210 protein-coding genes (2 of these 210 running past the window's edge) are annotated in these 226,527 nt (G+C 61.5%); 114 read left to right on the top strand and 96 right to left on the bottom strand.

Going from position 1 to position 226,527, the window contains the following annotated elements; all coding sequences use genetic code 11:
• Positions 1-90: the 3' end of a DUF3182 family protein gene (locus ABTV87_RS26035; RefSeq protein ID WP_433898585.1), read on the top strand. It extends 1,020 nt beyond the left edge of the window; only the last 90 of its 1,110 coding nucleotides appear in the window; its start codon lies beyond the left edge, outside the window; its stop codon occupies positions 88-90.
• Positions 80-838 carry an alpha/beta hydrolase family protein gene (locus ABTV87_RS26030; protein WP_007955615.1) on the top strand — a complete coding sequence of 253 codons (759 nt, stop codon included), beginning with the start codon at positions 80-82 and terminating at the stop codon, positions 836-838. The genes ABTV87_RS26035 and ABTV87_RS26030 overlap by 11 nt, the downstream gene beginning before the upstream one ends.
• On the opposite strand, the gene ABTV87_RS26025 is transcribed toward ABTV87_RS26030, so the two are convergent.
• The 5 genes from ABTV87_RS26025 to ABTV87_RS26005 all read right to left on the bottom strand — a co-directional run bounded on the left by ABTV87_RS26025 (position 826) and on the right by ABTV87_RS26005 (position 6,142).
• On the bottom strand, positions 826-1,827 hold the full coding sequence (locus ABTV87_RS26025; protein ID WP_433898584.1) for a lysylphosphatidylglycerol synthase domain-containing protein: 1,002 nt from the start codon (positions 1,825-1,827) through the stop codon (positions 826-828). The genes ABTV87_RS26030 and ABTV87_RS26025 overlap by 13 nt on opposite strands.
• Entirely contained in the window at positions 1,824-3,110 is a 1,287-nt protein-coding gene (gene clsB / locus ABTV87_RS26020; protein WP_085609124.1) for a cardiolipin synthase ClsB, read from the bottom strand. The genes ABTV87_RS26025 and clsB overlap by 4 nt, the downstream gene beginning before the upstream one ends.
• Entirely contained in the window at positions 3,107-3,904 is a 798-nt protein-coding gene (locus ABTV87_RS26015) for an endonuclease/exonuclease/phosphatase family protein (RefSeq protein WP_258712409.1), read from the bottom strand. Before ABTV87_RS26015 ends, clsB begins: the two co-directional genes overlap by 4 nt.
• A complete protein-coding gene (locus ABTV87_RS26010; RefSeq protein WP_433898583.1) occupies positions 3,901-4,827 on the bottom strand; it encodes a DUF72 domain-containing protein in 927 nt (308 codons plus the stop codon). Before ABTV87_RS26010 ends, ABTV87_RS26015 begins: the two co-directional genes overlap by 4 nt.
• A 103-nt stretch (positions 4,828-4,930) precedes the next feature.
• Positions 4,931-6,142 (bottom strand): MFS transporter, encoded by a 1,212-nt coding sequence (locus tag ABTV87_RS26005; RefSeq protein WP_207984095.1) that lies wholly within the window; start codon positions 6,140-6,142, stop codon positions 4,931-4,933.
• A gap of 337 nt (positions 6,143-6,479) precedes the next feature.
• Between ABTV87_RS26005 and ABTV87_RS26000 the strand changes: the two genes are divergently transcribed.
• Positions 6,480-8,585 (top strand): mechanosensitive ion channel family protein, encoded by a 2,106-nt coding sequence (locus tag ABTV87_RS26000; RefSeq protein ID WP_085609120.1) that lies wholly within the window; start codon positions 6,480-6,482, stop codon positions 8,583-8,585.
• A 151-nt stretch (positions 8,586-8,736) separates the two neighbouring features.
• Here ABTV87_RS26000 and ABTV87_RS25995 read toward each other — a convergent pair whose 3' ends face one another.
• A complete protein-coding gene (locus tag ABTV87_RS25995) occupies positions 8,737-13,032 on the bottom strand; it encodes a DEAD/DEAH box helicase (protein ID WP_433898582.1) in 4,296 nt (1,431 codons plus the stop codon).
• Positions 13,033-13,210: 178 nt separating this feature from the next.
• On the opposite strand from ABTV87_RS25995, the gene ABTV87_RS25990 reads away from it, so the two are divergent.
• On the top strand, positions 13,211-14,095 hold the full coding sequence (locus ABTV87_RS25990; protein WP_045121788.1) for a sugar nucleotide-binding protein: 885 nt from the start codon (positions 13,211-13,213) through the stop codon (positions 14,093-14,095).
• The gene (locus ABTV87_RS25985) at positions 14,088-15,017 is read left to right on the top strand and encodes an NAD-dependent epimerase/dehydratase family protein (RefSeq protein ID WP_085609118.1); all 930 of its coding nucleotides are present in this window, start codon (positions 14,088-14,090) and stop codon (positions 15,015-15,017) included. Before ABTV87_RS25990 ends, ABTV87_RS25985 begins: the two co-directional genes overlap by 8 nt.
• A gap of 189 nt (positions 15,018-15,206) precedes the next feature.
• Here the strand turns inward: ABTV87_RS25985 and ABTV87_RS25980 are convergent, their stop codons facing one another.
• The 5 genes from ABTV87_RS25980 to ABTV87_RS25960 form a co-directional block, all read right to left on the bottom strand.
• Complete coding sequence (locus tag ABTV87_RS25980; protein WP_007955593.1) at positions 15,207-15,905, bottom strand: OmpW/AlkL family protein; 699 nt, start codon at positions 15,903-15,905, stop codon at positions 15,207-15,209.
• A gap of 222 nt (positions 15,906-16,127) precedes the next feature.
• Complete coding sequence (locus tag ABTV87_RS25975; protein ID WP_085688098.1) at positions 16,128-16,646, bottom strand: DUF3299 domain-containing protein; 519 nt, start codon at positions 16,644-16,646, stop codon at positions 16,128-16,130.
• 11 nt (positions 16,647-16,657) lie between these two features.
• The gene (locus ABTV87_RS25970; protein WP_433898581.1) at positions 16,658-17,923 is read right to left on the bottom strand and encodes an ABC transporter permease; all 1,266 of its coding nucleotides are present in this window, start codon (positions 17,921-17,923) and stop codon (positions 16,658-16,660) included.
• Position 17,924: 1 nt separating this feature from the next.
• On the bottom strand, positions 17,925-18,635 hold the full coding sequence (locus tag ABTV87_RS25965) for an ABC transporter ATP-binding protein (protein ID WP_007955587.1): 711 nt from the start codon (positions 18,633-18,635) through the stop codon (positions 17,925-17,927).
• Positions 18,636-18,649: 14 nt separating this feature from the next.
• Positions 18,650-19,243: a DUF2796 domain-containing protein gene (locus ABTV87_RS25960; RefSeq protein WP_221535140.1), complete on the bottom strand. Its 594-nt coding sequence runs from the start codon at positions 19,241-19,243 to the stop codon at positions 18,650-18,652.
• A 135-nt stretch (positions 19,244-19,378) separates the two neighbouring features.
• Between ABTV87_RS25960 and ABTV87_RS25955 the strand changes: the two genes are divergently transcribed.
• Complete coding sequence (locus tag ABTV87_RS25955; RefSeq protein ID WP_085609116.1) at positions 19,379-19,741, top strand: hypothetical protein; 363 nt, start codon at positions 19,379-19,381, stop codon at positions 19,739-19,741.
• Between the two features lie 4 nt (positions 19,742-19,745).
• Here ABTV87_RS25955 and trxA read toward each other — a convergent pair whose 3' ends face one another.
• Genes trxA through ABTV87_RS25940 form a run of 3 tightly spaced genes read right to left on the bottom strand, consistent with a single transcriptional unit; the run spans position 19,746 to position 21,775 of the window.
• A complete protein-coding gene (gene trxA / locus ABTV87_RS25950; protein WP_007955581.1) occupies positions 19,746-20,618 on the bottom strand; it encodes a thioredoxin in 873 nt (290 codons plus the stop codon).
• Between the two features lie 39 nt (positions 20,619-20,657).
• A complete protein-coding gene (locus ABTV87_RS25945; protein ID WP_085609115.1) occupies positions 20,658-21,314 on the bottom strand; it encodes a class I SAM-dependent methyltransferase in 657 nt (218 codons plus the stop codon).
• On the bottom strand, positions 21,311-21,775 hold the full coding sequence (locus ABTV87_RS25940; RefSeq protein ID WP_085609144.1) for a YbaY family lipoprotein: 465 nt from the start codon (positions 21,773-21,775) through the stop codon (positions 21,311-21,313). The genes ABTV87_RS25945 and ABTV87_RS25940 overlap by 4 nt, the downstream gene beginning before the upstream one ends.
• Positions 21,776-21,903: 128 nt before the next feature.
• Between ABTV87_RS25940 and nrdR the strand changes: the two genes are divergently transcribed.
• From nrdR to ABTV87_RS25880, 12 genes are all read left to right on the top strand, one after another.
• Positions 21,904-22,368 carry a transcriptional regulator NrdR gene (gene nrdR, locus ABTV87_RS25935; protein WP_003228656.1) on the top strand — a complete coding sequence of 155 codons (465 nt, stop codon included), beginning with the start codon at positions 21,904-21,906 and terminating at the stop codon, positions 22,366-22,368.
• Positions 22,365-23,498, top strand: coding sequence for a bifunctional diaminohydroxyphosphoribosylaminopyrimidine deaminase/5-amino-6-(5-phosphoribosylamino)uracil reductase RibD (gene ribD / locus ABTV87_RS25930; protein ID WP_085609114.1), 1,134 nt, complete (start codon positions 22,365-22,367; stop codon positions 23,496-23,498). The genes nrdR and ribD overlap by 4 nt, the downstream gene beginning before the upstream one ends.
• 47 nt (positions 23,499-23,545) lie before the next feature.
• Positions 23,546-24,223 (top strand): riboflavin synthase, encoded by a 678-nt coding sequence (locus ABTV87_RS25925; RefSeq protein WP_085609113.1) that lies wholly within the window; start codon positions 23,546-23,548, stop codon positions 24,221-24,223.
• Positions 24,224-24,239: 16 nt separating this feature from the next.
• Complete coding sequence (gene ribBA, locus ABTV87_RS25920) at positions 24,240-25,331, top strand: bifunctional 3,4-dihydroxy-2-butanone-4-phosphate synthase/GTP cyclohydrolase II (protein ID WP_065259547.1); 1,092 nt, start codon at positions 24,240-24,242, stop codon at positions 25,329-25,331.
• A 91-nt stretch (positions 25,332-25,422) separates the two neighbouring features.
• Positions 25,423-25,899 carry a 6,7-dimethyl-8-ribityllumazine synthase gene (gene ribH / locus ABTV87_RS25915; RefSeq protein WP_003228649.1) on the top strand — a complete coding sequence of 159 codons (477 nt, stop codon included), beginning with the start codon at positions 25,423-25,425 and terminating at the stop codon, positions 25,897-25,899.
• Positions 25,896-26,396: a transcription antitermination factor NusB gene (gene nusB / locus ABTV87_RS25910; protein ID WP_007955566.1), complete on the top strand. Its 501-nt coding sequence runs from the start codon at positions 25,896-25,898 to the stop codon at positions 26,394-26,396. The genes ribH and nusB overlap by 4 nt, the downstream gene beginning before the upstream one ends.
• Positions 26,397-26,423: 27 nt before the next feature.
• A complete protein-coding gene (thiL, locus tag ABTV87_RS25905; protein ID WP_085609112.1) occupies positions 26,424-27,389 on the top strand; it encodes a thiamine-phosphate kinase in 966 nt (321 codons plus the stop codon).
• Positions 27,386-27,889: a phosphatidylglycerophosphatase A family protein gene (locus tag ABTV87_RS25900; RefSeq protein WP_007910933.1), complete on the top strand. Its 504-nt coding sequence runs from the start codon at positions 27,386-27,388 to the stop codon at positions 27,887-27,889. Before thiL ends, ABTV87_RS25900 begins: the two co-directional genes overlap by 4 nt.
• 28 nt (positions 27,890-27,917) lie before the next feature.
• Positions 27,918-28,643 (top strand): substrate-binding periplasmic protein, encoded by a 726-nt coding sequence (locus tag ABTV87_RS25895; RefSeq protein ID WP_085609111.1) that lies wholly within the window; start codon positions 27,918-27,920, stop codon positions 28,641-28,643.
• 133 nt (positions 28,644-28,776) lie between these two features.
• Positions 28,777-29,394, top strand: a complete 618-nt coding sequence (gene ribA / locus ABTV87_RS25890) for a GTP cyclohydrolase II (protein WP_007955551.1) — start codon at positions 28,777-28,779, stop codon at positions 29,392-29,394.
• Positions 29,391-29,810: an MFS transporter gene (locus ABTV87_RS25885; RefSeq protein ID WP_433898580.1), complete on the top strand. Its 420-nt coding sequence runs from the start codon at positions 29,391-29,393 to the stop codon at positions 29,808-29,810. Before ribA ends, ABTV87_RS25885 begins: the two co-directional genes overlap by 4 nt.
• Positions 29,810-30,610: a cobalamin-binding protein gene (locus tag ABTV87_RS25880; RefSeq protein ID WP_433898579.1), complete on the top strand. Its 801-nt coding sequence runs from the start codon at positions 29,810-29,812 to the stop codon at positions 30,608-30,610. The genes ABTV87_RS25885 and ABTV87_RS25880 overlap by 1 nt, the downstream gene beginning before the upstream one ends.
• Here the strand turns inward: ABTV87_RS25880 and ABTV87_RS25875 are convergent.
• The 5 genes from ABTV87_RS25875 to ABTV87_RS25855 all read right to left on the bottom strand — a co-directional run bounded on the left by ABTV87_RS25875 (position 30,607) and on the right by ABTV87_RS25855 (position 36,986).
• A complete protein-coding gene (locus tag ABTV87_RS25875) occupies positions 30,607-32,490 on the bottom strand; it encodes a TonB-dependent receptor domain-containing protein (protein WP_433898578.1) in 1,884 nt (627 codons plus the stop codon). The genes ABTV87_RS25880 and ABTV87_RS25875 overlap by 4 nt on opposite strands.
• A 154-nt stretch (positions 32,491-32,644) precedes the next feature.
• Positions 32,645-34,543 (bottom strand): 1-deoxy-D-xylulose-5-phosphate synthase, encoded by a 1,899-nt coding sequence (gene dxs / locus ABTV87_RS25870; protein ID WP_433898577.1) that lies wholly within the window; start codon positions 34,541-34,543, stop codon positions 32,645-32,647.
• A gap of 91 nt (positions 34,544-34,634) precedes the next feature.
• Positions 34,635-35,522, bottom strand: coding sequence for a (2E,6E)-farnesyl diphosphate synthase (gene ispA / locus ABTV87_RS25865; protein ID WP_064599720.1), 888 nt, complete (start codon positions 35,520-35,522; stop codon positions 34,635-34,637).
• Positions 35,519-35,761, bottom strand: a complete 243-nt coding sequence (locus ABTV87_RS25860; RefSeq protein ID WP_007894317.1) for an exodeoxyribonuclease VII small subunit — start codon at positions 35,759-35,761, stop codon at positions 35,519-35,521. Before ABTV87_RS25860 ends, ispA begins: the two co-directional genes overlap by 4 nt.
• A 79-nt stretch (positions 35,762-35,840) precedes the next feature.
• The gene (locus ABTV87_RS25855; protein ID WP_007955545.1) at positions 35,841-36,986 is read right to left on the bottom strand and encodes a Fic family protein; all 1,146 of its coding nucleotides are present in this window, start codon (positions 36,984-36,986) and stop codon (positions 35,841-35,843) included.
• A 276-nt stretch (positions 36,987-37,262) separates the two neighbouring features.
• Between ABTV87_RS25855 and ABTV87_RS25850 the strand changes: the two genes are divergently transcribed.
• Genes ABTV87_RS25850 through ABTV87_RS25825 form a run of 6 tightly spaced genes read left to right on the top strand, consistent with a single transcriptional unit; the run spans position 37,263 to position 47,436 of the window.
• Positions 37,263-38,054: a YfaP family protein gene (locus ABTV87_RS25850; protein ID WP_433898576.1), complete on the top strand. Its 792-nt coding sequence runs from the start codon at positions 37,263-37,265 to the stop codon at positions 38,052-38,054.
• Positions 38,055-38,089: 35 nt separating this feature from the next.
• Positions 38,090-39,802 carry a DUF2138 domain-containing protein gene (locus ABTV87_RS25845; RefSeq protein ID WP_433898575.1) on the top strand — a complete coding sequence of 571 codons (1,713 nt, stop codon included), beginning with the start codon at positions 38,090-38,092 and terminating at the stop codon, positions 39,800-39,802.
• Complete coding sequence (locus ABTV87_RS25840) at positions 39,772-40,437, top strand: DUF1175 domain-containing protein (protein WP_064382202.1); 666 nt, start codon at positions 39,772-39,774, stop codon at positions 40,435-40,437. Before ABTV87_RS25845 ends, ABTV87_RS25840 begins: the two co-directional genes overlap by 31 nt.
• On the top strand, positions 40,434-44,999 hold the full coding sequence (locus tag ABTV87_RS25835) for an alpha-2-macroglobulin family protein (RefSeq protein ID WP_433898574.1): 4,566 nt from the start codon (positions 40,434-40,436) through the stop codon (positions 44,997-44,999). The genes ABTV87_RS25840 and ABTV87_RS25835 overlap by 4 nt, the downstream gene beginning before the upstream one ends.
• A 1-nt stretch (position 45,000) precedes the next feature.
• Positions 45,001-46,620 carry a DUF2300 domain-containing protein gene (locus tag ABTV87_RS25830; protein ID WP_433898573.1) on the top strand — a complete coding sequence of 540 codons (1,620 nt, stop codon included), beginning with the start codon at positions 45,001-45,003 and terminating at the stop codon, positions 46,618-46,620.
• 3 nt (positions 46,621-46,623) lie between these two features.
• On the top strand, positions 46,624-47,436 hold the full coding sequence (locus tag ABTV87_RS25825) for a YfaP family protein (RefSeq protein WP_134020926.1): 813 nt from the start codon (positions 46,624-46,626) through the stop codon (positions 47,434-47,436).
• A 59-nt stretch (positions 47,437-47,495) separates the two neighbouring features.
• Here ABTV87_RS25825 and ABTV87_RS25820 read toward each other — a convergent pair whose 3' ends face one another.
• From ABTV87_RS25820 to exaC, 11 genes are all read right to left on the bottom strand, one after another.
• On the bottom strand, positions 47,496-47,792 hold the full coding sequence (locus ABTV87_RS25820) for a type II toxin-antitoxin system RelE family toxin (RefSeq protein ID WP_085608780.1): 297 nt from the start codon (positions 47,790-47,792) through the stop codon (positions 47,496-47,498).
• Positions 47,782-48,021 (bottom strand): type II toxin-antitoxin system RelB/DinJ family antitoxin, encoded by a 240-nt coding sequence (locus ABTV87_RS25815; RefSeq protein WP_085608779.1) that lies wholly within the window; start codon positions 48,019-48,021, stop codon positions 47,782-47,784. The genes ABTV87_RS25820 and ABTV87_RS25815 overlap by 11 nt, the downstream gene beginning before the upstream one ends.
• A gap of 409 nt (positions 48,022-48,430) precedes the next feature.
• Positions 48,431-49,171: a S24 family peptidase gene (locus ABTV87_RS25810; RefSeq protein ID WP_085608778.1), complete on the bottom strand. Its 741-nt coding sequence runs from the start codon at positions 49,169-49,171 to the stop codon at positions 48,431-48,433.
• A 221-nt stretch (positions 49,172-49,392) separates the two neighbouring features.
• On the bottom strand, positions 49,393-49,920 hold the full coding sequence (gene ppa / locus ABTV87_RS25805) for an inorganic diphosphatase (RefSeq protein WP_007990564.1): 528 nt from the start codon (positions 49,918-49,920) through the stop codon (positions 49,393-49,395).
• 114 nt (positions 49,921-50,034) lie between these two features.
• On the bottom strand, positions 50,035-50,847 hold the full coding sequence (locus tag ABTV87_RS25800) for a zinc-dependent peptidase (protein ID WP_433898572.1): 813 nt from the start codon (positions 50,845-50,847) through the stop codon (positions 50,035-50,037).
• Between the two features lie 4 nt (positions 50,848-50,851).
• Positions 50,852-51,502, bottom strand: coding sequence for a DedA family protein (locus tag ABTV87_RS25795; RefSeq protein WP_039771888.1), 651 nt, complete (start codon positions 51,500-51,502; stop codon positions 50,852-50,854).
• Positions 51,503-51,729: 227 nt separating this feature from the next.
• Entirely contained in the window at positions 51,730-52,191 is a 462-nt protein-coding gene (locus ABTV87_RS25790; protein ID WP_007958617.1) for a GNAT family N-acetyltransferase, read from the bottom strand.
• A gap of 118 nt (positions 52,192-52,309) precedes the next feature.
• Positions 52,310-53,143 carry an ethanolamine ammonia-lyase subunit EutC gene (eutC, locus tag ABTV87_RS25785; protein ID WP_371915877.1) on the bottom strand — a complete coding sequence of 278 codons (834 nt, stop codon included), beginning with the start codon at positions 53,141-53,143 and terminating at the stop codon, positions 52,310-52,312.
• Positions 53,140-54,534 carry an ethanolamine ammonia-lyase subunit EutB gene (locus tag ABTV87_RS25780; RefSeq protein ID WP_039771886.1) on the bottom strand — a complete coding sequence of 465 codons (1,395 nt, stop codon included), beginning with the start codon at positions 54,532-54,534 and terminating at the stop codon, positions 53,140-53,142. The genes eutC and ABTV87_RS25780 overlap by 4 nt, the downstream gene beginning before the upstream one ends.
• A gap of 80 nt (positions 54,535-54,614) precedes the next feature.
• Positions 54,615-55,985: an ethanolamine permease gene (eat, locus tag ABTV87_RS25775; protein ID WP_085608773.1), complete on the bottom strand. Its 1,371-nt coding sequence runs from the start codon at positions 55,983-55,985 to the stop codon at positions 54,615-54,617.
• Between the two features lie 306 nt (positions 55,986-56,291).
• Positions 56,292-57,812, bottom strand: a complete 1,521-nt coding sequence (gene exaC, locus ABTV87_RS25770; protein WP_085608772.1) for an acetaldehyde dehydrogenase ExaC — start codon at positions 57,810-57,812, stop codon at positions 56,292-56,294.
• A gap of 299 nt (positions 57,813-58,111) precedes the next feature.
• Between exaC and ABTV87_RS25765 the strand changes: the two genes are divergently transcribed.
• The 4 genes from ABTV87_RS25765 (at position 58,112) to ABTV87_RS25750 (ending at position 62,492) form a co-directional block, all read left to right on the top strand.
• On the top strand, positions 58,112-60,028 hold the full coding sequence (locus tag ABTV87_RS25765; RefSeq protein WP_221535122.1) for a sigma-54-dependent Fis family transcriptional regulator: 1,917 nt from the start codon (positions 58,112-58,114) through the stop codon (positions 60,026-60,028).
• 193 nt (positions 60,029-60,221) lie between these two features.
• The gene (mpl, locus tag ABTV87_RS25760) at positions 60,222-61,571 is read left to right on the top strand and encodes a UDP-N-acetylmuramate:L-alanyl-gamma-D-glutamyl-meso-diaminopimelate ligase (RefSeq protein WP_007958628.1); all 1,350 of its coding nucleotides are present in this window, start codon (positions 60,222-60,224) and stop codon (positions 61,569-61,571) included.
• Positions 61,568-62,215, top strand: coding sequence for a flavin prenyltransferase UbiX (gene ubiX, locus ABTV87_RS25755; protein WP_039771880.1), 648 nt, complete (start codon positions 61,568-61,570; stop codon positions 62,213-62,215). The genes mpl and ubiX overlap by 4 nt, the downstream gene beginning before the upstream one ends.
• Positions 62,208-62,492 carry a YceK/YidQ family lipoprotein gene (locus ABTV87_RS25750; protein ID WP_039771878.1) on the top strand — a complete coding sequence of 95 codons (285 nt, stop codon included), beginning with the start codon at positions 62,208-62,210 and terminating at the stop codon, positions 62,490-62,492. Before ubiX ends, ABTV87_RS25750 begins: the two co-directional genes overlap by 8 nt.
• Positions 62,493-62,535: 43 nt before the next feature.
• Here the strand turns inward: ABTV87_RS25750 and ABTV87_RS25745 are convergent, their stop codons facing one another.
• The 4 genes from ABTV87_RS25745 to ABTV87_RS25730 form a co-directional block, all read right to left on the bottom strand.
• Complete coding sequence (locus ABTV87_RS25745) at positions 62,536-65,118, bottom strand: hypothetical protein (RefSeq protein ID WP_433898571.1); 2,583 nt, start codon at positions 65,116-65,118, stop codon at positions 62,536-62,538.
• A gap of 244 nt (positions 65,119-65,362) precedes the next feature.
• Positions 65,363-66,004 (bottom strand): oxidoreductase, encoded by a 642-nt coding sequence (locus tag ABTV87_RS25740; RefSeq protein WP_007958634.1) that lies wholly within the window; start codon positions 66,002-66,004, stop codon positions 65,363-65,365.
• Positions 66,005-66,031: 27 nt separating this feature from the next.
• A complete protein-coding gene (locus ABTV87_RS25735) occupies positions 66,032-67,759 on the bottom strand; it encodes a C13 family peptidase (RefSeq protein WP_433898570.1) in 1,728 nt (575 codons plus the stop codon).
• 110 nt (positions 67,760-67,869) lie between these two features.
• On the bottom strand, positions 67,870-68,325 hold the full coding sequence (locus ABTV87_RS25730; RefSeq protein WP_007909575.1) for a MaoC family dehydratase: 456 nt from the start codon (positions 68,323-68,325) through the stop codon (positions 67,870-67,872).
• Between the two features lie 193 nt (positions 68,326-68,518).
• On the opposite strand from ABTV87_RS25730, the gene ABTV87_RS25725 reads away from it, so the two are divergent.
• From ABTV87_RS25725 to ABTV87_RS25715, 3 genes are read left to right on the top strand one after another with little or no spacing between them, the layout of a single operon-like run.
• Positions 68,519-68,881, top strand: coding sequence for a CidA/LrgA family protein (locus tag ABTV87_RS25725; RefSeq protein ID WP_007958636.1), 363 nt, complete (start codon positions 68,519-68,521; stop codon positions 68,879-68,881).
• Positions 68,881-69,597, top strand: coding sequence for an LrgB family protein (locus tag ABTV87_RS25720; protein ID WP_007958637.1), 717 nt, complete (start codon positions 68,881-68,883; stop codon positions 69,595-69,597). Before ABTV87_RS25725 ends, ABTV87_RS25720 begins: the two co-directional genes overlap by 1 nt.
• Before the next feature lie 10 nt (positions 69,598-69,607).
• On the top strand, positions 69,608-70,198 hold the full coding sequence (locus ABTV87_RS25715; protein ID WP_085608768.1) for an LON peptidase substrate-binding domain-containing protein: 591 nt from the start codon (positions 69,608-69,610) through the stop codon (positions 70,196-70,198).
• Positions 70,199-70,210: 12 nt separating this feature from the next.
• On the opposite strand, the gene ABTV87_RS25710 is transcribed toward ABTV87_RS25715, so the two are convergent.
• Entirely contained in the window at positions 70,211-71,689 is a 1,479-nt protein-coding gene (locus ABTV87_RS25710) for a hypothetical protein (RefSeq protein ID WP_433898569.1), read from the bottom strand.
• 205 nt (positions 71,690-71,894) lie between these two features.
• The gene (locus ABTV87_RS25705; protein WP_433898568.1) at positions 71,895-75,350 is read right to left on the bottom strand and encodes a calcium-binding protein; all 3,456 of its coding nucleotides are present in this window, start codon (positions 75,348-75,350) and stop codon (positions 71,895-71,897) included.
• A gap of 178 nt (positions 75,351-75,528) precedes the next feature.
• Here ABTV87_RS25705 and ABTV87_RS25700 point away from each other — a divergent pair, with 178 nt between their 5' ends.
• Together ABTV87_RS25700 and ABTV87_RS25695 are read left to right on the top strand one after the other, a co-directional pair.
• Positions 75,529-75,720, top strand: coding sequence for a hypothetical protein (locus tag ABTV87_RS25700; RefSeq protein ID WP_433898567.1), 192 nt, complete (start codon positions 75,529-75,531; stop codon positions 75,718-75,720).
• A gap of 48 nt (positions 75,721-75,768) precedes the next feature.
• Positions 75,769-76,347, top strand: a complete 579-nt coding sequence (locus ABTV87_RS25695) for a hypothetical protein (protein ID WP_433898566.1) — start codon at positions 75,769-75,771, stop codon at positions 76,345-76,347.
• Here the strand turns inward: ABTV87_RS25695 and ABTV87_RS25690 are convergent.
• Both ABTV87_RS25690 and ABTV87_RS25685 read right to left on the bottom strand, forming a co-directional pair.
• The gene (locus ABTV87_RS25690) at positions 76,344-77,660 is read right to left on the bottom strand and encodes a bifunctional DedA family/phosphatase PAP2 family protein (protein ID WP_433898565.1); all 1,317 of its coding nucleotides are present in this window, start codon (positions 77,658-77,660) and stop codon (positions 76,344-76,346) included. The two genes, ABTV87_RS25695 and ABTV87_RS25690, sit on opposite strands and share 4 nt — an antisense overlap.
• A gap of 55 nt (positions 77,661-77,715) precedes the next feature.
• A complete protein-coding gene (locus ABTV87_RS25685) occupies positions 77,716-78,411 on the bottom strand; it encodes a DNA-3-methyladenine glycosylase (RefSeq protein WP_007958648.1) in 696 nt (231 codons plus the stop codon).
• A gap of 177 nt (positions 78,412-78,588) precedes the next feature.
• On the opposite strand from ABTV87_RS25685, the gene ABTV87_RS25680 reads away from it, so the two are divergent.
• The 13 genes from ABTV87_RS25680 (at position 78,589) to ABTV87_RS25620 (ending at position 91,163) form a co-directional block, all read left to right on the top strand.
• Positions 78,589-79,860: a glutamate-5-semialdehyde dehydrogenase gene (locus ABTV87_RS25680; RefSeq protein WP_007958650.1), complete on the top strand. Its 1,272-nt coding sequence runs from the start codon at positions 78,589-78,591 to the stop codon at positions 79,858-79,860.
• A complete protein-coding gene (gene nadD / locus ABTV87_RS25675; protein WP_085608763.1) occupies positions 79,829-80,551 on the top strand; it encodes a nicotinate-nucleotide adenylyltransferase in 723 nt (240 codons plus the stop codon). Before ABTV87_RS25680 ends, nadD begins: the two co-directional genes overlap by 32 nt.
• Positions 80,552-80,623: 72 nt before the next feature.
• Positions 80,624-81,118 (top strand): ribosome silencing factor, encoded by a 495-nt coding sequence (gene rsfS, locus ABTV87_RS25670; protein ID WP_007958654.1) that lies wholly within the window; start codon positions 80,624-80,626, stop codon positions 81,116-81,118.
• Positions 81,119-81,127: 9 nt separating this feature from the next.
• Complete coding sequence (rlmH, locus tag ABTV87_RS25665; RefSeq protein ID WP_003185785.1) at positions 81,128-81,595, top strand: 23S rRNA (pseudouridine(1915)-N(3))-methyltransferase RlmH; 468 nt, start codon at positions 81,128-81,130, stop codon at positions 81,593-81,595.
• Positions 81,596-81,604: 9 nt separating this feature from the next.
• Entirely contained in the window at positions 81,605-83,500 is a 1,896-nt protein-coding gene (mrdA, locus tag ABTV87_RS25660; RefSeq protein ID WP_433898564.1) for a penicillin-binding protein 2, read from the top strand.
• A 31-nt stretch (positions 83,501-83,531) separates the two neighbouring features.
• Positions 83,532-84,635, top strand: a complete 1,104-nt coding sequence (rodA, locus tag ABTV87_RS25655; protein WP_052026248.1) for a rod shape-determining protein RodA — start codon at positions 83,532-83,534, stop codon at positions 84,633-84,635.
• Positions 84,636-84,652: 17 nt separating this feature from the next.
• The gene (mltB, locus tag ABTV87_RS25650) at positions 84,653-85,663 is read left to right on the top strand and encodes a lytic murein transglycosylase B (protein WP_007958658.1); all 1,011 of its coding nucleotides are present in this window, start codon (positions 84,653-84,655) and stop codon (positions 85,661-85,663) included.
• Positions 85,663-86,670, top strand: a complete 1,008-nt coding sequence (locus ABTV87_RS25645) for a septal ring lytic transglycosylase RlpA family protein (RefSeq protein WP_011336096.1) — start codon at positions 85,663-85,665, stop codon at positions 86,668-86,670. The genes mltB and ABTV87_RS25645 overlap by 1 nt, the downstream gene beginning before the upstream one ends.
• Before the next feature lie 183 nt (positions 86,671-86,853).
• Complete coding sequence (locus ABTV87_RS25640; protein ID WP_011336095.1) at positions 86,854-88,011, top strand: D-alanyl-D-alanine carboxypeptidase family protein; 1,158 nt, start codon at positions 86,854-86,856, stop codon at positions 88,009-88,011.
• 84 nt (positions 88,012-88,095) lie between these two features.
• Entirely contained in the window at positions 88,096-88,371 is a 276-nt protein-coding gene (locus tag ABTV87_RS25635; protein WP_007958664.1) for a DUF493 domain-containing protein, read from the top strand.
• Entirely contained in the window at positions 88,371-89,018 is a 648-nt protein-coding gene (gene lipB / locus ABTV87_RS25630; protein WP_039771855.1) for a lipoyl(octanoyl) transferase LipB, read from the top strand. The genes ABTV87_RS25635 and lipB overlap by 1 nt, the downstream gene beginning before the upstream one ends.
• A gap of 25 nt (positions 89,019-89,043) precedes the next feature.
• Positions 89,044-90,042 (top strand): lipoyl synthase, encoded by a 999-nt coding sequence (gene lipA / locus ABTV87_RS25625; protein ID WP_162130488.1) that lies wholly within the window; start codon positions 89,044-89,046, stop codon positions 90,040-90,042.
• A gap of 173 nt (positions 90,043-90,215) precedes the next feature.
• Entirely contained in the window at positions 90,216-91,163 is a 948-nt protein-coding gene (locus ABTV87_RS25620) for a S66 peptidase family protein (RefSeq protein WP_433898563.1), read from the top strand.
• A gap of 51 nt (positions 91,164-91,214) precedes the next feature.
• Here the strand turns inward: ABTV87_RS25620 and ABTV87_RS25615 are convergent, their stop codons facing one another.
• From ABTV87_RS25615 to leuS, 5 genes are all read right to left on the bottom strand, one after another.
• Positions 91,215-92,543 (bottom strand): lytic murein transglycosylase, encoded by a 1,329-nt coding sequence (locus ABTV87_RS25615; protein ID WP_433898562.1) that lies wholly within the window; start codon positions 92,541-92,543, stop codon positions 91,215-91,217.
• A gap of 61 nt (positions 92,544-92,604) precedes the next feature.
• Positions 92,605-92,769, bottom strand: coding sequence for an alternative ribosome rescue factor ArfA (gene arfA / locus ABTV87_RS25610; RefSeq protein ID WP_007958672.1), 165 nt, complete (start codon positions 92,767-92,769; stop codon positions 92,605-92,607).
• 141 nt (positions 92,770-92,910) lie between these two features.
• Complete coding sequence (gene holA, locus ABTV87_RS25605; RefSeq protein ID WP_433898561.1) at positions 92,911-93,948, bottom strand: DNA polymerase III subunit delta; 1,038 nt, start codon at positions 93,946-93,948, stop codon at positions 92,911-92,913.
• A 39-nt stretch (positions 93,949-93,987) separates the two neighbouring features.
• The gene (gene lptE / locus ABTV87_RS25600; RefSeq protein WP_007958674.1) at positions 93,988-94,593 is read right to left on the bottom strand and encodes an LPS assembly lipoprotein LptE; all 606 of its coding nucleotides are present in this window, start codon (positions 94,591-94,593) and stop codon (positions 93,988-93,990) included.
• 87 nt (positions 94,594-94,680) lie between these two features.
• Positions 94,681-97,287, bottom strand: coding sequence for a leucine--tRNA ligase (gene leuS / locus ABTV87_RS25595; protein ID WP_127800088.1), 2,607 nt, complete (start codon positions 97,285-97,287; stop codon positions 94,681-94,683).
• Between the two features lie 254 nt (positions 97,288-97,541).
• Here leuS and ABTV87_RS25590 point away from each other — a divergent pair, with 254 nt between their 5' ends.
• Both ABTV87_RS25590 and ABTV87_RS25585 read left to right on the top strand, forming a co-directional pair.
• Positions 97,542-97,865 (top strand): hypothetical protein, encoded by a 324-nt coding sequence (locus tag ABTV87_RS25590; protein ID WP_007958676.1) that lies wholly within the window; start codon positions 97,542-97,544, stop codon positions 97,863-97,865.
• A 105-nt stretch (positions 97,866-97,970) separates the two neighbouring features.
• Positions 97,971-98,750: a YdcF family protein gene (locus ABTV87_RS25585; protein WP_273904872.1), complete on the top strand. Its 780-nt coding sequence runs from the start codon at positions 97,971-97,973 to the stop codon at positions 98,748-98,750.
• Positions 98,751-98,785: 35 nt separating this feature from the next.
• On the opposite strand, the gene lnt is transcribed toward ABTV87_RS25585, so the two are convergent.
• From lnt to miaB, 5 genes are all read right to left on the bottom strand, one after another.
• Complete coding sequence (gene lnt, locus ABTV87_RS25580) at positions 98,786-100,309, bottom strand: apolipoprotein N-acyltransferase (RefSeq protein ID WP_433898560.1); 1,524 nt, start codon at positions 100,307-100,309, stop codon at positions 98,786-98,788.
• A 17-nt stretch (positions 100,310-100,326) separates the two neighbouring features.
• Positions 100,327-101,166 (bottom strand): HlyC/CorC family transporter, encoded by an 840-nt coding sequence (locus ABTV87_RS25575; RefSeq protein ID WP_007909641.1) that lies wholly within the window; start codon positions 101,164-101,166, stop codon positions 100,327-100,329.
• A 5-nt stretch (positions 101,167-101,171) separates the two neighbouring features.
• Entirely contained in the window at positions 101,172-101,666 is a 495-nt protein-coding gene (ybeY, locus tag ABTV87_RS25570; protein WP_007958682.1) for an rRNA maturation RNase YbeY, read from the bottom strand.
• Entirely contained in the window at positions 101,659-102,663 is a 1,005-nt protein-coding gene (locus ABTV87_RS25565) for a PhoH family protein (RefSeq protein WP_085608754.1), read from the bottom strand. The genes ybeY and ABTV87_RS25565 overlap by 8 nt, the downstream gene beginning before the upstream one ends.
• 123 nt (positions 102,664-102,786) lie before the next feature.
• Positions 102,787-104,115: a tRNA (N6-isopentenyl adenosine(37)-C2)-methylthiotransferase MiaB gene (gene miaB / locus ABTV87_RS25560; RefSeq protein WP_074691567.1), complete on the bottom strand. Its 1,329-nt coding sequence runs from the start codon at positions 104,113-104,115 to the stop codon at positions 102,787-102,789.
• A 132-nt stretch (positions 104,116-104,247) separates the two neighbouring features.
• Here miaB and ABTV87_RS25555 point away from each other — a divergent pair, with 132 nt between their 5' ends.
• Positions 104,248-104,577, top strand: a complete 330-nt coding sequence (locus ABTV87_RS25555; RefSeq protein WP_007958692.1) for a DUF1820 family protein — start codon at positions 104,248-104,250, stop codon at positions 104,575-104,577.
• A 111-nt stretch (positions 104,578-104,688) separates the two neighbouring features.
• Here ABTV87_RS25555 and ABTV87_RS25550 read toward each other — a convergent pair whose 3' ends face one another.
• From ABTV87_RS25550 to ABTV87_RS25535, 4 genes are all read right to left on the bottom strand, one after another.
• Complete coding sequence (locus tag ABTV87_RS25550) at positions 104,689-105,243, bottom strand: tetratricopeptide repeat protein (protein ID WP_217830152.1); 555 nt, start codon at positions 105,241-105,243, stop codon at positions 104,689-104,691.
• A gap of 226 nt (positions 105,244-105,469) precedes the next feature.
• Positions 105,470-106,753 carry a glutamate-1-semialdehyde 2,1-aminomutase gene (gene hemL, locus ABTV87_RS25545; RefSeq protein WP_064599654.1) on the bottom strand — a complete coding sequence of 428 codons (1,284 nt, stop codon included), beginning with the start codon at positions 106,751-106,753 and terminating at the stop codon, positions 105,470-105,472.
• Between the two features lie 10 nt (positions 106,754-106,763).
• Entirely contained in the window at positions 106,764-107,387 is a 624-nt protein-coding gene (gene thiE / locus ABTV87_RS25540) for a thiamine phosphate synthase (RefSeq protein WP_085608753.1), read from the bottom strand.
• Between the two features lie 24 nt (positions 107,388-107,411).
• On the bottom strand, positions 107,412-108,209 hold the full coding sequence (locus tag ABTV87_RS25535; protein ID WP_007958699.1) for a hydroxymethylpyrimidine/phosphomethylpyrimidine kinase: 798 nt from the start codon (positions 108,207-108,209) through the stop codon (positions 107,412-107,414).
• A gap of 304 nt (positions 108,210-108,513) precedes the next feature.
• On the opposite strand from ABTV87_RS25535, the gene ABTV87_RS25530 reads away from it, so the two are divergent.
• The 4 genes from ABTV87_RS25530 (at position 108,514) to ABTV87_RS25515 (ending at position 114,987) form a co-directional block, all read left to right on the top strand.
• Positions 108,514-110,862, top strand: a complete 2,349-nt coding sequence (locus ABTV87_RS25530) for a 7TM diverse intracellular signaling domain-containing protein (RefSeq protein WP_433898559.1) — start codon at positions 108,514-108,516, stop codon at positions 110,860-110,862.
• A 95-nt stretch (positions 110,863-110,957) separates the two neighbouring features.
• A complete protein-coding gene (locus ABTV87_RS25525; protein ID WP_433898558.1) occupies positions 110,958-112,607 on the top strand; it encodes an acyl-CoA dehydrogenase family protein in 1,650 nt (549 codons plus the stop codon).
• Between the two features lie 172 nt (positions 112,608-112,779).
• Complete coding sequence (amn, locus tag ABTV87_RS25520) at positions 112,780-114,279, top strand: AMP nucleosidase (RefSeq protein ID WP_162130486.1); 1,500 nt, start codon at positions 112,780-112,782, stop codon at positions 114,277-114,279.
• A 72-nt stretch (positions 114,280-114,351) separates the two neighbouring features.
• On the top strand, positions 114,352-114,987 hold the full coding sequence (locus tag ABTV87_RS25515; RefSeq protein ID WP_433898557.1) for a pseudouridine synthase: 636 nt from the start codon (positions 114,352-114,354) through the stop codon (positions 114,985-114,987).
• Here ABTV87_RS25515 and ABTV87_RS25510 read toward each other — a convergent pair.
• Both ABTV87_RS25510 and ABTV87_RS25505 read right to left on the bottom strand, forming a co-directional pair.
• Positions 114,982-115,191 (bottom strand): DUF2788 domain-containing protein, encoded by a 210-nt coding sequence (locus ABTV87_RS25510; RefSeq protein WP_003228500.1) that lies wholly within the window; start codon positions 115,189-115,191, stop codon positions 114,982-114,984. The two genes, ABTV87_RS25515 and ABTV87_RS25510, sit on opposite strands and share 6 nt — an antisense overlap.
• A gap of 106 nt (positions 115,192-115,297) precedes the next feature.
• A complete protein-coding gene (locus tag ABTV87_RS25505) occupies positions 115,298-115,777 on the bottom strand; it encodes an Lrp/AsnC family transcriptional regulator (protein ID WP_007909658.1) in 480 nt (159 codons plus the stop codon).
• A 454-nt stretch (positions 115,778-116,231) separates the two neighbouring features.
• On the opposite strand from ABTV87_RS25505, the gene ABTV87_RS25500 reads away from it, so the two are divergent.
• Positions 116,232-117,281, top strand: a complete 1,050-nt coding sequence (locus tag ABTV87_RS25500) for a DUF6515 family protein (protein ID WP_085608749.1) — start codon at positions 116,232-116,234, stop codon at positions 117,279-117,281.
• On the opposite strand, the gene ABTV87_RS25495 is transcribed toward ABTV87_RS25500, so the two are convergent.
• Entirely contained in the window at positions 117,275-118,171 is an 897-nt protein-coding gene (locus tag ABTV87_RS25495) for a cation diffusion facilitator family transporter (protein WP_085608748.1), read from the bottom strand. The two genes, ABTV87_RS25500 and ABTV87_RS25495, sit on opposite strands and share 7 nt — an antisense overlap.
• Positions 118,172-118,186: 15 nt before the next feature.
• Positions 118,187-118,606 carry a hypothetical protein gene (locus ABTV87_RS25490; protein ID WP_007958714.1) on the bottom strand — a complete coding sequence of 140 codons (420 nt, stop codon included), beginning with the start codon at positions 118,604-118,606 and terminating at the stop codon, positions 118,187-118,189.
• A gap of 108 nt (positions 118,607-118,714) precedes the next feature.
• Here ABTV87_RS25490 and hrpB point away from each other — a divergent pair, with 108 nt between their 5' ends.
• A complete protein-coding gene (hrpB, locus tag ABTV87_RS25485; protein ID WP_433898556.1) occupies positions 118,715-121,234 on the top strand; it encodes an ATP-dependent helicase HrpB in 2,520 nt (839 codons plus the stop codon).
• 137 nt (positions 121,235-121,371) lie between these two features.
• Positions 121,372-122,475: a hypothetical protein gene (locus ABTV87_RS25480; RefSeq protein ID WP_433898555.1), complete on the top strand. Its 1,104-nt coding sequence runs from the start codon at positions 121,372-121,374 to the stop codon at positions 122,473-122,475.
• 91 nt (positions 122,476-122,566) lie between these two features.
• Here ABTV87_RS25480 and ABTV87_RS25475 read toward each other — a convergent pair whose 3' ends face one another.
• Positions 122,567-123,481: a LysR family transcriptional regulator gene (locus tag ABTV87_RS25475; protein WP_007958716.1), complete on the bottom strand. Its 915-nt coding sequence runs from the start codon at positions 123,479-123,481 to the stop codon at positions 122,567-122,569.
• Between the two features lie 238 nt (positions 123,482-123,719).
• Between ABTV87_RS25475 and ABTV87_RS25470 the strand changes: the two genes are divergently transcribed.
• The 5 genes from ABTV87_RS25470 to ABTV87_RS25450 all read left to right on the top strand — a co-directional run bounded on the left by ABTV87_RS25470 (position 123,720) and on the right by ABTV87_RS25450 (position 129,621).
• Complete coding sequence (locus ABTV87_RS25470) at positions 123,720-125,213, top strand: aldehyde dehydrogenase (RefSeq protein ID WP_433898554.1); 1,494 nt, start codon at positions 123,720-123,722, stop codon at positions 125,211-125,213.
• A gap of 32 nt (positions 125,214-125,245) precedes the next feature.
• Positions 125,246-126,616, top strand: coding sequence for an aspartate aminotransferase family protein (locus ABTV87_RS25465; protein WP_221534836.1), 1,371 nt, complete (start codon positions 125,246-125,248; stop codon positions 126,614-126,616).
• Between the two features lie 389 nt (positions 126,617-127,005).
• Positions 127,006-127,983 carry an ABC transporter substrate-binding protein gene (locus ABTV87_RS25460; RefSeq protein ID WP_085608743.1) on the top strand — a complete coding sequence of 326 codons (978 nt, stop codon included), beginning with the start codon at positions 127,006-127,008 and terminating at the stop codon, positions 127,981-127,983.
• Positions 127,984-127,993: 10 nt separating this feature from the next.
• On the top strand, positions 127,994-128,797 hold the full coding sequence (locus ABTV87_RS25455) for an ABC transporter permease (protein WP_007958721.1): 804 nt from the start codon (positions 127,994-127,996) through the stop codon (positions 128,795-128,797).
• Positions 128,785-129,621, top strand: a complete 837-nt coding sequence (locus ABTV87_RS25450) for an ABC transporter ATP-binding protein (protein ID WP_433898553.1) — start codon at positions 128,785-128,787, stop codon at positions 129,619-129,621. The genes ABTV87_RS25455 and ABTV87_RS25450 overlap by 13 nt, the downstream gene beginning before the upstream one ends.
• 2 nt (positions 129,622-129,623) lie before the next feature.
• On the opposite strand, the gene ABTV87_RS25445 is transcribed toward ABTV87_RS25450, so the two are convergent.
• Positions 129,624-130,700, bottom strand: coding sequence for an endonuclease/exonuclease/phosphatase family protein (locus ABTV87_RS25445; protein WP_433898552.1), 1,077 nt, complete (start codon positions 130,698-130,700; stop codon positions 129,624-129,626).
• A gap of 74 nt (positions 130,701-130,774) precedes the next feature.
• Complete coding sequence (locus ABTV87_RS25440; RefSeq protein ID WP_218189661.1) at positions 130,775-131,449, bottom strand: YciC family protein; 675 nt, start codon at positions 131,447-131,449, stop codon at positions 130,775-130,777.
• 178 nt (positions 131,450-131,627) lie between these two features.
• Between ABTV87_RS25440 and ABTV87_RS25435 the strand changes: the two genes are divergently transcribed.
• From ABTV87_RS25435 to ABTV87_RS25425, 3 genes are all read left to right on the top strand, one after another.
• Entirely contained in the window at positions 131,628-132,386 is a 759-nt protein-coding gene (locus tag ABTV87_RS25435; RefSeq protein ID WP_433898551.1) for a DUF2076 domain-containing protein, read from the top strand.
• 137 nt (positions 132,387-132,523) lie between these two features.
• Positions 132,524-133,003, top strand: a complete 480-nt coding sequence (locus tag ABTV87_RS25430) for an NYN domain-containing protein (RefSeq protein ID WP_003228475.1) — start codon at positions 132,524-132,526, stop codon at positions 133,001-133,003.
• A gap of 40 nt (positions 133,004-133,043) precedes the next feature.
• A complete protein-coding gene (locus ABTV87_RS25425; protein ID WP_179693646.1) occupies positions 133,044-133,649 on the top strand; it encodes a 3'-5' exonuclease in 606 nt (201 codons plus the stop codon).
• A gap of 146 nt (positions 133,650-133,795) precedes the next feature.
• On the opposite strand, the gene ABTV87_RS25420 is transcribed toward ABTV87_RS25425, so the two are convergent.
• Positions 133,796-134,251, bottom strand: a complete 456-nt coding sequence (locus ABTV87_RS25420) for an Lrp/AsnC family transcriptional regulator (RefSeq protein ID WP_433898550.1) — start codon at positions 134,249-134,251, stop codon at positions 133,796-133,798.
• Between the two features lie 163 nt (positions 134,252-134,414).
• Here ABTV87_RS25420 and yedA point away from each other — a divergent pair, with 163 nt between their 5' ends.
• Positions 134,415-135,365: a drug/metabolite exporter YedA gene (gene yedA, locus ABTV87_RS25415; protein ID WP_433898549.1), complete on the top strand. Its 951-nt coding sequence runs from the start codon at positions 134,415-134,417 to the stop codon at positions 135,363-135,365.
• 53 nt (positions 135,366-135,418) lie between these two features.
• On the top strand, positions 135,419-136,756 hold the full coding sequence (locus ABTV87_RS25410; protein WP_262159770.1) for a DEAD/DEAH box helicase: 1,338 nt from the start codon (positions 135,419-135,421) through the stop codon (positions 136,754-136,756).
• Positions 136,757-136,794: 38 nt separating this feature from the next.
• Here the strand turns inward: ABTV87_RS25410 and ABTV87_RS25405 are convergent, their stop codons facing one another.
• Both ABTV87_RS25405 and ABTV87_RS25400 read right to left on the bottom strand, forming a co-directional pair.
• Complete coding sequence (locus tag ABTV87_RS25405; RefSeq protein ID WP_433898548.1) at positions 136,795-138,036, bottom strand: TIGR03862 family flavoprotein; 1,242 nt, start codon at positions 138,034-138,036, stop codon at positions 136,795-136,797.
• Between the two features lie 294 nt (positions 138,037-138,330).
• Positions 138,331-139,251, bottom strand: a complete 921-nt coding sequence (locus ABTV87_RS25400; protein WP_074691535.1) for a histone deacetylase family protein — start codon at positions 139,249-139,251, stop codon at positions 138,331-138,333.
• A gap of 82 nt (positions 139,252-139,333) precedes the next feature.
• Here ABTV87_RS25400 and ABTV87_RS25395 point away from each other — a divergent pair, with 82 nt between their 5' ends.
• The 4 genes from ABTV87_RS25395 to ABTV87_RS25380 all read left to right on the top strand — a co-directional run bounded on the left by ABTV87_RS25395 (position 139,334) and on the right by ABTV87_RS25380 (position 142,680).
• Positions 139,334-139,903 carry a GNAT family N-acetyltransferase gene (locus ABTV87_RS25395; RefSeq protein ID WP_085608734.1) on the top strand — a complete coding sequence of 190 codons (570 nt, stop codon included), beginning with the start codon at positions 139,334-139,336 and terminating at the stop codon, positions 139,901-139,903.
• A gap of 110 nt (positions 139,904-140,013) precedes the next feature.
• The gene (gene tesB, locus ABTV87_RS25390; RefSeq protein WP_085608733.1) at positions 140,014-140,883 is read left to right on the top strand and encodes an acyl-CoA thioesterase II; all 870 of its coding nucleotides are present in this window, start codon (positions 140,014-140,016) and stop codon (positions 140,881-140,883) included.
• Positions 140,880-141,473, top strand: coding sequence for an HAD family hydrolase (locus ABTV87_RS25385; RefSeq protein WP_433898547.1), 594 nt, complete (start codon positions 140,880-140,882; stop codon positions 141,471-141,473). The genes tesB and ABTV87_RS25385 overlap by 4 nt, the downstream gene beginning before the upstream one ends.
• A 244-nt stretch (positions 141,474-141,717) precedes the next feature.
• On the top strand, positions 141,718-142,680 hold the full coding sequence (locus ABTV87_RS25380) for an IS110 family transposase (RefSeq protein ID WP_221535734.1): 963 nt from the start codon (positions 141,718-141,720) through the stop codon (positions 142,678-142,680).
• Between the two features lie 92 nt (positions 142,681-142,772).
• Here the strand turns inward: ABTV87_RS25380 and ABTV87_RS25375 are convergent, their stop codons facing one another.
• The 4 genes from ABTV87_RS25375 to ABTV87_RS25360 form a co-directional block, all read right to left on the bottom strand.
• Positions 142,773-143,726 carry an alpha/beta fold hydrolase gene (locus ABTV87_RS25375; RefSeq protein WP_085608731.1) on the bottom strand — a complete coding sequence of 318 codons (954 nt, stop codon included), beginning with the start codon at positions 143,724-143,726 and terminating at the stop codon, positions 142,773-142,775.
• Positions 143,727-144,614: a KPN_02809 family neutral zinc metallopeptidase gene (gene ypfJ, locus ABTV87_RS25370; protein WP_039771788.1), complete on the bottom strand. Its 888-nt coding sequence runs from the start codon at positions 144,612-144,614 to the stop codon at positions 143,727-143,729.
• Between the two features lie 190 nt (positions 144,615-144,804).
• Entirely contained in the window at positions 144,805-145,638 is an 834-nt protein-coding gene (locus ABTV87_RS25365; protein ID WP_433898546.1) for an aldo/keto reductase, read from the bottom strand.
• A complete protein-coding gene (locus tag ABTV87_RS25360; RefSeq protein WP_433898545.1) occupies positions 145,622-147,364 on the bottom strand; it encodes an FAD-dependent oxidoreductase in 1,743 nt (580 codons plus the stop codon). The genes ABTV87_RS25365 and ABTV87_RS25360 overlap by 17 nt, the downstream gene beginning before the upstream one ends.
• Positions 147,365-147,541: 177 nt before the next feature.
• On the opposite strand from ABTV87_RS25360, the gene ABTV87_RS25355 reads away from it, so the two are divergent.
• The 4 genes from ABTV87_RS25355 to ABTV87_RS25340 all read left to right on the top strand — a co-directional run bounded on the left by ABTV87_RS25355 (position 147,542) and on the right by ABTV87_RS25340 (position 151,259).
• The gene (locus tag ABTV87_RS25355; protein WP_433898544.1) at positions 147,542-148,318 is read left to right on the top strand and encodes an IclR family transcriptional regulator; all 777 of its coding nucleotides are present in this window, start codon (positions 147,542-147,544) and stop codon (positions 148,316-148,318) included.
• 116 nt (positions 148,319-148,434) lie between these two features.
• On the top strand, positions 148,435-149,496 hold the full coding sequence (locus ABTV87_RS25350) for a Gfo/Idh/MocA family protein (RefSeq protein ID WP_433898543.1): 1,062 nt from the start codon (positions 148,435-148,437) through the stop codon (positions 149,494-149,496).
• 2 nt (positions 149,497-149,498) lie between these two features.
• Positions 149,499-150,314 (top strand): sugar phosphate isomerase/epimerase family protein, encoded by an 816-nt coding sequence (locus tag ABTV87_RS25345; protein ID WP_433898542.1) that lies wholly within the window; start codon positions 149,499-149,501, stop codon positions 150,312-150,314.
• 66 nt (positions 150,315-150,380) lie between these two features.
• Positions 150,381-151,259 (top strand): DMT family transporter, encoded by an 879-nt coding sequence (locus ABTV87_RS25340; protein WP_007958785.1) that lies wholly within the window; start codon positions 150,381-150,383, stop codon positions 151,257-151,259.
• A 109-nt stretch (positions 151,260-151,368) separates the two neighbouring features.
• On the opposite strand, the gene ABTV87_RS25335 is transcribed toward ABTV87_RS25340, so the two are convergent.
• Positions 151,369-152,706 carry an MFS transporter gene (locus ABTV87_RS25335; protein WP_007958787.1) on the bottom strand — a complete coding sequence of 446 codons (1,338 nt, stop codon included), beginning with the start codon at positions 152,704-152,706 and terminating at the stop codon, positions 151,369-151,371.
• Positions 152,707-152,979: 273 nt separating this feature from the next.
• Between ABTV87_RS25335 and quiC the strand changes: the two genes are divergently transcribed.
• Both quiC and ABTV87_RS25325 read left to right on the top strand, forming a co-directional pair.
• Positions 152,980-154,881: a 3-dehydroshikimate dehydratase QuiC gene (quiC, locus tag ABTV87_RS25330; protein ID WP_085608725.1), complete on the top strand. Its 1,902-nt coding sequence runs from the start codon at positions 152,980-152,982 to the stop codon at positions 154,879-154,881.
• A 102-nt stretch (positions 154,882-154,983) separates the two neighbouring features.
• Complete coding sequence (locus tag ABTV87_RS25325; RefSeq protein ID WP_085608724.1) at positions 154,984-155,661, top strand: TetR/AcrR family transcriptional regulator; 678 nt, start codon at positions 154,984-154,986, stop codon at positions 155,659-155,661.
• 33 nt (positions 155,662-155,694) lie between these two features.
• Here the strand turns inward: ABTV87_RS25325 and ABTV87_RS25320 are convergent, their stop codons facing one another.
• From ABTV87_RS25320 to ABTV87_RS25310, 3 genes are all read right to left on the bottom strand, one after another.
• Entirely contained in the window at positions 155,695-156,549 is an 855-nt protein-coding gene (locus tag ABTV87_RS25320) for a shikimate dehydrogenase (protein WP_085608723.1), read from the bottom strand.
• Positions 156,550-156,554: 5 nt separating this feature from the next.
• Positions 156,555-156,995: a type II 3-dehydroquinate dehydratase gene (aroQ, locus tag ABTV87_RS25315; protein ID WP_011336043.1), complete on the bottom strand. Its 441-nt coding sequence runs from the start codon at positions 156,993-156,995 to the stop codon at positions 156,555-156,557.
• A gap of 141 nt (positions 156,996-157,136) precedes the next feature.
• Positions 157,137-158,048 (bottom strand): LysR family transcriptional regulator, encoded by a 912-nt coding sequence (locus ABTV87_RS25310; protein WP_085608722.1) that lies wholly within the window; start codon positions 158,046-158,048, stop codon positions 157,137-157,139.
• 203 nt (positions 158,049-158,251) lie between these two features.
• On the opposite strand from ABTV87_RS25310, the gene ABTV87_RS25305 reads away from it, so the two are divergent.
• Together ABTV87_RS25305 and ABTV87_RS25300 are read left to right on the top strand one after the other, a co-directional pair.
• On the top strand, positions 158,252-158,680 hold the full coding sequence (locus tag ABTV87_RS25305) for a DUF4160 domain-containing protein (protein ID WP_085608721.1): 429 nt from the start codon (positions 158,252-158,254) through the stop codon (positions 158,678-158,680).
• A complete protein-coding gene (locus ABTV87_RS25300) occupies positions 158,677-159,123 on the top strand; it encodes a hypothetical protein (RefSeq protein WP_007951001.1) in 447 nt (148 codons plus the stop codon). Before ABTV87_RS25305 ends, ABTV87_RS25300 begins: the two co-directional genes overlap by 4 nt.
• Before the next feature lie 55 nt (positions 159,124-159,178).
• Here ABTV87_RS25300 and trmA read toward each other — a convergent pair whose 3' ends face one another.
• Both trmA and ABTV87_RS25290 read right to left on the bottom strand, forming a co-directional pair.
• Positions 159,179-160,258 carry a tRNA (uridine(54)-C5)-methyltransferase TrmA gene (trmA, locus tag ABTV87_RS25295; RefSeq protein ID WP_085608720.1) on the bottom strand — a complete coding sequence of 360 codons (1,080 nt, stop codon included), beginning with the start codon at positions 160,256-160,258 and terminating at the stop codon, positions 159,179-159,181.
• Complete coding sequence (locus ABTV87_RS25290; protein WP_064599583.1) at positions 160,255-161,550, bottom strand: NCS2 family permease; 1,296 nt, start codon at positions 161,548-161,550, stop codon at positions 160,255-160,257. Before ABTV87_RS25290 ends, trmA begins: the two co-directional genes overlap by 4 nt.
• 220 nt (positions 161,551-161,770) lie before the next feature.
• Here ABTV87_RS25290 and ABTV87_RS25285 point away from each other — a divergent pair, with 220 nt between their 5' ends.
• Positions 161,771-162,220, top strand: a complete 450-nt coding sequence (locus ABTV87_RS25285; protein ID WP_085608718.1) for a DUF4879 domain-containing protein — start codon at positions 161,771-161,773, stop codon at positions 162,218-162,220.
• Positions 162,221-162,287: 67 nt separating this feature from the next.
• Positions 162,288-162,839: a DJ-1 family glyoxalase III gene (locus tag ABTV87_RS25280; protein ID WP_085608790.1), complete on the top strand. Its 552-nt coding sequence runs from the start codon at positions 162,288-162,290 to the stop codon at positions 162,837-162,839.
• Positions 162,840-162,844: 5 nt separating this feature from the next.
• Here the strand turns inward: ABTV87_RS25280 and ABTV87_RS25275 are convergent, their stop codons facing one another.
• Positions 162,845-164,083, bottom strand: coding sequence for an MFS transporter (locus tag ABTV87_RS25275; protein WP_045121629.1), 1,239 nt, complete (start codon positions 164,081-164,083; stop codon positions 162,845-162,847).
• Between the two features lie 400 nt (positions 164,084-164,483).
• On the opposite strand from ABTV87_RS25275, the gene ABTV87_RS25270 reads away from it, so the two are divergent.
• From ABTV87_RS25270 to ABTV87_RS25260, 3 genes are all read left to right on the top strand, one after another.
• The gene (locus tag ABTV87_RS25270) at positions 164,484-165,920 is read left to right on the top strand and encodes a cytochrome ubiquinol oxidase subunit I (RefSeq protein ID WP_007950994.1); all 1,437 of its coding nucleotides are present in this window, start codon (positions 164,484-164,486) and stop codon (positions 165,918-165,920) included.
• A gap of 3 nt (positions 165,921-165,923) precedes the next feature.
• Positions 165,924-166,931 carry a cytochrome d ubiquinol oxidase subunit II gene (cydB, locus tag ABTV87_RS25265; RefSeq protein WP_103303629.1) on the top strand — a complete coding sequence of 336 codons (1,008 nt, stop codon included), beginning with the start codon at positions 165,924-165,926 and terminating at the stop codon, positions 166,929-166,931.
• A 77-nt stretch (positions 166,932-167,008) separates the two neighbouring features.
• Positions 167,009-167,176 carry a DUF2474 domain-containing protein gene (locus ABTV87_RS25260; protein WP_007950992.1) on the top strand — a complete coding sequence of 56 codons (168 nt, stop codon included), beginning with the start codon at positions 167,009-167,011 and terminating at the stop codon, positions 167,174-167,176.
• A gap of 69 nt (positions 167,177-167,245) precedes the next feature.
• Here ABTV87_RS25260 and ABTV87_RS25255 read toward each other — a convergent pair whose 3' ends face one another.
• On the bottom strand, positions 167,246-168,370 hold the full coding sequence (locus ABTV87_RS25255) for a methyltransferase (protein ID WP_433898541.1): 1,125 nt from the start codon (positions 168,368-168,370) through the stop codon (positions 167,246-167,248).
• Between the two features lie 175 nt (positions 168,371-168,545).
• Entirely contained in the window at positions 168,546-169,253 is a 708-nt protein-coding gene (locus ABTV87_RS25250; RefSeq protein WP_433898540.1) for an autoinducer binding domain-containing protein, read from the bottom strand.
• Positions 169,254-169,549: 296 nt separating this feature from the next.
• On the opposite strand from ABTV87_RS25250, the gene ABTV87_RS25245 reads away from it, so the two are divergent.
• A complete protein-coding gene (locus tag ABTV87_RS25245; RefSeq protein ID WP_085608713.1) occupies positions 169,550-170,326 on the top strand; it encodes a ferredoxin--NADP reductase in 777 nt (258 codons plus the stop codon).
• 32 nt (positions 170,327-170,358) lie between these two features.
• On the opposite strand, the gene mscL is transcribed toward ABTV87_RS25245, so the two are convergent.
• A complete protein-coding gene (gene mscL, locus ABTV87_RS25240; protein WP_085608712.1) occupies positions 170,359-170,772 on the bottom strand; it encodes a large-conductance mechanosensitive channel protein MscL in 414 nt (137 codons plus the stop codon).
• A gap of 285 nt (positions 170,773-171,057) precedes the next feature.
• Between mscL and katB the strand changes: the two genes are divergently transcribed.
• The gene (gene katB, locus ABTV87_RS25235; protein WP_221534811.1) at positions 171,058-172,596 is read left to right on the top strand and encodes a catalase KatB; all 1,539 of its coding nucleotides are present in this window, start codon (positions 171,058-171,060) and stop codon (positions 172,594-172,596) included.
• A gap of 143 nt (positions 172,597-172,739) precedes the next feature.
• Positions 172,740-174,107 (top strand): DNA repair protein RadA, encoded by a 1,368-nt coding sequence (gene radA / locus ABTV87_RS25230; RefSeq protein ID WP_433898539.1) that lies wholly within the window; start codon positions 172,740-172,742, stop codon positions 174,105-174,107.
• Here radA and ABTV87_RS25225 read toward each other — a convergent pair whose 3' ends face one another.
• The gene (locus tag ABTV87_RS25225; RefSeq protein ID WP_433898538.1) at positions 174,108-174,464 is read right to left on the bottom strand and encodes a PilZ domain-containing protein; all 357 of its coding nucleotides are present in this window, start codon (positions 174,462-174,464) and stop codon (positions 174,108-174,110) included. It lies immediately after the preceding gene.
• A 159-nt stretch (positions 174,465-174,623) separates the two neighbouring features.
• Here ABTV87_RS25225 and ABTV87_RS25220 point away from each other — a divergent pair, with 159 nt between their 5' ends.
• From ABTV87_RS25220 to yjiA, 3 genes are all read left to right on the top strand, one after another.
• Positions 174,624-176,690, top strand: coding sequence for a carbon starvation CstA family protein (locus ABTV87_RS25220; RefSeq protein ID WP_007950983.1), 2,067 nt, complete (start codon positions 174,624-174,626; stop codon positions 176,688-176,690).
• A gap of 15 nt (positions 176,691-176,705) precedes the next feature.
• Positions 176,706-176,903: a YbdD/YjiX family protein gene (locus tag ABTV87_RS25215; RefSeq protein ID WP_003228401.1), complete on the top strand. Its 198-nt coding sequence runs from the start codon at positions 176,706-176,708 to the stop codon at positions 176,901-176,903.
• Positions 176,904-177,064: 161 nt separating this feature from the next.
• A complete protein-coding gene (gene yjiA, locus ABTV87_RS25210; RefSeq protein ID WP_433898537.1) occupies positions 177,065-178,045 on the top strand; it encodes a GTPase in 981 nt (326 codons plus the stop codon).
• 113 nt (positions 178,046-178,158) lie between these two features.
• On the opposite strand, the gene ABTV87_RS25205 is transcribed toward yjiA, so the two are convergent.
• The 5 genes from ABTV87_RS25205 to morA form a co-directional block, all read right to left on the bottom strand.
• Positions 178,159-178,869 (bottom strand): GntR family transcriptional regulator, encoded by a 711-nt coding sequence (locus tag ABTV87_RS25205; protein WP_433898536.1) that lies wholly within the window; start codon positions 178,867-178,869, stop codon positions 178,159-178,161.
• A 24-nt stretch (positions 178,870-178,893) separates the two neighbouring features.
• Positions 178,894-179,598, bottom strand: a complete 705-nt coding sequence (locus tag ABTV87_RS25200) for a FadR/GntR family transcriptional regulator (protein ID WP_007950980.1) — start codon at positions 179,596-179,598, stop codon at positions 178,894-178,896.
• Between the two features lie 49 nt (positions 179,599-179,647).
• Complete coding sequence (locus ABTV87_RS25195; protein WP_085608708.1) at positions 179,648-180,961, bottom strand: C4-dicarboxylate transporter DctA; 1,314 nt, start codon at positions 180,959-180,961, stop codon at positions 179,648-179,650.
• 277 nt (positions 180,962-181,238) lie between these two features.
• The gene (glyA, locus tag ABTV87_RS25190) at positions 181,239-182,492 is read right to left on the bottom strand and encodes a serine hydroxymethyltransferase (protein ID WP_102716621.1); all 1,254 of its coding nucleotides are present in this window, start codon (positions 182,490-182,492) and stop codon (positions 181,239-181,241) included.
• A 350-nt stretch (positions 182,493-182,842) separates the two neighbouring features.
• Positions 182,843-186,691 (bottom strand): cyclic di-GMP receptor MorA, encoded by a 3,849-nt coding sequence (morA, locus tag ABTV87_RS25185; RefSeq protein ID WP_258712334.1) that lies wholly within the window; start codon positions 186,689-186,691, stop codon positions 182,843-182,845.
• A gap of 286 nt (positions 186,692-186,977) precedes the next feature.
• On the opposite strand from morA, the gene ettA reads away from it, so the two are divergent.
• Both ettA and gdhA read left to right on the top strand, forming a co-directional pair.
• Positions 186,978-188,642 carry an energy-dependent translational throttle protein EttA gene (gene ettA / locus ABTV87_RS25180; RefSeq protein ID WP_007950976.1) on the top strand — a complete coding sequence of 555 codons (1,665 nt, stop codon included), beginning with the start codon at positions 186,978-186,980 and terminating at the stop codon, positions 188,640-188,642.
• Positions 188,643-188,835: 193 nt separating this feature from the next.
• On the top strand, positions 188,836-190,173 hold the full coding sequence (gdhA, locus tag ABTV87_RS25175; protein WP_221534806.1) for an NADP-specific glutamate dehydrogenase: 1,338 nt from the start codon (positions 188,836-188,838) through the stop codon (positions 190,171-190,173).
• Here the strand turns inward: gdhA and ABTV87_RS25170 are convergent.
• From ABTV87_RS25170 to ABTV87_RS25155, 4 genes are all read right to left on the bottom strand, one after another.
• Complete coding sequence (locus ABTV87_RS25170) at positions 190,170-190,664, bottom strand: GreA/GreB family elongation factor (RefSeq protein ID WP_433898535.1); 495 nt, start codon at positions 190,662-190,664, stop codon at positions 190,170-190,172. The two genes, gdhA and ABTV87_RS25170, sit on opposite strands and share 4 nt — an antisense overlap.
• Before the next feature lie 70 nt (positions 190,665-190,734).
• A complete protein-coding gene (locus ABTV87_RS25165; protein WP_007950973.1) occupies positions 190,735-191,091 on the bottom strand; it encodes a hypothetical protein in 357 nt (118 codons plus the stop codon).
• 217 nt (positions 191,092-191,308) lie between these two features.
• Positions 191,309-193,162 carry an Lnb N-terminal periplasmic domain-containing protein gene (locus tag ABTV87_RS25160; protein WP_375747912.1) on the bottom strand — a complete coding sequence of 618 codons (1,854 nt, stop codon included), beginning with the start codon at positions 193,160-193,162 and terminating at the stop codon, positions 191,309-191,311.
• Positions 193,163-193,253: 91 nt separating this feature from the next.
• Complete coding sequence (locus tag ABTV87_RS25155) at positions 193,254-193,742, bottom strand: DUF3015 domain-containing protein (protein ID WP_007950971.1); 489 nt, start codon at positions 193,740-193,742, stop codon at positions 193,254-193,256.
• A gap of 299 nt (positions 193,743-194,041) precedes the next feature.
• On the opposite strand from ABTV87_RS25155, the gene ABTV87_RS25150 reads away from it, so the two are divergent.
• Both ABTV87_RS25150 and ABTV87_RS25145 read left to right on the top strand, forming a co-directional pair.
• Positions 194,042-196,480 (top strand): Lon protease family protein, encoded by a 2,439-nt coding sequence (locus ABTV87_RS25150; protein ID WP_085608705.1) that lies wholly within the window; start codon positions 194,042-194,044, stop codon positions 196,478-196,480.
• Positions 196,481-196,793: 313 nt separating this feature from the next.
• Entirely contained in the window at positions 196,794-197,123 is a 330-nt protein-coding gene (locus ABTV87_RS25145) for a hypothetical protein (RefSeq protein WP_007950969.1), read from the top strand.
• A 27-nt stretch (positions 197,124-197,150) separates the two neighbouring features.
• On the opposite strand, the gene ABTV87_RS25140 is transcribed toward ABTV87_RS25145, so the two are convergent.
• The gene (locus ABTV87_RS25140; RefSeq protein ID WP_433898534.1) at positions 197,151-198,980 is read right to left on the bottom strand and encodes a hypothetical protein; all 1,830 of its coding nucleotides are present in this window, start codon (positions 198,978-198,980) and stop codon (positions 197,151-197,153) included.
• A gap of 162 nt (positions 198,981-199,142) precedes the next feature.
• Here ABTV87_RS25140 and ABTV87_RS25135 point away from each other — a divergent pair, with 162 nt between their 5' ends.
• The 3 genes from ABTV87_RS25135 to ABTV87_RS25125 all read left to right on the top strand — a co-directional run bounded on the left by ABTV87_RS25135 (position 199,143) and on the right by ABTV87_RS25125 (position 200,816).
• A complete protein-coding gene (locus ABTV87_RS25135) occupies positions 199,143-199,631 on the top strand; it encodes a TIGR00645 family protein (protein ID WP_007950967.1) in 489 nt (162 codons plus the stop codon).
• A 135-nt stretch (positions 199,632-199,766) separates the two neighbouring features.
• Complete coding sequence (locus tag ABTV87_RS25130; protein ID WP_085608703.1) at positions 199,767-200,072, top strand: DUF6482 family protein; 306 nt, start codon at positions 199,767-199,769, stop codon at positions 200,070-200,072.
• A 126-nt stretch (positions 200,073-200,198) separates the two neighbouring features.
• On the top strand, positions 200,199-200,816 hold the full coding sequence (locus ABTV87_RS25125; RefSeq protein WP_007950965.1) for an FKBP-type peptidyl-prolyl cis-trans isomerase: 618 nt from the start codon (positions 200,199-200,201) through the stop codon (positions 200,814-200,816).
• Between the two features lie 49 nt (positions 200,817-200,865).
• Here ABTV87_RS25125 and ABTV87_RS25120 read toward each other — a convergent pair whose 3' ends face one another.
• The 3 genes from ABTV87_RS25120 to ABTV87_RS25110 form a co-directional block, all read right to left on the bottom strand.
• Positions 200,866-201,123, bottom strand: coding sequence for a PA4570 family protein (locus tag ABTV87_RS25120; protein WP_007950964.1), 258 nt, complete (start codon positions 201,121-201,123; stop codon positions 200,866-200,868).
• A 207-nt stretch (positions 201,124-201,330) separates the two neighbouring features.
• Positions 201,331-201,672 carry a zinc ribbon domain-containing protein YjdM gene (locus ABTV87_RS25115; protein ID WP_007950963.1) on the bottom strand — a complete coding sequence of 114 codons (342 nt, stop codon included), beginning with the start codon at positions 201,670-201,672 and terminating at the stop codon, positions 201,331-201,333.
• Between the two features lie 124 nt (positions 201,673-201,796).
• Positions 201,797-202,765 (bottom strand): polyprenyl synthetase family protein, encoded by a 969-nt coding sequence (locus tag ABTV87_RS25110; protein WP_007950962.1) that lies wholly within the window; start codon positions 202,763-202,765, stop codon positions 201,797-201,799.
• A gap of 239 nt (positions 202,766-203,004) precedes the next feature.
• Here ABTV87_RS25110 and rplU point away from each other — a divergent pair, with 239 nt between their 5' ends.
• The 5 genes from rplU to ABTV87_RS25085 all read left to right on the top strand — a co-directional run bounded on the left by rplU (position 203,005) and on the right by ABTV87_RS25085 (position 206,759).
• Positions 203,005-203,319: a 50S ribosomal protein L21 gene (rplU, locus tag ABTV87_RS25105; protein WP_007950961.1), complete on the top strand. Its 315-nt coding sequence runs from the start codon at positions 203,005-203,007 to the stop codon at positions 203,317-203,319.
• Between the two features lie 34 nt (positions 203,320-203,353).
• Positions 203,354-203,611, top strand: coding sequence for a 50S ribosomal protein L27 (gene rpmA / locus ABTV87_RS25100; RefSeq protein WP_007950960.1), 258 nt, complete (start codon positions 203,354-203,356; stop codon positions 203,609-203,611).
• 193 nt (positions 203,612-203,804) lie between these two features.
• A complete protein-coding gene (cgtA, locus tag ABTV87_RS25095) occupies positions 203,805-205,028 on the top strand; it encodes an Obg family GTPase CgtA (RefSeq protein WP_085608701.1) in 1,224 nt (407 codons plus the stop codon).
• A 137-nt stretch (positions 205,029-205,165) separates the two neighbouring features.
• Positions 205,166-206,284 (top strand): glutamate 5-kinase, encoded by a 1,119-nt coding sequence (gene proB / locus ABTV87_RS25090; protein ID WP_207983978.1) that lies wholly within the window; start codon positions 205,166-205,168, stop codon positions 206,282-206,284.
• Positions 206,285-206,294: 10 nt separating this feature from the next.
• A complete protein-coding gene (locus tag ABTV87_RS25085; RefSeq protein WP_007959533.1) occupies positions 206,295-206,759 on the top strand; it encodes a CreA family protein in 465 nt (154 codons plus the stop codon).
• A gap of 123 nt (positions 206,760-206,882) precedes the next feature.
• On the opposite strand, the gene rpsT is transcribed toward ABTV87_RS25085, so the two are convergent.
• A complete protein-coding gene (gene rpsT / locus ABTV87_RS25080; RefSeq protein ID WP_003228351.1) occupies positions 206,883-207,155 on the bottom strand; it encodes a 30S ribosomal protein S20 in 273 nt (90 codons plus the stop codon).
• Between the two features lie 252 nt (positions 207,156-207,407).
• Here rpsT and murJ point away from each other — a divergent pair, with 252 nt between their 5' ends.
• From murJ to ispH, 6 genes are all read left to right on the top strand, one after another.
• Positions 207,408-208,946 carry a murein biosynthesis integral membrane protein MurJ gene (murJ, locus tag ABTV87_RS25075; protein WP_085608700.1) on the top strand — a complete coding sequence of 513 codons (1,539 nt, stop codon included), beginning with the start codon at positions 207,408-207,410 and terminating at the stop codon, positions 208,944-208,946.
• 129 nt (positions 208,947-209,075) lie between these two features.
• On the top strand, positions 209,076-210,014 hold the full coding sequence (ribF, locus tag ABTV87_RS25070; RefSeq protein ID WP_007959537.1) for a bifunctional riboflavin kinase/FAD synthetase: 939 nt from the start codon (positions 209,076-209,078) through the stop codon (positions 210,012-210,014).
• Positions 210,015-210,027: 13 nt separating this feature from the next.
• The gene (gene ileS, locus ABTV87_RS25065) at positions 210,028-212,859 is read left to right on the top strand and encodes an isoleucine--tRNA ligase (protein WP_433898533.1); all 2,832 of its coding nucleotides are present in this window, start codon (positions 210,028-210,030) and stop codon (positions 212,857-212,859) included.
• Positions 212,852-213,364: a signal peptidase II gene (lspA, locus tag ABTV87_RS25060; RefSeq protein WP_007959539.1), complete on the top strand. Its 513-nt coding sequence runs from the start codon at positions 212,852-212,854 to the stop codon at positions 213,362-213,364. Before ileS ends, lspA begins: the two co-directional genes overlap by 8 nt.
• Before the next feature lie 7 nt (positions 213,365-213,371).
• Positions 213,372-213,809, top strand: a complete 438-nt coding sequence (gene fkpB / locus ABTV87_RS25055) for an FKBP-type peptidyl-prolyl cis-trans isomerase (protein WP_170928297.1) — start codon at positions 213,372-213,374, stop codon at positions 213,807-213,809.
• Between the two features lie 162 nt (positions 213,810-213,971).
• The gene (gene ispH, locus ABTV87_RS25050) at positions 213,972-214,916 is read left to right on the top strand and encodes a 4-hydroxy-3-methylbut-2-enyl diphosphate reductase (protein ID WP_433898532.1); all 945 of its coding nucleotides are present in this window, start codon (positions 213,972-213,974) and stop codon (positions 214,914-214,916) included.
• Here the strand turns inward: ispH and ABTV87_RS25045 are convergent.
• Positions 214,888-215,442 (bottom strand): GspH/FimT family pseudopilin, encoded by a 555-nt coding sequence (locus tag ABTV87_RS25045; protein ID WP_433898531.1) that lies wholly within the window; start codon positions 215,440-215,442, stop codon positions 214,888-214,890. The two genes, ispH and ABTV87_RS25045, sit on opposite strands and share 29 nt — an antisense overlap.
• A 127-nt stretch (positions 215,443-215,569) precedes the next feature.
• On the opposite strand from ABTV87_RS25045, the gene ABTV87_RS25040 reads away from it, so the two are divergent.
• From ABTV87_RS25040 to thiO, 7 genes are read left to right on the top strand one after another with little or no spacing between them, the layout of a single operon-like run.
• The gene (locus ABTV87_RS25040; protein WP_433898530.1) at positions 215,570-216,043 is read left to right on the top strand and encodes a GspH/FimT family pseudopilin; all 474 of its coding nucleotides are present in this window, start codon (positions 215,570-215,572) and stop codon (positions 216,041-216,043) included.
• Positions 216,040-216,489 (top strand): type IV pilus modification protein PilV, encoded by a 450-nt coding sequence (gene pilV / locus ABTV87_RS25035; RefSeq protein ID WP_433898529.1) that lies wholly within the window; start codon positions 216,040-216,042, stop codon positions 216,487-216,489. The genes ABTV87_RS25040 and pilV overlap by 4 nt, the downstream gene beginning before the upstream one ends.
• Positions 216,486-217,199: a PilW family protein gene (locus tag ABTV87_RS25030; RefSeq protein ID WP_433898528.1), complete on the top strand. Its 714-nt coding sequence runs from the start codon at positions 216,486-216,488 to the stop codon at positions 217,197-217,199. The genes pilV and ABTV87_RS25030 overlap by 4 nt, the downstream gene beginning before the upstream one ends.
• A 10-nt stretch (positions 217,200-217,209) precedes the next feature.
• Positions 217,210-217,689, top strand: a complete 480-nt coding sequence (locus tag ABTV87_RS25025) for a pilus assembly PilX family protein (protein ID WP_258712327.1) — start codon at positions 217,210-217,212, stop codon at positions 217,687-217,689.
• Positions 217,676-220,768 carry a pilus assembly protein gene (locus ABTV87_RS25020; RefSeq protein ID WP_433898527.1) on the top strand — a complete coding sequence of 1,031 codons (3,093 nt, stop codon included), beginning with the start codon at positions 217,676-217,678 and terminating at the stop codon, positions 220,766-220,768. Before ABTV87_RS25025 ends, ABTV87_RS25020 begins: the two co-directional genes overlap by 14 nt.
• Before the next feature lie 14 nt (positions 220,769-220,782).
• Positions 220,783-221,184 (top strand): type IV pilin protein, encoded by a 402-nt coding sequence (locus ABTV87_RS25015; RefSeq protein WP_039771691.1) that lies wholly within the window; start codon positions 220,783-220,785, stop codon positions 221,182-221,184.
• Between the two features lie 57 nt (positions 221,185-221,241).
• On the top strand, positions 221,242-222,342 hold the full coding sequence (gene thiO / locus ABTV87_RS25010; protein WP_085608692.1) for a glycine oxidase ThiO: 1,101 nt from the start codon (positions 221,242-221,244) through the stop codon (positions 222,340-222,342).
• A 59-nt stretch (positions 222,343-222,401) separates the two neighbouring features.
• Here thiO and ABTV87_RS25005 read toward each other — a convergent pair whose 3' ends face one another.
• From ABTV87_RS25005 to ABTV87_RS24990, 4 genes are all read right to left on the bottom strand, one after another.
• Positions 222,402-223,748, bottom strand: a complete 1,347-nt coding sequence (locus tag ABTV87_RS25005) for a sigma-54-dependent transcriptional regulator (RefSeq protein WP_007959564.1) — start codon at positions 223,746-223,748, stop codon at positions 222,402-222,404.
• Positions 223,745-225,334: a sensor histidine kinase gene (locus tag ABTV87_RS25000; protein ID WP_045121907.1), complete on the bottom strand. Its 1,590-nt coding sequence runs from the start codon at positions 225,332-225,334 to the stop codon at positions 223,745-223,747. Before ABTV87_RS25000 ends, ABTV87_RS25005 begins: the two co-directional genes overlap by 4 nt.
• Positions 225,324-225,557: a PP0621 family protein gene (locus ABTV87_RS24995; protein ID WP_085747726.1), complete on the bottom strand. Its 234-nt coding sequence runs from the start codon at positions 225,555-225,557 to the stop codon at positions 225,324-225,326. The genes ABTV87_RS25000 and ABTV87_RS24995 overlap by 11 nt, the downstream gene beginning before the upstream one ends.
• 125 nt (positions 225,558-225,682) lie before the next feature.
• Positions 225,683-226,527: the 3' portion of an outer membrane protein assembly factor BamD gene (locus ABTV87_RS24990; protein WP_007959566.1), read on the bottom strand. It continues 172 nt past the right edge of the window; only the last 845 of its 1,017 coding nucleotides appear in the window; its start codon lies off the right edge, out of view; its stop codon occupies positions 225,683-225,685.

Here is a 226,527-nt window from a genome sequence, read left to right as displayed (position 1 = left end):
CCGGCGGATGCCATCGAGGTGTATCGCGGGCCGGCCGAGAACAGCGACTTTCTCCTCAAATATGTAACGGTCAAATCCTATGACGGCTAGAAGCGAAAGCATTCAAATCGACATTGATGATGAACAGATGAGCGGGACGTTCCTCAGTCCCAAATCGAAAGTCCCCGGCGTGTTGTTCGTGCACGGCTGGGGCGGCAGTCAGGAGCGGGATCTGGAACGGGCCAAAGGTATCGCCGGCCTGGGTTGTGTGTGCCTGACGTTCGACCTGCGCGGGCACACCGGCGGCACCGGCATTCCGCTGAGCCGGGTGACCCGCGAAGATAACCTGCGTGACTTGCTGGCGGCTTACGACCGGCTGCTCGCCCATCCGGCGCTGGACACCTCGGCTATCGCGGTAGTGGGCACCAGCTATGGCGGTTATCTCGCCTCGATCCTCACCTCGCTGCGCCCGGTGCGCTGGCTGGCGCTGCGGGTGCCGGCGCTGTACCGAGACGAGCAATGGCACACGCCCAAACGCGATCTGGACAAGGCCGACCTGCGCGATTATCGCGGCACCCTGGTGCGCGCCGACAGCAACCGCGCCTTGCATGCCTGCTCGCAATTCACCGGGGACGTGCTGCTGGTGCAGTCGGAAACCGATGACTACGTGCCCCACGCGACGATCATGAGTTACCGCGCCGCGTGTCAGCAGACCCACTCGCTGACTCACCGCATCATCGATGGCGCCGACCATGCCCTGAGCGATCCGACCTCGCAGCAGGCCTACACCTCGATCCTGGTCGACTGGATCACCGAAATGGTGGTGGGCGAGCGGTTGAGCATCATTCAGTCGCGCTGATGAGATTTGGGTTTCTTCTCGATCCGCAACGCCTTGGCCTTGGCTTCCACCACCAGGTACATCAGCACGGTGATCAGCAGCGGCAGCAGGAAATAGATCGCCCGGTACGCCAGCAACCCCGCCACCAGACTGCCGCGCGAAGCCTCGTGTTGCAGCAGTGCCACGAACACCGCTTCCAGTACGCCGAGCCCGGCGGGAATGTGGGTGATGACACCGGCAATCGCGCTGATCAACAGCACCCCGAGAACCAGCGGGTAGTCGAGCTTGCTCGGCAGCAAGGTGAAAATCACCGCCGCCATCAGCGACCAGTTCAGCGCCCCGAGCAGTAATTGCAGGACCGCCATGCGCAGCGACGGCAGGTTGATTTCTACCCCGCGAATCGACCACTCGCGCCGCCGGGAAAACTGGCAGGCGACCAGATAGCCGACACTGACCAACAGCAGCAACACGCCAATGCCCTGCAACGCACCGCTGCTGATTTTCCAGCCCGGTGGCATCCGCACCAGCCCGCTAGCGAACACCACGCCGGCGATGGTCATGTAGCCGAACCAGTTGGTCGCCAGGCTCAGGCCGAGGATCTTGGCGATGTTGCTTTTGCTCACCCCGAGCCGCGAATACAGGCGATAGCGCATGGCGATCCCGCCGACCCATGCGCTCAAGTTGAGATTGAAGGCGTAGCTGATGACGCCCACCGGCAGAATCTGTTTCCAGGTCAGATCCTGACGAATGTAGGTGCGGCCGATCAGGTCGAAACTGGCGTACACCAGAAAGCTCAGCAGGGTCAGGCTGGAGGCAATGATCAGCGTGCGCACCTTGAAGTCGGCGAGAGTTTGCAGCACCTCGGCCCATTCGATGCGGCTGGCGAACATCGTCAGCAGCACGATCAGCGCGAGGAAAAACAGCAGGGTCAGCGGACGCTTCCAGCGGCTCCAGCGGGACTTGCCCGCGGGTGCCGGATGCACCGCCGCGTGGGCTTCGGAATGGCTCATGACGGATCGCTCCCGGCGGCGTGGGTGAAGGGTTTGAGCCGTGGCTTGTGCGCCGGCAGCCAGCCGGCCATCGCCGGGAAATGCCGCAGGAAGTGAAACACCAGAAAGCCCACGGTCATGTGCCAGATTCGCCCGCGCGGCGACTTCGCGGCGTCCATCGCCTTGCAATGGTTGTGGCTGAGGTCTTCGAGGCGCTCGAACAAGTGGCGATTGAAGGCGCGGTCGCGGATCAGCACGTTGGCTTCCAGGTTCAGCGACAGGCTCAGCGGGTCGAGATTGCTCGAGCCGACGGTGCTCCATTCCTCGTCCACCAGAGCCACTTTGCCGTGCAGCGGCCGCTCGCAATATTCGTGAATCTGCACCCCGGCCTTGAGCAGGTAGTCGTAGGTCATGCGCGCGGCGAGTTTGGCCACCAGCATGTCCGGCTGCCCCTGCAGAATCAGCCGCACTTCGACTCCGCGCCGGGCCGCGTTGCGGATTTCGCGCAGCAGGCGATAGCCGGGAAAGAAGTAGGCGTTGGCGATCACCACCCGCCGTTGGGCGCGGCGCAGTACCTGCAAATAAACGTCTTCGATGTCGGTGTTGTGCCGGTCGTTATCTCGAAACACCAGCCGCACCTGGCCGTCGTGATCATCGAACGCCATCTCTGCACGACGCTGCCGGCGCCGTTGCCACCAGAAGCGTGCGCGTCCCGGTCGGCCGCTTTGCAGCAGGGCGAAATGATGGATGTCGGCCACCGCCGGGCCCTGAACTTCCACCGAATAATCCTGCTTCGCTTCGGGGCCGAAATCGGCCAGGTGATCGCCGGAAAAATTGATCCCGCCGATGAACGCAATCAACCCGTCGACCACCACGATCTTGCGGTGGAGGCGGCGGAACCAGTTGGTGCGAATGCCCAAGCGTTTCGGGGCCGGATCGAAGATTTGCAAATGCACGCCGGCATCGCTCAACGCGGTCAGATAACCGGTGCTCAGTTCGCCACAACCGAAGCCGTCGAGGCTGACGGTGGTGCGCACGCCACGCCGGGCGGCATCGATCAGGATTTCCTGCAATTCCATGCCGACCTTGTCTTCGAAGACGATGAAGGTCTCCAGCAGGATTTCGCTTTTCGCCGCGCGCATCGCTTCGAACACCCGGGGAAAATATTCCTCGCCGTTTTCCAGCAGCTCGAGCCGGTTGTTGCCCTGCCAGCGATACTCGACATCGACGGTGCCCGGCTCGCGCACGGGCGGGGTGATGCTGACTGGCTCCACGGCGGATTTCTCCAACGGTGCACTGCTCATAGTTCAATCTCCACCGACAGCGGCGCGTGGTCGGAAAGGTGTGACCAGGGACGGTTCGCCAGCACTTTGGGTTGACTGGCCTTGAGGTTGCGCACGTAGATTCGGTCCAGGCGCAGCAGCGGCAGGCGCGCGGGAAAACTGCGCGCCGGTTTGCCGTGATGCGCCGCAAACACTTCACGCAGGCCACAGGGTTCAAGCAAGGCATCGGCGCGCTGGCGCCAGTCGTTGAAATCGCCGGCGACGATCACCGGCGCGTCACTGGGCAACTCGGAAAGGCGTTCTCGCAGCAAGCCCAGTTGATCGTTGCGATGGCTTTCGCGCAGGCCCAGATGGACGCAAATCGCATGCACTTCACGGTCGTCTCCCGGCAGGCGCAGCACGCAGTGCAACAGGCCGCGGTTTTCATGTCCGCTGATCGAAACGTCGAGGTTGTCATGGCGCACGATCTGGAATTTCGACAGCACTGCATTACCGTGATCGCCGTCCGGATACACCGCGTTGCGCCCATAGGCGAACTGCGGCCAGAGGCTGTCGGCGAGAAACTCATACTGCGGCATCGTCGGCCAGTTTTCGTAACGTTTGGGATGGTGCTCGTGGGTGCCGTGGACTTCCTGAAGAAACACCACATCGGCGGACACGCTGCGCACCGCTTCGCGCAATTCCGGCAGGATGAAACGCCGGTTCAGTGCGGTGAAACCCTTGTGGGTGTTGACCGTCAGCACGGTGAAACGGCGCACCGTGGTGATGACCGTGGACTGCTCGTCGGTGAAGCCGACCGGCTCGGGAATGCTCATGCGAGTACCCCTTCGGCGGCCGGTTCGCCGGGCGCGGTTTCGAGGTTCTTATCCAGATCGAATCGCTGCAACAGGCTGCGGGCATCGAACGGCGCGCGGACCTTGATGTCGTTGTCGAAGTAGCAGAAAACCTCGCGGGATTTACGGGCACGAGGCTTCAAGCGCGGCGCGATCAAATGGGCGTCGCCCGGTTGCCGGCCATGGTGCCAGGCGTCGATCCGTTCGGCCCAGCGTTGCAGCGCGGCACGGGTGTAACCGCTGGCGTAGAGCTCTTCGGCACCGTGCAGGCGCAGGTAGACGAAATCGCTGGTCAGGTCTTCGCGGTACGGCCATTTCCCGGCGGTGTCGGCGATCACCAGCGCGGTGTTGTAGCGTTTGAGCAAGCGCACGAAGTCGGGGTCGATGAAACTGTCGTTGCGGATTTCCACGGCATGGCGCAGCGGTTTTTTACCGTAGGCCTTCAGGCTCGCGTGGCCGTGCAGGTGTGAGTCGTGTTGGCGGGCGAGCTCGGCGGCGGCCTGGGTGTCGTGGGGCAACTGATCGAGAAAGGCTTCGAAGCGCTCGGCGTCGAACGTGAAGTTGGGCGGGAACTGCCAGAGGACCGGACCGAATTTTTCCTTCAGCTCCAGTACCCCGGAGGCGAAGAAATTGGCCAGGGGTTTTTCGATATCGCGCAGGCGGCGGATGTGGGTGATGAAGCGGGGCGCCTTGATGCTGAACACGAAGTCATCCGGCGTCTCGGCGTACCACTGGGCGTAGCGTTCCGGCCGTTGCAGGGCGTAGAACGATCCGTTGATTTCGATGCTGTTGACCGCCCGTGAGGCGAACTGCAATTCGCGTTTCTGCGCCAGCCCCTTCGGGTAAAAGTCCCCGCGCCACGGGGCGTAACGCCAGCCTGAAATACCGATATGAATCGTTGCCATGCCGCCCTCCCGTCGAAAGTCCCCGTACGGCCTCTGTCTGTGGATGACTGCGGGCGGTTCGGGAAAGTTTCGACGGGATTACGGACGGTCAGGCTGCGCCGGATCAGTGCCCGGTGACGATTCGGGCGGAGCCTTCGGCGGGTTCGGCGTACACCGGGCCCAGGCGATCGAGGCGACCGCTCCATGCCGTCAGGGCCAATGCCACCAGCACTACCAGGCCGCCGATCCATGCAGTGTGAATCAGGCCGATGTGCTCGACGATCAAACCGCCACCCCACGCACCGCCGGCAATCCCGAGGTTGAACGCGGCAATGTTCAGGCCTGATGCCACGTCCACGGCGTGCGGCGTGTGATGTTCAGCCTGACGCACCACATACACCTGCAAGCCCGGCACATTGCCGAAGGCGACTGCGCCCCAGACCAGCACGGTGGCCAGCGCCAGCCATGGGTTGCCGGCGGTGAAGGTGAGCACGAACAGCACGGCGGCGAGCAGGGCGAAGATGATTTTCAGCGCGCTGATCGGCCCGCGTTTGTCCGCCAGTTTGCCGCCCCAGATGTTGCCGACTGCCACCGACACGCCATACACCAGCAGCACCAGGCTGACGGTGCCGGCGCTGAAGCCGGAGATGTCCTGAAGGATCGGCGCCAGGAATGTGAAGGCGATGAACGAGCCGCCGTAACCGATGGCGGTCATGGCGTACACCAGCAACAGGCGCGGTTGCTTGAGCACCTGCAACTGTTGCAGCAGCGAGGCCGGTTTGCTGTGGGCAATGTTGTTCGGCACGTACAGCAGGCTGCCGATGAATGCGATCACGCCGAGTGCCGATACCGCGAGGAAGGTTTCACGCCAGCCGAAGTGCTGACCGATGAACGTGCCCAGTGGCACGCCGGTGACCAGCGCCACGGTCAGGCCGGTGAACATGATCGCAATCGCACTGGCGGCTTTTTCCTTGGGCACCAGGCTGGTGGCGATGGTCGAACCGATGGAGAAGAACACGCCATGGGCCAGACCCGTGACGATTCGCGCCAGTACCAGCGATTCATAACTCGGCGCCAGCCAGGCCAGCAGGTTGCCGAGGGTGAACAGCACCATCAGCGACAGCAGCAACAGTTTGCGCGGGACTTTGCCGGTGAGGGCGGTCAGCACTGGCGCACCGATGGCTACGCCGAGGGCATACAGACTGACCAGCAGACCGGCGGACGGCAGGCTGACGCCGAGATCGGCGCCGATGGTGGGAAGCAGGCCAACGATGACGAACTCGGTCGTCCCGATGGCGAAAGCGCTGAGGGTCAGCGCGAGCAGGGCAATGGGCATGACGGCACTCCGGTTGAGGATTGAATGGAGCGCAGTGTCGGGGTTTGGCGGGGGTGGAAAAATACGGGGATGGGCATTTGATATTTGCGTGCGACGCAAATATCAGCCCTAACGCTGATCGTAAGGTGATCGTTCCCACGCTCTGCGTGGGAATGCCTCCGTGGACGCTCTGCGTCCGCTCTTCGAGACGCGGAGCGTCTCTGGCTGCATTCCCACGCGGAGCGTGGGAACGATCAACGAGGGGAGTGGAGCTTGGGAACGATCAACCGCAAAAACCGAACTTGCCGGGCCAAAACCGATCAGTTCCTTACAGGTTCAACCAAGGGAGCTCTGCGTTTTGACCAGGTTCAGGATCGCGATTCTATTGGGGGCATTGCTGTTGTTCGGCGGCAATGCAGTACAAGCCGCCAGCCTGCCGGGCGTTCCGGCGGCCAGTGAAGAGCCGGCCGAGCCGGAACCGATCGTGCAGGGCGGACTGCTCGGCGCCATCAGTTCCAGCATCGACGACGTGCAGGACAAACTCGATCTCAACGAGCATCTGGTCGACGCCTGGCGCCTGCGCGCCGACCGGGCGGCGGATGAAGTCGACAGGCTGGTCAACCAACCCTCGAACCGCTCCGGCTGGAGCGTGGCGGGGGATTTCCTGATGCTCTCCGGCGTGTGGCTGGGCACGTTTGCCGTGTTGACGGTGCTCGGCAGCGTGCTGGGCAAACGTCTGCGGGAAGGGCGCTGGCTGCGCACCCGCCAACGCAGTCAGGACCTGCTCGGTTACCTGTTGCCCTACACGCTGCCCGCGCTGATCTGCCTGCCGTTGACCCTGTACGTCAGCCATTTTCTGTCGGCCTCGGTCGGTCGCGCGCTGGCGCTGTGTTTTGCCTACGCCACCAGCAGCGGGATATTTTCCACGTCGATGCTGTTGTGCGTGGTGGTGATGTTCAACGTCGGCCACAAGCGCCGTGCGGTGCAGATCATCCGCGACTACTGCCCGAAACCGCTGTTCCTGATCGGCTTTCTCGCCGCCCTCAGCGATGCCCTGACCAGCCCGCAGATCGCCCGGCAACTGGGCGGCAACATCACCAGCAGCATCGCGGTGTTCACCGGTCTGCTGGCCTCGATCATCTTCGGTCTGCTGGTGATTCGCCTGCGTCGGCCGGTGGCGCACCTGATCCGCAATCGCCCGCTGGTCCAGCGTCTGAAACAGCCGTCGTTGCAGGAGTCGCTGCGGATTTTTTCCGGGCTCTGGTACTGGCCGATCGTGCTGATGGTGCTGGTCTCGGCGGTCAATCTGATCGGCATCGGCGAGGACAATCAAAAGGCCCTGCGCTGTGCGCTGTTCACCACCGTGCTGCTGATCGGCACGGTGTTTCTCAGCACCGTGCTGCAACACCTGTTCAAGTCGCGCAAGGCCGAGGCAATCCAGCGCAGCAGTGCCTACAAGGAGCGTTTCCTCAGCCTGTTGCATGCGTTGCTGCGGATCGTCATCGCAATTGCATTCATCGATATCCTCGGGCGGATATGGGGCGTGTCGCTGCTCGACTTTGCGCAAAGCAGCACGGTCGGCCGGGCGATCAGCAATGCCCTGAGCAGCATCGGCCTGATCTTCCTCGTGACATGGCTGCTGTGGGTGGTGCTCGACACGGCGATTCAGGAAGCACTAAAACCGCCGGTCAGCAAACGCTCGGCGCGCCAGCCCAGCACCCGGGTGAAAACCATCCTGCCGCTGCTGCGCAACGCGATCAAAATCATCCTGGTGGTGATCTGTGCGATCACCACCATGGCCAATCTGGGGATCAACGTCGCGCCGCTGCTGGCCGGTGCCGGGGTGGTCGGCCTGGCCATCGGTTTCGGCTCGCAGCAACTGGTGCAGGACGTGATCACCGGGCTGTTCATCATCATCGAAGACACCCTGTCGATCGGCGATTGGGTGGTGCTCGATTCCGGGCACGCCGGCACGGTCGAAGGCCTGACCATTCGCACCTTGCGCCTGCGCGATGGCAAGGGCTTCGTGCACTCGGTGCCGTTCGGCCAGATCAAGGCGGTGACCAACCAATCGCGGCAGTTTGCGTTCGCGTTTTTCTCGGTGCAGTTCACCTACGACACCGATGTCGACAAGGCCATTGAGCTGATCCGCGAGGCGGGGGATTCGATTCGCGAAGACCCGTTCCTCAAGTACAACCTGCAAGGGCCGCTGGATGTATTTGGCGTAGACAAGATGGACCTGAACGGCGTGGTGCTGACCGCGCAATTTCGCACAGTGTCGGGCGGGCAATATGCGGTGAGCCGCGCGTTCAACCAGCGTTTGAAAAAGCTTGTGGATAACAGCCCGTGGGTGCATTTCGCCCAGACTTATCCACAGCAGGTTTTGCTGCCCAAACGCCAGGAAGAAGAGGTGGCGCCGGTGCATTCGTCGGTAGTGTTGCCGGAGCAATCGCCGACTCAATAGGCGTTCTTGTAGTGCATGTGCCGGCCCTTTCGCGGGCAAGCCCGCTCCCACAGTAATTGGGCGGTGCCTGCTATTTCGGCATCACAAAGAACCCTGTGGGAGCGGGCTTGGTCCGGGCGGCGATCCGACGAAGAGGCCAGACCGGTTTACATCAATGCCGGATCAGTTTGCTGCGCACCTGCTCCATGGAAACCTGATCCAGTTCCACCCAGAATTGCTGCTTGCCCGCGACCTCGGCAGCGACCGGCAGGCCGTCGCGATACACCAGCCGATTGCTCGCCAGCGCCGGCACTTTCGCCCCCGGCAACAAGGTGCCGGCGAGGTTCAGCGGATCGACGCCGCACACCGCAATCAGGCTGCCGTCATGGGGGCGACGGCGGACTTCGCGCAACAGCGGAATCGCCTCGGGCAGGGCGAATTGCTCGCCGGCCAGACCGCTGACAAACCGCCCGCCACGAATCTCGCCCCGGGCTTCCAGCCGATGGAATGTGCGCAGCAGTTCGCGCCAACTCGGCAACCAGTCGGCCTCACGTTCCAGCAGGCGCCAGAACACCACGCCGTAGCGACGCAACAAGGTCATGGCGACGTGTTCAAGTGTTTCGGGCGACGCTGTTTGTCTGTTTTCCACAACCGGCCCGCGACGCAATAACGCCCAGCGCCCGGCATCGTCCATGCCACCGACAAACGCCCCGCGCCCGCGTCGACTACTTCGCTGCTGGCGCTTGCTCGCCGGAGTGATCAATGCCCGCAATCCGGCAAAGCTGTCGGCATTCACCAGGCCGGCGCCGACCAGTTCCTGCAAGGCGATTTCCAGCTCGGTGCGCAGCAGGTGCGCTTCATGAATCAGCTCATCGAAAAACAACGCGCCGTGCTGGCTCAGTGCGTCGAAAACCTTGCGGGTCTTGGGCGACAGTTCGCTGACCGGCGTCTGCTCGGCCAGCGCACTCCACAAGCCGACCTGACTGCGCGGCAGCAACACGATCGGTGTGCTGCGCAACGCCGTGCCGCTGATGTTTTGCCGGGCGCTGAGGCGCGTCCACACCAGTTTGCCGCTGCGGCACAGATCGTCCAGCCAGCTCGGTGAATAGTCCTTGAGCCGCGCGGGAAGGAGATCGCTATCCCACGCCGAAGCGGCAGCCGGGTAGCCTTCGAACTGACCGACAATCGCCGGCAACACAGTGCTGCCCTGACCACGGGTTGACGGGGACAAGTGCTGCCAGTCGAACAGAAACCGCATGAATTCCTGCAACGCCACCGGCTCGATTTCCCGGCGCAGACGCTTGACCGTGTAGCGGTGAATGCGCGCCAGCAGATGCCGTTCGCACCATTCCTCAACGGTCGACCCCGGCGTGAACTGGCCGCGCAGTACATAACCTTCACGCTCCAGATGAGCGAGGGCTTGATGAACAGCGGCCGGCATCAGGGCCAGCGGTTCGGCAATCGCCACCAGCGGTTGCGGACCGAATGCGCCGAGCCGCGCGCGGATCACTTCGATCAGTGCCTCATCGGCGGTCCATGCTTCGTCGAAACCGGGCAACGCGGCCAGTTCAGAATGCGCCTGTGGATAAAGCGCTTGCAGACAGGTCAGGCGTTCTCTTGCCAGCCACAGTGAGTGCTCGGGATCGATCTGCAATCGGCAGGCTCGCCCGGTTTCGGCCAAAGCATTCAGCCACTCGCGCCAATGCGGATTGGCCTCGACTTCGGCGTCACTGATGCAGGCCAGGCTCATCAGCGCTTCATGCATTTCATCGGCGCTGTTCGGCGTCGGCCAGGCTTCTTCGCGCACGGCGTTGATCGCGTCGGCGTCCAGCGCGCCGAGGTCGTCGGTGGATTGCGGATCACTCCAGCGGCGGTTGAGCACGGCCTGGGTGCGACGCTCTTCCAGCGGCGCGTCGTCGAGAAAGGTGTAAGGGCGGGCGCTGAGGATTTCCGCCGCCAACGGCGAGGGCGCCGGCAGGTCGCGGGCGATCAGGCGCACTTCGCCGCGCTCCATGCGCCGCAGCAGTTCGAGCCAGCCTTCGCTGTCCATCGCCTCGTGCAGGCAATCGTCGAGGGTCTGTTCCACCAGCGGATGCTCGGGGACTTCCCGTTCACCGGCGAGGTTTTCCAGGCAGGCGATCTGATCGGGAAACACGCTGGCGATCAGGTCTTCGCTTTTCATCCGCTGCAATTGCGGCGCGACCTTGCGCCCGCCCGTGTAACGCGGCAGGGCCAGCGCCACGCCGGCATTCCAGCGCCAGCGCACACCGAACAGCGGTGCATCCAGCACGGCTTGAATCAGAATGTGCTCGGCGCTGTTGCTGTGCAGATAACGCCAGACCTCGTCGAGTTCGAAACTGTGACTGGTGGACAGCGACAGCACGATCGCGTCTTCGCTGGCGGCGGCCTGCAATTCGAAGTTGAAGGTGCGGCAGAAACGCTTGCGCAGGGCCAGGCCCCAGGCGCGGTTGATACGACTGCCGAACGGTGAGTGAATGATCAGCTGGGTGCCGCCGGACTCGTCGAAAAACCGCTCCATCAGCAGCGTGTCGCGCGACGGCAAGGCGCCGAGGGCGAGGCGGGCGCGGGCCAGGTAATCCACCAGCTGTTCGGCGCTGGCCGGGTTCAGGCCGAGGGTGTCGGTCAGCCAGTCGATGGCCGGTTGCAAGTTGCCGGGGCTGGCGCTGAGCAATTGATCGAGCTGCGCATGCAGGCGCGCCACGGCCGCCGACAACTCATCGCTGCGTCCCGGTGCTTCGCCGAGCCAGAACGGGATGGTCGGCGGCTGGCCGTGGGCATCTTCGACCCGAACCTTGCCGGTTTCCACCCGCAGGATGCGATAGGAGGCGTTGCCGAGCTGGAACACATCACCGGCAATGCTTTCCACAGCGAAGTCTTCGTTGACGCTGCCGATGTTCAGGCCCTGAGGTTCGAGCAATACGCTGTAGTCGGCGTTGTCGGGGATGGTGCCGCCGCTGGTGACGGCGGTCAGCCGGGCGCCGCGTCGTCCGCGCAGGGTTCGGCTCACGGCGTCGCGGTGCAGGTAGGCGCTGCGGATGCCCTGGCGGCCGTTGTAACCCTCGGCGAGCATGCTCAGCAGCGCCTGATAATGTTTTTCGTCGAGGCGGGCGTAGGGTTCGGCCCGGCGGAACAGCGCGAGCAAATCGTCCTCGGCCCATTCCTGGCAACTGACCTCGGCGATGATCTGCTGCGCCAGCACATCCAGCGGCGCTTCGGGGATGTGCAGCGTATCGAGTTCACCCCGGCGCACGCAGTCGAGCAGGGCGGCGCATTCGATCAGGTCGTCGCGAGTGGTGGCGAACAGGCGCCCCTTGGGCGTGCCGCCGACCTGGTGCCCGGAGCGGCCGACCCGTTGCAGAAAACCGGCGATCGAACGTGGCGAGGCGATCTGGCAGACGAGGTCGACTTCGCCGATGTCGATCCCCAGTTCCAGCGACGCGGTGGCGATCAGCACTTGCAGCTCGCCACGCTTGAGTCGCTGCTCGGCGTCGAGGCGAAATTCCTTGGCCAGACTGCCGTGGTGCGCGGCCACGGCGTGTTTGCCGAGGCGTTCGCTCAGGTGCCGACTCAGGCGCTCGGCCAGACGTCGGGTGTTGACGAAAATCAGCGTGGTGCGGTGTTCCCGGGCCAACGTGGCGAGACGGTCGTAGACCAGTTCCCAGACATCATTGGCCATCACCGCCGACAACGGCACCGGCGGTACTTCAATGCCCAGATCCCTTGGGCGCGCGTGGCCGATGTCGATGATTTCGCACGGGCGCTCATGACCCACCAGAAAACGCGCCACCGCATCGATCGGTTTCTGCGTGGCCGAAAGACCGATGCGGGTCAGCGGTTCAGGACACAGCGCCTGCAAGCGTTCGAGGCTCAAGGCCAGGTGACTGCCGCGTTTGCCGGCGGCGATGGCATGGATTTCATCGACGATCACCGTGCGCGTGGTGCCGAGCATTTTTCGGCCGGACTCGGAGCCGAGCAGCACATAGAGCGATTCCGGGGTGGTCACCAGAATGTGCGGCGCGCTCTTGCGCATGGCGGCGCGGTCTTTTTGCGGGGTGTCGCCGGTGCGCACGGCGGTGGTGATTTCCAGCGCCGGCAGATCCATTTGGCGCAGCTGGTCGGTAATCCCGGCTAGCGGGTTCTGCAGATTGATGCGGATGTCGTTGGACAGCGCCTTGAGCGGCGAAACGTAGACCACCAGGGTTTCGTCCGGCAGACCGTCCGGGGTTTCCAGGCCACGGTGGACCAGATCGTCGAGCACGGCGAGGAATGCGGTGAGGGTTTTCCCAGATCCGGTGGGCGCAGCGATCAGCGTCGAGCGGCGCTGGCGGATCAACGGCCATGCGCGGGCCTGGGCGGCGGTCACCGTCGGGAATGTGCTGCTGAACCAGGCGCTGACGGCGGGGTGGAAGCCTGCCAGGGCCGCGTCCTTGGGGAGGGGCAGATTCATGGCTTCAGTTATGCGGGTGGGCGGGCGAAGTTGCAAGTACCGCTCGGGATCTACACTTTACGGGTGACGGTTGCGCACTAAACCCGCAAAATGCAACGATTCCGGCAATTATCGACGACGCTGCCACGAGCATCGTCGCCAAAGCCATCGTTCCAATCAGACTGGGCCTGCTGACTCTATGCGAATGCGCCTTATGTTACTGGGCGGCGGAAATGCCCTTGGGCAGGCGCTGATTCGCCTCGGTGCAGAGGAAGACATCGGTTTCCTCGCCCCCCGCCCGCCCGAAGACGGCTGGGATGCCGCGAGCCTGACCCAATTGCTCGACGACACCCGTCCCGATGCATTGATCAACCTTGCCTACTATTTCGACTGGTTCCAGGCCGAGGCCGTCAGCGAAAGCCGTCTGGCCGGGCAGGAACGCGCCATCGAGCGACTGGCCGAACTGTGCCAGCACCACAACATCGTGCTGGTGCAGCCGTCCAGTTATCGGGTGTTCGACGGTTCCCGCGCCACCGCCTACAGCGAAAAGGACGAGCCAGTGCCGTTGGGCCTGCGCGGTCAGGCCCTGTGGCGGATCGAGCAGAGCGTGCGTGCCACTTGCCCGCAACACGTGCTGCTGCGCTTTGGCTGGCTGCTCGACGACAGCCCGGAAGGCACCCTCGGGCGCTTCCTGGCCCGTGCCGAACAGCCGGAAGAATTGCTGCTGGCCGATGACCGCCGTGGCAATCCGACCCCGGTCGACGATGCCGCGCGGGTAATCATCTCGGTGCTCAAACAACTCGATTGCGCCGCGCCGCTGTGGGGCACTTACCACTACGCCGGCCACGAGGCGACCACGCCGCTCGCGCTGGGCCAGGCGATTCTCACCGAAGCGCGCGGCCTGCACCCGCTGGCCATCGAAGCGCCGACCGCCCAGGCCCACGCCGCGCGGCCGGATGCCGCCGAAGAACCGCAACACGCGGTGCTCGCCTGCAAGAAAATTCTGCACACCTTCGGGATCAAGCCGCGCGCCTGGCGTGCCGCGCTCCCGGGCTTACTGGATAGGTTTTATCGCCATGGCTGACGGCCCTGTTTTAATCACCGGCGGCGCCGGTTTCATCGGCTCGCACCTGACTGACGCGTTGCTCGCCAACGGCCATTCGGTGCGGATCCTCGATGATCTGTCGACCGGCAAGCGCAGCAATCTGCCGCTGGACAATCCCAGGGTCGAGTTGATCGTCGGCGATGTGGCCGATGCCGCTCTGGTCGCGCAAGCGATGCAGGGTTGCAGCGCGGTCGCGCACTTGGCCGCCGTGGCGTCGGTGCAGGCGTCGGTGGACGATCCGGTAAAGACTCACCAGAGCAATTTCATCGGCACGCTGAACGTCTGCGAAGCCATGCGCGAGGCCGGCGTGAAACGTGTGCTGTATGCCTCCAGCGCAGCCGTCTACGGCAACAATGGCGAAGGCGAGTCGATTGACGAAGACACGCCCAAGGCGCCGTTGACGCCTTATGCGTCGGACAAACTGGCCGGCGAGCAGTACTTCGATTTCTATCGCCGCCAGCACGGTCTGGAACCGGCGATCTTCCGTTTCTTCAACATCTTCGGCCCGCGTCAGGATCCGTCCTCGCCGTACTCCGGGGTGATCAGCATCTTCAGCGAACGCGCGCAGAAAGGCCTGCCGATCACCGTGTTCGGCGATGGCGAGCAGACCCGGGATTTCATGTACGTCGAAGATCTGGTCGATGTGCTGGTGCAGGCGATCGAAAAGCCGCAAGTGGACGTCGGTGCGGTGAACGTCGGCTGGAATCAGGCGACCAATCTCAAGCAGATGCTGGCCGCGCTCGAAGCGGTGGTCGGCGAATTGCCGCCCGTCAGCTACGGCCCGGCGCGCTCCGGTGACATCCGCCACTCGCGGGCGAACAACAGTCGGTTGCTTGAGCGATTCAAGTGCCCGACGCCAACGCCGATGAACGTCGGCCTGGCCCGTTTGCTCGGCCGCTGAGCTTTTCGCAGACATGAAAAAGGCGCCTTTTGACAGGCGCCTTTTTCACGGCCGGAATTCGGCTTTCACACCGGTTTCCTGTAGCGAGGGAGCTTGCTCCCCGGTCGATGGCGTAACATCGCCGTCAGTTCTGAGCCTGCCCGCTACCAAGCCTCATTCACCACCACGTGAACGTTCTTTGATTGCTGCTTAGAACTTGTAGCCCAGACCGACCATGTACACAAATGGATCGACGTCGACATTCACTTTTGCGCGAGTGCCCGGAGCCACGGCGTTGTTCTCGACGGTGGCGCGGGTATCGATGTCGATGTAGCGCACCTGGGCGTTGAGCATGATGTTGTCGGTCAGCATGTAGTCGGCGCCGACCTGCCAGGCCAGGCCCCAGGAGTTTTTCGCCTTGAAGTTGCTGAAGCCGTTGGACTGGGCTTCGCTGCCGACGTGCTCGTCGTAGATCCAGGTGTAGTTGATGCCGCCGCCGATGTACGGCTGGAAGGCCGATTTGGCGTCCAGCGGGTAGTAGACGACGCTCAGGGTCGGCGGCAAGTGTTTCAGAGTGCCGAGCTTGCCGTTGGCGGCTGGCAGGGCAGTGCCTTTGAGCTTCACGTCATGTTCGAACGGGGACGCGGCCAACAGCTCGATACCGATGTTGTTGGTCAGCATGTAAGCGAAGTTCAGACCCAGTTGGGTGTCGCTGCTCATGGTCGCCTTGCCGCCCAGGTTGGTGCCGCTCAACGGACCCTGATCGACCTTGACGCTGGAGCTGTCGGCCTTCGGGTTGACGGTGATCGCACCGGCACGAACGATGATGTCGCCGGCTTCGTGGGCGTGGGCGAGCGGGGCTGCGAGCGCGAGGGCAAACAGCGAGGCGCTGAGCAAGGACTTGTTCATGGAAGCTCCCAAAGGACGTTAAAAATGTTTGATGTCCTATGGTACGAATCCGTCTGATACGGTCTTTTGACTCAGCTCAATGAAACAGTGATGGCGGGTTTATTTGTGGAACCTTTGCCGGCCCCTTCGCGAGCAAGCTCGCTCCCACATTAGAGCTCGGTCAACTGTGGGAGCGAGCTTGCTCGCGAAGACAATGGGCCAAACAGTACAGAATTACCGGAGTTACTCCGGCAGTTCGTAGACGTAAATCTTGTCCGCATCCATCTGATACCCGGCATCGGCCAGTTCGCTGGTGGACTGCTTGACCTGCAATGGCCCCTCCACCCAGTACGGCTGATACAGCTCGTCGAGCTTCACGCCGAGTTCGCTTTTCACGTGCACGATCTGGTTCGACGGCGGTGGCGGCACGTGGATGCAGGCGCCGAAGTACGGCACCAGCAGGAAGTCCGTGGTGCGACCTTCTTCGCTGACTTCCAGCGGCACGATGTAACCCGGCAGACGAATGTTCTGGCCATCGAGGCTTTGCACCACGGGGGCGTTGGGCATGTCCTGCTTGGCTGCCGGCGCCGATTCGGCGGACAGCGCGTCGCTCATCTTCGACAGGTCATGCAGCGGCGTCATGTTCGGCACTTCCGGCGCCGCGTCCGGCGGGATCATCTCCGACCAGGTCAGGTCTTTCGGCGCCGCCGCCCACACGGGCAGGGCGACCAGCAACAGCAGCGCAAGCACGGCGCGGGGCATGGTGAACATCCTCATAAACGGATCGACAGGCCATCGGCCAAAGATTGGCGATACGCGCGCCAGGCCGGCACGCTGCCCATCAGCAGCGCGGCAGCCAGAATGCCACCGAGCAGCGTCCATTCATACTCGCTTGGCCAGGCCAGCGGCAGATACAGCCCGTAATTGGCCTGCACATAACCCTGAGCAGCGGCGATGCCGAGGTACAGCAACGCCAGCCCGACGATCACCCCGGTCAGCGCCAGAGCAAATGCTTCCAGCACCAGCAGGCTCGCGATGTGCCACGGCCGCGCGCCCACCGAACGCAGGATCGCCATTTCGCGGCGGCGTTCGTTGAGGCTGGTGAGAATCGCCGTGAGCATGCCGATCAACCCGGTCAGCACCACGAATAGCGAGACCACGAACAACGCTTTTTCAGCAGTGCTCATCAGGCTCCACAACTCCTGCAAGGCCACGCCCGGCAGGATCGCCAGCATCGGCTCGCCGCGGAATTCGTTGATCTCCCGTTGCAGGGCAAAGGTCGAAATCTTGCTGTTGAGGCCGAGCATGAACGCGGTGATCGCTTGCGGCGTCAAGTCCATGTTGCGCGCCTGATCGGCGCTGATCCGGCCGTTGCCACGGGCCGGCACGCCGTTGTGCCAGTCGATGTGGATCGCCTCCATGCCGCCGAGGCTGATGTGCAGCGTGCGGTCCACCGGGGTGCCGGTGCGCTTGAGAATCCCGACCACGGTGAACGGTTTGTCATCGTGCTTGACCAGACTGATCGCCGCCACGCCGTGGGCCAGCACCAGTTTGTCGCCGAGCTTGTAATGCAGCGCCTCGGCCACTTCGGCACCGAGCACCACTTCGAACGGATCGGTGGCGAAGGCGCGTCCGTTCGCCAGTTCCAGATGCTGCTGGCGACCGTACTGGTAATGCTCGAAATAGGCTTCGGTGGTGCCCATCACCCGGTAGCCGCGATGGGAGTCGCCGAGGGACATCGGGATCGCCCACTTCACCTTGGGGTTGCTGGCGAAGTGTTCGAAGCTGTCCCAACGGATGTTGTTGGTGGCGTTGCCGATGCGAAACACCGAGTACAGAAGCAGGTTCACCGAACCGGAACGGGCGCCGACGATCAGGTCAGTGCCGCTGATGGTGCTGGCGAAACTGGCCTTGGCTTCGGTGCGCACCCGCTCAACCGCCAGCAGCAGGCAGACGGAAAGCGCGATGGCGAAAGCAGTGAGCAGGGCAGTGAAACGCCGGTTGGCGAGGCTGGCCATGGCCAGACGGAACAGATACATCTCAGACCTCGGCAGACGTGGCGGCGCGATTGAGTTCGGCCAGGGACAGGTGACGGTCGAACAGCGGCGCCAGACTCTGGTCGTGGCTGACGAACAACAGGCTCGAGCCGGCTTCGCGGCACTCGGCGAACAGCAGGCGAATGAAGTTTTCCCGGGCGTCGTAATCCAGTGCCGAGGTCGGTTCGTCGGCGATCACCAGTTCCGGTTGCCCGATCAATGCGCGCGCTGCGGCGACCCGCTGTTGCTGACCGATCGACAGCGAATCGGCGCGGCGACTCAGGATGCTTTCGTCCTTCAAACCCAGGTGGGCGAGCAGGGTGGCGGCAGCCTGATCGACGCTGCCATGACGCTGCTTCGCACGTTCTGCACGCAGCTTCGAAAAGTGGCACGGCAGCTCGACGTTCTCGCGCACCGAGAGAAACGGCAGCAGGTTGAACTGCTGGAAAATGTAGCCGGTGTGATCGACCCGAAAGCGATCACGGGCGCCGGCACCCAGTTCGGTCAGTTCCTGGCCGAGCAGGCGAATGCTGCCGCGACCGGGTTTCTGCACCCCGCCGAGCAGGCCGAGCAGGGTGGTCTTGCCGCTGCCGCTGGGGCCCTTGAGGAACAGGGTTTCGCCGGCTTCCAGGCGAAACGCCGGGATGTCCAGCAGCGGCGGGTGACCGGGCCAGTTGAAGCCCAGGTCGGACAGTTCGATGAGTGCTTGGGTCATGGCGCCGTTTCGTGTCAGAACTTCAGGGCGGCGGCCTTGGCCGTCACTTCCGTGCCTTGCTGGCCGCTCGGGCTGATCAGTTGTACCTGAATTTTCTGGGTGGCCGGGAAGGTATTGAACAGGTTCGCCAGATCCAGGGTTTTCAACGCACCCGGCGCCGCACAGCTGAACTGGTAGTGGGCGTGGATTTCGCTGTGGTCGTGATGATGCTCGTGACCGTCCTTGCCGGCTTCCTCTTCGTCGTGGTCGTCGGCATCCGGCTTGTCGCCGAACAGCGGACTTTCCAGTTCCTGGCTGGTGACCTTGCAACCGGCGGCGGCCGGCAGACTGAACAGCGCCAGCGGTTTTTCCAGCTGAGCACGCGCGGCTGCGACCTTGGCCTTGTCCGCATCGCTGGTGGCGACGTGCTCAAAACCCACGAGGTTCATCGCCGGGCTTTCCAGTTCCAGCTCCAGGGTCTGGCCGTCGAGGGCGGCGTTCAGGCGACCGACGCCATGTTCGTGGGCACCGAGGCTGCCGTGTTCATGATCGTGATCATGCTCATCGGCAGCCTGGGCGATGGCCAGCGGCAACAGGGCAAACGGCAAAGCGAGCAGCAGACGACGCATGGCGGTCTCCGGGAAGTAAAGTGAAGAGTTTGTTATGTAATCTTATAACGAAAGTGCGCAGAGTTTGCCCGCCCGCTTGGCGTTACACAAGTCCCATGGGAGCATGCGGGTCAGAAATGTGCGGGAGCGAAGCTTATGTTGCGGATACGCGGAACCGTCGGCGAGTTGCCGGTGGATTTGACCCTGGAACTGGATGAAAGCGACTGGGCGCGGCTCGGTGCGCAGTTTGGCGTGCAGGTGCAGACGGCCCAGCCGCAAGCAGCAGCGGCGGCGGCGCCGGTGGCGAAACCGGTGAATCAGGATGACGCGTTGTGGCAGGTCGCCAGGGATCTGTTGCGCAAGGCCGGACAGCTCAGCGGGCCGGAATTGCTGGATCAGCTCGAAGGGCTGACCGGCAGCGCGGCGGCGGGCAAGCGCCTGCTGGTGCGCCTGCGTCATTCATCCGATGTGAAAGTGCTGAGCGGCGGGGACACGCCGCTCTACAGCTGGGTCGAGTAGGCGCTTAGTACAGCGCCGCAAACACCTTGCGCCGGTAAGCGGTCACCAGCGGGTGATCGTTGCCCAGCAGTTCGAACACTTGCAGCAAGGTCTTGTGCGGCAGGCCTTCGCCGTAGCTGCGGTTGCGGATGAACAGCTTGAGCAGTGCGTCCAGCGCCGCTTCGTATTGCTGACGGGCCAGTTGCTGGATCGCCAGTTGATACACCGCTTCGTCGTCCTGCGGGTTTTGCGCCAGACGGCTCTTCAGGTCGGCGGCGTCCGGCAGGTCGCGGGCCAGACCAAGGAACTTGATCTGCGCCTTGGCACCGGCCAGTGCAGCCTTGTGCTCGTCGCTCTTGACCGCGTCGAGCACGGTTTGCGCTTCGCCCAGCTCACCGCGTTCGGTCAGGCAGCGAGCGTAGAGGATCAGCGCCTTGGCGTTGGTGTTGTCTTCGCCCAGCAGCGTAACCAGTGTCGCTTCAGCGTCGGCGTAACGGCCTTCGTCAAACAGTGCCTGAGCCTGTTCGAACGGATCGGCGGCGGACGGCGCCGGCATCTGTACATGCGGTTCGAGCAGGGCGCGCACGGCGGATTCCGGTTGCGCACCGGCAAAGCCGTCCACCGGTTGACCATCCTTGAACAGCACTACGGTCGGCAGGCTGCGGATGCCGAAGCGCGCGACGATGTCCTGCTCGATATCGCAATTGACCTTGGCCAGCAGCAACTCGCCCTGATAGCTCTCGGCGATGCCTTGCAGCATCGGCATCAGCGCCTTGCACGGCGCACACCATTCGGCCCAGAAATCCACCAGCACCGGTTTTTGAAAGGAAGCCTCGATCACTGACTGGTCGAAGTCGGCCGTCGTGGCGTCGAAGATGTACGGCGTTTGCTGACTCATGGGGTATCTCGTAAAAGCGTGAATGGGGCAACTATACGGTCAGGCGCGGGCCGCATGGTAGAGGCTGACATGGCGAAACTCTTCGGGCTCGGCCAGATCCGGCAGGGTCATGGCTTCAAGCATTTCGATGCGCCGGTACAGCGGATGACGGAAATCCCGGACCCGCGAATCCGCCACCAGCGCTTCGCGGCCACGGCTCAGGAAGGCGTCGAGCAGCGGCAGGTTTTCCCGGTCGTACAGAACGTCGGCCACCAGGATCAGATCGAAGCGATCCGCTTCGGCGAAGAAGTCCGTGGAATAGCTCATCTGCACATCATTGAGTTCGGCATTCGCCCGACAGGCGGCAATCGCCAGCGGGTCGAGGTCGCAGGCCACCACTTCCAGCGCTCCGGCTTTCACCGCCGCGATGCCAGCGATCCCGGAACCGGCGCCGAAATCCAGCACCCGCTTGCCTCGAACCCACTCGGGAAACTCCGCCAGATAGCGCGCCACCGCCAGACCGCTGGCCCAGCAGAAACTCCAGTACGGCGGTTCATGCAGGATTCGTTGGGTTTCTTCCTGGCTGAATTCGCGCGCCATGTTGTCGCCGTCGATCAGCCACAGCCGCAAATCGGTGTCCGGCAACGCACAGGCTTTCAGTCGAGCGTCGCCGAGCAATTCGCCCAGCGACTGTTGCAGGTCTGACGGTGCATTCATGGGGCTTTGACAAATTGCAGCTGGCCCAGCGCCTGGGTGGTCGGCTGAGTGATGGTCTGCGATGGCAGGTGCAGGATCAACTGGCCGGACTGGCTGGCGCGGCCGCGCAGTTCAACCCGCGCGCCCACCGGGAAGGATTCGGGGTTGAAGCGCAGGTGAAACGGCAGAATCTGGTTGTTGCCGATCAGGCTGGAACTGGCGAGCAATTGTTGCGGGCGGTCTTTTGCGTCGATCACCAGCAGTGCCAGTTCGACTTCGGCACCGGCCGGCACGCCTTGCAGGGTGCCGCTCAGTTCGCGCTGATAGGCCGGCAGCGGGCCGAGGTCGGCGGCTTCGCGGGCTTTTTTCTGCGCCTGTTGCGGCGCCGGGCCCGGCGTGGGCGGCTGAGGCTTGGGCGCATCGCTGCCACAGGCCACCAGCAGGCTGAAAACACTGAGCAAAACGAGCGGTCGTAGGGACATTGGCGGCTCCAGCAAAATGAAATCCATGGATCAAACGATCATGGCAGTCTGTATACCGCAAAGCCTATGGCTTGTCTTGCCACCGGGATGCGCTACCATGGCCCTCCCTTTTTTTGTTGCCAGCCACCATGCACTGTCCCTTCTGCGGTGCCAACGACACCAAGGTCATCGACTCGCGTCTGGTCGCCGAGGGCGAACAGGTGCGCCGCCGGCGTGAATGCCTGGCCTGCGGCGAGCGTTTCACGACGTTCGAGACGGCCGAACTGGTGTTGCCGCGCCTGATCAAAACCGACGGCAGCCGCCAACCGTTCGACGAAGAAAAACTCCGCGCCGGCATGCAACGCGCCCTGGAGAAACGTCCGGTGAGCGTCGAGCGCCTCGAATCCTCGCTGGTCCATATCAAACACAAGCTGCGCGCCACCGGCGAGCGCGAGGTCAAGTCTCTCGTGGTCGGCGAACTCGTGATGGCCGAGCTGCAAAAGCTCGATGAAGTCGCCTACATCCGTTTCGCTTCCGTGTACCGCCGCTTCCAGGACCTCAACGAATTCCGCGAAGAGATCGACCGCCTCGCCCGCGAACCGGTGAAAGAATGACCACCGCCGCCGAGCAGGCCATTCTCGACGCCCACTTCATGGCTCGGGCCCTGGAGCTGGCGCGCAAGGGGCATTACACGACGCACCCCAATCCACGGGTCGGCTGCGTGATCGTGCGCGACGGGCAGATTGTCGGCGAAGGCTGGCATGAACGCGCCGGCGAACCCCACGCCGAAGTCCACGCCCTGCGCGCCGCCGGTGAACTGGTCCGGGGCGCCACGGCTTACGTGACCCTCGAACCTTGCAGCCACCACGGCCGCACACCGCCGTGCGCCGATGCGCTGGTGAATGCCGGTGTCGGTCGGGTGGTCGCGGCGATGCGTGATCCGAATCCACAAGTCGCCGGACGCGGTCTGCAGCGCTTGAGCGATGCCGGCATCGCCACCGAAAGCGGCGTGCTGGAAGCTGAGGCGCGCAAGCTCAATCAAGGTTTTCTGAAGCGCATGGAACACGGCTTGCCGTTCGTGCGGGTCAAGTTGGCCATGAGCCTCGACGGCCGCACGGCGATGGAAAGCGGCGAGAGCCAATGGATCACCGGCCCTGCCGCGCGTTCGGCGGTGCAGCGTCTGCGCGCCCAGGCCAGCGTCGTGCTGACCGGCGCCGATACAGTGCTGGCCGATGGCGCACGCCTGACCGTTCGCGGCGATGAGCTGGGACTGGATGCCGAACAAACCGCGCTGGCCCTGAGCCGTCCGCCGCTGCGGGTGCTGATCGACGGACGTCTGCGAGTGCCGCTGGATGCGCCGTTCTTCAAGGCCGGCCCGGCGCTCGTCGCCACCTGCGTGGCCATCGAAGAACAGTACGCCCACGGTCCGGAATGCCTGATCGTGCCGGGCGATGACGGTCAGGTCGATCTGCACCAGTTGCTGATCGAACTGGCCAACCGTGGCGTCAACGAAGTGCTGGTCGAGGCCGGTCCGCGACTGGCCGGCGCGTTTGCCCAGCTCGGTCTGGTCGACGAGTTCGTGATCTTCATTGCCGGCAAGTTCCTCGGCTCCACGGCGCGTCCGCTTCTGGACTGGCCGCTGGCCTATATGAAGGATGCGCCGGAGCTGAAAATCACTGAAATTCGCGCGGTTGGCGATGACTGGCGAGTCACTGCAATCCCTGTCCCATCGGCGAGCGTATAATTCCCGGCCATCGCGTTAGCGCTGGCTTCGTTCTCAAGGAGAACCCCATGTTTACCGGCATCATCGAATCCATCGGCAGTATCCGCGCACTGACCCCAAAGGGCGGTGATGTGCGGGTGCATGTCGAAACCGGCAAGCTCGACCTGAGCGACGTCAAACTCGGCGACAGCATTGCAGTCAACGGCGTGTGCCTGACCGCGGTTGAACTGCCGGGCAACGGCTTCGCCGCCGACGTCAGTCGCGAAACCCTCGACTGCACCGCCATGAATGACCTGAAAAGCGGCAGCCCGGTCAACCTGGAAAAAGCCCTGACCCCGACCACCCGTCTCGGTGGCCATCTGGTCAGCGGTCACGTCGACGGTGTCGGCGAAGTGGTTTCGCGCAGCGACAATGCCCGCGCCGTGGAATTTCGCATCCGCGCGCCGAAGGAGCTGGCCAAGTACATCGCCCATAAAGGCTCGATCACCGTCGACGGCACCAGCCTGACCGTGAACGCGGTCGATGGCGCCGAATTCCTGCTGACGATCATTCCGCACACCCTGAGCGAAACCATCATGGCGTCCTACAAGCCAGGTCGCCGGGTGAACCTGGAAGTCGACCTGCTGGCGCGTTATCTGGAGCGTCTGCTTCTGGGCGACAGGGCCGCTGAGCCTGACTCTTCACAAAAGCCTGGCGGTGGCATCACTGAAAGCTTTCTGGCCGCCAACGGCTACCTCAAATCCTGACTGAAGGGGGTGCCTTGTGGCGCTCAATAGCATCGAAGAACTGGTTGAAGACATCCGCCAAGGCAAGATGGTCATCCTCATGGATGACGAAGACCGCGAGAACGAAGGCGACCTGATCATGGCCGCCGAATGCTGCAAGGCCGAGCACATCAACTTCATGGCCAAGCACGCCCGTGGCCTGATCTGCATGCCGATGAGCCGCGAGCGCTGCGAAACCCTGAAGCTGCCGCTGATGGCGCCACGCAACGGTTCCGGTTTCGGCACCAAGTTCACCGTCTCGATCGAAGCCGCCGAAGGCGTGACCACCGGCATCTCCGCCGCTGACCGCGCACGCACCGTGCAAGCGGCCGCTGCGAAGGACGCGAAAGCCGAAGACATCGTCAGCCCGGGCCACATTTTCCCGCTGATGGCCCAGGCCGGTGGCACCCTGGCCCGCGCCGGTCACACCGAAGCTGCCTGCGACCTGGCGCGCATGGCCGGTTTCGAGCCGAGTGGCGTGATCTGCGAAGTGATGAACGATGACGGCACCATGTCCCGTCGCGCCGAGCTGGAAGCTTTCGCGGCTGAACACAACATCAAGATCGGCACCATCGCCGACCTGATTCACTACCGGATGATCCACGAACGTACCGTTCAGCGGATTGCCGAGCAGCCGCTGGACAGCGAACTGGGCCAATTCAACCTGGTGACCTATCGTGATTCCGTGGAAGGCGACGTGCACATGGCACTGACCCTGGGCACCGTTTGCGCCGAAGAACCGACTCTGGTTCGCGTGCACAACATGGACCCGCTGCGCGACCTGCTGATGGTCAAGCAACCGGGCCGCTGGAGCCTGCGCGCCGCCATGGCTGCGGTCGCCGAGGCCGGCAGCGGTGTGGTGCTGTTGCTCGGTCACCCGCTGGATGGCGACGTGTTGCTGGCGCACATCCGCGAAACCGGCGATCAGGCGGCGGTGAAAAAACCGACCACCTACAGCATTGTCGGTGCCGGTTCGCAGATCCTGCGTGACCTCGGCGTGCGCAAAATGCGCTTGATGTCTGCGCCGATGAAGTTCAATGCGATATCCGGTTTCGATCTGGAAGTTGTAGAATACGTGCCCTCCGAATAATGACCGGTTGTTTCCGGCTCCGAATTCGCGGCAAATAAATCACTGAGGGACGCGAAACAGACGCGTCCCGGCTCTTTAAGAGATCTGACGAATGACCCTGAAGACCATCGAAGGTACCTTCATCGCCCCTAAAGGCCGCTACGCTTTGGTAGTGGGCCGCTTCAACAGCTTCGTGGTTGAAAGCCTGGTCAGCGGTGCAGTTGATGCCCTGGTTCGCCACGGCGTGAGCGAAAGCGACATCACCATCATCCGCGCACCTGGCGCCTTCGAAATCCCGCTGGTTGCGCAGAAAGTCGCCCAGAAAGGCGAGTTCGCAGCAATCATCGCCCTGGGCGCGGTCATTCGTGGCGGTACTCCGCACTTCGAATACGTGGCTGGCGAGTGCACCAAGGGCCTGGCCCAGGTGTCCATGGAGTTCGGCGTACCGGTCGCTTTCGGCGTCCTGACCGTTGATTCCATCGAGCAAGCCATCGAACGTTCCGGCACCAAGGCCGGCAACAAAGGTGCTGAAGCTGCCCTGTCCGCTCTGGAAATGGTCAGCCTGCTGGCGCAGTTGGAGGCCAAGTGATTAGCGACGAAAGCGATCGTTTCAACCCGCGCGATCCGAAACCTGCGGATGCCGGCAAGCCATCGAAAAGCGCCAAGCGCCGCGAAGCCCGTCAGCTCGCGACCCAGGCCCTGTATCAGTGGCACATGGCTCGGCAGTCGTTGAACGAGATCGAAGCGCAGTTCCGGGTCGATAACGATTTCACCGATGTCGACGGTGCTTACTTCCGCGAAATCCTGCACGGGGTTCCGCAGTTCAAGACCGAAATCGACAACGCGCTCACGCCTTGCCTGGACCTGGCGATCGAAGAGCTGGACCCGGTTGAACTGGCGGTTCTGCGCCTGTCGACCTGGGAACTGCTCAAGCGCGTCGACGTGCCGTACCGCGTTGTGATCAACGAAGGTATCGAACTGGCCAAAGTGTTCGGTTCGACCGACGGCCACAAGTTCGTCAACGGCGTGCTCGACAAGCTGGCTCCGCGCCTGCGTGAAGCTGAAGTGAAGGCGTTCAAGCGCTGATCCGCGCTTGAATACTTTTTCTCGGCCATGGGCGAGTTTGAGCTGATCCGCAATTTCTTCGCCGCCGCGCCTTGTGCGCAGGGCGGTGAAGGCGTTGCACTGGGGATCGGCGATGACTGCGCCTTGCTGGCGGTTCCTTCCGGGGAACAGCTGGCGGTTTCCACCGATACGCTGGTGGCCGGCGTGCATTTCGCCGATCCTTGCGATCCGTTTCTGCTCGGTCAGCGCTCGCTGGCCGTGGCGGTCAGCGACCTCGCTGCCATGGGCGCCACGCCCGTCGCCTTTACCCTTGCCCTGACTCTGCCGACGGTGACTGCCGATTGGCTGCAAGCCTATGCCCGCGGTTTGAACCGCATGGCGCAGGGCTGCGGCGTGGCACTGGTCGGCGGCGATACGACGCGCGGGCCGTTGAGCCTGACCGTCACCGTGTTCGGCCGCGTCCCGGCCGGCAAAGCGTTGACCCGCAGCGGCGCACAACCGGGCGATCTGCTGTGTGTCGGCGGCGAACTGGGCAATGCCGCCGGCGCTTTGCCGCTGGTGCTGGGCCAGCGTGACGCCGAACCCCATATCGCCCAGCCGCTGCTCGATCATTACTGGTCGCCGCAACCGCAACTCGCCCTCGGTCAGGCCCTGCGTGGCAAGGCCACCTCGGCGCTGGACATCTCCGATGGCCTGCTCGCCGATTGCGGTCACATCGCACTGGGTTCGAAGGTTCGCCTCGAAGTCGAGCGCGAGCGTGTTCCGCTGTCGGAGGCGCTGGTGGCGTTTCTCGGTCAGCGCGGCGCCGAGCGTGCGGCGTTGAGCGGTGGCGATGATTACGTGCTGGCCTTCACCCTGCCGTCCGTCGAGTTGCCGGCGCTGCTCGCCGATGGCTGGCCGACCCATGTGATCGGCCGCGTTACGCAAGGGCAGGGCGTGGTGCTGCTGGATCGCGACGGGCACGACATCACCCCGCAAATCCGGGGTTATCAACATTTTCAGGAGTCACCGTGACAGATCACCCGAAACAGGTTCCGGCCGAATTCGTTCCGCCGTCGGTCTGGCGCAATCCCTGGCATTTCCTCGCGTTCGGCTTCGGCTCGGGCACCTTGCCCAAGGCGCCGGGCACCTGGGGCTCGTTAGTTGCGCTACCCTTTATCCCGTTGTGGCAGATGCTGCCCGACTGGGGTTACTGGCTGATGCTCGGGATCACCATGCTGTTCGGCTTCTGGCTGTGCGGCAAAGTGGCCGACGACCTGCGGGTGCACGACCACGAAGGCATCGTCTGGGACGAAATGGTCGGGATGTGGATCACCCTGTGGCTGGTGCCGGAAGGCTGGTACTGGTTGCTCGCCGGGTTCCTGGTATTCCGCTTCTTCGACATTCTCAAGCCGTGGCCGATCCGCTGGATCGACCGGCATGTTCACGGCGGCGTCGGCATCATGCTCGACGACGTGCTGGCCGGCGTGTTCGCCTGGCTGGCAATGCAGGGACTGGTGTGGATTTTCGCCTGATTTCCAGGCGTGGATGAGGGGCACAGGGATGACTCGACGCTGGTTGGCGATAGTGGTTTTGACCTTGCTTGGCGCCATGGCCCAGGCACAGGACGCACCGCCGTCGGTCATTCACCTGGCCAGCGAAGACTGGGAAGACTACACCGCCGCCGATGGCCATGGCCTGGGCTGGGACGTGTTGCGCAAAGTCTTCGAGCCGGCCGGCGTGACCCTGGATATTCGCACCGTGCCCTACACCCGCTCGGTCGGGCTGGTGCAGTTGAAGGAAGCCGACGCACTGGTCGGTTCCTATCGCGGTGAAGCCGAGCAGGTGCTGTACCCGAAATGGAATTTCGATTCCGACCACATCTACGCGCTCGGCCTGGCCAGCAATCCATCGCCGACCCAGGCGACGCTGGGCAAGTACCGACTGGCCTGGGTGCGCGGCTATCGCTACGAAACCTACCTGCCGAACGTCAAACGCTTCAACCAGATCGAGCGCCGCACCGGCATCCTGTCGATGCTCAAGCAGGGGCGGGCGGATTACTACATCGATGCGCTGACGGAAATAGAAGCGGTGGTGAGAAACGCCGCCGACCCGTCGCAGTACCGTTATTCGCATCTGGCGGAATTGCCGCTGTACCTCGGTTTCGCCGACACCCCGCAAGCCCGCGCACTGATGTCGATCTACGACCAGCGCATGGAGCAGTTGGTGAAAAGCGGCGAGTTGAAGCCGATCTTCGAGCGCTGGAAACAACCCTATCCCTTCGAATGAACGCGATAAGGGCGAGCCTGTTATCAAACTTTTTGATCGTTATGGCCGATAATTCAGCCTAAGCGCCTGCGGGAACCTGCTGTTACAATGCCGCCCAGCGAATCTTCAGACTTTTCAGATCAGGAGCACACCGGTGCCTGTCGTTTTTGTCGCCGCTTCCAAGCTGCCAACGCCTTTTGCGCAATTCACCATGCACGGTTTTCTCGATGAAGCCACCGGCCGCGAGCACGTCGTGCTGAGCCTGGGTGAGATTGCCGATGGTGCCCCGGTACTCGGCCGTCTGCACTCCGAATGCCTGACCGGCGATGCCTTGTTCAGCCAGCGTTGCGACTGCGGTTCGCAACTTGAGGGCGCCCTCAAAGCCATCGCTCGCGAAGGTCGTGGCGTGTTGCTGTACCTGCGTCAGGAAGGACGCGGCATCGGTCTTTTGAACAAGATCCGTGCCTACGAATTGCAGGACGGCGGCGCCGACACCGTGGAAGCCAACGAGCGTCTGGGCTTTGCCGCCGACCAGCGTGACTACGCCATGTGCCTGCCGATGCTGGAGCATCTGGGCGTCAAATCCCTGCGTCTGATGACCAACAACCCGCGCAAGGTCAAAGCCTTGACCGACATGGGTATCGTCGTCGCCGAGCGCGTGCCGCTGCACACCGGCCACAACCCGCACAACAAACTCTATCTGGCGACCAAGGCCAGCAAGCTCGACCACATGATGGGCAACGAGCATCAGGGCGAGGTAGACCGGGCGTGACCCGCGGGCAAGTGCGGCGCCGTCTGTCGATCGCCTGGTGGAAATACCTGGCGCTGGCGCTGGTGCCGCTGTTCGTGATCAACGCTGTGTTCGGCCAGGGCGAGGCAATTCTGCCGGTGCTGGCGATGCCTTTCTTTATCGCTGGCGTGGCCTCGATGTTTGTCAGCCTGAAGTTTTTCGGGCGCTACAAACATGCGCTGATCGCCACGCAAAAAGCCCTCGATACCCCTGAAGAACCCGCTGCCTGGATTGCCCTGGCGGCGAGCCTTCGCAGTGCATACCTGGTCGCGGCGCTGCCGGCATGGATTGGCGCGCTGGCGGTGTTCGTCGGCCTTGAAGCGGTGCCGCTGATGTTGCTGGCGCTGTCCACGGCGGTGCTGTTCTACCTCTACCGTATCCCGCGTCAACTCGCTTGATGCGGCGACTCTGGCTGGCGGTTCTGCTGCTGGCCGTCAGCGGTGAAACGCTGGCTGCCCTGCGGGTGGTCAGCCTCGCGCCATCCCTGTCTGAAATCGTGGTTGAACTGGATTCGGCGGATCTGCTGGTCGGCGTGTTGGATGCCGGTGAGCGGCCATCCGCGATCAAGGACGTGCCTTCGGTGGGTCGTTACGGTCAGCTCGACATGGAACGCCTGCTCAGTCTCAAACCTGACTTGTTGCTGTTATGGCCCGGCAGCGTCGGCCCGGCCCAGCGTGACCAGCTCAAGCGTTTGAACATCCCGACGTTCGTTGCCGAGCCCCACAGTCTCGAACAGTTGACCGCGCAGATTGAAATCATCGCGACACAGCTTGGTCGTCCTGAGCGTGGGGTCGCGCGGGCCAGTGAGTTGCGACAAAACCTCGATGAGCTGCGCCAGCGCTACCGACGGGAAACGCCGCTGCGGGTGTTCTATCAAGTCTGGGACAAGCCGCTGTACACCGTCGGCGGCGGGCAGATCATCAGCGATGCGCTTGAAGTGTGCGGCGCGCGCAATGTGTTCGGCGACCTGAGCCTGCCGGCGCCGCAGGTAAGCATCGAAGCGGTTTTACAGCGTGATCCCGAAGTGATTCTGGCCGGCGATCAGTCGCAACTGGATGCGTGGAACGCTTGGCCGCAGGTCACAGCAGTCAAGCACGGGCAATTGCTGCTGGTCACCGATAAAGGTCTGGAGCGCCCGAGCGGGCAGATGATCGAGGCGACGGCCAAGCTCTGCCAGCTGATTGCGCCAGATCGTTAGAGCTGCGGCGTCCAGGTCACGCCGAACATGAACGCCCGACCTTCCTCGCGATAGCCATACTGACTGCCGTCATGGTTGTACAGCGCCCGGCTGTAACCCTTGTCCAGCAGGTTATCGACCTTGAAATCCAGCTTGATCTCACGGTTCAGCGCCCAGCTGCTGCGCAGTCCGAGCAGTGCATAACCGCCCAATGGTTGCTGATTGTTCAGATCGTCGTAACTGCTGCTGACGGCCTGCCAACTGGCGCCGAGGCCAAGGCGATCGAACTGTCGATCCAGATCCCAGCTCAAGGTGCGACGGGCACGACGTGCCAGGGTGTGGCCGGTGTCGCGGTCGCGGGGATCGATGATCGCCACGCCAAGGTTGCTCTGCCAGCCGAACAGCTCCTGTTTCAGCGCTGCTTCGAAGCCGTTGATTCGCGCCGAGGCGACGTTTTCGGGGCGTGAGTTGCTGCCGAAGATGATCGCGTCTTCCAGATCGGTCCGATACAGCGAGGCTTCGAGGCGAGTGCTGTCGCTCAACTGGCTGCGCCATTGCAGCTCGTAGCTTTTTGAGGTTTCCGGTTTCAGGTCGGGATTGCTGAAGTCCGGGTAATACAGATCGTTGAAGGTCGGCGCGCGGAAACCTTCGCTGTAGCTGAGCAGCAGATCGTTGTCCGGATTGACCGGCAAGGTCAGCGTGCCGCTCCAGCTGTTCTGGCCGCCGAATTGCTGGTTGTCGTCGCGACGCAGGCCCAGTTCGGTGGAAAAGCTGTCGGCCTGGAAGCGATGCTGGATGAAGGCTGCGCGGTTCCAGCGGCTGTCTTCGTCGAACGCCGTGCTGCTGTTGATGCGATCTTCATACCAGTCGCCGCCAAGGATCAGGCTGTTGCGCGCATCGAGGGTCAGGTCGTTCTGCCAGGTCACCGAATCACGGTAGGTGTTGAACACCGAGCGTTCATCGCTGAGCTTGTCGAAGGACTTCTCGCGGTTTTCGCTGTGGCCGAGTTCCAGGCGCGACTTCCAGCGCTCGTTGATCCGCGCGTCGATGTAGCTGCTGAAACTGCTGACGGTGAAATCGCTGTAGGGCTGCTGCTGGAGGGAGTCGAAAGTCACCGGGTCGAAGCGCCCGAATGGGTTGTCGAACTCGCTTTTGCCACGGTTATCCAGCAGATTGGCGCCGACTTCGATGTCATCGGTCAACGCATGGCTGAGGCTCAGGCTGATGGATTTGTTGCGATAGGCGTCGTGATCGCCGTCGCTGGGATACGACTCGTGGGTGCGGTCGAGGCCGGCGGTTTCATCGAGGCTGGCGCCGAGGTTGAAACGGGTTTTCTCATCACCTCCGGACAGACCGACACTGCGCTCCCAGGTCTGGTTGCTGCCGAATCCGACATGCATCCGCGGCTGCAAGCCTTGTTCGCCGCCGCGCCGTGTGAAGATCTGAATCACCCCGCCAATCGCATCGCTGCCGTAGATCACCGAACGCGAACCGCGCAAAACTTCGACCCGCTCGATCTGCTCGATGTTGAGGTGTTGCAGGTTGCTGTCGCCCGAGGTGGAGTTGCCGATGCGCTGACCGTCGACCAGCACCAGGCTTTGCGCAGACTGCGTGCCGCGAATGTAGATTCCCGGCAGGCTGCCGCGTCCGCCGGTTTGTGCGACTTGTACGCCCGGTACCCGTTGTAGCAGCTCGGTGACGCTGCGCGGTTGCAGGCGCTCGATGTCTTCGCGGGTGAACACGGTGTTGGCGGCGCTGCTGTCGTTGCGCGCTTCGACCTGGCGGTTGGCGCTGATCAGCACGTCCGGCAGCTTCAGGGCCTGATCGCGTTCGAAATTGTCGGCGAGGGCATTGGCGGAGGGCAGCAGCAGGAGGGGCAGGGCGAGGCGCGAGAGGTTCATCGGTATTCCGTAGGTCTTTCTGGTGTGCACAAAATTTCTAGCGACACAAAACACTGTGGGAGCGGGCTTGCCCGCGATGGCGTCGGTACATCCAACATCAATGTTGACTGTGCCGACCTCATCGCGGGCAAGCCCGCTCCCACAGGGATGGTGATTATTTGTTGAGCAGAGTCAGGCGCTCACGCACCGCCGCTTCGATCCCGGCCTCGTCCAGCCCGCACTCGGCCAGCATCTGCGCCGGTTTGGCGTGCTCGACGTAAACGTCCGGCAAGCCCAGGTGCAGCACCGACTTGAGGATGTTTTCGCGGGCGAGAAATTCGCTGACCGCGCCACCGGCGCCGCCCATGATCGCGTTCTCTTCGATGGTCACCAGCAGGTCGTGGCTGTTGGCGATCTCGCGCACCAGCGCTTCGTCCATCGGCTTGACGAAACGCATGTCGACCACGGTCGCATCCAGCGTCTCGGCGACTTTCAGGGCTTCGGCCATTTGCACGCCGAACACCAGCAGGGCGACCTTGTTGCCCTGCCGACGCACCACGCCCTTGCCGATCTCGATCGGTTCGAGGTCTTTCTCTATGGTCGCGTTCGGGCCGGTGCCGCGCGGGTAACGCACCGCCGCCGGGCCGTTGTACAGGTGGCCGGTGGTGAGCATCTTGCGCAGTTCGTTTTCATCGCTCGGGGTCATGATCACCATGCCCGGGATGCAGCGCAGGAACGACAGGTCGAAGCTGCCGGCGTGGGTCGGGCCGTCTTCGCCCACCAGGCCGGCGCGGTCGATGGCGAACAACACGTCGAGGTTTTGTACTGCGACGTCATGCACCAACTGGTCATAACCGCGCTGCAGGAACGTCGAGTAGATCGCCACCACCGGTTTCGCGCCTTCGCAGGCCATGCCGGCGGCGAGGGTCACGGCGTGTTGCTCGGCAATCGCCACGTCGAAGTAGCGCAGCGGGAAGCGTTCGCTGAACGCCACCAGATCCGAGCCTTCCTTCATCGCCGGGGTGATGCCCACCAGGCGCGGGTCGGCAGCGGCCATGTCGCACAGCCATTCACCGAACACGCCGGAATACTTCGGCCCGCCGGCCTTTTTCGGCGCAGCGGCCGGGGCGTCCAGCGGTTCGAGCTTGGTAATGGCGTGGTAACCGATCGGGTCGACTTCCGCCGGGGCGAAGCCTTTGCCTTTCTTGGTGACGATGTGCAGGAATTGCGGGCCTTTCAGATCGCGCATGTTGCGCAGGGTGGCGATCAGGGTCGGCAGGTCATGGCCGTCGATAGGGCCGATGTAGTTCCAGCCCAGTTCTTCGAACAGGGTGCCGGGAACCAGCATGCCTTTTGCGTATTCTTCGGTGCGACGGGCGATTTCCCAGGCGCCGGGCAGGCGCGACAGCACTTTCTTGCTGCCTTCACGCATGCTCGCGTAAGTGCGGCTGGAAAGGATCTTCGCCAGATAGTTCGACAGCCCGCCGACGTTGCGCGAGATCGACATGTCGTTGTCGTTGAGGATCACCAGCATGTTGGCGTCGACTTCCGGCGCGTGGTTCAGCGCCTCGAATGCCATGCCGGCGGTCAGTGCCCCGTCGCCGATCACCGCAATCGCCTTGCGATCACTGTTCTGCAGGCGGGCGGCGATAGCCATGCCCAGCGCGGCACTGATCGAGGTGCTGGAGTGGCCGACGCCGAAGGTGTCGTACTCGCTCTCGGAACGGCGCGGGAAAGCCGCGATGCCGTCCTTCTGGCGCAAGGATTCCATGCGCTCGCGACGACCGGTGAGGATCTTGTGCGGATAGGCCTGATGACCGACGTCCCACACCAGCCGGTCGTCCGGGGTGTCGAAGACGTAATGCAACGCGATGGTCAGCTCGATGACGCCCAGACCGGCACCGAAATGCCCACCGGTCTGGCCGACCGTGTAGAGCAATTCCAGGCGCAACTCATCAGCCAGGGTTTCCAGCTCGGCTTCGCCTAACCGGCGCAGGCCGTCCGGCGTGTTCGCGCGGTCGAGCAGGGGCGTGGTCGGGCGCTTGCGGGGAATCTCATGAAACGTCGTGGGCATCAGGCGAATCGTTATAGGTATAAAAGATGCGGCAGTTTACCTGATGCATCGCCCCCTGCCCACGCGTTGGTCTTTTTTGGCTGATTAGCCTTCAGTTACGCCGATCGACGATATACCGGGCCAGATCGCGCAACGGCTCGGCAGCCGCGTCAAACGGTCGCAGCGCGTGCAGGGCCTGATCGCGCAGTTCCAGCGCGTAAGCCTTGGCCGCGTCCAGACCGAGCAGCGCCGGGTAGGTCGGCTTGTCGCGGGCGATGTCGGCGCCCTGGCGCTTGCCGAGGGTTTCGGTATCGCTTTCGACGTCGAGAATGTCGTCCTGCACCTGGAATGCCAGGCCGATGGCCTGTGCATAAGTCTGCAGGGACTTGAGTTCATCCTTCTCGGCACGGCCGCTGGCCAGAGCGCCGAGCTTGACGCTGACTTCGATCAGCGCGCCGGTCTTGTGCCGGTGCATCTGTTCCAGGGCTTTCTGGTCAAGCTTGAGGCCGACCGAACCGAGGTCGATGGCCTGACCGCCGACCATGCCGGCCGGGCCCGCCGCGTGCGCCAGCGCCGTAACCTGTTGCAGGCGGATGTCCGCACTCAGGTCGCTCAGGCGCGGGTCGAGCAGGGCGCTGAACGCCAGGCTCTGCAAGCCGTCGCCGGCCAGAATCGCGCAAGCTTCATCGAATTTCTTGTGAGTGGTCGGCTGGCCGCGACGCAGATCGTCGTCGTCCATCGCCGGCAAATCGTCGTGCACCAGCGAATACGCGTGGATCAGCTCAACCGCACACGCCGCGCCGTTGGCCTGTTCGGCCTTGCCGCCAAGGGCTTCGCACGCCGCGTAGGCCAGCAGCGGACGCACGCGTTTGCCGCCGTTCATCACGCTGTAGCGCATGGCTTCATAGAGGCGCGCCAGTTCTGGCAGCGGGGCGTTGAACAGGGTTTCCAGTGCCGCGTTGACCCGCGCCTGGCTGGTGGCCGAATACGCTGCAATCATTCTGGCTGATCCGCGTCGAAGGGTTCCTCGGCGAGTTCGCCATCGCGCTCCAGCAACACCTGGACCTTCTGCTCGGCCTGGGCCAGCGCCGCCTGGCAGTCACGGGTCAGGCCGATGCCCTGCTCGAAAGCGGTCAGCGAGTCTTCCAGCGACAATTCACCGTTCTCCAGACGCTCCACCAGCGTTTGCAGGTCGGCGAGGGACTGTTCGAAATCCAGTGCAGCTTTTTTGCGGGCCATGGCGGCTAATTCCGGTTGACGTTAAACCGGCGCGACACTAGCAGATAGGGGGGGTATGGGCAAATGAGCGGGGCTTGGATCACTCTGCGGATTTGCCTGGAAAACTGATCTGATAGCGCGTGCTGCGCCCACCGCCGGGCAGGCGTTCGAGACAACCTTTTTCCAGCAGCTCCGCCAGATGTCGGGTCGCCGTCGCCTTGGAGACTTTTGCCACGGCCTGATACTGCGCCGCACTGATACCGTGCTCGAAACCACGCTCACCACCGTCGAGCAAGCGGTTGAGCACTTTGATCTGCTCCACTGACAGCTCGGATTCCCGGTGCGTTTGCCAGAAGCGTGACTTGCCCAGTACGCCTTCAATCCGCGCAATCGCCTGTTGCAGGCTGCGCAGCAGGGTTTGCAGGAACCATGTGAGCCAGTCAGTGATGTCCAGCGTGGCTTTCTGACTGGATTCTAGAATCCGGTAGTAGCCCGCGCGGTCATCGAGAATGCTGGCCGACATCGCATAAAAACGAATCGCCTGCGCTTCGCCTTGAGCCAATGCCAGATCGGTGAGGGTGCGAGTCAGGCGCCCGTTGCCGTCGTCGAACGGATGCAAGGTGACGAACCAGAAATGCGCGATACCTGCTCGCAGTAAAGGATCGAGGCCTGCCTGATGCTGACTGGCGTCGAACCACTTGAGAAAACTGTCCAGTTGTCGCTCAAGCCCTTGTCGCGGTGGCGCCTCGAAGTGCACGGTCGGGCGGTCGATGCGCCCGGAAACCACCTGCATTGGCTCATCGCCGCGTAGAGCGCCGACATTGATTGCTCGCGAAAGGAAACCACTCTCCTGTTCTGGAAACAGCCATGAGTGCCATTCCAGCAATCGCTCCAGCGTCAGCGGTTCAGCAAGGCGGCGGGTGGCATCGAGCATAAGTTGAGCCAGCCCCTCGCTGCGCTTGCTGACTTTGTCGCCATCGGGTAATTCCAGCCCCAGGCGCCGTGCCAGCGAAGATCGCACGGATCCGACATTCAACTGCTCACCCTCGATGGCCGAGGAGGTCACGATGTTTTGCAGCAAAGCGTCCAGCTCTGTCTGCGCGCTCAGTGAATGGCTCACCGATCCCGCCATGCCCATCAATTGACCTTGTGCCTGAACACACTCGCGCAACAACGGTGCCAGGCGTTCCGCCTGCCAGTTAAAGTCGGGCCAATCAGGCTGCTGCCAGATCCAGTGAGTCGTCATTGATTGCTGATCCTGAGTGCGTGAGCCGATTGGAAACGCTATTCGGCTCATTTCGTGAGCCGAATATGACGCCTATTCGGCTCATCGTCCACTGGACGCCGTGATTCCCACCGCAAATCCACATGTATCCGATTGTTAAAAAACTGCCGAATCGCTAACCTTCGCGCCTTCTACGACCCGACAGTCACGGGTCTTTCAGACGAAACGCAGTTTTCACCGCTGTGAAGTACCGAGGATCGGGTGCAAGGTTTCGTCAGGCATGGCAGGAGGCATCACATGCGTTCACTTCTTTTGCTGCTGATCGGCCTGGCCTGCGTGCCGGCGCTGTCGGCTGCACCGAGTGCCGAGATGTCTGAACCGGTGGGCGGCTGGCGCTATCACGGGCTGCTCGATCGCACGGAAAACCCGCAAGTCGCCTATCCCACGCCGCCCATCGATCGCGGCATCCAGCGCAATCGCACGATGATCGAGGGTCAGCTCAAGGCCATCGGGCATCTGCGCCCGCCGCACAGCCTGGCGGTGAATGGCAATCCACTGAATCTGTACACCGACGACCAGGGCCGTTTTGCCCGGCCGTATGCGTTCGGCGCCGGTTCCAACAGCGTCGAGGTGATCAGCGCCGACGGCAAGTCGCTCAAGCGCGTTCAATTCTACGAAGCCAACAATTTGCGCACGCCGGCGCGGATCCGCGTGGTGCTCGGTTGGGACGACCCTAAAGCCGAACTCGACTTGCACGTCATTACGCCTGACGGCCAGCACGCCTTCTGGGCGCGCCCGGCGATGAGCAACGGCGGCGGCCTCGACCCCGACGGCGTCGATGGCCCCGGCCCGGAAATGTTCACCATGACTGCGCCGCTGCACGGCACCTATCTGGTTTACGTCAACTACTGGGGCAACTTCGGTAACGGCGGCTATAACTTCGAGGAGACCAGCAACCAGAACGAGGTCATCACCTCGCAGATCACGCTGGTGCTCAACGAAAACACCGTCGACGAAAAACGCGAAACGTTCATCGTGCCCCTGCGGGCCATCGGTGATCTGCTGCTGGTCAAGACTTTCAACTATTAAGCATCCCGCCACGGATGAACTCGGGTTCTGGAAAGATGAGCGATAACACTGCTACACCGGCCGCCGTAACACCTGCGGGCAAACCTTCCCGGCGCTGGCCGTTGCTAGTGGTCGGGCTGTGCCTGGTGGCCGGCGTGGCGGGCGGGCTCGGCTGGCTGATGCACAAACCGAAGGCGCCGCCGGCGGAACTGGCCAGCGACAAACTCGGCCTGAGCCGTCCGGACGCGCTGCTGGAAACCCGCTCCCTGAGCCAGTTGCCGAAAGACCTGCTGAAGGTGCCGTTCCTCAAGGCCACGCTCACCGAGGATTTCGTCTTCTATTACGAAACCCATGCCGACCGTCTCGGCTTGATCGGCAGTCTGCGGCGGATCATCTACGAGCATGACCTGAAGCTGCAGGACAGCCTGATCGAACAGCTTTTCGATCAACCGGCAGACGTGGCGTTGTGGCGTGGCGCCGATGGTCGGCTGAAGGATTTCCTGCTGGTAATGGATCGCGGCGGCCTGGCCAAAGTCCTGGAGCCGCTGGCGAAAGTCGCGCTGGATGATTCGCAACTGAGCGTGTTCAGCACCCTGAAAGTCGGTGGCGATGAAGTGCCGCTCTATCAACTGACCTACAACGCCGGCAAATCTCTGTTGTTTGCCTCCCGCGGCGACAAACTGGTGGTGCTGTCCAACCCGACCAAATTCTACGATCCGGAAAGTGGCGCTTCCGAAGAGTCCGGCCACGTCTCGCCGCAAGCGCTGGCGGCGCTGCTCAACGGCGAAAAACTGTTCCCCGAAGCGTTCGGGCTCGCGGCCAAAACGCCTGAAACCAAACAGCGCCTGTCGGTCAATTCCAGTGTTCTGGCCATGGGTTACCAGCGTTTCATCCCGAACTTCGCCGGCCTGCGTTTCGACATGGACGACAAGGGCTGGCATAGCTACCTCGCCATGGACGAACTGGAGAACCAACCGGACTTCGATTTCAAACCGGTCTGGCAGGCCATGCCGCTGGGCGCCAGTGCTTGCGTGACCTTGCCGATTGCGGCCGAGCCGCAAAAACCGTTGCTGGTGAAACTCGGCGCCGAAGAAGCGGTGGCGCAGAAACTCACCGAACATGTGGCCGGCGCGGCGGGCCTGTGCTGGTACGCCGATTCGCGGCTGTACACGCCATTGCTGGTGGCCAGTCTGAACGACGAAGACAACGGCAAACTCGACGCGGATATCGGCACGCTGTTCGATTCGATGGTCGGCGCTTATGAAGGCAAGGTCGACGAACACGCGTTCCCGGTGGTCGAGAAACAGGAAGGCCAGAGCCACCTCTGGCAGCGTCAGGTCAGCTCCAACTTCGGCCCGTACGCGGCCAAGGATGCCGAGAACCCGGACGCGATCACCGGCCGTGCTTTCATGAAAGTCAGCCTGGCGCGCCACGGTTCGACGCTGCTGTTTTCCCTCGATGACAAATTGGTCGACAAGGCCCTCGGCACGCTCGACAAACGCTTCCCGCCGATGGCCGACGTGCTGCCGAAAGACGTGCTGATGCCGATCTACTTCGGCCCGGATTCGATGGCGCAACTGATCCAGCAGGAAACCCTCGACAGCCTGCCGCAGGACATGGAGCCGGTGTTCTACAACGCCGCGCAAACCTACCTGATCCCGAAACTGCGCACCCTCGGCGGCATGGGCAAATACGCCCTGACCCTGCCTGAAGGCAGCGAGCCCGACGGTCACTGGCAATGGCTGCCGCTGGAGTGGAAAGCGCTGTGACCGGACTGATTCGCAGCCTTGGCCTTCTGGCGCTGTTGCTCAGCGCTGGTGCCCGAGCCGTTGAGGCGCCGGCCCTTGATCCGCAGCAGTCCCAGGTGTTTCGCGCCTGGTTCGTGCGCATCGCCCAGGAACAATTGAGCAAAGGCCCAAGCCCACGCTGGTATCAGCAGGACTGCGCGGGGCTGGTGCGCTTCGCCGCCAACGAAGCGCTGAAAGTCCACGACGATAAATGGCTGCGCAGCAATGGCGTGTCCAACCGCTACCTGCCGCCGGAGCTGGACCTGAGCGCCGATCAGCGCAAGCTCGCCCAGCAATGGCAGCAGGGCGGCGGCAAGGTCGGGCCCTACGTCAACGCGATCAAACTGATTCAGTTCAACAGCCATCTGATCGGCCGCGACGTGTCCCAGGCACGGCCCGGCGATCTGATGTTTTTCGATCAGGGCGACGACCAGCACCTGATGATCTGGATGGGCCGCTACATCGCCTATCACACCGGCACGACCACCCCAACCGACAACGGCATGCGTTCGGCAAGCCTGCAGCAACTCATGACATGGAAGGACACCCGATGGATACCCGACGCAGCCAACCCCAACTTCATCGGCGTCTATCGACTGAACTTTCTCTCCCAATGACCGGTGCCCGCATGCTGCGTTTACTGCCTTTTCTGCTGCTGTTAGCCCTGCCGTTTTCGGCCGTGAATGCCGAAGACACCGTGGAGCCGAGCGGCTATACACCGGTCTCCGGTGAGAGCTTTTTCCTGCTGGCCGACAGCAGTTTCGCCGCCGACGAACAGGCGGTGGTTCGCCTTGAAGCGCCGGGTCGCGACTATCGCCGTTTCCGCATGGAACCGTACGGCGGCGCCGATATCCGCGTGTACAAGATCGACAAGCCGCTGGACTTTCTCAAGCGCCAGAAAAACCTGCACCGCGTGGTCAGCGATGGCCAGTTCAAGGGCGAAGGCCTGTCGAACACCCTCGCGTACCTGTGGGACAACTGGTACCGCAAATCCCGTCGGGTGATGCAGCGTGCGTTCTCTTACGAGTCGCGTCAGCAAGTCACCGAAGAAGTGCCGGAACTGAAGATGGGCAACGCCATCGCCGCGCCGACACCGTACGACGCGCAACCGCAATTCGCCCTGATTCCGGGTCTGCCAGTGGTCAGCCAGTTCCGTTATCCGCTGTGGCAAGCCAAACCGATCCAGCCGCCGACCGGCGTCAATCTGGCCGGGTCTTCCAGCGAGTTCGTCAGCGTCGCACCGGGTAACGTCTACATCCCGCTGGGCAATCTGAAACCGGGCCTCTATCTGGTCGAAGCGCTGATCGGCAAGTACCGCGCAACCACCATGGTGTTCGTTTCCAACACCGTGGCGGTGAGCAAGATTGCCGGCGACGAATTGCTGGTATGGGCCGCGCGCAAACACGAAGGCAGTTCGGTGCCGAAGGTCAATGTGCTGTGGACCGACGGCCTCGGCGTGATGAGCAGCGGCGCCACCGACACCGATGGTCTGCTGCGCCTGAAACACGTCAGCCCCGAGCGTTCGTTCGTCATCGGCGAGGACGAAGAGGGTGGTGTGTTCGTCTCGGAAAACTTCTATTACGACAGCGAAATCTACGACACCAAACTCTACGCCTTCACCGACCGGCCGCTGTATCGCCCGGGTGATTGGGTGTCGCTGAAAATCGTTGGCCGCGAATTCAAGAATGCGCGGGATTCGGTATTGCCGGGGGCGGCGGACGTCAATGTCAGCGTGCTCGATGCGACCGGTACCGAGTTGCAGCGACTGGATCTGAAGCTCGACTCCAAGGCCGGCACCCAGGGCCGTTTCCAGTTGCCGGACAATGCGGTGGCCGGTGGTTACGAGCTGCGTTTCAACTACAAGGATCAGGCCTACAGCAGCGCCTTCCGTGTGGCGGAGTACATCAAGCCGCACTTCGAAATTTCGCTGAACCTGGCCAAGCAGGATTACCGCACGGGCGAGCCGGTGAAGGGCAGCCTGGTGCTGCTGTACCCGGACGGCAAACCGGTGGCCAACGCCAAACTGACCCTGAGCCTGCGCGCCCAGCAACTATCGATGGTCGACAACGAGCTGCAATACCTCGGGCAATTCCCGGTGGAGCTGACCAGCACCGAACTGACCACCGACAGCAAGGGCAACGCGACCCTCGACCTGCCAGCCGCCGACAAACCGAGCCGCTACATGCTCACCGTGTTCGCCAGCGATGGCGCGGCGTATCGGGTCAAGACCACCAAGGAAATCCTAATCGACCGGGGAGCCGCCAGCTTTCGCCTGACCGCGCCGCAGCGCTTCAGCGCAGTGGGCGACAAGGTCGCGTTCAGCTACGCCAACGAGGGTGGCAGCCAACAGGCCCAGGCCGTTGTGCCGAGCAGCTACAGCTGGGTGCGTCTGGAAGACCAGACCACCGGCGAAGGCAAACTGGCGGCGAAAGACAAAGGCTTCAGCGTCGCTTTCGATCGCCCGGGCACCTACAACCTGTCGCTGAAAGATCAGCACGGTCGGGTGCTCGGTGCGACCGGTCATTCGGTCACCGGCGATGGCGTCAAGGCTGTGCCGGGCACTGTGGAAATCGTCCTCGACAAACCCGAGTACAAGGCCGGCGATGAAGCGCTGGCACTGATCACGTTCCCGGAACCGGTCAGCGATGCACTGCTGTCGCTGGAGCGCGACAAGGTCGAGGCCACCGCGCTGCTGGCCAAGGGCGGCGACTGGCTGAAACTGGAAAAACTCAGCGAAACCCAATACCGCGCACGCATCCCGGTAAAGGACAACTTCGCGCCGAACCTGACGTTCTCTGTGCTGTACACCAAGGGCGGTCAGTACAGCTTCCAGAACGCCGGGATCAAGGTCGTCGCGCCGCAGATCGACGTGGCGATCAAGACCGACAAAGACACCTATCAGCCGGGCGATACGGTGACGGTCGACCTGACCACGCAGTTCGCCGGCAAGGCTGTGCCGGCGCACCTGACGGTCAGCGTCGTGGATGAAATGGTCTACGCGCTGCAACCGGAAGTCGCGCCGACCATCGACCAGTTCTTCTACCACCCGCGCCGCAACAACGTGCGCACCAGCGCCAGCCTGTCGTTCATCAGCTACGACGTGGCGCTGCCGGGCAGCCCGGGCGCACCGGGCAAGGCCAACCGCAGCGAACGCGGGGTGAAAGTGCTGGAGCGGCCGCGCCGCGAAGACGTCGATACCGCCGCGTGGCAGCCAGAATTGCTGACCGACGCCGACGGCAAGACTCGCTTCACCTTCAAGATGCCGGACTCGCTGACCCGCTGGCGCATCACCGCGCGGGCGATTGCCGATGACGGTCAGGTCGGGCAGAAGAAGCAGTTCGTTCGCTCGGAAAAACCGCTGTACCTGAAGTGGAGCGGGCCGAGCAAATTCCGCAAAGGCGATCAGCCGCAGCTCGGCGTGTTCGCCTTCAGCCAGGCCGAGAAACCGGTCAAGGCTGAGCTGGTGACGCACTACGCTGGCGCCGAACAGCGCCTGCCGGTGACGCTCAACAACGGCATCAACTACCTGCCGTTGCCGGCATTTGCGTTGGCTACTGGCGAGTGGACAGCCGAGCTGGTGCAGGACGGCAAAACCGCCGATGCCCTCGCTGTTCGCCTGACCGCGACTGGCGAAGGCTGGCAAGTGACGCAGACCCAGAGCCTCGACGTGGCCAGCGGCGACACGCCATTGAGCCTGCCGGCGGACGCCACCGACATTCGCCTGCGTCTGGATGACAGCCCGCAAGCGCTGTTCCGTTCGGCCCTCGACGATCTTCTCAGCTATCCCTACGGCGGCGTCGAACAGACCGCCAGTCGCTTGCTGCCGTTGAGCATCGCCTATCCGTCGCTGGCGTCGAACCCGCAGATCCGCGATCGCTTGCGCCTGATCATGCAGAACAGCCGTTTGCGGCTGGTGCAAATGGCCGGGCCGTCGGCGAGCTTTACCTGGTGGGGCTTTGATGGTGAGCCGGATGCGTTCCTCACCGCTTACGCTTATTACGCCGACTGGAACGCCAGTCAGGTGCTGGATCTGACCTTGCCGCCGGAGCACTGGCAGCGGGTGCTGGAGGTTTACGCCAAGCAGGCGCCGAACACGCCATTGCTGCAACGGGCGCTGATCCTGTCGTTCGCCAAACAGATGCACTTGCCGGTCAACACGCTGCTCAGCGGTTTGATGGAGGATCTGGCCAAGGCCGGGGAAGGCAGTGCCGAAACCCTGATGGACGATGGCGAAGACAGTCTGGTGATGGGCGATCCGGATTCGGCGCTCGGTCTGGCGGCGGCGCGGGTCTTGACCGCATCGCTGGCAACCCAGTCGAAAGTTGCTCTGCCGGACGCGTTCAATCGTCAGCTGGGCGCTGCGCAACAGCGCTTGTCCGTCAGTTCGCAGCCGTTTGCCGAAGCGCTGAACCTGTCGCTGCAACCGTTCGATCAGGCTCGTGCGACAGCGTTGCTGCAACGCCTGTTGCCGCAGCAATCGACCCTCGAACGCGCGCTGGCGCTGACCTGGCTGCAACGCAGCATTGCCCAGGCGTCGCCGACCATCGCGCTGGCACCGGGCGAAGGCTGGAAGAAAAACTACGGCGCGACCGGCGAGATGTACTGGACGTGGCAGGGTGCTACGCCGGTGCCGAGCGTGTTGACGGTGTCGGGCACTCAAGAGCGTCCGTTGCGTGCCGCGCTGAGCTTCCAGACCCAGCAACCGGCGGTCGATCCGATGGCTGTGACCATCACTCGTCGCCTGTCGCGTCTGGTGCCGGGTGATGAAGCGTTTACCTTCAAACTGGAGCCGGTCGGCACTAAACCGCTGTCCAGCGACAGCCTGTACCTGGACGAAGTGATCCTCACCAGCAAAGCACCGAAACCGCTGCGCTACGGCATGCTCGAAGTGCCGCTGCCGCCGGGTGCGGATGTCGAACGCACCACGTGGGGCATCAAGTTGCAGGGCAAGGACGGCACCGAGCCGACCGCGCTGGAAAAAGCACGGTTCGAGCCGGGTCAACTGGCCTACGCGGTGCCGGTGGATGCGTTGAGCGGTGAATTGCGTCTGCGGCATCTGGTGCGCTTCTCGCAGAAGGGCCAGTTCAACCTGCCGCCGGTGCGTTTCACTCAGGTCTACGCGCCGCAGCATCAGGCCCGCGAAGCGAAAGCGGCCCTGGGTCAGGTCACGGTCAACTGACATGACCCGGCCGCTGGTCTGGCTGCTGATGTGTGTGATTCCTGCGCTGGCGACGGCGCAGGATGAGCCGTTGCGCGTGGCCTATCAAGGCGAGTTGCTGTCGCTGAACACAACGCAACTGACCGCTCGCGAGCCGTTGGCTGCATCGCTGGATACGCCGCTGGGCAGTCTGTGGAAGGTGTTCGTTTACGCGTGGCTGGTGGATACCGGTGCGCAAGAGCCGGCGTATGAATGTCGCGGGCAGTCGAAGGAAGAGGTTTATTGCTGCACAGCGGGTGGCAAGGTCGAGCGAGATCAGGCGCTGGTGAAATCCTGCGGGCTGTATTTCGAGCCGGCGCGCTTGGGCATAACCGCTGGCGATTGGAGAACCTATTGGCAGGCGCGACAGGCGCCGTCGTGGTTGCTGGATTTGCCATCGGTGCAACCGGCTACTCGGGTTTCCGTGGCTGACTTGCTGAAGGTTTTGTCTCTGCTGCCGGCTCAGGATCAGATGCGCCGTGTGCTGCTCGACGTGGTGCTGAATGCGGCGGACGGCAATGTCGTCGGTGAACTGGGCGGGCGCTTGCGGGTGAAAACCTGGAGCTGGCTCGGCGATCAGGACCCGCAATCACGACAGGGCGGATTCGCTGGCTGGACGGCGGACGGCTCGCCGATCTGGGCCGGTGGCCGGGGCACCAGTCAGATGGTTTTGCGGCATTACGGTTCGGCGTTGGCGACGGTGTTGCCCGCATCGTGGCCGGCGGAAGCGGGGCGTTGTGTTGAGGTGGGATTGTTCTCACGTTATCCGGTTTCGCGAGTGCTGTCGGGTGAGCGGGTTGCCGGTTCCGGCCCGTTGCAGGGTGATTACCGCGTCGAATTCGCCAATGGCAATGCGCTGGATATCCACAGCGATGGCGAACTGTTTCTGCTCAACGACAAACTGGTCGCCCGGCTGGATCGCGAAGAGTACGTCGCCCGTGTGCTGGAGCGTGAAGCCAAACCCGAACCTGCCGAAGCCGCCAAAGCGTTGGCCGTGGCGATCCGGACTTACCTGCTGCAAAACGCCACGCGCAACGGCGAATGTTTGAGCATCGATGACAGCAGCACCCGCCAACGGGTCGCCCCGCGTCCTGCTTCCGCCGAATCCCGCAACATCGCGGCGTGGACGGCGGATCTGGTGTTGGCCGGCAGCACCGTCACCTATCACTCCGATCAACCCGGGCCCGACAAACTCGCCTGGCAGCAGGCCGTCGAACAAGCCAATGCCGGCCAGCGTTACGACGCGATACTGCTGCACGCTTACCCGCGCGCCAGCCTCAGCCGTTGGGACAACCCGGTGGCGTCCTGCGAAGCGCTACCCGCCGCGCAGGACTGGCTGCAAAAGCAGCGGCGCGGCTGGCGTCCCAGGCTGGAAAGCGAAACCGGCTACAACGAAGTCAGCACGTTCGCCGTCTGCAAGCTCGCCTTCGGCCGCCCCTTCGTCGACCGCGAACGCCAGCGCATCTATGTGCGCGGCGTGCTGTCCTTGCAGGACCGCCTCGACCTGACTCACGAATACCTGCACCTGGCCTTTGAAGCACACCCCAACGGCCAGGATGAAATCTATATCGAAGGGCTCGCCCGTCACCTTTTGCTGGAATAGACCATGACACTCCGTTATCCACAGGTCTTGCTGTTGCTCTGCGCGCTTAATGCATTGCCAATGGCTATGGCCGCCGACAGCGTCAAACTCGACACCCCGGTCGGCGGCTGGCGCAGCGGCGCGCCTGAAGGCGAGGGCGAAAGCTTCCGCCAGACCGTCAACTACCCGGCCTCCTCGGTAAACACCCCGCTCGGCCAGGCCAACACCGCCCGCATCAGCGGCGAAATCAAAGCCACACCGAAAAACAAAGAGCCCGGCCGCCTGATCGTCAACGGCGTCAGCATGCCGCTGAAAATCGACGACAGCGGCCGCTTCGACCGCCCGTTCTCGTTTCCCAACGGCAGCAACAGCGTCGAAGTCCGCAGCCCGGACGGCCAGCAACGGCACCGCACGCAGTTCCTCAACACCAGCGGCGGCGCTACTCCGGCGAAACTGCGGGTGTTGCTGGCGTGGGACAGCGATGGCACTGACCTCGACCTGCACCTGATCACACCCGACGGCGCGCACATCTGGTACGGCGACCGCGTCGCGCCTAACGGCGCGGCTTTGGATGTCGACGTGACCACCGGCTACGGCCCGGAAATCTTCGCCATGCCGGCACCGATCAAGGGGCAGTATCTGGTGTATGTGAACTACTTCGGCGGTGGGTATCGCGGGGATGATGAGGGCGGGGAAGAGGCGGTGCAGCCTTTGACCACGGCGCAGGTTACGGTGATTACGGAAGAGGGGACGCCTAGCGAGAAGATGGAGACTTTCATCGTGCCGATGCGGGCGGTGGGGGAGTTGACGTTGGTGAAGTCGTTTAGTTATCCGTGACGGTAATCGGGCAGCAGGTTGCTGCCCAATTTCAGAATAGATCCTGATGATTAACTGGCTCAGGGTTGGGACGACAATCGATCCAGTGCAGCGTCATAAGCCGCCTCTCGCTCTCTCTTTCCGATAGCGACTACGAACACCACAATTTCGTGATCAATCACCTGATAAATCAGGCGATACCCAGCGCTTTTCAGCTTCACCTTGTAACAATCTGGCAGCTCGCGAAGCCTGTTTGCTTCTATGCGAGGGTTTTCGAGAACCTCGGCGAGTTTCTTTTTGAACTGCTCGCGAATCGTATCGCCCAGCTTGTTCCATTCCTTTAATGCACGACGATCAAACTCAAGGTTATAGGTCATCCAGACTTACCTTGACTCGCTGAGGCGCGGCAAGACGTTCAGTGACCACTGCGATAAGCGCTTCATCCTCTTCACTGAGCAATGCCGCTTTGAACGGCAATTTGCCCCGGTCCGCGACGTATTGAAGCGTTTGGCGCAGAAGCTCTGAGGGCGAAAGCCCGAGCTTTTCCAGCTCTGCGAAGGCGCGTTTTTTCAGTTCGTCGTCGATACGAATGTTGATGGATGCCATGATGGAATACCTGTAATGACGTTTGTCTTTACGGTACAAGCGCGTTTGGTATCCGGCAAGCGCCGATTCAGATTTCGGACGGTAGGTTTGGTTTTTTGGCAGGTATTAAAAAGCCGGCTTGTGGCCGGCTTCTCGGGGACTGTCTTGGTTTATTTTTGGTAAACCGCGCCAGCCTTCAAAACGTACATCCGGATCTTGCGTCCGGCTGTGGGACTTGGTCAGACAGTGGTCTGCCGCGTCAGGCGTCATCTGGGCCGCTTGGCGGGTCGATGCGCGAATGTGGGGCGCAGGATACTGAGTTTTGTTGGGGATTCCCAGTGCGAAGTGCGGGATAGAGCGTTCAATCCGGGAAAAAACCCGAATTTGTACCGACTATCCGGGCCGGCTGCCCCTCACGACAGAAGCTGGCTCAGAGAAACGGCACCACCGGCCGCCGCTTGCCCAGCGTCGACCACCAGAATACCCACCCCAATACATGAATCCGCTGCTCCTCGATCTGCGCCGCGCGGAAGATTTCGTCCGGGTATTCGGCGCTGTTGTGGCTGCGCAGGCGCAGGGCGTTGCCGGGCATGCGATGCAGGTATTTGATGCGCAGCATGCCGTCGTGTTCGATGGCGTAGATTTCGCCGTCCACCACTTGGGTGAGGCCGCGGTCGATGGCGAGGGTGGAGCCGTCTTCGATTTTCTCGGCCATGCTGTTGCCGATCATGTGGGTGCAGATGGCGTCAGTGTGGCGGATTTCCAGTGTTTCGAGGTGGCTGCGGGGCAGGCGGATGGTTTGTTCCGGGTCCTTGATGACGTGGGTCTTGCCGGAGCCGGGGGCGGTCGGGGTTTCCTTGTAGAGGGGCAGTTCGATGTCGTTGGTGTCTAGCACCGTGTACACGCCGCGAATGGCATGGGCATCGAGGATGTCGCCCGACTCTGTATGCAGGTGCGGGGCGTCTTTCGGGCCTTCGCCGGTCTTCAGCCATTGGCTGTTGACGGACAGCAGGCGCGCAACTTCTTCCATGCGGTACGCGGGTACGCCCCGGGTGTACCAGTTATGAACGTTTTGGGCTTCCGTGCCCCAGAACTTTGCGAATCCCGTGGTGGTGATGTTCGCAGCTTCCAGGAGTGCCTTGAATCTTGGACCGCTAGTGTTCTTTCTCATAAACACGAGTCTACGGCCGGCCTAGAGCGGTTTGAATAAACCTTGCGTTCAAAATCAGGGCAAATTTTGCGACGGGATGTAAGACGCCCTTGTGGGAAATTACACACGCTAAAACTTTTCTGTAGGCCGCTATAAACAAGCTGTTTAAGAACTTATCGGGCAGGCACAAAAAACCCCGGATCAACCGGGGTTTTCTTCAAGCGTGTCGCAGGTCGCGAGGCTTAGCCTTTGTAGGCAGCAACCGACTTGGTGATCGCTTCGCGGGCGGCGTCTGCACCGGCCCAGCCTTCGATTTTCACCCATTTGCCTTTTTCGAGATCTTTGTAGTTCGCGAAGAAGTGCTCGATCTGCTGGATCAGCAGGGCTGGCAGGTCAGTGTATTCCTTCACGTCCACGTACAGCTGGGACAGCTTGTCGTGTGGGACTGCGATGACTTTGGCATCGCCGCCGCCGTCGTCGGTCATGTTCAGGATGCCGACCGGACGCGCGCGGATCACCGAACCTGGAGCAACCGGGTAAGGGGTTACAACCAGCACGTCGAGGGGATCACCGTCGTCAGCCAGGGTGTTCGGGATGTAACCGTAGTTGGCCGGGTAGAACATCGGGGTGGCCATGAAACGGTCAACGAACAGGCAATCGCTGTCTTTGTCGATTTCGTATTTGATCGGCGCGTGGTTGGCCGGGATCTCGATCGCGACGTAGATGTCGTTCGGCAGGTCTTTGCCAGCCGGAATCTTGCTGTAGCTCATTGGGCGTTGCCCCCGTTAGTTGACCAAAAACACTTGGCCGGATTGACCAAAAAGTGGCGGCGATTATAGGCATATTCTGCCGTGGACGCCACGTACCGGAAGTCGTGCAGACCTTTACTCGTGAGCCTGATAGACCGGGTCGCTGGCCTGAAGTTGCTTCAGGCGCGCCAACGGATCCTGGCGGTAGAAAAGCTGCAACTGCGCATACACCTGTGGATAAGCCTCGTGCAGCAGATCCGGAGCGCTGAAGAAGTACTCGCTGGTGACGGCGAAGAACTCGGCCGGGTTCTCGGCGGCATAGGGGTCGATGGCGGTTTCGGCGTCGGGATGGCGGTCGAGCTGGCGGTTGAGATCGTCGTACGCCGCCTGCATCACTTCGGCCCAGTCGCTGACCCGCATGTCGGCGTGCAGCGGCGGCAGGCCGTTGGCGTCACCGTTGAGCATGTCGAGCTTGTGCGCCAGTTCGTGGATCACCAGGTTGTAACCTTCCCAGCCACCACTGGCCATCACCCCGGGCCAGGCGAGGATGATCGGCCCTTGCTGCCACGCCTCGCCGCTGTGTTCGCCGTCCCACTCATGTTCGACGCCGCTGGCATCGCGATGGCGCTGGGGACTGAGGAAGTCGTCGGGGTAGAGGACGATTTCGTGGAAACCCTGATACCAGTTCAGATCGCCGAGATGCAAAAGCGGCAGTTGCGCCTGGGCGGCGAGCAGCAGGCGTTGTTCCTGGTGCAATTCGACGCCGGGCAGGGCGGTCAGGTGTTTGTCTTCGAGGAACAGCACGCTGGCTTCGCGCAGCCACTGGTCTTCAGTGGCACTGATGCCATCGAGAAAACTCAGGTGATGGCGCACCCGCTGCCACAGTTCGTCGGCAATCGGGTGCCTGGCCAGAATGCGCCGGCGGCGCCAGGCGCTCAGCGACCACATCGGCTTAGTGCGATTGGGCTTTGGTGCCGCCGAAACGGCTGCGAACTACGCCGATGATCATCGGGATCAGCGACAGCAGGATGATGCCCACCACCAGCAGCGACAGGTTCTTCTTGATGAATGGCACGTTGCCGAAGAAATAGCCCAGCGTCACCAGACCGCCGACCCACAGGACGGTGCCAAAAACGCTGAACCCGAAGAAGCGCGGGTAAGGCATTTTCGCGACACCGGCCACGAACGGAGCAAAGGTGCGGATGATCGGCAGGAAGCGCGCCAGGGTCACGGTTTTGCCGCCGTGCTTGTCATAGAAATCGTGAGTCTGTTGCAGGTAATCGCGGCGGAAGATTTTCGAGTTCGGGTTGCTGAACAGCTTCTCGCCCGCCGTTCGTCCGATCACGTAGTTAGTGCTGTCGCCGAGGATCGCCGCCAGCATCAGCAGGCCCGCCAGCAATACCGGGTCCATGCCGCCGCCCGCAGCCACTGCGCCGGCGATGAACAGCAGGGAATCACCCGGCAGGAATGGCATCACCACCAGACCGGTCTCGCAGAAGATCACCAGAAACAGGATGGCGTAAATCCATGGCCCGTAATTATTCACCAGCAGGTCGAGATAAACGTCGAGATGCAGGACAAGATCGAGCGGGTTGAAATCCATGGAGGCACCTGTGGTGACGGCCTGACTCGGCAGACCTGTGCGGATGACTTCGTGTAAGCCTACAACCAGGTGTAGTTTTTCTTACAAGCCGGAAAGCTCGGGATTATACGGTTTGAGAGGTGAAAAGCGCGTTGGTTTTGTAGCGGGGGATGTCTGTGTGAACAAATGTCGGGTTGGCATTCATTTTGGGGAGGGAGTCTGCTCCCTCCCCGCAGGGCACTCCGCGATCAGAGCTCGTCGCTGATCGGCAGCACGTAGTTCTTGAACTCGGTGTCTTCCTTGAATCCGATGGATTCATAGGTTTTCTGCGCCACTTCGTTGTCGGCACTGGTGGAGACGCGCATGCGCACGGCCTGGGTTTCCTTGGCCATTTTCTTCGCGGTGCGGATCAGGTTGTCGGCTACCAGCTGGCGGCGGGCGTCTTCGGCGACGTAGATGTCGTTGAGGATCCACACGCGCTTGAGCGACAGGGAGGAAAAGCTCGGGTAGAGCTGGCAGAAGCCCATGAGCTTCTTGTCGTCGTCATCGGCCAGGGCCAGGTAGATCACCGATTCCTTGCGTCGCAGGCGCTTTTCGAGAAAGGCCCGGGAGGAGTCCGGATAGGGCAGGGAGCCGTAGAACTCGCGGTACTTAACGAACAACGGGGTCAGCAAATCCAGGTGTTCGAGGGTCGCTTGGATAATCCGCATGGTAGGTCTCGTCCTTCAATTGGCTGTCTTCACGTGGGGCTGACGGCATCGGGAAACCTTGGGCGGCCGTGCGTCGATCCTGCCTCAAACCGGCGCAGAAAGGCAATGCGGAAACGGTTCAGGCTGGGGGCGGATCGAGTAGGAAATTACTCTTCATGTCTGCACCGGCTTCCGATTCCAGCGTCTGAACCTGCGCTTCATCCTTCAGATTGACGCCCGACAGCTGGCGCCGACAGGCTTCGCGCATCAGATACAGCAAGCGATGCGCCGCCATGCCGTAGCTGAGCCCTTCCAGCCGCACATTGGAGATGCAATTGCGGTACGCATCCGTGAGGCCGACTTTTGGATTGTAGGTGAAATATAAACCCAGGCTGTCCGGCGAACTGAGGCCCGGACGCTCTCCAATCAGCATCACAACCATTTTGGCGCCCAGCAACTGGCCGATTTCATCGCCAATTGCCACTCGACCCTGTTCCACCAGCACTACAGGTGCGATCGACCATTCGTCGGCGCTCATCTGTTCTTCCAGACGGGTGAGAAACGGCAGGGTATGCCGATGCACCGCCAGCGCTGACAGACCGTCCGCCACCACAATCACCAGATCCACGCCGCCCGGATGCGCCTGGGCGTATTCGCGCAGAGTTTGCGCCGATTGATCGCTCAACTTGCGCCCCAGATCCGGGCGTTGCAGGTAGCTATTGCGATCTCCCGCCGCGCTGTGCAGCAGCAAACTGTCACGCTGGCGCTCGGTCAGTTGGGCGCTGAGCCCGGCGTGATCGAACGGCAAATGCACCGCGTCCCGGGCCTGGGCGTGGGCGTACTGGAAATCCAGCTGTGCACGGGTCGGCAGGCTGGTGCCAGTGCGGCCGAGGGCAATGCGCGCCGGGGTCAGACGACGCAGCTCCAGCCATGGGTTTTGTGGATCGGCGGGTGGTTTTTCCATCTGACTCATCCCAGTTGCGCCAAGGCCTGGCGGAAGGCCGGCGGCAGATTGTTGCCGAAGCGGACCTTGCCGTCCGCCTGAGTGAAGATGCCCATGTTCGCCAGCCACTGCTCGAACTCTGGCGCCGGTTTCAGGCCCAGGGTCTGGCGCGCATAGAGCGCGTCGTGGAACGAGGTGGTCTGGTAGTTGAGCATGATGTCGTCGGAGCCGGGGATGCCCATGATGAAGTTGATCCCCGCCACGCCGAGCAGGGTCAGCAGGGTGTCCATGTCGTCCTGGTCGGCCTCGGCGTGGTTGGTGTAGCAGATGTCGCAGCCCATCGGCACGCCGAGCAACTTGCCGCAGAAATGATCTTCGAGGCCGGCGCGGATGATCTGTTTGCCGTTGTAGAGGTATTCCGGGCCGATAAATCCTACGACGGTGTTCACCAGAAACGGCTTGAAATGGCGCGCCACGGCGTAGGCCCTTGTCTCGCAGGTCTGTTGATCGACGCCGTGGTGGGCGTTGGCTGACAGCGCACTGCCCTGGCCGGTTTCGAAATACATCAGGTTCTGCCCAAGCGTGCCGCGATTGAGGCTCAGGCCCGCTTCATAACCTTCCTGCAAGATGTTCAGGTTGATGCCGAAACTGGCGTTGGCCGCTTCGGTGCCGGCAATCGACTGGAACACCAGATCCAGCGGTACTCCACGGTTGATCGCTTCTATAGAGGTGGTGACGTGGGTCAGCACGCAGGCCTGGGTCGGAATGTCGTAGCGCTGGATGATCGCGTCGAGCATTTCCAGCATCGCGCAGATCGAGGCGATGCTGTCGGTGGCCGGGTTGATGCCGATCATCGCGTCGCCGTTGCCGTACAGCAGACCGTCGAGAATGCTCGCGGCGATGCCGGACGGCTCGTCGGTCGGGTGATTGGGTTGCAGCCTTGTGGATAACCGCCCACGCAGGCCGAGGGTGCCGCGAAATTTGGTGACGACGCGGATCTTCTGCGCCACCAGCACCAGATCCTGCACGCGCATGATCTTCGACACGGCCGCGACCATTTCCGGCGTCAGACCGGGGGCGAGGGCGCGCAGGCTGGACTCGTCGGCCGCTTCGCTCAACAGCCAGTCGCGAAAGCCGCCAACCGTGAGATGGCTGACGACCGCAAAGGCCTGTTTGTCATGGCTGTCGATGATCAGCCGGGTGACTTCATCGGCTTCGTAGGGAATCAGCGCTTCCTGCAGGAAATGCGTGAGCGGGATGTCGGCCAGCGCCATTTGCGCGGCCACCCGCTCGCCATCGTTGAGCGCGGCGACGCCGGCCAGGAAGTCCCCGGAACGCGCGGGGCTGGCCTTGGCCATCACGTCCTTGAGGCTGTCGAAGCGGTAGGTCTGGGCGCCGACGGTATGGGCAAATGCGGCCATGGGGCGCGTTCCTCCTGAATGAATGCTTTTAGTGCGGGCACCGAGCCCGAGGCCCGATGCCGGTGCAGCTCAGTTAGCGTTTAGATACCTTCGAGCATAGCGTCTGCCGGTGCTTCGGAGCGTTGCTTGGCGGTCAGCTGGAAGTACAGGTAGCCGGCGGCCATGAAACCGAGGAACACACAGCCGATCAGCGTGTTGAACCAGGCCATCGCCACTAGGCACACCACCGCCAGGAACAGCGCGATGGCCGGCACCACCGGGTAGCCCGGTGCGCGGAAGGTGCGCTCCAGGTTTGGCTCGGTTTTGCGCAGTTTGAACAGGCTGAGCATGCTGATGATGTACATCACGATGGCGCCGAACACCGACATGGTGATCATCGCCGCCGTCAGGGTCATGCCTTGCAGATTGACCAGTCCGTCGCTGTAGATCGCCGCGATGCCGATAACGCCGCCGGCCAGGATCGCCCGGTGCGGGGTCTGGAAGCGCGAGAGTTTGGCCAGGCCTTTCGGCAGATAACCGGCCCGGGCCAGGGCGAAGAACTGCCGCGAGTAGCCGAGGATGATCCCGTGGAAGCTCGCCACCAGCCCGAACAGGCCGATCCACACCAGCATGTGCATCCAGGTCGAGTTGTTACCAACCACCGCTTTCATCGCCTGCGGCAGCGGGTCGTTGATGTTCGACAGTTGACGCCAGTCGCCAACGCCGCCGGCCATCACCATCACACCGATGGCCAGGAACACCAGGGTCAGGATGCCGCTGACGTAGGCCCGTGGAATCGTGCGTTTCGGATCTTTGGCTTCCTCGGCCGCCATGGCCGCGCCTTCGATGGCGAGGAAGAACCAGATCGCGAAGGGAATCGCCGCGAAAATGCCCGGAATCGAGCCCATCGTGAACTCATTGGCGCCCGACCAGCCGTTCAGCACGAAGTTGCTGAAGCTGAAGCCCGGTGCGACCACGCCCATGAACACCAGCAATTCGGCGACGGCCAGCACGGTCACCACCAGCTCAAAGGTCGCGGCGATGCTGACGCCAAGGATGTTCAGGGTCATGAACACGAAATACGCGCCGACCGCCGCGAGTTTTGGATCGAGTCCCGGATATTGCACATTCAGATAGGCGCCGATGGCCATGGCGATGGCCGGCGGGGCGAACACGAATTCGATCAGGGTGGCGATGCCGGCGATCAATCCGCCTTTCTCGCCGAACGCCCGGCGGCTGTAGGCAAACGGCCCGCCCGCGTGGGGAATGGCGGTGGTCAGTTCGGTGAAACTGAAGATGAAGCAGGTGTACATGGTCGCGACCATCAGGGCCGTGACCAGGAAACCCAGGGTTCCCGCCGTGCCCCAGCCGTAACTCCAGCCGAAGTATTCGCCGGAAATCACCAGGCCGACGGCAATGCCCCAGAGGTGCAGGGTGCCGAGTGTGGGTTTGAGCTGTGTGGTGGAAGTCATAAGTCCTCTCTGTCTTTTTTATTGTTCGATCTGTTGGACTTTCGGGTGCAGCGGTTGATTGGGTGGATGCTGTTCACGCAGCGGCAGTGTTCACGCAAATCCTGAATGACGGGTACGCAAGGCCCGTGCCAGAGCGGCCAGGCTTTGTGTCGTGTCATTAAGGACGCCTTCGCGAGCAAGCCCGCTCCCACATTGGATTTGTGCAGAATCCAATAATGTGGGCCGACGCAAGTCCCTGTGGGAGCGGGCTTGCTCGCGAAGGCCATTGAACAGGCAACACAGAATCATCTGTGTTGCCCCGAGGTTTTAGAAGAAGCCCAGCGGGTTGATGTCGTAGCTCACCAGCAGGTTCTTGGTCTGCTGGTAGTGGTCGAGCATCATCTTGTGGGTTTCACGGCCGACGCCGGATTTCTTGTACCCGCCGAACGCGGCGTGCGCCGGGTACAGGTGGTAGCAGTTGGTCCATACACGGCCGGCCTTGATGGCGCGGCCCATGCGATAGGCGCGGTTGATGTCGCGGGTCCAGAGGCCGGCGCCGAGGCCGAACTCGGTGTCGTTGGCAATCGCCAGGGCTTCGGCTTCGTCCTTGAAGGTGGTGATGCTCACCACCGGGCCGAAGATTTCTTCCTGGAACACACGCATCTTGTTGGTGCCCTTGAGCAGGGTCGGCTGGATGTAGTAACCGGAAGCCAGGTTGCCTTCGAGTTTTTCCACCTTGCCGCCGGTCAGCAGCTCGGCACCTTCGCCCTTGGCGATTTCCAGGTACGAAAGGATCTTGTCGAATTGCTGCTCGGACGCCTGGGCGCCGACCATGGTGTCGGTGTCGAGCGGGTCGCCACGTTTGATCTGGCTGACTTTCTTCATCACCGCTTCCATGAACTGCGGATAGATCGACTCCTGGACCAGTGCGCGGGACGGGCAGGTGCAGACTTCGCCCTGGTTGAAGAACGCCAGCACCAGGCCTTCGGCGGCTTTTTCAATGAAGCTTGGCTCGGCCTGCATGATGTCTTCGAAGAAGATGTTCGGCGACTTGCCGCCCAGTTCAACGGTGGACGGAATGATGTTTTCGGCGGCGCATTTCATGATGTGCGAGCCGACCGGGGTCGAGCCAGTGAAGGCGATCTTGGCGATGCGCTTGCTGGTGGCCAGGGCTTCGCCGGCTTCTTTGCCGAACCCTTGCACCACGTTGAGCACGCCCGGCGGGAGCAGGTCGCCGATCAGTTCCAGCAGCACGCTGATGCCCAGCGGGGTTTGCTCGGCAGGTTTGAGCACCACGCAGTTGCCGGCGGCCAGGGCCGGGGCGAGTTTCCACGCGGCCATCAGGATCGGGAAGTTCCACGGGATGATCTGGCCGACCACGCCCAGTGGTTCATGGATGTGATAGGCGACGGTATTGCCGTCGATCTCGGCGGCGCTGCCTTCCTGGGCGCGCAGGCACCCGGCGAAATAACGGAAGTGGTCAGCGGCCAGCGGGATGTCGGCGTTGAGGGTTTCGCGGATGGCTTTGCCGTTGTCCCAGGTTTCGGTGATCGCCAGGGTTTCGAGGTTCTGTTCGATGCGGTCGGCGATTTTCAGCAGGACCAGCGAGCGCGCCTGGGCGGAAGTTGAGCCCCAGGCATCGGCAGCGGCGTGGGCGGCGTCCAGGGCTTTTTCGATGTCTTCGGCCGTGGAGCGCGGGAATTCGGCAATCGGTTGGCCATTTACTGGCGAGGTGTTGGTGAAGTACTGACCTTTGACAGGCGCGACGAACTCGCCGCCGATGTAGTTACCGTACTTGCTCTTGAACGAGACTTTGGCGCCTTCAGTACCGGGGTGAGCGTAACGCATGATGTTCTCCTTGGCTGTTGTACTTATCAGAGAGACGCGCATGAGCGCTTGCTATAAGCGTAGAGCAAAGGTCGGGCCACTGCCGTGCAGGTCAGGCAAATCAAGGCCTTGCGTGATTTTTGTCGGACAAATGGCAAGCGTCTGTGACGGTATCGGTACAGCTTGGGTGACAGTTTGTACCGCTTCTGGCACAACCCGTGACCGGGCGGTCTTGCCAGCATTGCAAAGACCGGTTGGCTGGAGGATGCTGGGCACCACTTCACGCATGGGCCGATGAGCCTCGGGGAGAATAATAAGAAATGCACGACAACCATTTGAGTCGCCATGCCCAACAGGTACTCACCGTCACCCAGGGCAAGCCGCACCTGCATGGCCCCGGTGCCGACCCGTCGATCGCCCGCTCGTGGCTGCGTTGTCTTGAGGACTATCACCTCGACCCGGCCCTGACCATGGCGCCGACCGTGCTCGAACACGGTCGAGTTCTCGAAAGCCGCGAACGGCTGCAACAGGTGTTGCAGATCGCCGGCAATGAAATGAGCAGCCTGCATCAACAACTCTCCGGCGCCGGCCACGCGGTTTTGCTGACCGACGCGCGCGGGGTGATCCTCAACTGCGTCACCGCACCCGCCGAACGCAAGATTTTTGAACGCGCCGGCCTGTGGCTGGGCTCCGACTGGAGCGAGGCCTGCGAAGGCACCAACGGCATCGGCACCTGCCTGGTGGAACGTCAGGCCCTGACGATTCATCAAGACGAACACTTTCGCGGCCGCCACACCGGCCTGACCTGCTCGGCGAGCCCGGTGTTCGACCCGCACGGCGAACTGCTGGCGGTGCTCGACGTTTCTTCGGCTCGGCATGACGTCTCGCGCCAGAGCCAGTTCCACACCATGGCGCTGGTCAATCTGTCGGCGAAGATGATCGAGAGCTGCTATTTCCTGCGTTGCTTCGATAACCAATGGTTGTTGCGTTTCCATCTCCAGGCCGAGTCCGTCGGGCTGTTCAGCGAAGGGCTGCTGGCGTTTGACGGGGAAGGGCGTATCAGTGCGGTCAACCAGAGCGCCTTGAACCTGCTCGGGCACATTCGTGGCGGCTTGCTCGGTAAACCGGTTGAGGCATTTTTCGATTGTTCGCTGGATGAGTTGCTCGGGCGCGCCAGTGCCAATGCCAGCGCCAGTTGGCCGCTGCGTACTCGCGATGGGCGGCATCTGTTTGCGGTGCTGCGCGGCGAAACCCGTCGGCCGCTGCCAGCAGTACCGGCTCCGGCGCCTGTGGAAGCGCCGCGTCTTGCGGGCATTTGCCTTGGTGATGCGGCGTTGCAGGCGGATTTCCGTAAGTCATTGCGAGTGTTCGAGCGTGACGTGCCGCTGCTGATCAACGGCGAAACCGGCTCCGGCAAGGAAGCATTCGCCAAGGCTGTGCACAATGCCAGTCAGCGCGCCGGCAAAGCATTCGTTGCTCTCAACTGCGCGGCAATTCCCGAAAGCCTGATCGAGAGCGAACTGTTCGGTTATCGCGGCGGCAGTTTCACCGGTGCGCGCAAGGACGGCATGCGCGGCAAGTTGCAGCAGGCCGATGGCGGCACGCTGTTCCTCGATGAAATCGGCGACATGCCGCTGGCACTGCAAACCCGGCTTTTGCGGGTGCTCGAAGACCGGCAAGTGGTGCCGATCGGCGGCGAGCCGGAAGCGGTCAACGTGCGGATCATCAGTGCCACCCACCGCAATTTGCTGGAGCGGGTCGGCGATGGCAGTTTCCGTGAAGACCTTTATTACCGGCTCAACGGGCTGGAAGTGGCGCTGCCGCCGTTGCGCGAGCGCAGTGACAAGTCGCAGCTGCTGGATTTCCTGCTGGCCGAAGAGGCGGGCGGGGAAACGATCCTGATCGACGAACCGGCGCGTCAGGCGTTGCTCGGGTTCAACTGGCCGGGCAATGTGCGGCAGATGCGCAATGTGCTGCGCACGCTGGCGGCGTTGTGCGATGAAGGGCGGATCGGGCTGGATGATCTGCCGGCGATGTTTCGGCAGGTGCAGCCGTTGCTGGTAAAAACCGATGAATCGTCATCTGAACATCCGCTGGAAGATGCCGAGCGGCTGACTTTGCTCAATGCGCTGGAGCACGCGCGCTGGCACATGACCCACACGGCGCAGCAACTGGGTGTCAGTCGCAATACGCTTTATAGAAAACTGCGCAAGCACGGGATTGCCCGAACCGCCTGAATACTCCTGCCGATCGTTCCCACGCTCTGCGTGGGAACGCCTCCCCGGACGCTCCGCGTCCGCTTTTGGACGCAGAGCGTCCTGTGCTGCATTCCCACGCAGAGCGTGGGAACGATCATGTCGTGTGATCAGCTAAAGAGTGCGATTTCCCCCTCCCTGCGCTAACCTGCGGCCATGTTTTACGAGGTCGACTATGCACATTCATATTCTGGGTATCTGCGGGACTTTCATGGGCTCGATGGCGGTTCTGGCCAAAGAGCTGGGCCATCACGTGACTGGCTCCGATGCCAACGTCTATCCGCCGATGAGCACCCAGCTCGAAGCCCAGGGCATTCAGCTGACCCAGGGTTACGACCCGGCGCAGCTTGATCCGGCACCGGATCTGGTGGTGATCGGCAACGCCATGTCCCGCGGCAACCCGGCAGTGGAATATGTGCTGAACAAAGGCCTGCCGTACGTTTCCGGCCCGCAATGGCTGGCCGACCATGTGCTGCAAGGTCGCTGGGTGCTGGCGGTTGCCGGTACGCACGGCAAGACCACCACCAGCAGCATGCTCGCCTGGGTGCTGGAACATGCCGGCATGAGCCCGGGTTTCCTGATCGGCGGCGTGCCGCAGAATTTCTCGGTGTCGGCACGTCTGGGCGGCACGCCGTTCTTCGTGATTGAGGCCGACGAATACGACAGTGCGTTCTTCGACAAGCGTTCGAAGTTCGTCCACTACCGTCCGCGTACCGCGATCCTCAACAACCTTGAGTTCGATCACGCTGACATATTCCCCGATCTGCCGGCCATCGAACGGCAGTTCCATCACTTGGTGCGAACCATCCCGAGCGAAGGCCTGGTGATTCATCCGACCACCGAACCGGCCTTGCAGCGTGTGATCGAGATGGGCTGCTGGACCCCGGTGCAAACCACCGGTGCCGGCGGTCAGTGGCAGGTCAAGTTGCTGAAAGACGACGGCTCGGCATTCGAAGTGATGTTCGAAGGCGTGTCCCAAGGTGTGGTCGAGTGGGAACTGACCGGTCAGCACAACGTTGCCAACGCCTTGGCGACTTTGGCCGCCGCGCGTCACGTCGGTGTTGTACCGTCGATGGGCATCGCCGGGTTGAGCGCGTTCAAGAGCGTCAAGCGCCGGATGGAGAAAGTCGCGGAGGTGCGCGGCATCACCATCTACGACGACTTCGCCCACCACCCGACCGCGATTGCCACCACCCTCGACGGCCTGCGCAAGCGCATTGGCGATGCGCCGCTGATCGCGATCATCGAGCCGCGCTCCAACTCGATGAAGCTCGGCGCCCACCGTGACGGTCTGCCGGACAGCGTGGTCGATGCCGATCAGGTGATCTGGTATGCCCCGGCCAACCTCGGTTGGGATCTGGCAGGCACCGCCGCGTTGTGCACCGTGCCGTCGATCGTCAGCGATTCGCTGGAAGGCATCATCGAACGCGTGAAGAGCCAGGCCCAGCCCGGCACCCACGTGGTGATCATGAGCAACGGCGGCTTCGGCGGCCTGCACGGCAAACTCGCCGAGGCGCTGAAATGAACACTCGTTTCGAGAGCAATGGCCCCGAACGCATCACGCTGGCGATGACCGGCGCATCCGGCGCCCAGTACGGTTTGCGCCTGCTGGATTGTCTGGTGCGCGAGGATCGCGAGGTGCACTTCCTGATCTCCAAGGCCGCGCAACTGGTGATGGCCACCGAGACCGACGTGTCGCTGCCGGCCAAGCCGCAAATGATGCAGGCGTTCCTCACCGAATACACCGGCGCGGCCGCCGGGCAGATCCGTGTGTACGGCAAGGAAGACTGGATGTCGCCGGTGGCCTCGGGCTCCGGCGCCCCGGCCGCCATGGTGGTGGTGCCGTGCTCGACGGGTACGCTGTCGGCCATCGCCACCGGCGCCTGCAACAACCTGATCGAGCGGGCGGCGGACGTGACGTTGAAGGAGCGTCGCCAGTTGATTCTGGTGCCGCGCGAAGCGCCGTATTCGAGCATTCACCTGGAGCACATGCTCAAGTTGTCGAACATGGGCGTGACCATCCTGCCGGCCTCGCCGGGTTTCTATCACCAGCCGCAGACCATCGATGACCTGATCGATTTCGTGGTGGCGCGGATTCTCAATCTGCTGGGCATTCCCCAGGACATGCTGCCGCGCTGGGGCGAACACCATCTGAGCAGCGATGAATAAGCTGCTTGCGATCCTGCTGATCTTGCAACTGACCGGCTGCGCCACGGCGCGCACGCTGGATGCCGCCAAGCCGGGCGCGCCGGTGGTGTATTCCGGCACGCGGCTGGATCTGTATGCGATGAATGGCGGATGTTGCGCGATGGATCGATTCGGCGCCGAGGCACCGAGCTATCCCGGTGTGGATCTGCCGGCCAGCGCATTGCTCGATACGCTGCTGTTGCCGTTGTCGTTGCTGACGGTGATCGGTGTAGGGTTTCAGGCGACGGGCGGGTTATGAAAATCAATGGCACGACCCCGCAGGGGCGTGCCATTGAAGTTCCCTACAACGTGATCGTTTCGGGCGGAAAGACGATGTCGTCGGAGAATATGTCCTGTCCTGCCGGCAATTCGATAACGCGTTTGCCGGCATTCGCCACTTCATCGATCAACCCGTCATATTCGTCCCGGTTCAATTCTCCTGCCCGTGTGCGGGCTTCGATGACGTCGGCAGGGTTCTGATCTGATCCCGTGGCGTGTGTCAGCGCCTGCAAATGAATATCTTCCACTGTCGCCGCGCGGGTCATGCCTGAGTTGACCAGCCAGACGCGCCTCGACGTGAAACCGATCGATGACATCGAAACATGCCCCTCCATTTTCATGCTCGGGAACCACGTTTTGCCGTCCGCGGGGCTTCGTTCGAGCCGCGTCGGGTTGTAGACGCGATTGTCCTGTCCCGCAACGACTTCCACATTGCGGGTATCGAGCAGGTAGCAAAACCGGATGCGTTGAGCGGGGGGCGTCGAAGTGCCGCGGGTTGTCTGGTGCGCCTCTATGCCCATCACTCCTCTGGTTTCATTCGCAAAATCCATGGCGGTCTTCAGGCTGAACATTGCACTGACGGGTGTCTCGCTCGTGGCGCCCACGGCCGATACCACGCGTGGGACCATGGCCCCGGGCCGGGCTATTTCGAAAGGTGTCCGGTCATCCACTTTGAACACGGCAGGAATGTCGGTTCTGTACAGATAATTGTGCGTGTTGCGCTTGAAGCCGCTGAGCCGCAACAGCTCCTGAAAGAAGGGTTCGGTCAGACTCGCCTTCAGCAGGCTGGTGCCTTCTCCCTGATTTCTCAGCTGGATGATTTCAGCATCGATTTCCGGCAGAAACGGTTCGAAGAGTTTTTCGTTGGTTACCAGCCGGGTGCGTTCCTGATAGGTTTTGACCCATCCAGGCATTTCGTCATTGATCAGGTTCTTGAACTGCCCTGTCGGCGACAGCTCTTTGCACAGTCGTATTAGTTGCTGGACGGAAAGATTGTAGGGCTGGAACCGGGCGAGGATTTGCTCTCGTGTTTTGAGCGGAGAATCAGGGTTGGTCCACAGCCGCAGGTAGTCGATCAGTTGTTCACGCTGGGAAGGGTATTCCCGTTGTTTGACCCAGGCAGGCGGTTTCTGATGGAGCGCAACCTCCCGACGAAAGCGCACGATGTCGGGTCCTTCGATCCTGTAAAGATTCCAGATGTCGATGTCCCGCCAGAACGGGCGCAGAACATTCTCTTTGTAGATCGGATAATCGGTGGCTTTGACGACAATCAGGCTGGCGCCTTCACGAAACGCCAGTTGGGTGAGAGGTCCATGATTGTCATTCAGGCCAGGCTTGCGCTGCATTTCGACATAACCATGGAAATTCGACTTGTCGAGATCCCAGGTGTAGTGGCGCTGATCACCGTAGGCAAGCGTGGCGTCCGCAGTCCTGGACGTGTCGGGTGTTGATGGGCGTGTAGAGGGCGAGTCGGGTTCCGGCGGGCTTGGCAACGGCGTTTGCGGGCCAGATGGGCTGCGGTGCAAGGTGACGGACTGGAGGTGTTCTGCCCATTGGGCTGGCGTGCGGTTCTGATGGTTCAGGAGGCTGTTGAACAGGTCGCGATCCATGTCCATGCCAGACCAGCGGTACAGCTCGTCAAACAGGTAGGCGTTTTCCATCCGTTGTGTCCGAACGGTAGCCCATAGAGGTTTCTTGCCGGTGCTGTGCGCTTCGCTGCGGAAACGGGTGATTTCTGCGCCCTGTATCCCGTAGAGATCCCAGATATCGCGGTCTGTCCAGGCTGTCAACAGTTCGGCTGGCTGATCGATTCGCGAGGCGGAAGGCTCGACACTGACAAACGAGCCGCTTTCGTCCATGAATGCATGATGCAGCGGCGGCCCGACCTCGTCGGTCCGGCGCATTTTTCGGTGCAGGACCACATAGCCATGGTGATTGTTGGCCTTCTCGTTCCATACGTAATGTTGGGTGTCGACGTAAATCGGTGCAGCGTTCGGTTGCGTCCGGGCCGGTCCCTGCAGGTGGGGCTGTGCTGCGTTATCGTCGGTATTGTCTGCCTGCCGGTGTACCGTGGACTCGAGGGGCTGACTGATAATCCGCGGCTCAGCGACCCGCCAGGTATTGCTTTCGGAGTCGAATTGCAGGACGGGGCCCGAGGGATGCGCTTCCTGTGACCGCATGGCTCGGTAGGTGCCGAGGCCTTCGTCCCAGGCCACCATGACCGTCGTGGTCGTGGTGTATTGCACCTCGGCATAAATGCGCCCCCTGTGAACCCGCAACCCTTCGGTGTTGACGGCAGGCAATAGCGTTCGCAATTGCGTCGGCAACTCGTACTGACGGATCGATCCGCTCGCGTGTGGGTTGCTGGGTGATCCTCCTTCGGTGTCTCCAGCCGGGTGGGTCAGATCCTGAATCTGTATCGCGGGCAATGTGTCACTTGAAGAGTGGGGTGCAGGCGCCTCCGTGGGGCGGCTGACGCTGTCTGTTTCCGGGAATCGAATCGAACCCGGGAAATCATGACGCTGAGTCAACGACGTTTCCGGAGTCCTGTCGAGGGTGGGGGTATTTTTGCTGGTGCCTTTCGACGTTTTTGTTTGCGGTGCCATCAAGGAATCCTTTCATTGATTGCCTGACGTGCTGTGGTGTCATCCCGTGGCGGAATGGCCGTAGACGCAGGTGTGCTGGAGGGCACGTTATCCATGAAAGGGAAGGGGCACGTAGTAGATAGTTACTACACGCGGGTTGATTCGATTCACTTCATTTCGAATGTCGGCCAGTTCACGCAAGATCCTCGGGCTTCATTGGAAATGGTTACCCGGGACCCGCGTTGAACCGCTGTGGCGAGTGAGCTTACTTGCCGAGTTTTCTCAGTTCGTCCGACTCGACAATCCGCACGCCATCCTGCTCCTCCAGCGCCAGGCGCCACATGGCACGGGCCAGTTGGCAGGCTTCGATGCCACGGTATTTGCCGGGAATCAATTTAGAGAATGGCGCGGCGAGCTGTTCGCCCAGGCGGGGCTCGCTGCGTTCGCCGAGCAACAGCGATGGCCGGCAAATGGTCAGTTGCGGCCAGTCCTGCGCGCGCAATGCGTATTCCATCTCGCCTTTGACCCGGTTGTAGAACACCGAGGACCGGCGATCGGCCCCCAGGGCGCTGATCACGATCAGGTGCCGTGCGCCCATCTCCCGGGCGCGCTTGGCGAACGCCACCACCATGTCCAGATCCACGGCGCGAAACGCCTCTTCGGAGCCGGCCTGTTTGATCGTGGTGCCGAGGCAGCAATAGGCGATGTCGACCCGACCGGCCAGTTGCGGCAGGAAGGTCTGCGGATCACCGACCGGGTTTTCCAGATGCGGGTGTTCGGCCAGCGGCCGGCGTGAGGGGGCAAGGACGCGGCTGATCGTCGGCTCGTTGAGCAGGCGGTCGAGCAGATGTTCACCGGTCAATCCGGTGGCTCCGGCAAGCAAGACATGCTGAGGCGTCAAGTACATAGTGTCTCTCCCTTGATACTGTTCAGCTTAGTTGCTCTTTATCGCTCCGTCGTTCAACGCAGCACTTTGCAATGCTTTTCTCGCTTGCTGTTTACGCAGCAGTTGCCAATGTGCCAGTACGGTTTTCGGCGCCCAGATCTGCGGTTCAGAGGCTTCGAAGCTGTCCGCCAATTCCCGTTCGGCGACGGTGGCCTTGGCCAGCTTGAAGGCTTGTTCCAGGTCGTCGGTCTGGTTCAGCGCCTGGGCAAACAGGGCGTCGCCGAAGTAGGTGAAGTTGGCCTCCTCGGAGCAGCCGAACGACACGCGGTCGGCGCGCGAGGCAGTCATGATCAGCGTGCGTTCATCCTTCAACGCCGGAATGAAGCCACCGGAATAGCACGAGGAGATGACGATGATCTTGTCGCGGTTCTTCAGTGGCGCGAGCACGGCGGCGAGTTCGTCGGCGGGCAGGTCGGCCAGTTCCATGCGCGGCTGGTCGAGCACCAGCTCGTGTTCGGCAGTGCCGTGGCTGGTCAGGTAGATGAACACCAGATCTTCCGGGCCACTGCGTTCGGCCAGGGTCTGCGCTGCGCGGCGCAGGTTTTCGCGGGTGGCCATCGGCCGGTCGCCGAGGTGGTCGCGATGGTTGACCAGGCGGATCTGGCCAAACGCGCCGAAACGGCTGGTGAGCATGTTGGCCACGTAATCGGATTCACGCAGGAACACGCTCTGTTTGCCATCGCCGCCGAGGGTCAGGGTGTACAGCTCCACTGCCGGGGTCGAGACCGGCACATTGGCCAGCACTTCATCGAGCAGGCGACCCTGGGCCAGCAGGCCGAGTTCTAGGGTGTCCGGCAGCAACTTGCCGTCGGCATCGCGTACCCGCTGGCCGTTGATCCAGGTGCCGCTGAGTACCGTGCCGTCAGTCAGCACCAGCGTGCCTCGGCCCGCGTAGCTGTCGCTGTCGAACCCGCCGACGTAGAAACTGCCATCGGACAGGTTCAGGCGTCCCTGACCGCTGAAGCGCCAGTCATTGAAATAGCCGATGTAGTGGCTGCCGTCGGCGCCGATCAGTTCGCCCTTGCCGGTCAGCGCGCCTTCCTTGAACTGCCCGAGCCAGACATCGCCATCGGCGTTTTCGTAGCGACCCTTGCCGTGCAGTTGATTGTTCTTGAAGCCGCCGACGTAGATGTCGCCGTCGGCACTGTTGAAGGTGCCGTTGCCTTCGAGCTGGCCGTTGACGAAGTGGCCGGTGAACTGATTGCCGCTGGCATCGCCGCGCTGGCCTTCGCCGTTGGGTTTGCCGTGGGCGAACTGGCCCTGGTAGGAGCTGCCGTCGTCCAGCTCGAGGCGACCGAGCCCGGAATACTGGTCGGCCTTGAATTCGCCGCGATAGGTCATCGCGTTTTCTTTGAGGGTGCCTTCGCCGTCGCGCCGGCCCAGCTTGAAGCCGCCGGAGTAGCTGCCGGCCGTGGTGGTCAACGTGCCCTGGCCGTCGAACAGCCCTTGCTGGAAGTTGCCGCGATAGACCTCGCCATTGCTGCCGTGCCATTCGCCCTGGCCATGCCATTGCCCCTTGTCGAACGCCCCGGCGTACCAGCTGCCGTTGGGGTAGTCGACCCGCCCCTGGCCTTGCAGCAAGCCATCGACCAGTTCACCGCGATAGCGGCCGCCGTCGGGCAGGCGCGCATCCGGCGGCAACAGCGATTCGCCGTCGCCACACGCGGCCAGCAACAGGGTCAAGGCAAGGGGAGCAAGAGGAGCGAATGAGCGCATAGCGGGATCCGGGCAATTAGGCGACCGAGTATGCCGCAGCTATGTGACCTTATACAGCCGGCAGGGAGGAGCGGATGCGAAACAGCGTGAGCCGCTTCGCATCCAGGCGCTTAAACGAAGCAGAGCGACAGCGGTTCGGCGATGTAGGCCGGTTTGTCCGAGCCTTCGATCTCCAGGGTGGCGGTGGCCTTGAGCAGCCACTGGCCAGGTTTTTTCTCGGTCACTTCACCGAGGTCGACCTTGAGCCGGACCTTGGAATTGACCTTGACCGGCTGGATGAAACGCACGCTGTCCAGGCCGTAGTTGACCACCATCTTCACGCCTTGCGGCAGGATCAGGATGTCTTCCATCAGTTTGGGGATCAGCGACAACGACAGGAAACCGTGTGCGATGGTGCTGCCAAATGGCGTTTGCGCGGCTTTGACCGGGTCGACATGGATGAACTGGTAATCCCCGGTGGCTTCGGCGAACAGGTTGATGCGCTCCTGATCGATGGTGAGCCATTCGGAACGTCCGAGTTCCTTGCCGACATAATCTTTGAGCTCTGCAACTGGAACATAGGGCATTGAGACTCTCCTTGGGTTCATCGGTTTTATAGTTTTTCAGGTGGGGGATTTGACCGCCCTGCGAACCACTGTAGATCATCATGGCGATTTGCTCAGGTCAACCGACCATGCTTTTGGCGAATGCCGATCCATAGCGCAGGCGTGCTTATAATGCCCGGCCCGTGCTTGTCGGGAAGTCGGACGGAGATGACGGATGTTGCTACGCGGCCTGACCATGCTGGTGCTGTTTCAATTGCTCGGCACGGCCCTCAATCATTTGCTGTTGCCGGTACTGCCGGGGCCGATCATCGGCCTTTTGCTGTTGCTGGTATTTCTGATCGTGCGCGGTGAAGTCGGCGAGCCGTTGAACCTCGCCGCCGGCAGTCTGCTGCGTTATCTGCCATTGCTGCTGGTGCCGCCGGCGGTGGGCGTGATGGTCTACGCCACGGCGATAGCCGCGGATTTCTGGGCCATCGTCGGTGCGCTGGTGGTCTCGCTGATTCTATCGATGGCCTTCGCCGGCGTGCTGATGCAACGGCTGGTCAAGCGTCACGCGCCGCATTCGGAGGAGTCCTGATGCTGTTCGACTGGCAAGGTGCCTGGGCGTCGGTGATTCACCATCCGCTGTTCGGCATCGGCATCACCCTCGGGGCTTATCAACTAGTGCTGGCGGCGTTCGAGAAAACCCGCTGGATCTTTCTGCAACCGGTGCTGGTCTCGATGCTGTTGGTGATCGGCGTGCTGGTCGGCTGCGGCCTGACCTACGCCGAGTACCGCAAGAGCACCGAGATCCTCAGCATTCTGCTGGGCCCGGCGACCGTTGCGCTGGCGGTGCCGCTGTATCTGAATCTGCGGCGCATCCGTCAATTGTTCTGGCCGATTTTTACTACGCTGGTGATAGGCGGCGTGGTCGCCACGGGTATGGGCGTGGCGCTGGGCTGGTGGTTCGGTGCCGATCACATGATCCTGATGACCATGGCGCCCAAATCGGTGACCTCGCCGATCGCCATGCTGGTGGCCGAGCAGATCGGCGGTGTCGCAGCATTGGCGGCGGTGTTTGTGTTGATCACCGGGGTGATCGGCGCGATCTTCGGTCCGGCGCTGCTGACCCGACTCGGCGTGCACAGCCCGGAGGCGCGCGGCATGGCGCTGGGCATGACGGCGCATGCAGTCGGCACGTCGGTGGCGTTGCAGGAAAGCGATGAGTGCGGCGCCTTCGCGGCGCTGGCGATGAGTCTGATGGGCGTGGCCACGGCGGTGTTCCTGCCGTTGGCGGTGTCGATGGTGGTGTAAGGAAATGTCTATGAGTCTGCCGCTTTTTCCGCTGAACACGGTGCTGTTTCCCGGCTGCAATCTGGATTTGCAGATCTTCGAGGCGCGCTACCTGGACATGATCGGCCGCTGCATGAAACAGGGCGGCGGGTTCGGCGTGGTGTGCATCCTGGAGGGCAGCGAAGTCGGCGTCGCGCCGGAAGGTTTCGCCATGGTCGGGTGCGAAGCGCGGATCACCGATTTCCAGCAGCAGGACAACGGACTGCTGGGTATCCGGGTGCAGGGCGGGCGCCGGTTCATCGTGCAGCGCACCGACGTGCAACGCGATCAACTGATCATGGCCGAGGTCGAGTGGCTGGACGAAGAACCCGAGCAACCGTTGCAGGATGAGGACGCCGATCTGGTGGCGTTGCTCAAGGCCCTGGCCGAACACCCGATGGTCGAGGCGCTGAACATGGGCATCGAAGCAGCGGGGCAGCAATCGCTGGCCAATCAGCTGGCGTATCTGCTGCCGTTCGCCGAGGAAGACAAGATCGACCTGTTGCAACTCGACGACCCGCAGCAGCGACTGGATGCGATCCAGGCGCTGCTCGATGAGTTGCAGGGCGAGTTGTTCGCTTAAGACTCAGCCCGGTTATTCCGGCCAGACGATGTCGTTGGCGAACCAGTCCTTGCCGCTCGGCAATGAAAGGATCGGCTTGCCGGCCTTGGCCACCGCATCGATCAAAGCGTCGTATTCATGTTGATTGGAAACGCCACTGTGGGTCCGCGCTTCGATGTCATTGCCGATGTAGCTGCTTTGAGCGAGGGCGGCAACGTCGTCGACCTTCGCGGCGCGGGTGAACGTCGAGTCGAGCAGCCACAGACGCTCTGATTCGATGCCTCGCCTGGACGTTGAAATCAGGGCTTCGAGTTCGTCCTCGGGAAACCAGGCGTTCTTTTCCAGTGCCGCCAGATTGAGCAAGTGGTTCTCCTCGTTGAGGACCACCTCCATCCTTCGCGTATCGATGACGTAAGAGAAGATGAACTGCTGATCGTGGCGGATCGTCTCGTAATTGCGTTCGGTGTCCAGTTCCACGTCCGATGCATCGGACCAGTCGTTGTCGGAGTTCCCCGACTCGTTGTCCGATTCACCCGGTTTCTTGCCGGGATATTTGTTTCTCTGACTGTTGTAACGCAGGTACTCCGGATCGGGAGCCTTGGTGCCCCTGGCGCCATACCTCTTGACCAGCTTGTGGCTGACCGTGGCACTGATCGGTTTTTCGGTCGTTGCGCCGCGCGGGTGTTTCAAGCGCGGCAGCATGCGTCCGTCGTTGTAGAGCTCGAAAGGCGTGCGTTCATCGGCCCTGAACAGGCCCGGAATATCCGTGCGGTACAGGCAGTCGCTGCTGTTGCGCAGGTAACCGAGTCGGGTCAGAAAAGCATCGAGAAATTCGCGGGTGACGCTTTTGTCGAAGTCGACCAGATCGCTGCGCAGTGTTCCGTTCCTCACGGGTAGGAGCAGTGGTTCGATTTCCTCCTGCAGTTGATCGAAGCGGGTCGGATCGTTCTCGTCCCGGGAGCGTAAGTGATGCTGCTCGGCCCACTCCGGCATCACCCGGGGATTGGCGGTCAGATCACTGTGCAACCGGATGTGTTGGCGTGGCGACAGGTTATAGGCGCGCAAAAATTCGACGCGCTGGCCGAACGTCATCAGCGGATACATCTTGAGCAGTGAGTCGTTCAGCAATCGGGTAGTGGCTTCATGTGCCGACAGTGGCGAAGTCAGCGGATGTTTGGCTGGTACGTGTGTATCGGTGTCACCGGCCTGTGGGTAGGGGCGTTTCACGGGGTTGTTTGAGGCCGGGCTCCAGGTCGATTCACCGGTATTTCTGTAGAGCGCCGGCCCGGGAGACAACTTTTTGTACAGATCCATTACCCGATAGGTGCCCAGGTTCGCATCGAACTCCACATAGACCGTGCCGCTGTCTTTCACATCGACGAATGCGCGTCCGACGATGTAGCGCAGGCCGTCCTTGTTGGGCGGTTGCATGTTGCGCAGCAATCCGGGGTTCAAACGGTAACTGTCCAGTCCGGTCGACGTTTCACGAGAAGCGACCGGCAGGTCAGACACTTCGATTTTCGGCAATCCGGGTGTGTCCGCGAGAGGCGGGGTGTGTCCCGGGTTTCGCTGATGCGCGGCCGTCTGGTCTGGCAACGAATGCGGTAGCTGCGGGTCTGGAGCTTGCGGTCGCAATCGTGTGAGTTCAGCGAGCGAGTCAGCGGCCGTATTACCTTTGGAAAAACCTGGCGGCGAGGGTGTTTTTGGTCGCATGGTGTCATTCCTTGACGATGATCAGGTGCTCGGCAGATATCGAGCGGGACGCAGTGGTTTCGCTGCTCCAGACGTGGGTGGCAACGCTGTATGAGATCTTGCCGGCAGCGGTTTCGCTCAGGCGAATGTGGTGAACCGACACTTCGTCGGACTCAAGCTCTTCACGCCGTTGATGCTCATGAATGTCCTGGGCGATGGCCTGAACCGATGGGTAGGCTCGGGCATCGATGGCGCACAGACCGATCACCTCGAACAGTGCATTGATCCGATAACGGTTTCCCGAGGAGACCACGACTTCAATGGTTTCCAGTGGCAGCAGCGGATCGTTGCTGTCCGGCAGTTGAATCCGGATGCTGCCGATTCTGAGCAGGTTGTCCTTGATGGCGAGATCGCGGTGGCTGACCTGTTCCTCCAGATGTTGTGTGTGAATGAGCCAGGTGGAAGAACCCGAGATCTGGGCATCTGCGTCTGCGGTGGACAGCCGGATGGACGTTGCGCTGGCGGGAAACAGTTCATAGCTGGACGATCGTCCCTCCAGCCAATAGGTCGCGTTGTGCTCGGCTGCCTGAAAGTCGACCCGCTGCGGGGTTGCCTTCAACGTGCGTTTCTCCACAGAGGGTCGGACGAACATATACCGACCGGCTCGCTCGCGCAGCGCGGTGCGGCTTTGCACAACCGTATAACCCGGGTTCCTTGCGTCGTTTAGATACGTGGGACGTGGAAAGTCGAGGTGATAGGAAATCCCGTCTCGCATGACCAGCGTCATCGGATGAATCATCTGCCAGCCGGAGGCCAGAATTCCGGCTCCCATGTCGCGTTTCTTGCCCGGATTTTCTCTTGCAGCACCGTGCAACGAGAGCAGGCCACCACCCTCGTGGAACGTGAGGGTGTGGTGAATGTCCGTGTAGCTGAGCTGCGTGAATGCATTTGGCCGTGTTTTTGTAACGGTATAAATCGCCCGGACTTCATCGATCTCCGTGCTGTCGCGGTCGACGTACAGAGTGCTTCGGGTCGGATTTTCGTGTGGTGTTGCCGTCAGGATTGCGTGACGGATCTGGCGCGAGATGAAGTAATACGAGTGCGGTTTGTTCGAGATCCTGAAGGGATGATCGTTGACCGGCACCGGCGAGGTTTTCGTCGTGCCGACGGTCAGAACGGTAACTTTCACGGTCAGGTCGGCCAGGTCCGGGGTATCGGCAGGCCACGCCGGCTGCAAGTGGTAGCCGTCCTGTGTAATGAAGGTCCATTTGTCGTTGCGCAGGGTGCGTTTGCCATCGACCGTCCGGTACACCGCCTCCAGCACCAGTTCCCGCATTGGCGACCGGATGTCGTCGTCGCGCAGTGATTCAATGACCAGCGCGTCATTGCGCACGTACCAGCGCTGGACGGCTTCGAGTGTCACGCCCAGATAGACCTTGCTCGGCTCCTGGCCATCTTCGTGGAGGGAAACCTTGAGACAGTCAGGGGTAATTTCATAGGTATCGCTACCGCTGCCGCCGTCGACCGTGCCATGAAGGCCGCGCACGGAAATGCGGTCATCCCCGGCCCCGGCTTCGACGCGGTCATCACCATTGGCGGCAATGGTGTCGGCGTGATCGGAACCGGTCACGCGGTTGAGCGCGCCGGCCAGTGTCTCGACCTTTTCGATGGACCTGAAGGTTGAATGCAGCACCGGCTCACGCGACGGGTCCACAGGGCGCACTGCCAGCCTGCCGCTTTTAAGGTCGACATCAAAACCGATATGGCGCGGCGGGTTGGCGGCAGGGTCTTGGTTTTTGTGCTTGCCTTGCAGCCAGAGCAGATCGGTGCCGTCACCGCCGGACAGCTCACTGACGGTGGTCGGGTCGTCAGACAGCGCTTCTGATGCCGACTGAAACAGAAAGGAGTCATCCTTGTTGCCACCGTCCAGGGTTTTGCGGCCGCTGGCATAACTGAAGAAATTCGGCTTGTCCTCGACGCCTTGAACCGTGTCGTGGCCGCCGCCCAGGTTCCAGAAGACCCCTTTCGCCGGGTCGCTTTTCGCATTGGCGATGACAGCGTCCGAGTCGGGTAATCCCTTCCTGGCGTCGTAGGTGTCATCCGTGTCGCTGATGACAGGGCGGTTTTCGCTGGTATAGGGCGTTTCGCCTTTGCTTTCATCCCATTGGAAACGATAGAGGCGAGTCGGCTGCAACGTAACCTCGAAACGGCCATTGACGATCACGTCGACACTTTCCTTGAATTCATTGTCGAGCCAGCCAAGGCTGCGGGTTTTCAAGGCTTTGGCGTAGTCGCTGGTGGTTTTGGCAACCAGATAGCGATCCATCATGGCCTTGTCCTGGCTTTGTCCGGTGAACGCGAACCAGCCGGCACGCCAGCGTTCGTGCACGGTCAGCTCGATGTAATCGTCGATGTCGTCGACCATGCGCGCGGCACCGTAGATTCGGGCACCGACAATCATGATCGCCGCCGCTGCAATCCCCACCGGGCCCGCCGCCTGAAAACCCATCAGGGCTGCGCAGCCAAGGGCAATGGACAATGCGCCGCTGAACACGCTCAAGCCGCCGGTGACGTACAGATCCTGAGCTTCCTTGCCTTGGGCCTTGGCGGCATCGTTGAAGGATTTGATGGCGGTGTAGATGTCGAAGGGCAGCGTCAGCACGCTGGCGATCAGACCCGCGCCCCGGCTCAGCCATTTGCCCATGGTGGTCTTGCCGAATTGTTCGAGGGCCATGGATCCCTGACGGATCATCTGTTCGCCGGTCTTGTTCAGCGCGTATTCGAGGCCCAGTGAAGTGATCTCGGCGAGAGCACCCCCCGCATTGATCAGCAATTCGCCCATCTGACCTTTCTTGAGGCCGTCGATGGCGCCCATGTAGGCGCTGTACAAACCGTAGGCCTGCAGCCCGGCGCCCATACTGGTCATGCCGCGACTTTTAGCCTTGTCTACCCAGCCCGGCAGGTGTTCGGGCAGCGGGCTTCTGTGGATATCCAGCTGTTGAGTGGCGGTCAGCAGTTTGCCGATTTTCTGCAGGGGATGCTCAGCATCACTGGCGGATATTTCGCGCAGAAGCGGTGCTGCTTCGGGGGAGCGCAGAGTGACGATTTCGTAGAGTAATTCCGGTACATGTTGGTGCTCCTGACCATCGACTGACTTGATCCGCTGCTCAACCTGGGCGGGATCGAATTGCAGCCCATCGATAAAGGCCTGATCGGGCTCGGGGAAGTACGTGTTGGCCGCTGTAATGGCCTCGCCGTTGACCCGGGCACCCAGCGCCTGAAGTGTCTGGCGGCTCACGGTCAGTTCGCCAAATCGCATGGGCCCGAACAGTTTGTCCAGGTGATTCAGGTCGGGAACTTTGCCGGGCGTTGTATCGGTTTCGGCCGTCGTTGAATTTGATGGAATGTTAATGTCGGAAATTGTTATGGGGGCTGTAAGAATAGTTTCAGGATTGATGTTAAAGGGTTTGGCCAAAATCAATGCTCGCTTGTGAAGTGTCGAGAGACTTTGGCATGGCGGGTGGTTGTGTTCAGTTGTTATTGTTTTGCCGATTGTATTGTTGTTTTTTGTATTGCCTTTGAAGTGGTCTGTCGGGTGTTTTTGATTTAGCGTTGAATCCGACTCGCAGGAAGCGGGCTTCATGAACAAGGAGAGCGTTATGACAATTTATGAAGATGAGTGGGCGTTCTGGGATGATATTGCCGGAAAGTATATTTTCAAACATGCGGGCGTTGATCTGAATGCCGAGATTGTCCTGAAGGCTGCCGGTTACTACGCGGATTCCATGGTGCTTGAGCGCCGCAAGCGCAAACGTGTGAAGAACGAGCCGGCCCAGGCTGCCGATAAATGAAATCCTGTCTGTTGTTCAGTCCGTTCTTAACAAGAAGAGAATCTGCACATGTCTGATGCCAATAATATTACCTTCACGGGGCAACTGTTCGCGGATGGACTTCCGCTGGTGCTCAATTATCAAGTCATGGAGCAACGTTTGAAGCAGCCGCGGATAACAATGGGGCAGAGGTTGAATGCGGAGATTTCCCTGAATGATGAAATCAGTTCGCCAATCGTGACGCTTGCGGATCATGATGATGCCGAGCCGCTGTTATTGGAGTTTGTTCCGGATTATCAGGGGCGATATGCCCTTAATGTCAAAACGGCCGGTCGTTGCTTTAATTGGCAGCTGCGACTTGATCAAAGTACAAGGCATCTTCTGGCCGCGAAAAGTGGCGGCAGTTACTTTGAGCTGGAAACGTATGCCGGAAAGCTCAAGTCGTTTGGTGACCTGCCGTCCAATCCGGTTTCTGTGGCGCTTTTCAGCGTAGAGAAGAAGATGCGCCTGTTTCAGCATGAGACAAAGGAAGGGCTCACCTACTTCCTGGACAAGAATCCGAACGACACCGGGCACAATGCCTACAACCCTTCGTCGGTATCGTTCGTCTTGAGGACCAATCCTTCGCTGCTGTCTGCCGTCGCCTAGTACGAGTAGCGCAGCAGGGTATGCGGCAAGTGTCGCAGCACGAAGAAACCGAACAGGGCGATCAGCGCTGGCAACACCAGCCACCAGACTCTCTGCGGCATGGCGCCGAGCGGTGATTGCCGCTGGCTGAGCCAGAGCCCGGCGGCGCACACGCACGCGGCGAGCATGGCGCCGGCCAGCACATCCGTCGGCCAGTGTGCGCCCAGATACACTCGCGACAAGGCAATCGCCAGTGCCGGAATGCAGCCGATCAGCAACCAGGTCAGTCGCAGCCTCGGCGGTTGCCCGCGTCCGGCGAGTACGGCCAAGGTCAGGAACAGCGCGAACGATCCCGACGCATGACCGCTGGGCATGCTGTAACTGGTGAGCGGATCGGTCAGCACTTCCGGGCGCACCCGGGCGAAAAACATTTTGGTGCCGGTGTTGGCCAGGGCCGTGACGAGCAGCGTGCCGCCCACGAAGATCGCGTGGCGCCACTGACGGCACAGCAACAGCAGCGCAGTCAGCAGGGCGCTGAACAGCAGCATGTTGCGAAATTCACCGATCAGGGTGAAGACCACCGCCACCTCATCCAGCGCCGGGCGACGGTGTTCCTGCACCAGGGTCATGACGCCCTGATCGAGGGCGGTCAGGTACGGGTAGCCGATGAACAGGCCGATCAGGATCAACAGGCTCATGCTGCTGATCCAGATGGTCGCCCGGCGATGGCGGCGCAGGCTGCTGTTGGCGCTCAGGCCGACCATCACCGCAATGCTGCCGGCAACGATCCCGGCCTGCAGCCAGAAACCCTCCGGCAACGGCAGGCGAATCGCCGCCCCGGTGGCCCAGCCCGGCAGCAGGTACGCGAGGCTCCAGCCGGCCGCTGCCAGCAGACTCACGGCCGCGAAGCGCGGGAAGGGCATGTCGCACATCCCGGCGACCATCGGCAGCATCGGCCGCAACGGGCCGATGAAACGTCCGACCAGCAGGCTGGCGATGCCATAACGCTGGAAGTAGGTTTCCGCGCCGGCCATCCATTCCGGGTGATGGCGCAACCCCGGCAGGCGCCGGATATTCTGGTGGAAGTGGCGACCGAGGAAATACGAAATCACGTCGCCGAGAATCCCGCCGAGGAAACCCAGCAACAGGGTTTCGCTCAATGACAATGCACCGCTGCCGGCCAGCACCGCCACGGCAAACAGCAGCACCGTGCCGGGCACAATCAAGCCGGCTATCGCCAGGCATTCCACGCAGGCCACGACAAACACTGCAGCGGCCAGCCACTGCGGATTGGTGGCCAGCCACCCGGTCACGCTATCGAGCCATGGGCCCATACAAACCACTCCATTTCATTGATGTCCCTGATCGGCGAGCCGAAGGGGTGTGCATTCACAGCAGAAAATAATCGCGACCTTCGACCTGACCCCGGCGCAGCGGGTTCCGGGTGCACCACTGGGCGTAAGCCGCATCGACGAAGCGATACATCAAGTGTTCGTCACGGCCATGGGGAATGCCCAGGCGGGTGGTCTGAATCACATGAGTTGGCGCGGGGCCGGTGTCTTCCACCAGCAGGATTTCATGGTCGAAGCGTTTGGCATCCCACACCGGCACTTTCAGCCCCAGCGCCTTGCACAGCAACGTCTGTCCGGCACAGAGTTTCTGCGACGGACGCGGGCGCCCCTGGGCATCGGGGTTGTTCAGCAGCATCTGCGCCAGGCTGGCCGGGCCGCTGATCTCGTCGACCCACGGATAAGCCGATTTGATCAGCACCGCATTGCCCGGACCCTGCGCGCTGAAGTTCAGCGAATCGCCGCCCCGGGCGTAGTACATATAGATGTGGCCGCCGTCCAGAAACAAAGCCTTACGCTTTTCTGTGTAGCCGAGGGACGCGTGGCTGCCTTTTTCTTCGCAGTAATACGCTTCGGTTTCGATGATTCGGGCGCTGAGCCACAAATCGCCGACGCGGTGGCGGATGACTTTGCCGAGCAGATCACGGGCCAGTGTCTGGGCGTCGCGGTCGAAAAAGGCGTCCGCAAGGCCGACAGGCTGGCGCGCGGAGGTGGCGCGAACGGTCAGGTTGGACATGGCAAACAGGGTTTATCCAGGCGGAGGAGGTCGTGATGATAACAATTCGCGGCTTAATCCCGGCTGAACGTCGGCAAATCACCGTCCATTTCGACCATCCGCCCGTCACCGCTGTTAGTCCCGGGACGCGACAGCTATAATCTGCCGCTTTCCTCTTTGCCAAGACCCCAGCAGACCATGACTGAGTCCGTTCTTGACTACATGACCCGATTGGGTCGCGCCGCCCGCGAAGCCTCCCGCGTCATCGGTCGTGCCAGTACCGCGCAGAAAAACCGCGCCCTGCTGGCTGCCGCCAATGCCCTGGACGCCGCCCGCGCCGAGCTTGCGGCAGCCAATGAACAGGATCTGGCCGCCGGTCGCGCCAACGGTCTGGAGCCGGCACTGCTGGAGCGTCTGGAACTGACCCCGGCGCGCATCGATGGCATGATCGTCGGCCTGCGCCAGGTCGCAGCGCTGCCGGATCCGGTCGGTGCGATCCGCGACATGAGCTTCCGTCCGTCGGGCATTCAGGTCGGCAAGATGCGCGTACCGCTGGGCGTGATCGGGATCATCTACGAATCCCGTCCCAACGTGACCATCGATGCCGCGAGCCTGTGCCTGAAGTCCGGCAACGCGACCATCCTGCGCGGCGGTTCCGAAGCGATTCATTCCAACCGCGCGATTGCCGCCTGCATTCAGCGCGGTCTGGCCGAAGCCGAACTGCCGGCTGCCGTGGTGCAAGTGGTGGAAACCACCGACCGCGCCGCAGTCGGCGCGCTGATCACCATGCCGGAGTACGTCGACGTGATCGTGCCGCGCGGTGGTCGGGGCCTGATCGAGCGCATCAGCCGTGATGCCCGGGTGCCGGTGATCAAGCATCTGGACGGCATCTGCCACGTTTATGTCAGCGAACACGCCGACCTGCCGAAAGCCCAGCGCATCGCCTTCAATGCCAAGACCTATCGCTATGGCATCTGCGGTGCGATGGAGACCTTGCTGGTCGATCAAAGTGTTGCGAAGGATTTCCTGCCGTCGATGGCGAAGCAGTTCCGCGAAAAAGGCGTCGAACTGCGTGGTTGCGAACGCACCCGGGCGATCATCGAGGCCGTAGCGGCGACCGAAGAAGACTGGAGCACCGAGTACCTGGCGCCGATTCTGTCGATCCGCGTGGTGGATGGTCTGGATCAGGCCATCGAGCACATCAACCATTTCGGCTCCCACCACACCGACTCGATCGTCAGCGAAAACCTCGCCGACACCCGCCAGTTCGTGGCTCAGGTCGACTCGGCGTCGGTGATGATCAACACCCCGACCTGCTTCGCCGACGGATTCGAATACGGATTGGGTGCCGAGATCGGCATTTCTACTGATAAGCTGCACGCCCGTGGCCCGGTGGGCCTCGAAGGGCTGACCTGCGAGAAGTACATCGTGGTCGGTGATGGCCAGTTGCGCGGCCAGGCGACGGTCTGACTTGTCCGACCTCGACCTGAAAGCGCCGAAACCCGGCAAGAAATCCCGTCCCCGGCGCATTGGCGTACTGGGCGGGACGTTCGACCCGGTGCACGTCGGCCATTTGCGCGGCGCGCTGGAAGTGGCCGAAGCGCTGGAGCTCGATGAGCTGCGCATGATGCCCAGCGCCCGGCCGCCGCACCGCGATACACCGCAGGTGTCGGCGCAGGACCGGCTGGCAATGGTTGAATGTGCGGTGGCCGGTGTGCCGCCGCTGGTGGTGGACGCCCGCGAATTGCAGCGGGACAAACCGTCCTGGACCATCGATACCCTGGAGTCGCTGCGCGCCGAAATGGCCGCCGAGACCCAGGTTTTTCTGCTTCTGGGCTGGGACGCATTTTGCGGCCTGCCCACTTGGCACCGCTGGGAAGAGTTGCTCCAGCATTGCCACATCCTGGTGCTACAGCGCCCGGACGCCGACAGCGAACCGCCGGATGCCTTGCGCAACCTGCTGGCAGCGCGTTCGGTGAGCGACCCGCTGGCCCTGAAGGGGCCGAGCGGACAGATTGCATTCGTCTGGCAGACACCGCTCGCGGTTTCCGCCACCCAGATCCGTCAACTGCTGGCCAGCGGTAAGTCGGTACGTTTCCTGGTGCCCGACGCGGTCCTGGCCTACATCGATGCGCACGGTCTGTACCGTGCGTCGAACTGAACAAGGCGTGCTTCACTGATACGAATCCACGTGTCGCCAAGCCGCCGAAAATATGAGCAAAACGAGTTTTATATGACTGACAAAGACCAAACCAAAGTAAAGCGCAAAGGCACATTCAAGAGCGCCCCGCTGCCAGAGCCGGTCAACACCAACGAACCGCTGAAGGGCGACGAACTGGTCAAGGTGGCCGTTGCAGCCCTGGAAGACGTCAAGGCCCAGGACATTCAGATCATTGATGTGCGCGACAAGCAGAGCATCACCGACTACATGATCATCGCCACCGGTACTTCCAACCGCCAGATCAACGCGATGCTGGACAAGGTTCGCGAAGAGGTCAAAAAGAACGGCGCCAAGCCGCTGGGCGAAGAAGGCAAGGGCGACAGCGACTGGGTGCTGCTGGACCTGGACCTGGTGATCGTGCACATGATGACTGCCTCGGCACGTCAGTTCTACGACCTGGAGCGCCTGTGGGCCGGTGCCGAGCAAAGCCGTGCGGCGGACGCCAAGCACCACAGCCCGGAAAACACCCACGAGCATTTCACCAAGCTCAACAAAGACCAGCTGTAAGGGATTGCTGTGCGACTGCGACTGATCGCCGTCGGTTCACGCATGCCCAAGTGGGTGGAAGAAGGCTGGCATGAATATGCCAAGCGTCTTCCGTCCGAGCTGGCGCTGGAACTGGTGGAAATTCCGCTCAATACCCGTGGCAAGAACGCCGACGTGGCCCGCTTCATCCGTCAGGAAGGCGAAGCCATGCTGGCCAAGGTCGGGCCGAACGAGCGGATCGTCACCCTCGAAGTTCATGGCAAGCCGTGGAGCACCGAGCAACTGGCGGTCGAACTCGATCGCTGGCGCCTGGACTCGCGCACGGTCAACTTCATGGTCGGTGGCCCGGAAGGGCTGGCGCCGGAAGTCTGTGCCCGCGCGGATCAGCGCTGGTCGTTGTCGCCGCTGACGCTGCCGCACCCGCTGGTGCGCATCCTCATCGGCGAGCAGTTGTATCGTGCCTGGACCGTGCTGTCCGGCCACCCTTACCACAAGTAATCCGCCCTCATGTCTCAGCCGATCCGCATCAAGGACCACGAAAAAGACGCCCGTCTGGTGCGTGGTCGCGTCGTGTTCGGCGCAATTGCGGTGGTGGCGCTGATCTGCGTGCTGATTGCGCGCCTGTACTACCTGCAGGTGATTCAGTACGAATATCACTCGACCCTGTCGGAAAACAACCGGGTGCATGTCCAGCCGATCCCGCCGACCCGTGGCCTGATTTTCGACCGCAACGGCGTGGTGGTGGCGGACAACCGTCCGAGCTTCAGCCTGAGCATGACCCGCGAGCGCTCCGGCGACTGGCAGCAGGTGCTCGACGTGATCGTCGAGGTCTTGCAGCTGACGCCGGAAGACCGGGTGATCTTCGAGAAACGCATGCGTCAGGGCCGCCGGCCGTTCGAGCCGGTGCCGATCCTGTTCGAGCTGAGCGAAGAGCAGATCGCCCGGATCGCGGTGAATCAGTTCCGCCTGCCGGGCGTTGAGGTGGTCGCGCAACTGGTGCGTCATTACCCGCAGGGCGCGCATTTCGCGCACTCGGTGGGTTACATGGGGCGGATCAACGAGAAAGAGCTGAAGACCCTCGATCCAGTCAACTACAGCGGCACCCACCACATCGGCAAGACCGGCATCGAGCGCTTCTATGAAGCCGAGCTGCACGGTCAGGTGGGTTACGAAGAGGTCGAGACCAACGCCCGTGGCCGCGTTCTGCGCGTGCTCAAGCGTACCGATCCGGTGCCGGGCAAGGACATTGTCCTGAGCCTCGACATCAAATTGCAGGAAGCCGCCGAGGCTGCGCTGGGTGGCCGGCGTGGTGCGGTGGTGGCGCTCGATCCGAAAACCGGCGAAGTGCTGGCGATGGTCAGCCAGCCGAGTTTCGACCCGAACCTGTTCGTCACCGGCATCAGCTTCAAGGCGTACGCCGAGCTGCGTGATTCGATCGACCGACCGCTGTTCAACCGCGTGCTGCGCGGTCTGTACCCGCCGGGCTCGACGATCAAGCCGGCGGTGGCGATTGCCGGTCTCGATGCGGGCGTGGTGACGGCGTCGAGCCGGGTGTTCGACCCCGGTTACTACATGCTGCCCAACTACGATCACAAGTACCGCAACTGGAACCGCACCGGGGACGGCTTCGTCGACCTCAACACGGCGATCATGCGGTCCAACGACACCTACTTCTATGACCTGGCACACAAGCTGGGCATCGACCGGTTGTCGGCCTACATGAACAAGTTCGGCATTGGCCAGAAGGTCTCGCTGGACATGTTCGAAGAATCCCCAGGCCTGATGCCGTCCCGCGAGTGGAAACGCGCGACCCGGCGTCAGGCGTGGTTCCCCGGCGAAACCCTGATTCTCGGGATCGGCCAGGGCTACATGCAATCGACCCCGCTGCAACTGGCCCAGGCCACGGCGCTGGTGGCCAACAAGGGCGTGTGGAACCGTCCGCACCTGGCCAAATCCCTCGAAGGCGTGAAACCGGTGGATGAGAATCCGATGCCGGACATCATCCTGCGCGATCCGTCGGACTGGACCAAGGTCAACCATGGCATGCAACAGGTGATGCACGGTGCACGGGGTACGGCGCGTAAAGCGGCGATCGGCGCGCAATACCGGATCGCCGGCAAGTCCGGTACGGCGCAGGTGGTGGCGATCAAGCAGGGTGAAAAGTACGACCGCTCCAAGGTTCAGGAACGCCACCGCGACCACGCCTTGTTCGTCGGTTTCGCGCCGGCGGATGACCCGAAAATCGTGGTGTCGGTGATGGTCGAGAACGGTGAGTCCGGTTCCGGCGTCGCGGCACCGGTGGTGCGGCAGGTCATGGATGCCTGGCTGCTGGATCAGGACGGACGGTTGAAGGCCGAATACGCCAGCCCTATCAGTGCGGAGGCTACGGCCCGTGATGAATAATTTCGATCGCATGCTCTCCAGCGAGGATGTGATGCGTCGCCGGGCGACGCTGTTGCAACGTTTGCATATCGACGGCCCGTTGCTGGTGCTGCTGCTGATTCTCGCGGCCGGCAGCCTGTTCGTGCTGTATTCGGCCAGCGGCAAGAGCTGGGATCTGCTGGCCAAACAGGCCACGTCGTTCGGCATCGGTCTGGTGTCGATGATCGTCATTGCCCAGTTCGAGCCAAGGTTCATGGCGCGCTGGGTGCCGCTCGGCTACGTGATCGGGGTGGTGCTGCTGCTGGTGGTGGACATCATGGGCCACAACGCCATGGGCGCGACCCGCTGGATCAACATTCCCGGGGTGATCCGCTTCCAGCCCTCGGAATTCATGAAGATCCTGATGCCGGCGACCATCGCCTGGTATTTGTCCAAACGCACGTTGCCGCCGCAGCTCAAGCATGTCGGCATCAGTCTGCTGCTGATCGGCGTGCCGTTCGCCCTGATCGTGCGTCAGCCGGATCTCGGCACTTCGCTGCTGATTCTGGCCGGCGGCGCCTTCGTACTGTTTATGGGCGGGCTGCGCTGGCGCTGGATTCTCAGCGTACTGGCGGCGGCGATTCCGGTGTCGGTTGCGATGTGGTTCTTCATCATGCACGACTACCAGAAACAGCGGATCCTGACGTTCCTCGACCCGGAAAGCGATCCGCTCGGCACTGGCTGGAACATCATCCAGTCGAAAGCCGCCATCGGTTCCGGCGGGGTATTCGGCAAGGGCTGGCTGCTGGGCACCCAGTCGCATCTGGACTTCCTGCCGGAAAGCCACACCGACTTCATTATCGCCGTGCTCGGCGAAGAGTTCGGGCTGGTGGGCATCTGCGCACTGTTGCTGATCTATCTGTTGCTGATTGGCCGTGGTCTGGTGATTACCGCCCAGGCCCAGACGCTGTTCGGCAAATTGCTGGCCGGCGCTCTGACCATGACGTTTTTTGTTTACGTTTTCGTCAACATCGGTATGGTCAGTGGCCTGTTGCCGGTGGTGGGGGTGCCGTTGCCGTTCATTAGCTACGGCGGAACTTCGCTGGTGACGCTGCTGTCAGCGTTTGGGGTTTTGATGTCGATCCATACCCATCGCAAGTGGATCGCACAGGTTTGAATAAGGTGAAGAGTTCAATGCAAGTAATGCGTGACTGGGCGACACGATACGCACCGTGGCTCGGCCTGGTAGGCATCCTTGGCAGCGCGCAGGAAGCGTTGGCCGGCGATTACGAAGGCTCGCCCCAGGTGGCCGAGTTCGTCGGTGAAATGACCCGCGACTACGGTTTCGCCGGCGAACAGCTGATGGCCGTGTTCCGCGAGGCCCAGCGCAAACAGGCAATTCTCGACGCCATTTCCAAACCCGCCGAACGGGTCAAGCAGTGGAAAGAATACCGTCCGATGTTCATCACCGACGCGCGCATCGCCCGCGGTGTGGACTTCTGGCGTCAGCACGAGGCGACTCTGGCCCGCGCCGAGCAGGAATACGGCGTTCCGGCCCAGGTGATCGTATCGATCATCGGCGTTGAGACCTTTTTCGGACGTAATACCGGCAATTACCGGGTGATCGATGCCTTGTCCACGCTGGGTTTCGACTATCCTCCCCGTGCCGAATTTTTCCGCAAGGAGCTGCGTGAGTTCCTGCTGCTGGCGCGCGAAGAGCAGGTCGACCCGCTGACCCTCAAGGGTTCCTACGCCGGGGCGATGGGCTTGCCGCAGTTCATGCCGAGCAGTTTCCGCGCCTACGCGGTGGATTTCGACGGCGACGGCCACATCAATATCTGGAACAACCCGGATGATGCGATCGGCAGCGTCGCCAGCTATTTCAAGCGTCACGGCTGGGTCGCCGGCGAGCCGGTGGTCAGTCGCGCGGATGTACGGGGAGAGCAGGTGGATGAAGGCCTGACCACCGGCATCGAGCCGACGAAAACCGTCGGGGAGTTGCGAGCGCTGGGCTGGTCGAGTCATGATGCGCTGCGCGATGACATGCCGGTCACCGCATTCCGCCTCGAAGGCGACAATGGCCCGGAATACTGGATGGGCCTGAAGAATTTCTACGCGATCACGCGTTATAACCGCAGCGTGATGTACGCCATGGCCGTACATCAACTGTCTGAACAGCTGGTACAAGCACGGGGCGTCAAGTAATGCGGGCATTGCCTATCAATAAACCCCTGAAGCTGGTGGCTTTCGCTGCGTTGGCGGTGCTGGTCGCCAGTTGTTCGACCAGCCGTTCGCCGAGCCAGAAACCGACCACCGCCGTTCGTTCGCAGCCGGGTCTGGACATCAACCGGGCCCACAAGGACGGCGCGCCGTGGTGGGACGTCGACGTATCGCGCATCCCGGATGCCACGCCGACCCTGCACACCGGCCCGTACAAGGCCAACCCGTACACCGTGCTGGGCAAGACCTACTTCCCGCTGCAGGAATCCAAGACCTACGTGGCCTCCGGCACCGCGTCCTGGTACGGCACCAAGTTCCACGGTCAGAACACCGCCAACGGCGAGGTCTACGACCTGTACGGCATGAGTGCCGCCCACAAGACATTACCGCTGCCGAGTTACGTTCGGGTGACCAACCTGGACAACAACAAGAGCGTGATCCTGCGGGTCAATGACCGCGGGCCGTTCTACTCGGACCGGATCATCGACCTGTCCTACGCCGCCGCCAAGAAGCTCGGTTATGCCGAAATCGGTACCGCGCGGGTCAAGGTCGAAGGCATCGACCCGCAGCAATGGTGGGCCGCCAAGGGCCGTCCGGCGCCTTTGATGCTCAACGAGCCGCAAGTCGCGCAGAATAGCGCCCCGGTGATCACGGCCTCGGCCGGCACCGTCGAGCAATGGACTCCACCGCCGCAGCAGCACGCCGCGGCCGTCGTGCCAGTTCAGCTCGATGCAAAAAAAAACGCTTCTGCACCAGCGTCTGGCCAGTATCTGCAGGTGGGCGCGTTCGCCAACCCGGACGCTGCAGAACTCCTGAGGTCGAAGCTCAGCGGGATGGTGAGCGCTCCGGTGTTTATCAGCTCGATCGTGCGCAATCAGCAGACCCTGCACCGGGTTCGCCTGGGACCGATCGGTTCGCCGGGTGAAATTGCCCAGGTGCAGAACAGCGTGCGCCTGGCCAACCTGGGTTCGCCAAGTGTGGTCACCGAGTAAACGTAGGACTTGATTGACGGTTCACCAGCGATTGGGGGGTGAACCAGGTTGTTGGCTCGTCGAAGAACAAAAGCCCGGCAAGGGTGACTGGAGTGAGCAACTGAACACGCGATGGCCCGTTAGAAAGCCATCTGATTAATTTTGCCCGCAAGGGCAGTTTCCATTAGCGATTTCGAGAGACGGATGAACATCACCACCTTTGCCAAACGCCTGTGTCTGCTAGTCCCGCTGCTCCTCTCGCCTGCCGCGTTCGCGGCCGAGATGATGCCGTCGCCACCACAACTGGCCGCCAAATCCTACGTGCTCATGGATGCCAACAGCGGCAACGTGCTGGTGGAGAACAACGGTGACCAGCGTCTGCCACCGGCCAGCCTGACCAAACTGATGACCGCGTACATTGCCACGCTGGAAATTCGTCGCGGCCAGATCGGTGAAAACGACCCGGTGACCGTCAGCGAAAACGCCTGGCGCACCGGCGGTTCGCGGATGTTCATCAAGGTCGGCTCGCAAGTCACTGTGAGCGACCTGCTGCACGGCATCATCATCCAGTCCGGCAACGACGCCAGCGTCGCGGTGGCTGAACACATCGCCGGCAGCGAAGATGCGTTCGCCGACCTGATGAACAAGACCGTCGCCGATCTGGGCATGACCAATACCCACTTCATGAACCCGACCGGTCTGCCGAACCCTGAGCACTACTCGTCGGCTCACGACATGGCGATCCTGGCGCGCGCGATCATCCACGAAGACCCGGCTCACTACGCGATCTACTCGCAGAAAGAGTTCTTCTGGAACGGCATCAAACAGCCTAACCGCAACCTGCTGCTGTGGCGCGACAAGACCGTCGACGGTCTGAAAACCGGTCACACCGACGAAGCCGGCTACTGCATGGTGTCCTCGGCAGTACGTGACGGCATGCGCCTGATCGCCGTGGTGTTCGGCACCAACAGCGAAGTGGCCCGCGCCGCCGAGACCCAGAAGCTGCTGACCTACGGTTTCCGCTTCTTCGAAACCCAGACCTTCTACCAGAAGGGCACCGAACTGGCTCAGGCCCCGGTGTGGAAAGGCACTACCAGTCAAGTCAAGGCCGGCCTGGCACAAGACCTGACCATGACCCTGCCTAAAGGCCAGCTGAAGAAGCTCGCTGCCAGCATGACCATGAACCCGCAACTGACCGCGCCAATCGCCAAGGGCGACGTGATCGGTAAAGTCGAAGTGAAACTGGACGACAAGGTGGTGCACAGCGCCGACCTGATCGCTCTGGACGCTGTCGAGGAGGGTGGTATCTTCCGCCGCATGTGGGATAGCATCCGTCTATTCTTCTACGGCTTGTTCAACTGATTTGAGTTGACCTGCATGGCCCCGTTCCGATCCGGAGCGGGGCCTTGTTCGTTACCGGGCTTACGCTTACGAGGCCGTTACGCCATGACCGATACCGAAGTAAAGGCGCCAAAGATCGAATTTCCCCAGGTTGATTATCCGGTTAAGGTGATCAGCGATACGGGCGTCGGCAACAAAGACAAGATCATCGACATCGTCAAGAAACACGCCAAGATCAACGATGAGCGTGTCGACGAGCGTCAAAGCAGCAACGGCAAGTACACCACCATCCAGTTGCACATCGTCGCGACCGACCAGGATCAGCTGTACAACATCAACAGCGAACTGCGGGCTACCGGTTTCGTGCACATGGTGCTGTGATGCCGGGCACGCTGGGCTTTCGCGAGCTTGGCCAGATGGCTTACGAGCCGGTCTGGCAGGCCATGCAACGTTTTACCAACGAGCGTGGCACCACGGCCCCGGACGAAATCTGGCTGGTCGAACACCCGCCGGTGTTCACCCAGGGCCAGGCCGGCAAGGCCGAGCACCTGTTGCTGCCGGGGGATATTCCGGTGGTGCAGGTCGACCGCGGCGGTCAGGTGACCTACCATGGCCCCGGCCAACTGGTGGCGTACCTGCTGCTGGATGTGCGCCGACTCGGTTTCGGCGTGCGCGATCTGGTCAGCCGCATGGAGCGCTGCCTGATCGAACTGCTGGCCAGCTACGGCGTGACCGCCGTGGCCAAGCCGGATGCTCCCGGCGTCTACGTCGACGGAGCGAAGATCGCTTCTCTGGGTTTGCGGATTCGCCACGGTTGTTCCTTTCATGGCCTGGCCCTGAACGTGGACATGAACCTGGAGCCGTTTCGACGGATTAATCCCTGCGGCTATGCCGGGCTGGCGATGACCCAGCTGAGCGAGCACGCAGGATCGATTGAATTTGCCGAGGTAAGTGCCCGGCTGCGCGCGCAGCTCGTCAAACACCTCGACTATGCTGAGCAGACGACCCTGACGGGCGGAATCGACTGATATGACTACTGATGCAGTGCAAACCATGATCCCGACGCTCGACGTGACCGAGCGCCCGGCCCCGCGTCCCAAGGTTGAAGCCGGCGTCAAGCTGCGCGGCGCCGAGAAGGTTGCACGCATCCCGGTGAAGATCATTCCGACCACCGAACTGCCGAAGAAACCCGACTGGATCCGCGTGCGCATCCCGGTTTCGCCGGAAGTCGACCGCATCAAGAGCCTGCTGCGCAAACACAAGCTGCACAGCGTCTGCGAAGAGGCGTCCTGCCCGAACCTGGGTGAGTGCTTCTCCGGCGGCACCGCGACCTTCATGATCATGGGTGACATCTGCACCCGTCGTTGCCCGTTCTGCGACGTTGGCCACGGTCGTCCGAAGCCACTGGACGTCAACGAGCCGGAAAGCCTGGCCATCGCCATCGCCGACCTGAAGCTCAAGTACGTGGTGATCACCTCGGTTGACCGCGACGACCTGCGTGACGGCGGTGCCCAGCACTTTGCCGACTGCATCCGCGAAATCCGCAAACTGTCGCCGAACGTGCAACTCGAAACCCTGGTCCCGGACTACCGTGGCCGTATGGACATCGCCCTGGAAATCACCGCGGCCGAGCCGCCGGATGTGTTCAACCACAACCTGGAAACCGTACCGCGCCTGTACAAGGCTGCCCGTCCGGGTTCGGACTACCAGTGGTCGCTGACCCTGCTGCAACGCTTCAAGCAGATGATGCCGCACATCCCGACCAAATCCGGCCTGATGCTGGGTCTGGGCGAGACCGACGACGAAGTCATCGAAGTCATGAAGCGCATGCGCGAACACGACATCGACATGCTGACCCTGGGCCAGTACCTGCAACCGTCCCGCAGCCACTTGCCGGTGCAGCGTTTCGTGCACCCGGACACCTTCGCCTGGTTCGCCGAGGAAGGTTACAAAATGGGCTTCAAGAACGTCGCGTCCGGCCCGTTGGTGCGTTCTTCGTACCACGCCGACGAGCAGGCGAAACTGGTCAAGGCCGAGCTGCTCGGTTCCTGATTCAGCGCTGAATAAAAAATGCCCGCCGGGGTTTATCGCCCGGCGGGCATTTTTTTGCCTGGCTTACACTCGTTACTGACTTTTCCTGCAATCTGCGGCGCGGCTTAGCCTCTTCTGTTTGTCGCCGTTCCTGACTACTGTGTGAGCATGACTTCACACAGGGAGATCCATGGATGACCGTTCGACCGACCCACACCCTTTTTCCGCACAAGCCTGTGCCTGCACTGCCGTCGGAAGGGCTGATAGGTGTCATTGCGCCCGCCGGCCCCGGCACGCTGGATACCGAAAAGGCCGTTCAGTGGATGCGCGCCCGGGGTTACGGTTTGCGAGTGTTCCCTGGCGTCTACGAGAAGGAGGGTTATCTGGCCGGCAGCGACGAGGTACGGCTCAACGATCTGCACGCGGCGTTCGCTGACGAAGAGGTGGATGCAATCATTTGCCTGCGCGGTGGCTACGGCACGCCAAGGTTGCTGGACCGGATCGACTACGACTTGCTGAGCCGCCATGCCAAGCCCTTCGTCGGTTACAGCGACATCACCGCGCTGCACCTGGCCATCAGTCGCTACGCCGGGTTCGTGACCTTTCATGGGCCGTTATTGAATGCCGATCTGCTGGGGGACAAGGAACCGCCGACGGTGACGTCGTTCTTCGCCATGTTGCGCGGTCAGTTGAAGGCCGGCAGTGTGCTGAGTCATCCGGCGGCTTATCCATTGACCACCGTGGAGCCCGGCATTGCCCACGGGCGTCTGCAGGGTGGCAATCTGGCGATGATCGCTGCGACCTTGGGCACGCCCTACGAAATCGACGTCGAAGGTGTGATTCTGCTGATCGAGGACATCAACGAGCCGCTGTACCGGATCGACCGCTTGCTGACCCAGATGCGTCTGGCGGGCAAGTTGGCCAGATTGCGTGGCGTGCTGGTCGGGGATGTGGCGGGCGTGGATGTCGAGGCCTTGAACCGCTTGCTCAAGCAGACCTTTGAACCGTTGCGGATTCCGGTGCTGTCCGGCTGGCGCAGTGGGCACTGCGATCCGAACCTGACGCTGCCGCTGGGGGCGCTGGTTCGACTGGACGCAGGGAAGAAGGAGTTGATGCTGGAGCAAGACGTAGTGATTCGCTGACCGAGCCACAAAAAAAGACCGCCGCCTGAAGAGGCGGCGGTCTTTTTGTTTTTACTGGTTACGCAGGCTTTCCAGCAGCTTGTGCGTCGGATAACCGTCCGCCGGCCAGCCGAATGACTGCTGTGCACTGCGGATCGCCTTACGCGTATTGGCGCCGATGATCCCGTCTGCCGCACCGGCGTCATAGTTGCGCGCGGTGAGCAGGTTTTGCAATTCGATCCGTTCGGTGCGGCTCAACGGCAGATCGTCTTTTGGCCAGCTGCCATTGATCAGGCCGGCACCGTTGAAGCGCTCGGACAACAGGCTGACGGCCAGTGCGTAGGACGACGAGTTGTTGTACTTGAGGATCGCCCGGAAGTTATCGAGGATCAGGAACGCCGGGCCACGGTAGCCAGCCGGCAGCAGCAGCGCGGCGGACAGTTGCTCGGAGCCGGCCGGCACCTGGCCGCCGTTCGGCAGGATCACGCCCAGTTGCCGCCATTCAGCGACGCTTTTGCGAATTGCGCCGTCGGCCAGGGTGTAGTTGAAACCGCTCGGCAGTTGCACTTCGAAGCCCCACGGTTGGCCACGCTGCCAGCCGGAGCTTTGCAGGTAATGCGCGGTGGACGCTAATGCGTCAGCCGGGCTGCCCCAGATGTCGCGGCGGCCGTCACCGTCGAAATCCACGGCGTGGGTGTTGTAGGTGGTCGGAATGAATTGGGTCTGGCCCATGGCGCCGGCCCAGGAGCCGAGCATCTTCTCCGGGGTGATGTCGCCCTGTTGCAGGATCTGCAGCGCCGCAATCAGTTGCGCATGGGCAAAGCCCGGACGGCGGCCTTCATAGGCCAGAGTGGCCAGCGAGTTGATCACCGACTTGCTGCCCTGGAACTGGCCGAAATTGCTTTCCATCCCCCACACCGACACCAGCGCCTGACGATCGACGCCATAGCGCTGTTCGATGCTTTGCAGGATGTCGGCGTACTGGCTGATCAGCGCCTGGCCTTTGCGCACGCGCAAGGGCGAAAGCGCGCCGTCCAGGTACTCCCAGACCGGACGGGCGAACTCCGGCTGGCTCCGGTCGGCTCGAATCACGCTGGCATCGAAGCTGACATTGGCAAATGCGCGGTCAAACAGGTCGGCACGAATGCCGGCAGCCAGAGCTTCCTTGCGGAAACCGGCCTGCCATTCGGCAAAGGTCTGGGTCGGTTGCAGATCGAGGTTGTCACCGGACGGCACTACCGGCGGGATGACCGCTGGGGCTGGGGCTGTGGCAACGGGGACGGTCTGAAGCGGTTGAGCGTCGGCGGCGGTTGGTTTTTCCGCGCAGGCGACGAGCAGTACGAAGCTGGAGGCAGCGATCAGTTGGCGCAAGGGCCAACGACGGGAAAGACTGAGGGGCATGCACAGGTCCAGGGGATACGAATCAGGTGCAGACCTTAACATGAGGAGGGGGTGCTGTGCTTCAAGCGGCCAGAAAGTAAGAAGCCTCCCAGCTGTCAGACTGGAAGGCTTCGCGGCGGTAGCTGCCTTTACCCTTGGTTGGTCGTTCCTGGCGGCTGCGGAACAGGGGTTGGGCGACGATGGATTTGGCCTTGTTGTGGCCATGTTTCGATGGCTTTTTGCTCATGAGGATTCTCTCGATCGAGTGGGGTTTTGCGCGGCAGATAATCTGCCGATCTCGAGCGTCTGTCTATAGGACCGAGGGCGGGATGTTCTGTAGGAAATGGACTCGGTAAAAAAACGGGATCGCAGAGTGCGATCCCGGATTTCATTCGGCAGGCAAGGTCAGACGCTGACCGGCCATCAGCAGCGCCAACCGGCTCAGGCTCATCCACGGCGAGCCCGCCGCCTGGCCCTTGATCTGCGCATCGATGCGCTGGGCTTCGAGCAGCAACTGCGCCCAGCGTTGCGCCGAGTAGCGTTGCAAGGCCTTGCTCATCAGCGGTTTGCGCTTGTCCCAGACCGGCGGCTTGGCCTGACTGAAGCACTTGTCCAGCGGCGTGCCCTGACTGTATTGCAACGAGATGTTAGCCAGCAGGCGCAACTCCCGGGCCAGGGCCCAGAGGATCAACGGCGGTTCGACCCCTTCACCGCGCAGCCCTTCGAGCATGCGCAGGGCGTGAGCCGGTTCGCCGTTGAGCACCGCGTCGGTCAGGCCGAACACGTCAAAACGCGCACTGTCGGCCACGGCCGCCTGTACGGTTTCGACGGTGATCTGCCCGCCCTCGGCCATCAGCTTGAGCTTTTCGATCTCTTGCGCAGCAGCCAGCAGGTTGCCTTCGACCCGCGCGGCAATCAGCTCGACCGCGTCCTGGCTGGCTGACAGGCCGGCCTGGGACAGGCGCTGACGAATCCAGCTTGGCAACTGGTTGGCGTCCACCGGCCAGATCTGCACGAACTGGGTCTGCTGACCCTCGACCAGCGCCTTGCCCCACTTGGTTTTCTGCGCGCTGCCGTCCAGCTTCGGCAGGCTGATCAACAGCACCGTGTCTTCAGCCGGGCGCGAGCAGTATTCGATGAGTGCGGCAGCGCCCTTGTCACCGGGCTTGCCCGAAGGCAGGCGCAGTTCCAGCAGGCGTTTTTCGGCGAACAGCGACATGCTGGCGCCGGCCTGCAGCAACGTCCCCCAATCGAAATTGGCGTCGGCGGCGAAGACCTGGCGTTCGTCGAATCCTTGCTGACGGGCAGCGGAGCGAATGGCGTCGGCAGCTTCCTGGCACAGCAGCGGGTCATCGCCGCTGATGATGTAGACCGGCGCAAGGGCGCCTTGCAGGTGTTTGCCGAGTTGGGCGGGAGCGAGCTTCATAAGAAAGGGCGAACGGGGCGCCTGAGCGCCCCGAACGTCTTACTGCTGCGGCAGTTCGAGCGGCGACTGACGCGGAGTTTCCGCTTCAGCCTTCTGCGCCGCTTCGAGGGCGTCGGCCTCTGCCTTGGCACGGGCGTTGGCGGTTTGCTGCAGAGCGTCCAGCTGTGCCGGCGTCAGCTGTTGCAGACGCAGCATCATGCGCTGAACCAGCTCGCGGCGGGTTTCACGGCGTGCATCGTTGGCTTCCTGGTCGGAACCCACCAGGTTGTTGCCGTCGTGGATGAACACTTTCTGCACTTCAAGCTTGTCGCTTTTGAGCAGCAGGTCTTTTTCGCCACGGATATCGTAGGTCAGCACGGTGCTCACCTGATATTCGCCAGTACGACCGGCGCCGGCATAGCTGAGGATGCGCTGAGTTTCTTGCTCATCGGCCAGGTACAGTTTGTATGGCGCACCGGAAATGATCTTGACGCCGCTGGCCTCCAGCACCTGACGCAGTTGCGTCACGGTTTCGCCGTAGGCGTTGCGGGCGCTCAGATCGAGCTCCTTGATCGACAGTTCGTTGGTGCCGGTACCACGCAGCTGGAAACCGCAGGCGCTCAACAGGACGGCGAGGCCCATCACCAGCAGATTGCGTTTGATCATTGTGTTGCTCCCCTTGAAACCATGTGGGCCGACTCTGTGGCCCGAAAGGTTTTACTGGGCGTCAGGCTCACCTGACGCCCGATCCAATTAGCTGGCGACGATATTGACCAGTTTCCCGGGCACTACGATCACTTTGCGAATCGTCAGGCCGTCAACGAAACGCAGCACGTTTTCGTTGGCGCGGGCTGCCGCTTCGACTTCTTCACGGGTCGCGGCGGCCGGCATTTCGATCTGGCCGCGCAGCTTGCCGTTGACCTGGATCACCAGGGTCAGGCTGTCCTGCACCAGCGCGCTTTCGTCCAGCACCGGCCAGCCGGCGTCGATCACCGGATCGGCGTGGCCCAGGCGGTTCCACAGCTCGTGGCTGATGTGCGGCGTGATCGGAGCCAGCAGCAGCGTTACGGTTTCCAGACCTTCCTGAACCAGTGCGCGATCCTGTTCGGTCGCTTGCGCGGCTTTTTCCAGCACGTTCATCAGCGTCATCACCTGAGCGATGGCGGTGTTGAATTTGTGGTTCTGGCCGACGTCGTGGCTGGCCTGCTTGATCGCCTGGTGGATCGCGCGGCGAATGACTTTCTGCTCGTCATTCAGACCGGCGATGTCCAGTTTGCCCGGCAGGCCCTGAGTGATGTGGGCCTGAGCCAGACGCCAGACGCGCTTGAGGAAGCGGTGCGAGCCTTCCACGCCGGAGTCCGACCATTCTGCGCTCATGTCAGGTGGCGAGGCGAACATCATGAACAGACGGCAGGTGTCGGCGCCGAACTGGTCGATCATCGACTGAGGGTCGACGCCGTTGTTCTTCGACTTGGCCATCTTCTCGGTGCCGCCGATTTCCACCGGCAGGCCGTCGGCGATCAGCTTGGCGCTGATGACCTTGGCCTTGCTGTCGCGCTCGAGTTCCACGTCCGCCGGGTTGAACCAGGTGTAGGCACCGTTGGCTTCACGACGATAGTAAGTCTCGGCGACCACCATGCCCTGGGTCAGCAGATTCTTGAACGGCTCGTTGGAGCTCACCAGGCCTTCGTCACGCATCAGCTTGTGGAAGAAACGCGCGTAGAGCAGGTGAAGAATGGCGTGTTCGATACCGCCGATGTACTGATCCACCGGCAACCAGTGGTCGGCCGCGGATTTTTCCACCAGGCCGCCTTCGAAATGCGGCGAGGCGTAACGGGCGTAGTACCAGGACGACTCGACAAAGGTGTCCATGGTGTCGGTTTCACGCTTGGCAGGCTGGCCGCATTTCGGGCAGCTGCACTCGTAGAACTCGGGCATGCGCGCCAGCGGCGAACCGGCGCCGTCCGGCACCACGTCTTCCGGCAGAACGACAGGCAGTTGGTCTTCCGGCACCGGCACGTCACCGCAGGCATCGCAGTGGATGATCGGGATCGGGCAGCCCCAGTAGCGTTGACGGCTGATGCCCCAGTCGCGCAGGCGGAACTGGGTGCGCGAGGCGCCCAGCTCTTTCTTGATCAGGGCGACTTCCATGGCGTCGAACGCGCCAGCGAAGTCCAGACCGTCGAATTCGCCGGAGTTGATCAGCGTGCCGTGCTCGCCGTAGGCGTCCTGCCATGGCGCCGGATTGGTTTCACCGGAGCTGGTGCGCACCACGGATTTGACCGGCAGGTTGTACTTGTGGGCGAACTCGAAGTCGCGCTCGTCGTGCGCCGGCACAGCCATGACCGCGCCGTCGCCGTAGTGCATCAGCACGTAGTTGGCGACCCACACCGGCAGTTTTTCGCCAGTCAGCGGGTGCTCGACGAACAGGCCGGTCGGCAGGCCTTTCTTCTCTTGGGTGGCGACGTCGGCTTCGGCGACGCTGCCGCCCTTGCATTCGGCGATGAACGCTTGCAGCTCGGGGTTGTTCTTCGCGGCGAGGGCGGCCAGGTGGTGCTCGGCGGCTACGGCGACATAAGTCGCGCCCATCAGGGTGTCCGGACGGGTGGTGAAGACTTTCAGGGTGCCGCTTTCGCCGATCGAATCGACGTTGTACGGGAACTGCACTTCCATCCCGCGCGACTTGCCGATCCAGTTGCGCTGCATGGTCTTGACCTGCTCAGGCCAGCCAGTCAGTTCGTCGAGACTCTCCAGCAGCTCATCCGCGTAGGCGGTGATCTTGAAGTAGTACATCGGGATTTCGCGCTTTTCGATCAGCGCGCCGGAACGCCAGCCGCGACCGTCGATCACCTGTTCGTTGGCCAGAACGGTCTGATCGATCGGGTCCCAGTTCACGGTGCCGTTCTTGCGGTAGATCACGCCTTTTTCGAACAGGCGAGTGAACAGCCATTGTTCCCAGCGGTAGTAATCCGGTTTGCAGGTGGTGACTTCGCGCGACCAGTCCACCGCCAGGCCCAGGCTGCGCAGCTGGGATTTCATGTAGGCGATGTTTTCGTAGGTCCACTTGGCCGGGGCCACGTTGTTCTTCATCGCGGCGTTTTCCGCCGGCATGCCGAAAGCGTCCCAACCCATCGGTTGCAGAACGTTCTTGCCGAGCATGCGCTGGTAGCGGGAGATCACGTCGCCGATGGTGTAGTTGCGCACGTGCCCCATGTGTAGCTTGCCGCTGGGGTAAGGGAACATCGACAGGCAGTAGTAAGTCTCCTTGCCTGGCTGTTCACTGACTTCAAAGGACTTTTGCTCGTCCCAGAACGACTGGGCGGCGGCTTCGATTTCACGGGGCTGATATTGTTCGTGCATGGCTACTTTTGTACTGGATAGGGGTGGCCTAATCCTCTTCAATGCGACGTTCGGGGCGTGCCGGACGAGCTGGAAGTGGAGTTACAGGAAGCGCCGTAGCATACATGACCGCGCTCGGCCTAGGGAAACCCTGATTGCAGCCGTTTGACCGGCTGAAATCGCGGCGAGGGCCGTTGGTCGCGGCGTGCAGCCGGTTTGTGCAGCGAAGCTAAGCTCTAACTGGGGAGTGAGTCTTATCTTCAATGAGGTGAGGGATGGTGGAGTCACAGCAAAAAAACGTTACCAAACCCGAGTTGTACGAGCGGTTGATCGATCGTCTGGGTATGGCCCTGGACGCGGCAAAAACCGCTGGAAGGCTGCGCGACGAGCGCCCCCTGGAGCTGGAATTGCGTGGCTTGAGTCCCGCCGAGTTCAAACTGGTCAAGGCCTATCTGGATCGCAGTGAGCGTGAAACCCACGGATACCTGTCACAAGCGGTGAAACAACTCGATGCAGCCCATACGGCCAATGTCATCTGGCTCAAGGACAAGGCGCCCGGCAGAGACCCCGTCAAGGTTCGGACTCTGCAGGCCAAGTAAACGCATGGCAGGTCAAAAAGCGGATCTTTTTCAACAGGATCCGACCCTACTGGTTGTCGCGTTGTATCAACCCACTTAGGCTTCGGGCATCTCTGGAGATGCTCGATGCCTTTTCGTTATTTCATTAAACAACTTCTATTGCCGCCCGGCCTTCTTTTGCTGCTGTTGCTGGCGGCCTGGTGGCTGCGTCGCTCGCGGCCACGGCTGGCGGGGCTGTGTTTTGCATTGGGATTTGGCGGCTTCTTGCTGATGAGTCTGCCGGTGGTCGTGCAGTGGGGCGCCAAGGCCCTGGAGCGCGAGCCGCCGCTGGCCCGGGATTCATGGACAAGCCTCGCGCAGCGCGCCGATGCGATTGTGGTGCTGGGCTCCGGTCGCGAACGCGGCGATGTGGCCTGGGGGGAGGATCAACCGACCGGTGTCGGGCTGGAGCGCCAGCGTTATGCGGCGCGACTGGCCAAGGCGTCGGGGTTACCGATTCTGACCAGCGGTGGCCTGCATTACGGTACGCCGCCGACTGAAGCCAAATTGATGGCCGACTCGTTGCGTGATGATTTCGGTGTGACGGTGCGCTGGCAGGAAGGGGAGAGCCGCACCACGTGGGAAAACGCCGAATTCAGCGCCAAAGTGCTGTTGCCGGAAGGCGTCAAACGCATCGTGCTGGTGACCCAGGCCTGGCATATGCCGCGTGCGGTGTGGAGTTATCAACAGGCTGGATTCGAAGTGGTGCCGGCGCCGGTCGGTTTCCTCGGCACGGACAATGCACGGCCGTTCGGCGGCTGGCTGCCGGAATTCAAGTCGATCTGGCAGAGCGGGCAGTTGATGAACGAGGCGGTGGGGCAGATCGGTTATTCGCTGTTCTACCGAGGAGGTGACAGCGCCGAATGATCACTCCCGCGCAGAACGCGGGAGTGAGCGGGTTTTCAGAGTGTATTGGACATCCGGTTGGTCATCAGCGCCCAGCCGAACAGCACTACGCACAGGATGATCAGCGGCCACGAGCGCCATTGCAGATACGGCGTCAGGTTGTGCATCGGCACCACTTCACCGTACAGCACGCCCTGTTCGAACTGCGGGATACGCTCGGTGATCTGCCCGAACGGGTTGATCAGCCCGGTCACACCGTTGTTGGTCGCACGAATCATCCAGCGTCCGGCTTCAAGCGCGCGCATCTGCGCCATTTGCAGGTGTTGCAACGGGCCGATCGACGTACCGAACCAGGTGTCGTTGCTGATCGTCAGCAGCAGATCGCTGCGTGCCGCCAGGCCTGCGGCGAATTCCGGGTACACCACTTCGTAGCAGATGAACGGCGCGATCTGATAACCCTTGGCCTGCAACAGGGCCTGATCGGCAGGGCCCCGGGCGAAGTCGGACATTGGCAGGTCGAAGAACGCGATCAGCCCGCGCAGGATGTCCTGCAACGGTACGTATTCGCCGAACGGCACCAGCTTCTGTTTCAGATAAGTGCCATCGCCTTCGCCGACCACGGTGATGCCATTGAAGAAGCGTTTTTCGTGACGGACCATTTCGCGGATCGGCACGCCGGTGATCAGCGCCGATTTACGCTCGGCGGCGAAGTTGCCCATCATGGTCAGGTAGCCCTCGGCGGACTCCTTGAGCACCGGGACGGCGGTTTCCGGCCAGATCAGCAGGTCCACCGGTTTGGAGCGGAAACTAAGGTCGCGGTACAGCGCCAGTTGCGCATTGAGTTCGGCCGGGTCCCATTTCATGCTTTGCGCGACGTTGCCCTGAATCGCGGCAACGGTCAGCGGCGCGCCCGCCGGGCTGGTCCAGGCATGGCCCTTGAGCGCAATGCCTGCCGCCCATGGCCCTATCAGCAATACCAGGCCGGCGGCGATGAAGACTTTGCGGCGGGTTTGCAGCAGGCGCGGTGCGTTGTAGATCAGTGCAGCGGTCAGCGCCAGAACGAACGACACCAGCCACATGCCGCCCACTGGCGCGAGCCCGGCCAGCGGGCCGTCGAGCTGGCTGTAACCGGAATACAGCCAAGGGAAACCGGTGAGGAACCAGCCACGGAAAGCTTCCTGACCGACCCACAACGCCGCAAACGCCAGGGCGTCGGCCACTGGCGCTTCATTACGCCGCAACCAGCGCGCCCAGAGCCACGCAGGCAGGGCGAAGAACCAGGCAATGGCTGCCGTGAAGATCAGCATCAGGAACCCGGCCAGCAGCACCGAAGCGCCGCCGAAATGGTGGATGCTGTAATAGATCCAGCTGGTGCCGGCGCCGAACAGGCCGAAACCGAAGCACCAGCCACGCCCCAGGGCCTGACGCGGGCTCAGCTCGCGCAGGCCGGCATAGAACAGGCCGACCGCCAGCAGGGCCAGCGGCCAGAGATCGAACGGTGCCAGAGCGAAGGTGGTGATTGCACCGGCCGCCACGGCCAGCAGGTTACCGGGCCAGCCGGGACGGGTTGTCCAGCGCATTTCAATCCTTAGATTTTTTACCGGGCGATTGGGGTCAGTCGCAGCAAATGAATCCGACGGCTGTCGGCATTCAGGATGCGGAAACGATAGGCGCCGATTTCAGTGATTTCGTTGCGTTTTGGCAAGTGCCCGAACGCGCTCATCACCAGCCCGCCGACGGTGTCGAACTCGTCGTCGGAGAATTCGCTGTCGAAAAACTCGTTGAAGTTCTCGATCGGCGTCAGGGCCTTGATCAGGAAATCACCGCTGGGCAGCGGCTTGATGTAGCTGTCTTCTTCGACGTCGTGCTCGTCTTCGATGTCGCCGACGATCTGCTCAAGCACGTCTTCGATGGTCACCAGACCGGCCACGCCGCCGTATTCGTCGATGACGATGGCCATGTGGTTGTGGTTGGCGCGGAACTCACGCAGCAACACGTTCAGACGCTTGGACTCCGGCACGAACGTGGCCGGGCGCAGCAGGTCCTTGATGTTGAAGCTGTCGCCGTTCTCCTTGAGGATCAGTGGCAGCAGATCCTTGGCCAGCAGCACGCCCATCACGTCGTCATGGCTTTCGCCGATGACCGGGTAGCGCGAGTGGGCCGAGTCGACCACGGCAGGGAGGAATTCGCGGGGTGTCTGGGTCGCCTTGATGCTGATCATCTGCGAGCGCGGCACCATGATGTCGCGAACCTGCAGGTCAGCCACCTGGATGGCGCCTTCGACGATGGCCAGCGCTTCGCTGTCCAGCAGTTTGTTCTGATGTGCATCGCGCAGCAGCTCAAGCAGCTCCTGGCGGTTCTTCGGCTCGTGGGCAAAAGCCTGGGTCAGTTTACCCAGCCATGACTTTTGCCCGTTGCTCGATCGATCTTCGCTCATAGCGATTACTCTGAATCCTTTGTTGTAACAGTAGGGGATGTTTCGGTTTCGTCGTCCGCGTACGGATCGGGATAACCCAATTCGGCAAGCAACTCGCGTTCCAGTGCTTCCATTTCCTCGGCTTCCTCGTCATCTATATGGTCGTAACCAAGCAGATGCAAGCAGCCGTGAATGACCAGATGTGCCCAGTGGGCCTTTAGTTCCTTGCCCTGTTCGGCAGCTTCGCGCTCGACCACCGCCACGCAGATCACCAGATCGCCCAGCAATGGAATGTCGAGAAACTCGTCGGGCACTTCAGCGGGAAAGGACAGGACGTTGGTCGCGTAATCCTTGTGCCGCCAGGTGTGATTTAGTTCGCGGCCTTCTTCCTCGTCGACCAGACGAATGGTCATTTCCGAGTCAGCGGTGCGCTGGCGCAGGGCCAGTTCGCACCATTGGCGGAACTCGGCTTCGGTCGGCGCAGACGCTTCGGTCGCGATTTGCAGGTCAAGCTCAAGCATCGTGGCGGGTGTCCTTTGGCGCTTCATCAGCGACACGCGTCTCGAAGCGCTCGTAGGCTTCGACGATGCGTTGCACCAGCGGGTGGCGCACCACGTCTTTGGGCTGGAAGTGGGTGAAGCTGATACCCGGCACATCCTTCAGGACTTCGATGACGTGATGAAGTCCGGACTTGGTGCCGCGCGGCAGGTCGACCTGGGTAATGTCGCCGGTGATCACGGCCGTGGAGCCGAAACCGATCCGGGTCAGGAACATCTTCATCTGCTCGACGGTGGTGTTCTGACTTTCATCGAGAATGATGAAGCTGTTATTCAGCGTACGACCGCGCATGTAGGCCAGTGGCGCAACTTCGATCACCTGACGCTCGATCAGCTTGGCCACGTATTCGAAGCCGAGCATCTCGTAGAGCGCGTCGTAGAGCGGGCGCAGGTACGGGTCGATCTTTTGCGACAGGTCGCCGGGCAGGAAGCCGAGTTTTTCACCCGCTTCGACCGCCGGACGCACCAGCAGGATACGGCGGATCTGTTCACGCTCCAGCGCATCAACCGCGCAGGCGACAGCCAGATAGGTCTTGCCGGTACCGGCCGGGCCGATGCCGAAGTTGATGTCGTTGCCGAGAATTTCCTTCACATAGCGCAGCTGATTCAAGCCGCGTGGGCGAATCATGCCTTTCTTGGTGCGCAGGGCGACGGAGGCTTCGGCGGGGGCGTGGTTGTCCAGCTGCTCGACGGCCGATTCCTGGAGAAACAGGTGAACCGTATCCGGCGACAGCTCTGAACCCTTGGTTTCCCGGTACAGGCGGCGAATTAGGTTTTCCGCGGAAGTGGTGTGCTTGGGTTCGCCGATCAGCTCGAACTGATTGCCGCGGTTGCGGATCTCGATGGCCAGGCGCTGTTCGATCAGGCGCAGGTGCTCGTCGAACTGCCCGCACAGATTGGCGAAGCGGCGAGCCTCAAAGGGCTCGAGGATGAAACGATGTGGTTCGATGGGTGCGTTCAAGGTCGTATTTAGCCGCCCTGGGGCAATTAGGATGAAATCAAGGATAACGCCAGTGGCGTGGGTGCGAAAGCTCTTAAAAAGCCTTGCATCGATTCAGCCGTCTGGCGGGGTCTCCTTGCGGTGTTACTGGATCAGCGAGCCGCGCAGCGAGTGCGGTTGCGCCGCGTCGATGTGGACGTCGGCGAACTGGCCGATCAGGGTCGGATTATCGCAGCGGAAGTTGACGATACGGTTATTCTCGGTGCGCCCTTGCAGTTCGCCCGGGTCTTTCTTCGAATAATCGGTCACCAGAATCCGCTGGACCGAACCGACCATTTGTCGGCTGATCTCGAACCCTTGCTGATTCAAGCGGTGCTGCAAGGCGTTCAGGCGTTCTTTCTTCAGTTCTTCCGGGGTGTCGTCGGCCAGATCGGCGGCCGGAGTGCCCGGGCGCTGGCTGTAGACAAACGAGTAGGAAAAGTCGAAACCGACGTCGGCAATCAGCTTCATGGTCTGTTCGAAATCTTTTTCGGTTTCCCCCGGGAAGCCGACGATGAAGTCCGAGCTGATGCAGATGCCCGGTACGGCGGCGCGCAGTTTGCGCAGCTTGGATTTGTACTCCAGCGCCGTGTGGTTGCGCTTCATCGCGGCCAGGATCCGGTCCGAACCCGACTGCACCGGCAAGTGCAGGTGTTTCACCAGTTCCGGCACTTCGGCGTGGGCTTGGATCAGGCTGTCGGAAAACTCCAGCGGGTGCGAGGTGGTGTAGCGGATGCGGTCGATGCCGTCGACCGCCGCGACGACGCGGATCAGTTCGGCCAGGTCTGCTAGGCGGCCGTCGTGGGTCAGCCCGCGATAACCATTGACGTTCTGCCCCAGCAGGGTCACTTCGCGCACGCCGTGTTCAGCCAGGTGAATGATCTCGGCGATCACGTCGTCGAACGGCCGGCTGACTTCTTCGCCGCGGGTGTAAGGCACCACGCAGAACGTGCAGTACTTGCTGCAGCCTTCCATCACCGACACGTAGGCGCTCGGGCCGTCGATGCGCGGCTCGGGCAGGTGGTCGAATTTTTCGATTTCCGGGAACGAGACGTCGACTTGCGGCAGCTTGCTGATGCGCGCGGCGTCGATCATTTCCGGCAGACGGTGCAGGGTCTGCGGGCCGAACACCACGTCGACGTACGGGGCGCGATCACGGATCGCCGCGCCCTCCTGGCTGGCCACGCAACCGCCGACGGCGATCACCATGTCCGGGTTGGCCAGTTTCAGTTCGCGCCAGCGGCCGAGCTGGGAATACACCCGGTCCTGGGCGCGCTCGCGGATCGAGCAGGTGTTGAGCAGGATCACGTCGGCATCTTCGGCGCGCGCCGTGACTTCCAGGGCCTGGTGTTCGCCCAGCAGATCGACCATGCGCGAGCTGTCGTACTCGTTCATCTGGCAACCGTGGGTTTCGATGTAAAGCTTCTTGGCCATGGAATAGGGTCGTCACGTGGTTCAAAGAACCGCGCATTATAGGGAACATGTCCCCAGGTTCCTACCGCTGCGCGTCCGGTGGCTATGCTATAGTTCGCGCCCTCATTTTTACCCCGATGTCGTCCGCCCGCCATGACCAAACGCGAAGCTCCAATCTACAAGGTGATTTTCCTCAACCAGGGCCAGGTGTTCGAAATGTACGCCAAGCAGATCTATCAAAGTGATCTGTGGGGTTTCCTGGAAGTGGAAGAGTTCGTCTTTGGCGAGCGCACGCAAGTGGTCGTCGATCCGAGCGAAGAAAAGCTCAAGGCGCAGTTCGAAGGCGTGGTGCGCAGCTTTGTGCCGATGCACTCGATCGTGCGTATCGACGAGGTCGAGCGACTGGGGACGCCGAAGATCAGCGAAGCCCGTGGCGGTGTTGGCAATGTGATGCCGTTTCCGGTGCCGATGCCCGAGAAGTAAACCGTAAGACCGAGTCGCCTTCATCGCGAGCAGGCTCGCTCCCACAGTAGATCTCCAGTGCTCAGAGGATCTCTTGTGGGAGCGAGCCTGCTCGCGATGGGGCCAGTATGATCAGGGCAGGGGCGAAAACGGCGTACGCCCGTCGGCGCTCTGCAATTCCATCAGGTATTTACGGAAAATTTGCCCGAGCACTTGCGTGGCAGTCTCAAGATCTTCGCGGGACATTTTTTCGGAGACTTCGTCGGCCGTATCCAGCGCATCTTCAGCACCGTTGACCGCCGCCATCTTCAGCACGATGTAGGCCTGAATGTTGTTGGCCTGCACGCCTTCGCCGTGGAAGAACATGGTGCCGAGCTTGAATTGCGCCTGGGCGTGGCCTTGCAGCGAGGCCTTTTCGAAATAGCTCAGGGCTTGATTGAGGTCGCGCGGCGCGTTCTTGCCGTCGTAGTAGAACTCACCCAACTCGTATTGCGCTTGCGCATCCCCCTCATCCGATGCCTTTTGGCAGGCGGCGAGGGCCTGCGTGACATCTTGCGGCTGAGTATTGAGGGTGCAGCGACCCATCGCCGGGATCAACAACGAGTTGCCGCCTGCTTGTGCATGTGCGAGCAGCGGCTGAAGGAGCAACAGGCAGCCCAAGGCAAGGGTGCGGCCGGTGCGGTTCATGGGAATCGACTTACCTCTGAAGGGCGCGCGGACCCGTCGAGGGATCCAATAAGCGCGCATTATGAAATAAGCAGGGCCATCCTTACAAAGTCTTTACTCGATTTTCTGCTGCGCGGGAAATATATCGCCCACTTTATGGGAGATTTTTGGCAGGAGTGTCGGAAAAGGCGTGCGGATGTAGGAGAACGCTGACGCTGGCAATGGCCAACGTCAGCGGCGGAGCGTTTTACTTCAACTTGGCGAAGGCACGCTCGGCGGCGTCGAGGGTCAGTTTCAGCTCGGCTTCGCCATGGGCAATCGAGGTGAAACCGGCTTCGAAGGCGCTCGGTGCCAGGTACACGCCACCTTCCAGCATCAGGTGGAAGAAGCGGCCGAACAGTGCCGCATCGCTGGCCATCACGTCTTCAAAAGTAACAATGTCATCGGCACCGCTGAAGTACAGACCGAACATGCCGCCCGCCTGGGTGGTCACGAACGGAATGCCGGCGGCATCGGCGCGCTGTTGCAGGCCGTCGAGCAGGCGCGTGGTGTAGTCGGTCAGCTCGGCGTGGAAACCCGGACGGCTGATCAGGCGCAGGGTGGTCAGGCCGGCGGCCATCGCCAGCGGGTTACCCGACAAGGTGCCTGCCTGATAGACCGGGCCCAGCGGCGCGATGCGCTCCATGATCGAGCGCTTGCCGCCGAAGCAGCCGACCGGCATGCCGCCACCGATGATCTTGCCGAAGGTGGTCAGGTCCGGGGTCACGCCGTAGTAAGCCTGGGCACCGCCGAGGGCGACGCGGAAGCCGGTCATCACTTCGTCGAAAATCAGCACCACGCCGTGCTTGTCGCACAGGCTGCGCAGGCCTTCGAGGAAACCTGGCGCCGGCGGTACGCAGTTCATGTTGCCGGCCACTGGCTCGACGATGATGCACGCGACGTCCTGGCCGACTTCGGCGAGCATTTTTTCAACCGCGTCGATGTCGTTGAACGGCAGGGTCAGGGTGTGTTTGGCGAATGCCGCCGGCACACCGGCCGAGCTTGGAACGCCCTGGGTCAGTGCGCCGGAGCCGGCCTTGACCAGCAGGCTGTCGGAGTGACCGTGGTAGCAGCCTTCGAACTTGATGATGCTGTCGCGGCCGGTGAAGCCACGGGCCAGACGGATCGCGCTCATGGTTGCTTCGGTGCCGGAGCTGACCATGCGCACCATCTCCATCGACGGCACCAGCGAGCAGACCAGATCGGCCATCTCGGTTTCCATCGCGGTCGGCGCGCCGTAGGACAGGCCGTGTTGCAACTGGTTGCGCACCGCGTCCAGCACGTCCGGGTGGCTGTGGCCGAGGATCATCGGGCCCCAGGAACCGACGTAATCCACATAACGCTTGTCGTCTTCGTCAGTGACGTAGGCGCCTTCGGCGTGCTTGAAGAACAGCGGCGTGCCGCCGACGCTCTTGAACGCGCGAACCGGCGAGTTCACGCCACCGGGAATGTGCTTCTGGGCGTTGGCAAACAGGGTTTCGGAACGAGACATGATCGGGCTCTCAGACTTTTAGTAATTCATTGAAGGCGCGGGCGCGGCGGGTCACTTCGGCGGTGCTGTCGGCGCCGAACAGGCCATGAACCACGGCCAGCAGATCGACACCGTGGGCCACCAGCGGCGCGGCGTTGTCGAGGGTGATGCCGCCGATCGCGCAGATCGGCAGGTGCAGGGTGCGTTTGGCTTCGTCGAGCAGATCGAGGCTGCAACTCGGTGCACCGGGTTTGGTATTGGAATTGAAGAAGCGACCGAAGGCGACGTAACTCGCGCCTTCTTTGGCGGCCTGTTCGGCCAGTTCAAGCTGCGCGTGGCAGGTCGAGCCGATGATCGCCTTGGAACCGAGCAGGGCGCGGGTCGGCGACAGCGGGCCGTCGGTCTGGCCAAGGTGTACGCCGACGTTCAGGCGCGCGGCCAGTTCGGCGTCATCGTTGATGATCAGTTGCGTCTTGTAGCGCTCGCACAGATCGCGCAGGGCTTCGGCCTCACGCAGGCGACGGGCCTCGTCGCTGCTCTTGTCGCGGTATTGCAGCAGGGTGACACCGCCTTCCAGCGCCGCCTCCACGTAGGACAGAAACTTGCCGGCCAGCAACTGGCTGTCGGTGATGGCATACAGGCCACGTAGTTTCATTGCGCAGACCTCAGGCTCGAAACATCAGGAACAGAAATCCAGCGGCAGGCGACGCGGCACGAACTGGCCTTTGCCCAGCTGTTCGGCATCGCGCAGGGTGCGCCAGGTGTAATCCAGCGCAGTACGCACCGCGCTGGCGAGGTTTTCGCCCAGTGCCAGGCGGCCGGCGAGGGTGCTGGCCAATGTGCAGCCGGAACCGTGATAGCTGCCCGGCAGGCGCTGGCACTTGAAGGTTTCGCGTAGGCCGTCGCGGCTGTACAGGCGATTGTGGATTTCGGTTTCGTCGCCGTGACCGCCGGTGATCAGCAGGTTCTTGATGTACGGCAACAGTTTTTCAGCACACTCGTCCGCGGTGCCTTCTGGCAGTTCGGCGAGGATCCGGGCTTCGGGAAGGTTGGGGGTGGCGATGATCGACAGCGGCAGCAGGCGTTCGCGCATGGCGTAGCCGACTTCGTCCTTGCCCAGGCGTCCACCGCCGCCGGCGCGCAGCACCGGGTCGCAGACCACTGGCAGGTGCGGGTGCGCCTGGAGCAGTTCGACGACGGTGTCGACCATTTCCAGGGAACCGAGCATGCCCAGTTTCACTGCTGCGACTTCGGAATCGTTGAGCACGGCATTGGCCTGGGCCAGTACCCACTCACGGTCGAGGACGCGAAAGTCAGTGACGTTGACCGTGTCTTGCACGGTCAGGGCGGTGACGGCCGGAGCCGCATGGCAACCCTGAGCGAGCAGGGCTTCGATATCTGCCTGCAGGCCGGCGCCACCACTGGGGTCGTGGCCGGAGAGACAGAGGACAACGGGGCGTGAGCTGTAGATATTCATGGTGCGCGAGCTTACCACCAAACCTGTTTTTCGGGTGTTGTGGCGCAGTGCGCGGCCGATAACACGGGTAGCGAGATCCACAGCGCTTGTCACAATCTGACCGAGCCAACAGCTCTAGCCCGGCGTTCTGCTCTGGAGCGCCCGTTCTAGAGCCTTTGTAGGAAAAATTTCCATGGTGCTCAATGGCCATCAACGGCTATGCTAGAGTGGATCCAAACCAATAACAGGTAATACCGGTTTTACGTCATCTCAAAGGGAATGGGGGGCTTCCTGACACAACCGGCCAAGCCACGCTGGGGCTTCAATGCGCTATTTGTTGATGTTGCTGTTCTGCTTGCCCCTCCTGGCAAGCGCCGTCGAGTTCGACGAGTTCACCCAGAGCCTCCCGCTGGGTCAATCCCTGCAAGTGTTCGAAGACCCGAGCGGTCAGGCGAGCATTGCCGACGTCCGCGCGCAAGCCGCCGCCGGAAACTTCAAACCCCATGACAAAGCCACGCTCAATGCCGGTTATTCGCGTTCGGCGTTCTGGCTGAAGATCGACCTGCATTACCGCCCGACCAATCCGTCGGCGCAGCGCAGCTGGTTGCTGGAGCTGGCGTATCCGCCGCTCGATCATCTCGACCTGTATCTGCCCGATGCCGCCGGCGACTATCGTCTGGTGCGGCAGACCGGGGACGCCTTGCCGTTCGCCAGTCGCGAGATCCGCCAGAACAATTACCTGTTCGACCTGGCGGTCAAGCCGGATCAACAGCGAACCGTTTACCTGCGGTTGTCCAGCGAAGGCTCGATCCAGGCGCCGGTGACGCTGTGGTCGAGCACCGCGTACCTCGAAGACCAGCCGGTGCGCCTGTACGTGCTGGGGATCATTTATGGCGTGCTGTTGGGGATGCTGGTCTACAACCTGTTCATCTACCTCAGCGTGCGCGACACCAGTTACCTCTATTACATCTTCTATATCGCTTCGTTCGGCCTTTATCAGCTGTCGGTCAATGGCGCGGCGGTCGAGTATTTCTGGCCGGACAACCCGTGGTGGGCCAACGCCGCCACGCCGTTTTTCATCGGTTGTGCGGGGCTGTTCGGCAGCCAGTTCGCCCGTAGTTTCCTGCAGACGAAGAACCACAGTCGTTGGCTCGATCGCCTGCTGATGGCCCTGATCGCGTTCGGCGCCGTGGTGATCGGTCTGTCGTTGATGACCAGTTATGGCCTGGCCCTGCGTCTGGCGACGACCCTGGCGCTGACCTTCACCGTGGTGATCTTCGCCGCCGGGATCCTGGCCTGGTGGCGCGGCCTGCGGGTGGCGCGTTATTTCATCATCGCCTGGTCGGCGTTCCTGATCGGCGGCATCGTCAACACCATGATGGTACTGGGCCTGCTGCCCAACGTATTCCTGACCATGTACGCCAGCCAGATCGGCTCGGCCATCGAAGTGGCGCTGCTGTCGCTGGCGCTGGCCGACCGCATCAACGCGATGCGCGAACAACAGGCGCAGACCCTGTTCGACGCCGGCCAGAAACTCGAAGTGCTGAACCAGCAACTGGCCCACAGCAACAAGCTCAAGGACGAATTCCTCGCGACCCTCACTCACGAACTGCGTACGCCGATGAATGGCGTGATCGGTTCGCTGGAGCTGATGCAGACCGTCGAACTCGATCCGGAACTGGAGCAATACCAGCAAACCGCCGCCGGTTCGGCCCGGGACATGATGCGCATGGTCAACGGCATCCTGACCCTGACCGAATTGCAGGCCGGCAAGCTCAAGGCCACACCGGGCAGTTTCAGCCTGCGCGGGGTGGTCGAGGCGTTGCGGATTCAGTTCGATGGCAATGCTTCGAGCAAGTCGTTGGACTTCAAGGTCGACGTACTGCCGACCCTGCCGGATCGCCTGCATGGCGACAGCGCCAAACTCGCGCAATGCCTGGAATGCCTGCTGGACAACGCGATCAAGTTCACCCGCGTCGGCGGTCTGGCCTTGCGGGTCACTGGCAAGCCATCGACGGACAATCGGCTGGCGCTGTCCTTTGCGGTGATCGACACTGGCATCGGTTTCACCGATCTGGGCGAGGCGACGATGTATCAGCGATTCTTCCAGCTCGATGGTTCGATGACCCGCGAATACGGCGGGCTGGGTGTCGGCCTGGCGATCTGCCGTCAACTGGTGGAATTGCTCGGTGGCAAGCTCACGCACCGCTCCGAACCGGGGAGCGGCAGCCGCTTTCAACTGGATGTCGAGTTTGAGTTGCCGGAAGTGGAAGCCGTGCCCGCGCTCAGCCGCGACACCGTGCGCGCGCCGCAGGATTGCACCGTACTGCTGGTGGACGACAACAGCGTCAACCAGTTGGTGATGCGCGGCATGTTGCTCAAGCTCGGTTTCCGCGTGCGTACCGCCGACCACGGCGCGGCGGCGCTCGACTGTTTGCAGCGAGAGCGCTTCGATGCCGTGCTGATCGATTGCCAGCTGCCACCGCTCGACGGGGCATCGCTGTGTTGCCAGATTCGTGACCTGCCGGGATGCGCCCATCTGCCGGTGTTCATGATCGCGCTGGGGGCGGATCGAGAGCATTGCGCGTCGGGTGGTTCGATCGATTACCTGAGCAAACCGGTGAAATTCGAGGATCTGCAGGTTGCGATGCAGCGGCGGGTGTTGAGTTGCTGATAGGGTGAAAGCGCCGGCATTTAGGCCGATATGACACTTTGATCGGTTCGGGGGCGGTGCTTAACTGAAGCTCTGGCCGATCAAGGAGCCCCGTCATGAACCTGCATCAGTTCGCCGAAACTCACGAAGTCACCAACCAGCCACCGTCGCTGGACGGCACCAATCTGTACCGCATCGATCTGCCGTTGCAGGAGTGGTCGCGGCGGTTCGGCGCCGGTTGGGCCGAGTCGAGGATCGACGCTTACGGCGCGCTGGCCGGCGGGCCGCTGATGGAGGCCGGGTTCCTCGCCAACCAGAACAAACCGGTGTTCGCCAGCCATGACCGCTACGGTCATCGCATCGATCTGGTGGAGTTTCATCCGGCGTATCACGAGCTGATGCGCACGGCCATCGAACATGGCCTGACGTCGTTGCCTTGGGCTCATCCACAGGACGGCGCGCATGTTGCCCGCGCTTCCATGAGCTACCTACACAGCCAGGCCGAGGCCGGCAGCGGTTGCCCGCTGACCATGACCTTCGCCAGTGTGCCCGCGATGCGTTTGCAGCCGAATCTGGCCGAACAGTGGCTGCCGAAAATTCTCGCCACCGAATACGACCCGCGCAATGTCGGCATGGCCCACAAGGCTGGCGTCACCATCGGCATGGCGATGACCGAGAAACAGGGCGGCACCGACGTCCGTGCCAACACCACCAAGGCCTATCCGGTCGGCGCCAGCGGGCCCGGTCAGGCTTATGAACTGGTGGGGCACAAGTGGTTCTGTTCGGCGCCGATGTGCGATGCGTTCCTGACGCTGGCGCAGACCGACAAGGGCTTGAGTTGCTTTCTGCTGCCGCGCCATCGCCCGGACGACACGCGCAATCAGTTCTATATCCAGCGCCTGAAAAACAAACTCGGCAACCAGTCCAACGCCTCCAGCGAAGTGGAGTTCCGTGGTGCGCTGGCGTGGATGGTCGGTGAGGAAGGGCGCGGCGTGCCGACCATCATCGAGATGGTGGCCATGACCCGTTTCGACTGCATGGTCGGCTCCAGCTCGCTGATGCGTCAGGCGCTGACCCAGGCCAGCCATCACTGTGCCCATCGCAAGGTCGGCGGCAAACTGCTCAGCGAACAACCGCTGATGCAGAACGTGCTGGCCGATCTGGCACTGGAAAGCGAAGCCGCGCTGGCGTTGAGCCTGCGCATGGGCAAGGCGCTGGATCATCTGGACGATCGCCATGAAGCGCAGTTCGCCCGACTGGTGACGGCGGTGGGCAAGTACTGGATCTGCAAACGCGCGCCGGGGATGATCAACGAAGCCGCCGAGTGCATGGGCGGCGCTGGTTATGTCGAAGAGAGCATCCTGCCGCGGCTGTACCGCGAGGCGCCGGTGAACTCGACGTGGGAAGGCTCCGGCAACGTGCAATGCCTCGACGTGCTGCGGGCATTGTCGAAAGAGCCGGGTGTGCTTGATGTGTTGTTCAGCGAGTTGGGCGACGGCCATGGTGACAAGCGACTGGCCGCGCACATTCAGCAGTTGCATGCGCAGTTCAAGGACACCGGCGACATTCAATACCGAGCTCGGCAACTGACCGAAGACATCGCCTTGGGACTGCAAGCGAAGCTGCTGCTGGAGGCCGGGAATTCGGCGGTCAGTGATGCGTTCATCGTCAGTCGCCTGAGCGGAGGCGGGCGGGTCTACGGCGCGTTGCCGCGCGGGCTGGATGTCGAAGCCATCGTCGCCCGCTCTACGCCGCAAGGTTTCTGAAGCATCCCTGTGGGAGTGGGCTTGCTCGCGAAGGGGCCGGTACATTCAACATCAATGTTGGCTGTGCTGACGCCTTCGCGGGCAAGCCCGCTCCCACAGGGACCGCATATGCCTGTCAGATTGATGAATAGCCACAACGCCACTGTTTCCGTGACGCCACGATGCAGGCAAGATGAAGCTCTGCAAGTCAGAACACAGGAAGCTGATCGTGACCGAAGCGTTTATTGTCGTTCAAACCGCCGAACAGGCCGTGGATCGTCTCGCCGAGCTGCATGAGCGGGCCACTACGGCGCTGAACTCGGCGCTCAAGCGTTATCTCAAGGATCGCGTCGAGCCCGACGCCGAGCAACGTGCCCTGTTCCGTTATCCCGAACTGCGTCTGACCTACCACTGCCAGGGCGAAGTCCCGCAAACCACCCGCGCTTACGCCAAGGTGCAGTTGCCGGGCACCTACAGCGTGACCGTCACCCACCCGGCGGCGTTTCGCAAATACCTGCTGGAACAGCTCACGCCGCTGATGCATGACTTCACCGTGACCGTCGAAGTCGGGGTCAGCGAGCAAAACATTCCGTACCCCTACGTGGTCGAGCAGGGCGATGAACTGGCCGGCTCCGGCGTCACTGCCGCCGTGCTGGCGCGAGTGTTCCCGAGTACTGACCTGTCCGCTGCCACCGATGGCATCGCCGACGGTCTCTACGACTGGGAAAACACTGATCCGCTGCCGCTGGCGCTGTTCGATGCAGCCCGCGTCGATTTCTCGCTGCGTCGTCTGGTGCATTACACCGGCAGCGACTGGCGCCATGTGCAGCCGTGGATCCTGCTGACCAACTACCACCGTTATGTCGACCAGTTCATCGTCCATGGTCTGGAGCAACTGCGCCGCGACCCGCGTTTCGTACGCATGGTGTTGCCTGGCAACGTGATCATCGAAAAAGGTATGGATCACGGCGAAGCCTCGGCGATTGCGGCCGGTGTGGTCTGGCACCGCTACCAGATGCCGGCCTATCACCTGATCGCCAGTGATGGCCACGGTGTGACCCTGGTGAACATCGGTGTCGGCCCGTCCAACGCCAAGAACATCACCGACCACCTGGCCGTGCTGCGTCCGCATTGCTGGCTGATGATCGGTCACTGCGGCGGCCTGCGTCAGTCGCAGACCATCGGCGACTACGTGCTGGCTCACGCTTACATGCGTCGCGACGGGATTCTCGACCGGGTGGTGCCGCCGAACATTCCGATCCCGGCGCTGGCCGAAGTGCAGTTGGCGTTGCAGCAAGCGGCGGCCAACATCACCGGGGAAAAAGGTGAAGAGCTGAAAAAACGCCTGCGCACCGGCACCGTGCTGACCTACGACGACCGTAACTGGGAACTGCGCTGGGCTCAGGAGCGACCGCTGATCAACCTGTCCCGCGCCGTGGCGGTGGACATGGAAAGCGGCACCATCGCCGCTCAGGGTTATCGCCTGCGGGTGCCGTACGGCACGTTGCTGTGTGTGTCGGACAAGCCGCTGCACAGTGAAATCAAGCTGCCGGGTTCGGCCAACGCCTTCTACGAGCGTGCGGTCAGCCAGCACTTGAAGATCGGCATCGAAGCAGTGGATCTGCTGCGCACCGAACTCAACTCGCTGCACTCGCGCAAACTGCGCAGCTTCGACGAGCCGCCGTTCCGCTAACGGTTAGTCGTGGTCATTTGGCGGTCGGGGCACTAGCATTGTCTGCCCTGATCGCTAAATGTCTTCTCTCTTATGTCCCGTCCACCGCGTCCACCTTCCCGCCGCCCCGGCGCGAAGCCAGCTTCTTCAGCCCCGCGCCGTGTCGCCAAGGCACCACCCGCCGAGCCGAAGCTGATCCTGTTCAACAAACCGTTCGATGTGCTGACGCAGTTCAGCGACGGCGAAGGGCGGGCGACGCTCAAGGATTACATCGACATTCCGGGCATCTACCCGGCAGGGCGGCTGGATCGCGACAGCGAAGGTTTGCTGCTGCTGACCAATGACGGCCAGTTGCAGGCGCGGATCGCCGACCCAAAGCACAAACTGGCGAAAACCTATTGGGTGCAGGTCGAAGGTGTGCCGACGGACGAGCAATTGCAGCGCCTGCGTGACGGCGTTGAATTGAATGACGGCATGACCTTGCCCGCCGAAGCGCGGCAACTGGATGAGCCCGAGCTGTGGCCGCGCAATCCGCCGGTACGCTTTCGCGCAACGATTCCGACAACCTGGCTGGAATTGGTGATTCGCGAAGGGCGCAACCGTCAGGTGCGGCGGATGACGGCGGCGGTGGGGCTGCCGACGTTGCGGCTGGTGCGGGTCAGAATTGGTGACTGGACGATCGAAGGGCTCGATCAGGGCCAGTGGAAAGAAGTGCCGGCGCGCTTATAAGGCGCCGGACTCGATCAGGCCGATCACCACGCTCTTGATGATGAACGCGGCCACGCCCAGGCCCAGCACGAAGAACAGAATGAAAGAGCCGAAGCGCCCGGCCTTGGACTTCTTCGCCAGATCCCAGACGATGAAACCCATGAAAATGATCAGGATGCTGACCAGGCCGGTCATCATCCACTCTTCAAATACTGCTGGATCCATCGGGCATCTCCGGCGCTGCGCGGCTGAAAGGGCGGCCGGGAGTATACGCCAGCGGCGAACGACGCAGCATTGACCTGCGTCGGTGTGCCGCAGTCATTCGTCGATTTCAGCTGCGCAGATGAGTCAGCGGCAATTCAGTGCTGTTGAGCACCTGATTCAACACAAAGCTCGAACGCACGCTGGTCACGCCTTCGATCCGCGTCAGATGCCCCAGCAGCAGCTTTTGATAGTGATCCATATCCGGCACCACCACTTTCAGCTGATAGTCGGCATCGACCCCGGTCACCAGGCTGCACTCCAGCACTTGCGGCAAAGTACGGATCGCCGCTTCGAAGTTCTCGAAACGCTCCGGCGTGTGCCGGTCCATGCCGATCAGCACGTAGGCGGTCAGGCTCAGACCGAGCATCTTGCGATCGAGCAGGGCGACCTGGCGGGAGATGTAGCCATCGTCCTCCAGCTGCTTGACCCGGCGCGAGCACGGGGAGGGCGACAGACCGATGCGCTCGGCCAGTTCCTGGTTGGAGATGCGGGCGTCGCGCTGCAATTCCGCCAAAATACTGAGGTCGTAACGGTCGAGTTTGCTCATCAAACGATCCTTTGTCTTAACTATTGCGGCGGATTATCTATCCAGGGTTAAAAATTGCGCAAGTGATGTTTATTTGAGCAATCTTCGCAATCATCTGTCGCGGCTCCGGGCCTATTCTTATCACCAGAATCACTGCTCGGTAACACAGTCCACGCGGCCCGCCCTATCCGGCCTGCCGCGGCCGCCACCCCCACCGGGGTTGTGCCGGCCCCCGAGCTGCACACTGTCCAGAAGACGGCGTGAGGTGAGCCGACGTCAAAAGCGTCGAGCCAGGACGAAGTTCTCTAGAAGGGAGGCCGACGGGTCTCCCTTTTTTCTTGCCCGCGATTTGACCCATCTCGCTCAATAAATAAATGACGTGACTGATAACCTGTAGCAGAACCCGGTGTGCCCATCCCCGGTCTTAGCTACACGCCCTCTTAATTTCAGGCTCTAGTCCGCAGTGAGGAATTTCATGAAGTCGCGCATCTGGCGTCTGGCCAGTGTTGGTTTGCTGTGTGTGAGTGTCGGTGCGCAAGCGCTGGCGGATGAGCCGCAGAATCGCGGCCCCGACGGCGGCGGACGCGGGCCGGAGCACCAGGGCAACAATCAGGGCCATGGCGGTGGCAATCAGCAGCGTGGCCAAGACAATCCGCAGCGGCAGAACAACGACATCATCCGTGGCGACAACAGCCGCCAGTTCGAACACAACGGCCAGCAGAACCACGGCCAACCGAACAATGGCCAGTGGCAGAACCAGAACCAGCCACGTCCGGCGTACAACCCCAACCCGGTGCGCCAGCCGCCACCGCCGCCGCAACTGCCGGCCAATGATCTGCCGATCCAGCCGCGCCCCGACACCGTGCGCCAGACTCAGGAACCCCGTCAGGGATACTACCGCGACGAACGCCCGCAAAACGGCTACCACCAGAACTGGCAGACCGGTAACCGTCCCAACGATAACCGCTGGCCGGGGCGTCCGGACGGGCATGGCAACGGCTGGGGCCCTGGCCCGCAATACCGGCCGGGCCATGTGATCGACCGTTTCCCGGATCGGGATTACCGCGTGCCATATCGCGGCCAGGACTATTTCTACTCCGGCGGCTATTGGTATCGCCCGCAAGGCCCGCGCTACATCGTGGTTCAGCCGCCGCGCGGGATTCGCATACAGTACCTGCCGGATTACGCGCGGGAAGTGTGGATCGGCGGTTCGCTGCTGTTCCTCGCCGCCGGTTCGTACTACGCGTATCAGGAAGCGACCCAGGATTACGTGGTGGTCGAGCCGCCGGCGCAGCAGCCACCGCAGCCGACCGGCAATGGTTATGACGTGGAAGCGTACCCGGCCAACGGTCAGTCACCAGAGCAAGTTCAGCGCGACGGTTACGAGTGCTATCAGTACGCGGTGCAGCAAAGCGGCTTCAATCCGCGCACCGCGACTTATCAACCGGCGCCCGAAGTGGTGCAGGCCTACCGCCAGGCCCAGGGCAATTGCCTGAGCAGTCGCGGTTATCAGGTCAACTATTGAGCCCGAGCGGCTTTGACCACTTCCTGCGGGTCGGCGTGCACCAGCACTTCGGCCCGTGGGTAGGCTTTGTGAATCGCATCCGCCGCCTGATCGCTGATGCCGTGAGCGACTGACAGCGTCAGCTCCCCCGGCAATTCCAGGTGCAATTGCACGAACCAGTGATTGCCGGAAATCCGCGTGCGCAAATCGTGCGCGCCCAACACGCCCGGCACGCCGCACGCCAGTTCGAGCATGTGCTGACTGACATCCGTCGGCAGCTCTTCATCCATCAGCACCGAAAAACTTTCCCGGGCGATCTGGATTGCGCTCCACAGAATGTACGCCGCGATCCCCAGACCAAACCACGCATCCAGCTGATCGAAACCCAATCCGGCCAATACCAGCGCAATCAGAATGCTGCCGTTTAACAACAGGTCCGAACGGTAATGCAGCGAATCCGCCCGCACCGCGTTGGAGCCGGTCTGCTTGATCACCCGATGCTGCAGCATCAACAGCGCCGCCGTCAGCAACAGGGAAAACACGATCACCCCGATGCTCAGCCAAGGCGCGCCGAGCGGTTCAGGATTGTTCATACGCTCATAAGCCTGAAACGCGATCAGCACCGCACTGCCACCAATGAACAGCGCCTGCGCCATGCCCGCCAGGGATTCGGCCTTGCCGTGGCCATAACGATGATCGTCATCCGCCGGGCGCAGCGCGTAATGCACCGCCAGCAGATTGAGCAACGAAGTGACGCCATCTAGGGCCGAGTCGGTGAGGCCGGCGAGCATACTCACCGAACCGCTCAGCCACCAGGCGATGGCTTTGGCGATGATCAGCGTACAGGCCACCGCCACCGAGGCGCGGGTCGCCAGCCGCAGCAGGCGGGCGTGTTCGGGGCTGGAGGTCATGGGTGCATGGATTCCTTATGCGGCAGGTTGCAGGCCGAACATCGCCAGTTGCTGGGTGCTGCCTTTGTGCTGGATCAGGCGCGGGTCATCCAGAGGCAGGTTGCGGCCCAGCTCCGTTTCGAGAATAGCCTGCAACTTCAAGTTATCGACCTGGCCGTCCGGGCCGATGGCTTGCTTGAGTTTGGCCGGATCGACCTGCGCCGTGTGGCCCGGTTCGAAGTAGATCGCGCCGGTGGCGAAGTCTACGGCAAACGCGATCAGGCCGGGCACGATGTAGAACAGCAGGCCCACGGCATCGAGTACGGCAATCGCCGGGTCGATCTTGCCGTCGATCTGGCCGCGCCGGTCGGGATAGAAAATCGAACCGCACGCGGTGATCTGAGTGAGCAGGGTGGCAACCAGTACACCGCCGATCAGGCGAAAAGGTAAGCGCATGGGAATCTCCTGAGTCATCTGTTAACGAAGCGTCATCGTGTGAAGTTAAGACCCTGACGAACGCTCAGCAGTTCGCCGTTATACTCGCCGCTCTGTTTGGGAGCCAGCATGATTTCTTTGCCGATCGATGACGTTTTACCCGCCCTGCGTGAAGCCCTCGCGACACGCCACGAAGCCGTGCTCGAAGCACCGCCCGGCGCCGGTAAAACCACCCGCGTGCCCTTGGCCCTGCTCAATGAAGCGTGGCTGAACGGGCAGACCATTCTCATGCTTGAACCGCGTCGGCTGGCTGCGCGTGCAGCAGCGGAACGGCTTGCCAGCGAGTTGGGCGAGAAGGTCGGTGAAACCGTCGGTTATCGCATTCGCCTCGACAGCAAGGTCGGTCCCAATACCCGCATCGAAGTGGTCACCGAAGGCATCCTCACCCGGCGTCTGCAGGACGACCCGGCGCTGGACGGCGTGGGTCTGCTGATCTTCGACGAATTTCACGAACGCAGTCTCGACGCCGATCTGGCGCTGGCCCTCAGTCTGAACGGTCGCGAGCTGTTTCGAGCTGAACAACCGCTGAAGATTCTGCTGATGTCCGCCACCCTTGAAGGCGAACGTCTGGCCGGCTTGCTCGACGACGCACCGATCCTGCGCAGCGAGGGCCGGATGTTCCCGGTGACGATGCGCTGGGGCCGGCCATTCCAGCCCGGCGAATACATCGATCAACGCGTCACGCAAACGGTGCTCGAAGCGCTGCACGATGAAACCGGCAGCCTGTTGGTGTTTCTGCCGGGGCAGGCGGAAATCCGGCGTGTCCATCAGCAATTGGCGGACGCCATCGGCGAGCGCAGCGACGTCTTGCTCTGCCCGCTGCACGGCGAACTCGACCTGAATGCCCAACGCGCCGCCATCGACCCGGCCCCGGCGGGTCAACGCAAAGTGGTGCTGGCCACCAACATCGCTGAGACCAGCCTGACCATCAACGGTGTGCGCGTGGTGATCGACGCCGGGCTGGCGCGTGTGCCGCGTTTCGACCCGGGCAGCGGCATGACTCGCCTCGACACTCAACGCATCTCCAAAGCCAGTGCCACCCAGCGCGCGGGCCGGGCCGGGCGTCTGGAACCGGGCGTGTGTTATCGGCTGTGGTCGCAGGATCAGCATGAGCAACTCGCGGCTTATGGCAGTGCGGAAATCCTCTCGGCTGATCTCGCCGGGTTGGCCTTGCAGCTCGGACGCTGGGGCGTGGCGCCGAGTGATCTGATCTGGCTGGATGTGCCGCCGGTAGCCGCTTATGCACAGGCTCAGGATCTGTTGCAGCGCCTCGGTGCGCTGGACGGTGAAACCCTCAACCGCCACGGTCAGGCCATGGCCGAACTGCCGGCGCATCCACGCATCGCTCATTTGCTGTTGCGCGGTCAGGCACTGGGTCTGGCGAACATGGCGTGTGATGTTGCCGCGTTGCTCGGTGAGCGCGACATTTTGCGCGGCGCCGGGGCGGATCTGCACAGTCGTCTGGTGCTGCTGTCCGGCGAAGAACGCGCGGCGCGCGGTGCCCAGGGCGGCGTGCAGCGCGCCCGGCAACTGGCGCGGCAATATCGCGGCTACCTGCGCGGCAAGACGAGCGAGCCGGTCGCCGATCCGGATCACCCGCGCTGGCTCGGCGCCTTGCTGGCGCTGGCCTACCCGGACCGCGTCGCCCAGCAGCGGCGTGCCGGTGGCGCCGAATATCGTCTGGCCAACGGCCGTGCGGCGCTGTTCGCCGAAGCCGACAGCTTGATGAAACAGCCATGGATCGTCATCGCCGACCTCGGCAGCCGCCAAGGTCAGCGCGAAGAGCGGATTTATCTGGCGGCAGATTTCGATCCAGCGCTGTTCGATTCGGTGCTGGCCGAACAAGTGCACAACGTCGATCAACTGGACTGGGACGAACGCGAAGGCGTGCTGCGCGCCGAGCGTCAACGCAAGGTCGGCGAACTGATCCTCAGCCGCGAACCGCTGACCGGTCTCGACGAAAACGCCCGCAGCCAGGCGCTGGTCAATCTGGTGCGCCGCAAAGGTCTGGAGCTGCTGCCGTGGACCCCGGAACTGCGCCAGTGGCAGGCGCGAGTCGCCTTGCTGCGCCAGCTCGACCTGGACGCCAAGGGCGACAGCCAATGGCCGGACGTCAGCGACGCCACGCTGCTGAAAACCCTCGAAGACTGGCTGATGCCGTATCTGGGCAAAGTCTCGCGGCTCAGCCATTTCGCCAACCTCGACCTGTCGAGCATCGTGCGCAACCTGCTGCCATGGCCACTGCCGCAACAGCTCGATGAACAGGCACCGCATCACCTGAGCGTGCCGTCAGGCTCGTCGATTCGCCTCGACTACAGCGAGCAACCACCGATTCTCGCCGTGCGCTTGCAGGAGCTGTTCGGCCTCGCCGACACACCACGCATCGCCGGCGGCCGGCAAGTGGTCAAGCTGCACCTGCTCTCGCCCGCACGGCGGCCGGTGCAGGTGACGCAGGATCTGGCCAACTTCTGGCGCAGCACGTATGCCGAAGTGAAGAAAGATCTGAAGGGACGGTATCCGAAGCATTATTGGCCGGATGACCCGCTGGTGGCTGAAGCTACCGCACGAGCCAAACCGCGCGGTACGTGACAGACGGCATTCAGGTACGAATCCCATCTTTCTCGATTATGCGTAATTATTTTTTTATTCATAAATTATGAATTTTGACATAAAGGCTCATAAAGCCCCCGGAAACCAAGGACTCGCTGCTCTTCCCTCGCACAAACTTGGCTGAAGAAATCCTGGTCACTTTCGAGTCACGCCTGCAAAACGCCGCGACGATATTCGCGCCTCGGCGCAAGGGAAAAACCACCTTTCTGATCAACGACCTGATCCCGATTGCCAAGGAGCACGGCTTTATTGTTGCAACAGCAGACCTGTGGTTTGACAAGGCGCATCCTGAGCGGGTGATCGCGGGTGCGTTGTATGAGGCCATCCACGGTGCAGGTTTTTTGCGACGCAACTGGCTGAAGCTCATGCGACCGGGTTCTCTGGTTCAGTCGGTGGAGGCCGGCGCCAGTACCGACGGCGTAACAGTGAAGGCCGAGCTGGCGAAGGAAGGCGGACTGAACCTGATCGAGCTCTTCGAGCGCTTCCGGATACTCGGTAACGGCAAGGCGCTGCTGATCATCGACGAGGTCCAGCATCTGGCGAGCCGGAAGGAATTCGAAGACTTGACTGCTACGCTCCGTTCGCTACTGCAGCACGCGCACGGTGAAGTCTTTGCAGTGTTTACAGGGTCCTCCCAGGATGGTCTGCATCGAATGTTTCGTCGTACCAAAGCACCGTTCTATCAGTTCAGCCACGAGATCCAGTTTCCTAATCTTGGCCTGGAATTTGTCCAGCATCTGGGTCAGCGGTTTCAGGAAATCACCGGCAGGGAGTGGGAGGTAAACGCCGCTTTCGAGCGTTTTGCTGCCCGGGGATACATGCCCAAGTACATTCGCGATGTATTTCTGCTGTGTCTGACTGAGGGGCTCAGCGTGCGAGATGCAGACCATCGAGCCTGGAGCACCATGACGGACGAAGGCAACTTCGAGAACCTGATTCTGGAGATGGCTCCTCTGGATTTCACCGTACTTATCGGGCTTGTGAGGGGCCTTCCCATTTTTTCTACCGAAGGACGCGAGTGGATTGGCAGCGAGATGCCCGGTGGCCACGTGCCCAGCGCGGCGACGGTTCAGACTGCCTTGAAGCGCCTGCAACGCCGCGACCTGGTCGGCAACCTCGGGCATGGTGAGTGGGCGATTGAAGACATCGCCATGGAAGGTTACTTGCGTCGGAACTTCGTTGAAATTGACCCTCAACTCGGCACGGATAACGATCAATAGGTTTTTTGGGGACTGGCATCGGCTTTCCGGCGAAAGCCTGAGGTTTATAAATCTGGGTATCAAAAGATCGCAGCCTGCGATCTTTTGATTTTCATCGGCTGGCCTTGGCCGTCAACTGCTCCCGACAATAATCGGCAAACAACTGCGCCGGTTTGGTCAGTTGTCCGCGCTTGAGCCACGCGGCCACGAGGCCTGAGCCGGTGACGTCTTCGACGATGTCCACGCACACGACTTTCTTGCCGTCGTAGGTGCATTCCGAATGCGGGCGGGTGACCAGGATCGAGAAGCCGAAACCCTGGCCGACCATGCCGCGCACCATTTCGATCGAGGGCGAGCTGAATTCGATGCGCGGCGACAGCCCGAGTTCTTCGAACAGGCTGACGAAGTAGGTGCGGCTCGGTTGCACGTCGAGCAGGATCATCGGTTCCAGGCACAAGTCCCGAAGCGAAACCTGCTTGAGCTGGGCGAAGCGGTGATCTGCCGGGAGCAGGGCGTAAGGCCGTTGGGCCGGCATCAGGGGTTCGGTTTCGATGGTGGCGTCGAGGTCGTGCTTGTACAGGATTGCCAGATCGAAGGTGCCTGAGGTCAGGCCTTGCACCAGTTCCTGTTGTTCGCCGTCGCGGATGCGGATCTTCACTCCCGGATACAGCGCCGAGAACCCGGCAATCAGCTGCGGCAGGTACAGCGGTGCGACCGTTTCGAAACAGCCGATATCGATCTGCCCGGCTACCACGTCGTTGTCGGCGAGGGCGTTCTGTTCGAACTCCTTGGCCATGCGCAGCAGTTCCTGGGCCTTGCGGAAGAACCGCGCACCGCTGGGTGTCAGGGACACGCCCTGAGCGTGATGGCGGATCAGCAGTTGCACGCCGAAGCTGTCTTCCAGCCCCTTGATCGCCGTGGAAATCGCCGGTTGCGCGATGTACAGCTTGCGCGACGCTTCGGCGACGCTGCCGCATTCGACGGTGGTGATGAAGTATTTCAACTGACGCAGGTTGTAAGCGGCCACGGTGAACCTCAAAGCGAACGGATTTCACATCCAAGCAATTTGTACGCCGCCGGCCTCCGTTCTGTCGGCGGTTTTTTTGTCCCTGAACAATAGCTCCATACGCGCGCGAAGGGGTCATCGGCTGGTTACCTTTTTTATTGTCTGCGAAGACATTTTTACTGGTTTTAGCTCACACGGGCCTGAGCGACTATCACTGCGCACTGTTCTCAAAAGAATAAAAGTCCAAGGAGCAACCACCGTGTTCGAGCTTGCAGACTGGCAGCGCAAGGCCGCTGAATTGAGCTATCCGTACCAGGCCGTGATCGACGGCAAACTGCGTGCGGCGCAGTCGGGGCAGACCTTTGCCGCGATCAACCCGGCCACCGGCCAGTTGCTGGCAAACGTCGCTGCGTGCGGTGAAGAAGACGTCGATGCGGCGGTGAAAAATGCGCGGCAGGTGTTCGAAGCCGGCACCTGGGCCGGGCGTTCACCGACCGAGCGTAAGCAAGCGCTGCTGCGGCTGGCGGATCTGATTCTGGCCAATCGCGAAGAACTGGCGCTGCTCGACTCGCTGAACATGGGCAAACCGGTGATGGACGCTTACAACATCGACGTGCCGGGCGCCGCCGGGGTGTTCCGCTGGTACGCCGAAAGCCTCGACAAACTCTACGATCAGGTCGCGCCGAGCGCCTCGAACGTCCTGGCGACCATCACCCGCGAAGCGCTGGGCGTGGTCGCTGCGGTGGTGCCTTGGAATTTTCCGCTGGACATGGCCGCGTGGAAACTCGCGCCGGCGCTGGCGGCGGGCAATTCGGTGATTCTCAAACCCGCCGAACAATCGCCGTTCTCCGCGTTGCGTTTGGCTGAGCTGGCGCTGGAAGCCGGGTTGCCGGCCGGTGTGCTGAACGTGCTGCCGGGGCTCGGCGAACAAACCGGTAAAGCCTTGGGCCTGCACCCGGATGTCGATTGTCTGGTGTTCACCGGCTCGACGCAGGTCGGCAAATATTTCATGCAGTACTCCGCGCAGTCGAACCTCAAGCAGGTGTGGCTGGAGTGCGGCGGCAAGAGCGCCAATCTGGTGTTCGCCGACTGCCAGGATCTGGATCTGGCGGCGCAGAAAGCCGCGTTCGGGATCTTCTTCAATCAGGGCGAAGTCTGCTCGGCCAACTCGCGATTGCTGGTGGAGCGCTCGATTCATGACGAGTTCGTCGAGCGGCTGAAGACTCAGGCCGAACGCTGGCAGCCGGGCGATCCGCTGGACCCGGCGAGTGCGGCCGGGGCGATTGTCGACACCCGTCAGGCCGAAAGCATTCTGCGCTTCATCAACCAGGCCGAGCGTGAAGGCGCGACCCGCGTCTGCGGGGGTCGGCAACTGAGTTTCAACGGTTCGGGCAACTTCATTCAGCCCACGATTTTCACCGACGTGCAGCCGCACATGAGCCTGTTTCGTGAAGAAGTGTTCGGCCCGGTGCTGGCGGTGATGCCGTTCGATGACGAGGCCCACGCCTTGCAACTGGCCAACGACAGCGTCTACGGTCTGGCGGCCTCGCTGTGGACCGATGATCTGCACCGCGCGCATCGGGTGGCGCGGCAATTGCGAGCCGGTACGGTGTCGGTCAACAGCGTCGATGCGCTGGACGTGACCGTGCCGTTCGGCGGTGGCAAGCAATCCGGTTTCGGCCGCGATCTGTCGCTGCACTCGTTCGACAAATACACCCAGTTGAAAACCACCTGGTTTCAACTGCGCTCATGACAGCCGCTCACAACAAGAAAGGAGATCCGGCGATGACCACCTCACGTGAAACCCGCGACTACCAGGCCGCCGATGCAGCGCACCACATTCATGCGTTCGTCGACCAGAAGGCCCTCAACGACGAAGGCCCACGGGTGATGGTGCGCGGTGACCGCCTGCACCTGTGGGACAACGACGGTCGGCGCTACCTCGACGGCATGTCCGGGCTGTGGTGCACCAACCTCGGTTACGGGCGCAAGGATCTGAACGCCGCGGCGAGCCGGCAACTGGAGCAGTTGCCGTACTACAACATGTTTTTCCACACCACCCACCCGCAGGTGATCGAGCTCTCCGAGCTGCTGTTCAGCCTGCTGCCGGGGCACTACAGCCACGCGATCTACACCAACTCCGGCTCCGAGGCCAACGAAGTGCTGATCCGTACCGTGCGCCGTTACTGGCAGGTGCTGGGCAAGCCCGAGAAGAAAATCATGATCGGCCGCTGGAACGGTTATCACGGTTCGACTCTGGCGGCGACGGCCCTCGGCGGCATGAAATTCATGCACGAAATGGGCGGGATGATTCCCGACATCGCGCACATCGACGAGCCGTACTTCTTCGCCCACGAAGGCAATCTGAACCCGGCTGAATTCGGTCTGCGGGCGGCGCAGCAACTGGAAGCGAAGATCCTCGAACTGGGCGCGGACAAGGTCGCCGGATTCATCGCCGAACCGTTCCAGGGCGCGGGCGGAATGATCTTCCCGCCGGAAAGCTACTGGCCGGAAATCCAGCGTATCTGCCGCAAGTACGACGTGCTGTTGTGTGCCGATGAAGTGATCGGCGGCTTCGGTCGTACCGGCGAATGGTTCGCCCACGAATACTTCGGTTTCGAGCCGGACACCCTGTCCATCGCCAAGGGCCTGACCTCCGGTTATATCCCGATGGGCGGCCTGATCCTGTCGAAGAAAATGGCCGACGTGCTAGTGGAGCAGGGCGGTGTGTTCGCCCACGGCCTGACCTATTCCGGGCACCCGGTGGCGGCAGCGGTGGCGATTGCCAACCTCAAGGCATTGCGCGATGAAGGCGTGGTGACGCGGGTCAAGGATGACATCGGCCCGTACCTGCAACAGTGCCTGCGCGAGGTGTTCGGCAATCATCCGCTGGTGGGCGATATCCAGGGCACGGGCATGGTCGCGGCGCTGCAACTGGCCGAGGACAAGGCTACGCGCAAGCGCTTTGCCAATGAAAACGACATCGCCTGGCGCTGCCGCACGATCGGTTTTGAAGAGGGGGTGATCATTCGCTCGACGCTGGGGCGGATGATCATGGCGCCGGCGCTGATTGCCAGTCGTGAAGAGATTGACGAGCTGGTGGGCAAGACGTTGAAAGCGCTGGATCGTACGGCGCAGGAGTACGGCCGGCTCTGAGATATTCGTAAGGCTCAAGGGCCCCTTCGCGAGCAGGCTCGCTCCCACAGTGGACCAGCGTCGTACACAAAATTTGTGAGCGATACCGTCCCCGTGGGAGCGAGCCTGCTCGCGATTGCGTCAGTCGATTCACCACTGTTTTTGCTGTCTTGCACCCCCTCCGTGCACCCCCGCCCGACGCGCCCTTTCGCGGTGCGCACTACCCAGTTTTTTCATCGTTCGCGTCTAACTATTTCCTCGTTTTCCTGACGCCAAGCCTGGGTCAACATCGATTTCGCCAGCCAAGGCATTGCCCGCCAGAGTCCAGCAGAGACCGCAGCGTGCAATCGCGACACCACGGTTGGCCGTACTGCCCATGACAACTAAATCAACAGCGTTGGGAGTGCTCCATGAACAAGTCCTTGTTTTCCCGTCTTGCATGTCCTCTGGCGATTTCCGCCCTTTCAGTCACCGCCGCCCAGGCCGGCACCTTGTCGATCGGCCACACCACGTGGGTCGGTTACGGCACCCTGTATCTGGCTCAGGATCTGGGCTACTTCAAGGAAAACGGCCTGACCGTCGAATTGCCGGTGGTCGAAGAAGCGTCGATGTACATGGCCGCCCAGGCGTCCGGGCAATTGTCGGGCTCGGCCTCGACCATCGACGAAGTGCTGAAGTACCGCCCGCAGTTCTGCTTCAAGGCCGTGGCCGCGCTGGATGACAGCCATGGCGGCGACGGCGTGCTGGTCGGTAAAAACGTGAAGAGCCTGCAAGAACTCAAGGGCCAGGCCGTGGCCGTCAACGAAGGGTCGACCTCGCAGTTCTGGCTGTCGTACCTGCTGAAAAAGAACGGCATGAGCATGAGCGACATCACCGTGCAGAACATGACTGCCGACGACGCCGCCACCGCGTTCATCGCCGGTCGCGTGCCGGCCGCCGTGACCTGGGAGCCGCATCTGTCGATGGTGCGCGACAAGCAGCAGGGCAAGGTGCTGATCGATAGCAGCAGTACGCCGGGGGTGATCGTCGATGTGGTGGCGCTCAACTGCACGGTGATCGAGAAGCAGCCGGAGGACGTCAAGGCGCTGGTCGCCGGTCTCTACAAAGCCGTGCAGTTCACCAAGGACCATCCACAGAAAGCCTACGAAATCATGGCCAAGGGTGTCGGCGGTTACCTGTCCGATCCGAAGGAACTGGCCGCCGCCGCGCAGGGCGTGCGCTTCTACGATCAGGCCATGAGCGAAAAACTGCTTGGCTCGCCGGGCAAGCCGGGTGACAGCGCACCGCTGATCAAACTGGCCAACGAAACCGCCAGCGAATTGCAGGGCAAGCCCTACAACGTCAGCAATGACGATCTGGTGGATAACCGTTTCGTCAGCCCGCTCTAGGAGACTGGTCATGTTCAAGCGCAATTCATGGCTGAGCCGCTGTATCACGCCGAAGACCGGGTTGCCGGTGCCGGTGGTGTGGAGCGCCAGCGGTCTGGCCTGGGTGTTGCTGGTCGGCCTGTGGGCCGGGTTGTCCTACGGCGGCATCGTGCCGGGGATGTTCCTGCCGACGCCCGGCGCGGTGGTCGAAGCCGCCGTGCGCCTGAGCCGCGACGGCACCCTCGGCCAGCATGTCTGGGCCAGTGTTGAAGTGGTGATGGTCGGTTTCATTGTGTCGTCGCTGGTGGCGGTGCCGCTGGGCTTGCTGATGGGCAGCTTCCGCATCGTCCAGGCGTTCCTCGAACCGCTGGTGAATTTCATCCGCTACCTGCCGGTGACCTCGTTCGTGCCGCTGTTCATCCTGTGGATCGGTATCGGTCTGGAGCAACGTGTCTCGGTGATCATTTTCGGCGTGTTCTTCCAGCAACTGGTGATGATCGCCGACGTTTCCAAAGGCATTTCCAAGGACCTAATCAACGCCTCCTACACCCTCGGCTCCAACCGGCGTGACGCGGTGCTGCATGTGATCGCCCCGGCGTCGTTGCCCGGCGTGCTCGACACCTTGCGGGTGACCATGGGCTGGGCCTGGACCTATCTGGTGGTCGCCGAACTGGTCGCCGCTTCGAGTGGCCTCGGTTACTTGAGCCTCAAGGCCATGCGCGGCTTTCAGGTCGATGTGATTTTTCTCGCCATCGCGATCATCGGCCTGCTCGGCCTGGTCACCGATCAACTGTTCCGCTTCTTGCGTTTGAGGATTGCCGCATGGGCTCAGTAACCGCTGCCAACTGTCGTTTCATCGAGCCGGTCGCCGCACCGGTACACGCCGCGCCTAGGTTGCAGGTGGACAAGGTCAGCCTGCGCTACACCAAGCCCGGTGGCGGTACGTTCACCGCGCTGGAAGAAGTGTCGTTCGAGGTGCCGGATCAGCAATTTGCGGTGCTGGTCGGGCCTTCGGGCTGCGGCAAGTCGAGCCTGCTGTACCTCACCGCCGGCCTGGCCGAGCCGACGTCCGGCGAGATCTACGTCGGTGGCCAGCAAGTGCAGGGCCCCGGCGCGGATCGCGGAATGGTGTTCCAGAGCTACACGCTGTTCCCGTGGCTGACCGTGCGGCAGAACGTCGAGTTCGGCCTCAAGCGACGGGGCATGCCGGCGGCGCGGCGCAAGGAAATCGTCGATCACTATGTGCACGAAGTCGGCTTGTCAGGATTCGCCGACAACTACGCCAAACAGTTGTCCGGCGGGATGATGCAGCGGGTGGCGATTGCCCGGGCACTGGCCAACGATCCGCAGATCCTGCTGATGGATGAACCCTTCGGCGCCCTCGACAGCCAGACCCGCCTGCAAATGCAGCAGCTGTTATTGCGGGTGTGGGGCAACAGCAAGAAGACCGTGCTGTTTGTCACCCACGATATCGACGAAGCGATCCTGCTCGGCGACCGGGTTTATGTGATGGGCGCCAGGCCGGGACGGATCAAGCAGATTCTCGACGTGCCGATCGAGCGCCCACGCACGCTGGACATGGTGATGGAGCGCTCGTTCATCGACATGAAGCGGCAGATCTTCGGGCTGTTGCACGATGATCTCGAAGAAGCTCACTGAGGTCAGTTGGGCGGCAGGAGGAACCGCGCAATCACCGGCAGATGATCGGAAATGCGCAACGTATCGTCCTGCCGCACCGTGGCGTCGACCCGTTTGATCTTCGGGCTGTAGAACAGGTAATCGACCGTGCGGTCCGGGCCGTTGAGGCCGGGGTCGTTGGGGTAGTGGGTCAGCCACTTGGCGCGGTCGATGCCGCTGGCTTCGTTGTTGGTCGGGATCATCGGGTATTTGTCCCACAGCACATGCAGCGCACTGTCGGCGGAGTACGGCGTGCGCTGCTCGGTGGGCAGGCGCCGGTACTGGCCGAGTGGCAACAGGTTGAAGTCGCCGCCGATCAGCCACGGCGTGCCGTGGCTTTCGTGTTTGTCGAGGACCTTGGCCACCGCTGTCACCTGCGCCTGCAAGGTGTCGTCCGGTTGGGTGGCGCGATCCAGATGCGTGTTAAACACCACCAGTTGCCCGCCATCGCTGAGCGGCAGAGTGGTGGCGAGCAGGGCGTTTTTCGGCTGGAACTGACGGCTGATGATGTTCGACGGCTGCACCGGCAATTGCAGGCGTTCGGCGTGTTCGATGCGGTAGCGGCTGAGGGTCGCGAGTTGCCGGCCGACGCTGCCGAAGATGTGCGGATCGGGGACGAAATCGGCCTTCCAGTCGAAGGCGTGGGCGCTGCACGGGTAGAGGTCGGTCAGGCGTTCCTGCAACAGCTTGAGCTGGTTCTGATAGTCGCTGGCCTTGGCGCCGTCATCCAGTTCCTGCAACAGCACCACGTCGGGCTGTTCATCGCGGATCACCCGCGCCACTTCATCGAGGCTGAACGCCATGTCTTCCGGGGTCGGGGCTTCGTCGTCGCCTTGCGCCAGGTCATTCCAGAACACGTAGCGCTTGCCGGCCAGGTATTGCACGTTCCAGGTCATGACCTTCAGGGCCTGGCCGGGGACCAGCGTCGGCGGTTGCCCGATGCAACTGACCGGCAGGGTTTCCCGGGCGTCGGGGCGCCAGGTCAGGCTGTAGATCAGCGTGCCGATCAGGGCGAGGGCGAGCAGCACGGGCAACAGGATGTAGCGCAGTAGACGGGTCATGGCTCGGCTTATAGCGATACGGAAGTGGTCCCGAGCATACCCGAGACCCATCGATCAGCCCAAGCGCGGCGCAGTCAGACTATTCCGTCACGTTTGTCGGGCAATTCGCTAATCAGCATGAACAGGCGGAACAGCACCACGCTAGTGAACAGTTGCAGGAAGCTGTGACCGCTGTCGATCAGCACCGCAATCAACGGATTCTGCGGATCGGGATAGACCTGCAGGGTCAGGCCCTTGAGCAGCCACAATGGCCCCATCACACACAGGATGCACACCAGAATCCGCAGAAAATGCCCACGGCTCAGGCGCAGGCTTTCCTTCATTGCCTGCAACGGACCGTAACCGCGAAGCACCAGCAGATATTCACCGAAGGCCAGAGTGACCATCAGCCACAGCCCCGGCAGGAAATACAGCGACAGCCCGAGCAGGATCAACAGCGTGTTCAGCGCAGTCAGCAGGGCAAAGCGCGGCCACAGGCGAGCGGCCATCGCCAATAGATCGCGGGTTTGCGGGGATTCGCCGCGGGTGCGGGCATCGAGAAACAGAATCAGCGCGGCGGTGTACAGCGGATACACCAGCAGGCCGACGATCACGCTGATGGCCGAGTAACCGTCCGGGTCGCTGGCATGGTCGACCACCTGTTGCAGCACGGCTTCGACAATCACCAGCGGCAGGCACAACTGGACGATCCGGCCAAGATTGCGTTTGAAAAAATACAGGGAGTCGCGCAGCACATCGAAGGCATTCATCAGTCGGTATCGCAGGTCAAAAACAGTGGCCCACTTTAACCGATGATCCGTTTCGCTGCGCAAACGTAAACGTTCGGTAAAGGTCATTGAAACATTCTGTTGCTGCCTCCATTACAGAGGTGCGCCTCCTCCGACGTGGAGGAGGGCAACGTTATCCCCGGCAATCTACGAGGTCGCCATGAACAGCGAAGAACAAACCCTGATCGATGGACTGTTTTCCCGGCTGCAACAGGCCGAAACGGAGGCAGCCCCGCGCGACGCACTGGCTGAAGCGCGGATCAAGGAACACCTGACGCGCCAGCCGGCCGCAGGTTATTTCATGACCCAGGCGATTCTGGTGCAGGAGGCTGCCCTCAAGAGCCTCGACGAACAGAACAAACAACTGACTCAACAGGTCAAGCAATTGCAGGCCGAACTGCAATCGGCCAAGTCGCAGAGCGCGCCGCCGGCCTCCAGCGGTGGTGGCTTCCTGTCGAGCATCTTCGGTGGCAGCAGCCCGCGCCCGGCACCAACCCAGAGCGCCCCGGCGTCCACTGGCGGCTGGCGTGAACCGGCCCCACAACAGAACTTCGGAGCACCCGCGCCACAACAGAACTTCGGCGCGCCACCACCGGGTTATGGCCAGCAACAAGCGGCCCCGGCGGCGGGCAGCAGCTTCCTCGGCGGCGCCCTGAAAACGGCGGCCGGTGTGGCGGGTGGAGTGATGCTGGCACAAGGCATCAGCAGCCTGTTCCATCACAACCAGCAGCCGGAAGAAATCGTCGAAGTCATCAAGGAAGAGCCGGCCCAGGTCAACGACCAGAGCAACAACGGCTGGGGCGATGACCAGCGCATGGCCAACAACGACTCCTACGGTAATGATCAGGGCGGCTTCACCGACACTGACTACAGCGATGACAACTCATCGTTCTTCGATGACGACGATTCCTTCGTCTGATTCACCATTCGTCCGGGGCGCCTGATCGCCCCGGGCCGATTATTCGCGGAACCTTCCTTCGGGCTGGCATACTGAGCGCCTTTTTCGGGCCTGGTGCCTGATCCGGCTCATGCGCGTCAGCGCTCACAGGAACTCCGGTGAAAAAAATCGCAGTGTTCGCCGATGTGCAGAACCTCTACTACACCGTGCGTCAGGCCTATGGTTGCCACTTCAACTACGCGGCGCTGTGGGCGGACATCAGCAAGGACGGGCAGATCGTCGAGGCCTACGCCTATGCGATCGACCGGGGCGACAGCAAACAGCAGCAGTTCCAGCAGATCCTGCGCAACCTCGGTTTCACCGTGAAACTCAAACCCTACATCCAGCGCAGCGATGGCTCGGCCAAGGGCGACTGGGACGTGGGCATCACCCTCGACATCATGGACGCCGCCGACCACGTCGACGAAATCGTCCTGGCCTCCGGTGATGGCGACTTCGACATGCTGCTCGAACGCATCATCAACAAACACGGCGTGCAAGCGGTGGCCTACGGCGTTCCCGGCCTGACCGCCAACTCGCTGATCCGCGCCGCCAGCCGTTACGTGCCGATCGAAGGCGCACTGCTGTTGAAAAACTGAGCGTTGCTCAAGAATTGATTTGAACGGAGTTGAACCCGGTTTGGAACGCATTGCAGTCATCGACTTTGAAACCACCGGCATCTCGCCGAGCAGCAGCTGCCGGGCCACGGAAATCGCCGTGGTCATGCTGGAAAACGGCCGCATCGTCGAGCGTTACCAGAGCCTGATGAACGCCGGCGTCCGCGTCCCGGCCTTCATCGAACAACTCACCGGCATCAGCAACGCCATGCTGCGCACTGCGCCTTCGGCCGAACAGGTGATGAACGAAGTCAACGAATTCGTCGGCTGCACGCCGCTGCTGGCGCACAACGCCGCGTTCGACCAGAAGTTCTGGGACTTCGAACTGGGCCGGATCAAACGCACCCGTTTGCAGAACTTTGCCTGTTCGCTGCTGCTGGCCCGACGCCTGATGCCGGCGGCGCCGAACCACAAGCTCGGTACGCTCACTACGTTTGCCCAATTGCCGCATACCGGCCAGGCGCACAGGGCGATGGCGGATGCGGAGATGGCGGCGAACCTGATGGCGCATTTGGCGGATGAGCTGCGGCGCAAGCATGGGGTGCGGGAGCTATCGCATGACCTGCTGTGCAAATTGCAGAAGGTGCCGGCCGCTAAAGTCGGCGAACACCTCCAGCGCTATCGCTGAAGTCCACCCACGGTTGATCGTTCCCACGCTCCGCGTGGGAACGCCTCAAGGGACGCTCCGCGTTCCAGCTCTCGAATGGGACGCAGAGCGTCCCGGGCTGCATTCCCACGCAGAGCGTGGGAACGAGCGGCAGTAGGTGTTTTGCCTCAGGGTTTGCCGTTGCCTTCGATGTGGCCGAGCGGCACCCGCTTCTCTATCGCACTCGACAACACGATCGACGTCTTGCTGAACCCGAATTTCGCCACCCGGTTGATCAGCTCTTCCAGCTCGATCATCGAACCCACCGCGGCCTTCATGATCACGCACGGATCGCCCGTCACTCGAAAGCACTCGGTCAGTTGTGGAATTTTCACCAGTTCGTCGTAGACCTTTTGGCTGCCGTTCTGGTGGAGGCGCAATTCGATCACACACTGGATCGGCAAACCGATTTTCGACAGGTCGATGTTCGCCTGATACCCGGTGATGACTCCGGCCGCCTCCAGTTTGGCCACGCGCTCGGCGACGGCGGGGGCGGAGAGGTTCACTTTGCGGGCGAGGTCGGCGTAGGACGCGCGACCGTTTTCGAGCAGGGCGCTGAGCAGCATGCGGTCGTATTTGTCCAAGGTTGGACTCCTGAAAATGCCAGACTTTCGAAATCGCGGTTCAGGCCGTCGATCTCCGTGTTTTCGAAAGTGTACCGGCGCTATAAACAGGTTTTGTAACTTATTTTTAGCGGTTGGCCTTTCTAGAATAATCAATCCCCTGAGTCTGACTTTCGAGCTGCCCATGTCTGCCTTGCGCCGTTTTTCCTTGCCCTTGATCGCAGCGTTTTTTGCGTTGTACGTGATTTGGGGATCGACCTATCTGGTGATCCGCATCGGCGTCGAATACTGGCCACCGCTGATGCTTGGCGGCGTGCGCTTCGTGATTGCCGGCACCCTGATGTACGCCTTCCTGCGCTGGCGTGGGGCACCGGCGCCGACCTGGGCGCAGTGGAAAGCGGCGGGGATCATCGGGATTCTGTTGCTCAGTTTCGGCAACGGCGCGGTGACTTTGGCCGAGCACAGCGGCGTGGCGTCGGGTGTTGCCGCGCTGGCGGTGGCGACGGTGCCGCTGTTCACTTTGCTCTGCGGCTATTTCTGGGGCGCGCGCAATACCCGTCTGGAGTGGGCCGGGGTGGCGATGGGGATTATCGGCATCGCCATGCTCAACATGGGCTCCAACCTGCAATCGAGTCCGCTGGGCGCGGCGCTGCTGATTTTCGCGGCGGCGAGTTGGGCGTTCGGCTCGGTGTGGAGCAAACACCTGCCGCTGCCTCAAGGCGCAATGGCCAGTGCCGTGGAAATGCTGGTGGGCGGCGTGGTGCTGTTGATCGGCAGCGCGGCCAGCGGTGAACACCTGCAGGCCATGCCGCCGCTGGAAGGCTGGCTGGCGCTGGCGTACCTGATCTTCTTCGGCTCGATCATCGCCTTCAACGCTTACATGTATCTGTTGAAAAACGTTCGCCCGGCGGCTGCCACCAGTTATGCCTATGTGAACCCGGCGGTGGCGGTGTTGTTGGGGATCGTGTTTGTCGGCGAGACCATCGGGATCGAAGAGGCGCTGGCGATGCTGGTGATCATCGGCGCTGTGGTGCTGATCGGTCTGCCACAGTGGCGCCGTCCACGGCAGCTGCCGGTGGTCAGCGAGCCGGCTGCCGCAGCGAAGGTCATCGCAACGGAGCAGCGTGCGAATTAGGGTAAACTGCGCGCCATCGCACACATGCTCTGATTTTTTCCTACGGTACTCCCATGACTTTCGCCACCCTTGGCCTGATCGAACCCTTGCTGCGCTCCCTTGAGAAGCTCGGCTACCAGACCCCGACGCCGGTGCAGGCGCAAGCCATTCCGGCCGTGCTGGCCGGTCGCGACCTGATGGCTGCGGCCCAGACCGGCACCGGCAAGACCGCCGGTTTTGCCTTGCCGCTGCTGCAACTGCTGGCGATGGAAGGGCCGAAAGTCACCGCCAACTCGGTGCGTGCGCTGATTCTGGTGCCGACCCGCGAGTTGGCCGAACAAGTCCACGAAGCCGTGCGCCAGTACGCTGAAAACCTGCCGCTGCGCACATATGCGGTGTACGGCGGCGTCAGCATCAACCCGCAGATGATGAAGCTGCGCGGCGGCGTCGATCTGCTGGTCGCGACCCCGGGCCGTCTGCTCGACCTGTTCCGCCAGAACGCGCTGAAGTTCAATCAGCTGCAAACCCTGGTGCTGGACGAAGCCGACCGCATGCTCGACCTGGGCTTTTCCGAAGAGCTGGCGAACATTTACCGCGCGCTGCCGAAGAAACGTCAGACGCTGCTGTTCTCCGCAACCTTCTCCGATGACATCCGTCTGCTGGCCGGGCAGATGCTCAACGATCCGCAGAGCATCGAAGTCAGCCCGCGCAACGTTGCGGCCAACACCGTCAAGCAGTGGGTGGTGACGGTGGACAAGAAGCGCAAGCCGGAACTGTTCGTGCACTTGATGCGCAAGAACAAGTGGAAGCAGGTGCTGGTGTTCGCCAAGACCCGTAACGGTGTGGACGCGCTGGTCGAGAAACTTCAGGGCCTGGGTGTGAACGCCGACGGCATCCACGGCGACAAGCCGCAAGCGACCCGGCAGCGGGCGCTGGACCGTTTCAAGCTGAGCGAAGTGCAGATTCTGGTGGCCACCGATGTGGCTGCCCGTGGTCTGGATATCGAAGACCTGCCGCTGGTGGTCAACTTTGATCTGCCGATCGTGGCCGAGGATTACATTCATCGTATCGGCCGGACTGGCCGCGCGGGTTCGACCGGTGAGGCAATCTCGCTGGTGTGTGCCGATGAAGTGAACATGTTGTCGGCGATTGAAATGCTGACCCGCAGCACGTTGAAGCGTGAGGTTGAGCCGGACTTCGTGCCGGAGCACCGTGTGCCGGACACCGATGCCACTGGTCAGGTGATCAAGAAACCGAAGAAACCGAAGAAGCCGAAAGCTTCCGGTGGTGGCGGCAAGCGCAATCTGGGCAAGTGGGTGGACAGCGGCGAGACTCAGGCGCCGGAGCCTTCGATCAAGCCTGTTCGTAAAGTGCCGGTGTTCAATACCGGGCCGCGCAAGCGTAAGCCTTAAGCGTCAGACAGGGTCGTTCCCGCGCAATGCGGGAACGATCAGTTACGCTGTTTCAACCAGTCCAGCATTCCAGCTCCCGCCGCCCGGCCACTGGCAAAACACGCCGTCAGCAAATACCCCCCAGTCGGCGCCTCCCAATCCAGCATCTCCCCCGCACAAAACACCCCCGGCAACGCCTTGAGCATCATCCGCTCATCCATCGCCTCGAATGTCACGCCACCGGCACTACTGATCGCCTCATCCAGCGGACGGGTTTTCACCAGCGTCAGCGGCAAAGCCTTGATCGCCCTGGCCAGCAACGCCGGATCAGCAAATGTCGCAGCATTAGTGAGTTCTCGCAGAAGCGCCGCTTTCACCCCATCAATCCCGACCTGACTGTGCAAATGCTTGGCCATCGAGCGCGAACCCCGTGGTTTGCTCAACGCCGCCTGCAATTTATCCACAGGCCGGCCGGGCAGCAGGTCGATGTGAATGGTCGCGGCACCGTGCACATTGATCGCCTCACGAATCGGCGCTGACAGCGCATAAATCAGACTGCCCTCGATGCCGGTCGCGGTAATCACGCATTCACCCAGACGAGGGACGTCGTCGTTCAAACCGATGGCGATATTTTTCAGCGGCGCGCCGGCGAATTTGCTGACCATCACTTCGCTCCAGGCCTGCACCTCAAAGCCGCAATTGCTTGGCTGCAAGGGCGCCAGTCCTACGCCGCGTTGCTCCAGCGGCAGCATCCACGCGCCGTCGGAACCCAGCCGCGACCAGCTACCGCCGCCGAGGGCGAGCAGGGTGGCGTCGGGGTTGAGGGTTTTCTCGCCTTCCGGGCTGTCGATGCGCAGCGCGCCGCTTTCATCCCAGCCGAGCCAGCGGTGGCGGGTGTGGATAACCACGCCGCTGTCGCGCAGGCGCTTGAGCCAGGCGCGCAGCAATGGCGCGGCTTTCATGTCGGTGGGGAACACCCGGCCGGAGCTGCCGATGAAGGTTTCGATGCCCAGTTCGTGAATCCACCGGCACAGCGCATCGGCGTCGAACGCGCGCAGCAGCGGGGCGATGTTCGGGGCGCGTTCGGCGTAGCGCGACAGGAACGCCGGGTAGGCTTCGGAATGGGTGATGTTCATGCCGCCGACCCCGGCCAGCAGGAACTTGCGGCCCACCGAAGGCATGCCGTCGTATAGATCGACGCGGACTCCGGCCTGGCTCAGCACTTCGGCGGCCATCAGGCCGGCGGGGCCACCGCCGATGATGGCGACGTGAGCGGGAGAGGTGGCGTGAATCTGGGTCATGGCGTGCGCTGCGGTCTGACGAAATATGGCGCGCATTCTAACAGCGCAGAAACCGGGTGGGAGCGAGCTTGCTCGCGAAAGCGGTGAGTCATTCAGTTAAATGTTGAATGTACTGACGCCATCGTCGGATCGCCGCCCGGACCAAGCTCGCTCCCACAGGGATTTGTGATGATCGAAAGGCCTGATCAAAAAACAACCAGCGCGCTGCAAGCCATGTTCAGCTTGGGCTGTAGTCCCTTTCGCTCAGGTTATCCACAGGCCGTTCCACAGCCATTGTGGGTAACGCAGCACAACTCAATGACAACCCGATGACTGCCAGACGCGCTGCGCACTGTGATGCAGGATCCCGTGGCGGCGGGCGAGGGCGTGGCGATCCTTGCTGTAACCACCGCCGATCACCCCGACCACCGGGATGTCGCGGCCCAGGCAGTGGCGCATCACGCTTTCATCGCGGGCGGCAAGGCCTTCGTCGGTCAGTTGCAGATAACCGAGGGCGTCGTCCTTGTGCACGTCGACGCCGGCGTCGTAGAGCACCAGATCCGGCTGATACAGCGGCAGCAGATAGTTGAGCGCGTCATCGACAACTTTCAGGTAATCGGCGTCGCCCATGCCGTTGGGCAGCGGAATGTCCCAGTCGCTTTCGGCCTTGCGTGCAGGAAAGTTCTTTTCGCAGTGCAGGGAAACGGTGATCGCTTCCGGGGTGTTGTGCAGAATCCGTGCAGTCCCGTCACCCTGATGCACGTCGCAGTCGAAGATCAGCACCCGGTTCACCCGGCCGCTTTGCAGCAGGTAGTGACTGATGATCGCCAGGTCGTTGAAGATGCAGAAGCCGGCGGGGTAGTCGTAATGGGCGTGATGGGTGCCACCGGCGAGGTGGCAGGCCAGGCCATGTTCCAGCGCTTTCTCCGCTGCCAGAATCGATCCGCCGACCGCCCGCACGGTGCGTCTAGCCAGGGCTTCATTCCACGGCAGACCGAGGCGCCGCTGGTCTTCGCGGGACAACTCGCCGCTCATGTAGCGTTCGATATAACCGCGGTCATGGGCAAGGGCGAGAATGTCGGCAGGGCACAGTTCAGGGCGCAACAGGTCTTCGTCGCGGGTCAGGCCGCTGTCCACCAGGTGATCGCGCAGCAGGCGGAACTTGTCCATGGGGAAGCGGTGATCCGCCGGAAATTCCGGGCTGTAGTCTTCGTGGTAGATCAGCGGCAACGGCATGGTGGACTATTCATAAAGGCTGCAGGAAAGAGTGCAAAGCCTAACAGCGATGTAGACTGACGGCATCAAGCGGAGGGGCGGGATGGAACCGATACTGGAGCTGGAAAGCGCAAGGCTGCTGATGCGCCAATGGCAGGACGAGGATTTGCCGGCGTTCGCAGCGATGTGCGCCGATCCGCAGGTGATGCGCTACTTCCCCGCGCCCTTGAGCCGGCTGGAAAGCGCCGCGCTGATCGGCCGGGTGCGCGGGCATTTTGCCGAGCACGGTTACGGCCTGTGGGCGCTGGAGCGCAAGGACAGCGGCGAGTTCATCGGTTTTACCGGGCTCGGCGTGGTCGGTTTCGATGCGCCGTTCACCCCGGCGGTGGAAATCGGCTGGCGCCTGGCCAAGGAGCACTGGGGCCTCGGTTATGCCAGCGAAGCGGCCTGGACTGCGCTGCGTTGCGGCTTTGACCGGGTGGCGCTGAATGAAGTGGTGTCGTTCACCAGCGAGACCAATCTGCCATCGCAGAAAGTCATGCAGGCGATCGGCATGCACCACGCCCCGCAGGATGATTTCGACCACCCGCGTCTCGCGGACGGTCACCCGTTACGGCGACATGTGTTGTACCGCATCACGAGGGAGCAGTGGCTGGAAACCTTGCATGGATAAGCAGGCGCGGACGTTTACAATGGCCGGCACCCCTGGGGGCGCCGGCCAGAACCTGAATCCCCCGCCGCAGCCAAGACTGCGCGGCATAGCTTTGTGTGAGGAGAGTCTGAATGAGCCAAGTGTTGGAAGATCTGGTGGATCTGCTGACCCTCGAACCGATCGAGGAAAACCTGTTCCGTGGTCGCAGCCAGGATCTGGGGTTTCGCCAGTTGTTCGGCGGCCAGGTGCTCGGCCAGTCGCTGTCGGCGGCCAGTCAGACCGTTGAAGAAACGCGTCATGTGCATTCGATGCACGGTTATTTCCTGCGTCCTGGCGATGCCAAGTTGCCGGTGGTCTACTCGGTTGATCGCGTGCGGGACGGCGGCAGTTTCAGCACCCGCCGCGTGACCGCGATCCAGAAGGGCCACCCGATTTTCACTTGCAGCGCTTCGTTCCAGTACGACGAAGAAGGCTTCGAACACCAGAGCCAGATGCCCCAGGTTGTCGGCCCGGAAAACCTGCCGTCGGAGCTGGAACTGACCCAGCAACGCGCGCACCTGATCCCGGAACATATGCGCGAAAAGCTGCTGTGCCCGAAGCCGATCGAAGTGCGCCCGGTCACTGAAAAAGACCCGTACAACCCGCAACCGGCGGATCCGGTCAAGTACGTGTGGTTCCGTGCCGACGGCGCCTTGGCCGACATCCCGGCGCTGCACAAATACCTGCTGGCCTACGCCTCGGACTTCGGTCTGCTGACCACCTCGATGCTGCCGCACGGCAAATCGGTCTGGCAGAAAGACATGCAGGTCGCCAGCCTCGACCACGCCTTGTGGTTCCACAATGACCTGCGTGCCGATGACTGGTTGCTCTACGCCATGGACAGTCCGTGGGCCGGCAACTCGCGCGGGTTCTCCCGGGGCAGCGTGTTCAACCGCGCCGGGCAACTGGTGGCGTCGGTGACCCAGGAAGGCCTGATCCGTCATCGCAAGGACTGGGCATGAGTCTGGCGGATGTGCGGCACTGGGTGTTCGACATGGACGGCACCCTGACCGTCGCCGTGCACGACTTCGCGGCGATCCGCGTGGCGCTGGCGATCCCGCCGGAGGATGACATCCTCACCCATCTCGCGGCATTGCCCGCCGAGGAAGCAGCGGCGAAACATGCGTGGCTGCTGGAACATGAGCGGGATCTGGCGCTCGGCTCGACCCCGGCGGTCGGCGCGGTGGAGCTGGTGCGCGACCTGCACGCCCGGGGCTATCGCCTCGGCATTCTGACCCGCAATGCGCGGGAGCTGGCTCATGTGACGCTGGAGGCCATCGGCCTGGCCGACTGTTTTGCGGTGGAGGATGTGCTGGGTCGCGATGAAGCACAGCCAAAACCGCATCCCGGTGGCCTGCTGAAACTGTCCGAAGCCTGGCAAGTGCCGGCGAGCGAGATGGTGATGGTCGGTGATTACCGGTTTGATCTTGATTGCGGCCGGGCGGCGGGCACCCACACGGTGCTGGTGAACCTGCCGGACAATCCGTGGCCGGAGCTGACCGACTGGCATGCGAAGGATTGTGTGGAGTTGCGGCGAATGTTGTTCGCCTGAGGCCTGCATTGTCTGCACGGATGCCTTCGCGAGCAAGCCCGCTTGTATGTTTAGACTTGAAGGGGTGGGCGGGACTAAAAGCTCGATTCCGACTCTAGCCAGTACGGACCGTGGGAGACTTCTCGTCCCGCCCTTTCTACCTAAAGCGCCGATAAGGAATTCATCGGTAAAACCGACGATAGAGGCAAGCCAGCGCTACGGTAGACCCCGACAAGCTCTTAAACCCTAGCTCCGAGGATTCGTCATGACAATCCTTACCTCGCCAACGGTGATTGGTGTCGATGTGGCCAAGGCCGAAATCGTCGTTTACCGCGAAGATCTGAAAATTATCCAGGTCATCAACAACGACCGCACGTCTGTAGGTCGTTGGCTGAAGACCCTGCCCGCACAAAGCTCGATCGCCCTGGAAGCCACTAATCTCTACCACCTGGACACGGCCGAACTGGCCCATGGTATGGGGCATCGGGTTTACGTCGTGGACCCTTACCGGGTGAGCCATTACCGCGAAAGCATCGGTCAGCGTGCAAAAACCGACCCTTGTGATGCACGTCTTCTGGCGCGTTATCTAACCAGTGAACAGCACCGGCTGCGGGTCTGGAGCCCACCACCACGGCACTACACGGTGTTGAAAAGTCTGCTTAACAAGCGTGCGCAGCTGATGAAGGCCCGAGTCAGTATCATGCTGAGCTGGTCAAACGAACCTCTCCTTGAAGATCTTTTGGCCCATGGGTTGGAGCATTTCAAACAGCTTGATCAGGCCATTCAGGAATTACTTCGCAAAGTCAGCCAAGAGGCCGGCATTAGCGAAAACATCAGACGCTGCAAAGCTATTGAAGGGATTGGCGAACTCACGGCAACGGGCTTGGCAACTACGTATATGCGAGGTGAGTTCGCCAGCGCCGATGCGTTCATCGCCTTTCTGGGAATGGACTTGAAGGCAAAGGACTCAGGCAAGAAACACAGTCCTCGCCACTTGAGCAAAAAAGGTGACGGGGAATTACGGCGTCTTGCACACAATGCAGCTATGGCAGCTTGTCGATCCCCTGTTTGGAAACCGTTCTATGAATCCTATCTGGCAAGAGGTCTGGCCAGAACCCAGGCCTTGGTCATCCTCGCCCGCAAGCTTTGCCGGGTGGCATTCGCCCTCATGAAAAACCAGAGCGAATACCAACCGAATCTAAGATTGCAGGGTTCCCCTGCAACATAGAATCTCCCACAGGGAAACGCATTCCAAATGTGGGAGCGGCGGTGCGACGACTCGACTTGCTCGCGAAGAGGCCAGACCATCCACCCAACAACTTATTGCTCGAATAGTGCTTTCTGGCCTTCCGGCGAGGTCAGCATGCCGTCGCCGTTATGCCCGACGCCGGGCACTTCGATCAGGCGCTGATTGACCCCTTCAGGGTGACGACGCAGCAAGTAACTGAAAAACAGCTTCCCGCGTTCCAGTCGATAAGCCCCCTGCGCTTTGGCGGCGCAGCTCTTGTCCAGCGCCGGGTGTTGCGGGTCGGTGTCCTGCTGGCCCAGCAGATAAATCACCTCGCGTTTGACGTAACGGCCTTCAAGCTGCGCGGGCGTTTGCCCACCCGAGTAGATCGGCGGGTCCACCAGACCGTACTTCCAGCGATTGAAACCGGGGCACTTGGCATGATCGAAGGCCACCGGACGTTGCTCATTGAAGTACGCGTAGGACGACGGGTTGGCGACTACATAACGCAAGCGAATGCCTTCGGTCTTGAGCGCCGGTTGTTCCTGAGCCAGCAGCGCATAACGCTGCACCACCTGGGCGCCGCCGGAGTGGCCAAAGATCACGATCTGCTTCACGTCCGGAAACTGCTTGCGATCGCTCAGCCGCGCGACGATTTCGTCCAGTGCGGCGTAGGAACTCAGCGGATTCGGCCCTGTGGATAACCCGCCGCCCATCCAGTCGTTGCCTTGCCAGCGCAGCACGCTGGCGGGTAACGAGTAGAGCGACACGTCGCTTTCGTTGAGAAACTGCGGGGCGATCACCAAGGTGTTGGCGGTTTGCCCGGCCAGTTCCGCCGCGACTTCGCCGCTTTTGCGATAGGTCTCGGCGTTGCGCAGACGGCCATGAATGACGATCAGCACGCGCTCGATTTTCGCCGGCGCCGGGCCGATGCCCACCGCCATTTCGCCGGCCTGCAATTGCAGGCGCCCGGGACTGATTGCGTCGACGCCGGCCGCTTGGGCGGTGCCGCCGATGAACAGAAAAGCCAACAGCCATTTATGCATTTACAGGTTTTTCGCCGCAAAGGTATCGCACTGGCCGACCTGGCCCTGGGCGAATCCGGTTTTGAACCAGCGCACCCTTTGCGCCGACGTACCGTGAGTAAACGAGTCCGGCACCACACGGCCCTGACCCTGTTGTTGCAGGCGATCATCACCGATGGCGTTCGCTGCGTTCAAGGCTTCTTCGATGTCACCCGGTTCCAGCCAGTTCAGGCGTTTCTGCGCGTTGTAGGCCCAGACCCCGGCCAGACAATCGGCTTGCAGTTCCTGACGCACCAGCAGACCACCGTCGCCTTCCATCTGCCGGCCTTGCTGGCGGGCTGTCTGAATTTTCGCCGAGACGCCGAGAAGCGTCTGCACATGGTGTCCGACTTCGTGAGCGATCACGTAGGCCTGGGCGAAGTCGCCGGCGGCCTTGAAGCGCTGGGCCATTTCCTGGAAGAACGCCATGTCCAGATAGACTTTCTGGTCCGCCGGGCAATAGAACGGGCCGGTGGCCGAGGTCGCCAGACCGCAGGCGGAATTGACCCGGTTGCTGAACAGTACCAGGGTCGGATCCTTATATTGCCGGCCGGCCTGCTGGAAGATTGCGCCCCAGGTGTCTTCGGTGTCGCCGAGGATCGAGCGCACGAATTCGGCCTGTTCATCGTTGGCCGGCGGTGCCTGACGGGTTTGCGAAGTAGGAGCCGATTGTTCGGTCATCTGCCCGGTGAGCTGGCCGAGGATCTGCAGCGGGTCCTGCCCGGTGATCCAGCCGATGCCGACGATCAGCAGGATCGCCCCGAGGCTCAGGCCCTTGCCTCCGCCGAAGCGCATGCCCCCACCACCGCCCATGTCATCGCCACGGGCGTCGACGACGTTGTCACTGCGTCGGCCTTTTTTCCATAGCATGTGGGAATCCTCTGTCTGATCGTGGTGATGAGTGTTGCTGGTGTGTGAGTGTGGCGCCAGTCCGGTCGTCCGTCTATTCGTACACACGCACAAAGGCCCGGCCTCGGGGTGACGAGGTCGGGCCTTTTATTGACGAGCGCGAGCGCCGGGAATTCAATCCGCCGGCGGTTTTCTTTCGCCGGGTCAGATTTTAGCGGTCGAAGGCATCCCATACCGGCGCGAAGTCCGGGCTGACCTGACGTTCGCGCTTGGACAACGCAGCGATCAGCGCCCGGTCGTCGTCATCCAGTTCGACATTCAGCGAGGCCAGGTTGGCCAGTTGATTGGTCTTGCTGCTGGCCTTGGGAATCGCCGCGACGTTGTCCTGATCCAGCAGCCACTTCAGCGCCACTTGAGTCGGCAGCACGCCGTGTTTTTCAGCGATCTGCTGAATCTGAGGAACCTCCGAGACCTTGTTGCGTGCCAGCGGCGTGTAGGCCGTCAGCGCCAGATCGTGTTGACGGGCGTAGTCGAGCAGGGCGTTTTGTCCGAGCAGGACGTGGTACTCGACCTGAATCGCTGACAGAGGAATTCCGTATTCCTCGACGACTTTGCGCAGCAGCGGCAGCGGAAAATTCGCCACGCCGATGTTGCGAGCCAGCCCCTGTTCCTTGAACGACGCGAGGGTTTCGAGGGTGCGCGGCAAATCCCAGTCGGTGGTCGGCCAATGGATCATGAACAGGTCGACGTACTCGCTGCGCAACGCCTTGAGGCTGCGCTCCAGCGAGTGACGCATGGCATCCGGTTGCAACTGGTCCCACCAGACCTTGGTGGTGACGTGGATCTGCTCGCGGGGTGTCGGCGTATTCGCCAGCGCCTGTCCGACTGCGTCTTCGTTGTTGTAGGCCGCCGCCGTGTCGATGTGTCGGTAACCGAGTTCCAGGGCTTGCTCCACGGCGCGGGTGCACTCGTCGCCGAGCATCGGCCAGGTGCCGAGGCCGAGTTTTGGCAGGTTCAGTCCTTGTCTGTTAACGATGTGCTGCATGGTCGATCTCCTGTTCGAAAGCCGTGACGCCCGCCATGTGCCGGGCTGCGATGTAACCGAAAGTCAGGGCCGGGCCGAGGTTGATCCCGCCCGCCGGATAATGCCCGCCCATGATGCTGGCCATGTCGCCACCGGCGGCGTAGAGCCCGGTGATGGGCCGGTCTTCGGCGTCGAGCACTTGCGCGTGCGGATTGACCTTGAGCCCGGCGAAGGTGCCGAAACAGCCCGGCTGCACCTTCACCGCGTAGAACGGGCCTTGTTCGATGGGCGCCACGCACGGATTGGGCTGTTGCGCCGGATCGCCCTGTTTGCGGTTGTACGGGGTCGAGCCGCGACCGAACAGCGGATCTTCGCCGTGCCGCGCATGGTGGTTGTAGTCATGGAGAGTGGCGCGTAATCCGTTCGGATCGATGCCGCATGCGGTGGCCAATTCCTCAAGGGTATTGCCGGTTTTCAGATAGCCGCTGCGGATAAAACCTGACACCGGCACCGGCACCGGAAACGGCCGAGACATGCCGAGCCCGTAACGACGCTGGAACGCGCGGGTGCAGATCAGCCAGGACGCGACCTCTTCACCTTCGGGGGCCGCGGCGACCATGGCGCTGACATAGTCGTAATAGCCGTTGGCTTCGTTGACGAAGCGCTGGCCGTTGCGCAGCACGCCGATGACGCCCGGTTTGCCACGTTCGATGATGTGTGGGAAATGGCCGATGCTGCCGTCGGAATGTGGCACCTGCGAGACCGGCGCCCACGCCACGGGCGAGGCCACTTCGGTGTTGACCCGGGCTCCGACGGTTTCTCCCAATCGCAGGCCGTCGCCATCCACTCCCAAGGGTGGCAGCGCCCAATGTTCATGACCGGTGGGCGTGCGAGGGAACAACGCTTTGCGCCGCTCGATGTCGTTGGCAAATCCGCCCGCCGCGAGTACCACGGCTTTGCGGGCATGGACAGTGATCGGGCCTTTTGTAGTGTTCACGCGAGCGCCGGTGATGCGTGATTCGTCGCGCAGCAGTTCGGTCACTGGCGCCGACTCCCACAACAGCACGCCGAGGTCTTCGGCGGATTTCGCCAGCCGTGCCACCAGCGCCACGCCGTTGACCAGTTGCATCGCCCGGCCGTGCAGCGCCAGGTCCCGCAGGTGGCGGGTGAAACGCCGGGTCACGTGCCAGGCCGCCGACAACGAGCGGGTCAGATTGAGAAACGCCGACAGGTCCGCGCCGGCCATGATCGGCATGCCCATGAACGATGTTTCGCGCATGGTTGTGCGAAGACGCTTGAGCAGGCGCCCGGCCTTTCGTCCGTCATAGGGCGCGGCAATCACCGAGCGTCCGCCGGTGCCGGCGCCCGGTGTTTCACCGTGGATGTCGGCGATGGCATTGCCGTCGGCAAATTGCAGGGCGGTGTGCTGTTCGAAGAACGCCACCATGCGCGGGCCGGCTTCAAGGAAGGCGTCGATCATGGCCGGGTCGTAGTGCTCGCCGAGTTCGTGGCGCAGGTAGGTGCGCGGCAATTCCACGTCTTCCACGATCCCGGCGCGCCGGGCCAGCGGATTGCACGGCACCCACGCCCAGCCGCCGGACCACGCGGTGGCGCCGCCGAACACCGGATCCTTTTCCACCACGATGACCTTCAAGCCATGCCAGGCGGCGGTGACGGCGGCCGACAAACCGGCGGCGCCGGAGCCGACCACCAGAACGTCGCAGTCGATATCGGGAAGGGCAGGCATCAGCAAGGGCTCCAGCAATCAATTGTTTTTAGAATCATGTTCCAGAAAATAACCAGTGCAGGCGAAGCAGATCAACCGACTGGCGCGCAAAGTGGGCGGTTATCGGACGCCGGGTTCCAGATTTCGCATTCCTCGGGATGTCTTCTAGAATCGGCAAAATTTCACCGAGAGCGCACCATGGCCGGCAGTCAAATCGAACGGGTTTTCAGCGTGCTGGAAAGCCTCACCAGTGATCCGCGCGGGCTGCCGATGCAGACCCTGGCCGAGCAACTGGACATTCCGAAGAGCGGGATGCACCGCCTGCTCGCCGAACTGATCCGGCTGGGTTACGTGCGGCAAAACCCGGAGACGTTGCGCTATCACCTGTCGACCAAACTGGTTGCGATGGGCTTTCAGTATCTGTCGAGCAGCGGTGCCGACATCGTGCAGCCGGTGCTTGATCGACTGGCCCAGGAAACCGGTGAGCTGGTGCGTCTGGGGGTGATCGACGGCGAGCGCCAGACCTGGATCGCCAAGGCTCAGGGCGCCCGCACCGGCCTGCGTTACGACCCGGACATGGGCCGCGATGCGCCGCTGTTCTACACAGCGTCGGGCCATGCGTGGTTGGCGTGCATGAGCGACGCCGAGGCGTTGTCGCTGGTCGAACGCCAGGGCGCGGAGGTGCCGGCGGATATCGGGCCCAACGCGCCGCGCTCCAATATTGAACTGCTCGAACGCCTGCGTGTGGCCCGGGAACAGGGCTATGCCTTTGTGGAAGAAAGCTCGGCGGTCGGCACTTCGGCGATTGCTGCGGTGGTGAAACATCCTGCCGATGGCCGGGTGATTGGCGTGCTGAGCATAGCCGGGCCGAGCGCACGGATGCCGGGGGCGCGATTGCATGAACTGGCGCCGTTGCTGCTGACGTTCACCGAGGAATTGTCGGCGGCCAGCCTGGCCTCGGAGTTGTTCGTTTAAGCAAAGCTGTGCGCTGTTCGCCCACTTTTCAGTCGGGCGGGTGTGAGAATCTGGAACCGGGTTCTAAATTGTTGATGTAGTGAGTTTTCCCACAACAATCACAAGAGGATCGCACCTTGAACCCGCCCCTTCGAATCGCCCTGATCGGCGCCGGTAACATGGGCCAGCAACATTACCGGCACCTGAAACATCTCACTGAGGCCACGTTATGCGCCGTGGCCGATCCCGGTCCTCAGGCACCGGCCCTGGCGGCGGAGTGGGGTGTGGCGTATTTCGCCGATCACCGTCAGATGCTGGAGCAGAACCGGCCAGACGCAGTGATCGTCGCCAATCCGAATAATCAGCACGTCAGCACCGCGCTGGATTGCCTGGCCGCTGGCGTTCCGGTGTTGCTGGAAAAACCGGTGGGCGTGCATCTGGATGAGGCGCGGGAATTGGTGGCGGCGGTGAAGCGCAGCGGCGTGCCGGTGCTGGTCGGCCATCATCGGCGGCACAATCCGCTGATCGTGCGTGCCCATGAACTGGTCAAGGAGGGAGCGCTGGGACGGCTGACTCTGGTGACTGCGTTGTTCCAGTTGCGCAAACCCGACCACTATTTCGAAACCGCGTGGCGGCGCGAAGAGGGCGCGGGCATGCTGTTGACCAATCTGATTCACGACCTCGATCTGCTGCGTCATCTGTGCGGCGAAGTGCGTTCGGTGCAGGCGATCACCGACCGTGCGGTGCGTGGTTTTGCCAATGAAGACAGCGCGGCGATCCTGCTGCAATTCGATGGCGGAGCGCTCGGCACCCTGACCGGTTCCGATGCGGTGGCAGCGCCGTGGAGCTGGGAGTTGAACTCCGGGGAGAACCCGGTCTATCCACGTCAGGGCGACCAACCTTGTTACTTGCTGGCGGGAACAGCTGGAGCCTTGAGCATTCCGCAACTCAAGCGCTGGCATTACAGCGCCGATCAGGTGGACGCCGGTTGGCATGAGCCGTTGCTCTCGGTCGACGAACCGTTCACGCCTGACGAAGCCTTGCGATTGCAGTTGCAGCATTTCGTCCGCGTGGCGCGACGGGAGGTTGAACCGCTGGTGAGTGCCGCCGATGCCGCCCGCACCCTGGCGCTGGTCGAGGCCATCCGTGAAGCAGCGGCCAGCGGTCGCGCCACCGAACCTGCGCAGATCGAGGCCTGAACATGAGCGAGCGAATTCTGTCCCTGGCCAGCCTGACCGTGCTGGAGTTGTCGCCACCCGAGATGGTCGAGGTCGCGGCCCGTGCCGGTTACAGCCATGTCGGCCTGCGGCTTGAACCGGCGACGCCCGAGGAATATCACTTCCCGCTGGTCGCCGATGGCGATTTGCGGCGTCAGACATTGGCGCGTTTGCGTGACACCGGAATCGGCGTGCTCGACGTGGAAATCCTTCGATTGAAGCCGCAGACAGTGTTCGCGGATTTCGAGCCACTGCTCAGCGTCGGCGCGGAGTTCGGCGCCAGTGAATTGCTGGTCGCCGGTAACGATCCCGACGAACAGCGACTCACCGATAATTTCGCGGCACTGTGCGATCTGGCGGCGCCCTACGGTTTGCACCCGCATCTGGAGTTCATGCCGTGGACCGATGCGCGCAATCTCGAGCAAGCGTTGCGCATCGTCGACAACGCCGGGCGCGAAAACGGGGCGGTGTTGGTCGATGCGTTTCACTTCGACCGTTCCGGATCGCGGCTGGAAGATCTGGTCGGTGTGCCAGCCTCGCGGCTGCGCTATGCACAGTTGTGCGATGTTGCCGGGTCGAGGCCGACGGACATGGCCGAGATCTTGCGTCAGGCCCGCAATGAACGACGGTTTCCCGGCGAGGGCGATTGTGACTTGATCGGCTTGTTGCGCAGTCTTCCGGCTAACCTTCCCCTGAGTCTGGAAATTCCCACGGTCAAATTGCTGGAGCAAGGCGTGAGTGGTTTGCAGCGGGCGCAAATGGCAATCGACCGGACGCGGGAATTGTTGGCCCGGCTTTAAGTCTGCTTCAAGGGGCGAGGGCGCCTGCGTCCTTGTCACCGTTTATTTTTCATTCAGAGAGAGCCAATGACCGTCAGCACTCCGCTTTCCGGCGTCAACCAACCCTTCAAGGGGATCTTGCTGATTGTCGTGGCAACCTTCCTATTCTCCAGCCACGACGCGCTGTCGAAATACCTTTCGGGTTTTTATCCGATCGTCATGGTGGTGTGGGCGCGGTATCTGGTGCACACGCTGCTGATGGCGGGGATTTTCCTGCCGCAGTCCGGGCTGCGCGTGCTGCGCACCAAACGTCCGTTGTGGCAGTTGGCGCGGGCGTTGTGCCTGTTGGGCACCAGCCTGTTTTTCACCACAGCGTTGCTGTACATCCCGCTGGCCGAGGCCACGGCGGTCAACTTTCTTGCTCCGGTGCTGGTGACGGCGCTGTCGGTGCCGCTGCTCAAGGAACGGGTGACGCGCGGTCAGTGGATCGCGGTGGTGTGCGGGTTCATCGGTGTGCTGATCATCGTCCATCCGGGCGGTGACTTGTTCACCCCGGCGATTCTGTTGCCGTTCTGCTCGGCGCTGTTTTTCTGCTTCTATCAGTTGCTCACCCGCAAGCTCGCGGAAATCGACAGCCCGACCACCAGCAACTTTTTCGCCGGGTTGTGCAACACGCTGGTGATGAGTGCGCTGGTGCCGTTCTTCTGGCAGGTGCCGAGCCTGGGGCATGCGCTGTTGATGCTGGCGCTGGGCAGTTGCGGAATGACCGCGCACCTGTTTCTGACCCAGGCGTTCCGCCATGCCGCGCCGGCGTTGCTGGCGCCGTTCGGTTATTGCCAGATCGTGTTTGCGGGGCTGTTGGGCTGGTTACTGTTTGCTCACACGCCGACCCTGATGACCGTGATCGGGATCGCGGTGATCTGTTGCAGCGGGCTGGCGGCAGCGTGGCAGCAGAGCCGGCGCTGAAAAGCACTGTGGGAGTGAGCTTGCTCACGAAGGCGGTGTGTCATTCAACGTCAGTGCTGAATGTCAGTCCGCATTCGCGAGCAAGCTCGCTCCCACAAGGAGGGGCAGGTTACTCAGTGACGGTAGGAATCTTGCGCGGTGCCATGAAGTACATCCAGGTCAGCGCGATGAAGTACATCGCCGGGATCAGGGTGAACAGCACGGTGTAGTTGTTGTTGGTGACGGTCAGTATGTGGCCGACGATCTGGGTCATGAACATCCCGCCGATCGCCGCGCACATGCCGCCGAAACCGAACACCGTGCTCATCATGTGCTTGGGCGTGTAGTCCATCACCAGGCTCCAGATGTTGGCGGTCCAGGCCTGATGCGCGCCGATGGCCAGGGAAATGGCGGCGACTGCGATCCACAGGTTGGCTGAGCCGGCGGCCATGACCACACCGATGATGCAGCAGGCGAACAGGAACATCGACAGCAGGCGCGCCTTGATCGAGTTCATACCGCGACCGATCAGGAACGAAGACAGAATCCCGCCGCCCACGCTGCCGAAGTCGGCGGTGACGTAGATGATGATCAGCGGAATGCCCATCTGGGTGACGTTGATGCCCAGGTTGTATTGCTGATTGAGAAACGGCGGCAGCCAGTACAGGTAGAACCAGAACACCGGCGCGGTCAGCGAGTAGGCGAGGGCGAAGGCCCAGGTGCCGCGCATCCGCAGGATTTTCGAGAACGGCACGCGGGCCTGTTCCGGTTCGACTTCTTTCTGGATGTATTCCAGCTCCGACTGTTTAACGCTCGGGTGATCTTCCGGGTTGAAATACTTCAGGCCCCAAAACAGCAGCCAGATCCCGCCCAGTGCCGACATGCACAGGAACGCAGCCTGCCAGCCCCACACGTGAAGGATCAGCGGCAGCAGCATCGGGGTGAACATCGCGCCGACGTTGGTGCCGGCGTTGAAGATGCCGGTGGCCACGGCGCGTTCACCGGCCGGGAACCACAGCCGCGTGGTCTTCACGCAGGCCGGGTAGTTGGCCGCTTCGGTCAGGCCGAGGATGAACCGGCAGACCATGAAGCCCACCGCCGAGGTCGCCAGACCGTGGGCGCCGGTGGCCAGGCTCCAGAGCAGCACCGCGCAGAAGAACACGCGCTTGACGCCGACCCGGTCGATCAGCCGTCCTTGCAGCACGAAGCCGATCGCGTAGCCGACCTGAAACCAGAAGTTGATGTTGGCGTAGTCCATCGCCGTCCAGCTCATTTCCTTGGCGAGGATCGGCTGCATGACGCCGAGGGCGGCGCGGTCGATGTAGTTCAGGGTGGTGGCGAAAAACACCAGCGCCAGCATGCCCCAACGGGTCTTGCCGACGGCCATGGCGCCGCGGATCTTGTCGCCGATGCCACCCGTGGCAGTGCTCATGGCCGGAGCCATGCGGGAAGTCTGTGAAGGAATCATGTGTTCCACCCGTTTTTGGATTTGTTATTTGGTGTGCTTTTTTTGTGCACGCTGCGACCGGTGGTTCAGTTCCGGACTCAAGGTGAGATGGATGTTGGGCAGTGGACGAAAAATCGTCAATTCGCCAAACCGGCATTGTGTTCGATAATCGCACGCAAAACTAACCGGGTAGTACACTTTAAATTGCTCAATGATAAACCGGGACCAATAATTCGCTCACCCTATAAAAGCGGCGCAATTTTCGTAGCCGACGTCTCCACCGGGAGTTGAAACATGCAGCGATCCATTGCCACCGTCTCCTTGAGCGGAACCCTGCCGGAAAAACTCGAAGCCATTGCCGCCGCCGGGTTCGACGGGGTGGAGATTTTCGAGAACGATCTTCTGTATTACGACGGCAGCCCCCGGGAAATCCGGCAGATGTGCGCCGACCTCGGAATCGCCATCACGCTGTTTCAGCCGTTCCGCGATTTCGAAGGCTGCCGCCGTGATCGTCTGGACCGCAACCTGGAGCGGGCCGAGCGCAAATTCGACCTGATGCAGGAACTGGGCACCGACCTGGTGCTGGTCTGCAGCAATGCCTCCCCCGACAGTATCGGCGAGCAACAGATCCTCATCGACGACCTGCGCCTGCTGGCCGAGCGCGCTGGCGCCCGTGGCTTGCGTATCGGTTATGAAGCGCTGGCCTGGGGCCGTCACGTCAATACTTATCAACAGGTCTGGGACATCGTGCGTCAGGCCGATCACCCGGCCCTCGGCGTGTTGCTCGACAGCTTCCATACCTTGTCGCTGAAGGGCGATCCACGGGCGATTGCCGAGATTCCCGGCGACAAGATTTTCTTCGTGCAGATGGCCGATGCGCCGATCCTGGCGATGGACGTGCTGGAGTGGAGCCGGCATTTCCGCTGCTTCCCGGGGCAGGGCGAATTCGATCTGCCGGGTTTCCTCGCGCCAATCATCCAGAGTGGCTACACCGGGCCACTGTCGCTGGAAATCTTCAACGACGGCTTCCGCGCCGCACCGCCTCGCGCCAATGCCGCCGATGGTCTGCGTTCGCTCCTTTATCTGGAGGAGAAAACCCGCCAGCGTCTGGAGCAGGAAATCCGCCCTGTGGATAACCGCGACATCCTCTTCGAAACGCCGAAGGCCAGCGAATACAACGGCATCGAGTTTCTTGAGTTCGCCGTGGATGAAAGCCTCGGCGCCAAGTTGTCGAACTGGCTGGAGCGGCTGGGGTTCGTCAAGGCTGGGCAGCATCGTTCCAAGAGCGTCAGCCTGTTGCGCCAGGGCGATATCAACCTGATCCTCAACTCCGAACCCTATTCGTTCGGCCACAGCTTTTTCGAGGCCCATGGCCCGTCACTGTGCGCCACTGCCGTGCGGGTCAAGGACAGCGCCAGCGCGCTGGCCCGGGCCGTCGCTTATAAAGGTCAGCCGTATCGCGGACTGGTCGGCCCCAACGAGCTGGAACTGGCGGCGGTGCGCGCGCCGGATGGCAGCCTGATTTATCTGGTGGATCAGGAGGCGGATGTCTACGGCACCGACTTCAATCTGCTGCCGGATGCTGTGGCGCGCGGCGGGCTCAAGCGCATCGATCACATGGCCATGGCGCTGCCGGCGGACAGCCTCGACAGCTGGGTGCTGTTCTACAAGAGCCTGCTGGATTTCGAGGCCGACGATGAAGTGGTCCTACCCGATCCTTACGGTCTGGTGAAGAGTCGCGCGCTGCGTAGCCGTGACAGTTCGATTCGTCTGCCGCTGAACATTTCCGAGAACCGCAACACCGCGATCTCACACGCGCTGTCGAGTTATCGCGGCTCCGGGGTGCATCACATCGCTTTCGATTGCGACGATATCTTCGCCGAAGTCAGCCGCGCGAAGGAGGCGGGTGTGCCGCTGCTGGATATCCCGCTGAACTATTACGACGACCTGGCGGCGCGCTTCGATTTCGATGACGAGTTCCTCAGCGAGCTGGCGTACTACAACGTGCTGTACGACCGCGATGCACAAGGCGGCGAGTTGTTCCACGTCTACACCGAGCCGTTCGAAGGGCGTTTCTTCTTCGAGATCATCCAGCGCAAGAACGGTTACGCGGGTTATGGCGCGGCCAACGTCGCGGTGCGGCTGGCGGCGATGGCCAAATCACGCAGTGGCGCGGTTCGCCAGGCCAAGTTGTAGGAAATTCGTAAACGCGGGATTAAACACGGGTCGCGCGGCTTCCTTCACTGGGGCGCGCGGCCCATAATCGCCAGCCTGTGCAGTGATGGCCGTGAGCCCGCAATGACGATGACTTCAGAACTTTCCGCAGCCCCCGATCTACCAGCGGTAGAGCCGCGCAAAAGTCGCAAGAACAACCCGGAAAAGACCCGCGAGAATATCCTGCAGGAGGCGATCGTCGAGTTCGTCCAGCAGGGTCTGTCCGGTGCTCGCGTCGACGCGATCGCCGAGCGCATCCACACCTCCAAGCGCATGATCTATTACTACTTCGGCAGCAAGGAGCAGTTGTACGTCGAGGTGCTGGAGAAGCTCTACGGTGATATCCGCAGCACCGAAAACCGCCTGCACCTGGCCGAATTGCCGCCGGTGGAAGCGATCCGGCGTCTGGTGGAGTTCACCTTCGATCACCACGATCGCAACGTCGATTTCGTGCGGATCGTCAGCATTGAAAACATCCACAACGCCGAGTACGTGAAGCGTTCCGACGCGATCAAGGCGATGAACAACACCATCCTCGATTCCCTGGGCGAGATTCTGCGTCGTGGTGCCGATGAAGGGGTTTTCCGCGCCGGGCTCGACGCGCTGGACGTGCATCTGCTGATCAGTTCGTTCTGCTTCTATCGCGTATCGAACCGCCACACGTTCGGTGAGATCTTTCAGATCGACCTGCCGGACGAAAGCATCAAGCAGCGTCATCGCGAGATGATTTGCGAGTCGGTGCTGCGCTACTTGCAGGCGTGACCGGAGACGAGGGGGCGTCGCCCCCTCACGGTTTTATCCATTCATGCTTTGAAAATGCGCGAGCATTCGCTGCGCATCCGGCACTTTGCCGCTGAACAGCTCAAACGCCTTTACTGCCTGAAACACCGCCATGTTGCCGCCATCCAGGGTTCGGCAACCCAGGGCGCGGGCATTGCGCAGCAGTTCGGTTTCCAGCGGGAAATACACGATCTCCGCTACCCACAACTCGGGCCGCAGCAATGCCACCGGCACAGGCATGCCTGGCAGTTTGGCCATGCCCATCGGCGTGGTGTTTACCAAGCCATCGGCCTGACTCAGTGTGCTCGCCAGATCATGCCCGGCAACCGCGCGGCCAGCGCCGAAATGCTGGTTGAGGTTGTTGGCCAGACTTTCGGCGCGCTCCATGTCCACATCAAAAATGCTCAGTTGCTGTACGCCTTCGCTCAATAAGGCGTGGGCCACCGCCGCGCCTGCACCACCGGCGCCCATCTGGACCACACGTTCGCGGGCAACGTCTGGCAGGCCGCGACGAAAACCTTCGGCAAAACCCAGGCAATCGGTGTTGTGGCCGACGCGTTTGCCGTCCTTCAGCACCACCGTGTTCACGGCGCCGATGCCTCGGGCTTCCGGAGACAATTCATCGAGCAGCGGGATGATCGCCTGCTTGCACGGGAAGGTGATGTTCAGCCCGGTGTAATTCATGCGTTCGGCGGCCAGCAGCAGGTCGGGCAGGGCGTTGCTGTCGAGTTGCAGTTGATCGAGATCGATCAGTCGGTACAGATAGCGCAGGCCCTGTTCGTCACCTTCGTGTTCATGCAGCGCCGGGGTGCGGGAGGCCTGGATGCCGGCGCCGATCAGCCCGGCGAGTATCACGTTGTTGCGGTTCATGCGGATCACCCCTTCAGCCGCTGGCTGAAATGTTCCAGGGCCAGGCGATAGCCGTGGCTGCCAAAGCCGCACATCACGGCAGTGGCGATGGCCGAGACGAACGAATGATGACGGAACGGTTCGCGGGCATGGACGTTGGACAGGTGCACTTCGATCACCGGCAATTCGCTGGCGACCAGTGCGTCGCGGATCGCTACCGAGGTGTGTGTCCAGGCGGCCGGGTTGATCACGATGCCGGCGCAGCGCTGGCGGGCGCCGTGAATCCAGTCGAGCAGTTCGCCTTCGTGGTTGGTCTGGCGAAACTCCACGGCCAAGCCGAACTCTTCGGCGGCACGCCCGCACAGGGCAGAAATGTCGGCCAGGGTTTCGTGACCGTAGGTCGCCGGTTCACGGGTGCCGAGCAGGTTCAGGTTCGGGCCGTTGAGCACCAGAACGATAGGGGGCATGGGGGCAAACTCCACTTATTGTTTTTGGCTTGGGCCGAGGGTTTCGACCTGTGGAGTTAAATTGTACTAGATGGTTACTTTAATCAATTGCTCTGCATCGACAGCTTGGTTTTGTGTGCGGTGATCGCACACAGGTGAGAATCAGTGCGGCAATTGCTCCACCAGAAAATCGATGAAAGCCCTGACGCGCAGCGGCATGTGGCGATTCTGCGGGTACAGCAGCGTGAACGGCCGCGAGCGTCCGCTGTAGGGTTTGAGCACTTCTATCAGCGAGCCATCGGCCAGTTCTTTTTCGACAATGAAGCGATAGGTCTGGAACAACCCGGCACCGTGCCTGGCCAGGGTCACGCCACCGAGCACATCGTCCGAGCAGCAGAAATTGCCCTCGGCGAGGATTTCCCGTGGCGCGTCTTCGTCGTAAAACAGCCAGGTGATCCGCCGCCCACTGCTGGGCAGTTCGTACTGAATGCATTCGTGTTGTTCGAGGTCTTCGAGGGTCTGCGGCGTGCCGGCGCGTTTGAGGTAATCGGGGCTGGCGACCATCACCAGCGCCGCATCCTCCAGATGGCGGGCGATCAGGCCCGAATCGGGAATCGCCCGCACGCGGATCGCCATGTCGTAGCCTTCGCCGACGAAGTCGATGTTGCGGTTGCTGATGTGCATGTCGACCTTCACCTGCGGGAAGCGCGCGCGAAAGGCCGGCAGCAGCGGCAGGATCCGATGATGGGCGTAGGTCGTAGGAATACTGATACGCAGGGTGCCGGACGGTTCCTGCTGCTGGCCCATGACTTCCCGTTGCGCCTCGACCAGTTGCGCCAGCGCCTGGCTGCATTCTTCGTAGTAGCGCCGACCGCTGTCGGTCAGTTTCACGCTGCGGGTGGTGCGCGCGAACAGCCGCACGCCCAAGCGTTCTTCCATGCGTGATACCGAGCGGCTCACCGCTGCCGGTGTCACCGAAGCCGCCTGCGCCGCGCCGGTGAAACTGCCGCACTCGGCGGCCAGGCAAAACAACTCGATGCTGCCCAGCTGAAGATCGTCGAAGTGTCGCTGCATGATTGATTACACCGGGGAATGAGTCTTCGTATGTAGCAAATGCGCGGCCGCTGCGAAAGAACTGCTTACCATTTTGCCCGCGGCTTTTTCGGCTCCCGCACTAGGCTCGAAAGGTAACGGCCACAGCAGGCGTTGGCGCCGATGGTCGGATTTGCCAGGGAATGGCAAGTGTTGAAACGTTTAAACCTAACGGATGGGTTAGCATGAAGGTATGCAGTTACAAAGGACTGTCAGTGGTGATCATGTTGCGTGACGAACATTGCCCGCCCCACGCACATGTGGATGCAGGCGCCTGGAGCGCCCGCTTCAAATTCAGTTTCTGGCACAACGGCGTCGAACTGTGGGATGTGGTGCCGTTGTCGCATCGACCGCCGGTTGCCCTGCTTGAAGGACTGCGCCAGTCGTTGCGTGAAACCGATCATCTGCGGCGGGCGCGCTGGATCTGGTGGACTCGATTGCGCACCGCCTGTCTCGACAATCAGTGGTGGGACGGGCAGTCGAATCAGGTGGCGGTGCTGCGGGAGGTTACCAGCACGAGTTTCAGGATCGGATCGGCGTATTACGAGCCTGAGGTCAACAAAACCCTGTTGGCCCTGGTCGGCGCTCACGAAGGAGTGGAAATAGAATTATGAAAACAGTCAAAGCCGCGTTGCACGCGGATCGGCCCGTCACGGAAAAGCGTCTGGACGAAGCCGTCGACCGTGGCGGCGTGCGCCGTCGCAGCAGCCTGCAAGCTGTGTCAGTGGCTTTTCAGAAACCCTGCCTGGTGATTCACTTCGAGGACGACAGCGGCGTATTGCTGCCAGTGAATCTCTACCGGGAATTCGATGATTTCGAACCGCAAGACTTCAGCGGATTGCACGTCGGCTTTGCCGGCACCGCGCTGTGCCACGACGGCAAGGATCTGCAGGTTTCCATCGCCGGCATGATCTCGGCCAGTCAACCATTGATGGCCATGGCCGCCTCGGTGATCGCTTCGCGCAATGGTCGCCAGAGCAGCACCGCGAAAGCTGAAGCTGCGCGGGCCAACGGCAGGAAGGGCGGGCGCCCGCGCAAGATTGATCCGGTGTTATGAACAGGCACAAAAAAGCCGTCGGTCAGGACGGCTTTCTTGTATCTGGCACCTGCGATCAACGTCGGGTCAACAGCACGCCGGATTCCATGTGGTGAGTCCACGGGAACTGATCGAACAGCGCGCAGCGGGTGATACGGTGCGTGTCGTGCAGTTGGGCGATGTTGGCCGCCAGTGTCTCCGGGTTGCAGGAGATGTACAGGATGTTATCGAAGCGACGGGTCAGTTCGCAGGTGTCCGGGTCCATGCCGGCCCGTGGCGGGTCGACGAACACGCTGCCGAACTCGTAGCTTTTCAGGTCGATGCCGTGCAGGCGACGGAACGGGCGAACTTCGTTCAGGGCTTCGGTCAGCTCTTCGGCGGACAGGCGCACCAGAGTCACGTTATCCACAGCGTTTTCGACGAGGTTGCTCAACGCGGCATTGACCGAGGTCTTGCTGATTTCGGTGGCCAGCACTTTGCGCACGCGGGTTGCCAGCGGCAGGGTGAAGTTACCGTTGCCGCAGTACAGCTCCAGCAGATCGTCGCTGCGATCGCCCAGCGCTTCGTATGCCCAGTTGAGCATCTTCTGGTTCACGGTGCCATTGGGTTGGGTGAACGCGCCTTCCGGTTGGCGATAGCTGAATGTGCGACCGCCAACTTCGAGTTTCTCGACCACGTAATCGAGGCCGAGCACTTCGCGCTTGCCCTTGGAGCGACCGATGATGCTGACGCCCAGATCCGCCGCCAGTTTGGTGGCTGCCGCGTGCCAGTGTTCGTCGAGCGGACGGTGATAGCACAGGGTGATCATCGCGTCGCCGGCCAGGGTGGTCAGAAACTCCACCTGAAACAGCTTGTGGCTCAGCGCCGCGCTGGCCTGCCAGGCCGCCTTCAATTGCGGCATCAACTGGTTGATGCGCAGGCTGGCGATCGGGAATTCCTCGATCAGGATCGGCGTGCGTTTGTCGTCCTGGGAGAACATCGCGTAATGCCGCTCACCGCCCTCGCGCCACAGGCGGAACTCGGCGCGCAGACGGAAGTTCTGCAACGGCGAGTCGAACACCGTCGGCTCCGGTGCATCGAACGGGGCCAGCAGGTCACGCAGGCGCGTGACCTTGTCTTCGAGTTGTGCGGCGTAGGCCTGGGAATCAAAAGTCATGCGTTGAACCAACCCAGCTTGATCACGAACAGAATCGACAGGATCACCAGCGCCGGGTTCAGCTCACGGGCGCGGCCGGACAGCAGTTTGATTGCAGTCCAGGCGATGAAGCCGAAGGCGATGCCGTTGGCGATGGAATAGGTGAAAGGCATCGCCAGGGCGGTGACCACGACCGGCGCGGCGACGGTGATGTCTTCCCAGTCTATTTCCGCCAGGCCCGAAGTCATCAGCACGGCGACGAACAGCAGCGCCGGCGCGGTGGCGAAGGCCGGCACGCTGGCGGCCAGTGGCGAGAAGAACAGCGCCAGCAGGAACAGGATCGCGACGACGATGGCGGTCAGGCCGGTGCGGCCGCCGGCGCTCACGCCCGCAGCGGATTCGATGTAGCTGGTGGTGGTCGAGGTGCCCAGCAGCGAGCCGGCCATTGCCGCGGTGCTGTCAGCGATCAGCGCACGGCCCATCTTCGGCATGTGGCCGTCCTTGCCCATCAGGCCGGCGCGCTTGGCGACGCCGATCAGGGTGCCGGAGTTGTCGAACAGGTCGACGAACAGGAAGGCGAAGATCACGCTGACCAGACCGATGTCCAGTGCACCCTTGATGTCCAGTTGCAGGAAGGTCGGGGCCAGCGAAGGTGGCATCGACGTCACGCCGCCGAACGGGGTGAAGCCCATCACGATCGAGACGATGGTCACCGCCAGAATGCCGATCAGCACCGCACCGCGCACTTTCAGGGCTTCAAGGGCAACGATCAGGGCGAAACCGAGGGTGGCGAGGATCGGCGCCGGTTGTTTCAGGTCGCCGAGGCCGACCATGGTCGCCGGGTTGCTGACCACGATGCCGGCGTTGTGCAGGGCGATCAGCGCCAGGAACAGGCCGATACCGGCAGCAATTGCCGAACGCAGCGGCAGCGGGATGCTGTTGATGATCCATTCACGGATGCGGAAGATCGACAGCAGGAAGAAGCACACGGCGGAAATGAACACCGCGCCCAGCGCCACTTGCCAGGTGTGGCCCATGTGCAGCACGACGGTGTAGGTAAAGAAGGCGTTCAGACCCATGCCCGGTGCGAGAGCGATCGGGTAGTTGGCGATCAGGCCCATGACCGTGGAGCCGATGGCGGCTGCCAGGCACGTGGCGACGAACACCGCGCCTTTGTCCATGCCGGTCTCGCCGAGGATGCTCGGGTTGACGAACAGAATGTAGGCCATGGCCAGGAAGGTCGTGACGCCCGCGAGAATCTCGGTCCGCACGTTGGTGTTGTGTGCCTTGAGTTGAAACAGCCTTTCCAGCATGTCTGCTCCCCGTGGCGCGCGTGGCGCCGTGAATGTATCGACCTCAACAGCAAAGCACAGACCGTCGCAAGCGCCTGGAAAATTGTGGTGGGCCGGAAAAAGCCGCGCATCATACCAGCAGCGTGAGGAAGATGGCGGATGTTGGTGTCGATCGTCGGCGAAGTTTTGCACCACGGCCAAGTACGCCATACTGCGCGCTGTTTTTTCGGGGATGGATCGCATGAACAAGGGTTGGATGAAGACCGCTGGACTGATGGCCTTGCTGCTGGCCGGTGTACCGGCGGCACTCGCAGCGTCGGCACCGCCATTGAGCGAGGTGAAAGTCATCAAGGTTCAGTCGTCGTCCTGCGGGCTCGAAGACATTACCGATGGCCAGGTGCAGACCCGTTGCGATCACAGCGCGCCGGGCATCAAGGTGTACGTGCTGGAAATCGGTTATGGCCAGAGTCAGCCTCAGGCGGCGCTGGACGGTTTCGAAGTGAACGGCACCCGGAGTCCGGTCTGTGCCTTCGATAATGGCAACCTGACCGAATGCACGCCAGGCGCGAAGACCGTCGGTTCGCTGTACACCTTCGATCTGACGACTCGTCAGGAAGGCACCTTTACCTTCAGCAACACCTCGATCAACGCCCCGCGCAACACGATGTCGACCCAGCTTTACATCAAGTAACGGCTGTCGCCGAACAGGGCAGGGCAAAGCTGACTACGCTTTAAAGATCACCCAGCGGATGGCGCCCATGACCTTTAGAGCCCTGATTACCCTCGCCGAGGGCATCGATGATCTGCAATGCGTGACCCTGATCGACGTGCTGCGCCGCGCCGGCATCGAAGTGGTGGCGGCCAGCATCGAAGGCCGGCGCATGCTGACCTGCGCCCGAGGCACGCGCCTGACTGCCGACGGCATGCTCATTGATGTTCTGGCCCAGACTTTCGACCTGATCGTCCTGCCGGGCGGAGCGGTCGGCGCACAACACCTGGCCGCGCACCAGCCTCTGCAACAACTGCTCAAGGACCAGGCCAGTGCCGGACGACTTTTCGCCGCCATCGCCGAAGCCCCGGCGGTCGCCCTGCAAAGCTTCGGTGTATTACGTCAACGCCGGATGACCTGCCTGCCCGCCACTAGCCATAACCTCTCCGGTTGCACGTTTGTTGATCAACCGGTAGTGGTGGACGGCAATTGCATCACCGCCCAAGGTTCCGGCGCCGTGCTCGCGTTTGCGCTGACGCTGGTCGAGCAACTGGCGGGCAAGGCCGTCAGAGCGAAAGTGGCGGGGGAGTTGCTGGCCTGAGAGCGTCAGGCCTTCACCTCTTCCACCGGCACATGCATCCGGTCGCGGTTGGCCAGGGTCGGGAACAGTTTGATCCAGGTTCCGGTCACCACCAGCGTGCCGATGCCGCCCATCACCACTGCCGGCACGGTGCCGAACCAGTGCGCGGTGAGGCCGGATTCGAATTCGCCCAACTGGTTCGAGGCACCGATGAACAGGCCGTTCACCGCGCTGACCCGGCCGCGCATTTCGTCCGGGGTTTCCAGTTGCACGAACGAGGCGCGGATCACCATGCTGATCATGTCCGCCGCGCCGAGCACCACCAGCACCGCCAGCGAGAACCAGAACGAGGTCGAGAGACCGAAGGCGATGGTGGCGACACCGAACACGCCGACGGCAGTGAACATCACCCGACCGACGTTTCGCTCAACGGCAAACCGCGCCAGGAACAACGACATCATCAACGCCCCGACCGCCGGTGCCGAGCGCAACAGCCCCAGCCCCCACGGCCCTGTCAGCAGAATGTCCTTGGCGAACACCGGCAACAGCGCCGTAGCGCCGCCGAGCAGCACGGCGAACAGATCCAGCGAAATCGCCCCGAGAATGTCCGGGCGGCTGCGAATGAAACGAATCCCCGCCAGCAACGAATCCAGCGTCGCTTTGCCTTTGTTCAGCGGAGTTTGCCGTGCAGGCAGGTTGAGCATCAGGGTGCAGGCGATGACATACAGAATGACCGTCGGGCCATAGACCCACACGCTGCCGAAGGCATAAAGAAGACCGCCGAGCGCCGGGGCGACGATGGTGGCCGATTGCTGTGCAGATTGCGCGGCGGCGACCGCCCGTGGGAACAATGCGCTGGGCACGATGCTCGGCAGCAGCGCCTGAGTGGTCGGCATTTCGAACGAGCGCGCGGCGCCCAGCAAGAACGCCAGAATAAAGATCATTTCCCGGGTGACATGGTCGGTGGCGCTGCCGATGGCCAGTGCCAGGGCGATCAAGGCCTGCAACGACTGACAGATCGCCGCGACCTTGCGCCGGTCGTAGCGATCGGCAACGTGGCCGGTGTGCAGCATGAACAGTACGCGTGGAGCGAATTCCACCAGCCCGACCAGACCCAGGTCGAGCACGTTGCCGGTCAGTTGATAGAGATTCCAGCCGATCGCCACGGTGAGCATCTGAAAACCGCTGGCGGTGAAGATCCGGGCAAACCAGAACGCAAGAAAGGGACGGTGATGACGTAACAGCAAGGGCTCTTGGCTGGGCATTTGCGGGCCGGTCTTGATCGAGGGGAACCGCGAGATTATCACCAGTCTGTAACAGGAAGTTGCTATGACAAAAAATTTAGTTAGCCAGACATCGATTTTTCCGCGCCCGGACACCGAACCCGGCCACCGATGTATTTCAGGGCGTTGCCAGGACTGTGAGGCAACTTGTCACGCGGCAAAAGACCACGCGGTTCCCCGTCGGAAATGGGACTACTCTTTCAACGTTGATTGATCCAGATCAAGACCCTTCGCGGAACTGATCCGGGACCCGTCGGCAGACTCCCTGCGTCGCGATGCCTGTAAAAAGAAGAACGAATCCGAGTTCGCCGCACTCCATACCCGTGGGGGCAGTGGTCCAAGGCCGCCAGTCTTGGAACCGTTATCTGATAGAGGAAAGCTTATGTTCGGTTTAGAGGCCCTGGATCTCGCCCGAATTCAGTTCGCGTTCACCATCTCGTTCCACATCCTGTTCCCGGCGATCACCATCGGTCTTGCGAGCTATCTCGCGGTGCTGGAAGGCCTGTGGCTGAAAACCGGCAACGACACCTACCGTGACCTCTACCATTTCTGGTCGAAGATCTTTGCCGTCAACTTCGGCATGGGCGTGGTCTCGGGACTTGTCATGGCCTACCAGTTCGGCACCAACTGGAGTCGCTTCTCGGACTTCGCCGGTTCCGTCACCGGCCCGTTGCTGACGTATGAAGTACTCACGGCGTTCTTCCTCGAAGCCGGTTTCCTGGGCGTCATGCTGTTCGGCTGGAACAAGGTCGGACGCAAGCTGCACTTTTTCTCCACGGTCATGGTGGCCATCGGTACGTTGATTTCGACGTTCTGGATTCTCGCCTCCAACAGCTGGATGCAGACGCCACAGGGCTTCGAGATCGTCAACGGCCAAGTGATCCCGACCGACTGGCTGGCAATCATCTTCAACCCGTCGTTCCCGTATCGCCTGATGCACATGGCGACGGCGGCGTTCGTCGCGACGGCCTTCTTCGTCGGCTCGTCGGCGGCCTGGCACTTGCTGCGCGGCAAGGACAACCCGGCGATCCGCACCATGTTGTCGATGGCGATGTGGATGGCGCTGATCGTTGCGCCGATCCAGGCGGTCATCGGTGACTTCCACGGTCTCAACACCCTCAAGCATCAGCCGGCAAAAATCGCCGCGATCGAAGGTCACTGGGAAAACCATGGCAATGAGGCGACGCCGCTGATCCTGTTCGGCTGGCCGGACATGAAGGAAGAGAGAACCAAATATGCGGTCGAGATCCCGTACCTCGGCAGCCTGATCCTGACGCACTCGCTGGACAAGCAAGTCCCGGCGCTCAAGGAATTCCCGCCGGAAGACCGGCCGAATTCGACCATCGTGTTCTGGTCGTTCCGGATCATGGTCGGCCTCGGCTTCCTGATGATCTTCACCGGCCTCTGGAGCCTGTGGCTGCGCAAGCGCGACACGCTCTACACCTCGCGGCCGTTCCTGTACCTGGCGCTGTGGATGGGGCCGTCCGGTCTGATCGCGATCCTGGCGGGCTGGTTCACCACTGAAATCGGTCGTCAGCCGTGGGTGGTCTACGGGCTGATGCGCACGGCGGATGCGTCGTCCAACCACAGTTTCATGCAGATGAGCATCACGCTGATCATGTTCGTGGTGGTGTACTTCGCGCTGTTCGGTGCGGGTCTGGGCTACATGATGCGCCTGGTGCGCAAAGGGCCGAAGACCGACGAAGGCAAGGAAACCAACGACGGTGGTCCTGGCCAGAAACGCACGCCGGCCCGTCCGTTGTCCGCTGCCGACGACGATGGCGCCGAACACGACCGCAGTCTGACCAAGGAGATTTGAGTCATGGGTATTGATCTTCCGCTGATCTGGGCCGTGATCATCATCTTCGGGATCATGATGTACGTGGTCATGGACGGTTTCGACCTGGGGATCGGGATTCTCTTCCCGTTCATCCCGGGCAAAGTCGACCGTGACGTGATGATGAACACCGTCGCCCCGGTATGGGACGGCAATGAAACCTGGCTGGTACTGGGCGGCGCGGCTTTGTTTGGTGCGTTCCCGCTGGCCTATTCGGTGGTGCTGTCGGCGCTGTACCTGCCACTGATCTTCATGCTGATCGGGCTGATTTTCCGCGGCGTGGCGTTCGAGTTCCGCTTCAAGGCCAAGGACGACAAGCGTCACCTGTGGGACAAGGCGTTCATCGGTGGTTCGGTGGCGGCGACGTTCTTCCAGGGCGTGGCGCTTGGCGCGTTCATCGACGGCTTGCCCGTGGTCAACCGGCAATACGCCGGTGGTTCACTGGACTGGCTGACGCCGTTCACGCTGTTCTGCGGTGCCGCGCTGGTGGTGGCGTATGCCTTGCTCGGCTGCACTTGGCTGATCATGAAGACCGAAGGCAAGTTGCAGGAACAGATGCATAACCTGGCGCGTCCTCTGGCCTTCGTGCTGCTGGCGGTGATTGGCGTCGTCAGCCTCTGGACGCCGCTGGCCCATCCGGAAATTGCGACGCGCTGGTTCAGCATGCCGAATCTGTTCTGGTTCATGCCGGTGCCGATTCTGGTGCTGGTGACGATGTACGGTCTGATCCGCGCGGTGGCGCGCAATGCCAACTACATGCCGTTCCTGTTGACCCTGGTGCTGATCTTCCTCGGCTACAGCGGTCTGGGCATCAGCCTGTGGCCGAACATCGTGCCGCCGTCGATCTCGATCTGGGACGCCGCTGCACCGCCGCAAAGCCAGGGCTTCATGCTGGTGGGCACGCTGTTCATCATCCCGTTCATCCTGGGTTACACCTTCTGGAGCTACTACGTGTTCCGCGGCAAGGTCACCCACGAAGACGGTTATCACTAAGCAAAACCCTGTGGGAGCGAGCTTGCTCGCGATGGCGTCGGTAGCGGCGCCATCCATCTTGAAGAGGTTTAAAGAAAATGACCGGCAAACATTCCCTGCACGACATTGAAGAAGCCGAAAAAAAGCCGCTGTGGCAGCGGCTCGGCTGGTTGGCCATGATCTGGGTCGGCAGCGTCGGTGCACTGTTCATCGTCGCCAGCCTGATGCGCATGTTCATGAATGCAGCAGGCCTGACCACGCACTGAGACTTCCCATCCCGCTGCCTTGCGGCACGGATTTTTGACCCTCCGACCGGAGGGTTTTTTTTGCCCGGATTATTTGCGCGCCTTGAGGATCACGAACTTCGGCGTAGCCGCGACTTGCTCGACACCCCGGAACAGCCGCGCCAGTTTGCTGTGATAACCCAGGTGACGGTTGCCGACGATGTACAGCGCACCGCCGACGACCAGCGCTTCGCGGGCCTGCTGGAACATGCGCCAGGCGAGGAAGTCGCCGACCACCTGTTGCTGGTGGAACGGCGGGTTGCACAGCACCACGTCCAGCGACTGTGCCTCCTGGCCGGCCAGACCGTCGCCGGCGCGCACGATCACTTCACGCTCACCCAGCGCCGCGCGCCAGTTTTCGGCTGCTGATTGCACGGCCATGAACGATTCATCCACCAGCGTGTAATGCGCATCGGGGTTTTGCAGGGCGCTGGCGATGGCCAGTACGCCGTTGCCGCAGCCGAGGTCTGCGACTTGTGCCGAGCCAAGGTTTTTCGGCAGGTGCGGAAGGAAGGCGCGGGTGCCGATGTCCAGCCCTTCACGGCAAAACACGTTGGCGTGGTTGAGCAGTTCGATGGCCGGCTCGTCGAGGCGATAGCGGGTCGGGTAGGGCGAGGCGGCGGGTGTCTTGGCCTCGGGCGTGGCGATCAACAGTCGGGCCTTTTTCACTGCCAGTGAAGCCTGAACCGGGCCAATGTAGCGTTCCAGCAGGTCACCTGCGGCACGAGGCAAATGCTTGACCATCGCCGCTGCTACCACCTGAGCGCCGGGTGCCAATTGTCCCTGCAAGCGAATCAGTTGCTCTTCCAGCAGCGCCAGGGTTTTCGGGACGCGGATCAGCACCCGGTCGAACGGCCCGACCAAGGGCTCGCTGGCGGGAATACCGCGCAGCGCATCGAATGCCTGACCGTTACGCAGCAGGTTCTTTTCCAGCCCCTGAAACGCCAGGAACGAATCACCGCTGGTGCTGACCTGCACCTTGCCCGAGAGGCTGATGGCCAGTGCGCCGAAACTGTCGTTGAGCACCAATACTCGGGTATCCGCCGGCAGATTCTGTTCGGCCAGATGATTGAGCAAGTACTCGTCGGCTGCGTCGAAGGCTTGCAGCGGTTCGTTCTGCTGTTCGGGCTGGCGGATCAGATCGAGCTGGGCGAAGGGCGTATCGAGCAAAGGCATGAGGCGGGGACTCTGGGTAATCGACGGATGTCCCGCAGCCCAGGGTGTCGTGCGGCGGAACCGACCGAGTGGACAACGGCGTGAACGGTCACGACATCACTCAGGAAGGCTGCAAATGGTACGTTTTTTTTGTTGGCAATACTCGTCTGATTTCAGTGCAGTGGAAGAGGGCGGCCTAGAGATATCCGGCCTTGGAGGCGGCGATGACGGCTGACATCTTGTTGCAGGCGTTGAATTTGGTGATCAGATTTTTGATGTGATAGTTCACGGTCCGTTCCGCGACATTCAGGATCTGACCGATTTCCCAGGCTGTCTTGCCCAAGGCGCACAGCTTCACGATTTCGAGTTCCCGTATAGACAATCGTACGGGCGGTGGTTTGGCCAGCATTGGCGGGAACGCGATGAGGAACAACGCGCACAAGTGTTGCAAGACGTATTGCAACACACCGTATTGATCGTACAGTTCCAATGCGAAAACTTCGCAATAGGGCCGCGCCAGGCTGATTGTGCAGCACAAGTCATTTTTTTCGTCGTGAAACGACTGCGACCAGCCGTGTTCCATCCTGTGATTTTGAAGCGCACTCCACATGAGCGGTGTCTTCGAGAAGGCTTTCCTGCTCCAGAGAAATGGCAGCATGGACTTGTGGCAGTATTCGGTTATCGGATCATTTGCGCTGAAATTTTTTTGATATTCCTCATTCCAAGCCGGTGTGAAGTTGTTGATACAAAAGGGTTTGAATGACGTAGTGCCAGGTCGCGAGACTTTAATGCCGCAATACTGGAATCCAATATTGTTGGCAAAATTTCTTAAAATCGGGAAAGCGTTATCGATTTCCTTCGCGCGAGTAATCTGTTCTATCTGGGACTCCTTCCACCTTTCCATTTTGGGATGTTCTCCATAAACCAGTTCGCGGGAGTGTCTATTGCATCCAAAGGGACGGACACGCAGACGAGTGTAGGACGCTTCTTACGAGTCGCTTGGATTTTTTTGTTCTTGGAGAGTGAATCTGTTTGGAATATCTACACCAGTCGTTTATATGGGGTTGTTCATATAAATGTTTGACCTCCAAGTTAGTAGATTTCCTGTAATGGTGGCACTTTGAGATGTCATTACAAACTGTCGGTGTTCCAGTGCGTAATTATGAGTAACAATCGGTTCATTGTTGATGGAGTGAATCGATGACCGCCAGCAGCGAAAAATTCAGCCGCCAGACATTGCTCGATGTACAACCGCTGACCCCGAACCTGTTCACCCTGCGTACTACGCGGGATACCGGTTTCCGCTTTCGCGCCGGGCAATTCGCCCGGATTGGCGTGACCCGTGAGGACGGCAGTACGGTGTGGCGCGCCTATTCGATGGTGTCTTCGCCGTTCGACGAGTTTCTGGAATTCTTTTCCATCGTGGTGCCGGGTGGTGAGTTCACCAGCGAACTGAGCCGGCTGAAGGCAGGGGATAGCTTGCTGATCGAGCGCCAGGCCTTTGGTTATCTGACGCTGGATCGCTTCATTGATGGTCGCGATCTGTGGCTGTTATCCACAGGCACGGGGGTGGCACCGTTTCTGTCGATCCTTCAGGACTTTGAAGTCTGGGAAAAGTTTGAACGAATCATTCTGGTCTACAGCGTGCGAGAGGCTCGAGAGCTGGCTTATCAAACACTGATTGCCGAGCTGACGCAGCGTGACTACCTGACCGAATATGCACACAAATTCCAGTTCATTCCGGTGGTCACCCGTGAACCGTATGCGGGCGCCCTCAACGGACGCATCACCACGCTGATCGAAAATGGCGAGCTGGAGAGGGTGGCAGGCGTCGAGCTGACCCCTGCGCATTCGCGGGTCATGCTCTGCGGTAATCCCCAGATGATCGATGACACCCGGGCCTTGCTCAAGCAACGCGGCATGGCCTTGAGTCTGACGCGGCGACCGGGACAGGTGGCGGTGGAAAACTACTGGTAAGAAAACGGCGCCCTCAGGCGCCGTTTAAGTGTTCAAGGCCGGTTGTTCTGAGCCTTGAGCAGATCGCGGATCTCGCCCAGCAGTTCTTCTTCCTTGGTCGGTACCGGCGGCAGGGTAGGCGCCACGGCTTCTTCGCGCTTCAGGCGGTTGATGGCTTTGACGCCCATGAAGATCGCGAAGGCTACGATCACGAAGTCAAGAACGCTCTGGATGAATTTGCCGTAGGCCAGCACCACCGCAGGGGCAGTGCCCTCGGCAGCTTTCAGCGTAATGGCCAGGTCACTGAAATCCACCCCGCCAATCAGCAGGCCGATGGGCGGCATGATCACGTCGCCGACAAACGACGAAACGATCTTGCCGAAGGCCGCACCGATAATGATACCGACGGCCATGTCGACCACATTGCCTTTGACCGCGAAGGCCTTGAACTCGCTGAGCACGCCCATAGTTATTTCCTTGTTACAGATGAGTTTGGTGTACGCAGTGTAAATCAGCATAACGCGTCCTGCGCGTAACACCTTCTTACAAAGCCTGTTTTTATCGACACACCATTTCGCAATTAGTTTGCAAAGTGCCACTAATCGCGCGCGGAATACGCCTCAAACCGCTGATTCCGAAGAAAAAATATTCAATCACGGCGTTGTGATCTTTCTATTTAGGTTTGGCGAATCGAGCTTCTAGCCTCTGTCTGGCGCACCTGGATGCGCCTCAAAAAAACAGAGGAACCTGAAATGAATTCCACGCTTGGTTCAGGGGTTATTCCCCGTCGCACCGTTGGTGTATTGGCCGCCAGCCTGTTGACCCTTTCCGTGAATGCCGCGCCGCTGACCCGTGACAACGGTGCGGCGGTCGGCGACAACCAGAACTCGCAAACCGCCGGCGCCAACGGCCCGGTACTGTTGCAGGACGTGCAACTGATCCAGAAGCTGCAACGCTTCGACCGCGAGCGCATTCCCGAACGCGTTGTGCATGCCCGAGGCACTGGTGCCCATGGTACGTTCACTGCGACCAACGATCTGAGCGATCTGAGCAAGGCCAAGGTGTTTACTGCCGGCCAGGTCACGCCGGTGTTCGTGCGTTTCTCGGCGGTGGTTCACGGCAATCACTCTCCGGAAACCCTGCGTGACCCTCGGGGTTTCGCGACCAAGTTCTACACCGCCGACGGTAATTGGGATCTGGTGGGTAACAATTTCCCGACGTTCTTCATCCGCGATGCGATCAAGTTCCCGGACATGGTGCATGCCTTCAAGCCCGATCCGCGTACTAACCTTGACGATGACTCGCGCCGCTTCGACTTCTTCTCCCATGTACCGGAAGCCACCCGTACTTTGACCGAGCTGTATTCCAACTCGGGAACCCCGGCCAGTTATCGGGAGATGGATGGCAATAGTGTGCACGCCTACAAGTTGGTCAATGCCAAGGGCGATGTGCACTATGTGAAGTTTCACTGGAAAAGTTTGCAGGGCATCAAGAATCTCGATCCGCAACAAGTTGTGCAAGTTCAGGGCCGGGATTACAGTCACATGACTCACGACTTAGTAACAAATATTAACAAAGGTAATTTTCCCAAGTGGGACTTGTACGTCCAAGTCTTGAATCCGCAAGATTTGTCCAAGTTTGATTTCGATCCTCTTGATGCAACCAAGATCTGGCCAGGTATTCCTGAGCGAAAAGTTGGACAAATGGTCTTGAACCGCAATCCTGCGAATGTCTTCCAGGAAACCGAACAAGTGGCCATGGCACCCTCGAATGTGGTGCCGGGCATCGAGCCTTCGGAAGACCGCCTGCTGCAAGGCCGGATATTTGCCTATGCCGATACGCAAATGTATCGCCTCGGCGCCAACGCCCTGCAATTGCCGATCAATGCCGCCAAAACCGCCGTCAACAATGGCAATCAGGATGGCGCGATGAATGTTGGTGCGAGCAGCTCGGGCGTCAACTATCAGCCAAGCCGTCTGCAACCTCGTGAAGAGACGCCAGGTGCGCGATACAGCCAGACCGCGCTGCAGGGCAGCACGCAACAGGCGAAGATCCAGCGTGAGCAGAACTTCAAACAGGCCGGTGATCTGTATCGCTCGTTCAGCAAGAAGGAACGTCAGGATCTGATCGAGAGCTTTGGCGGTTCGCTGGCGGGCGCCGATGACGAGAGCAAGCACATCATGCTGTCCTTCCTCTATAAGGCGGATCCGGAGTACGGCGCCGGTGTGACCAAAGTGGCCAAGGGTGACCTGGATCGGGTCAAGGCCCTGGCGGCCAAACTGGTCGACTGACAGCGGCCCTTTCAAGCCCCGGCAATTGTCGGGGATTGACCGGCAGCAGCGCCGCGCGTCTGGCCAGCGGAGAAATCCGTCCCGGCGCGCCGCGCTGATCGGCGATGGCTGCGTTATCATCGCGGTTTTTGCCGGGGGTTCAGATGGCCAAGGCCAAGCGCATGTATGGCTGCACCGAGTGCGGCGCAACCTTTCCCAAGTGGGCGGGGCAGTGCGGCGAATGCGGCGCCTGGAACACCCTGACCGAAACCATGGTCGAGAGCGGCGGTGCCGCCGCCCCGAGCGGGCGCACCGGCTGGGCCGGACAGCAGGCCCAGATCAAGACCCTGGCCGAAGTCAGCATCGAAGAGATTCCGCGTTTTTCCACAGCCTCCGGCGAACTCGACCGAGTGCTCGGCGGTGGTCTGGTGGACGGTTCGGTGGTGCTGATCGGCGGCGACCCCGGCATCGGCAAATCGACGATCCTTTTGCAGACCCTGTGCAACCTCGCCAAGAGCATGCCGGCGCTGTACGTCACCGGTGAGGAATCCCAGCAACAGGTCGCCATGCGCGCGCGCCGCCTGGGCCTGCCGCAGGATCAACTGCGGGTCATGACCGAAACCTGTATCGAAACCATCATCGCCACCGCCCGTCAGGAAAAACCCAAGGTGATGGTGATCGACTCGATCCAGACGATCTTCACCGAACAACTGCAATCGGCGCCGGGCGGCGTGTCCCAGGTACGCGAAAGTGCGGCGTTGCTGGTGCGTTACGCCAAGCAAAGCGGCACGGCGATTTTCCTGGTCGGCCACGTGACCAAGGAAGGCACGCTCGCAGGGCCGCGGGTTCTGGAGCACATGGTCGATACCGTGCTGTATTTCGAAGGCGAGTCCGACGGTCGGTTGCGTTTGCTGCGAGCGGTGAAAAACCGTTTCGGCGCGGTCAACGAGCTGGGCGTGTTCGGCATGACCGACAAGGGCCTGAAGGAAGTCTCCAACCCTTCGGCGATTTTTCTCACCCGCGCTCAGGAAGAAGTCCCGGGCAGTGTGGTGATGGCAACGTGGGAAGGCACCCGGCCGATGCTGGTGGAAGTTCAGGCGCTGGTGGATGACAGCCATCTGGCCAACCCGCGTCGGGTGACGCTGGGTCTGGATCAGAATCGTCTGGCGATGCTGCTGGCGGTGTTGCACCGCCATGGCGGCATTCCGACTCACGATCAGGACGTGTTCCTCAACGTGGTCGGCGGGGTGAAGGTGCTGGAAACCGCGTCTGACCTGGCCTTGATGGCCGCCGTCATGTCGAGCCTGCGCAACCGTCCGTTGCCCCATGACTTGCTGGTGTTCGGCGAAGTCGGCCTGTCCGGCGAAGTGCGTCCGGTGCCGAGCGGTCAGGAGCGATTGAAGGAAGCCGCCAAGCACGGCTTCAAGCGCGCGATCGTGCCCAAGGGCAATGCGCCTAAGGAAGCGCCGCCAGGCTTGCAGATCATTGCGGTGACACGTCTGGAGCAGGCGCTGGATTCACTCTTCGAGTAATCAGACGTCCATCAATGCCCCAAGCTCTCGTTCGAGCTCGGCCTCATCCCCGAGGTTGAGCTCGATCAGACGGCGCAGGCGCTGAATCGATTCCAGGCTGATGTGCCGGCACTGGAAGCCCAACTGACCATGATCGTCGTGTGCCAGTTGCACATCCATCTGGATGTCGGTGTCGTCGCTCAGGTGAATGTCGACGTTGAAGTCCTGCGTTTCATCCCCCAGCCACGGTTCCGGTTTTTCGATCAACAGGCCCTTGAGCGACAGATCGATCAACTTCACCGGCCAGATGTATTCGCCCTGGCTCAATTCGGTCTTGGCATCGAACGCAATACGTTTGAAGCGGCGACGCTCGCTCATGGCGCAATCCTCTTGAAAGTACGCTGACTATAGACCCGCCTCATCAAGCGCTGCCAGTACGGTGGGGCGTCAGACCAATGTCGGGGTATGGCCTTTGCCGCCAGTAGCGCTAAACTCGGGGTGGCTGTCTTTCTTGTCCACCCTGGCTGGAATAATAAAATGAAAAATAATAATAGCCTGCTACGCCACTTACCCTGGCTGCTGCTGGCAATCGTAGGAGCGTGCGCCCTGGGCGTAGTGGCATTGCGCCGAGGCGAGGCGATCAACGCCTTGTGGATTGTGGTCGCCGCCGTGGCCATCTATCTGGTTGCGTACCGTTACTACAGTCTGTTCATCGCTAACAATGTGATGCAACTCGATCCGCGTCGGGCCACCCCCGCCGTACTCAACAACGACGGTCTGGACTACGTTCCGACCAACAAACACATTCTCTTCGGTCACCACTTCGCGGCCATCGCTGGCGCGGGGCCGCTGGTCGGCCCGGTACTGGCGGCGCAGATGGGCTACCTGCCCGGTACGCTGTGGCTGATCGCCGGCGTGGTGCTGGCGGGCGCGGTGCAGGACTTCATGGTTCTGTTCATGTCGACCCGTCGCAACGGCCGTTCGCTGGGCGACATGGTGCGTGAAGAAATGGGCCGTATCCCCGGCACCATCGCGCTGTTCGGCTGCTTCCTGATCATGATCATCATCCTCGCGGTGCTGGCGCTGATCGTGGTGAAAGCCCTGGCTGAAAGCCCGTGGGGCATCTTCACCGTGATGGCGACCATCCCGATCGCGATGTTCATGGGCATCTACATGCGCTACATCCGTCCGGGCCGCATCGGCGAGATCTCGGTAGTCGGCGTGTTGCTGCTGCTGGGTTCGATCTGGCTGGGCGGGCAGATTGCCGCCGATCCGGTCTGGGCCAAGGCCTTCACCTTCACTGGCGTGCAGATTACCTGGATGCTGGTCGGTTACGGTTTCGTCGCCGCTTCGCTACCGGTGTGGCTGATTCTGGCGCCGCGTGACTACCTCTCCACTTTCCTCAAGATCGGTACCATCGTCGCTCTGGCGATCGGCATCCTGGTGACCATGCCCGAGCTGAAAATGCCGGCCCTGACCCAGTTCGTCGACGGCACCGGTCCGGTGTGGAAGGGCGGTCTGTTCCCGTTCCTGTTCATCACCATCGCTTGCGGTGCGGTCTCCGGTTTCCACGCGCTGATCTCTTCCGGGACCACGCCGAAACTGCTGGATAACGAAACCAACGCCCGCTACATCGGTTACGGCGGCATGCTGATGGAATCGTTCGTGGCCATCATGGCCATGGTCGCTGCCTCGGTGATCGAGCCTGGCGTGTACTTCGCCATGAACAGCCCGGCCGCCGTGGTCGGCGGTGACGTGGTGTCTGTGGCAACCGCAGTCAGCAACTGGGGCTTTGCAATTACCCCGGAAGCCCTGCAAGCCGTGGCGCATGACATCGGCGAAACCACCATCCTGGCCCGTGCCGGTGGTGCGCCGACCCTGGCGGTCGGTATCGCGCAGATCCTGCACAGTGTGCTGCCGGGTGAAAACACCATGGCGTTCTGGTACCACTTCGCGATCCTGTTCGAAGCGCTTTTCATCCTGACCGCAGTCGATGCCGGTACCCGTGCCGGTCGCTTCATGCTGCAGGACCTGCTCGGCTCCTTCGTACCGGCGCTGAAACGTACCGAATCCTGGTCCGCCAACCTGATCGCCACCGCCGGTTGTGTGGCGATGTGGGGCTGGTTGCTGTATCAGGGCGTGGTCGATCCACTGGGCGGTATCAACACCTTGTGGCCGCTGTTCGGCATCTCCAACCAGATGCTGGCGGGTATCGCGCTGATGCTCGGCACCGTGGTCCTGATCAAGATGAAGCGCCAGCGCTACATCTGGGTCACCCTGCTGCCGGCCACCTGGCTGCTGATCTGCACCACGACCGCTGGCTTCATCAAGCTGTTCGACGCCAACCCTGCGATCGGCTTCCTGTCGCTGGCCAAGAAGTACAGCGATGCACTGGCCAACGGTCAGGTGCTGGCGCCGGCGAAAAGCGTCGAGCAGATGCAGCACGTGATCTTCAACGCCTACACCAACGCTACATTGACCGCGCTGTTCCTGTTCGTGGTATTCAGCATCCTGTTCTATGCGCTCAAGGTCGGCATCGCCGCCTGGGGCAAAAAAGAGCGTACGGACAAAGAATCGCCATTCCAGGCCCTGCCGGACGCGTAACCAGAGGATTGCAGCATGTTCAATGACCTGAGTCGCCTCGGTAAATACCTCGGTCAGGCCGCGCGCCTGATGGTCGGCATGCCCGACTACGACACCTACGTCGAGCATATGCAGACCAAACACCCGGACAAACCGGTGATGAGCTACGAGATGTTCTTTCGCGAACGTCAGGAAGCCCGTTACGGTGGCAAGGGTGGGCCGAAGTGCTGTTGATCTGACAGCCTTCGGTTGATGCAGTCCCCAACTGTGGGAGCGGGCTTGCTCGCGAAAGCGGTGTGTCATTGAGCAATGATGTCGACTGACACGACCCTTTCGCGAGCAAGCTCGCTCCCACATTTGTTTTGTGTTGTTCATCAATTTTGTGAAGGGGATCGATGTTGTCTTCTCCAATACCTGTAACGGTGCTCAGCGGTTTCCTCGGCGCCGGCAAGACCACCTTGCTGCGCCATCTGTTGAAAGCCGAGCACGGCCTGAAAATCGCCGTGATCGAAAACGAATTCAGCGACGCCGGCATCGACACCCAATTGCTGGGCGACGAGCCGGTGCAAGTCATGACCCTGGCCAACGGCTGCGTCTGCTGCACCATCCACACCGATTTGACCAAGGCTCTGTATCTGCTGCTCGAACGGCTGGACAGCGGCGAAATCGCCTTCGATCGGCTGGTCATCGAATGCACCGGCCTGGCCGACCCGGCCCCGGTGGCACAGACCTTTTTCATCGACGAAGAACTGCGCGAGCGTTACCTGCTCGACGGCATCATCACCCTCGTCGACGCGGCCCACGCCGAGCTGCACCTGACCCAGACCATCGCCCAGGCGCAGATCGGTTTTGCCGACCGCTTGCTGGTGAGCAAGACCGATCTGGTGGACGAGGCTGCCTTCACGGCGCTCAGCGAACGACTGACCCGCATCAACCGCCGCGCACCGATCCGCGTGGTCGAACACGGCAACATCGATCTGGCTGAATTGCTCGATGTGCGCGGTTTCAACCTGAATGCCGATCTCGGCGGCGGGGTGAGCTTGCGGCCCGCGAGCAAGGCGCCGTCCATCGACCGGATTTCCAGTCTGGTGCTGCGTACCGATCAGCCGCTGGATATCGATCAGCTCAGCGAATTCATGAATGAACTGCTGGAAGAGCACGGCAAGCAATTGCTGCGCTACAAGGGCGTGTTGAACATCGCGGGCGAAGATCGGCGGCTGGTATTCCAGGGCGTGCTGAAGCTCTACGGCTTCGACTGGGACACCGAGTGGGCCGAGGGCGAGACGCGGGAAAGCGTGATCGTGTTTATCGCCGACGATTTGCCGGAAGAGAAAATCCGGGCGGGGTTTGCTCGGGTGGTTGCACAGCAAAACTGAGTTTGTGGAGGCTCGAAGGGCCTCTTCGCGAGCAAGCCCGCTCCCACAATAGATCGCATTCTGTCAGGAAGAATGCAGTTCATTGTGGGAGCGGGCTTGCTCGCGAAGGCGTTCTAACCAGCAACACAATATCCAGACTCTGAAACCAGCAGTGCCTGCTCCAGGTGATCCAGATGACGGTTCATCAGCGACACCGCCTCGGCAGCGTCATCACGCTCGATCGCCTCGACGATCCGGGCGTGATCTTGCCAGCCGCAACAGCTGTGCGTGGTTTCAGTGCATCGCGCAATCGCCAGTGAGGTCAGCGGCACCAACGTGCCGAGAAAATGCGCCAACGGTGCATTGCGCGCCATTTTCGCTACCTGCAAATGAAACTCCCCGGACAGCCGAATCGCCGCCCCGCGCCGATCTTTATCCACAGCCTGGCGTTCGCGTTCGATCAACGCTCGCAGGCGCTTCAGATCTTCAGCCTGCGCATGCTGACAAGCCAATCGCACCAGCGTGTTCTCGGCCAGACGCCGGGCGTGCAGGGCCTGACGTGTCTGCTCGGCATCCGGCGCGGCCACTCGCGGTCGGTGGTTGGCCCGCAGCACGATGATCTGTTCGTGGGACAGCTGGGTCAGCACCCGACGCACATCAGCGCGGCTGACGCCGAACATCTGCTTGAGACTTTCTTCGGTGAAACGGCTGGCGGCATCGATGCGTTGCTCGAGGATTGCGTCGAACAGGCGCGGATACAGATCGTCCACCGGCGCGTGCAGGCGGGAGAAGGGCAGGGCCGCCGAGGTCGGGCGAGGGTGCGACGGCGTGGCAAGACTGTTCATGGCCGGTCTCCAGTGTGAGGCGTTTCAGTGGCTCAGGTTGTCATCCGGAATATTCAGCTCGATGCCCATCCGCTGGCCCTCACGCAAAATGTGCCGGCGCATTTCGGCGCTGGCCTGAGCGCTGTTCTTGCTGCGGATCGCGCGCACCACGGCTTCGTTTTCCTCAAGGCGTTCGGCCAGGTGCTCCGGCGAATTGCGCAGGACTTCGGCGCTTTGCTTGAGGGCATTGCTAGTCTGTTGCACCACGCTCTGGAAAATCGGGTTCGAGGTCAGGGTGAACAGTTCTTCGTGGAACGCGATGTAGGCGCTGACCCCGGCCTCGCTGTCGCCCGCTTCGAGGGCTTCGCGCATGTCCATCAGGGTCAGGCGCAACTGCCCGACTTCCTTGCTGCTGATCGACTGCGCCACCAGACCAACGATGAACGGTTCGAGGGTGTAGCGCAGTTGCAGCACGTCTTCGAGGCTGGCGCCGGCCACTGCGCTGTCGTGGCTTTGACTGTCACTGGCCTGGGCGTCGAGCACCACCACGCCCTTGCCCGGCATCGAGCGCACCAGGCCGAGGGTTTCCAGCACGATCACCGCTTCGCGCAGGCTCGGTCGGCTGATGCCCAGTTGTTCGGCCAGTTCACGCTGGCCCGGCAGCATCTCGCCGGAGCGCCACTGACCACGGGCCAGCGCGGCCCGGAGTTTTTCCACCACTGAGTTGACGACGGTTGATGTAGTTATCACGTGTTCGCTCCATGAGCCGTGCCTGCATTGGCGCAGGCACGGCGCTCATTCAGAATTCTTTGGCCGCCGCTTGAGCGACCGTTTTTCTCGGCTGAAAGTTATAGCCCTGCTCGCCGTTGAGCACCTTGTTCGCCCGCTGCACGTCGATGTCCTTTTCCCAGCGGGCGATGGCCACGGTGGCGACGCAGTTGCCGATCAGGTTGGTCAGCGCGCGGCCGATGCCCATGAACCAGTCCACCGCCAGCACCAAAACTAGGCCGACCACCGGAATCGCCGGGATGGCCGTCAGCGTGGCCGCGAGAATCACCAGCGCCGACCCCGGAATGCCGTGGGCGCCTTTGGAGGTAATCAGCGACACCAACAGAATCGTCAGCAGATCGGTCATGGCCAGCGGCGTGCCGGTGGCGTTGGCGATGAACACGATGGCCAGGGTCAGGTAGATCGAAAAACCGTCGAGGTTGAACGAGTAACCGGTCGGAATCACCAGCCCGACGGTCGAGCTGCCGATGCCCAGATGTTCAAGCTTGCGCATGATCTGCGGCAGCACGGCATCGGAGGAGGCGGTGCCCATGACGATCAGCAGCTCTTCACGCAGGTACTTGAGCAACGGCCACATGCGCAGACCGGAAAGACGCATCACCAGACCGAGAATCAGCGCGACGAAGGCGATGCAGGTCAGGTAGAACAAACCGACCAGGCTGCCCAGGTGTTGCAGGGAGTCGAGGCCATATTTGCTGGTGGTGAAGGCGATGGCGCCGAACACGCCGATCGGCGCCAGACGCACGATCATGCCCATGATCCGGAAGATCACATGGCTCAGTTCGTTGATCAGCCGCGAGATCCCGGAAGCCGCTTCGCCCACCAGATTCAACGCGCTGCCGAACAGCACCGAGAACAGCAGCACCTGGAGGATATTGTTATCGGCGAAGGCGCCGAGTACCGAGGTCGGGATCAGGTCCATCAGGAACTGGGTGGTAGTGTGCATGTGCTGGCCGCGTTCGGCGATGTCGCCCATGTCGGCGGCGGACAGCTGCTCCAGATGGATGTTGGCGCCGCTGCCGATCCCGGTGCTGAACGCGAACACCAGACCGATCACCAGGGCGATGGTGGTCAGCACTTCGAAGTAGATCACCGACTTGAGGCCGATGCGCCCGACCTTCTTCAGGTCGCCGGCGCCGCTGATGCCGCTGACCACCACGCAGAACACGATCAGGCCGATGAGCATCTTGATCAGTTTGATGAAACCGTCGCCGAGCGGTTTGAGCTGGGCCGAGTATTCAGGAAGGGTCAGCCCGCAGACGATGCCGAGCACCAGTCCGAGAACTACTTGGAGGAAGATTGAACGCGAGCACCATCTGAGCATGGGAGGAATCCTGGTCGGTGTCCTGGCTGCCGTGCGCGGGGCGCATCAGATTCAGGACTTAATTATTGTGGTCTTACCGGTATGTCCAGTGCGGGTGCAGTCTAGGCGCTGTTTTTTACGGATCGCAAGTGAAAAATGACGAATTGGCATGACCGGTCTGACCAGTTGGGTGCAAGGCCCCGATCTTGAGCCATTCACAGTCCGAAACTTTTTTGCGGACGAAAAAAAACCGGCCAATCACTTGGCCGGTTTTTCAGCTGCGGGTTTAACGTCGCAATTAAGCGCCGTATACCGGCAGTTTCTTGCAGATGGCTTTGACTTTCTCACGAACGGCGTCGATCACTGCTTCGTTGTTCAGGTCAGCCAGGATGTCGCAGATCCAGCCGGCCAGCTCTTTGCACTCAGCCTCTTTGAAGCCACGAGTGGTCACAGCCGGAGTACCGAAGCGCAGGCCGGAGGTGACGAACGGGGAGCGTGGGTCGTTTGGCACGGAGTTCTTGTTCACGGTGATGAACGCTTTGCCCAGAGCGGCGTCGGCGTCTTTACCGGAGATTTCCTGCTTGATCAGCGACAGCAGGAACAGGTGGTTTTCAGTACCGCCGGAAACCACGTCGAAACCGCGCTCGATGAACACGCCGGCCATGGCCTGGGCGTTTTTCACCACTTGTTGCTGGTAAGCCTTGAACTCAGGCTGCAGTGCTTCCTTGAAGCAGATCGCTTTGGCGGCGATCACGTGCTCCAGCGGGCCACCCTGGGCGCCCGGGAATACGGCGGAGTTCAGCTTCTTCTCGATGTCGGCGTTGGCCTTGGCCAGGATCAGGCCACCACGTGGACCGCGCAGGGTCTTGTGGGTGGTGGTGGTCACGACGTCAGCGAACGGAACCGGGTTCGGGTAGACGCCAGCGGCGACCAGACCGGCCACGTGAGCCATGTCGACGAACAGGTAGGCGCCAACCTTGTCAGCGATTTCGCGGAAGCGCGGGAAGTCCAGAATCTGCGAGTAGGCAGAGAAACCGGCCACGATCATTTTCGGTTTGTGTTCAACCGCCAGACGCTCGACTTCGTCGTAGTCGATCAGGCCGTTGGCGTCGATGCCGTATTGGATGGCGTTGTACAGCTTGCCGGAGGAGGAAACGCTGGCGCCGTGGGTCAGGTGACCGCCGTGAGCCAGGCTCATGCCCAGAATGGTGTCACCGGCCGACAGCAGGGCCAGGTAGACAGCGGCGTTGGCTTGGGAGCCAGCGTGCGGCTGAACGTTGGCGTAGTCGGCGCCGAACAGTTCCTTCGCGCGGTCGATGGCCAGTTGCTCAACAACGTCGACGTACTCGCAACCACCGTAGTAGCGCTTGCCCGGGTAGCCTTCGGCGTACTTGTTGGTCAGTACCGAGCCTTGAGCTTCCATCACCGCTGGGCTGGTGTAGTTCTCCGAAGCGATCAGCTCGATGTGTTCTTCCTGGCGCTGGGCTTCTTGCTCCATGGCGGCAAAAAGATCGGCGTCGTACTTGGCAATAGTCAAATCACGGCTGAACATGGCGGTCCTCAAGGATCGGGGGCAGAAAAGGGGGGCATTCTAACCCATCGGGTTTTGGATGGCATATGAAACGACATCATGTCGCAGACAAGTGGCGTTCATGACAGATGTGCGGTGCTTTTGAAGGCCTCACAATGGCCGCGTTTCAACCGGAGAATACTGATCCACAGCAAGGCCCTGTGGGAGCAAGCCTGCTGGCGATGGCTGCACCGCAGATTTTTCCAGCGTCTGTACCGGCCCTTTCGCGAGCAAGCCCGCTCCCACATTTAACCCGGTTTCTTCAGGAAAAATGCGGTCCACTGTGGGAGCGGGCTTGCTCGCGAAGGCGTCATGAGCAGCACCGCAAAAAATCAGTCGAACATGAACAGCGCATCATTGCTGAACTGCGCCTCGAACCGTCCCGCCGGCATCGGCCGGCCGAACAGATAACCCTGAACCTCGTCGCAGCCATGCTCGCGCAGGAAGTCCAGTTGCTCATGGGTTTCCACGCCCTCGGCGATCACTGCCAGATTCAGGCTGTGGGCCATGGCGATGATCGCCCGGGCGATCTGCGCGTCCTGCTCGCCGGACGGCAGGCCGTCGACGAAGGTGCGGTCGATCTTCAGCACGTCGATCGGGAATTGCTTCAGGTAGTTCAGCGACGAGTAACCGGTGCCGAAGTCGTCTACCGCGATGCTTAAACCGAGGTTTTTCAGGCCGGCAAGGATCTGCATCGCTTCGCTGACTTCGCGCATCAGGATACTTTCGGTCAGTTCCAGCTCCAGGCACGCCGGCGGCAGGCCGGTTTCCTTGAGGATGGTGGCGATCCGCGTGCCGAGCTGGCCGTCGGAGAACTGCCGGGCGGAAATGTTCACCGAGACCTTCGGCACGCGCACGCGGCTCTGGTGCCAGGTCTTGAGCTGGCGACAGGCCTCGCTGATGACCCAGTCGCCGACGTCTACCACCAGCCCGAGCTCTTCGAGCACCGGAATGAAATCTCCCGGCGGCACCAGCCCGCGACGCGGATGACGCCAGCGCAGCAGCGCTTCGGCGCCGGTCAGGCGTTTGCCGTCGCCGCTGAACTGCGGCTGGTAATACAGCACGAATTCGTTTTGCTCGAGGGCGTGGCGCAGATCGCTTTCCAGCTCCAGACGCTCCAGCGCACTGGCGTTCATGTCGGCCTGATAGAACTGGAAGTTGTTCTTGCCGCGCTCCTTGGCGTGGTACATCGCGGTGTCGGCGTTCTTCATCAACTGGCTGAGTTCGTTGCCGTCCTGTGGGCTCAGGGCGATGCCGATACTGGCGGTGACGAAGAACTCGCGACCTTCCAGCACGAACGGTCGCACCAGACTGGCAAGAATCTGCTCGGCCACGTGGATCGCGCGGTTCAGCGCCATCTCGCGGCTGGAGCGGTGTTGCAGCAACAGGGTGAATTCGTCGCCGCCCATCCGCGCCACGGTGTCGTCATCGTCGACACAGGCCAGCAATCGCGTGGCCATGTCCTTGAGCATGCGGTCGCCGGCGGCGTGGCCGAGGGAGTCGTTGATCGGTTTGAATCGGTCGAGGTCGAGGAACATCAGCACCACCCACGACTTCTGCCGCTCGGCCGATTGCAGCGCGGTGTGCAGACGATCCTGGAACAGCGTGCGGTTTGGCAGGTGGGTCAGGGCGTCGTAGTAGGCGAGGCGGTGAATCCGCTGCTCGCTGGCCTTGCGCTCGCTGATGTCGCTGAAGAAGCACACGTAACTGGCCAGATCGCCCTCGTCATCGAGCACGGCGGTGATGCCGACCCACGCCGGGTAGTGCTCGCCGTTGCGGCGTTTGAGCCAGACTTCACCTTCCCAGGTGCTGTGCTGATGCAACTGCTTGAGCACGTAGCGCAGGTGCGCGTCCTGCTGTTCGTCGACGGTCAGCATGTTCGGCAACTGGTCGAGCACTTCGCTCACCGCGTAGCCGCTGACCCGGCTGAACGCCTCGTTGGCCTGGACAATGTAACCGGCCGGGTCGGTGATCAGGATCGCCGAGGTCGAGTGCTCGAATACCGTGGCCGCCATGCGCAGGTCTTTCTCGGCGCGGCGCTGCTGGCTGATGTCGCGACCCACCCCGAGCACGCCTTCGAAGGCGCCGTGTTCGTCCCACACCAGCACCAGACGCAGTTCGATCGGGATCTTGCGACCGTCGGCGCGCAGGCAGTCGAACAGGAACATCTGGGTCTGCACCTGGCTGCGCAAAATCACCAGTTGCTCGGGTTTGCCCAAGGCTTTGCTGACCCGATCCATCAGGTGATAGATGCCGCTCAGTTGCTGCGGGTTGGCGATGGTCGACTGCCAGCCGTTCTGGAAAATCCATTCGGCGTCATAGCCCAGCACCGCCTGCACCGACGGGCTGACGTAGTTCAGCGACAGCTGGCTGTCGGTGGAGAAAATCACGTCGCTGATGCTTTCGGCGAGCATCCGGTAGCGTTGTTCGCTGTCGCGCAACGATTCGCTGGCTTCGATCTGCTCGGTGATGTCCTTGGCCACGCCGATGATCCGCGTGACCTGATCGTGCTTGTCCCGGGCCAGCGCCTGTTCGCGAATGTCGAAGCGCCGCCACTTGCCGTCGCGATGGCGGAAGCGCAGCTGGCATTGCAGCAGCTGACTGTAACCGGCGTGACGCTGCATCTGCCGCGAGCGGTGGTAATAGTCGGCGTCTTCCGGGTGCAGGAGGATTTCCCAGAAGTACTCGCCCATCTGGTGCAGTTCGGTGCGGTTGTAACCGAGGGTCTGGCCGAGGTGGTGGTTGCTGAAGATCATCCGCTGGCTGATCACGTCCTGCACGTACAGATGATCCGGCACGGTACGCACCACGTCCGACCAGAAACCTTCGCGCTCCAGCAGCGACAGCTCGATCAGCTTGCGGCTGGTGATGTCGTTGATGCTCAGGATTACGGCCTTGTAGTCGTGCTGTTCCTGCGGCAGGCGCAGCACCAGCCACAGGTGCTGGTCGCGGCCATTGATGTCCGGCAGCTTGATTTCCAGTTCCAGCTGCTTTTGCTGCTGGAGCACGGCGTCGAGTACCTGATTGCCGATAGCGCACTGACTGTGCGGCTGACCGTCGATCAACAGTTGCCAGGCGTGGTCGCAGGAATTGACGTTGAGCAGTTGCAACGCGACCTGGTTGACCTCGGTCACCCGCAGCTCGTGGAGCAATTGCTGGCGCTGCGCGGGCTGGTCGAGCCAGGCCTTGAGCTGGTCGCTGGTCTGGATCTGGGCCTTTTCGAAAACCTGCTTGAGCCCCGAAAGATCCAGCACGCACAACGCCACGCCGGTGCCTTCGAAAATATCCTGATAACGCCGACGCCCTTCATGCACCTGACGCTGACGGCGGCGCATGTTGAGCAACGCGATAAACGGCAGCAGCGAGAGCGCCAGGCCCAACAGGCATTTGCCGATGAACGCCGGCAGCAGTTGTTCGAGCACATGCTGGCGGTCGAACAGGCCACGCAGTTGCCAGTCGCTGCTGCTCAGCGGCACGGTCAGCACGCTGTTGGCCAGATCGTCCGGGGTCAGGGTGCTGGTCTTGGCGGACGGCAGGGCTTCGTCGCGGCTGATGATCTGATGGTTGACGCGGTTTTCCACCAGCCACAGCGGACGGATACCGGCTTCGCCCTGTTTGGTCAGTGCGTCGAAGAAGGTCGGTGTCAGGCGCAGCGCCCAGTAACCGCGCGTGCTGCCGCTGGCCTGATGCAGCAACAGATGCACCACCGAACCGTCGTCGGCGTTACTGAAGTAATGGGCTTGAGCGCGACTGCGGCGAACCAGATCGCTGAGGTAATCGGCGTCGTGGCTGTCAGTGGCGCTGTCGCTGAGGATTTTGCCGGACGGGCTGAGCAGCGCCAGGCTGCGCAGGTCGGGCAGCGATTGCTGAAGCTTGCGCAGCAGCGCCTGCTGTTCGTCGGCCGACTGGGGCTGTTCGACGATCGGTAGCAGATTGAGGGCGATCTGCGCGTTCAGCGCCATGTTCAGGCTGACCTGAGCAGCGAGGTCGGCGGTGTAGTCGATGGTGTACTGACGCTGGTTTTTCTGGGTTTCGCGCAATTGATCGAGCAGCTGCCAGAACAGCAGCGCGAGCAGCAACAGCACCAGTGTCGCCAGCGCGCCTTTCAATGTTCCGCGCAGGGACGAGCCGGGCGCCGGTTGGGTGCTGCTCACAGAGGCTGGCGGAGTGACGTTGGACAAGCTGAAATCCTGCGGTCTGGCTGGACTGGCGCGACGTGCACTATAAGCCGGACGCCCAAGAGGCGGCTAGCATGCCTTGAGTTGTGGCGAAGTGCCAGCCCCGCTCGGCTGGACTGCCATCGGTCATTAAGGTAGCTTTGCCGGTTACGCGGGAGCGTTCCAGCTCCTAGAATCAGACTTTTTTCAGCGCGCACGCATTGATCACCATCAAGTGAACGACGCGCATGGTCTGGCCGGGCATCGCCTGCGCTCCAATCATTCATCTGTCACTGACCCAAGGTTCTCCATGGCTCAATACGTCTTCACCATGCATCGGCTGGGCAAAGTTGTTCCGCCGAAGCGGGAAATCCTGAAAAACATTTCGCTGTCTTTCTTCCCCGGCGCCAAGATCGGCGTACTCGGCCTCAACGGTTCGGGTAAATCCACGCTGCTGAAAATCATGGCCGGCGTCGACACCGAGTTCGAAGGCGAAGCGCGCCCGATGCCGGAACTGAACATCGGTTACCTGCCGCAAGAGCCGCAACTGGATCCGACCAAGACCGTGCGTGAAGTGGTCGAGGAAGCGGTCAGCGTGATCAAGGATGCGCAAGCGCGTCTGGACGAGGTCTACGCTGCCTACGCCGACCCGGATGCCGACTTCGACAAGCTGGCCGCCGAACAGGCCAAGCTCGAAGCCATCCTGCAGGCCAGCGACGGTCACAACCTGGAGCGCCAGCTGGAAGTTGCCGCCGATGCGCTGCGTCTGCCGGCCTGGGACGCCAAGGTCGAACACCTGTCCGGTGGTGAAAAACGTCGTGTGGCCCTGTGCCGTCTGCTGCTGTCCGCCCCGGACATGCTGCTGCTCGACGAACCGACCAACCACCTGGACGCCGACTCCGTTGCGTGGCTCGAACACTTCCTGCACGACTTCCCAGGCACTGTGGTAGCGATCACGCACGACCGTTACTTCCTGGACAACGTCGCCGGCTGGATTCTGGAACTCGACCGCGGCGCGGGCATTCCTTACGAGGGCAACTACTCGGGTTGGCTGGAAGCCAAGTCCGATCGTCTGGCCCAGGAATCCAAGCAGCAATCGGCCCACGAAAAAGCCATGAAGGAAGAACTGGAGTGGGTGCGCAAAGGCGCCAAGGCCCGCCAGTCGAAATCCAAGGCTCGTCTGCAACGCTTCGAAGAAATGCAGTCGCAGGAATTCCAGAAGCGTTCGGAAACCAACGAGATCTACATCCCGGCCGGTCCGCGCCTGGGTGACAAGGTCATCGAGTTCAAGAACGTCACCAAGGGCTACGGCGATCGCGTCCTGATCGACAACCTGTCCTTCTCGATGCCCAAAGGCGCCATCGTCGGCGTGATCGGCGGTAACGGTGCCGGTAAGTCGACCCTGTTCCGCATGCTGATGGGCAAGGAAACCCCGGATTCCGGCAGCATCGAGATCGGCGAAACCGTGCAACTGGCCTGCGTTGACCAGAGCCGCGAAGACCTGGACGGCAGCAAGACCGTGTTCCAGCAGATCTCCGATGGTTCCGACCAGATCCGTATCGGCAACTACGAGATCCCGTCGCGTACCTACGTCGGTCGCTTCAACTTCAAGGGCGGCGATCAGCAGAAGTTCGTCAAGGACCTGTCCGGTGGTGAGCGCGGTCGTCTGCACCTGGCGCTGACCCTGAAGGAGGGCGGCAACGTCCTGCTGCTCGACGAACCGTCCAACGACCTCGACGTTGAAACCCTGCGTTCCCTGGAAGAAGCCCTGCTGGACTTCCCGGGCGCCGCCATTGTGATCTCTCACGATCGGTGGTTCCTTGACCGCGTCGCGACTCACATCCTGGCGTACGAAGACGACTCGCAAGCCGTGTTCTTCGAGGGCAACTACACCGAGTACGAAGCCGATCGCAAAAAGCGCCTCGGCGAAGCAGCGGCCCAGCCACACCGGGTACGCCACAAGAAACTGGCCTGATAACAGGTTGGTTGCATGAAAAAGCGGGGCCTTCGGGCTCCGCTTTTTTTTGCCTGCAATGCAGACTGTTTTATAGCGTGTGTACTATTTGTTTTCATAAATGCGACATTTTTGTCTGTTGCTGTGTACATATCGTTTGTTACAGTCCGGCTCAATCTCCTCCAACGACAACAAATTTGCCGAGACTTTTCCCATGATCGAATCCGTCGAATCCTTCCTCGCGCGTCTGAAAAAGCGCGATCCGGATCAACCCGAATTCCACCAGGCCGTCGAAGAAGTCCTGCGCAGCCTGTGGCCGTTTCTCGAAGCCAATCCGCACTATCTGACCTCCGGGATTCTGGAGCGCATTTGCGAGCCGGAGCGGGCGGTGGTGTTCCGTGTGTCGTGGGTCGACGATCAGGGCAAGGTCCAGGTCAATCGCGGTTTCCGCATCCAGATGAACAGCGCCATCGGCCCGTACAAGGGCGGCTTGCGCTTCCACCCTTCGGTGAACATGGGTGTGCTGAAATTCCTCGCCTTCGAACAGACCTTCAAGAACTCCCTGACCTCGTTGCCCATGGGCGGCGGCAAGGGCGGTTCGGACTTCGATCCGAAGGGCAAGAGCGACGCCGAAGTCATGCGTTTCTGCCAGGCGTTCATGAGCGAGCTGTACCGCCACATCGGTGCCGACGTGGACGTGCCGGCCGGGGATATCGGTGTCGGCGCACGGGAGATCGGATTCCTGTTCGGCCAATACAAACGCCTGAGCAACCAGTTCACCAGCGTGCTGACCGGCAAGGGCATGACCTACGGCGGCAGCCTGATCCGTCCGGAAGCCACCGGTTTCGGTTGTGTGTATTTCGCCGAGGAAATGCTCAAGCGCCGCGAGCAGAGCGTCGAAGGCAAACGCGTGGCGATCTCCGGTTCCGGCAACGTTGCGCAATACGCGGCTCGCAAAGTGATGGATCTGGGCGGCAAGGTAATTTCCCTGTCTGACTCCGAAGGCACGCTGTATTGCGAGGCGGGCCTGAGCGAAGAACAGTGGCTGGCGCTGCTGGAACTGAAGAACGTCAAGCGCGGACGGATCAGCGAATTGGCTTCCGCCTTCGGCCTGGAGTTCCGCGCCGGTCAACTGCCATGGTCGTTGCCGTGCGATATCGCGTTGCCTTGCGCCACCCAGAACGAACTCGACGCCGAATCCGCCCGCACCTTGCTGCGCAACGGCTGCTTCTGCGTAGCAGAAGGCGCCAACATGCCGACCACCCTCAATGCTGTGGATATCTTTATCGAGGCCGGCATTCTGTTCGCGCCGGGCAAGGCCTCGAATGCCGGCGGCGTGGCGGTCAGCGGTCTGGAGATGTCGCAGAACGCCATGCGCCTGCTGTGGACGGGCGGCGAGGTGGACAGCAAGCTGCACGGGATCATGCAGTCGATTCACCACGCCTGCGTGCATTACGGTGAGGAAAACGGCCGGATCAACTACGTCAAAGGCGCGAACATCGCCGGCTTCGTCAAAGTCGCCGACGCGATGCTGGCGCAAGGCGTAGTTTAAGAACGCTCGATGCGGATCACTTCGATCAGTTGATCGCCGGCCGGACGCTGCCACAGCACTTCATCGTTGAGCCGCGCGCCAAGCAGCGCACGGCCCAGCGGTGAGGCCCAGTTGATCAGACCGTTGGCCGCATCGGCCTGATCCTCGCCGACCAGTTGCACCCGGCGCTCGGTGTCGTGTTCGTCGGCGTAGGTCACCCAACTGCCGATCTGCACCTTGTCGTTCGACGTCGGGGACGGGGCTACTTGAGCGCTGCCGACCCGTTGATTGAAATAACGCAAATCCCGTTCGAGATCGGCCAGCCGCTGCTTGTCGGCCTGTTCGCCCTTGGCGGACTGTTCGGCGTGCAGGGTTTGCAGTTCGGCGACTTTCGCCTGCAACTGGGCAAGGCCTTGCGGCGTGACGTAATTGGGCTGTGTGCTGACCTGCCGTTCGACCGGCTGATCGGCTTGCGCAGCGGCGTTGTCTTCGTTGACGAAGGCGCGACTCATGATGGGCTCCTGTTACAACCGTTGGGCCATGGTCGCAGGCAAAAGGTTTCGCTGGATGTCTGGAAACGACCTACTGCGAACGATAAGCCCGCGCTGCGCCCTGATCCTTTTCCTGCTGCCAGGCGCGCTCGCGCTCGTCCCAGTGCTCGTTGCGATACTGTTCGCGATCCTTGTTTTCCAGCATCGCCTGACACTGGCGGAAGCCGTCGCTCCAGCCTTCGGCGTATTGCTTGTCCTTGAGATAGCGCGGCACGTTCTTGCGAAACTCGCCGCTGATCGAACCGGCCGCCTGCCGACCGCTGATGCAACCGTCATCGAACCCGTCGGCGAACGCCGGTGGATAACCCTTGGCAATCAGATCTTCGTGGGTGCTCTGACAGCCACCCAGCAACAGCAACACGCCCGCAAAAACCGCACACCGCCACATCACACTCTCCCGGGCCGGTTTTCCGGCTTATGGGGAAAGTCTAGAAGATGATTCGTCGGGCTTTGGTGAAAGGCCTGTAAGTAATTCGTTAACCAGTGGAGATCCCTGTGGGAGCGGGCTTGCCCGCGATGAGGCCATCAGACTCAACATCTCTGTTGACTGATCATTCGCTATCGCGGGCAAGCCCGCTCCCACAGGTTCAGGGAAATGTTCGGGATCAGTAGTGATACCACTTCACTTCCAGCATCACCTCGGTCTCCGGCGTGGCCAGATGGCTGAACTCGCGCTGGGCGCTCAGGCGCAGGCCGAGGTTGCGCGACAATTCCCATTGCTGGTTCAGACTCAGGCTACGGCGCACTTCACCATTGAAAAAGTAATCGCCTTTGGCCTCCAGGCTGAGATTGCCCAGCGGGTTTTTCCACAATACGCCGGTATTGAAACCGCCTGCGGGGGAAACGAACTCGGCGAAATCATTGTTGTGTTCAACGCGCACCGTGCCGAGGGCGAACCCCAGCACATCGTCACCCAGCGCCCAGGTGCCGCCACCGCCACCGTTGACATGGCTGACCAGCGTCTCGTCATCATGCTTGCCCGGTACGCGTTCGAGACCGCCGGTGACTTGCCACGACAGCGGCTGCAACAGCGCATTGCGCGGCGTCAGCGAGCGAATGGTCGCCAGATCCAGCTGCTGGAACTGCCAGTGATTGCCTTCGTACTGGCGCAGCTTCATCTGCAGGATTTCGATCTGTGCGCCGAGGGGGAAACTCTCGGCGTTGTCGTTGAGGTCGTGATAGGCCATGCGCAAGCCGTACTCGCCGAATGCGCGGTCACCGCGCGTGCCGAGACCGGCTTGCCAGGTGCGCGATTCGTGGCCGTCTTCCGGCAGGCCCGGTTGTGGAATTTGCAGCTCCGGCGCCGGGTTCTTGTTGATCGCCCGCAGCAGTTCGAAACTGCGCTGCGCTCGCTGTGGATCACGTTCCTGGCCGTTGGCGCGGTAGCGCTCCAGCCGATACGCGGCGTCGATGATCAGCGCTTGCCGGTCGCGGGGCAGGGCCTTGAAAACCGGATCCTGCAATTGCTGTTGATCGGCGCTGACTTTCAGCACCCAGTCCTGTTCTTCGCCGCTCAAGGGCTCGGCGCGGCTGAGCAGTTCGCGCTCGCGGGACGGGCGGTATTCGATGTGTTCGACCAGCCCGGCTTCTTTCACCGCTTTGACGGTGTCGGTCGGGATCGCGGTCAGCGGGAATTGTTCGGTCAGGCGCAGGCTCGGGCGCGCCACCTGCAACAGTTCGAGCAGGCGATAGGAGCAGTTTTCATCGAAGAAGAAGTAGTCGAACTGGATCTGCTTCAACTCCCACACATGCTCGACCATCCGCGCGGTTTCGGCTTGCGTCAGATTGAGCCGGTACTCCCACAGGTCGCGGTTTTCCAGACTGCGGTATTCCGAAAGTTTTTCCTGATAGGGCACCAGCGCGAACAGCCCCGGATAGCCGCCCATCAGGCCTTTCCAGGCGTAAAGAATGCTGTTGTCCGAACCTTCGATGTAGGCGCCAAAGTTGATCGCGTAACTGAGCAGCGAAGTCTTGTCGCTCTGCACGTCAGCCTGGTCGATGCGCAGCAGGGTGTGGCCGAACATCGACGACGGGCTGTTGAGGTAGGCCGCCGGGAAAATCATCACCGCGCTGTGGGGCGAGACGTCCTTGAACCACTTCTTGAATTCGGCGCAGTCCGGCGTCGGCAGATCGGTCAAGTTGAGTTGATCCTTCAACCAGCGGGTGCGTGCCGGGTAGACGCACTGGGCGTGTTGCTCACCGAGACTGGCGGGGGCGTACAGCGCTTGCACGGTGGCCGCCAGTTCATGGTCGGGGTGTTCGTTGCCGTCGGCGGCAAGAAAGAATTTTTTGTCGCTGACGTAGCTGCGCCAGCCTCCGAGCTTGGCGGTTTCGTAATGACCGAGGGAAATCCAGAAGCGGTCGTTGGCCAGTTGCTGCAAACGTTGAGGGTCAATGTGAGGCGCGGCGGACAGCGGGGCGCAGACACACAGCGCCAGCCAGGCAAGGCGTTTGAGCATAAATGGCAACTTAAGTCGAAAGAAACAAAGCCCAGGAAGGGCGGGTCGAAAAAATAAAACCCGCTTCCCGAAAGAAGCGGGTGGGTCGAGCTTAAGCCTGAGTCGCGTACTTGGCCAGACGTGGGTCTGCCTTCAGGACGGCCAGGGTGTTGGTATGCACGTCTTCGGCGGTCACGTCAGCCTTGCTGAAGATCTGCTGGAAGTGCTCGTGAGTGACGGCGGCGAAGTGCGCACGGTCTTCCGGCGCCACGCCCAGTACCACGGCATAGGTCGTCAGCGCTTCGCCGTTGCCCTTTGCCATGTCTTCGGACAGCTCGTTCATCATGCCATTCATGGCAAACCAGGATTTGCCGCCGTAGGTCAGCGATGCGTTGGTGGAGCAACCGTTGGTGCCGGACGTCATGCCGAATGTGGCATTGCCGGAGGTGCCGTTGGTGGTGGATGCCAGGAAGTGAGCAGGGGTGCCACGCTGACCTTCGAACAGCATGTTGCCCCAACCGCAATCCGGGCCGCCTGGAGCTTGCGCCATTGCGTTGATGGATACAGCGGTGAAGAGAGTACCGAGAAGAATCCGTTTCATAGCTTTGTTCTCTTTGTGTGCATACCAATGGACAGGGTTCTGGCCCCCAAGCTCTGTAGAAACAGATCCAAACGAAGCCAGTGGGCCGGTATTAGTTCCAGCCGCGCAGTTTGGAGTTTAGGCACGTTCCCGGGGTTCCGTGATTTTTTACAAAAGATTTGGCGATACCCCCGGTTTCACTGGGGCTGCGTCAAGGTTGGGCGGTTGTCTATGCTTTGTCGTATGGCGCGCCTTGCCAGTGGGGCTCGGGCAGCGCCAGAATGCCGCTATCTGCCCCGCCTGATTGTTAAGGAAGCCCGATGCCTGATCCTGTTGCTGCCAGCTTGCGTCTAGCGCCCGAAGCGCTGACCCGTCCGTTTTCCGCTGAACAGTTCAGCTTCACTACCACCAATGATCTGGAGCCCTTTCGCGGTGTGCTCGGCCAGGAACGTGCGGTCGAAGCCTTGCAGTTCGGTGTGGCCATGCCACGCCCCGGTTACAACGTATTCGTCATGGGCGAGCCCGGCACCGGCCGTTTCTCGTTCGTCAAACGCTACCTGAAGGCCGAAGGCAAACGCCTGCAGACCCCGGCGGACTGGGTTTACGTCAACAATTTCGATGAGCCGCGCGAACCCCGCGCCCTGGAACTGCCATCGGGCAGCGCCGCCGCCTTCATCGGCGACATCAACGGCCTGATCGACAACCTGCTGTCGACCTTTCCAGCGGTGTTCGAGCACCCGTCCTACCAGCAGAAGAAGAGCGCCATCGACCGCGCCTTCAACCAGCGCTACGACAAGGCGCTGGATGTCATCGAACGTCTGGCCCTGGAAAAAGACGTCGCCCTGTACCGCGACAGCAGCAACATCGCCTTCACCCCGATGCTCGAAGGCAAGGCGCTGGACGAAGCCGAATTCGCCCAGTTGCCGGAGACCGAGCGCGAGCGCTTCCACGAGGACATTTCCGGCCTCGAAGAACGCCTGAACGAAGAACTCGCCAGCCTGCCGCAATGGAAGCGCGAGTCGAGCAACCAGCTGCGTCAGCTCAACGAAGAAACCATCACCCTGGCCTTGCAGCCTTTGCTCGCACCGCTGTCGGAAAAGTACGCGGAAAACGCCGCGGTCTGCGGTTACCTGCAGGCGATGCAGGTCTATCTGTTGAAAACCGTCGTCGAGCAACTGGTCGATGACAGCAAGACCGATGCGGTCGCGCGCAAGCTGCTGGAAGAGCAATACGCCCCGAGCCTGGTGGTCGGCCATCCGGCCAGCGGCGGTGCGCCGGTGGTGTTCGAACCGCATCCGACCTACGAAAACCTGTTCGGCCGTATCGAGTACACCACCGATCAAGGCGCGCTCTACACCACCTATCGCCAGTTGCGCCCGGGTGCACTGCACCGCGCCAATGGTGGTTTCCTGATCCTTGAAGCGGAAAAAATGCTCGGCGAGCCGTTCGTGTGGGATGCGCTCAAGCGCGCCCTGCAATCGCGCAAGCTGAAGATGGAATCGCCGCTGGGCGAGATGGGCCGTTTCGCCACCGTGACGCTCAATCCGCAGCACATTCCGTTGCAGGTCAAAGTGATCATCATCGGCGCCCGTCAGCTGTATTACACGCTGCAGGACCTCGATCCGGACTTCCAGGAGATGTTCCGCGTTCTGGTGGACTTCGACGAAGACATCCCGATGGTCGACGAAAGCCTGGAGCAGTTCGCCCAGTTGCTGAAAACCCGCACTTCGGAAGAAGGCATGGCGCCGCTGACCGCCGACGCGGTGGCGCGTCTGGCGACTTACAGCGCGCGTCTGGCTGAACACCAGGGGCGTTTGTCGGCGCGGATCGGCGATCTGTTCCAGCTGGTCAGCGAGGCGGATTTCATCCGGCATCTGGCCAACGATGAAATGACCGACGCCGGCCACATCGAGCGTGCGCTCAAGGCCAAGGCCACCCGCACCGGTCGGGTGTCGGCGCGGATTCTCGACGACATGCTGGCGGGGATCATTCTGATCGACACCGACGGCGCGGCGGTCGGCAAATGCAACGGCCTGACCGTGCTCGAAGTCGGTGACTCGGCGTTCGGTGTGCCGGCGCGGATTTCCGCCACGGTGTACCCGGGCGGCAGCGGCATCGTCGACATCGAGCGCGAGGTCAACCTCGGCCAGCCGATCCACTCCAAGGGCGTGATGATTCTCACCGGGTATCTGGGCAGCCGTTATGCACAGGAATTCCCGCTGGCGATTTCCGCGAGCATCGCGCTGGAGCAATCCTACGGCTACGTCGATGGCGACAGCGCGTCGCTGGGTGAGGCGTGCACGCTGATTTCGGCGTTGTCGAAAACCCCGCTCAAGCAGTGCTTCGCGATCACCGGCTCGATCAACCAGTTCGGTGAAGTGCAGGCGGTGGGCGGGGTCAACGAGAAGATCGAAGGCTTCTTCCGTCTCTGCGAAGCACGCGGGCTGACGGGCGAGCAGGGCGCGATCATTCCGCAGGCCAACGTCGCCACCTTGATGCTCGACGAGAAGGTGCTGGCGGCGGTGCGTGCCGGGCAGTTCCACGTTTACGCGGTGCGTCAGGCCGACGAAGCGTTGAGCCTGCTGGTGGGCGAGCCGGCCGGTGAGCCGAACGAAGAGGGCGAATTCCCGGAAGGCAGCGTTAACGCGCGGGTAGTGGAGCGCCTGCGAGTGATTGCCGAGATGATCAGCGAAGAGGATCTGAAAGAGGCCGAGAAGGAACTGGCGCAGGAGGCGCTGGCGGAGGCCAAACCGGCCTGATATCAGTCTCCTTGTAATGCCCCTGTGGGAGCGAGCTTGCTCGCGAAGGCGTCCTGTCAGTCGACGAAAATGTTGCCTGATGCGCCGCTTTCGCGAGCAAGCTCGCTCCCACAGTTATTTCGGGTGCAATCATCGAAAGTGCCATCACTCTGGCGTCAATATTCACACAATGACCATTCGGCGCCTTCTGGTTCTGTGCGGCTTGCGCGGCGGACTTTTCTTCTATTCTCTGCTCAAGGACATCGACAGTATCACTGGATCGAAACAGCTCTTCAGCAAGGGCTGAACACCGGCTTTACCGAGGGTCGCCGCCATGTCGCGCAACCTCTGCCTCACCCGTCAATGCCTGGGTCTCGTGACCCGTATCGAATGCGCCATCAAGCCGTTGGCCGGCGATAACGGCATGTGGACGTTGCTCTTCGCCGCCGGCATGGCCGGTGAACAACCTTCCGCCATCAAGGCCCAGGGCCCGTTCCACGGGCCGATCGCCGCCGAGTCGATTCTCGACACCATCGTTGAAAGCCTGACGATGCACGGCTATGAGCTGGCCAATGATCCACAGATCTGGTCGTTGCATCTGCAGGCGCAGTTGCGGCAGATCAACGGTGGGCGCGGACGCAGCATCGGCACTTTCGATCACTAGATCATCAGCGCCGACCATTAGCGTCGATCAGGGCGCAGCGCCCTGGGTCTGCGCCTTGTCGAGTTTGACCTCAAAGCCGTATTGCACGGTGGCGAGGTCGGTTCGCTGATAGGTTTCCACGCGCGTCGGACGGCCGTAGAAATAATGCACGCCGAATAACGCTGGTCCTTCAGCGCTTGCGTCGTGGCTGACCGACAGAATCTGTTTCAGATAATGACCACTGTCGTCCTTGACGAAGAATCGCCATTCGTTGGCGGGGTATCGCTTCAAATCCACCACCAGCGCGTTGTTTCTGATTTCGAGCCCTTTGGGCAGGGCCTTGGCTTCGTAAGCCTGTTTGTCCACCGTGGCCAGGAACAACGGCATCGAGCCGACGGCAATCGCCGGGGTTTCCGGGAACAGGTTCAGGTCGTAGGTGATGGTCGCCTGTAGCGGGTCGACCTGATACGCCTCGGGCGGCAGTTCGATTGGCTCGTCGAGTTTGCCGTTGTGCTTTTCAGTGAAGAACGTCACCGGGCTTTCGCCGGGGCTGAAGTCGTCGCCGAGCATTTCATCGTTGAAAGTTTTGCGGTGGTCGAACTCGATGCGCGCGGCGCTCGGCTCTTCAACCGACTGGCGGATATGAACGCCGCTTTTCAGCTGTTCTTCAGTCAGAGATGCGCCCTTGAGCCAGTCGGGCGCCTGGTCGTCGTAGACAGTGATCGGCAGGTCGAGCGGCTGCACGGTTTTTTCCGTGGTGTGCGGATCGAATTCACGCACGGGCAGATCCAGGGCCTTGCGAGTGACGGTCGCTTCGGAAAAATCCAGCAGGCTGACTTCAAGGGTGTCGATCGGGCCGTTGAAATACACCTTGTTGTAGTGGTGCGGATGCTGCTGTTCAAAGGCCTGCTGTTCATCGTCCAGCTTTTTTTCCAGCGTCTCGCTCCAGGCTTTTTGCTGTTGCAGGTACGCCAGCTGCTTTTGATAGAACGCCACCTGCTCGGGGTTTTCGTTGATGGCGCCGGCACGCACCAGATACTGGCCCGTCGAGTCGCGGGCCTGGACGATCAACGGATTGAGCCGGGTGCTGGCGACTTCCGGGGCGAGCGGCAGCTGGTTGCTGAACTCGAGTTCGGCGTAGTGCGTGTCCAGTTTCAGCAGGGTCACGCTGAGGTTGCCGTCGGAGCGGGTCTGGCCGACATCCTTTTTACCCAGATTGAAACTGTACAGGCGTTTCGGGGCGATGACTTCCACCTGGCCTTGCAGGCTGACCGGGCGCGGCAGGTTCTTCTTGTCGACATTCAGTCCTTCGATGAACGGGTAGGTGACGGTCAGGTCATCGGGGTTGGTGACGTTGGAGCTGGACGGACTCAACTGAATGCCCGGATCGGTTTCCGACCATTCCGGCTGATAGGCGATGACCCGTTTGTTGCTCAGGGTTACCGATTGCCATTCCACGCCATGGGGGAACAGAAAGCCGCCGGGGATGTTGAGCACGAAAGGGAACACCGGTTGCAGGTCGGTGAGGTAATCGGAACTGGAATCCTTGTGCAGCACAAACAGGCCGTTGATGAAGGTGTCGACCAGCGCCTGCGGTGTCGGGTAATGCCGGAGTACGCCGAGGGTGTCTTCGCCGTATTCGGTCCGGGACGGTTTGTTGTCGAGTCGCTGTTGCGCGCGTTCGAGCAACAGCAGCGAGCCGCCGAGTTCGGTCACGGCGTCCTTGAGTTTCGGGTCGGTGATGGCGTCCAGCGATTGCTCGAACTGCGCGGTCTTTTCTTCGAGGCTGACGGCGGGTTTTTCATCGCCGGGCGAACACCCGCCCAGCAACAGGGCGAAGCAAATTCCGGCAGTCGTTATCGGCAATCGCACATCCATTTCCAGTCGTCCTGTCCACTGTCGCTGGGCTGTCAATGGTTTGGACACTAGCAGAAAAACTTTGACACACACACGCAGGTGGCGGATTTCCGGGCGGTTTCTGGCTGTCATGGGCGGCTGTTATACTCGCCGCCGATTTCAACCCTTCTTGTGTGAGAGTCAATGGAACGCTTTATCGAAAATGCAATGTACGCCACGCGCTGGCTGCTGGCGCCGATCTACATCGGGCTGTCCCTCGGGCTGCTGGCGCTGGCATTGAAATTCTTCCAGGAAGTGTTTCATGTCATTCCCAATGTTTTCTCCATGGCTGAGTCCGAGCTGATTCTGGTGCTGCTGTCGCTGATCGACATGGCGCTGGTCGGCGGCTTGCTGGTGATGGTGATGATTTCCGGCTACGAGAACTTCGTGTCCGAGCTGAATATCGATGAAGGCAAAGAGAAGCTCAGCTGGCTGGGCACCATGGACTCCTCGTCGCTGAAGATGAAAGTGGCGGCGTCGATCGTGGCGATCTCCTCGATCCACCTGCTGCGGATCTTCATGGACGCCAAGAACGTCGATCCCGAGCACCTGATGTGGTACGTGATCATCCACATGACCTTCGTGATCTCGGCGTTCGCCATGGGTTATCTGGACAAGCTCACCAAGCACTGATGAGCTGACGATTGCTGTAACAAAACCGCCCGTCTGTTGCGAAACAGACGGGCGGTGTCGTTTGTGGCTTGTACTTTGATCGGCCGAGGCATATCCCTGTAGGTCTCAAGGCTCGCCACCGTGTGAGGTGCGTTCATGAACCTGCAAGAGTTGAATGCGTTTGCCGTCGCCAGAAAGGTCGACGAACTGAACCTGATCTCCATGGAAGGCGGGATCTACCTGCTTGAAGCCCGCATGCATGGTGCGGCGTATCCGCTGAGCGACCCGCAGGGGAAAATGCTGATGCTGCGTTCGGTCGAGCATGCCCGGGATGTGCTGCATAACTTTCCGGTGCTGCCGTTCAACCTGGTGCACACCTCGGTGCACGATGAAATGTGCGGTCTTGGCGCCAGTGGCGAAGAAAGCCTGAAGGTGCCGCTGGCCTGGCGATCCGCGCTGTAGGCCCGAGGGCCTGATCAATGCCGGAACATCTGTGCTAGTCTGCTCGCCCTTTTGGTTCCGGGCGCGCCGGGACGCGCTGTGTACGCACGGCATGTCCTGAGGCCGTCCGCACAGCGGAGCAGTGTCATGTCCGAAGTAAATCTGTCCACCGACGAAACCCGCGTCAGCTACGGCATCGGCCGTCAGCTGGGTGACCAGCTGCGCGACAACCCGCCACCGGGTGTCAGCCTGGACGCCATCCTGGCTGGTCTGACCGACGCATTCGCCGGTAAGGAAAGCCGTGTAAGCCAGGAAGCCATGTCCGCCAGCTTCAAGGTGATCCGCGAGATCATGCAAGCCGAAGCCGCTGCCAAGGCTGAAGCCGCCGCTGGCGAAGGCCTGGCATTCCTGGCTGAAAACGCCAAGAAAGAAGGCATCACCACCCTGGCTTCCGGCCTGCAGTTCGAAGTGCTGACTCAAGGTGAAGGCGCCAAGCCATCTCGTGAAGACACCGTGCGTACTCACTACCACGGCACGCTGATCGACGGCACTGTGTTCGACAGCTCCTACGAGCGTGGTCAGCCGGCTGAATTCCCGGTTGGCGGCGTTATCGCTGGCTGGACCGAAGCCCTGCAACTGATGAATGCCGGCAGCAAATGGCGTCTGTACGTGCCGAGCGAACTGGCTTACGGCGCTCAAGGCGTTGGCAGCATCCCGCCGCACAGCGTTCTGGTGTTCGACGTCGAGCTGCTCGACGTTCTGTAATCCCGTTACCCTGCACAAGCGTGGCTTGTGCAGGGTTTCTCCGTCGTTCTCATACTTCGATCTTGTTGTGCAGTTCACTGGTCGGGCGCAAGGCCCGGGCATAGCAGAACAGGAACAGATTGCGCACCAGCTCCTTGAGCACCAATGGCTCGCTGGAACTCAGGCCGCTGACGTCCAGATCCCCTTGATCCTGCAACTCGTGCAGGGCTTCTTCTTCCAGTACCGCGCAGACTTCACCGGTTTCCCGATGCAGGATCCTGAGGTACGGGTGCGGGCGATCCAGCCAGGCGTCGATCAAATAAGTCATGGGTCTCATCTCCATTGAAAGGGTTTCAATGAGAATAATTCTTATTCGTCAAATAGCAAGCGCCTATTGGCGGTTTGTGATTTTTTGCGGGTAAAGATTGCGTAAGGTCAAAACGGCTGGCGCTTGGCTATCGCGAGGATTTGCTGGGGATTGCGGGGGAGGGCGAAGCTCCATCCCACGGCGGGCGCGGGATGGAAGACGGCAGAATCAGACTTTTCTGACGAACTCGGATTTGAGTTTCATCGGGCCGATGCCGTCGATCTTGCAGTCGATGTCGTGATCGCCATCGCACAGGCGGATGTTCTTGACCTTGGTGCCGACCTTGACCACCAGCGAGGTGCCCTTGACCTTCAGGTCCTTGATCACGGTGATGGTGTCGCCGTCCTGCAGGACGTTACCGACCGAATCCTTTTTCACGGCATCGTCGGATGCCACTTCGGCTTCACCGCCGGCAGACCACTCGTGGGCGCACTCCGGGCACACCAGTTGGGTGCCGTCTTCGTAGGTGTATTCGGAATTGCATTTCGGGCAGGGTGGCAACGTGCTCACTAAGGCTCCTTGGAGAGGGGATCGCTAAAAGTCGCACATTGTATAGGGTTTTAGCCGCTGATGGCAGGCAACAAAAAACCGCAGGCTCCGACGGAGGCTGCGGTTTTTTATGATGCGGCGTTGATCAGTGCGTGCGGGCGACCGCGAACTCGCTCAGCTCAACCAGTGCATCGCGGTATTCGCTGGCCGGCAGCGCGTCGAGGCACTTGATCGCGCGGGCCACGTAGTCACGGGCCAGTTGCGCGGTGTATTCCAGGGAGCCGGAGGCTTCCACGGCGATGCGGATGCTTTCCAGGTCTTCGATCCCGCCTTTCTGAATCGCCTGGCGTACCAGTGCAGCTTGCTCTGGCGTGCCTTCGCGCATGGTGTAGATCAGCGGCAGGGTCGGCTTGCCTTCGGCCAGATCGTCACCGACGTTCTTGCCCAGGGTTTCGGCGTCGCCCTTGTAGTCGAGCAGGTCGTCTACCAGCTGGAATGCCACGCCCAGGTGGTCACCGAAGGTACGCAGCGCTTCGCTCTGCTCGGCGGTGGCACCGGCCAGCGCGGCGGCGCTGTGGGTCGAAGCCTCGAAGAGCATCGCGGTCTTGCCGCGGATGACTTCCATGTAGGTTTCTTCAGTGGTGCTGGCGTCGCGAACCTTGGACAGTTGCAGCACTTCGCCTTCGGCGATGATGCGCGTGGCCTGGGACAGGATCTTCATTACCGGCATCGAGCCCAGTTCGACCATCATCTCGAACGAGCGCGAGTACAGAAAGTCGCCGACCAGTACGCTCGGGGCGTTGCCCCACATGGCGTTGGCGGTCGAACGGCCACGGCGCATGCCGGACATGTCGACCACGTCGTCATGCAGCAGGGTCGCGGTGTGCAGGAATTCGATGGTGGCGGCCAGCAGGCGCATGTCGTCGCCTTCGCGACCCAGGGCCTTGCCACACAGCAGCACCAATAAAGGACGCAGGCGTTTGCCGCCGGCCGACGTGATGTAATCGCCGATTTTCGATACCAGCGGCACTCGGGAAGTCAGCTGCTTCTTGATGATGCCGTCGACGGCGCTAAAATCGTCCGCCACCGCGCGGTAGAAAGCTTGGGGTTGCATCAGCGACAGGTGCTCCAGAAGGGTTGCGCGGCATGCTAGGACCCACGTCCGGGCCTGTCAAGGCGCGATGGACGGCCCCTTGCATGACTTCGAAGGCTTGCGTACAATCGCGCACCCTGAACTTCCTGGGCAGCACCTGCCTTACGCAATTGCAAACGGGCCTCCAGCCCATTGCAGCCATGCCAGCCAATACCTCTTCTTATAAAGAGCTGGGTGAGCAGGATTATCGGAGAAATACCATGTCTTATGCAGTAATCGTTACTGGTGGCAAGCAGTACAAAGTTGCACCAGGTGAATACCTGAAGATCGAAAAACTGGAAGTCGCTACTGGCGAATCCGTAACTTTTGATCGCGTTCTGTTGGTTGCCAATGGCGACGACGTGAATATCGGCGCTCCAGTTGTTGCTGGCGCTACCGTTGTGGCTGAAGTGATCTCCCAAGGTCGTCACGATAAAGTCCGCATCATCAAGTTCCGTCGTCGTAAGCACCACATGAAGCGTATGGGCCACCGCCAGTGGTACACCGAGATCAAAATCACCGGTATTCAGGCTTAATTTCAGCCTAATTCCTCACTAGGAGAATTGACTCATGGCACACAAAAAAGCTGGTGGTAGTACCCGTAACGGTCGCGACTCAGAAGCCAAACGCCTTGGCGTGAAGATGTATGGCGGCCAGGTCATCAAGGCCGGCAACATCATCGTGCGTCAGCGCGGCACCCAATTCCACGCTGGCTACGGCGTTGGCATGGGTAAAGATCACACTCTCTTCGCGAAAATCGAAGGCGTGATCAAGTTCGAAGTAAAGGGCGCTTTCAACCGCCGTTACGTGAGCGTAGTCGCGGCTTAATCGCGAGTATGCTGGAGAAGCCCTGTCTTGCGACGGGGCTTTTTCGTTTGTGGGGTGAGTCTCTTGCAAAGCTGTTTGTATGGGCTGTCGGCGTGCGATGCAGGTCGTGAGTTGGGGTCGCTGCGCTCATTTTTGCAAGAGTCTTATGTCTTGATTGTTTTTCGGCTCGTCCGTACGGCGAGAGGCGTTGGTTATGAAGTTTGTTGATGAAGTATCGATCCGCGTAAAGGCTGGTGACGGCGGCAATGGCTGCATGAGTTTCCGTCGGGAAAAATTCATTGAAAACGGCGGTCCGAACGGTGGTGACGGCGGTGACGGCGGTTCCATCTTCATGATGGCCGACGAAAACCTCAACACCCTGGTGGACTACCGTTACACCCGGCACTTCGATGCCGAGCGTGGTTCCAACGGTGGCAGCACCGACTGCACCGGCAAGAAGGGTGAAGACCTGATCCTGCGCGTGCCGGTCGGCACCACCGTGATCGACTCCGCCACCCAGGAAGTCATCGGTGACCTGACCAAGGCTGGTCAGAAACTGATGGTGGTTCAGGGCGGCTGGCATGGTCTGGGTAACACCCGTTTCAAATCCAGTACCAACCGTGCACCGCGTCAGACCACCCCGGGCAAGCCGGGCGAGCAGCGCGACCTGAAACTGGAAATGAAGGTTCTGGCTGACGTCGGCCTGCTGGGCCTGCCGAACGCCGGTAAAAGTACCTTTATCCGTTCGGTATCGGCTGCCAAGCCGAAGGTCGCCGATTACCCGTTCACCACGCTGGTGCCGAACCTGGGTGTTGTCAGCGTCGATCGCTGGAAGAGCTTCGTCATCGCCGACATTCCGGGGCTGATCGAAGGCGCTTCCGACGGTGCCGGTCTGGGCATTCGTTTCCTCAAGCACCTGGCGCGTACTCGTCTGTTGCTGCACCTCGTGGATATGGCGCCGCTGGACGACAGCAGTGCGCCGGACGCCGCTGAGGTAATCGTCAACGAGCTGATCAAGTTCAGCCCGTCGCTGGCCGAGCGTGATCGCTGGCTGGTACTGAACAAGTGCGACCAGATCCTCGAAGAAGAACACGAGGAGCGGGTCAAGGAAGTGGTCGAGCGTCTGCAGTGGGAAGGTCCGGTCTACGTGATCTCTGCCATCGCCAAAGAAGGCACCGAGCGCCTGACGCGCGACATCATGCGTTATCTGGAAGATCGTGCCGATCGCCTGGCCAATGACCCGGCCTACAAGGAAGAACTGGCCGATCTCGATCAGCGCATCGAAGACGAAGCCCGTGCTCAGTTGCAGGCGCTGGATGACAAGCGTGCCCTGCGTCGCAGCGGCGTGAAGTCGGTCCATGACATCGGCGACGATGACTGGGACGAAGAAGATGTGGATGACGAAGACGGTCCGGAAATCATTTACGTGCGTGACTGATTCGTTGCAGTAAACTTAAGCGCCGCTCAATCGAGCGGCGTTTTAGTATCTGGAAATCGATTGTTGGTCACGAAGAACCACGAATAACGTCACGGGCAGTGCCAGGTCGCGCTGCCCTCAAGCTAAGGTTGAAGATGATGCGGAGCAAGGTGACAGGTGCGCAGCGTTGGGTCGTGAAGATCGGCAGCGCTTTGCTGACAGCGGATGGCAAAGGGCTGGATCGCGCGGCAATGGGTGTCTGGGTCGAGCAGATGGTGGCTTTGCATGAGGCCGGCGTCGAGCTGGTGCTGGTGTCCTCCGGGGCAGTGGCGGCGGGCATGAGTCGCCTCGGCTGGACCGCGCGACCCAGTGCGATGCACGAGCTCCAGGCCGCTGCAGCAATCGGTCAGATGGGCTTGGTGCAAGCCTGGGAATCGAGCTTTGCCGAGCATGGCCGGCACACTGCGCAGATTCTCCTGACTCACGACGACCTGTCCGATCGCAAGCGCTACCTGAACGCCCGTAGCACCTTGCGTGCGCTGGTCGAGCTGAAAGTCATCCCGGTAATCAACGAAAACGACACCGTGGTCACCGACGAAATCCGTTTCGGCGACAACGACACGCTCGCGGCGCTGGTGGCCAACCTGGTCGAAGCTGATCTGCTGGTGATCCTGACGGATCGCGACGGCATGTTCGACGCTGATCCGCGCAATAACCCTGACGCCCAGCTGATTTACGAAGCGCGCGCCGATGATCCGGCGCTGGATGCAGTGGCGGGCGGTACTGGCGGTGCATTGGGTCGTGGCGGCATGCAGACCAAGCTGCGCGCGGCGCGTCTGGCGGCACGTTCCGGTGCTCATACCATCATTGTTGGCGGGCGTCTGGAGCGCGTGCTCGACCGGCTTAAAGCGGGTGAGCGCATTGGTACGTTGCTGTCGCCTGAGCGCGGCATGCTCGCGGCGCGCAAGCAGTGGCTGGCCGGACATCTGCAAACCCGTGGCACGCTGGTGCTGGATGATGGTGCGGTATCCGCGTTGTCGCAAGGCAACAAAAGCCTGCTGCCGGTCGGCGTCAAACTGGTTCAGGGCAGTTTCCGTCGTGGCGAAATGGTGGTTTGCGTGGCGCCGGACGGTCGTGAGATCGCCCGTGGCCTGGCTAACTACAGCGCGCTGGAAGCACAAAAAATCATCGGTCAGTCGTCGGATGCGATTGTCGGTTTGCTGGGTTACATGGCAGAGCCGGAACTGGTTCACCGTGACAACCTGATTCTGGTGTAAGGAAAACGCGATGCGTATGGCAAAAGGATTGTTGGGCTTGTTGATGGCGCTGCCATTGCTGGCCTCGGCCGAGGAAATCGGTCAGGTGTCGACGGTGTTCAAGTTTGTCGGGCCGAACGATCGGATCGTGGTCGAGGCATTCGATGATCCGAAGGTTGAAGGCGTGACTTGCTACCTGTCGCGCGCCAAGACTGGCGGTGTGAAGGGTGGGTTGGGTCTGGCCGAGGATCGTGCCGAGGCTTCCATTGCCTGCCGCCAGGTCGGGCCGATCAACTTCAAGGGTGAATTGAAGGATGGCGAAGAGGTGTTCAAGGAGCGCACTTCGCTGGTGTTCAAGACCATGCAGGTGGTGCGCTTTCTCGACAAGAAGCGCAATACGCTGGTGTATCTCGTCTACAGCGATCGCCTGATCGAGGGTAGTCCGCAGAATGCGGTGACGGCGATCCCGATTCTGCCGTGGGCGTCGGCTCATTAATCGCGCGTAAAAAAAGAGGAGCCGGCTGGCTCCTCTTTTTTTGCCTGCGATTTGCTGAAGTCAGAGCAAATCGCAGGCAATAAAAAACCGACCCTGAGGTCGGTTTTTTAATGACTACGTCGCTTAGGCAGCTTCTTTCAGTGCCTTGACGTGGCCATTCAGACGGCTCTTATGACGAGCAGCCTTGTTCTTGTGGATGATGCCTTTATCGGCCATACGGTCGATAACTGGCACAGCCAGAACGTATGCAGCTTGAGCTTTTTCAGCGTCTTTTGCGTCGATGGCTTTAACTACATTCTTGATGTAGGTACGAACCATGGAACGCAGGCTGGCGTTGTGGCTGCGACGCTTCTCAGCCTGTTTTGCACGTTTTTTGGCGGAAGGTGAGTTGGCCACCGTCGAGCTCCTCGAAAGACTTTTTAGGAAATAGCAAACAAAATAGGCCGCGAATCATGCCGATGAAGAGATGTCTTGTCAAGGGCGCTTGAGACGTTCCGCTAAGTGGTAGGTATAAAGAGGCGGGATATTTATTTCCGGCGCTTGACCTGTAAACTCGCGAGCTTTGGCTCTGTGCTGTTGCGGCGCGGAGTATCGCACAAGTGGGCGCGTTATTCGCCTGCTGTTTATCGACAGGCACACATTCCTTCAATGAATCTGCTCAAATCGTTGGCCGCCGTCAGCTCTATCACGATGCTTTCCCGGATTCTCGGGTTTGTTCGCGACACGCTCATCGCCCGTACCTTCGGCGCCGGAATGGCGACCGACGCCTTCTTCATCGCCTTCAAACTGCCCAATCTGCTGCGCAGGATTTTCGCCGAGGGGGCGTTTTCCCAGGCTTTTGTGCCAATCCTGGCCGAATATAAAAGCCAGAAGGGCGAAGAGGCGACCCGCACCTTTATTGCCTATGTTTCCGGCCTGCTGACGCTGGTACTGGCGCTGGTCACCGCGCTGGGCATGATCGCCGCGCCCTGGGTGATCTGGGCCACGGCGCCGGGTTTCACCGATACGCCGGAAAAATTCCAGCTGACCTCCGACCTGCTGCGAGTGACCTTCCCCTATATATTGCTGATCTCCCTGTCTTCACTGGCGGGTGCGATCCTCAATACCTGGAACCGTTTCTCGGTGCCGGCATTCGTGCCGACCCTGCTCAACGTCAGCATGATCGTGTTTTCGCTGTTCCTGACGCCGTACTTCGATCCGCCGGTCATGGCGCTTGGCTGGGCGGTGCTGGTGGGTGGTCTGGCGCAGTTGCTCTATCAACTGCCGCACCTGAAAAAGATAGGCATGCTGGTGCTGCCGCGCCTGAACCTGCGCGATACCGGTGTCTGGCGGGTGATGAAGCAGATGTTGCCGGCAATCATCGGCGTCTCGGTCAGCCAGATTTCCCTGATCATCAACACCATCTTCGCCTCGTTCCTGGTGGCGGGCTCGGTGTCGTGGATGTATTACGCCGACCGTCTCATGGAGTTGCCGTCCGGTGTGCTGGGTGTGGCGCTGGGCACAATCCTGCTGCCGACATTGGCCAAGACCTACGCCAGCAAGGATCGTCACGAATATTCGCGGATTCTCGACTGGGGCCTGCGCCTGTGCTTCGTGCTGGTGCTGCCGTGTGCGCTGGCGCTGGGGATCCTGGCCGAGCCGTTGACCGTTTCGCTGTTCCAGTACGGCCAGTTCAGCGGGTTTGACGCTGAGATGACTCAGCGGGCGTTGATTGCCTATTCTGTCGGTCTGCTCGGAATCATCGTGATCAAAGTGCTGGCGCCAGGCTTTTATGCGCAACAAAACATCCGTACGCCGGTAAAAATCGCAATCTTCACCCTGGTGGTCACGCAGCTGTTCAACCTGGTGTTGATCGGCCCTCTGGCGCATGCCGGTCTGGCACTGGCGATCAGCGCCGGTGCCTGCCTGAATGCCGGGCTGCTGTTCTATCAATTGCGCAAACAGCAGATGTATCAACCGCAGCCGGGCTGGTTGAAGTTCGGTTTCAAGCTTGTGGTTGCGGTGGCGGTAATGTCAGCGGTGCTGTTGATCGGCATGCATTTCATGCCCGCTTGGGATCAGGGACACATGCTGGAGCGCTTCCTTCGTCTGGGCGCGTTGGTGGTTGCCGGCGTGATCGCTTATTTCGGCATGTTGCTGCTGCTCGGTTTCCGCCTGCGCGACTTCAATCGCAAGGCGTTGAGCTGAGGTTTTTTCCCTGAAAAACGGGCGCGAGCCGGCAGTTTTGTCGGCTCGATCACTTTGGGTTACGGTGTTGCCTGTCGTCGGCCGTCGGGTGTGGTTATAATCGGCCACTTTATGAGCAAGAAGCGCGTTATGCAGCTGGTTCGAGGCCTCCACAATCTGCGCCCCCAGCATCGGGGCTGCGTCGCCACTATTGGCAACTTTGACGGTGTTCACCGTGGTCACCAGGCTATTCTGGCCCGACTGCGTGAGCGTGCGCTCGAGTTGGGCGTACCCAGCTGCGTGGTGATTTTCGAGCCGCAGCCACGGGAATTCTTTGCCCCGGAGACCGCGCCGGCGCGTCTGGCCCGGTTGCGCGACAAGCTGCAACTGCTGGCCGCTGAAGGCGTCGACCGGGTTCTGTGCCTGGCATTCAACCAGCGCTTGAGCAAGCTCAGCGCCAGTGAGTTCGTCGATACGATTTTGGTCGATGGCCTCGGCGTGCAGCATCTGGAGGTCGGTGACGATTTCCGCTTCGGTTGTGACCGTCTCGGCGATTTCGATTTCCTCCTGCAGGCCGGGCAGGTCCACGGTTTTACCGTGGAAGCCGCGCAAACCGTCGAGCTGGACGGCATCCGCGTCAGCAGCACCCAGGTGCGCAACGCATTGGCCGCCGCCGATTTTGCCTTGGCTGAACGCCTGCTGGGCCGTCCGTACCGAATTGCCGGACGCGTGCTGCATGGCCAGAAACTGGCCCGCCAACTGGGTACGCCCACGGCGAACATTCAACTCAAGCGCCGTCGCGTGCCGTTCACCGGGGTTTACCTGGTCGACGTCGACATCGACGGCAAGACCTGGCCCGGCGTCGCCAATATCGGCGTGCGGCCCACGGTGCAAGGTGATGGCAAGGCCCACCTTGAAGTCCATCTTTTAGATTTTGCCGGCGATCTGTATGACCGGCGTTTGACGGTGGTTTTCCACCAGAAGCTGCGTGAAGAGCAGCGTTTCGCCTCCCTGGAGGCATTGAAAACGGCGATCAGCGCGGATGTCGCCGCCGCCCGTGCACTAGCCGCACCTAGCGCCCATCGCTAATGAAGAGCCTTAAATGACCGACTATAAAGCCACGCTAAACCTTCCGGACACCGCCTTCCCAATGAAGGCCGGCCTGCCACAGCGCGAACCGCAGATCCTGCAGCGCTGGGACAGTATTGGCCTGTACGGAAAGTTGCGCGAGATTGGCAAGGATCGTCCGAAGTTCGTCCTGCACGACGGCCCTCCGTACGCCAACGGTACGATCCACATCGGTCACGCACTGAACAAGATTCTCAAGGACATGATCATCCGCTCGAAGACCCTGTCGGGCTTCGACGCGCCGTATGTCCCGGGCTGGGATTGCCACGGCCTGCCGATCGAGCACAAGGTTGAAGTGACCCACGGCAAGAACCTGGGCGCGGACAAGACCCGTGAACTGTGCCGTGCCTACGCCACCGAGCAGATCGAAGGGCAGAAGTCCGAATTCATCCGTCTCGGCGTGCTGGGCGACTTCGCCAACCCGTACAAGACCATGGACTTCAAGAACGAGGCGGGCGAAATCCGCGCTCTCGCCGAAATCGTCAAGGGCGGTTTCGTGTTCAAGGGCCTGAAGCCTGTGAACTGGTGCTTCGATTGCGGTTCGGCTCTGGCCGAAGCGGAAGTCGAGTACGAGAACAAGAAGTCCTCGACCATCGACGTGGCCTTCCCGATCGCTGACGAGGCCAAACTGGCCGCCGCGTTCGGTCTGCCGTCGCTGGGCAAACCGGCCTCGATCGTGATCTGGACCACCACCCCGTGGACCATCCCGGCGAACCAGGCGCTCAACGTTCACCCGGAATTCACCTACGCGCTGGTCGACATCGGCGACAAGCTGCTGGTGCTGGCTGAAGAGCTGGTCGAGTCCTGCCTGACCCGTTACGGCGTCGAAGGCACCGTATTGGCCACCGCACCGGGTTCGGCGCTGGAGCTGATCAACTTCCGTCACCCGTTCTACGATCGTCTGTCGCCGGTGTACCTGGCCGACTACGTGGAGCTGGGCGCCGGCACCGGCGTGGTTCACTCCGCCCCGGCCTACGGCGTGGACGACTTTGTGACCTGCAAGAAGTACGGCATGGTCAACGACGACATCCTCAACCCGGTACAGAGCAACGGCGTCTACGTGCCGTCGCTGGAGTTCTTCGGCGGCCAGTTCATCTGGAAGGCCAACCCGGCCATCGTCGAAAAACTGACCGAAGTCGGTGCGCTGCTGCACACCACCGTCATCGAACACAGCTACATGCACTGCTGGCGCCACAAGACCCCGCTGATCTACCGCGCCACCGCGCAGTGGTTCATCGGCATGGACAAGGAGCCGGTCAGCGGCGACACCCTGCGCGTACGCTCGCTCAAAGCCATCGAAGACACCAAGTTCGTCCCGGCCTGGGGCCAGGCGCGCCTGCACTCGATGATCGCCAACCGTCCGGACTGGTGCATCTCCCGTCAGCGCAACTGGGGCGTGCCGATCCCGTTCTTCCTGAACAAGGAAAGCGGCGAGCTGCACCCACGCACCGTCGAGCTGATGGAAGAAGTCGCCAAACGTGTCGAAGTCGAGGGCATCGAAGCCTGGTTCAAACTCGACGCTGCCGAACTGCTGGGCGATGAAGCGCCGCAGTACGACAAGATCAGCGACACCCTCGACGTCTGGTTCGATTCGGGCACCACGCACTGGCACGTCCTGCGCGGTTCGCACCCGATGGGCCACGAGACCGGCCCGCGCGCCGACCTGTACCTGGAAGGTTCCGACCAGCACCGTGGCTGGTTCCATTCGTCCTTGCTGACCGGCTGCGCCATCGACAATCACGCGCCGTACCGCGAGCTGCTGACCCACGGTTTCACCGTGGACGAGTCCGGCCGCAAGATGTCCAAGTCCCTGGGCAACGTGATCGCGCCGCAGAAAGTCAACGACACCCTGGGCGCCGACATCATGCGTCTGTGGGTCGCTTCGACCGACTACTCGGGCGAGATGGCCGTGTCCGAGCAGATCCTGCAGCGCAGTGCGGATGCCTATCGTCGTATCCGTAACACCGCGCGCTTCCTGCTTTCCAACCTGACCGGTTTCAACCCGGCCACCGACCTGCTGCCGGCCGAAGACATGCTGGCGCTGGACCGCTGGGCGGTGGATCGCACCCTGCTGCTGCAACGCGAACTGCAAGAGCACTACGGCGAATACCGTTTCTGGAACGTCTACTCGAAGATCCACAACTTCTGCGTGCAGGAGCTGGGTGGTTTCTATCTGGACATCATCAAGGATCGCCAGTACACCACCGGCGCCGACAGCAAGGCCCGTCGTTCGTGCCAGACCGCGCTGTTCCACATCTCCGAAGCGCTGGTGCGCTGGATCGCGCCGATCCTGGCCTTCACCGCCGATGAGCTGTGGCAATACCTGCCGGGCGAACGCAACGAATCGGTGATGCTCAACACCTGGTACGAAGGCCTGACCGAGTTGCCGGAAGGCTTCGAGCTGGGTCGCGAGTACTGGGATCGCATCATGGAAGTGAAGGTGGCGGTCAACAAGGAAATGGAAATCCAGCGCGCGGCCAAGGCCGTCGGTGGCAACCTGCAAGCCGAAGTGACGCTGTTCGCCGAAGACGCGCTGACCGCCGACCTGGCCAAGCTGAGCAACGAGCTGCGCTTTGTCCTGATCACTTCGACTGCCACTGTTGCGCCGTTCGTGCACGCTCCGGCCGACGCCGTGGACACCGAAGTCAGCGGCCTGAAGCTGAAGATCGTCAAATCCGCCTTCCCGAAATGCGCCCGTTGCTGGCACTGCCGCGAAGATGTCGGCGTGAACCCGGAGCATCCGGAAATCTGCGGCCGTTGCGTGGACAACATCGATGGCGCTGGCGAGGTTCGTCACTATGCCTAATGCCGTTGGCCGTTTCGGACGGCTGAGCTGGCTCTGGTTGAGCTTGCTGGTTCTGGTCATCGACCAGGCCAGCAAGTTCTACTTCGAAGGCAAGCTCGAGATGTTCCAGCAGATCGTGATCATCCCTGATTACTTCAGCTGGACCCTGGCTTACAACACCGGCGCTGCCTTCAGCTTCCTCGCGGACAGCTCTGGCTGGCAGCGCTGGCTGTTCGCCCTGATCGCGATTGCGGTCAGTGCAGTGCTGGTGGTCTGGCTCAAGCGCCTGGGCCGCAACGAAACCTGGCTGGCCATCGCGCTGGCGCTGGTTCTTGGCGGCGCACTGGGCAACCTTTATGACCGCATTGCCCTGGGCCATGTGATCGACTTCATTCTGGTGCACTGGCAGAACCGCTGGTACTTCCCGGCGTTCAACTTCGCCGACAGCGCCATCACCGTTGGCGCGGTGATGCTGGCACTGGACATGTTCAAAAGTAAGAAAACCGGAGAAACCGTTCATGACTGAACAGGTATTGGCTGAGCAACGCATCGGCCAGAACACGGAAGTCACCTTGCACTTTGCATTGCGCCTGGAGAACGGCGACACGGTCGACAGCACCTTCGACAAAGCCCCGGCGACCTTCAAGGTCGGTGACGGCAATCTGCTGCCGGGCTTCGAGGCGGCGCTGTTCGGTTTCAAGGCCGGCGACAAGCGTACCCTGACCGTCGAGCCGGAGAACGCTTTCGGCCAGCCTAACCCGCAAAACGTACAGATCATCCCGCGCTCGCAGTTTGCGGACATGGAGCTGTCGCCGGGTCTGCTGGTGATCTTCAACGATGCGGCCAATACTGAGTTACCGGGTGTGGTGAAAGAATTCGACGACGCGCAAGTGACCGTCGACTTCAACCACCCGCTGGCCGGCAAGACGCTGACCTTTGACGTGGAAATCTTCTCCGTCAAAGCGCTGTAACTGACCGCACGCGGTCAAAAATGTGGGAGCGGGCTTGCTCGCGAATGCTGACTGACATTCAACGTAGATGTTGTCTGACACACCGCTTTCGCGAGCAGGCTCGCTCCCACAATGTTTTCCACCGTTTTCGCTATTTCTTGCGCGCAAGACACGAGGCACCGCATGCAAATCAAACTCGCCAACCCCCGTGGCTTCTGCGCCGGCGTGGACCGGGCGATCGAAATCGTCAACCGCGCCCTGGAGGTCTTCGGGCCGCCGATCTATGTGCGTCATGAAGTGGTGCACAACAAGTTCGTGGTCGAAGACCTGCGCAGTCGTGGCGCGATCTTCGTCGAGGAACTCGATCAGGTACCGGACGACGTGATCGTGATCTTCAGTGCCCACGGCGTCTCGCAAGCCGTGCGTGCCGAAGCCGCCGGCCGTGGCCTGAAAGTGTTCGACGCCACCTGCCCGCTGGTGACCAAGGTGCATATCGAAGTCGCGAAATACAGTCGCGACGGCCGTGAATGCATCCTGATCGGCCACGCCGGTCACCCGGAAGTCGAAGGCACCATGGGCCAGTACGACGCCAGCAATGGCGGCGCGATCTACCTCGTCGAAGACGAGAAGGATGTCGCCGAGTTGCAGGTACATAACCCGGACAAACTGGCGTTCGTCACCCAGACCACGCTGTCCATGGATGACACCAGTCGTGTCATCGACGCACTGCGTACGCGTTTCCCGGCCATTGGCGGGCCGCGCAAGGATGATATCTGCTACGCCACCCAGAACCGTCAGGACGCGGTCAAGCAACTGGCCGACGAATGCGACGTGGTGTTGGTGGTGGGCAGCCCGAACAGCTCCAACTCCAACCGCCTGCGTGAGCTGGCCGAACGCATGGCCACGCCGGCCTACCTGATCGATGGCGCCGAAGACCTGCAAAAGAGCTGGTTCGACGGTGTCGAGCGTATCGGCATCACCGCCGGCGCCTCCGCTCCGGAAGTCCTGGTGCGTGGCGTGATCCAGCAGTTGCAGGCCTGGGGCGCCACCGGCGCCGACGAACTGGCCGGGCGTGAGGAGAACATCACGTTCTCGATGCCTAAAGAGCTGCGCGTTCGCTCGATCTGATCGCTTTATCCTTTCGGCACAACGCCTGTTCAGCCTTTTGGCTGGTCAGGCGTACGCGACCGGTCGCCGCCAGTACAACTTGAAGCTGGCTGACCGGCTCGCGAGCCGAGCATAGATGTAACGTCCCCGCCTGAAATTTCCGGTCCGGCACCAGTGGCTGGCCCAGGCTGCTGAAGCGTATGTAGCGGCTCACCAGCCAGTTGCCGACAATCGGTATCCGTCCGTCACTCGCCTGCTCGATCAGCAATGGATTATCGGCATCCCCCGGTCCATTTCCGCTGATATCCAGAATGATCCGCCAGCCCTGACCCCAATCACCGTTGATGCCATGAATCACCACGCTCTGGTTGCGCGTGATGGCCATGGTCCGGGCATTGCGAATCCCGTCGAGCAAAGACTGCGCGGCCTGTTGCCGCCGGTTTGATTCGGTGAAGTCCGCCAGTGCCGGACTGACCAACGACAGAACAATTGCGCCGATCGCCAGTCCCATTAGCAGTTCGACCAGACTGAAACCCTGTTGCGGCATGTGCGCGTCCTCCCTGGATTGTGCACAGCGGCGCAATCCGTGCGCCGTTCGCGGTAAATCAACCGGCGCATGCCGGTCGAATGTTCTAGGTTTGTACAGGTATAGCCGACGGCAACGGAGGGCATCGATGGATCATCGTACAAAAGGTTTCACGCTGATCGAGCTGTTGGTGGCGGTCGCGGTGTTTGTGATCCTGATCACGATGGCAGTGCCGGCGTTCACCCGTTCGGTGCAGGGCAGCAAGGCCGACACCGAGGTCGGCGACCTGCAACGGGCCCTCAATTACGCAAGGCTCGAGGCAATCAATCGGGGCATCACCACCCGCTTGCGGCCGAGCGCCGGCGGCAGTGCCTGGACCGGCGAACTGTCGGTCTACGACAGTACTGGCACTCAGGCCAATGTATTGCGGGTTGTTCCAGCGATGAGCAGCGGCGCGACTCTGACGCTACCCTCTGGAGTGACCGCGCTGGATTTCAACAATCTGGGCGGACTGGCGGCACCGTCCACGGCGGTGGTCATCAGTTATGTGCTGGGAACGCAAAGCAGGACGCTGAACGTGTGTCTGAACGGACGAATTCAACTGGGTGGAAGTTGCGGATGAGGGCAGGGAGCAAGCACGCACAGGAGGGCATGACGCTGATCGAAGTGCTGGTCGCGTTGTTGATTCTGACGGTCGGGTTGCTGGGCGCGGCGGCGGTTCAGCTCAATGCGCTGAAGTACACCGACAGCTCGCGCATGACCAGCCAGGCGAGTTTCATCGCTTACGACATGATGGACCGGATACGCGCCAACTCGGGCGCCGACTACACCGTCACACCGCCGACCACGGGCAACCTGAGTGTCGCCCGGGATCAGGATCTCTACGACTTCACCAGTAATATCGTCAATTTCGGCGGCCCGACCGCCACCGGCAGCATCACCCTCAATCAGCGCGTTTACACCATCACCATCACCTGGAGTGACGCGCGCGCCGCCAATACGAGCAGTGCGCCCCGCAGCGTTGTCCTGACCAGCCGCGCCGCAGTCGATCCGGTGGCCACGCCATGAAGCGCCAAAACCTGGGCTTCGGCCTGATCGAAATGCTGGTCGCCCTGGCGCTGGGGCTGATCGTGGTACTCGGCGTTGTGCAAATCTTCCTGGCGGCGAAGAACACCTACGTCAGCCAGAACAGCGCCGCCGCCATGCAGGAAGATGCGCGGTTCGTGCTGAGCAAGATGATCCAGGAGCTGCGCATGGTGGGTATGTTCGGCTGCCTGGGCACGATTACCGATTCAAGCTCGACGGGGGATTTCACTGCGGCCCAGATCACGCCGATCAGCTGGGACAATGCCAGTCTCAAGCTGACCCTGGTTACCGCCGATGTCGGCAGTGCGGGCGGGACACCGACCTGGACTGTGGTCTCCGATTGCCGTAACAGCGCCACCGCTTATACCGGCGCGCGGGCGGCGGCGACGGGCCAGATCGCGTTTCCGATCCGTCGGCTGATCTACAGCTTCAGCAACAACCAGATTCTGATGGGCACCGGCAGCGGTAACCCGGCCCAGCAGGTGCTGGTGAACAACGTCAGTGCGTTCACGGTGATGTTTGGTCTTGCGAGTTCCGCGACCGATGTCGCGGCGTCCACCTACAGCGCCAATCCCGGTGATCCCGCGCGGATCCGCAGCGTGCGTCTGAGCCTGACCCTCACTGACCCGAACAATCGGGTCCGCAATCAAACCTTCAACGTGGTTGCCGCCTTGCGCAACCGCTTGCAGTGAGGGACGAGCGATGAACGTTTCTCTCCATCGGCGACGGTCCCAGGGCGGCATGGTGTTGCTGGTCAGCCTGGTGTTTCTGCTGCTCCTGACGCTGATCGGCCTGTCATCGATGCAGAGCGCCAACCTGCAGGAAAAAATGGCTGGCAGCGTGAGCCTGCGCAATCAATCGTTCCAGACTGCCGAGGCGGCGCTGCGTATCGGCGAAAGCGCGGTGCAACTGGACGGCTACGCGCTGGCGGTGTGCGCCAGCACCACTCAATGTGCGCCGCCGGCGGAGTCCTCGGTGGTCAACGCGGCGGGGCTCAACTCCACGTCGGGCGTGACCTGGATCGCCGCCGGCAGCGGGTTCTACGGGGTGCAGAACATCGGTACGACCCTGACGGCGGTGAACGTGCCGAGCAACACCTCGGCGACGTTGTACCGGGTCACGGCCGTCGGCATCGCCGGTACTTCGCGCAGTGTGGTGGAGAGTGTCTATGCGAAGTACTGAGCGACGCTTCAAGTGGCTGTCGCTGCTGCTCGGCATGCTGACCGGGCTTTATCTGGCTGCACCGGCGTTTGCTTTCACGCCGTCCGATTCGCCGCTGTTGAGCGCGGCTGCGGTGTCCCCGAACGTGATGTTGATGATCGACGACTCGGGCAGCATGAACAGCATCATCTATGCGACAGGATTTGATCCGACCGTGGATCGCACGGCGGCCCGCCAGTGCAACGCAGTCATTGGCCTGTGCCTGAGCTCGACCGCCATTACCGGCGATACGATCTTTCTCTCGAGTCTGCCAACCTCCGGCTGCTCTGGCGGCGCCTATGCGTTCTACAACAACAGTCTGACGCCGCTCTGCCTGAAGCTGCCGGATCCGGTGGGCAGCGGCAACACTCGCTATTCGGCGGATTACATTTCCTACGTGGTCGGGCTGGCGATCAACAACGGCACACGCGACTTCACCACCGGGGCGATTCCCAACGATTACCGGATCAACGTGGCGCGCAACGTTTCCACCGCACTGGTCACCAGCAACCGCAACCTGCGCATGGGCCTGGCCACCTTCAACCCGGCCACCAGCAACAACCCCGGCAACGGCGGTTTCATTGCGCGCTCCATCAGCGACCTGTCACCGGTCAGCGGCAGCGTGACCCAGGCCCAGGCCGATACCAACTACAACGCACTTATTTCCTCGATCAACGGCCTGAGTGCGGTAGCCAACACGCCACTGGCCGAGACCTATTACGAGATCACTCGATACATGCGCGGGATGGCGCCGTACTACAACAGCACGCCGAGCACTTACACCAGCCCGATCCAGTATCGCTGCCAGAAAAACTACGGCGTGGTCATCACCGACGGTTTGCCGACCTACGACCGCACCTTTCCGAGCAACGATCCGCTGGGTGGCAGCCGCTTGCCGAACTGGGACGGCATCAACAATGACGGGAACAACCTGAACGGGGACGGGGAGGGCGATACGCTGTACCTGGACGATATCGCCAAGTTCGCCTTCGACATCGACATGCGTTCCTCCGGCACTGACGCGGCGGGCAAGAGCTGGAATGCGGTGGATTTTCCCAGGCAGAACATGAACACCTACACCGTGGGTTTCACTGCCTCCAACGACATGCTCTCGGACGCCGCCGATTACGGACAGGGCCGCTACTACCAGGCGACCGATAGCTCCGGCCTGAATGCCGCGTTGTCTTCGGCGTTGAGTGATATCACCTCCAAGGCTGGTTCCGGCGGTGCGGGTGTGACCAGCAGCACCACGCTGACCGGTAGCAGCAGTTTTTTTCAAACCACCTACGACCCCAAAGACTGGCGCGGCACGATCAAGTCCTTTGGCTTCACCTCGGCCGGGGCGGTCAATACGTCGGCCGTGCTGTGGACCACCGACACGGCCATCGTGCCCGGTGCCACTGCGCCGACCTACCAGTCGTGGAACTCCCTGAACAACGCGGCGGTGACGCTGGCCTACGGCAACTTCTCCCCGGCCCAGCAGACCGTTCTCAGCCAGGGTTTACCCGTCGGCATCAGCGGCATCGACCTGGTCGAATGGAGCAAGGGCACCAACAAGACCGGGCTCAAAGTGCGCAGCGTATTGCTCGGGGACATCATCAACTCGCCGCTCGTATTGGCTTCACCCACGGAAAAAACCGCTTCCGATCTGGCCGGTGACACCACTTACAGCACCTACCTGACCACCAAGGCTTCGAACATGAATGCCAGCCTGGTGGTGAACGCCAACGACGGATTTGTCAGCGTCATCAACTCGGCCAACGGTACCCGGCGCTATGCCTACATGCCGTCCAGTGTATTGCCCTCCTTGCGCCTGATTGCCGATCCGAACTACGTCAACGGCGTCAGCCACAAGTTTCTGGTGGACGGTCAGCTCGGTGTATTCGATGCGCAATTCGGCACGGCCTGGAAAACCCTGGCCATCGGCGGTACGGGTGCCGGCGGCAAGACTTTCTACGGGCTCCAGCTGTTTGACGCCTCGGCGGGCAACGTCATTCGAGCCTTGTGGGAAGTCAGCGCGCCGGCCACCGCCAGTACTTCCAACGCATTTAATGATCTGGGTTACGCCTACGCCCGTCCGGAAGTGGCACGCTTGGCCGATGGTCGCTGGGCGGCGTTCATTGCCAACGGTTACGGCAGCAACTCAGGGGTGGCGGCGCTGTATGTGCTGGATGTGCGTGACGGCTCGCTGATCAAGAAAATCGTCATCGACAGCACGGAAACCACCAACGGTCTGTCCTCGGTGAAGCTGCGGGTCAATTCGCAGAACGTTGTGCAGGCCGCATATGGCGGTGACTTGAAGGGACGGCTGTGGAAGTTCGACCTCAGCGCCACCTCGTCCGACAGCTGGGGAGTGGCGTTTTCCGGCAAGCCGTTGTTCACCACGGCTGGTGGGGCAACTCAGCCGATCACCGCGCAACCGTTGCTGGCGGACAACGCTCTGGGCGGCAAACAGATCTTCGTCGGCACCGGTAAATTCAACGAGTCCGCTGACAAGACCAACAAGGATTTGCAGGCGTTCTATTCGGTGTGGGATGCCGACGGCGGTTCCGGGAATTTGACGGTCAGCAGTCTGCAGGCGCAAGCGATTACTGGATCTTTCTCCGGCAGTTCCGGGCAGTTCCTGACCACCACTCAGAACGACACGACGTATCCGACGGAGAAGGGCTGGTATCTGCCGCTGGTATATAACAACGTGCTCACTGGCGAGCGGGTGATCAATCAGGCCAGCATCGTACTCGGGCGCATCGTGTTTACCACGGCCAGTGTCGACACTACCGATCCTTGTGCGAGTTTTGGTACAGGCAAACTGGTCGAACTCGATGCGTTCAACGGTAAGATGCTCAACTACGCGGTGCTCGACACTAACGCTGATGGCGTGGTCAACAGCAGCGACACGATCTCCAGCGGTGTGATATTCACCGGCGGCATCCCGACCTTGAACGCCATCATCAACGCCGGGACGGCAAAACCTGTGACTGAATCCAGTGGCAACATCACCACACTGGTGGAAAAAGGCGGCGGCGGCAGCCGTCGCATAATGTGGCGACAAATACAGTAAGTGAGAGTTGAGGCATGCGCAGATCCAACCGAGGTTTCACCCTGATCGAAATCATGATCGTGATTGCGATCATCGGTATCGTCATCACCATCGGCTATCCGAGCCTCACCGAATACGTGAAGAAGGGCCGCCGTGCCGACGTAGTCAGCAATTTGTCGGAACAGGCACAGATCCTCGAACGCTTCTATTCGAAGAACAACGTCTACACCGGTGTCACCGGGTTGAGCACCGGCAACGATTTCTACACCATCACGCCGACGATCACCGATCAGACCTTCCTGCTGACTGCGACCCGCAAGACCGGCACGGCCATGGCCACTGACAAGTGCGGGGATTTCACCCTCACCAACACTGGTGTCAGAAGCATGAACAACGCGACCACCGGGCTGACCACCAAGGATTGCTGGGGCCGCTGAGCCGCTTTATTTCGGGCGCCATTTGCGCCCACTGTCTTTTTTACGGTTGGATCAAACATGACCAGGCAACAGCAAGTGGTGATTGTCGGTGGCGGGGTGATTGGCCTGCTCACTGCGTACAACCTCGCCTCCGAGGTCGGCAGCGTGGTGCTGCTGGATCGTTCGAACGTCGGCCAGGAATCGTCCTGGGCCGGCGGCGGTATCGTCTCTCCGCTGTATCCTTGGCGCTACAGCCCGGCCGTCACTGCGCTGGCGCACTGGTCGCAGGATTTTTATCCACAGCTGGGCGAGCGTCTGTTTGCCGATACCGGGGTCGACCCCGAAGTGCACACCACTGGCCTGTACTGGCTGGACCTGGATGACGAAGCCGAAGCGCTGGCGTGGGCTGCGCGGGAAAACCGTCCGCTGCGGGCTGTGGATATCTCGGCGGCGCATGATGCGGTGCCGGTGCTCGGTGGCGGTTTTTCCCGGGCGATCTACATGGCCGATGTGGCCAACGTGCGCAATCCTCGGCTGGTGAAGTCTTTGAAAGCGGCGTTGCAGGCGCTGCCGAACGTGACGATTCATGAGCAGTGTGAAGTCAGCGGGTTTGTCCGTGATCGCGAGCGGGTGGTGGGCGTGCAGACCTCCACGGGTGTGATCACCGGTGATCAGGTCGTTCTTACCGCAGGTGCGTGGAGCGGCGAACTGCTCAAGACCTTGAACCTGTCGCTGCCGGTGGAGCCGGTCAAAGGCCAGATGATTCTCTACAAGTGCGCGGCGGATTTCCTGCCGAGCATGGTGCTGGCCAAGGGGCGCTACGCGATTCCGCGCCGCGACGGGCACATTCTGATCGGCAGTACGCTGGAGCACGAAGGTTTCGACAAGACCCCGACGGACAACGCGCTGGAAAGCCTCAAGGCTTCGGCAGTCGAGTTGTTGCCGGCGCTGGCCGATGCTGAAGTGGTGGGGCATTGGGCCGGGCTGCGACCGGGTTCACCGGAAGGCATTCCTTATATTGGGCGGGTTCCGGGGTTTGACAGTCTGTGGCTGAACTGCGGTCATTACCGCAACGGACTGGTGCTGGCGCCGGCGTCCTGTCAGTTGTTTGCCGATGTGATGCTGGGGCGTGCGCCGATCATTGATCCGGCGCCGTATGCACCGGCCGGACGGATCTAGTCAGTTTTTCTTCCGATGACTGACAAATCGCCTTCGCGGGCTTGCCCGCGAAGGGGCCCTTAATCCAGCCCCAGTTTCTTCAGCCTGTAGCGCATCGAGCGAAACGAAAGACTCAACCGCTGCGCTGCCGCCGTGCGATTCCAGCGGGTTTCTTCCAGCGCCTGCAAAATCAGTTTGCGCTCGACGCTTTCCAGATAGTCTTCCAGGTTGTCGATCTGCGTGAGATCGGCAATGCCGCCTTCAGCAGTGCCGTTTCCTTCACTCAGACGTAAATCCTCTGCCTCGATCGTGCGGTTTTCACACAGGGTATGTGCCCGCTCAAGCACGTTCTCCAGCTCCCGCACGTTGCCCGGAAACCGGTAGTTTTTCAGCGCCTCGAGGGCATGGGGATGAAGACGTGCCGCCGGCTGCCCGGTGCCATTGGCCAGGCGTTTGAGCATATGGCCGGCCAAGGCTTCGATGTCCTCGCGACGTTCGCGCAGGGACGGTACGCGCAGTTCGATCACGTTCAGCCGGTAATACAGATCCTGACGGAAACGCTCGGCAGCCACTTCCGCATCGAGGTCCTTGTGCGTCGCGCAGAGGATGCGCACATCGACCACGGTTTCCTGTTGGCCGCCAACGCTGCGCACGGCTTTTTCCTGAATCGCCCGCAGCAGCTTGACCTGCATCGGCAGTGGCAGGTCCGCCACTTCATCGAGAAACAGCGTGCCGCCGTGGGCAGCCTGAAACAGCCCCGGTTTATCCTCCACCGCGCCACTGAAACTGCCTTTGCGGTGGCCGAAGAACTCGCTTTCCATCAACTCAGACGGAATCGCCCCGCAGTTCACCGGCACGAACGGCTGGCTGGCGCGCGGGCCCTGTTCATGAATCAGCCGGGCCACCAGTTCCTTGCCGCTGCCGGATTCGCCGCTGATGTAAACCGGTGCCTGGCTGCGGGCCAGTTTGTCGATCTGCTTGCGCAGATTGCGCATCGGTGGTGAATCGCCGAGAAGCAGCCGGTCGATCGAAGTGCAGACATTGCCCGGCGCCGGCATGCGCAACGCCGAGCCAACCAGTTCGCGAAGGCGTGTCAGGTCCACCGGTTTGGTCAGGAAGTCGAAAGCCCCGGCCTTCAAGGCGTTGATCGCCGTTTCCAGGCTGCCGTACGCGGTGATCATTGCCACCGGCAGTTGTGGATAACGTTGCTGGATATGCTGCACCAGTTCCAGGCCCGTGCCGTCGGGCAGGCGCATGTCGGTCAGGCACAGGTCGAAGGTCTCGCGGTGCAGCAGCGCCTGGGCTTCATTGAGATTGCGTGCGCTGAAGGTGTCGAGTTTCATCCGTCCCAGGGTGATTTCCAGGAGTTCGCGGATATCCGGCTCGTCGTCGACGATGAGGATTTTTTGCCGTGGGCTCGTGTTCAACTTTGTTTCCGTCCGTGAGCAAAGGTGATGCGAAAGCAGCCGCCGCCTTGGCGTGATTTGAAGTCTAGGCGCGCTTGATTGCTTTCGCACAGCTCACGGGACAGATAAAGCCCAAGGCCGGTGCCCTGGCTGCTGGTGGTAAAGAACGGTTCGAACAGGTGAGCCTGTTGATCCAGCGGCACGCCGGGGCCGTTGTCCTGCACTTCGAGCACGGCCAGCGTGCTTTCGGGGTCGATCGACAGCGTCAGCCAGACCTCGGCCGGATCGTGCAAAAGGGCACTGTGGCGCCAGCCGTTGCGTAACAGATTGTCGAGAATCTGCGTGAGCTGGCCGGGATCCATCAACGTACGGAAATCCCCCGGGCCAATGTGCAGATGAATGTGCTGGCGCTCGCCGGCCTGTTCGCGGCTCTCGCTGACGAACTGCTCCAGCCACGGTTTGAGATCCAGCCGTTGCGGTGCGCTCTGCTGACGGCGGGACAGTTGCAGGACGTTTTCGATGACTCGGTTCATGCGCTGGGAGTGGTCTTGAATGATCTGCGTCAGACGCCGATCCGCGCCGTCGAGTTCCTCGGATTCCTGCAACAGCTGCGCGGCATGACTGATGGCTCCCAGCGGATTGCGGATTTCATGGGCGATACCGGCAGTCAGCCGGCCCAGTGCGGCGAGTTTCAATTGCTGGGCCTGCTGGGCGATCTGGGCGAGGTCTTCGAGAAACACCAGGGTCTGGCGGTTCGGGCTCAGTTCCAGGGCAATGAAGCTCGGCTGCAGCTCCAGGCCATTGCCGGCGATTTTCAGGCTTTGTGGGCGCAGGGTCGGGTTGTTCAGCCACAGTTGCAGGCGTTCGACCAACGCGCTCGAGTGCTCGTCGATCAAGTCGCCTTCAAGGTGTGTCTGGCCCAGCAGGGTTTTGGCGCTGTGATTGGCCAGTTGCACCCGGCGCTGTTCGTCGAGCACCAGAATGCCGGTGCGCATGCGTTGCAGGATCAGCGCGTTGAGGGCTTCGAGCCCCACCACCTCGCTGGCTCGCAGCTCGGCCAGGTTCTCACTGACTTCGAGACGACGGATCAACCCTTGCACCAGCAGAGAGGCAGCGAAGCACAAGGCGCCGAGGGTGCCGGCCTGCAGATAGTCGTTGGCGCTCAGGGGATGGCTGAAACTCAGCAGAAAGCTGAGTCCGACGATGCCGAGGGTGGCGACGGCGGCGATCAGCAGGCCGATGCGTCGTCGCAGCAAGGTGTTGCTGATGGCCACCGAAACGATCAGCAAGTTGCCAATCGCACTGGCCACACCGCCCGCTGCGTAGAACACGCCGCACAGCAGCAGGATGTCGACCAGTGCCAGGCCGAACAACTGGGCCGGGCGGCGGATATTCTCGAGGAACACTACCAGCAGGATGTTCAGCACCAGGTACAACCAGCTGCCATTGCGCAGCAACTCGTCGTTGGCCGAGGTCAGCAGGCGGTTGTCCATGTTGCTGGAGATCAGCAACACCAGGGTGATGCCGACACTCAAACGGTACAGATGATAGAGGCGCAGCAGTCGCTGAGCCTGTTTGCTGTCGGCGTTGTCGGCCTCAGCGATCACTGGAACCAGGGCCTTGCTCAAGGTGAGCCTGGCTGCAATACCACTGTTGTTGAAGGTTCAGCGCGCGGTCGCGGGGCAGGTGCACGCCGCAGTGGGCGCAGCGCACCATCGGTGCGGCATCCTGTTCGCGAGGCGGTCGGGCGGACGAGGCGGGGGCCTTGAATTTGCGCCACAACCAGACAGCAGCGGCGATCAAGGCAATCCAGAACAGTAAACGAAGCATGATGGGCGGCTTTTCGGCTAATGATTCGGCAGTTTAGCCAAGGACCCGACAAGCGCACAGCCCAATCACACGCCGCAATAAAAAGGGAGATCCGAAGATCTCCCTTTTTGGCATCACCGAAGTGATCAGTCGAACAGACCGAAGGTCATGTAGCTGAAGATGGAACGGTCGCTGTCGCTCGACTCCGGTTCCGGCTCTTCGATCACGTCGCCGTTTTCGTCTTTTGGCTTGAGCTCGTTCGGGATCGCGTCTTTCGCGTCCTGGAACTGCTTCTGCACGTCCTGGTTGGCGCGGGTCTCTCCCGGCGGCAGCGGCGGACGGGATTCGATCAGGCCCAGAGTGGCCTTGCTCAGGAACGAACGGTTGTCGGCTTCGGCAACACGAGGCACGAACTGGCCGTCCTGCAGACTCGGGTGGTTCGGGTAGTTGAGCTTCAGGGTTTCCAGGCTGGTGGCCGCCAGTTCGTCCAGATGCAGACGCTGGTAGGCTTCGGTCATCACCGCCAGGCCGTCACCGACCGATGGAGTTTCCTGGAAGTTTTCCACTACATAACGACCACGGTTGGCAGCGGCGACATAGGCCTGACGGGTCAGGTAGTAGTCGGCCACGTGGATTTCGTAGGCCGCCAGCAGGTTGCGCAGGTAGATCATGCGCTGCTTGGCGTCCGGCGCGTAGCGGCTGTTCGGGTAGCGGCTGGTCAGCTGGGCGAACTCGTTGTAGGAGTCGCGGGCGGCACCCGGGTCACGCTTGGTCATGTCCAGCGGCAGGAAGCGCGCCAGCAGGCCGACGTCCTGGTCGAACGAGGTCAGGCCCTTCAGGTAGTAGGCGTAATCGACGTTCGGGTGCTGCGGATGCAGACGAATGAAACGCTCGGCGGCGGATTTTGCAGCTTCCGGCTCGGCGTTCTTGTAGTTGGCGTAGATCAGTTCCAGCTGCGCCTGATCGGCGTAGCGACCGAACGGATAACGCG

The sequence above is a fragment of the Pseudomonas sp. PSE1(2024) genome (assembly GCF_050990555.1).
In the GTDB taxonomy this organism is placed as follows: Bacteria; Pseudomonadota; Gammaproteobacteria; order Pseudomonadales; family Pseudomonadaceae; genus Aquipseudomonas; species Aquipseudomonas aphyarum.
The sequence above is the reverse complement of the archived record's forward strand: the minus strand, read 5'-3'. Positions and strand labels throughout refer to the sequence as shown.

Excerpts from the sequence above, each read along its gene's own strand:
- ABTV87_RS26030 (WP_007955615.1), top strand. The coding sequence starts at position 80 with ATGACGGCTAGAAGCGAAAGCATTCAAATCGACATTGATGATGAACAG.
- ABTV87_RS26025 (WP_433898584.1), bottom strand. The coding sequence starts at position 1,827 with ATGAGCCATTCCGAAGCCCACGCGGCGGTGCATCCGGCACCCGCGGGC.
- clsB (WP_085609124.1), bottom strand. The coding sequence starts at position 3,110 with ATGAGCAGTGCACCGTTGGAGAAATCCGCCGTGGAGCCAGTCAGCATC.
- ABTV87_RS26015 (WP_258712409.1), bottom strand. The coding sequence starts at position 3,904 with ATGAGCATTCCCGAGCCGGTCGGCTTCACCGACGAGCAGTCCACGGTC.
- ABTV87_RS26010 (WP_433898583.1), bottom strand. The coding sequence starts at position 4,827 with ATGGCAACGATTCATATCGGTATTTCAGGCTGGCGTTACGCCCCGTGG.
- ABTV87_RS26005 (WP_207984095.1), bottom strand. The coding sequence starts at position 6,142 with ATGCCCATTGCCCTGCTCGCGCTGACCCTCAGCGCTTTCGCCATCGGG.
- ABTV87_RS25995 (WP_433898582.1), bottom strand. The coding sequence starts at position 13,032 with ATGAATCTGCCCCTCCCCAAGGACGCGGCCCTGGCAGGCTTCCACCCC.
- ABTV87_RS25990 (WP_045121788.1), top strand. The coding sequence starts at position 13,211 with ATGCGAATGCGCCTTATGTTACTGGGCGGCGGAAATGCCCTTGGGCAG.
- ABTV87_RS25985 (WP_085609118.1), top strand. The coding sequence starts at position 14,088 with ATGGCTGACGGCCCTGTTTTAATCACCGGCGGCGCCGGTTTCATCGGC.
- ABTV87_RS25980 (WP_007955593.1), bottom strand. The coding sequence starts at position 15,905 with ATGAACAAGTCCTTGCTCAGCGCCTCGCTGTTTGCCCTCGCGCTCGCA.
- ABTV87_RS25975 (WP_085688098.1), bottom strand. The coding sequence starts at position 16,646 with ATGCCCCGCGCCGTGCTTGCGCTGCTGTTGCTGGTCGCCCTGCCCGTG.
- ABTV87_RS25970 (WP_433898581.1), bottom strand. The coding sequence starts at position 17,923 with ATGTATCTGTTCCGTCTGGCCATGGCCAGCCTCGCCAACCGGCGTTTC.
- ABTV87_RS25965 (WP_007955587.1), bottom strand. The coding sequence starts at position 18,635 with ATGACCCAAGCACTCATCGAACTGTCCGACCTGGGCTTCAACTGGCCC.
- ABTV87_RS25960 (WP_221535140.1), bottom strand. The coding sequence starts at position 19,243 with ATGCGTCGTCTGCTGCTCGCTTTGCCGTTTGCCCTGTTGCCGCTGGCC.
- ABTV87_RS25955 (WP_085609116.1), top strand. The coding sequence starts at position 19,379 with ATGTTGCGGATACGCGGAACCGTCGGCGAGTTGCCGGTGGATTTGACC.
- trxA (WP_007955581.1), bottom strand. The coding sequence starts at position 20,618 with ATGAGTCAGCAAACGCCGTACATCTTCGACGCCACGACGGCCGACTTC.
- ABTV87_RS25945 (WP_085609115.1), bottom strand. The coding sequence starts at position 21,314 with ATGAATGCACCGTCAGACCTGCAACAGTCGCTGGGCGAATTGCTCGGC.
- ABTV87_RS25940 (WP_085609144.1), bottom strand. The coding sequence starts at position 21,775 with ATGTCCCTACGACCGCTCGTTTTGCTCAGTGTTTTCAGCCTGCTGGTG.
- nrdR (WP_003228656.1), top strand. The coding sequence starts at position 21,904 with ATGCACTGTCCCTTCTGCGGTGCCAACGACACCAAGGTCATCGACTCG.
- ribD (WP_085609114.1), top strand. The coding sequence starts at position 22,365 with ATGACCACCGCCGCCGAGCAGGCCATTCTCGACGCCCACTTCATGGCT.
- ABTV87_RS25925 (WP_085609113.1), top strand. The coding sequence starts at position 23,546 with ATGTTTACCGGCATCATCGAATCCATCGGCAGTATCCGCGCACTGACC.
- ribH (WP_003228649.1), top strand. The coding sequence starts at position 25,423 with ATGACCCTGAAGACCATCGAAGGTACCTTCATCGCCCCTAAAGGCCGC.
- thiL (WP_085609112.1), top strand. The coding sequence starts at position 26,424 with ATGGGCGAGTTTGAGCTGATCCGCAATTTCTTCGCCGCCGCGCCTTGT.
- ABTV87_RS25895 (WP_085609111.1), top strand. The coding sequence starts at position 27,918 with ATGACTCGACGCTGGTTGGCGATAGTGGTTTTGACCTTGCTTGGCGCC.
- ABTV87_RS25880 (WP_433898579.1), top strand. The coding sequence starts at position 29,810 with ATGCGGCGACTCTGGCTGGCGGTTCTGCTGCTGGCCGTCAGCGGTGAA.
- ABTV87_RS25875 (WP_433898578.1), bottom strand. The coding sequence starts at position 32,490 with ATGAACCTCTCGCGCCTCGCCCTGCCCCTCCTGCTGCTGCCCTCCGCC.
- dxs (WP_433898577.1), bottom strand. The coding sequence starts at position 34,543 with ATGCCCACGACGTTTCATGAGATTCCCCGCAAGCGCCCGACCACGCCC.
- ispA (WP_064599720.1), bottom strand. The coding sequence starts at position 35,522 with ATGATTGCAGCGTATTCGGCCACCAGCCAGGCGCGGGTCAACGCGGCA.
- ABTV87_RS25860 (WP_007894317.1), bottom strand. The coding sequence starts at position 35,761 with ATGGCCCGCAAAAAAGCTGCACTGGATTTCGAACAGTCCCTCGCCGAC.
- ABTV87_RS25855 (WP_007955545.1), bottom strand. The coding sequence starts at position 36,986 with ATGACGACTCACTGGATCTGGCAGCAGCCTGATTGGCCCGACTTTAAC.
- ABTV87_RS25850 (WP_433898576.1), top strand. The coding sequence starts at position 37,263 with ATGCGTTCACTTCTTTTGCTGCTGATCGGCCTGGCCTGCGTGCCGGCG.
- ABTV87_RS25845 (WP_433898575.1), top strand. The coding sequence starts at position 38,090 with ATGAGCGATAACACTGCTACACCGGCCGCCGTAACACCTGCGGGCAAA.
- ABTV87_RS25840 (WP_064382202.1), top strand. The coding sequence starts at position 39,772 with ATGGCTGCCGCTGGAGTGGAAAGCGCTGTGACCGGACTGATTCGCAGC.
- ABTV87_RS25835 (WP_433898574.1), top strand. The coding sequence starts at position 40,434 with ATGACCGGTGCCCGCATGCTGCGTTTACTGCCTTTTCTGCTGCTGTTA.
- ABTV87_RS25830 (WP_433898573.1), top strand. The coding sequence starts at position 45,001 with ATGACCCGGCCGCTGGTCTGGCTGCTGATGTGTGTGATTCCTGCGCTG.
- ABTV87_RS25825 (WP_134020926.1), top strand. The coding sequence starts at position 46,624 with ATGACACTCCGTTATCCACAGGTCTTGCTGTTGCTCTGCGCGCTTAAT.
- ABTV87_RS25820 (WP_085608780.1), bottom strand. The coding sequence starts at position 47,792 with ATGACCTATAACCTTGAGTTTGATCGTCGTGCATTAAAGGAATGGAAC.
- ABTV87_RS25815 (WP_085608779.1), bottom strand. The coding sequence starts at position 48,021 with ATGGCATCCATCAACATTCGTATCGACGACGAACTGAAAAAACGCGCC.
- ABTV87_RS25810 (WP_085608778.1), bottom strand. The coding sequence starts at position 49,171 with ATGAGAAAGAACACTAGCGGTCCAAGATTCAAGGCACTCCTGGAAGCT.
- ppa (WP_007990564.1), bottom strand. The coding sequence starts at position 49,920 with ATGAGCTACAGCAAGATTCCGGCTGGCAAAGACCTGCCGAACGACATC.
- ABTV87_RS25800 (WP_433898572.1), bottom strand. The coding sequence starts at position 50,847 with ATGTGGTCGCTGAGCGCCTGGCGCCGCCGGCGCATTCTGGCCAGGCAC.
- ABTV87_RS25795 (WP_039771888.1), bottom strand. The coding sequence starts at position 51,502 with ATGGATTTCAACCCGCTCGATCTTGTCCTGCATCTCGACGTTTATCTC.
- ABTV87_RS25790 (WP_007958617.1), bottom strand. The coding sequence starts at position 52,191 with ATGCGGATTATCCAAGCGACCCTCGAACACCTGGATTTGCTGACCCCG.
- eutC (WP_371915877.1), bottom strand. The coding sequence starts at position 53,143 with ATGAGTCAGATGGAAAAACCACCCGCCGATCCACAAAACCCATGGCTG.
- ABTV87_RS25780 (WP_039771886.1), bottom strand. The coding sequence starts at position 54,534 with ATGGCCGCATTTGCCCATACCGTCGGCGCCCAGACCTACCGCTTCGAC.
- eat (WP_085608773.1), bottom strand. The coding sequence starts at position 55,985 with ATGACTTCCACCACACAGCTCAAACCCACACTCGGCACCCTGCACCTC.
- exaC (WP_085608772.1), bottom strand. The coding sequence starts at position 57,812 with ATGCGTTACGCTCACCCCGGTACTGAAGGCGCCAAAGTCTCGTTCAAG.
- ABTV87_RS25765 (WP_221535122.1), top strand. The coding sequence starts at position 58,112 with ATGCACGACAACCATTTGAGTCGCCATGCCCAACAGGTACTCACCGTC.
- mpl (WP_007958628.1), top strand. The coding sequence starts at position 60,222 with ATGCACATTCATATTCTGGGTATCTGCGGGACTTTCATGGGCTCGATG.
- ubiX (WP_039771880.1), top strand. The coding sequence starts at position 61,568 with ATGAACACTCGTTTCGAGAGCAATGGCCCCGAACGCATCACGCTGGCG.
- ABTV87_RS25750 (WP_039771878.1), top strand. The coding sequence starts at position 62,208 with ATGAATAAGCTGCTTGCGATCCTGCTGATCTTGCAACTGACCGGCTGC.
- ABTV87_RS25745 (WP_433898571.1), bottom strand. The coding sequence starts at position 65,118 with ATGGCACCGCAAACAAAAACGTCGAAAGGCACCAGCAAAAATACCCCC.
- ABTV87_RS25740 (WP_007958634.1), bottom strand. The coding sequence starts at position 66,004 with ATGTACTTGACGCCTCAGCATGTCTTGCTTGCCGGAGCCACCGGATTG.
- ABTV87_RS25735 (WP_433898570.1), bottom strand. The coding sequence starts at position 67,759 with ATGCGCTCATTCGCTCCTCTTGCTCCCCTTGCCTTGACCCTGTTGCTG.
- ABTV87_RS25730 (WP_007909575.1), bottom strand. The coding sequence starts at position 68,325 with ATGCCCTATGTTCCAGTTGCAGAGCTCAAAGATTATGTCGGCAAGGAA.
- ABTV87_RS25725 (WP_007958636.1), top strand. The coding sequence starts at position 68,519 with ATGTTGCTACGCGGCCTGACCATGCTGGTGCTGTTTCAATTGCTCGGC.
- ABTV87_RS25720 (WP_007958637.1), top strand. The coding sequence starts at position 68,881 with ATGCTGTTCGACTGGCAAGGTGCCTGGGCGTCGGTGATTCACCATCCG.
- ABTV87_RS25715 (WP_085608768.1), top strand. The coding sequence starts at position 69,608 with ATGAGTCTGCCGCTTTTTCCGCTGAACACGGTGCTGTTTCCCGGCTGC.
- ABTV87_RS25700 (WP_433898567.1), top strand. The coding sequence starts at position 75,529 with ATGACAATTTATGAAGATGAGTGGGCGTTCTGGGATGATATTGCCGGA.
- ABTV87_RS25695 (WP_433898566.1), top strand. The coding sequence starts at position 75,769 with ATGTCTGATGCCAATAATATTACCTTCACGGGGCAACTGTTCGCGGAT.
- ABTV87_RS25690 (WP_433898565.1), bottom strand. The coding sequence starts at position 77,660 with ATGGGCCCATGGCTCGATAGCGTGACCGGGTGGCTGGCCACCAATCCG.
- ABTV87_RS25685 (WP_007958648.1), bottom strand. The coding sequence starts at position 78,411 with ATGTCCAACCTGACCGTTCGCGCCACCTCCGCGCGCCAGCCTGTCGGC.
- ABTV87_RS25680 (WP_007958650.1), top strand. The coding sequence starts at position 78,589 with ATGACTGAGTCCGTTCTTGACTACATGACCCGATTGGGTCGCGCCGCC.
- nadD (WP_085608763.1), top strand. The coding sequence starts at position 79,829 with ATGGCCAGTTGCGCGGCCAGGCGACGGTCTGACTTGTCCGACCTCGAC.
- rsfS (WP_007958654.1), top strand. The coding sequence starts at position 80,624 with ATGACTGACAAAGACCAAACCAAAGTAAAGCGCAAAGGCACATTCAAG.
- mrdA (WP_433898564.1), top strand. The coding sequence starts at position 81,605 with ATGTCTCAGCCGATCCGCATCAAGGACCACGAAAAAGACGCCCGTCTG.
- rodA (WP_052026248.1), top strand. The coding sequence starts at position 83,532 with ATGCGTCGCCGGGCGACGCTGTTGCAACGTTTGCATATCGACGGCCCG.
- mltB (WP_007958658.1), top strand. The coding sequence starts at position 84,653 with ATGCAAGTAATGCGTGACTGGGCGACACGATACGCACCGTGGCTCGGC.
- ABTV87_RS25645 (WP_011336096.1), top strand. The coding sequence starts at position 85,663 with ATGCGGGCATTGCCTATCAATAAACCCCTGAAGCTGGTGGCTTTCGCT.
- ABTV87_RS25640 (WP_011336095.1), top strand. The coding sequence starts at position 86,854 with ATGAACATCACCACCTTTGCCAAACGCCTGTGTCTGCTAGTCCCGCTG.
- ABTV87_RS25635 (WP_007958664.1), top strand. The coding sequence starts at position 88,096 with ATGACCGATACCGAAGTAAAGGCGCCAAAGATCGAATTTCCCCAGGTT.
- lipB (WP_039771855.1), top strand. The coding sequence starts at position 88,371 with ATGCCGGGCACGCTGGGCTTTCGCGAGCTTGGCCAGATGGCTTACGAG.
- lipA (WP_162130488.1), top strand. The coding sequence starts at position 89,044 with ATGATCCCGACGCTCGACGTGACCGAGCGCCCGGCCCCGCGTCCCAAG.
- ABTV87_RS25620 (WP_433898563.1), top strand. The coding sequence starts at position 90,216 with ATGACCGTTCGACCGACCCACACCCTTTTTCCGCACAAGCCTGTGCCT.
- ABTV87_RS25615 (WP_433898562.1), bottom strand. The coding sequence starts at position 92,543 with ATGCCCCTCAGTCTTTCCCGTCGTTGGCCCTTGCGCCAACTGATCGCT.
- arfA (WP_007958672.1), bottom strand. The coding sequence starts at position 92,769 with ATGAGCAAAAAGCCATCGAAACATGGCCACAACAAGGCCAAATCCATC.
- holA (WP_433898561.1), bottom strand. The coding sequence starts at position 93,948 with ATGAAGCTCGCTCCCGCCCAACTCGGCAAACACCTGCAAGGCGCCCTT.
- lptE (WP_007958674.1), bottom strand. The coding sequence starts at position 94,593 with ATGATCAAACGCAATCTGCTGGTGATGGGCCTCGCCGTCCTGTTGAGC.
- leuS (WP_127800088.1), bottom strand. The coding sequence starts at position 97,287 with ATGCACGAACAATATCAGCCCCGTGAAATCGAAGCCGCCGCCCAGTCG.
- ABTV87_RS25590 (WP_007958676.1), top strand. The coding sequence starts at position 97,542 with ATGGTGGAGTCACAGCAAAAAAACGTTACCAAACCCGAGTTGTACGAG.
- ABTV87_RS25585 (WP_273904872.1), top strand. The coding sequence starts at position 97,971 with ATGCCTTTTCGTTATTTCATTAAACAACTTCTATTGCCGCCCGGCCTT.
- lnt (WP_433898560.1), bottom strand. The coding sequence starts at position 100,309 with ATGCGCTGGACAACCCGTCCCGGCTGGCCCGGTAACCTGCTGGCCGTG.
- ABTV87_RS25575 (WP_007909641.1), bottom strand. The coding sequence starts at position 101,166 with ATGAGCGAAGATCGATCGAGCAACGGGCAAAAGTCATGGCTGGGTAAA.
- ybeY (WP_007958682.1), bottom strand. The coding sequence starts at position 101,666 with ATGCTTGAGCTTGACCTGCAAATCGCGACCGAAGCGTCTGCGCCGACC.
- miaB (WP_074691567.1), bottom strand. The coding sequence starts at position 104,115 with ATGGCCAAGAAGCTTTACATCGAAACCCACGGTTGCCAGATGAACGAG.
- ABTV87_RS25555 (WP_007958692.1), top strand. The coding sequence starts at position 104,248 with ATGACCAAACGCGAAGCTCCAATCTACAAGGTGATTTTCCTCAACCAG.
- ABTV87_RS25550 (WP_217830152.1), bottom strand. The coding sequence starts at position 105,243 with ATGAACCGCACCGGCCGCACCCTTGCCTTGGGCTGCCTGTTGCTCCTT.
- hemL (WP_064599654.1), bottom strand. The coding sequence starts at position 106,753 with ATGTCTCGTTCCGAAACCCTGTTTGCCAACGCCCAGAAGCACATTCCC.
- thiE (WP_085608753.1), bottom strand. The coding sequence starts at position 107,387 with ATGAAACTACGTGGCCTGTATGCCATCACCGACAGCCAGTTGCTGGCC.
- ABTV87_RS25535 (WP_007958699.1), bottom strand. The coding sequence starts at position 108,209 with ATGAATATCTACAGCTCACGCCCCGTTGTCCTCTGTCTCTCCGGCCAC.
- ABTV87_RS25530 (WP_433898559.1), top strand. The coding sequence starts at position 108,514 with ATGCGCTATTTGTTGATGTTGCTGTTCTGCTTGCCCCTCCTGGCAAGC.
- ABTV87_RS25525 (WP_433898558.1), top strand. The coding sequence starts at position 110,958 with ATGAACCTGCATCAGTTCGCCGAAACTCACGAAGTCACCAACCAGCCA.
- amn (WP_162130486.1), top strand. The coding sequence starts at position 112,780 with ATGAAGCTCTGCAAGTCAGAACACAGGAAGCTGATCGTGACCGAAGCG.
- ABTV87_RS25515 (WP_433898557.1), top strand. The coding sequence starts at position 114,352 with ATGTCCCGTCCACCGCGTCCACCTTCCCGCCGCCCCGGCGCGAAGCCA.
- ABTV87_RS25510 (WP_003228500.1), bottom strand. The coding sequence starts at position 115,191 with ATGGATCCAGCAGTATTTGAAGAGTGGATGATGACCGGCCTGGTCAGC.
- ABTV87_RS25505 (WP_007909658.1), bottom strand. The coding sequence starts at position 115,777 with ATGAGCAAACTCGACCGTTACGACCTCAGTATTTTGGCGGAATTGCAG.
- ABTV87_RS25500 (WP_085608749.1), top strand. The coding sequence starts at position 116,232 with ATGAAGTCGCGCATCTGGCGTCTGGCCAGTGTTGGTTTGCTGTGTGTG.
- ABTV87_RS25495 (WP_085608748.1), bottom strand. The coding sequence starts at position 118,171 with ATGACCTCCAGCCCCGAACACGCCCGCCTGCTGCGGCTGGCGACCCGC.
- ABTV87_RS25490 (WP_007958714.1), bottom strand. The coding sequence starts at position 118,606 with ATGCGCTTACCTTTTCGCCTGATCGGCGGTGTACTGGTTGCCACCCTG.
- hrpB (WP_433898556.1), top strand. The coding sequence starts at position 118,715 with ATGATTTCTTTGCCGATCGATGACGTTTTACCCGCCCTGCGTGAAGCC.
- ABTV87_RS25465 (WP_221534836.1), top strand. The coding sequence starts at position 125,246 with ATGACCACCTCACGTGAAACCCGCGACTACCAGGCCGCCGATGCAGCG.
- ABTV87_RS25460 (WP_085608743.1), top strand. The coding sequence starts at position 127,006 with ATGAACAAGTCCTTGTTTTCCCGTCTTGCATGTCCTCTGGCGATTTCC.
- ABTV87_RS25455 (WP_007958721.1), top strand. The coding sequence starts at position 127,994 with ATGTTCAAGCGCAATTCATGGCTGAGCCGCTGTATCACGCCGAAGACC.
- ABTV87_RS25450 (WP_433898553.1), top strand. The coding sequence starts at position 128,785 with ATGGGCTCAGTAACCGCTGCCAACTGTCGTTTCATCGAGCCGGTCGCC.
- ABTV87_RS25445 (WP_433898552.1), bottom strand. The coding sequence starts at position 130,700 with ATGACCCGTCTACTGCGCTACATCCTGTTGCCCGTGCTGCTCGCCCTC.
- ABTV87_RS25440 (WP_218189661.1), bottom strand. The coding sequence starts at position 131,449 with ATGAATGCCTTCGATGTGCTGCGCGACTCCCTGTATTTTTTCAAACGC.
- ABTV87_RS25435 (WP_433898551.1), top strand. The coding sequence starts at position 131,628 with ATGAACAGCGAAGAACAAACCCTGATCGATGGACTGTTTTCCCGGCTG.
- yedA (WP_433898549.1), top strand. The coding sequence starts at position 134,415 with ATGTCTGCCTTGCGCCGTTTTTCCTTGCCCTTGATCGCAGCGTTTTTT.
- ABTV87_RS25410 (WP_262159770.1), top strand. The coding sequence starts at position 135,419 with ATGACTTTCGCCACCCTTGGCCTGATCGAACCCTTGCTGCGCTCCCTT.
- ABTV87_RS25405 (WP_433898548.1), bottom strand. The coding sequence starts at position 138,036 with ATGACCCAGATTCACGCCACCTCTCCCGCTCACGTCGCCATCATCGGC.
- ABTV87_RS25400 (WP_074691535.1), bottom strand. The coding sequence starts at position 139,251 with ATGCCGTTGCCGCTGATCTACCACGAAGACTACAGCCCGGAATTTCCG.
- ABTV87_RS25395 (WP_085608734.1), top strand. The coding sequence starts at position 139,334 with ATGGAACCGATACTGGAGCTGGAAAGCGCAAGGCTGCTGATGCGCCAA.
- tesB (WP_085608733.1), top strand. The coding sequence starts at position 140,014 with ATGAGCCAAGTGTTGGAAGATCTGGTGGATCTGCTGACCCTCGAACCG.
- ABTV87_RS25385 (WP_433898547.1), top strand. The coding sequence starts at position 140,880 with ATGAGTCTGGCGGATGTGCGGCACTGGGTGTTCGACATGGACGGCACC.
- ABTV87_RS25380 (WP_221535734.1), top strand. The coding sequence starts at position 141,718 with ATGACAATCCTTACCTCGCCAACGGTGATTGGTGTCGATGTGGCCAAG.
- ABTV87_RS25375 (WP_085608731.1), bottom strand. The coding sequence starts at position 143,726 with ATGCATAAATGGCTGTTGGCTTTTCTGTTCATCGGCGGCACCGCCCAA.
- ypfJ (WP_039771788.1), bottom strand. The coding sequence starts at position 144,614 with ATGCTATGGAAAAAAGGCCGACGCAGTGACAACGTCGTCGACGCCCGT.
- ABTV87_RS25365 (WP_433898546.1), bottom strand. The coding sequence starts at position 145,638 with ATGCAGCACATCGTTAACAGACAAGGACTGAACCTGCCAAAACTCGGC.
- ABTV87_RS25360 (WP_433898545.1), bottom strand. The coding sequence starts at position 147,364 with ATGCCTGCCCTTCCCGATATCGACTGCGACGTTCTGGTGGTCGGCTCC.
- ABTV87_RS25355 (WP_433898544.1), top strand. The coding sequence starts at position 147,542 with ATGGCCGGCAGTCAAATCGAACGGGTTTTCAGCGTGCTGGAAAGCCTC.
- ABTV87_RS25345 (WP_433898542.1), top strand. The coding sequence starts at position 149,499 with ATGAGCGAGCGAATTCTGTCCCTGGCCAGCCTGACCGTGCTGGAGTTG.
- ABTV87_RS25340 (WP_007958785.1), top strand. The coding sequence starts at position 150,381 with ATGACCGTCAGCACTCCGCTTTCCGGCGTCAACCAACCCTTCAAGGGG.
- ABTV87_RS25335 (WP_007958787.1), bottom strand. The coding sequence starts at position 152,706 with ATGATTCCTTCACAGACTTCCCGCATGGCTCCGGCCATGAGCACTGCC.
- quiC (WP_085608725.1), top strand. The coding sequence starts at position 152,980 with ATGCAGCGATCCATTGCCACCGTCTCCTTGAGCGGAACCCTGCCGGAA.
- ABTV87_RS25325 (WP_085608724.1), top strand. The coding sequence starts at position 154,984 with ATGACGATGACTTCAGAACTTTCCGCAGCCCCCGATCTACCAGCGGTA.
- ABTV87_RS25320 (WP_085608723.1), bottom strand. The coding sequence starts at position 156,549 with ATGAACCGCAACAACGTGATACTCGCCGGGCTGATCGGCGCCGGCATC.
- aroQ (WP_011336043.1), bottom strand. The coding sequence starts at position 156,995 with ATGCCCCCTATCGTTCTGGTGCTCAACGGCCCGAACCTGAACCTGCTC.
- ABTV87_RS25310 (WP_085608722.1), bottom strand. The coding sequence starts at position 158,048 with ATGCAGCGACACTTCGACGATCTTCAGCTGGGCAGCATCGAGTTGTTT.
- ABTV87_RS25305 (WP_085608721.1), top strand. The coding sequence starts at position 158,252 with ATGAAGGTATGCAGTTACAAAGGACTGTCAGTGGTGATCATGTTGCGT.
- ABTV87_RS25300 (WP_007951001.1), top strand. The coding sequence starts at position 158,677 with ATGAAAACAGTCAAAGCCGCGTTGCACGCGGATCGGCCCGTCACGGAA.
- trmA (WP_085608720.1), bottom strand. The coding sequence starts at position 160,258 with ATGACTTTTGATTCCCAGGCCTACGCCGCACAACTCGAAGACAAGGTC.
- ABTV87_RS25290 (WP_064599583.1), bottom strand. The coding sequence starts at position 161,550 with ATGCTGGAAAGGCTGTTTCAACTCAAGGCACACAACACCAACGTGCGG.
- ABTV87_RS25285 (WP_085608718.1), top strand. The coding sequence starts at position 161,771 with ATGAACAAGGGTTGGATGAAGACCGCTGGACTGATGGCCTTGCTGCTG.
- ABTV87_RS25280 (WP_085608790.1), top strand. The coding sequence starts at position 162,288 with ATGACCTTTAGAGCCCTGATTACCCTCGCCGAGGGCATCGATGATCTG.
- ABTV87_RS25275 (WP_045121629.1), bottom strand. The coding sequence starts at position 164,083 with ATGCCCAGCCAAGAGCCCTTGCTGTTACGTCATCACCGTCCCTTTCTT.
- ABTV87_RS25270 (WP_007950994.1), top strand. The coding sequence starts at position 164,484 with ATGTTCGGTTTAGAGGCCCTGGATCTCGCCCGAATTCAGTTCGCGTTC.
- cydB (WP_103303629.1), top strand. The coding sequence starts at position 165,924 with ATGGGTATTGATCTTCCGCTGATCTGGGCCGTGATCATCATCTTCGGG.
- ABTV87_RS25260 (WP_007950992.1), top strand. The coding sequence starts at position 167,009 with ATGACCGGCAAACATTCCCTGCACGACATTGAAGAAGCCGAAAAAAAG.
- ABTV87_RS25255 (WP_433898541.1), bottom strand. The coding sequence starts at position 168,370 with ATGCCTTTGCTCGATACGCCCTTCGCCCAGCTCGATCTGATCCGCCAG.
- ABTV87_RS25250 (WP_433898540.1), bottom strand. The coding sequence starts at position 169,253 with ATGGAAAGGTGGAAGGAGTCCCAGATAGAACAGATTACTCGCGCGAAG.
- ABTV87_RS25245 (WP_085608713.1), top strand. The coding sequence starts at position 169,550 with ATGACCGCCAGCAGCGAAAAATTCAGCCGCCAGACATTGCTCGATGTA.
- mscL (WP_085608712.1), bottom strand. The coding sequence starts at position 170,772 with ATGGGCGTGCTCAGCGAGTTCAAGGCCTTCGCGGTCAAAGGCAATGTG.
- katB (WP_221534811.1), top strand. The coding sequence starts at position 171,058 with ATGAATTCCACGCTTGGTTCAGGGGTTATTCCCCGTCGCACCGTTGGT.
- radA (WP_433898539.1), top strand. The coding sequence starts at position 172,740 with ATGGCCAAGGCCAAGCGCATGTATGGCTGCACCGAGTGCGGCGCAACC.
- ABTV87_RS25225 (WP_433898538.1), bottom strand. The coding sequence starts at position 174,464 with ATGAGCGAGCGTCGCCGCTTCAAACGTATTGCGTTCGATGCCAAGACC.
- ABTV87_RS25220 (WP_007950983.1), top strand. The coding sequence starts at position 174,624 with ATGAAAAATAATAATAGCCTGCTACGCCACTTACCCTGGCTGCTGCTG.
- ABTV87_RS25215 (WP_003228401.1), top strand. The coding sequence starts at position 176,706 with ATGTTCAATGACCTGAGTCGCCTCGGTAAATACCTCGGTCAGGCCGCG.
- yjiA (WP_433898537.1), top strand. The coding sequence starts at position 177,065 with ATGTTGTCTTCTCCAATACCTGTAACGGTGCTCAGCGGTTTCCTCGGC.
- ABTV87_RS25205 (WP_433898536.1), bottom strand. The coding sequence starts at position 178,869 with ATGAACAGTCTTGCCACGCCGTCGCACCCTCGCCCGACCTCGGCGGCC.
- ABTV87_RS25195 (WP_085608708.1), bottom strand. The coding sequence starts at position 180,961 with ATGCTCAGATGGTGCTCGCGTTCAATCTTCCTCCAAGTAGTTCTCGGA.
- glyA (WP_102716621.1), bottom strand. The coding sequence starts at position 182,492 with ATGTTCAGCCGTGATTTGACTATTGCCAAGTACGACGCCGATCTTTTT.
- ettA (WP_007950976.1), top strand. The coding sequence starts at position 186,978 with ATGGCTCAATACGTCTTCACCATGCATCGGCTGGGCAAAGTTGTTCCG.
- gdhA (WP_221534806.1), top strand. The coding sequence starts at position 188,836 with ATGATCGAATCCGTCGAATCCTTCCTCGCGCGTCTGAAAAAGCGCGAT.
- ABTV87_RS25170 (WP_433898535.1), bottom strand. The coding sequence starts at position 190,664 with ATGAGTCGCGCCTTCGTCAACGAAGACAACGCCGCTGCGCAAGCCGAT.
- ABTV87_RS25165 (WP_007950973.1), bottom strand. The coding sequence starts at position 191,091 with ATGTGGCGGTGTGCGGTTTTTGCGGGCGTGTTGCTGTTGCTGGGTGGC.
- ABTV87_RS25160 (WP_375747912.1), bottom strand. The coding sequence starts at position 193,162 with ATGCTCAAACGCCTTGCCTGGCTGGCGCTGTGTGTCTGCGCCCCGCTG.
- ABTV87_RS25155 (WP_007950971.1), bottom strand. The coding sequence starts at position 193,742 with ATGAAACGGATTCTTCTCGGTACTCTCTTCACCGCTGTATCCATCAAC.
- ABTV87_RS25150 (WP_085608705.1), top strand. The coding sequence starts at position 194,042 with ATGCCTGATCCTGTTGCTGCCAGCTTGCGTCTAGCGCCCGAAGCGCTG.
- ABTV87_RS25145 (WP_007950969.1), top strand. The coding sequence starts at position 196,794 with ATGTCGCGCAACCTCTGCCTCACCCGTCAATGCCTGGGTCTCGTGACC.
- ABTV87_RS25140 (WP_433898534.1), bottom strand. The coding sequence starts at position 198,980 with ATGGATGTGCGATTGCCGATAACGACTGCCGGAATTTGCTTCGCCCTG.
- ABTV87_RS25135 (WP_007950967.1), top strand. The coding sequence starts at position 199,143 with ATGGAACGCTTTATCGAAAATGCAATGTACGCCACGCGCTGGCTGCTG.
- ABTV87_RS25130 (WP_085608703.1), top strand. The coding sequence starts at position 199,767 with ATGAACCTGCAAGAGTTGAATGCGTTTGCCGTCGCCAGAAAGGTCGAC.
- ABTV87_RS25125 (WP_007950965.1), top strand. The coding sequence starts at position 200,199 with ATGTCCGAAGTAAATCTGTCCACCGACGAAACCCGCGTCAGCTACGGC.
- ABTV87_RS25120 (WP_007950964.1), bottom strand. The coding sequence starts at position 201,123 with ATGACTTATTTGATCGACGCCTGGCTGGATCGCCCGCACCCGTACCTC.
- ABTV87_RS25110 (WP_007950962.1), bottom strand. The coding sequence starts at position 202,765 with ATGCAACCCCAAGCTTTCTACCGCGCGGTGGCGGACGATTTTAGCGCC.
- rplU (WP_007950961.1), top strand. The coding sequence starts at position 203,005 with ATGTCTTATGCAGTAATCGTTACTGGTGGCAAGCAGTACAAAGTTGCA.
- rpmA (WP_007950960.1), top strand. The coding sequence starts at position 203,354 with ATGGCACACAAAAAAGCTGGTGGTAGTACCCGTAACGGTCGCGACTCA.
- cgtA (WP_085608701.1), top strand. The coding sequence starts at position 203,805 with ATGAAGTTTGTTGATGAAGTATCGATCCGCGTAAAGGCTGGTGACGGC.
- proB (WP_207983978.1), top strand. The coding sequence starts at position 205,166 with ATGCGGAGCAAGGTGACAGGTGCGCAGCGTTGGGTCGTGAAGATCGGC.
- ABTV87_RS25085 (WP_007959533.1), top strand. The coding sequence starts at position 206,295 with ATGCGTATGGCAAAAGGATTGTTGGGCTTGTTGATGGCGCTGCCATTG.
- murJ (WP_085608700.1), top strand. The coding sequence starts at position 207,408 with ATGAATCTGCTCAAATCGTTGGCCGCCGTCAGCTCTATCACGATGCTT.
- ribF (WP_007959537.1), top strand. The coding sequence starts at position 209,076 with ATGCAGCTGGTTCGAGGCCTCCACAATCTGCGCCCCCAGCATCGGGGC.
- ileS (WP_433898533.1), top strand. The coding sequence starts at position 210,028 with ATGACCGACTATAAAGCCACGCTAAACCTTCCGGACACCGCCTTCCCA.
- lspA (WP_007959539.1), top strand. The coding sequence starts at position 212,852 with ATGCCTAATGCCGTTGGCCGTTTCGGACGGCTGAGCTGGCTCTGGTTG.
- ispH (WP_433898532.1), top strand. The coding sequence starts at position 213,972 with ATGCAAATCAAACTCGCCAACCCCCGTGGCTTCTGCGCCGGCGTGGAC.
- ABTV87_RS25045 (WP_433898531.1), bottom strand. The coding sequence starts at position 215,442 with ATGCCGCAACAGGGTTTCAGTCTGGTCGAACTGCTAATGGGACTGGCG.
- ABTV87_RS25040 (WP_433898530.1), top strand. The coding sequence starts at position 215,570 with ATGGATCATCGTACAAAAGGTTTCACGCTGATCGAGCTGTTGGTGGCG.
- pilV (WP_433898529.1), top strand. The coding sequence starts at position 216,040 with ATGAGGGCAGGGAGCAAGCACGCACAGGAGGGCATGACGCTGATCGAA.
- ABTV87_RS25030 (WP_433898528.1), top strand. The coding sequence starts at position 216,486 with ATGAAGCGCCAAAACCTGGGCTTCGGCCTGATCGAAATGCTGGTCGCC.
- ABTV87_RS25025 (WP_258712327.1), top strand. The coding sequence starts at position 217,210 with ATGAACGTTTCTCTCCATCGGCGACGGTCCCAGGGCGGCATGGTGTTG.
- ABTV87_RS25020 (WP_433898527.1), top strand. The coding sequence starts at position 217,676 with ATGCGAAGTACTGAGCGACGCTTCAAGTGGCTGTCGCTGCTGCTCGGC.
- ABTV87_RS25015 (WP_039771691.1), top strand. The coding sequence starts at position 220,783 with ATGCGCAGATCCAACCGAGGTTTCACCCTGATCGAAATCATGATCGTG.
- thiO (WP_085608692.1), top strand. The coding sequence starts at position 221,242 with ATGACCAGGCAACAGCAAGTGGTGATTGTCGGTGGCGGGGTGATTGGC.
- ABTV87_RS24995 (WP_085747726.1), bottom strand. The coding sequence starts at position 225,557 with ATGCTTCGTTTACTGTTCTGGATTGCCTTGATCGCCGCTGCTGTCTGG.